This is a genomic window from Botrimarina hoheduenensis, assembly GCF_007859815.1.
GTDB lineage: Bacteria > Planctomycetota > Planctomycetia > Pirellulales > Lacipirellulaceae > Botrimarina > Botrimarina hoheduenensis.
Window position 1 is genome coordinate 343,878 of the sequence record NZ_SJPH01000003.1, and the last position, 230,686, is coordinate 574,563.

Genomic DNA, 230,686 nt, shown 5'->3' on the forward strand with positions numbered 1-230,686 from the left:
CCGAGCGGTTGGTCTTCACCCATCGCTGGGAGCGTGCGGACGGGCTTAGCCCCGAAACGATCGTCACGGTGACGCTCAGCGACGAATCGGAAGGCTGCACGCGACTTGTGCTAGAGCAGTGCGCGCTTCCCGACGAGCGCAATCGCAACGACCACCACAGCGGCTGGAGCGAAGCAATCGACAACCTTGCGGCGCATCTGGACACCGTGCAAAGCGATATCGTCCTGTGCCGGGTGTTCGACGCCCCCCGCGAACTCGTTTGGCAAGCGTGGACCGAGTCCGAGCACATCGCCGGCTGGTTCGGACCGGCTTGCTTTACAACACGTGTTGTCGAGAACGACTTTCGCCCGGGCGGCGCGTATCGCTACGTGATGATCGGCCCCGACGGCACCGAGTATCCGTTCGGTGGCTCGTTCTTGGAGATCCGGCCGCATGAGTGTGTTGTCGCGACCGATGAGTTCGATGAGGGATTCAGCCTTGACAACGTCGAGTTGCTCCCCCGCGGCATGGTGACGACCACATTGTTTGAGGATGTCGGCGGCCGTACGCGGGTAACGATCCGGATCGCTCATCCGACGATCGAAGACCGCGATCGACATGACGATATGGGCGTCATCGGCGGCTGGCGGAGCAGCTTCCATTGCCTCGATGAACTACTCAGTGAGGTCCAAGAACAGAATCGGTCGATCGAAGTCGAGCGCGTTATCGCCGCGCCGCGCGAACTGGCGTACGACGCGTTTCTCGACACCACGAACATCACGCACTGGTGGGGCCCCGAGGGGTTCACTACGACCACCCGGGCGGTGCAAACCCGCCCCGACGGTCGTTGGCGGTTCACCATGCACGGGCCCGATGGTCGCGACTATGAGAATCTGGTGATCTACCGCGAGTTGAGTCGCCCCGAGCGGCTCTGCTACGACCACCCGGGCGGGGAAGAGTTCGAGAACGTCTCGATGAACACAACCGTCACGTTCACGGAAGTGGAACCGGACAAAACTCGCGTCACGATGCAGATGACATTCGCCACCGCGGCCGAGCGCGATCGCGTGGAACAAGCGTACGGCGCGATCGAGGGCGCTCACCATACGTTGGCTCGGCTCGCCCAGCGGCTGGAAACTTCCCCTTCTCCCACGACCTGAGGAACGACGATGAAGAACGGCTCGAAGCTAACGGTGTGTACCCTTACGGTGTTGATGAGCAGCTCGCTCTTGGCGCAAATGCCCGAGTTCCCCGGCCCCGCGCCCGAGCACGCGATGCTCAAGCAGTTTGTTGGCGAGTGGGAGAGCAAGGGCGAGTGCTCCGGCGGACCGGACCAACCCCCGATGCCCAACAGCGGAAAAATCTCATCGCGCATGCTCGGCGACCGATGGGTGATTTCTAACCTAGAGATCAACGCCGGCGGACACGAAGTCACGGGTGTTCAATTGATTGGTTACGATCCCCAGAAGGGGAAGTACGTGGCGGTGTGGGCTGACACGATGATGAACCACCTGTGGCAGTATGAAGGGGAGTACGACCCCGCGGCGAACACGCTCCATCTGTACGCCGAGGGGCCCAACTTCATGACCGGCGAAGGGACAGCGGAGTTTCGCGACTCCTACGAGTTCCTGGACAGCGGCGAGATCGTCCTCACTTCGACCGTCAAAGACGACGCCGGGGCGTGGCAGGTCATCATGTCGGGCAAGTCGCAGCGTGTGGACCTTCGATAGATCACCGCAATAACGCTGGGCTACTCTTTCTTTATGTTTCGGCCGATCCACGGCGTGCCCGCTGCTAGCGGGCGCGCCGTGTCGGTTTTTCGGGACGGCTGCTGATTCTACCAGCAAGGCGTCACGCGACGCTCCGGCGGACGGGCTGTCTCCCGACGCTGCAAACCGGAACCAACAAGAGAGGAGTCTTCAATCATGCGCATCAGCAATTCTCAGCCCCGAAGCCTGAGAACCCCCCTGGCATTGATCGCGGTGGTCTGTGCCGTGGCCCCCGGCTGGGCCTTCAGCCTGATCGCCCCGGGCGGTCCTGCCGAACTCATCGGCCAGCCCGACAACTACTACTCGTACGACCCTGGCGTCATCACCTGGAAGATGACCAGTGACTTCAAGACCGAGTTCAACAACACGGTCCTGCAGAATCAGGTGCGGGCGGCGTTTGACGAATGGGAGTCTGCCTCGATCGATCCGACCCGCCGCACCGCTCACCGCTATCAGTGGACCCGCAACAACGGCTACCAGCCCGTCGTCGATCTGAAGAGCGTGCTAATCCACGAGATTGGCCATAGCATCGGCTTCCAGCACGCCGACGCGGCGTGGTTCAACGAGCAGGGAAACACGGGTTCGCCCTGGAACCGCAACTATCGCTACGTCGGCGGATCGCTCACGGCCGCAGCGCCGCTGGGGGGCGAGATCATGAACGAAGGAAACGCCCCCGGCTTCCTGCCGAGTCAGAAACCGCCCAAGGGCATCCCGGGCGGGGCCTACTGGCGGACCGTCAGCAAAGACGAGATCGCTGGCCTCGACTACATGTACGGTGCCCCGCTCAACTTTGTCGAAGTCGGTGCCAACGAAGAAGCGATGATCACGGTCAGCACCTTCGTTGGGTCGGGCGGATCCAACCTTGGTGTCGCGGGGCCGGATACCTCAACGGCCCGCTCGCCGGGCAACGCCGCTGCGGGACGGAGGATCCTCACCTCAACGGTCGGCATCAGCGACAACGCGAGCATCGAGGTGGGCGTGATGCCCCGGACCTCGAACTGGCACTTCACCAACAACTCGGGGGTCGCTCTGGAAGCACTCAGCGTGCGGGCCGAAGGCACAAGCCTTCGCACAGCGCTCTCGACCTTCAGCAACGGCTCGAATCGTTTCAACACGTATCAACCCTCTAACGCCTTCCAGCTGCACGGCTTCGAGACCCGCAGCCATCAGTTCTTTGATCCCTCAGGCGGATCGATCCCCTCCGGCCAGGGGACCAACTTCGGCTTCCAGCTCGACGTGTGGGATTGGACCGTCAGCGCCGTCACCGGCCGCTCGACGCAGGGCGACATCGTTCCTCTCTCGGTCGTCTCGCTGATGGGCTGGAACCACGGCGGCTTTGAGTCGCCCGATGCCCCCTCGGAAGGAATCGTGCTACCCGGCGACCTGGCGGGGCTCAGCGGAAGCACGCACGACCCTGCCGAGGACGGTTTCAGCACGACCCAAGGCGAGTGGCGTTCTCTGGCCGAGGGCTTTCGGATCGTCGCCAGCGACGCCCCGGGGACGCTGACCGAACTGGGCTTCGCATCGGTTGCGGGGCTCGGCCTGACGGGCGATGACCTGTCCCCCGCCACGCTCCGCCGCCTTGACGACGCGGGCGACTTGGTGCGGTTAGGAATCAACCCGATGCAGCTGGTCGGCGGCGAAGACCTAGTGGTCGTCACCGACGGGCTCGTGGACGATCTACCCCAGGACTTGATGCAATCGGGCGACTTCCTGCTGCTGCCAGATCGTCGCTTCGGCGCGGCGCTCGGCGCCGGCGAGGTGCTCGTCTACGCCCGGACAACCGGTGCCGCGGGCGAGGCCTGGTCGTTCAGCCTGCTGAACGAGGCACCGATCGTCGGTGGGCAGGTGCCCGAACCGAGTGCGCTGGGCCTTGTGGCACTCGCCCTTATGGCTGCTACACCGCGTCGGCGCTGCTCGTAAAAAGCACGAGAGACTGATGTCTTTGTTCTACGTAGCCGTTAGCCCACCCCCACAGGGGTAGGCTAACGGTCTTGGGTGCTGAGTTCTTTTACGCCTGGAAGCTGCCGGTGCGTAAGAACCGGTCGGTCAGGTCGGCTGTCTCGCGCGTCCACAACACGCCCGTGTGCCAACCGTGCACCGTATGGTGGTCGGCCTGCCCTTCGAGGTGTGTCTGCTCCGGATGGAGCACGTTGTCGTGGCTCGCGGCGAGCACGCCAATCTCTCGACCAACAGGAGCCGGTCCGAGCCGATTAACAAAGCTGTCGGGCGTGTCGCACAGCTCGACGAGCGTCGGCGAAAGCGTGCGGTGCGGTTTGACCACCAGATGGTTCCAGAACCGCGATTCCGAATCGCACGCGAGCCGGGTCGCCATGTGCGAGCCGCGATTGGGCGGGGCGATCATCACCACCCGGCCGAAGTTCTCCGGCAGTGATTCCTCCATCGCGCAGCGGGCGACGATACTGCCCATGCTGTGCACCACCAGATGAATCCGATCGTACTGCGGTGCTAAGCGGCGGACACGCTCGGCGAGCCGACGGCCGTGATCACGGTTGCTCCACCAGATCGACGGATAGCCGTACAAACGCGTCTTGAAGCCCCTCCGGCGGAGCCGTGCTGCCAGCGGTGCGAGCAGCCACCGCGTAGACGCGATGCCGTGCGTCATCAGCACGAGCTCGTTGCCGAAGGGCGCGCTGCTAGCGCAAGACGCATCGAGCGACGGGGCATCGAGTTCGGCGGCGCGAATCATAACAGCAAGCTTCGGAGAGCGGGGCATGTGGGCTAGTCTCTATACGCCCCCAGGGGGGTATTTGACCAACCGCTCCCTAAAAAGGGCCTTCAATCGCCCCTCGACGGCGGAAACTACAGCCGCGAACCCCATTTGCGGATGGCGTAGATGCACACCACCGCTCCGACCGTGGCGGTCAGCAGATCAGCGGGGAATCCCTTCACGCCGAAACCCACCATCCGAAAAAGGAAACCGCCGACAAACGATCCCAGCACGCCGACCACCAGCGTCGGCAACCAGCCGGGCCGCGGCGCGTTCATAAACCAGGCCGCGAGTGATCCGGCCCCCAGTCCAATCAACAGCATCCAGAGCAAGCTAAGCATGTTGGTGGTTCGCGGGGTGGAGACGAATCTTGGCGAGCCCGCCACACGAAGCGCGGGACCGACTGCTGAAGGAGACCATTACGGTGCCAGCAACAAACGGCCCGGTGCGGCGAGGAAGCTCTTGAGCTCGTTGACGAAGCGGGCCGCGTCGGCCCCATCGACCACGCGATGGTCATAGGTGAGCGACAACGGCATCACCAGCCGCGGCTCGATGCGCTGCTTGTCTCCCTTGCCGACGACCATCGGCAGCATGCGGCTGCGTCCGACCAGCAGGATTGCTACCTCGGGCGCGTTGATGATCGGCGTTGAGTAGGTTCCCCCCACCGCGCCCATGTTGCTGATCGTGAACGTGCCGCCGCGCATCTCGTCGATCGACAGCGAGCCGTCGCGGGCTTTATCGACAAGCCGATCGAGTTCGCGCGTGATCTGCGAGATGCTTAGCCGATCGGCATCGCGCACCACCGGCACGACTAGGCCGCGATCGGTGTCGACCGCCACACCGATGTTGACATACTCCTTGTAGATGACTTCGCCCGCTTCCATATCGACCGACGAGTTGACGATCGGGTGCCGCTTGAGCGCGCCGGCGATCGCCTTAATCAGAAACGGCATCTGGGTGAGCTTGAGGCCCTGAGCGGTGTAGTCGTCTTTGCTCGCCTGACGAATCTCTTCCAGCTCGGAGACATCGACATCATCGAAGTTGGTGAGCTGCGGAATGGTTGTGTAGCTGGCGACCATGTTGGCGGCGATGGTCTTCCGCATGCGACTCATCTTCTCAACGTGCGTCGCCCCCTGGGCGTCGCTGCTCGCCAGTCCTGGTGCGTTGGAGACGGGAGCCGCGGCGCGGGCCTGCTGCTGCGCGGCACGCACATGAGCCTGCACATCGTCCTCGGTCACACGCCCCCCCGAACCGCTGGGGCGCACTCGGCGCAGATCGACTCCAAGCTCACGGGCTAAGCGGCGGACCGACGGGCTTGCCGCGGCGGCGGCATGGCCATCGCCGGGCTCATCGCGCGGCGCTGCAGGAGCGGCTGCGACGGGAGCGGCGGCGGGAGCCGGCGGGGGGGTCGGTGCCGCTACGGGGGCCGGTGCCGGCGTGGCGGCAGGGGCGGCCGCGGCAGGGGCTTGAGGCGGCGCAGGAGCGGGCTCCGGTGCTGCTGCGGGCTCCGGCGCTGCAGGCGCTGCAGGCGCTGCCGGCGCGGGGGCCGCTGCGGCACTCGCTGCGGCTTCGATCTCAAAGATCGGGGAGCCCACCGTCACGGTATCCCCCTCGGCGACAAGCACCTTGACGATCTTGCCCGCCTGCGGGCTGGGAACCGGCATGGTTGCCTTGTCGGTCTCGATCTCGAGCAGGTCCTGGTCGGCGGTGACGGTGTCTCCCTCCGAAACGAGGATCGACAGAATGTCGCCCGACTCGATGTTCTCGCCGAGGCTGGGGAGGGTGATCTGCGGCATCTGGATTCTTGGAGCTGGCGACGGTTGGCGGAAGGCGACAGTCGGGTATCAGGGTGTGTCGATGGTGCTGCGGTCGCTTACGCGTACAGCGGGGACTTTTTCTCGCGATCGTAACCGAGGTCGGCGATCGCTTGATCCACCACCTTGGCGTCGAGCTTGCCATCTTGGCTGAGCTTATAGAGCGTGGCGATCACGACGCTGGCGGCATCGACCTCAAAGTGGCGGCGGAGGTTCTCGCGGCTCTCGCTGCGGCCCATGCCGTCGGTCCCCAGGCAGAACATGCCCGCGGGGGCCCACGGGGCAACCTGCTCGCTCAGGCACCGCAGGTAATCACTCGCGGCGATGATCGGGCCCTCTGAATCCTTGAGCTGCTGCTCAAAGTACGACTGCTTACGCGGTGCGGTAGGATTGAGCATGTTCCAACGCTCAACCTCTTGGGCCTCGCGGCGGAGCTCGTTGTAGCTGGTGACACTCCACACGTCGGACGAGATGGCGTACTTCTCGGCAAGGATCTGCTGCGCGTCGAGCACGCCGTGCAAGATCGATCCGCTGCCGAAGAGCTGCACCCGCTGCTGTGCGTCGTTGGCCTCAACGCTCTTGAGCCGGTACATTCCGCGGATGATGCCCTCGACCACCGCCTTGTCGGGCGCGCCATCGGGGCCAGCGGGGATCTCGGGCATCACAACGTTCTCGTTCTCGAGCATCAAGTAGTAGATGCACGTCTCGTTCTCGACGTACATCTTGTGAAGCCCGTGGAACATGATCACGGCGGTCTCGTAGCTGTACGCCGGGTCGTAGGCGCGCACGGTGGGGAACGCGATGGCGTTGACCAGCGAGTGGCCGTCCTGGTGCTGCAGGCCCTCGCCGTTGAGGGTCGTGCGGCCGGCGGTGCCGCCCAACAGGAAGCCTTTGGCCCGCATGTCTGCGGCCGCCCAGATGAGGTCGCCGATGCGCTGGAACCCGAACATCGAGTAGTAGATGAACATCGGGATCATCTGCACGCCGTGCGAGCTGTAGGCGGTGCCCGCGGCGTTGAAGCTGCTCATGCTGCCCGCCTCGGTGATGCCCTCTTCCAGCAGCTGACCGTCCTTGGCTTCCTTGTAGTAGGCGATCTGATCCGCATCGACCGGCTCATAGAGCTGACCCATATGGGCGTAGATGCCCACCTGACGGAACAGACCTTCCATGCCAAACGTGCGGGACTCGTCCGGCACGATCGGCACGATATGCTTGCCGATCTTCTTGTCCCGCAACAAGTCGGTCAGCAACCGGACAAAGCCCATGGTGGTGGACATCTCTTTGCCGGGGCCCTTGCTGACGAGCTTTTCGAGCGTCTTGCCGTACTCGGCGAGGGTGGGCACCTCGAGCGGTGCCACGTCCGCGTGGCGTGACGGCACCGGGCCGCCCAGCGCAGCACGGCGCTCGCGCAGGTACTTCATTTCCGGGCTGTCCTCCGGCGGGCGATAGAACGGTGCCTCGGCGACGCGCTCGTCAGAGATGGGGATGCCGAACCGGGTGCGGAACTCGTGCAGCTCCTTCTCGTTCAGCTCTTTGTTGTTGTGCGTGATGTTGCGGCCTTCGCCCGCTTCGCCCAGGCCGTAGCCCTTGATCGTCTTGGCGATCACGACGGTCGGCTTGCCGTTGCGCTCACACGCCTTGGCGTAGGCGGCGTAAACCTTCTCCGGGTCGTGCCCGCCGCGCTTCATCTTTTCGAGCTTCTTATCGGAGAGCTTCTTAGCGCGCTCGAGCAGCTCGGGGTACTTGCCGAAGAACTTCTCGCGGATGTACTGGCCGCCGGCGACCACATACTTTTGGTACTCGCCGTCGACAACTTCCATCATGCGCTGCGCGAGCAGGCCGTTGTGATCGGCCTCGACGAGCGGGTCCCAGTCGCCGCCCCAGACCACCTTGATGACGTTCCAGCCGGCACCGCGGAACGTGCCCTCGAGCTCTTGGATGATCTTGCCGTTGCCGCGCACCGGACCATCGAGCCGTTGCAGGTTGCAGTTGATGACAAACGTGAGGTTGTCCAGGCACTCGCGTGCGGCAAGGGTGATCGCGCCGAGGGTCTCGGGTTCGTCACACTCACCGTCGCCCAAGAAGGCCCAGACGCGTTTGTCTTTGCAGTCCTTGATGCCGCGATCGGTCAGGTACTCGTTGAAGCGGGCCTGGTAGATCGCCATGATCGGCGCAAGGCCCATCGACACCGTGGGGAACTCCCAGAAGCCGGGCATCAGCCAGGGGTGGGGGTAGCTCGAGAGCCCGCCCCCCTTGCCCATCTCACGCCGGAAGTTGACCAGATTCTGCTCGGTCAGGCGTCCTTCGAGGAACGCCCGGCTGTAGATGCCCGGGGCGGCGTGCCCCTGATAGTAGACCTGATCGCCCGAGAAGTTGTCTTCGCCGCGGCCGCGGATGAAATGGTTCAGCGCGACCTCGTACAGCGTCGCCGAGCTGGCGAACGTGCTGATGTGGCCGCCCGGCTTGGCTTTGTCGCGATTGGCGCGGGTGACCATCGCCATGGCGTTCCAGCGGACATAGCTCTTAATGCGGCGCTCGAGCTCGCGATCGCCCGGATAGGCCGGCTGATCGCTCCGCGGGATGGTGTTGATGTAAGGTGTTGTGGCGGTAAACGGCAGCTCAACGCCGTTGCGCACCGCCGCGGCTTCGAGCGCGGCCAGCAGTTCCTTGGCGCGCTCGGGCCCTTTGCTCTCCAGGACGTAGTCGAGCGATTCGAGCCATTCGTTGGTCTCGATCGGATCGACGTCGTTGGGGATCGGCGAGGAAGAATGCTTTACGTCGGCGCTGGCCATGGAAGGCTACCTAAATATGGCTGACAAGATCGCGGGGATCCTCGCGGGTTGGTGCCGGTCGCGGCACCAACGTGAGGGACCCTCACTCGGATCAATAGTTTAGCGTCGTTTTGGTTTGTAGATCTCGGTTGCGGTGCCCAGATGCACTTCGCCTGCAAAGGCGACGGTCTCGCTGAGCGTCGGGTGCGGGTGGATCGAGCCCGCGATGTCGTGCACGTTGCAGCCCATCTCGATGGCGAGCACCGCCTCGGCGATCAGCTCACCCGCTCCGGATCCCACGATTCCGCAGCCCAAGACGCGGTCGGTCTCGGGGTCGATGATCCACTTGGTCAGGCCGTCGGTACGACCGTTGGCCAGCGCCCGACCGGACGCCTGCCAGGGGTAGGTCGCGATCTCGACTTGGCGGCCCTGGGCCTTCGCCTCGTCGGCGGTCAAACCGGCCCAGGCAATCTCCGGATCCGTAAACACCACCGCGGGGATCGCTTGGGCGTCAAACGCCGCCGGTTTGCCGGCCAGCACCTCAGCGGCGATTCGCCCCTCGTAGGCTGCCTTGTGAGCAAGCATCGGATCGCCCGCAACGTCGCCAATGGCCAAGATGTGCGGATCGGCGGTCCGCTGCTGATCGTCGGTCTCGACAAAGCCGCGCTCGTTCACCACGACCTGCGTGTTCTCCAGCCCAAAGCCCTTCGAGACGGGCCACCGACCGATCGACACCAGCACACGGTCGAACTGCACCTTGCCGTTCAGCTCGGCACCCTCGATCGCGACTTCCACTTTGTCGCCCAGGTCTTTCACCCCGGCGACCTTGTGGTTGAGATAGATCGCCTCGAAGCGTTCTTTCACGCGCCGCGCTAAGGGTCGCACCAGATCGCGATCGGCCCCCGGTAGCAGCCCGTCTGACAGCTCGACCACGGTGACTTTCGAGCCGAGTTCGGCGTAGACGGTGCCCATCTCCAGGCCGATGTAGCCACCGCCCACAACGAGCAGCGACGCGGGGATATCGACCAAGTCGAGCGCACCGGTCGAGCTCACGACGCGTGGCGAGCCGATGTTCAAAAACTTGGGCATCGCCGGCACGCTGCCGGTAGCCAAGATGCAGTGGTCGAAGGTCAGGCGCTCGGTGCCGAGGATCGAGGAACCGTCTGACCCCGCCACGGGTTCGAGGTTCAGCGTGGTCGAATCAACGAACACACCGCGGGCATTGATCTTTCGCACCTTGCGGGCATCGGCGAGCTTGCTCAACCCCCCCGAGAGCGTTTCGATGATCTCGTTCTTGCGGGCCCGAACCTTTTCGATATCCACCGTTGGACGCGAGAAGCTGACCCCCCAATCGGCCATCTCCTCTGCCTCGGAGATGATCTTCGCCACGTGCAGCAGGGCCTTGCTGGGGATGCAGCCGCGCAGCAGACAGGTGCCTCCTAGCCGCGGGTCGGCCTCTACGAGGGTGACCTCCAAGCCGAGGTCGGCGGCGAGGAACGCAGCGGCGTAACCGCCCGGCCCGCCACCCAGAACAACGACCTGTGAGTGCATCGGTTAAGCGAATCCCGGAGAGGGTGGTGAAAATCGGCCAACGGCCAAAGCATCGTGATCTGAGGAGAACGCATTCCGACAGGGGCACCCCGCTGACTGGGGATAACCGTCGGCAAGCATCTCTACAGCAGCGATATCGGTGGAGTAACGGCAAGCAAGGCGGAGCAGCAGGCGGGGAGGGCCCAGCAAACGGAAGACCGTTGGCCGCAGCCGACAATCGGGCGACTTGCAGTTGGCTCCGCAGATCGACGCAAGGCCGCTCCCTAGCAGCCGTTACAGCCCCTAGAGTCTACGCATCCGCCGCTTTGGCACAATGGTGAGCAAACCGACCCGCCTTACCCCCCAAAGGACCCTAGATGCCTGCCTTAGCGTCGGCAACTTCCTGCCGGTAGAAGTTTGGGCCGCTAAAACAAGTCTATCGGCCCTTCCCCAGCACCTGATCCAGCGCGGACCCCAAGTCGGGCGTCTCAAAGCGGAAGCCCGCTTCCTCGAGACGGTGAGGAAGAACCCGGGAGCCATGGAGCAACAGGGGCTCGGCCATCTCGCCCATCGCCAGCTTCAGCGCGAACGCCGGGGCCGGGGCCCAGGTCGGCCGACCGAGCTTTGCTCCGAGTGTCTTCGTAAATTCCCGATTGCTGACCGGCTGGGGAGCGGTCGCATTGACCGCACCATGGACGGCGTCGTTGCCCGCCACAAAACGGATGGCTCTGACCAGATCGGGCAGCGCGATCCAGCTCATCACCTGATCGCCGCTGCCCAGCACTCCACCACCGCCCCAGCGGAACAACGGCAGCATCTTTTCTAACGCCCCGCCCTTGGGGCTCAGCACGATCCCAATACGCAGCTGAACAACCCGTACGCCCGCCTCCCAGGCAGGTTGGCAAGCGGCTTCCCACTGCTGACACGTCTCGGCCAAAAAGCCCTCTCCGGCTGGCGAAGTCTCATCCACCGGCTCGTCGCCCCGATTGCCGTAGTAGCCGGTTGCCGATGCACAGACAAAAACCCGCGGCTTGCGGTCCATGCTGGCGATCGTCTCCGCCAGCAGCCGCGTGCTGTTGACTCGACTATCGACGATCTGCTGCTTGACTTGCGGAGTCCAACGCTCGCCGGCAATGTGCTTGCCCGCCAGGTGAACGATAACCTCGACTCCCTCCAGGCGTGCGGCGTCGACTTTGCCGGCCTTCGGCTCCCAGAGAGCTTCGTTGGGGGCCGGGCTCCGCTCGCCACGAACGAGCCGCAGAGCGGGAATCTCATCGGCGGAGAGCGAATCGATCAGTGCCGACCCGACGAGTCCCGTCGAGCCAGAGATCGCGAACGGAGGAGGATCGTTCATAGGAGGCGGGAGCGCGCAAGCGGGGGCGCGCCATATAGGTTTTCGGAGGGACGAATCGCTGCTTCAGCGACCTGCTGCAACTGTCGCGTGGCCTGGGCCGTGGGTGCCCATGGTAGCACAGGATTCTAAAAACCGTGCCTACTCACGCCGTTCTTTAAAACGGCGGCTCGCCCGCGCGAGGATCCGCCGCTCGGCAGCCGTCAGACTGTCCTGGCCGGTCGCTTGGATCTTTCTGAGCACCGCATCCAGTTGCTCTTCGTCCGGATCCGCCTCGGTTTCCGCCTCGCGGTGCACGCGGAGCTTTGGACGCCGCTTGAGTGAAGGGAGCTTGAGGCCCCCTTCGGCCGCTTCAAACCAATCGCTCAGCCGCAGCCCGTAGCGGAAATACAGAAAGCCAAACAGCGCACCGCCGAGATGCGCTGTGTAAGCGATATTTCCCGAGCGCGTTACCGCGCCGAACATGTCTTGCCCCAAGAATACGACAGCCAGCAGCCAAGCCGGCATCGGCACCACACCAAACAACAGCACCTTCACGTGGGGGTACCACAACGCGAACAGAATCAGGATGGCAGAGATCCCACCCGAGGCCCCCACCAGTCCGGGGGCGACGCTGGCGACAACACCATCAGCCCCCACGAGCATCCCCTGGGGGCCGTTGTCGAACTGCTCCGCCACGCTCCACACCAAGCCCGCGAACGCCGCCGAAGCAAAGAAGAAGGCCAGGTACTCTCGCCCCCCCAGCCGCGGCTCGACCGCCCGGCCAAAGAAGAAGAGCGCCAATCCATTAAAGAACAGGTGCTGGATGCCGCGCGTGTCGTGCGCTAGCGCGTAGGTCACGAGCGTATAAATGCGCCAAGGACGCTGATACCAGTCGGCCGGCAGCTCGAGCAGGTTCGTGACGAGCGACTCGGGGGCCGCCATGCCGGCCCCTCGACTGAGCGTGAAGAGCTGCAAGAGATAGACCACCCCGAGCACGGCCAGCAGCTTGGCGTTGGCAGACCAATTCGCGAAGCCGCTCCCCCCGCCCCGACCGCCGCCATCGCGCCAGCCACTGCCCGTGTCGTAACTCCGCTCGTAGTCGCGGTCGTAGATGCCCATCCGTCGTCCCGGATCGATGTTGGCTGCCTGAGCGACGGACGGAGAGTCGAGCCGCTCGCAACGCTTTGCCAGTACTTATCGTAGGACGAATCCGACGCAAAGGGCATCGCCCCTGCGTGCAAGAAATCGACTGTCTCGGCCGGGGAGCCCCCCTCTCCGGCAGGAGTGAGTCGGCGATTGACCTTGTCAGGCCGGCCCCACGAAAAGTTCCGCCCTGTTAACGGTACCGGCTCAGAGGGCGTCCACATCGAGCGCGGGCGACACAACCGGGGTCATCGGCCCCCGTGCGCTGGCAATCTGCGCCGCGAGGGCGGCGTTCTCTTGCAAGGTGGTCTCGAGCAGGGTTTCAGCCTGTGCTAGCTGCTCGTTGAGTCGGTTCAGATGCGTCTCGATTGCATCGCGATCGCGTTCGACGGCGACCAGATCGCTACGGGTTGCCTCGATCTGCGCCTTGCGGAACTCACTGAGTTTTTCCGCTCCAGCGAGGGCCTCGCGGAGTCGCTCCACCTCAACTCGTGCGCTCGACTGCAGGGCCGTCAGCTCAGCGTAAAGCTGCTCCGAGTCTGCTAGCAAGAACGCGTAGTCACGCACCAACCGCCGGTAGCGGAAGCTCACGGGTTCGGTCTCGCTACCGGGCGGGATCGGCTGACCATCGGCGTCGAGCGGTTCGCGTCGTTCCGGATCATCGTCTGCCTCGGCCGGCGTGCCGTCGCGCAGGTACTCTTGGACTGTGGATTCGGGCAGCAGCTTGCGAAGTTGTTTCTCGCTGAGACCCGCAAACAGGTTGGGGCTATCGGCGGGCATCGACTCGTACACGATCCAGGGGCCCTGGCTGTTGATCAACCGATCGGCTGCGTAGTCGTCTTCGGCGAGCTGGCCAAGCGGTAACAGCAGAGCGGTGCGTCCCTCGTTGTCGACCTCCTTGACCACAAATTCACCCAGGTACTGCTGCTGATTGGCATTGCCCTGCTCGAAGAGGTACACGACCGACTCGGGTTCGAGGTCCAGGCGGGCCGTCGCCGCACTGGTATCTTCGGCGGCGGCCGGCTCGGCATCGGGGTCATCCGGATTGCTGGTCTTCGGAGCGCTAGCGGGAAAGCTCACGCGGACCTGCCCGGTTGCAAGATCGACCTCGCCGGCCGGTTCGGCGTTCCGCCACACGCGGCCCCGCGCTCGGCTCTTCAGCCGTAGCTCATGTGCCATGCGGCCAACGCTGGCGAGTTCGGTCGCGTCGTCCGCCACGTTGATCTGGCCCGCCAGCCGGCGCACGACGCTGGCAACGCGCGTGCCCGACTCAAGCGCATCGATTCCTTCCAGCTCGGCGTTGAGCCGCTTGTCAGTATCGACAACTTGCTTCTGTAATGAGTTGCGGGCGTTGAGCGTCTGCGCGGCGAGAATCAAGAACGCCACCGACGCAAAATAAAACGCCACGAGCGCGAGCACACTGCCCCAGTGCCAACGCTTGGACGCGAGGAACGCGGCGACAAGCACCACCAGCGACACAACACCGAGGAAGATGGCGATCAACAAAGGAAGGGCCTTCCAGCGGAAGTGGCAGACGTCGGGCGGGCGCGAACCCTGGCAGAACAAGCAGCCTGGGGAAACTTCGCGGGGTAAAGCTCGATAGTAGACACGGCTACCCAGCCGGTCAACGATTCGCTCATCAGAACGGATCGCTGTAACCCTAGACTACCGCTTGATTTGCACCCTTCGGCCCGCCGTACGGGTCGGCGGATCCTTGTGAACCTAGACCGATCGTGGCGATCGTGCCGAACGAAGCGCCGCCACCAGCCGATGAATCTCGTCGTTCGAGTGCCGGGCTGAAACGCTCAGCCGCAGCAGCGAGTGGCCGCTCGGCACCGAAGGGGGCCGAATCGCGGGGGCGTAGAACCCCGCCTCGGCCAATCGCCGCGACAGCGCCACCGCGGCTTCGGGGCCGCCCGCCCGGACCGGCACTATCTGGCTCGCGGCTGCGCCGGTGTCCCAGCCTTCCTCAGCCAGCGCCGCCCGCAGCTGCTGGGCAAGCGAACGAACGCGCTCCCGGCGGTGCGGCTCCGAGGTCACGATCCCCAGGGCGGCTGTTGCCGCCGCCGCCGCCGCTGGCGGGCAAGCGGTCGAGAAAACATAAGAGCGGGCTCGATTGTAGAGCCAGTCGATGAGCTGAGCGCTTCCCGCAACAAACCCGCCTGCCGAACCGAGTGCCTTGCTGAGTGTCCCCACTCGCACGGTTACTGCCGGCAGCAGATCGGGCCGATCCGCCAGCAGATGCTGCACGGCACCACGGCCTGTGCCACCCCACACGCCCGTCGCATGGGCCTCGTCCACCAGCAGCATGGCACCGTGATCAAGGGCGAGTTGGGCGATCTCGACGAGCGGGGCGAAGTCGCCCTCCATGCTGAACAGCGTGTCGGTCACGATCAACCGGCGCCGCCGGGGGGCGGTCTGACGCAGCAAACGCTCCACATCGTTCGCTTCAGCGTGCCGATAAACGTGCCGCTCGGCACGAGCCAGCCGGCACCCATCGATGATGCTCGCGTGGTTCCGTTCGTCGGTAAGAATCGCATCTTGCTCGTCCACCAAGGCGGGGATCACACCGGCGTTAGTGGCAAATCCGGAGGGAAAGACGAGGGCCGCTTCAGTCCCCTCGAACGCGGCAATCCGGTGTTCGAGTTCGGCGTGGGCCTCGGTCCGGCCCGAGACAACGGGACTCGCCCCGGCCCCCCAACCATAGCGGTCGGCGGCGGCGGCGGCGGCCGCGGCAAGGCGTGGATCCGACCGCAGGCCCAAATAGTCGTTGGCCCCGAAATCGACGAGCGGGGGTCCGTCTGCTCCGGAGGGCGTTGCACCCCGCTGCCGCAACAGACCCGCGAGCCGCAGCCGCTCGATCTCAGCGGGGGCCCACCCAAGGGGGTCGGGCCGATCGGCGGGAGCCGGGACACTCATGGAAAGTCGATCGATCCGGCGGGGCCCGACAAAGAACGTTACAACAGCTTGCCGTCGCGGCGGGGTGGGTCGCCCCCCCGGTAAGCCGCAAAGCGGCGTCGGCTGCGGGGCCCTATAAGCGTAAACTATTGCGAGCCGGCCGTTTATCGCTCGTGCCCGCCAGCTCTTCGGATTTTGCCGGGAACGCGCGGCCTGCTGGCGGCGTCTCCCATTACCGACAAGACATCGACCCACCTCCCTGCCGCTTGTCCCGCACCGATCCCCCTTCAGCCGCTCCGACCGCTAGCGACGACCGCGCGATCGACGACCGTTTAATCGACCGCACTTTGGCGGGCGACTCCGCGGCCTTCGGCGAACTGGTGCGGCGACACCAGGATCGGCTGCGGGGGGCCCTGTTGCGGGTGACCGGCTCGGCCGAAGAGGCCGAGGACGCTGCCCAGGAAGCCTTTATCCAAGCCTACTTGAAGCTGAGCACCTTCCAGCGATCGGCCAAGTTCTACACGTGGCTGTACCGCGTCGCCTTCAACCTGGCGATCAGCAAGAACCGTAAATGGCGGCCGCGCGTGTCGCTGACAACCGTCCAAGACGCCGGCGGCCCCGAACCGACGGCCACAACCGATTCGCCCGAGACCCCACTGCACGAGACCGAGCGCAGCGAGCAGCTGCATGCCGCGATTGCCGAACTGGCCGATGACCACCGCGAGGTGCTCGTGCTCCGCGAGTTTGAGGACATGGATTACCAGCAGATCGCCGAGGTGCTCGGCGTACCGGTCGGTACGGTACGTAGCCGTTTGTTCCGCGCCCGAGCCCAGTTGCGTGACCGCTTAGGTCCGCTGATCGACGACGACTCTACCGCTTCCGAATAACCCGCTCCGCGCTGCTTCCGAATAGCCCGCTCCGCGAACAGCCGCCCGACGCCCCTGCCCTGGCAGCCGCTCGTTAACGAATCATCGCTCATTAAGAAACCATCAAGTCGGTTGGCTCCGTCGTCGCCTCGCACCGTGCGCGGCGACGACGGAGCGATCACCCAGCCAAACGCCGCTATGAACGCCAGCGTCTCCCGATCGGATGCCCCCCTACCCGAGGAAGCGTGTGAGCGGATCAGCGCCTATCTTGACGGTGAGCTGAGTCCCGACGAGCAGGCTGAGATCGAGCGCCTGCTCGGGACGAACGCCGCTGCGCGCCGATTGGCCGACGACTTGCTAGCGCTTCGCAACCTTTGCCAAGAGCAGGCCGCCCCGACTTTTGACCGAGACCTGTCGCAGGGGGTGCTCGCCGAAGCCCTCCGACGCCAAGCCGCGGGATCGCTGGAGAGCCCGGCAGACAATGGTCCGCATGAACCCAAGGATCTGCGGGGCCTGGAACCCGACGGCGAGTTTGGCTTGCCATTCGGTCGATCGGCACGCGGCTGGGTTTGGGCCGGCGTGGCGGCAGCGGCGGCGCTGATGATTGGCTTCTATGGTCGCCCCGAACCACGCGGCGGCAGCGGGTCGTTTGATCAAAATATCGCCGCCATGCAGCGCGCCGTCCCCGGCTTGCAGGTGGTGGATGTCGAAACTACGCCCGAACGGTGGCAGCGGGTGCTCGGCGAACGCCTGGCCCCTTCGGCAGCGCCCGAGCTGCCGGTGACCCTCGCCGCGGCGAAGCGTTCGGGTCTGCAAGTCGAACCGGCAGCGCCGATGCGTGACGCCAAAGAACAGTTGCTGTATCTCGATGGCGGCCGCGAACAGGTCGAAGGGCTGCTCGCCGAGCTGCGTGGCGGACAAGGCTCGCTGCATCAAGTGGGCCCCGACCACAGCGCCGCATCGCCCGGCCCGCCTGCGTCCAATCCGGCGCTGCCGAATCTCGCCCCGCAAGCACCGGTCCGGGCGATCGGCACCCAAGCCGCAACGCCGCTCCGCGTGGTGCGGCTCAAAATACAACTCCGGCGAATCGATCCGTCGCAAGTTGCCCCGCCCACCCAGCCGGCAACAAGCGACGCCAGCGTTCATGTAGCGCCGACCCCCACCGCACCGGTCTCAGCGGCTCCCGGCACCAGCCCGCAACCTATTGTGCTCCGGATCCGTTTCCGCGAGACGCCCTAACTCGACCTTCCCCCTTCAAACGAGTCCAGGTTCTGATCGAAGGTCAGCCCTATCGCCAGCCTGGCCCAGACCTTCGGATCGGTGGCAAGCGCTTCGGTGGCGTTGAGATCACCCGTGAAGACCTCTTCAAAGAGGGGCGCAGTCCGGATCGTGCTGGCGATTGCTTTGTCGTGCGCTTGCCCGGCGGGCGACTGGGCGGGGGACGGCATGCCGGGCACAATAGGTGGCGTTAGTCGCCCCCACCCCTCGCTCTGGAGTCTGCCGAAAGATGTCGGATGTGAAGATAAACGTTCGTAAGAACGGCCCCTTGCTGATCGAAGGCAAGTTTACCCTGGTCGATGCCGAGGGAAACGCCTTCCCGCTGGATCCCGCCAAGCCCGCCTACGCCCTGTGCCGTTGCGGACAGTCGGGCAACAACCCGTTTTGCGATGGCACGCACAAGAGCTGCGGGTTCGAGTCGGAGGTGATCGCTCCCGCGGAGTGACCACCGGCTGCGGCGCTGCCGACAAGCTGTGAACGAGTTTTCCCCGAACTCGGCGACGAATCTGGCAACGACTTTTGTCGAGGCGATCGCCCGGCCGACCACCGCGTCAGCCGGGTTTTTTCGTGCGTAGCGGTGTCGTGGCGCGCGAACGCACCGGTTGTAGGACCGCCAAGCGGAGGTTTGCCGACCTCGTTGCGCGGATCGGTCGATCGCGCGGAGCGGCCGGCGCGATAAACTCGTCGCCCCCCGCCCAGAGATTGCGGCCCAGTCTGGCGCATCTCGACCGTTGGGGCCCCGCTGAACCCTTCTCCCCCCTCGCCCCCCCTACACCGCATGCCCCGCGAAGCAACCGCCGCCGACCATGCCCGCGCCCTGCCTCCAGAACTCGCGAGCGAAGGCACCGTCACCGGCACCACCGCTGGTGAGTCACTGCCCGACCTCTCGCCCGAGACGGTCCGCTCATCGACGCCTTTCGTTGGCCGTTGGAACGATCTGGTAAGCACCACCAACTGGGAAAAGGGCCGTATCATCGGTGACTGGCGCGCCGCGCTGGAAGCTACCACCGCCGCCGTCACCGAGTACTCCGACGAAGCGTGGGCGCGATTGGTCGGCGGGGTTACCAGCCAGCACGTCGGACGGCTCCGGCGCGTCCACGCCCGCTTTGGCGATGCGTGCGATCAGTATCCGGGCCTGTATTGGAGCCACTTCCAAGCCGCCCTCGACTGGTCCGACGCCGAGATGTGGCTGGAAGGCGCGATCACCAACGGCTGGAGCGTTTCGCAAATGCGTGGGGCCCGCTGGGAAGCGGTCGGTGCCCCGGATGGGGTCAAACCCACCGAAGACGAGATCTTCTCGGGCGAGATCGACGAAGACGCGGGCAGCGCCCTCGATAGCTCCCCTTCCGCAACCGCTTTTGAAGACGCCCCGTTCGATACCGACGACGATTCAACCGCGGTTGCCGAGCGCGACGCCGATTCTTCGGACGAGCGCAGCAGCACCTCGACCGGTGCGGCGTATGAAGAGGGCCCCGTCGCTGAGGCGACCCCGCGGGTGCGGCCGTTCGCCAATGTGGCCGAACTGCCAGATGATGTGGCAGACGCCTTTGAACAGTTCAAGCTCGCGATCCTGGCCCACAAGCTGACCGACTGGGAAGCGATTTCACGAGAAAGCCTGCTCGGTGCCCTCGACGCCCTGCGGACGCTGGCCTTGGCACCGTCGAACAACGACTGAGGTTACTGGCCGACCGATCCGTGCGAATCACGGTCCGGTCTGCTGATCGCTGCGCGTTCGGTGGTTATACTCACCCGCCGACCAACTCAAGTGCGATCCCGAGCGACCGGCGGCTCGCAAACGATTCGGCATCCGTTCGATTTGCCCCCGTTCATGCAGGAAGCCCTCATGGTGACCGTTGGAATGAACTACGTTGTCTTGCCTGGCAAGGCGACGCTGTTCGAGGAGAAGTTTGCGGCGGTGATCGGCGCGCTCAACGCCGCCGAGGGTCACACGGCGTCGCACCTGTGGCGCGACACGACCGATGAGAACTCGTATCTCATCACAAGCGAATGGAACGACGAGCAGGCGTTTCGTGATTTCATCACCAGCGACGCCTTCCGCGGCGTTACCAACTGGGGCAAAGAAGAAATCCTTGCCGGTCGGCCGCAGCATAAAGTCTACAAGCACTAATCCGCCTCTCCGCAGCGAGCGTGCCCTATGAACGTGGTGTCCTTGTGTTGGTCACTCGCCATTGCCGCGGCGTTGTTGACCGGTGGCTCCTCCAGTGCGCAGCCGCTCGACGTGTGGATCGGCGTTGAGCCCTCCCATGAGCCGCTCCGCAACCCGCCCAAAGGGATCTATCACGCCACGCTCGACCGCCAGACCGGCAAGCTGAGCCCCGCGGAGCTTGTCGGTACGATCGATGCGCCGGGCTTTTTGGCTCGGCACCCCCGCCTGCCGGTGCTGTACTCAACCGGCAATGAAGCGGGTGAGGCGGTTGTCGCTGCTTGGCAGATCGACCGCTCCACGGGCCGCGTGCTTCTGGAATCGCTCGGCGTGCAACCCACCGGCAGCGGCGAAGCGTGCCATGTCTCGGTCGATCAGTCGAGCAAGGTGCTGCTCTCTGCCCAGTATGGCGGAGGCTCGGTGGTGGCGTACCCGCTGGACGAAGCGGGCCGCATCGGCCCCTCGACGGGGATCGTCCAGCACCAAGGTGGCTCGGGCGTGGTGCCGGATCGGCAGGCTGACCCTCACCCGCACTGGATCGGCGTTTCGCCCGACAACCGTTACGCCTTGGTCCCCGATCTGGGGCAAGACCGGGTCCGCATCTATCAGCTGGACACGGCCAGCGCGCGTCTGACACCGTTCAGCGATGCTGGCACGGCGCGCGGGGGGGGGCCGCGTCACTTGGCGTGGCACCCAAACGGGCGTTTTGCCTACGTCGTCGAAGAACTCCTCTGCGGCGTCTCGACTTTCAGCTGGAACGCTGCCACGGGCACGCTAGGCTGGATCGATACCCAGCCGATGCTGACCGAGGCCGAGCGGGCGGCCGAGACGTTCACGAGCGGATCGGAAGTAGCGGTCCACCCTTCCGGCCGATTCCTCTACGCCGCGGTCCGTGGGCACGACACGATCAGTGTTTTTCAGATCAACCCGCAAACCGGCGTGCTCGATCCGGTTGAACGCGAACCGATCCGTGGAAGCTGGCCGCGTCATTTTGGGCTGAGCCCCGATGGGGCGTGGCTGATCGCCGCGGGGCGCGACTCGGACTCGCTCGCCGTGTTCGCGATCGATGCAAAGACGGGAGCGCTCCGATACACGCTCAACCGCACCGCCGCTCCACGGCCGATCTGCGTGATCGTTCGCTAGCGTTCACGGCTGGCGCGGTCACTCATCGCTAAAGACGCGGGTGCTCTCCTCGCGACGGATCGGTTGGGGCGTCTCGTCCGAGGCGACCGAAACGGTTACCCGATGGTCGCCCGGCGTTTCGCCGAGAACCGTCACCTGGAATCGCGCCTCAGCGCCAGGTGCCAACCGCTCCAAGGGGGCAAACTCAACGAGGTCATTCGCGACGCGTGCCGCGGTCTCGCCCCGCGCATCGGCGAAGCGCATCCCCCGCGGTGCCTCGATCGCAACACGAACCCCCGTCGCCGATTTGGTTCCTTCGTTGGTAACCCGGATGTCGTACTCGGCCTGACCGCCGACCTCGATCGGATCTTTTCTATCTCGCACATCAAAGGCCAAGGAGACAACGCCTTCAACCCGCACCCGGGTTTCTTCTTCAACACGCAGTCCGCCATTGGCTTCGCCTTCGACACGAAGGGTGTGATCGCCCGGGGCGATCGGCAGCGCAACGACTTCGACCTCGCCCCGCTGTCCCTCGGGCAACTCGGCAAGGCTCCAATAAACCGCGTGGGTCTGCTCGTCGTATTCGCCCAGATTGTTAGCGCTAACAAACTCCAGGCCGCGGGGCAGATGCGTTACGAGTCGCACGTCGTGGGCTTCGGCGGTGCCGGGATTGGCGACCGTCACCCGATAGCTGGCCGGCCGCTCCAGGAACCGTCGCCGTGGCCCTTCGACTTGGACCGCGAGGGCCGGCGCGACAATTTCAAACTCCGTAGCGCCTTGGGCACGCAGATCGCCATCGGCGATCGCGGTCACAGCGTTCACAACGCGCCCGGCTCGCTCGGCCATGAGAACCAGCTCCAGTCGCCGTGACTCGCCGGGAGCCAACGCGCCGACCTCAAACTCCAGTTGGGCACCGGCGGGGTGGCTCACCTCGGCGGGGATGTCTTCGCTGAGCATCACGCCGGTAGCGGCACCCGTGCCCGGATTGTGCAAGTCGATCACCACGCGTTGGGCTTCGCCTACGCGGACGCGAGGCTCAGAAGAAACGCGCAGCGTTAGCTGCGGACGGGTCGCACGCGTGGAGGCAGACGCCTGGGCAGCAAACGACACCGTTGCGACGCTCCCCAGCGGGCCTTCACGTTGCGGCATGAGCAGCATCTCGACCGTGGTCTCTTGACCGCCCGCGAGCGAACCCAGTTCCCACCGCAAACGCGAACCCTGCTGGTCCGCGGGGGGGGTGGAACGAACAAAGGTGGCCCCGATGGGGGTCTCGTCAGTGAGCGTTACGCCGGCTGCGGTCGTCGTGCCGGTGTTGCGAACCGTGACAACAAAGCGGCACATCTGACCAACGCGGACCTCTTCGGGGCCCCGCTTTTCAACGACGAGCGAAGCGCGTTGCTGCCCTTCCAGGGTCGCGGGTCCAGGCTGGCCTGTCCCCTCGACCATCGCTGCACGATCATCGCTCAGGGAATCGCGCGACCAAGCGGTCGATTGCAGTGGCTCGTCAGCTGCGTGCAGCTCTGCCGGCTGCAGCTCGGCCGCCTGCAACGAAGCCACGCGCTGCGGCTGGAGCGGTAGCGCCGAGGGCTCGGGGGCGGGCAACGTCGCCGGGGACGGAGGAGGCGTCGATGAGGGGGGCGTAACTTCCGCCGAAACAGCACGCTCTGCGGCAGGACTGGCGGGCGCGAAGCTTCTTAACGGATTACCAAACGCTTCTTGTGGTGCCGCATGATTCGCCTGGGGATCAACCGCTATACGGTGCGGCTCGCGGTCCTGTGGTGGCAGGGACGAGGGCGTGAAGGCTTCGCGCGCCGCGGCGGAGTCGATCCGGGCTGGAGGAGCCGCCACGCCACGCAGCGGATTCCCCCCCGACAGGTGGTTGGGAGCGGTTGGACGGGGAGTTTCAATCAACCTGGCCGTTGTCTCAGCAGCGGGAGCAGGGTTGAACCGAAATGGGTTGAGCGGTGCGGGGCTCGTCGGCGGAGGGGCTGCACCAAACGCGGCGGCCGCGGTGGCAGCCGCCTCTCCTTGGAGCGGAACCAAACGGTCACGCGCCCACGCATCGACCGCTGCATCGACCGAGGGCGAAGCGTAGCGCGGTGTCGAGGCGTAACGCGAAGAAGCGTTATCCGGGGCTTGGGCCGGCACCACCGAACCAAAGACGGCCCCCGACGCGATGGCGACAAGGCTTAGTGCGGTGCGCTTCCAAGCGAAGAGTCTGTTCTGCATAGCGGCGATCCGTGCCGAGGACATCACGCCCGAGGCCACAACGCCCACGCACCTGCGCGGACACTCCTCGAGCGCGGCGCGGTTCTTAGCAAATCGGCGTGATCGCAAAAAGGTCGAACGCTGCTCACACGGTCGCCGACGATGGCGTTGCTAGCATGACGGCCGGCAAGCGAGCGGGCTCAAAGTTCTCGCTAGCGTGAACGGCTCACTGACACTGGGCGAGCGCCAGCAACGCGTAAGCCGTCGAGAGATTGGGGTCCGCTTCGAGCCAGCGCTCGTTGGGGTTGATCCAGGATCCCGCGGGCGTCTGCAGTTCGGCCAGCTTGGCGATGAGCTCGGCCCGCCAACGGTGCTGGACTCCCTCGGCATCGGCGAAGGTTTCGTCCCCCACGGCGGCGAGCGCCTTGGCAAACGTGTGTAGATAGTAGTAGTAGCCGGCGGAACCCATCTGGGGATTTTCTTCGAGCGTGTAATGACGTGCGATCCAGGTTCGGGCCGCTTGCACACGCGGATCGTCGGGCCCCACGCCCGCATAGATCATGCTCTTGAGGCCCGCGTAGGTCATCGACCCGTAGCTGCGCAGTCCGCCCGTTTCGGTCTCGCCCGCTTGGCTCGATCCTCCTGCAGCGGGGGTGTAATAAAAACCGCCGTCGCCCACCTTGACCGAGAAAGGAGTGGTGTTGTGCTCCGACTCCAGATTCTGGGTACGGCTCACAAAGAGCAGCGCGCGCTGAATGGCCGGGTCTTCGGGCCCGCGGCCGAGGGCGTGCAACGCTTCGACCAGGAACGCGGTGTTCGAGAGATCGGGCCGACGATGCTTTCCGTAGCCCGCCCCGCCGTAGCTGGTGCTGGTGGGATCGTGTCCCTCGGCTTCATCCCACTGCAAGCCTTTCAGGAAGACCTCGGCCCCGGCGAGCGTGTCCGCGTAGTCACGCGGCGCGTTGGGTGACTTTGCAGCGCGGTCGAGGCACTGCACCGCCACGCAGGTCTCGTAGTTGCGATACATCGAGTCGGGACCGTACACGCCGCCGTCTTCTTGGACGAAGCCTTCCAAGTAAGTCAGCGTGCGGGCAACGGTCGGATCAACCGGCGTAAGCCCGTTGTCCATCAGGCCGGTCGCCACGAGCGCCGTGATCGCGGGCCCCGCGAAGCTGCTGTACGAGCCGTCTTCTGACTGCGCCGCGCGCAAGTAGGCAACCGCGCGAGCTACCGTTGCGTCGCGGCGGGCGGCCGGCTCTTCGGCCTGAACCGGCACGGGTAGCGCGGCTAGCATGGCCACGGCGATCAACCGACAAATCATGGTGGGCTCGAATCGAGAGGGGAAGAAGCCTCAGCAACAATACGAAGCGGCGAGCTGGTAGCAATCGCGAATTCAGCGGAGGGAGAGAGACATCGAAAGAGCTTGACCGGCCTAAGCACCGCGCAACGCGAGACACAGTAAAAACAGCAGCCACAGCGTGAACAGCACGGCCGGCGGAAGCACGCTCGCCAGACGGACCGCGGAGCGCGCCGGCGGTGGCGCAGGGTGATCGCTAGCGGGGCCGCTGATCACTCGTCGTCATCCTCTTCGAGTTCGTCTTCCCCCAGGGTGAAGACACATTGTTCGTTAAATGCCTCGACGAAGTCGAACACGTTGTCAAAATCCTCCCGGCGGTCTTCCTCGGTTTTTCGCATCTGACCGATATCGATCAGGTTGAAGACGATCTCGCCGAAGTCGCCCGTGTTTGTCACTCCCCAGTGCGCGAGGACGTTCTTGGCGAGCAGTCCGTACTGATTCAGGGCGTACTGACGGATCGCCCAGCAAAGCTCTTGGCCGGAAACATGACGCTCTGCCTCGTCGTCTGCCTCGCCGCTCTCGGCGTCGTCTTGGTCGTCGTCTTCTTCATAGTCCGCGGCGTTGGGCTGGCCGAGGCCCATCTGCTCTTGGCCGTAACGCAACGCGTCGAAAACGAACACGTACGCCTCGAACTCATAGCGGTTGTCGCGGCGGAGCAACTCAGCGAGCGGGTGCTTCGGGTCGAGCATAGCGGCCAAGGTGAACCTCGCGGGGGGGAAGCGTCGCGCGTCAGGGTGGTGGGACAAAACGAGAAAAACGCGACGGCTCTGAACGAGACCGAAGCCGCTTTCAGTTGTAGTGTAACAACGGGCGCGAGATTGCGGACCCGTGCGACACGGCGTAGCGGTGGGATTGTGTCTCGATACGAGCGTCGGGCAACACGCGGGGGGTTCGCCGCGGTCCGGTGGAAAGTCCTTCGGCCAATCTCGCCGACCCGCGGGACAGGCTAAACTTGGGTGCCCTTTGAGGGCGGACCGCTGGCAGAATCGCCCGGAGGGTGATCCGGCTGCTGTGGGTCCGGCTTCGCGGGATCCTGCCCACCCCTTGCCACGTCGCCCCCCCCTTTCGAGCGGCGGCCCCCCCGCCGTGAGCGTTTCGAAGGGTCAGCGGAGGCATCCGGCGGGGCTTCTCGATCTCGTTGGGAACGTTTGTCTCGCGATCGGGCAGGTGCGGCTGATTCGGGAGCGGTCTGTTTTTTAGAATCCTCGCCGCTAGCACTCTCCTCGCTCGCACGATCCGACTTGGCAAGCACGCTCAGCACGTCTGCCGCATTGATCACCACACGCCGCCCCTCGGCCGTCTCGACGAGCAGCTCACCGGTGAGGATCTCTTGCGAGAGGACTTTCGCTTGACCGTCGCGGGTGAGCACCTGACGGCCCACAGGGGGCAATTCGCGGCGGAGTTCTTGATAAGTGTCGTACTCGTAACGCAAGCAGCACTTAAGACGCCCGCACCGGCCAGAAATCTTGGTGGGGTCCAGCGTCGCTTTCTGGAGCTTCGCCATCTTCATCGAGACGGGCGGCATCTCCGACAAGTGCGTGTTGCAGCACACCGGCTTGCCACAATCACCGTAGTCGGCCAGCAGCTTGGCTTCGTCGCGAACGCCGATGTGGCGCATCTCGACACGCGTCTGCAGATCTTTGGCGAGGAACCTAACCAGCTCGCGAAAGTCGATCCGATCTTCCGCAAGATAGTAAACGACGACTCGTTCGCCACCGTAGAGCCGCTCGATATCGACAATCTTCATCCCGAGGCCTAGCTCGGCGATCCGCGCTTCTATGGCGGCGCGATCCCTGACGACCTGATCGGCCAAATGCCGCAGTTCGACTTCTTCCGCGTGCGACACGGGGCGAAGGATCTGGCCGGTGCGAGGGTCTTCGATCTGCGTGAGCACATGCTCGGTCGCTTCGCACAGAACGTCTCCGACTTCCTGCCCGCGCCCCGTGCGGGCGATCACGCGCCGGCCTCGGCTGAAGATTTCGCGTCCACGGCTTGAAAACACGCCAAGGTGGCGCATCACGCCATAGCGGACGACATACTTAGGCATCGGAGTCTTCGTGGCGAAGAAAAACAGCGGGCTCAACGATAACCGGGCGAGCGAGTTCCTCACCCCATCGAGCCGTCATTGGCTCGCCGCCAGTCTACCGCTGCGGGCAGCCCAGGCACAGGCGATCCTGCCGCGGAGGGTACTCACCGAGGATCGGTTTTCAGCGCGGACGGTTGTCGATCGGGCGCGATCGGCAACGATAGTAGTCGTTAATCAGAAGATTATTCGGTCCCGTCGAGCCCTTTGCCCCGTCCACTGGAACCCGCCCATGGCCCTTCCTGACCCCGACCAACTTGTCCAAAAAAAGTGCGTCCCTTGCGAGGGAGGCGTCGATCCGTGCCCGCTCGATCAAGCGCAGCACCTCTTGAAGCAGTTGCCAGGCTGGCGACTCACGCACGAAGGCCAACGGATCCGCAAGGATTGGGTCGTGAAGAACTTCATGTCGGGCATGGCGTTCTTCAACCGGTGCGCTGAGGTCGCCGAAGAAGACGGGCATCACCCCGACCTGCACCTTGAAGGATACCGTCATGTGGCGGTCGAACTCTGGACCCATGCCATCGGAGGGCTTTCAGAGAACGACTTTATTGTGGCGGCGAAGATCGATCAGCTGCCGATCGATCTCAAAACGCCAGCATAAGCTCAAAACACCGGCATAAGCCGAGTGTCTCCCCCATCTCGCGGGCCCGACAAAAACCTGGTGCCCTGCAGGGGCAAGGGCCGCTTATTCCGAGTCGCTGCTGACGCCGTAAGAGTTGACCACCACCAAGTGGTTGACGATTCGATTGACTCCCTCGACCGACTGCACCAACGATTGGGCCGTTTGCTTTAGAAAGTAGCTGGGCACCTTGCCTTCCAGCAGCAGCGTGTCGTTGTCCTGACGACAGCGAACGTGCCGTAGAAAGAGGTGCGAGCTCTCGGCAAGCCGACCCGTGGCGGTGTCCACAGGATTGTCAAACCGTTCTGCCTTAAAGGTTCTGACCAATTTGGTTGACATGATGTGCCTGTTCCAGGGCAAGAGACGCCGCGAGCGAGGGCGGCTAGAGGAGTCGCGAGAAGCAAGACCGCTCGCGAATATTTAATTTGGCGTATGGGGTCGATTCTGACAGCGCTAGTTTCCGCACAAACGCGAAGTAATTTGTCTGTGCATACGCTGTGCCGATCACCACACGCGATTCTGCTAGCAAGACGTTTCAAAGCGGCGGCGTGGGTTGCTATCCTGCGGGCAGGCAGCACATCGCTAGGTCGCCTTTGAACTTGATGCAAAAGGTGTGTGCCAAGCGCCTTAGCAGACCCTGCCCAAGAGGGGAGCTGCCAATCGCTAGCTTTTAGCAGTGCGGCAAGTGACCTTGATCGCGAACCAACCCTGCCTGTCCTGCGTTTTCCCCCCACCTTCACGCCGACAGTCGCCGATGTCTCCCGCCTTTCCCGCTTATGTCGTCGAGGGAACGCCGCACCAAGCCCAGGGCGGAGTGAGGCACCTCACGCTGGACCAGTTACCCGCCGGCGACGTGGTGATCGAAGTTGAGTGGTCAGGGGTCAACTACAAAGACGCACTGGCGGCAAGCGGACATCCGGGGGTTGCACCCCATCTGCCACACGTGCCAGGCATCGATTGCGCCGGGCGCGTCGTGCAGAGCCAGGTCGAGTCGTTACCGCTGGGCAAGGAAGTGCTGGTGACGGGCTATGACCAAGGAGCAACCCGTTGGGGCGGGTACTCCGCCATGGTGCGTACTCCGGCCGAATGGGTGGTTGAGCTGCCAGAGGGAATGACAACACGCCAAGCGATGATCTATGGCACGGCCGGGTTCACCGCCGCCCAGTGCGTCAAAGCGATCACAGACCGTGTCTCACCGGAAGCCGGCCCCGTGCTGGTGACCGGTGCTACCGGGGGGGTTGGTGTTTTCGCGGTGGGATTGCTCGCCAAGCTTGGCTATCGCGTAACCGCGGTGAGCGGCAAGCCCGAGGCCGCGACGCTGCTGGGTCAACTCGGCGTGGTCGAGGTGCTGCCGCGCGAAGCCCTGGCCGACAAGTCGGGCAATCCGCTGTTAGCGGCGCGCTGGGCGGCGGCTGTCGATACGGTCGGCGGAGCGCCACTGGCCTCGCTGCTGCGCTCGATCAAGCACCGTGGCGTGGTCGCCGCCTGCGGGCTCGTTGCCGGCGATCGCCTCGAGATCTCCCTGTATCCGTTTTTGCTGCGCGGCGTGACGCTGTGCGGCATCGACTCGGCGAAGTGTCCGCGCGCACCCCGGCTCGAGATCTGGGATCTTCTTGCTGAGGCCTGGCGGATCGACCTGCCAGAAGGGCTGGTCCACGAAACCGACTTCGACGGGCTGCCCGCCGCTCTCCAGCAGATTCTCGCCGGAAAGATGCGGGGCCGTACTCTTGTGCGTCCCACAACCCCGACAAAAGCGTAGCAACGCCGCCTTGGATCCGACCTGTGCGGGTAAGTGCGGTCAAGCCGGTTGGGTCCGCGCGGAGGGCAATCCAAGGCGGAATGAATGGTCAGCACCTGTGGTGGCGATCTATAATTGGCGGAGACACTGCTGCTGTCAGCCTGCGCCTCCGCCGACTTCTGGGAGACCGAAGCGATGAACACCCCTTCCCCCCGCAACCTGACGCGCCAGTGGGCCCTCGTGGTCTGCGTAGCGCCGTTGTCGCTGCTGGTGACGAAAGCCTCGGCTCAGCCACTCGGGCTGAATTCACCGGGCGTGGGCTCGCAGTACGCCAACAACTATCGCCGGGAAACGTCGGGCATCAACTACACGGTCGCCAATATCAACCAGAACGTGCTCAACCAGAGCACGGGCATTTTCAACGGCATTGGGGTCTCGAGCGGGCTCACGCGCGCGTCCCAGTATCGCGTCGACAGTTCACTTCGGCCCGCCGGACCCGCCGCGAAGCCGTTTTCGGGAATCACGCGCCGGCCCACGGTCAGCCCTTATTTGTCGTTATTCAACGAGTCGCTCGACGACAACTTTGAGACTTACACTACGCTCGTCCGGCCACAGCTCCAGCAGCAAAGGCTCAACGATCAGCTACAGCGACAAACCCAGCTGCTGAACCAGCGGTTCCAAGAGCTTTCAGCCCGACCCGCGTTCAATCCCCAGGGCTCTGAGCAAGCGCTCGCCACGGGCCATCCCACGTTCTTCAACAACACCTTCGGATTTTACCCCACAGCCGGAGGACCTCGGCGAAGGTAAGGCACACGACCGTCTCCGCCAAAAATTACCCGGTCAGCCGGGTGCCAAACCTATGCTTTTTGCTACGCATCGGCCGAGTTTGCGGCTAATCTGAGGGTCTACCCCCACGATTACCACAACCTCTGGAAATGCGACCGATGCACTTCTTTCGCGCCGCCCTTTCTTTGGCGGTCCTGCTATTTGTCGGCAACGGTTGGGCCAACGATGTCGATTTCCTGCCTCCGCCCAGCTACTACGCGGGGGCAACCGGGACCGGCGCGGCGCTGAAAAGCCAGCTCCAGTCGATCACCTCGACGGGGCACATCCAGCGCACCTACGGCGACTTCCGCAACTCGGCGATCATCCACGACGCCGACCCCAATAATCCGGGCAACATCCTGCTGACCTACAACCGGGCATCGGTATCGGGCACTTGGGATAGCGGCTCCACCTGGAACCGTGAGCACGTTTGGCCCCAGTCGCTGCAAACGGGCAGCGCTAACAACTCGAGCGTCGGCAACCTGGGCGATCCCCACTCTCTGCGACCGAGCAATCCTTCGATCAACACCAGCCGCGGCAACGATCCTTTCGGCTTGGTCAATACGACGGGCAGCTTCGGAGCGGTGGCGGGCGGTTACTATTACCCGGGCGACGCCGACGCGGGCGACTTGGCCCGCTCGCTCTTCTACTCGGCCACTCGCTATAGCGGTCTGACCCTGGTCAACGGCCAGCCCGGCTCGAACCAAATGGGCGATCTTGCTTCGCTCGTCCAATGGCACTATCGCGACGAGCCCGACACCTTTGAGCGCCGGCGCAATCAAGCGGTCTATAGTTCGGGCTTAAACCCTTCGTACTACACCAACAATCGCAACCCCTACGTTGATCACCCTGAATTCGTGTGGTCGGTCTTCGTCGACAATCAAAACGATAGTCAGGTGACACTCGCCGGGGGGTCTGCCTCGGCCGACGGTTCTTCGGTTCTGGCGCTCGATTTCGGCCGCGTTTATGTCGGGCAGCCGACGCCCACGCTGACGCAGAGCATCACGCTGGACAAAGGCGGGTCGGACGGAACCTATTTTCAGGTGACTACCGCGGGCGCGGCGACCAGCAGCCTGACGGGGCGACACAACGCGTTCCGCAACGGCGGCACCGATACGCGTACGTTTGATGTCGGTATTACCGCGAACACCGCGCTGCCGGGGATCGCCTCGGGCGTGGTGACGATCGACAACCTCGACATCACAACCGGGGCGGGCGTTGGCCGCGGCGCTCAGGATGGCAACGACCTGATCGCAATGAGTCTTGCGGTGCTCAGTCACCCGGTGGCATCGTTCTCGACCGCCATGGAAACCCGCGCCGCGACTATCGACTTTGGTCAAGTAGCGCTGGGAGACAGCGTGGCGGGGATCGAACTGGCGATCGCGAATCTCGGCGTTGGGTCCGGCGGGTCGCTGTTTGCGGCCGACCTCGACCTCGACACGATCCTCGGCCTAGGCGACACCGCGGCGTTCTCGCTGGGGCTCTCGGCTTTCTCTGGCCTGTCGCAAGGGGCCGCCAGCCTCGCCTCAGCGAGCCTGATGACCAGCATGGCAGGCGTCTTTGAAGCAACCTACACCCTCGCGCTTTCGGGCGAGGATCTCGCCGGCGAACAGATGCAAACGCTCGCGCTCACGCTGCGGGGCGAGGTGATCGATGCGGCCATCCAACCGGGCGACTTTACCGGCGACGGGGCCGTGGACAACTTCGACCTGAACCTGTTGCTGCTCAACTGGGGTGCTCCGACCTCGCCGCTGCCGCTGGGCTGGAACGGCGATCCGCCAATCGGCGGCAGTGTCGATAACGACGAGCTGAACGCGATGCTGCTCAACTGGGGTGCCGGCACATCAAGCGTCGCGGTTCCTGAGCCGACGGGCTTGGTGCTGGTTGCGCTGCTCGGCGGTCTGCTGAGCCCTTGCCGTCGCGTGCCGCGTAGCTAGGCCCCCGTCGCGTCACGGTTACTCTTTGCGGGCTGCCGCGCCGCGCAGCAGCACATAAAAGACCGGCGTCAGAAACAGCCCGAGCACGGTAACCCCCAGCATGCCGCTAAAGACGGCGGTGCCCAGTGCGCGTCGCATCTCCGAGCCGGCACCGGTGGCGATCAGCAGCGGGATCACGCCCAGGATAAACGAGAAGGCGGTCATCAAGATGGCCCGCAGCCGCAGCCGACAGGCCTCGACGGCCGCGTCGTAACGGCTCATCCCCTCGTCTTCGAGCGTTTTGGCGAACTCAACAATGAGGATCGCGTTCTTGCACGCCAGCGCGATCAACACCACAAAGCCGATCTGCGTGAGCACATTGTTGTCCATCCCGCGGAACCACACGCCGCCGATCGCGAATAGCAAGCACAGCGGCACGATAAGCACGACCGCCAATGGCAAGATCCAGCTTTCGTACTGCGCGGCGAGTGTTAAGAAGACGAACACCACGCACAGCGGGAAGATGTACAATGCCGTGTTGCCCGCAAGCTGCTCTTGATAGGCCAAGTCGGTCCACGCGTAGCTAAATCCCTGCGGCAAGGTCTGTTCGGCAAGCCGTTCCAGCGAGTCCATCGCCTGCCCGGAACTGGTCCCCGGCAACGAGACTCCGGTCACGTCGGCCGCGGGAAAAAGGTTGTAGCGCTCGACACGGTCAGGCCCCACCCGATCGCGCACCTCAACGAGCGTGCCGAGCGGCACGCTGGCACCGCTCGCGCTGCGGGTGCGGAGCCGATAGATGTCTTCGACATCGTCGCGGAACTCGGCTTCGGACTGCGCGGTAACTCGATAGGTGCGCCCCAGATCGTTGAAGTCGTTCACGTACAGCGAGCCAAGGTATACCTGTAGGGTTTCAAACACGTTGCCGAGAGGCACGTCGAGCTGCTGGGCTTTGGTGCGATCGATGTCGATGTACAGCTGGGGCGTATTGGCCCGATAAAACGAGTAGGCAAACGCCAATCCCGACTGCGGTCCGAGCTGACCAAAGGCAGCGCCAATCAGGCCCTCCGCGGCGGCACCGAGCGCCTGATAGCCGCGTCCGCCACGGTCCTGAACATAGAGCTTCACGCCGCCGGCCGACCCGATGCCGCGCACCGAGGGCGGCGCGATCACTTGCACGCTCGCCTCCTGAACCTCGGCGAAGCGCTGCTGCAAGTCGGTCTGCACAGCGTTTATCAACAGTCCCGACTTCGCGCGCTCGCGCGCATCGGAGAGCGTCACGAAGCACGTCCCCGTGTTCGGACTGTTGACGTTCGTCGCGCCGGAGAAGCCGGCGAAACCGACCGAGTGCGCAACGCCCGGCGTTTGCTCGGCGATCTCACTCACACGGCGCACAACCGCGTCCGTCCGCGCAAGCGACGCGCTGTCGGGAAGCTGTGCCGTGACGATCAGATAACCCTGATCCTGCTCGGGAATGAACCCGGTGGGGACCGCATCGAAAGCGAACTTCGTGCCGACGAGCAATCCGCCGTAGAGGATCAACACGAGCAAGCCGACCCGCACGGCGCTGCGTACCGTTCCCGCGTAGATCCCCGTCAGCCAGTCGAATACCGCGTTAAACGGGCGAAAAAACCAACCGAAGATCAGATCCATGGCGCGCGTCAGCAGGCCGGGCTTGGCATCGTGTGGCTGGAGCAGCAAGCCACACATCGCCGGCGTCAGCGTTAGCGAGACGAACGTGCTGAAAACGGTCGCGGCGGCGATCGTGATCGCGAACTGCTGATAGAACTGGCCGCTGATGCCTCCCATAAACGCGGTCGGCACGAATACCGCCACCAACACGAGCGACGTAGCAATGAGCGCGGATCCGACCTCGGTCATCGCCTCTTTGGTCGCTTGCTTGGGGGTCAGCCCTTTGGCGATCAGGCGTTCCACGTTCTCGACCACAACGATCGCGTCATCCACCACCACCCCGATCGCGAGCACCAGACCAAACAACGACAGATTGTTGAGGCTGAACCCGATCCCGTTCATCACGGCGAACGTCCCCACGAGCGAAATGGGGATCGCCACCACAGGAATCAGCGTCGCCTGCCAGCGCTGCAAGAAGATAAACACGGTCAGCACCACCAGCGCGCCGGCTTCGAGCAGCGTGCGGAAGACTTCGTTGATCGACTCTTCGACAAACTCGGTCGGGTTGTAAACAATTTCGTAGTCAAGCCCCGCGGGGAAGTCTTTGCGCAGCTCGTCCATGGTTGCGACGACCTCTTGTGCGGTCGCAACGCTGTTCGTGCCGGGCCTCTGGAAAACAATCAGCGCAATGGCGTTCTTGCCATCCAGATAGCTGTTGACCGAATAGTCCTGGGCCCCCAGTTCAACACGGGCAACGTCGCTCACGCGGGTGAGCCGCCCGTCTTCGCCCCGTTTGACGACGATATCGCCGAACTCTTCGGCGGTGCGTAACCTACCCTGGCTCGATATGAGCAGCTGAAAGCTGGTCGGGTCGTCCATCGGGGGCTGCCCCAGCTTGCCGGCAGCAACCTGCACGTTCTGCTCGCGCAAGGCACCGATCACATCGCCCGCTGTCAGGTCAAGCGAAGCCAGCCGGTCAACGTCCAGCCAGACGCGCATGCTGTACTCGGTCGCACCAAACACGGTCAGATCACCAACCCCGCCCAGGCGCGCCAGCGTGTCGCGGATCTGCAGGTAGGCATAGTTGGCGATATAGAGCTGATCGAGCGAGGCATCGGGCGAGATCAGGTGGACCACCATCAGCATCTCGGGCGAGGACTTCTTGGTGGTAACGCCCACCTGACGCACTTCTTCGGGCAGTCTCGGCAGAGCGACCGAAACCCGGTTCTGGACGAGCACCTGGGCCTGATCGACATCGGTCCCCAGCTTAAAGGTGATGGTCAGCTGCATCGCGCCGTCGGGGGTCGATTGCGACCGCAGGTAGAGCATCTCCTCAACACCGTTGATCTCTTGTTCGAGCGGTGTCGCGACGGTCTCGGCGATCGTCTGCGGCGTGGCACCCGGGTAACTCGCCGTGACCACCACCGTCGGCAGCGCGATCTCCGGGTACTGCGCAACCGGCAGAACGTAGTAGCTGATCGCGCCCACGATCATCACCACGATCGATAAGACCGTGGCGAAAATCGGGCGATCGACAAAGAAGTGCGCGAACTTCATTGGGGGGCCCCTTGCACGGCAGCCGCGTTAACCGGCTTTTGCAACCACTGCTCGGGCGGAACCGGCACATAAGAGTCTGGCAAGCCGTCATCGGGGCCCAGCGGGATCTCACCCGGAACGGACTCGACCGGCGCTCCCGGGCGGCAACGCTGCATGCCGTTGATCACCACGCGATCTTCGGGACGGAGCCCCTCCAGCACGGCGCGCAGACCGCGGATCATCCGTCCGGGTTTGATCGGCCGAACCTTCGCCAGGCCGTCGTCGCCAACCACAAACACAAATTTACTGGCTTGGTCGGTGGCGATCGCTTCGTCGGGGATCAGCACCGCGTTGTAGGGTGCCCCGCCGGGGACCTGAATGCGAACAAACAAACCCGGCGTGAGGATGTCGTCCGGATTGGGGAAGATCGCTCGGGCGCGGATCGTGCCGGTCGCGCGATCGACCCGGTTGTTCACGAAGTCGATGTACCCCTGATGAGGGTAGTCGTCTTCGTCCACGAGCGCCATGTAGACAGGGGTTTTGGCCTCACGTGAACTGGTGCGTTGCTCGGACCGATCCAAGCGGATGTACTTCATGAGCGCTTTCTCGTTGGCGTCCAGATCGGCGTGGATCGGGTCGATCGAGACAATCGTTGTGAGCGTCGCGGCCCCCAAACCGCCCGCGATCAGGTTCCCCTCCGTCACCTGCCGACGCCCGATACGTCCGCTGATGGGGGCCAGGATCTGGCAGTATTCCCGATCCAGCTGCGCGGCTCGCACCGCGGCTTCAGCTGTCGCAATCGCCGCCTCGGCGGCGGTTACGGCGGCTCGGGCTGACTCGATCTCGGCGTCAGCGGCGTACTGATCCGCTTGCGATTGACGGACCGCACTGACGAGAACGTCGTACTCGTCCTCGCTAATCGCTCCGCTGGGAACCAGCGGCCGGGCGCGCCGCGCCTGGGCTTCGGCTAGCTCGAGCTGTGCCAGCGACTGCTGCTTCTTGGCTTCGGCCTGACGCACCTGAGATTCGGCCTGGCTGCGCACCGCCGTTGCCTCGTCGGCAGTGGCAGTGGCCTGCGCGAGGGCCGCCTCGTAGGGCCGCGGATCGATCACAAACAGCAACTGTCCGCGCTCGACCAGCTGTCCTTCTTGGAAGTGGTGCGAGATCAGGTAGCCGCTCACGCGGGACTGAACGCTAACCTCTTCGATCGCCGCTAGTCGGCCGGTGTAGGAATCCCAGTCAAGCGCCTGCTTCACCAACGGGTTGGCGACCGTCACTTTGGGTGCCGGAGGTCCCCCGGTGTTACCTGGGCGGTCCGCTGTACCGCCGCATCCCCACAAGAAAAGCGGCAGCAAGATGCCACCGCGCCACAGGCCCTTCCCTGTCATCACCATCTCCCGCCTTATTGGCCGAATGACCGCGGAACCGTTCCTTGGCCTAGGACATTTTGAGGGTAGTTGCTGAGCGCGGCCTTCGCTACCGAAGCGGGGCGACGGCCCGCTCGCTAATCAACATGCTCCACCTTCTGCCACGAACCGCTCTCGGTTGAAGCAACGACCGCGTCGAGCACCGCCACACACTGGGCCCCATCCCTAAAGTCGGGCGTCACCTCGCCACCGCTGGCGATCGCTTGCAGCAAGTCGTAAACACCGTTCACGAATCCGTGCTCGTAGCCCAGAATGTGCCCCGGTGGCCACCACGCGCTAACGTACGGATGGACCGCTTCGGTGGCGAGAATCTGCCGGAATCCGCGGCGATCGGCCGGATCGTCTGCCGAGTAGTACTCAAGGACGTTCATGTCCTCAAAGTTCCAGGCGAGCGAACCGCGGCTGCCGCTGATCTCGAAGCGGTTGTAGTTTTTCCGACCGGTTGCCATGCGAGTCGCCTCGAAGGTGCCGATGGCACCCCCGGCGAAACGGGCCAGGAAGATCGCGGCGTCATCGACCGTGACCTCGCCCATTCCCTTCTTGCCGGTCTCGGCCGTGCTGGCACCAACGCCCGATCCGGATCCATCGGGCCAGGGGCGTTCTTTGACGAAGGTCTTCAGTTCGCCGACCACCTCGGTGATCTCGTCGCCGGTCAGGTAGCGAGCCAGATCGATCGCGTGGGCGTTCAAGTCGCCGTGGGCACCGGAGCCGGCCACTTTCTTCACCAGCCGCCAGCTCATCGGAGCGCAGGGGTCGGCAAGCCAATCTTGGAGATAGGTGGCCCGGTACTGGCGGACCTCGCCGATCGCGCCGTCGGCGATCATCTGCTTGGCAAGCGAAACCGCGGGAGCCCGCCGGTAGCAGAAGTTGACCATGTGCCGAACCTTCGCGGCGCGCGCCGCGGCGAGCATCTGCTTGGCGTCTTCCAGACTGTTCGCGAGCGGCTTCTCGCAGAAGACGTGTTTGCCCGCCTTGGCGGCGGCGATGGCGATCGGAGCGTGGGTGTCGCCGGGCGTGCAAACATCAACCAGGTCGATATCGTCTGCCGCAACGAGCTTCTCCCAGTCCACCTCGCCGCGTTCCCACCCGAAGCGCTTGGCGAAGGCATCGACCTCGTTCTGATCGAGCCCGCAAACCGCTTTCATCTCCGAAGGGAGGGACAAGTCAAAGAACTTGCCGACCTTCACGTAGGCGTTCGAGTGGGCTTTGCCCATGAATCGGTTGCCAATCAGCCCGACGCGGATCGAAGAAGCCATGAGAGAGTGAGAAAAAAGGACGGGAAATAGAGGGGCGAAACGCTGCAAGGTGCCCCATTACATTAATGGCAATCGTCCACAGCGGGCAGTCCCCGCCCGCTATGCTCCTCGGCACCCGCTCCCGTCCGCGGGCGTTCCGCGAAAAGGTCTCCTCCGTATGCCCCCCGACGCCGTCACCAAACCAGACCGCCTGCTCTCGTTGGACGTGATGCGGGGCCTGACGATCCTGGCCATGATCCTGGTGAACAACCCGGGCTCGTGGGGGGCCATGTACTGGCCGCTGGGCCACGCCGCCTGGCACGGCTGGACACCGACCGATCTGATCTTCCCCTTCTTCTTGTTCATGGTGGGCGTGGCGATGGCCTACAGCTTCGCCAAGTACACCACGGGCGAAGGGACTCCGACCGGTGCTGTGTGGTGGCGCATCGTGCGTCGCGTGCTGCTGCTGATCTTGCTGGGGCTGATGCTGGCGGGCTCGGGCCGGATCCTGCAGTTCTTTATGGGCACGCTCGAATCGTGGGACCTCGCGACGCTCCGCTGGCCGGGCGTGCTGCAGCGCATCGGGCTGGCTTACCTGGGAGCGTCGCTCGTCGTGCTGCTCTTGGGCAAACGGGGGCAGATGGTCGTCGCGCTCGGATTGCTGCTGGTTTACGCGGGGCTGCTGAGAAGCTTTCCGGCCGACGTGCCGCCGACCGAGCGGCTTGCAGCGGCTTCGAATGTTGTCCGCGCGGTCGATCGGGCTGTGATCGGCCCGCAGCACATGTGGACGCAAGCCACCACCAACCCGACCGACCCCGAAGGGCTGCTGAGCACCCTGCCGGCAATCGTCACCACGCTGCTGGGCTACGCTGTGGGGTGCGCCATCAAGGGCAAGCCCGCCAGCAGGACGATGGTTACGCAGCTGCTGCTGGCCGGCGTGGGGCTGGCGGCTCTCGGGCAGGCGTGGCACGCGGTTCCTAGCCCGTGGGGCATGCCCATCAACAAAGCGCTCTGGACACCAAGCTTCGTCCTGCTAAGCGGCGGCTTGGCGATCGTCACCCTCGCCCTGTGTTTGTTCACCTTTGACGTCGTCGGCAAAGGATCAAACCGCCTCGCCGCCGTCGCCACGGCGTTTCAAATGGTCGGTGTCAACGCGATCTTTGTCTTTGTCGCGTCGGGGTTCTTCGCCCGCCTGTTGACTCTCATGAAGTTCGGCGAAGTAACGCTCAAGGACGGGATCTACGCCCATCTCGTGACAGGCCCCCTGAACGCGATCGGCCTGGCCGACCCGAAGCTGGCCTCATTGGCTTACGCGCTGGGCTTTGTGGCGGTGTGGTGGCTGGTGCTGTGGGCCATGTGGCGGCGGGGCTGGTCGGTGCGCGTTTAGGCACGCCGCGGGCGCTCGAAGCCCCAAAGTTAACGCGGGGAATCACAAATCCCGATTTGCTCGGCGCGGCATAGCTGTTCCAATACGGCTTGCTATGGTCCCCTCACGCCGACTCGCTTCCTCACCATGCCACGCTTGGTCACCGTGCCGTTGGAGGTTCCGGAGACACCTCTCCCGCGTCGGGTGCGCGAACTGCTCGACGACGCCGATGAGCGGATCGAACGCTTCTATCAGGATCGGCGCAACAGCCCGCTCCCCGGCTTTGTGCCCTGTGACTTTGTCATGGCGCACCATGTGATCGGCTTGCTGGTCCAACAGAACCTCGCCACGGGGGGTCGATTCTGCGAGTGGGGAAGCGGAGCCGGCGTGGTCACCTGCCTCGCAAGCCTGCACGGGTTCGACGCCATCGGGATCGAGATCGAAGAAGACCTCGTCGAACTCGCCGAGGCCCTTGCCGAAGACCACGGCATCGAGGCCGAGTTCATCTTCGGCAGCTTTCTTCCCGAAGACGCTGACGACTGCCTGGACGAACACGCCGCCGAGCTCGACCGCGAGGTAACGTGGCTCCGCACCGATGGCACGAATGCCTACGAGCAGCTTGGCCTGGATCCCGACGATCTGGACGTGGTATTCGCTTATCCCTGGCCGGGCGAAGAAGGGGTGATCTTCGATCTGTTCGCCGAGTTCGCCGCGGTCGGAGCCCTGCTGCTGACGCACCACGGCGAGCAGGGGATGAAGCTGCAGCGGAAGCTGCGGTAACTTCGCCGCTGCCCCCCCGCTCCGCCACGCCGGGCGTGGGGGGGGGGCGATACGTTGTCCGGGCCGCTCGTTTTACGGTTCCCTGTGAAGCGGCCCGTTTTCTTACCGATTCTTGCATCCCGATTTGGCTTGATGGCTCCCCGCTCCCTTCGCGATAGCGTCAACGATTTAGAGCAGCACGGGCGGCTGCGGCGGATCGACGCGCCGATCGACGCCTATCTCGAAGCCGCCGCGATCCATCGGCGCGTCTTTCAGGCCGGCGGGCCGGCGCTGCTCTTTACCAGCGTCGTCGGCTGCCGCTTCCCGATGGTGAGCAACCTGTTCGGCACGCTCGACCGTTCCCGATTCATGTTCCGCCACACCTACGATGCGGTGCAGCGGCTGATCGAGCTGAAGATCGATCCGACGCGCGCGCTGCGCTCTCCGCTGCGCTACGCCACGGCTCCACTGGCAGCGCTGACGATGCTGCCCAAGTCGGTGCGTTCGGGCCCCGCGGTTCGGCAAGAAACCACGCTCAGCGCGCTGCCCCACCTGGTGAGCTGGCCGCGCGACGGCGGCCCCTTCGTCACGCTGCCGCAGGTGTATACGGAAGACCCCCACGCGCCGGGGCTCATGAAGAGCAACCTGGGCATGTACCGCATCCAGCTCGCTGGCAACGATTACAAGGCGGATCGCGAAGTGGGACTGCACTATCAGTTGCATCGCTCGATCGGTGTGCATCAGGCCGCAGCGATGCGGGCGGGCCAACCCTTTCGGGTGAACGTGTTCGTCGGTGGCTCGCCGGCGATGAACCTTGCGGCCGTCATGCCACTGCCGGAGGGGATGAGCGAGCTAACCTTTGCCGGAGCGCTCGCGGGGCGGCGGATCCGCATGATCCGTCGACCCGACAGTTTGCCCGTCTACGCCGAAGCGGACTTCACCCTGTGCGGCACGGTCGTGCCCGGCCCGGAGGGCGCACGCGGTCTGCCCGCCATGAAGCGCGAAGGACCGTTTGGCGATCACCTGGGCTACTACTCGTTGGAGCATCCGTTCCCCGTGCTGCGGATCGACCATGTCTACCATCGGCCCGATCCGATCTGGGCGTTCACCGTTGTGGGCCGGCCGCCGCAAGAGGACACCGCCTTCGGCGAGCTGATCCACGACCTCACGGGCCCGGTGATCCCCACAGTGCTGCCGGGCGTGGTGGGCGTGAACGCCGTCGATGCCGCCGGCGTGCATCCGCTGCTGCTGGCCCTGGGCAGCGAGCGCTACATGCCGTTCTACAAGACCGATCGCCCGGCGGAGATCCTCACCCAGGCGTGCGCGATTCTCGGCCAAGGACAACTGTCGCTCGCCAAGTTCCTGTTCATTGCCGACGCGGGCTGTTGGCCCGACAAGCCGTCCGCCGAGCACGACCTGCACGCCATCCGCCCCTTCTTTGCCGAGGTACTGCGGCGCGCCGACTGGACCCGTGACCTGCACTTTCACACACAAACCACGATCGACACGCTCGACTACTCGGGCGACACGATCAACGCGGGCTCGAAGGTGGTGATCGCCGCCGCCGGTCCGCCGCGGTTCGACCTGGCTACCGCACTTCCCGCGACGATGGCTCCTCTGCCCGAGGGCTTCGCCGCTGCGCGGGTCGTCATGCCGGGCGTGGTCGCGGTGCGCGGGCCGCGGCTGCCGAATCCCACGTTTAACTACGACGCCGCCCGCCGCGGCGACGCTGCGGGCGAAGCGATCGAAGCCGCGGGGCTCGCCGCCGCCCATTCACGCGCGCCGGCCGACATCGAACGGCTCTGCCGGGGGCTGTCGCTGGAGCACCCACTGTGCGCGTTTCGGATGATCGTGGTGGTGGACGATCCCGCTTTTGTCGCGACGCCACACGGCGCGGAATCAACCGGGCGGATCAACAACTGGCTATGGACCACCTTCACCAAGGCCAACCCCGCCGCCGACATCTGGGGCGTTAAGCCCTACACGCGCCGCAAGCACTGGGCATGCCAAGGCCCGCTGGTAATCGACGCGCGCACCAAACCGCACCACGCGCCGGTGATGGAAGAAGACCCGGCGGTGTCAGCAAAGATCGAAGCCATGGCCGCAAGCGGCGGCCCCCTGGCAGGGCTCTTTTGAATGCGGATGCGAAAGCCTGACGGGTGTGAAGCCTGACGGGGGCGATCCGCTTTTGCTCGGGGTCATTGAGTCGGGGGATACTCTCCGCCACCCTGAGCGGTCCGCCTATCGAGGCGCAAACCTGCACCGACTTTGATAACCCCCTTTCTTGCACGACTCCCCGCCGCTGATTTACTTCGCCGAGCCCGCCCCGTACGCTCCGAGGCATGGATAAGTGGTTTCTTCCCCTCTTTGACGGCGTCGAGCGGACGCCCTATCTGCTCGAAACAGGGCCCTGGTGGGCGATCGTGCTGTGGCTGGCGGCGGTGGGGGGGTGCTTTGGCAGCTTTCTGAATGTCGTCGCGCTGCGGCGGCCGCATGGCGAAGATATCGTCGTCCAGGGCTCAAGATGCCCGCTGTGCCGCCATCCGCTGGCGTGGTGGCAAAACCTGCCGCTGCTGGGCTGGCCGCTGCTCGGCGGGCGGTGCCACTACTGCCGAGGGCCGATCCCGATCCGCTACTGGCTGTGGGAAGTCGCCTTCGCCCTGCTGTTTGTCGCGGTCGGGATTGCTTCACCCTGGCTGTAGCGAGAGCGGCGACTAGGCTGGTTACCTTGGGCCTCTCGCGGTAGGGTGCGCCGCCCGGCAACTCCCTTGCTGCGGGCCTCTTTCGACCGCTTCCCTCTGACGCCCCTCTGGTATCGATGCACCTTTCGTTCCACGGCGCTGCCGGCACGGTCACCGGCAGCAAGTACCTCCTCGAAACGTCCGACGCGCGGGTGCTGGTCGATTGCGGCTTGTTCCAAGGCCTGAAGTCGCTCCGCGAGCTGAACTGGGCCGGCACGCCGTTCAAAGTCGGCAAGATCGACGCCGTGCTGCTCACGCACGCCCACCTGGATCACGTCGGCTACCTGCCGCGGATCGTGAAGGAAGGCTATCAGGGGCCCATCTACTGCACGCCGGCAACCGCCGAGCTGGCGCAGATCATTCTCCTCGACTCGGCCAAAATCCAAGAAGCCGACGCCGAGTACGCCAACAAGAAAGGCTTCAGCAAGCACAAGCCCGCGCTGCCGCTGTATCGGGGCCCCGACGTGCTGGAGACCCTCAAGCTGTTCAAGCCCATCTCGCGCGGCAAGTCGTACACGGTTGCGCCGGGCATCGAGGCCGAGTGGCAAGACGCCGGTCACCTGCTCGGTTCGACCGCGATCACGGTTACCGCTGAGGGCAAGCGGGTGCTCTTCTCGGGCGACCTGGGCCGCTACGACGGCCCGCTGTACCACGATCCGGCACCGCCTCCGCCGTGCGACTACCTGATCTGTGAGAGCACCTACGGCAACCGCGACCATCCCGACAAGGATCTGACCGAGGGTCTTGCGGAGGTGATCCAGCGGGGCATCGCGCGGGGCGGCGTGATGCTCATGGCCTCGTTCGCCGTGGGCCGGGCGCAGCAACTGATCTATCTGTTGCAAGTGCTCAAGTGCGCGGGCCGCATCCCCGACTTGCCGATCTACCTCGACAGCCCGATGAGCGTCGACGCGACGAAGATTTATCGACAGCACTGCGAAGAGCATGATCTGGTTGAGGCGGAACTGTGCGGCACGAGCGGTTGCGAGATCGGTGACCGCCCCGTGCTCGCCGGCCCAGCGGTGCACCTGTGCCGCAGCGCCGACGAGTCGAAGGCGCTCAACCATATCGAAGGACCCGCGATCATTCTGAGTTCGAGCGGCATGATGACCGCCGGCCGAATCGTGCACCACCTGAAGCGTCGCCTGCCCGACAAGCGAACGACCGTCATCCTGGGCGGCTACATGGCGGTCGGCACGCGCGGGCGCGACCTCAAGGAGGGTGCCAAGTCGATCCGTATGCACGGGCAAGAGATTGCCGTCAACGCCGCGATCGAGGAAGTACCCGGCTTGTCGGGCCACGCCGACCGCAGCGGCCTCTTGCGCTGGCTGGGGCACCTCAAGCAAGCGCCGAAACAAACGTTTCTCACCCACGGCGAGCCGGACAGCGCTGCCGCGCTAGCCGACACGCTGCGTAGCGAGCGCGGCTGGGACGTGACTGTGCCCGCGATGAACGATCGGGTCGAGCTTGCCTAAGGCGCTCTAGGCACCTTCGGAAGAATAGGCCAGACTCCCGCCCCCCCCAACACGCAACGTGCCTTGAATACGGCTTTCACTCCGATCACGTTGTGCGAGTCACAGCCGACTTCCCCTCCCGCTTCAGAGGGAGAGGGGGCCGGTTCCGGGTACCCATTTCACCTGCTCCCCTAGCCCCACCTCCTCAAGGAAGAGGGGAAAGGCAAGACTAGAAGCCGCGATTCTTCGGATCGGAATCCGTAACGCTCCGGCGCACCAATCGACAGGACCCTCTACTAGCCCCATGCGGAACAAACCTTCGAAGTTCATCGGTCCCGCCGCTCAGGTTCCTCCCGAGCCCATGGACGTCGCCCCCGACTTCTCGCTCGACGCGCGACGTCCTGAGCTGCCGCCCGAGGTCGAGGCCAATCGCCTCGCGATCATCAACTCGCCTACCTACACCCTGGCGGAGAAAGACACCGAGTGGCTCCGCGACTCGTCGATGCGGCCCGTGCGGATGCAGCTCGAACTGCAAAAGACCGAAGTGCTGCTCCGCCGCGCGGGGGTCGAGAGCACCGTGGTGGTCTTTGGCGGCACGCAGATCGTGCCGCGCGATGAGGCTGAGCAGAAGCTCGCCGAAGCGAACGCCGAACTGGCAGCCAATCCCGACGACTTCCGGGTCCAACGCAACGTCGTGCGTGCCAAGACTCGGCTGAAGAAGTCGCGCTTCTACAACGAGTGCCGAGAGTTCGCGAAGCTTGTCTCGGGCCGCTGCCAGATCGATGGCAAATGCGCTTTCGTGGTCACCACCGGAGGCGGGCCGGGTGTGATGGAGGCGGGCAACCGGGGCGCGTTTGAGATCGGTGCCAAGAGCATCGGCCTGAACATCGAGCTGCCGCACGAGCAGGAGCCCAACCCCTACATCACCCCCGAGCTGTGCTTCCAGTTCCACTACTTCGCGATGCGGAAGTTCCACTTCATCTTGCGCGCCGCGGCGCTGGTGGTCTTCCCTGGTGGATTCGGCACGCTCGACGAGCTCTTCAACTGCCTGTGCCTGCGGCAGACCGGCCGTATGCAGGCGATCCCGATCATCTTGTACGGCAAGGAGTATTGGGACTCGGTGATCAATTTCCAGGCGCTCGCGGACGAGGGCGTGATCGCCGACGATCACCTGGACCTGATCAGTTACGCCGAGACCCCCGCAGAAGCGTGGGACCTCATCGCGAAGTTCCACGGCGTGGAGTGAAGGCAAAACGTCGCCACCGACGGATCAGATCGAATTGCAGCCGACGCAGCCCCGGCACACAGGACGCCGCTGACGCAGCCGATCGGTTGCCCGCCCTAGGCACCCTGGAGTGCCCGCATTTGGCTGGTGCTGCCCGAAGAGTCGGCGGGCGGACCGATATCTGCTAATCGATTGCCGGTACGGGGCCGTCTCCGAGCGGCCCGGTAGACCCGCCTATCAAACGGTCGAGCGTGTGGACCGCTGCGCGTTAGCGCTAATAGCTCACGCCGCGGTGTGTTGGCGTGACGCCACCGGGGCGGCTACACTCGCTAGTCTTGCGGCTCATCTCTGTTGATTGCTTAACCCTCTTTTCCTTTCGCCAACCCAGCCCCGAACCGTTGCCGTACGGAGCAAGGGCGCGTAACGACGAACTATGGCCGACGCATCCAATCGCTCTGGTGCCATCGACACCGTCATGCACGAGGAGCGGCTTTTCCCGCCCCCGGCCGAGTTCGCCGCGCAGGCGCGGATCGCTTCGTTCGAAGCTTACGAAAAGCTCTGGAACGAGGTTGCCGCCGATCCCGAGGCGTACTGGGAACGCGTCGGCCGCGAAGAGCTGCACTGGTTCGAACCCTTCACCCAAACGCTGCGTTGGAACGAGCCGTACGCCGAGTGGTTTGTGGGGGGTAAGACCAACGCCTCGTACAACTGTCTCGACAAGCACCTCGACGAAGGCCACGGCGACCGCACGGCGATCCTGTGGGAGGGCGAACCGGGCGACACACGCAAGCTCAGCTATGCCGACCTGCACAAGCAGGTGTGCAAGTTTGCCAACGCTCTGAGATCGCTCGGCGTCGAGGCAGGCGACCGCGTCTCGATCTACATGCCGATGACCCCCGAGCTGGTTGTTGCGATGCTCGGCTGCGCGCGCATCGGAGCGGTCCACTCGGTGATCTTTGCGGGCTTCAGCGCCGAGGCGATCGCCGAACGCAATAACGACGCCCAGGCAGTCGCGATCATCACGGCCGACGCCGGTTGGCGCCGGGGCAAAGCGCTGCCGCTCAAGCAAACGGTCGATGAAGCACTCAAGAAGAGCAGCACCGTCAAACACTGCATCGTGCTCGATCGCGTGAACGAGGCCGTCCACTGGCAACCGGGCCGCGACCATTGGTGGCACGACCTGATGCGAGACGCTTCGGAAGAGTGCCCCGCCACGCCGCTCGACAGCGAAGCCCCGCTGTTCATCCTCTACACCAGCGGTTCGACCGGCAAGCCGAAAGGCATCTTGCACACCACCGCCGGCTACAACCTGTGGGCCAAGAAAACCTTTCAGTGGGTCTTCGATCACCGCGCGGACGATGTCTATTGGTGTACGGCCGACTGCGGCTGGATCACCGGCCACAGCTACATCACCTACGGCCCGCTCAGCGCGGGCGCAACGTGTGTCATGTACGAAGGCGCGCCCAACCACCCCGACGAAGCACGTTTCTGGGAGATCATCGAACGGTACAAAGTCACGCTGTTCTATACGGCTCCGACCGCCATCCGCGCTTTTATCAAGTGGGGTGATGAGCACGTTGAGAAGCACGACCTCAGCTCGCTACGGGTGCTGGGAACCGTCGGCGAGGGCATCAACCCGCAAGCGTGGATGTGGTACCACACCAAGATCGGTGGCGAACGCTGCCCGATCGTCGACACGTGGTGGCAGACCGAGACGGGCGGCGTGATGATGTCTCCGCTGCCGGGGGCGATCGCCACCAAGCCCGGTAGCTGCACCAAGCCTTTGCCAGGCGTGATCCCCAAGATCATCGCCGAAGACGGCACCGAGTGCGGTCCCGATCAGGGCGGCATGCTCACCATCGCTCACCCCTGGCCCGGCATGCTTCGGGGCATCTGGGGCGACAAAGAACGCTACCAAGAAGTCTATTGGTCGAAGGTGAAGGGCATGTACCTCGCCGGCGACAACGCCCGCTGCGATCGCGACGGTTACTACTGGATCATGGGCCGCATCGACGACGTGCTGAACGTCTCGGGCCATCGCCTGAGCACGATCGAAATCGAATCGGCCCTGGTGAGCCACCCGGCCGTGGCCGAAGCCGCAGCGGTTGGTCGGCCCCACGAGCTGAAGGGCGAAGCCGTGGCGGTGTTCGTGACCGTCAAGGGCTGCGAGCCGTCAGAGGAGCTGCGCAAAGAGCTCAAGCTGCACGTCCGCAAGGAGATTGGGGCCCTCGCGCAGCCGGACGACATCCGCTTCACCAACACCCTCCCCAAGACCCGCAGCGGTAAGATCATGCGGCGTCTGTTGCGCGATATCGCCGCCGGTCGCGAGGCCGTTGGCGATACCACCACGCTCGAGGACTACAGCGTGTTGGCGAGCCTGCGCCAAGACGAAGAGTGAACGCCCGGACCGGCAAACGTGGCCTGGGTCTCGCCGGCGAAAGTCCGCCGCTTTATCGCTTGCACAAAAACGGGCGGTCGGCACGCCTTACGGTGTGGTAACTCACCAACAGCGCGGCGGAGCGCGGTGGCAGTCGGTTATGCTGCTAAGCCCGATACTTGCTGACGTTCTGATCGGCTGCGCTGCGAAAGAAAAAGTACGCGGCAAGCAACCGCCTTCGCTCGCTTGCCGGACAAGACCGTCTTTGAACGTCAGCGGGATCGCCCCCGCCGCTTCCTGTGTTGGCGCTGGCTTTGAGTCAGCGTTGGCGTGGAATGGCGGGTAGAAAATTCGCCGGGCGTCGGCTCGTGAAGTCGATCGCCTAGTCTCCTCTCTTTCCTCCTTAGCGAGATTCCTTATGCCAACTGCCCTCTTTAACACCCCTCCTATGAAAGCGGTTGCACTCTTGCTGCCATTGGCCCTCCTCACCGCATTGGCGAGCCCCGCTCCGGCCCAGATGGAGGTCACCTTTGTCGGCAATAACGGCGTCATGCTCTCGGCCGGCGGAGACTCGGTGCTGATCGACTCGCTGTTCACCCACACCGACCCCTTCTGGACCCGGCTCCCCACGGCAGGGCGCACCGCGCTGCTCCGTGCCGAGTCGCCGTTTGACAACGTCCGCTGGTCGCTCACAACGCACAATCACCCGGACCACTTTAACGCCCAGGCGGTCCGGGTGTTTTCGGGCAACAGCCCCGAAACGCAGTTCATTCTTTCCCCGCAGGCGCGGGGCTCGGTCGCCGATGTGACGTCGGTGGTTACGATCGATGTCCCGTTTCAGAACGGATCGTCTACCGTGACATCGCCGGGGATCGAGATCGAAATCTTCCACATGGAGCACTTCGATCAGTTCGGCAACGACTTCTCGCGCGTACAGGATTACACGTACCTCGTCACGATGGGCGGGGTGAAGCTGCTTCATCTGGGCGACGTCGATTACATCCCCGAGAACTTTGCGGCATTCGACTTTCCCAGCAGAGGCATCGATGGCGTGGTGATTCCCACCTTTAACACCTTGCTCACCTCAGCCAACCGTCAGGTGATTCTCGACCAGGTGGCACCCCGACACATCTTTGCCACCCATCTCCGCGCCGGGCAGTTAGAGCAAGAGGCCGCGAACGTCCGTGCGCTCTACCCGGAAGCGACGATCTTCACCGAGTCGTTTCAATCGTTCACGATCCAGCCGGTGCCCGAGCCGAGCGGCTTGCTGTTGGTGGCGGGGGCCGCCGGCCTAGCGGCTTGCCGCCGTTTCAGCTGTTAGGAGTTCTCCGCGCATGCTTCGCAGGGGCCTGCCGAGCCGTAAAATCTGCTATCGCCAGCGGAACAAGACGCTAACATACGCAGGTCGATTCGCCTGGCGGCGATCTCGGTCCTCGTGGCCGAGCGGCTACGACTCTTCCCCCCAGCACCGAGAACAAATCCGATGACCGCTTTGCTTCCTCTTCTGATCCAGCTCATCAGTGGCGCTGCGGGCGGCAATGTCGTCGGTGCGCTGCTCAAGAATCTGCCCGTCGGGAAGATCCTGGCCACCGTGCTCGGTGCGGTGGGTGGTGCCGGTGGTGCTCAGCTGGCCCAGCTGATCCCGGCCTTGCAAGAGCTGCTCTCTGGCGCGAGCTACGGCGGCGACATCGGTGCCGGTGCCGGCGGCGGAGCGATCCTAACGCTGATCGTCGGCCTGATCAAAAAGGCGATGGCGGGCGGCGCTCAATCCTAGCGCTAAACTCAACGCAGGCCTTGGCCACCGCTCGTCGATGAGTCGGCCGCCGAGGCGTTGGCGGATTGAAGCGGCAGACCTGTCACCACGTCGTTCAACCGGCGCGGTGCCCATAGCTTTGCGCGCCCATCGATAAAACCGCCATCCGCCTCGCGTCGGTAAAACGGGGTAAGGTAAGCGGTGCTACCCATGCTCACGCTTCCGAGGGGGGACCGCTCCTGAGCCGACACATCGCCTGTCGGCTCAATCGTATACTCCGCCACACGGGTCTCCCCCGGCTCGATCAACAATGCCCGGTCCGGCAAGTAATCGAGAGATGAATCGATCACTCTCAGCTGCGGCCCCGCCCGCTCTGGCAAAAGTTCGGTGACCCTCGGCACGACGAGCAAAGCTGATGAGCGGCTGGTGTAAGCCACGGTCAGCTGAAGGCGTGGCGGCGTCTTGGTGGCGGGGATCGGTGTGGCCGAGAGTACGTCGATATCGAGTTCGCCAAACCACGCGCGTGCCTGACGAGCCTCGGCACGATCGGCCGCCGCGCGGAGATCAACGCTCTGCCCTAACAGCAAAAGCGTGAGCGTTGCGACCGGGACCATCCACACCAAGCCCGCAATCCAACCGAACATCTCTGCGGCAGCGGTCTGGGGGCGTATCTGCTGCGCGATTGCCGGAGCAAGGATCAACGCCCCCCACAGCAGCGCCACCGAAACGCCAACTATCAATGCCTGATTAAAAAGCCCGTTCGATTGACCGGTGGGTTCGTAGCCGGTGAGCTGGGCGACGATCGCGGCCGAGAACAGCACGGTCACTAAACCCGCTTGCCAACCGATGGCGTAGCAGGCAGCGCGGACGATTGGGTCATGATCGACCGGGACCTTTGAGCCCAGCACCCGACTCAGTAGCCACGCGGCACCGGCCGTCAGCAGCACGCACGGAGCGGTCAACATGGTCGCGTACATTAGCGAGACATTCGCCAATGCGTCGCGGAGATCGGCGTAGAGCGATGCCGCCTCGGAAAGCGGTGTCGCGTCGATGGCAAAGAACAGCCGCAGCGTGAGACCCGCGACAAACAGGGTTAGCACCAGCCAAGCGAACGGGGGCGGGAGCGCGTCGTCTGCCGTTACGGCCTGTCGGCCTAGCCGCTGGGGTAGCACGAGCCCGAGAGGCCACAGAGCGACGCTCTGAACGATGAATCGCACCCCTTGGGCAATCGGTCGATCAAGCATCGACTCCACCGCCGAAGGCTCGGCGGGCAGTTTTTCGGCGGGCTTGTGCGCGATCGGCAAAGCGGTTGGCGGGGGGCGTGGGGGAACCGCGGGCCCCCTTTATTGTGCCGGGAAGCCCGTGCGCGAACCGTAACGGGAATCCGATCTCTGCGCCGATAGCGCTGTTTAGCTGCGCCCTCGCGAACGCCTCATCGGGCCGCATCGATTAAGCTACAGGTGTCAGAAGCCGCCGTGTCATTCCCGCTGGCCCCTCACGCCTTCTACCCCCGCAAGAAGCACCGTGCGAAATTTCTCACTTTCCGCTGCTGCCCGCTGTCTCTTTTTCGGTGTGGTGGCACCGCTAGCAGCCTCGCTTGCCGGTGCCGCCGACTTCGAGTTTTACGGCCGGTCGGGAGACGCCATCGAGCTAAACTTCGGCGCGTTGCCGGGCACCCCCACGGGGGCAAGCTATTCGACACTCACGCTCGGCGGATCGTTTACCGGACACACGACTCTCACGAGCACCGACCTGCAGCAAGGCGCGTTCGCCTCGGACGGTCGGCTGTGGGTCTTCGCCGACCCCGCCCGCAACACCGCTCCGTTGGGCGACACCGATCCGGCATCGCGCGGCTTTCAGGGCCGGCTAGAGGGAAGCCTCAACGTCAACGGCGTGCCGATGACCTTTGCCGTCAACGTGGTTCCGGGCCACACCGGCGCGGGGACCGGCTCGGTGCAGCAAGCGGGCGAGTCCGACAGCTCGGCACCCAATCGGCTGAATGTCGCGCAGCAGCAGCATCGGCTTCGGTATCTGGGTTTTCGCCAAAACGCTTTTCAACTCTTGCCTACCGTTGACGGCCTCTTCGGGACCAACACCGATGCCGCGGTGAGGACCTTCCAGGCTGCGTTCATCAGCGGCACGAGCGTCAACGCGACGCAGAACAGCGTCGATGGCATCGTCGGACCGAACACCGCCGGCTGGCTGAACGCCGCCAACGCCCCCACCTGGGACGAGCTGGTTGATCCCGACCCGCAGAGCTATCCGCCCGCGTTCAGCGTGAGCAGCATGATCGGCGACTTCGACATCCTGCCAAGCTTCGATCCGGGCGGCGGCGGCCGCACGGGCCTCACGCCTCAGATTGAACGCTTCGGCACCAGTTGGTCGATCGAGTTGTTCACCCAAGGCTCTGCCCTGGCGAAGTCGCGCACCGGCATCACGCAGCTGATGAACGGCATGTCGACCCTCGACGGTTACGATTCCAGCGCGTTCCACAGCACCCACCGCGCCGGCATGGATATCGACATTCACGTCGATTATCCCTCGCAGGTGCTGGGCAACGGTGTTGTCAACGCGGCCGAACAAGGCGTGATCGACACCGCGGTTGCGTACCTCGACGCGGGCCTCGCAGGCGAGGCAGACACCGGCCGGGTCGCCCGCTTTATCACGTCCAACTCCGACATCCGTAACGGCATCCTCGCCGCCCGGCCGGGAACCTCCGTCTTTCTCGACACCAGCAACGGCCATCTCAACCACTTACATATCGACGCCGCCCCTCCCGCCCGTGTCACCGGGCTCGCCAACCTGGCGGGCGACTTCAACCTGGATGACCGCGTCGATCTGGCAGACTACACGGCCTGGCGTGACGGTCTGGACCGCGTCTACACCGCGTCGGACTACAGTTCTTGGGTCTTTAACTTTGGTACGACCCGTCTTGGCGCGGCGGTCGCTGTGCCTGAACCGTGTGCGGCCGCGTTGCTGCTGAGCGGTTTCATGCTACGGCGGAGATCGTCGTAGTTGTTCGAGCGGCTCAGAAGCCTTCAACTTGGCGGCTAGCACGATCCGATCGGCCCTTCGGTGGTCGAGTCCGCATCGAAGCCCAAGTCGGTCAGCACTTGATACTGAGCGTACTTGGCAACCGCCTCACCAGTTGTTTGCGAGCCGAGCTTTTCCACGACCCGGGCCCGGTCGCTCTCGACCGTGCGGACCGAGACTTCAAGCGACCCGGCGATCACCTTGTTGAGGTGACCCGCCGCGATCTGCTGGAGCACCTGATGCTCGCGGTCCGAAAGCTGGGAGACCTGGGCAAGCAGGCCGCGGTACCGTTCGCGCAGGGCGTGCCGGCGGCGGCAGTCGTCGATAGCCCGCGCGATCACCTGCGAAAGACTGTCGTTAGCAACCGGCTTCTCGAGAGCGGAGGTGGCCCCCGATTCCAACAATCGTAGGACTTCCGAGACACTCGACGGATTCACCAACGCGATCACGGGGATCGTCGCGTTGCGGGATTTGAACAGCTTCAAGTGCTGCGGTGCCTCAGCACTAGACTGAGAAGCATCGAAGACCAAGCAACCCAAGGAAGGCGTTAAACCAGCTGCAAAGTACTCGTCGAAGTTGGAGAAGGCGCGCGATTGATGCCCGAGTTGCGTCGCCAAGCCGACGATTCTATCGCGATCGGAAGGGTCGGCGTCAATGACGCAGACCGTTGCTGGCGTCGCCGGTGGCAATGTGTTGTTCAGGGGGGTTTCGCTGTACATGGAGGTACCCACTCTCTTTTTCCACCGAAAAGGGGGAACCGAAGCGTTCGCCATACGGCTACCCGCTACAATTCGGTTGCCCGCTATTATTTTCATAGTGAAAGCACGCGGAATGGGTATTGATTACGCCTACCCGAAATTTTTTTGTGGAGAATTCCGGGGCTCGATCGCCTTTCTGGGTCTTAATCGGATCGCCAGTGCCATCCGTTAGCGTGCACACCACCCGCCTTGGGTACCTTCCCAGAGGCTTGTTTCCGTTGAACGGCAAGACGCGACTCACCCTGCTCGACCGGATCCGTGACACGGAGAGCGGCGATTCTTGGCGTGAGTTTTTGCTGGTTTACGACGGACTGATCGAGGGCTGGCTCCGGCAACAAGGGGTCATCGACGCCGACGCCGAGGACATCCGCCAAGAGGTGCTGGAGACCGTCTTCCGCGAGATCGGCGGCTTTGACCACAACGGTCGGCCAGGAGCCTTCCGCAACTGGCTCCGCCAAGTGACCGCCAACCGCATGCGACGGCTGTGGCGCCGGCGGGCATCCCGCTCGGCTGACTATGCGGGCCCCAACGTTGAACTGCTGGCCGCCCAGCTCGAGGACGAGCGCACCCCGCTCGCCACGTCTTGGGAAGACGAGCACAATCGCCACGTGCTGCAGCGTCTGCTCGGCGTGCTCGAGGAGCGTTTTAGCGAGAAGAGCGTGACGGCTTTTCGGCGGATTGTGCTACAAGAGCAGCCCGCCGCGCAAGTTGCCGCCGAGTTGGGCATGACGCTCGGCGCGGCCCGAGTCGCTCAGCACCGCGTGCTGAAAGCGCTCAAAGATTTTGGCAAGTGCGTGGTGGATTGAAGCACATCGACTCTGGTCTGCTCTCTTGTTCATGTTTGACAACGAACACCCCAACGATGAGATCCTCGCTACGTGGGCCGCGGGCGGCCTCGACGAGGCGCTCGCGGGGCCGATCGAAGATCACCTCGAAAAGTGCGACCTCTGCGCCGCTCGAATCGAACGTTTCGCGCTGGCCGAAGACGCGTTCGTGAAAAAGCTCCAGCGCCTCACCCTTTCGGAACCGCTCGATCCCGAAGCCAACCGCGTCGCTGCTCACCAGGCACCCGGAGTGGGGTCGGACCTGAGCGCGAACGATCTGGCGGTCGGCGTGCTCGCGCTGCAGATGGGGCATATCACGCGCGATCAGTTTGTCGATGCGAGCGTGTTATGGAACGCCCGCAACGGCGTCAGTCTGGCAGAGGTGCTCGTCGCACAGGGTTGGCTCGACCAAGCGGCACGGGAGCAGGTTGAATCCGCGCTCGTTCGCCGCCGTGCGAAGCTGCTTCCGCACACGGGCACCGAGACCGTGGTCGGCGAGTCCTCTTCAACGACGCCGCAAACGTTGCTTCTTGGTCCGCTGTCCCGCGAACGACTAAAGCTGTTGCAAGTCCACTCCACGGGCGGCACAGGCCGCGTATGGCGGGCCTACGACATCGCACTGCAACGCGAGGTAGCGCTCAAAGAGCTGCTTCCTCAGTACGCCCGGTCTCCCATGCATCGCGAACGTTTCCATCGCGAGGCGTGTGTCGCGGCGCAACTGGCCCATCCGGGTACAGCACCGGTGCATGAGTATCGTGAGGAAGAGGGTCGCTGCTACTACACCATGAAATTCCTGGCCGGACGTACGCTGGCGGAAGTGATCCGACAGACGCACCGCGCGATCGAAAACGACTCCGCCGACCCGTTCGCCAGACATTTTGAGCTGCTCACCTATTTCGTATCGGTCTGTGATACGATCGCCTACGCTCATTCGCAGGGCGTGATCCACCGCGATCTCAAGGGGGACAACGTCTTGGTCGGAGAGTTTGGCGAAGTCACGGTTATTGACTGGGGTCTTGCCAAGCTGTTTAGCTCCACGAGCGAAGCCCCCTCCAAGGACCCCGCGCTGAGTGACTCGGCGACACTGCAAGGTGAGCGTCTCGGCACGCCGGCCTATATGGCCCCCGAACAGGCGCGGGGGGCGATCGATCAGATCGACACCCGGACCGACGTTTACGGCTTGGCCGCTCTGCTCTACGAGATACTGACGGGCAAGCCCCCCTTCACGGGCGATACCGTCAACCAGGTGATGCACAAGGTTGAGGCGGAGTCCCCCGTGCCTCCGCGTAAGCTGCAGCCGTTAACGCCTCGCTCTTTAGAAGCAATCTGCCTGAAGGGGTTGCGCAAGCGACGAGAAGACCGCCAGCAGTCGGCCACCGAATTGCGCGACGGCGTGCGCCATTGGATGACCCATCAAACCGATCGGCGCCGCGAGGCGGAGTCACGTGCGCTGTTCTTCTCGCTCTCGCAGGACTTGTTTGTCACGGTCGATAGCATCGGCCGGTTCACCCACACCAATCCGGCTTTCGAGAAGCTGCTGTGCTACGGACCCGGTGCGGTGTTGGGACGCCACTACGAGGAGCTGCTGCACCCGGATGACCTAACACGCTCGCGGCGTGTATTTCTAGCGGTTCTCGCCGGAGCCTCTGAACCGGACTTCGTGTCGCGCCTCCGTGGCGAGGACGGCGTCTATCGACCGATTAGCTGGACGATCAGCAAATCGCCGAGCGACGTGAGTGTTTACGCGGTCGGGCGCCCCCTGGACGCCAGCAGCGAACGACGTCGCGAGGCGCGGCAACGCGAGACCTTCTTCTCGCTCTCGCGTGACTTGTTCGTCTCGCTGGACGAGCGCGGCAACGTGACCCACACGAATGCCGCCTACAATACCTTCTTCGGATACGACCCTCGCAAATCGACGGGGCGATCGTATCAGACGAAGCTGCACGCCGACGACATCGCACTGGTTTCCAAGAAATTGGCCTCGGTGCAAGCGGGCGGAGCGGAAGAAGACTTTGTTGCGCGGGTGCAACGCAGCGATGGTGATTATTGTCCGATCAGCTGGACGCTAACCAAGATCCCCGGTGAAACCGCGACCTATGCCATCGGTCGCCCGCTCGACGCCAAGTCGCAACGGCGCCGCGCCGCCGAACTGCGTGCGCAGTTCTTTTCCCTCTCCCAAGACCTCTTTGTCATTTCTGACGAGCACGGCAAGGCGGCTCAGATCAATGAGGCCTGGCAACGTGTTTTGGGCTGGCTCCCGGAGGACGTGATCGGCAAACCCTACACGGATTTTGTCGTCGCCGAGGACGTCGCACCGGCCGCCAGAGCTGGCCGCAAGGCACTCGTGAAAGGATCAGTCGTTGATATCGAGACCGGCATGCGCTGCCGCGATGGCTCGGTTCGGCAGATCGTGTGGACGCTCTCCCGCGTTCCGACCGAAACCGTTGTGTACTGCGTTGGACGCGACGTCACGCAGCGGCGTCGCACCGAGCAGCGGATCGAGGCGCTGTTCCGCAAATCGCCCGAACCGCTCCTGGTGGTTGATACCCTCGGGCGGATTGAGCGTACGAATGAGCGCGTCGACGAGCTCTTCGGTTATGAGCCGGGTGAGCTCACTGGACAGCCGTTGGAGGTGCTGCTGCCGGAATGGTATCGGGCTGAGCACCACCGTTACTTCCAAGCCTACTTGGCCGAGCCGGTAGTGCGTTCGATGGGGCGTAACATCCCGTTGCCGTCTGTCACCAAGCAGGGTGTCGAGAAGCGTTTCTCGATAAGCCTGAGTCCGCTCCGCCTAGACGATGAGCTGCTGGTGATCGCTGCGCTGCTGCTGGAATAACGGCTCGCAGGGCTAGAGGGCTGGCTCTCGCCAGAGGATTTCTCCGCCAGGGATTCGCCACTGTTGGCTGTAGTAGCCCGCCGCGTGGACACGCTCAACCCCCCAGGCACCTTCGGCGGGGCTCGGTTTCTCGGACTCGCCAGGGACCCTCAGCGGAGAAAACACTAGCAGGTCGGGGTACTCAACTCCCGACCAGAAGTAGCGCAGCCGTGAAGCGCCGCGCAGGCCTTTCAGCCCCGTGCCGCCGACCATCGCCAAGAGCGCCTGCCGTTGGGCCGGCGCGCCGCCGAAGCGCTGCCCCAGATCGGGGCGGGGGGTGATGTGCAAGACGGTCAGGTCGTCACCCGACTCGGGTCTGGCGTCGCGCTTTTCACGGGTCGGCCACACCTCGACCAAGCCGCTCTGCACACGGGTCGGAGCGAGCTGCATCCAGAAGCGACTCGCCGAGTTGATGGACTCGTTGCCGTAGAAGACGAGATTCCGTCCGGGATCAGCGGTAAAGCTGAAATCGCGGTCGGCGATCACGTCGAGCCGCCCTGCGCCGCGGTACAAAAAGGTCTGGGCGTCGTAGCGTGCCTTGGCTTCGCACCAGGCGTTCTCCTCCTCCGTGCCACGGGTGCCGTAAACCAGCAGGGGGCGGTTCATAAACGCGCTGCGCAGCCCGCCGGGGCGCTGAGGGTTCTTGCCGACATTGTCCCACCGCGTTCGCGCGCGGCCCCAGCGGTCCTGTTTGTCGCGCTCCAGGCGGAGCGTCGGGCTGCGGGGCGTCGGCTTCCACTGGATCTCAGCGGACTGATCGAGCGTCACCACGACCGTGGACTCGCCGGCGAACTCCGCAAGCCGCAGCTCGATCTCACGGACGTTGTCGGTGGTTCCGCTGACCCGGTGGGTTGCCGGATCGCGCCGTAGTTTCACTTGGGAAAGCTGCGCCTCCTGCTGAGGTGCAACCAGGGTTACCCACGCAACGGACGACGACGCATCGCCGCCGGGGACCGAAAAATCGATCTCGTCGGGCTCATCTGCGGTGGCAGGCGGCAGCGACGCAAGGGTCTGCGTGAGCAGCTGATTCAGCCCCCCCTCGTCGGCCAGTCCCTCTCGATAAGAAAACAGGGGATGAAACGTCCCCAAGGCCCCGCGAAGCTGGCGGGCTTGCTCGATCGTGGCAGATCGCGCTGTCTGAGAGACACCAACACCCAACGCCATCGCACGGGTGTTGGAAAGTCGATTCAACGGGTTGCGCGCTTCCGTCGGTCGCGCGAGCAGCTGTTCGAGCGCCGACGCTTTATTGCGGACCACCGGCGTGCGACCCACCGAGGCATGGCTGAGCCAGCCCTCGTCGATAACCGCTGCCGCAAACCGATCGGGGTGAGCCACTGCGAGACTCAGAGCGCCGTGCCCCCCCATGCCACGTCCCGCTACCACTACCGTGCGATCCGCTGACGGCTTGCGTCGCGGATTGATCCTGAGCAAGCAATCGTCAAGCGCTTCGAGCGCATCGGCTTCGCTCCAGGCTTGCCAATCGAACCCGTAGGGACCACGGCCACTGGGGGCCACGATCGCCCACCCCGCGAGCGCGCCCAACTCAGCCACGGCTTCGGCCGGGCTCTGGCCAGCATCGTGCAACAGCAGCACGATCCCCGTTGTAGGGTCGGCCAGTGGCTTGTCACGCGGTGGGGCGATGACATACGGCTGGGGGGTCGCGTCCTGGCGGCTCACGAAGCTCGCGGTCTGGACCGCTCCCTGCTCGATGACTCGCCACGGTAAGGTCGTCTCGGCGAGGGATTCGCCCTCTCCATCGCTCAGCGTTACGCGCAGGCGGTGCTCGCCAGGAGCTAACTCGCCAAGTGACTTCCAAGCGAGCCCCACCGGATAAACCGCTAGGGGGCCGATCGAGGGGAGCGCTTCGACCTGCGGAGCGCTCGCGCTGCCTTCAATCGCCACGGCGATACTCAGCGAATCGAGCGGCTTGGCAAGCGGATTAACCAGCAGCAGGCTCCCCACGAGCGACCGTTCTTCGCCCGCCACACCGTCGGGCAGCATCGCGCTAGAAGCCCGCCAGAAGACGCTTGTGGGAGCCAGCTCAAACCGGACCCGCGCCCCGCCCTCGGCCAGATGCAGCAGCACCCGATTCTTGCCCGCCAGTAAGGGCACGGGCGGACGGAAGCGGTCGGTTCGGTAAGGGTCACCAACAACCCACTGGTCGTTGAGCAACACCGCCGCCACGCCGCGCGCGTCCAGCAGATAGATGCCCGGTGCGGCGCACTCGAATTCGGCGTAGGCATAGCCCCCGATTAGTTCGGTCGCCCCGGTATCGTCGGCCGTTGCGGCACGCCACTTCACCGCACGCCCGTCAGCCGACGGCAAGGTCGTTCCGGCGTGCGGCGGCCAATCCTCGCCCTTGATCCACGCTGACTCGACGGGGTCGGCGTGCAGCGGCTGACGGCGATAGTCACCCACACGCGGCAGGACGAGCCACTCGCTCGGCTCGAGAGGGGTCGCCGGGACTGCTGGCGGAAGGGCTTTCTCTGGCTCGGCGGTGGGAGTTGATTCTTCGTTGACGCCCCCTGTCGGACCCGCGGCTACTGGGGCTTCTTCAGCGGCTGGCCCGGGCTGGGTTTGCTCGGACTGGGTTTGCTCGGGCTGGGTTTGCTCGGACTGGGCGGCTTCCTCCGTCACGGGTGGCGTGGCGGAGGGTGTCTCACCGGAGGCACTATCTGCTGGAGCACTTTCGGCAAGAGCACTTTCGGCAAGAGCACTGGCTGCTGGAGCACTGGCTGCGGGGGGGCCCGCCACCGGGGTCGCCTCCGACGCGGACGGCACCGCGGGCGATGGGGGATCGGTCGCTCCCGCAGCAGCAACGGCCAGCGACGCCACCAAGGCGATCAGTAGTCGTCGGGATCGGGACATACCAAAGGGCAATCGATGTTGTCGGGGTTCGCAAACAACGTGAACAACGTGGTTGCGGGGAGGGCCTTTGTCTCGCGCGCGAGAGGTTCTTTAGGGTAGCTCGCGGGTGGGGCTGAGGCTCGGTTTGGCCCTGCGAAAGTCCTCCCATAGCGCATAAAAAAGCCGCAAGCGGGTGAGAAACCCGCCTGCGGCTTGGTTCGGTATGAGGGATCGCCTACCTGTCGATCGTCGGTCACCTAGATCGTCGATTCCTACGGCGCAAGCCGCCCGCAGGTGCTGGGCTGCAAACGACCCTTATTCGCGGGGACGCACGGCACCGGTCAGGCCCGTGTAATCGACACGGTCTTCTCCATGCCAAAGCGGATGTCCGCTGCGGACGCGCTCAGCGAGGATCTCGAGCTTCTCGGGCGATCCGGCGGGGGCGTTGGTCGGCTGAAACTCATCGTCCCGGTCACGCGGGACAAAATCCTCATCGTGACCGTACTTGAGAATCGCTTCGAAAACGTTGCGAAGGGTGGGATCGGGCATGGCTGGTTTACCTTATCGGCTGATTGAACTTGGACGAAATCACCGGTCCGGTAGCGTCAGCGTCGCCACGGGAGGGTGTGATGGGTTTTAAAAAGCGACGCCCACAAGGGGGGGTGTCGGGTGCGACGGAAGGTAGGTGAAAGCTAGGGTAGTTAAAAAACAAATGACATCCGTGAGGGCGGCGTAGTGGTCCGCTGAATTAGCGATTCAGTTGGGACGCACCCAAGCGACATTTGGTTCGGTAAGACGTTTTGTTTCGTCGAACTTGCTTCGTCGAACGCGCGATACGGCCAAGGCTCTGATCTCCGGCGGGAGAGCCCCCTCAGGGGAGCCCACCGCTGAGCTAATCTCCACCTGCCGTATCGGGTGATTCCGCTGCTTTTTGCCTTCAACCGGCGCTTTCGCCGGCTGCCTCCAACTGCCAGATGCTTAGTCTGTGACAGCTTTCTGTTCCATCGCTACCTCAGCTCGCTAACTAATACTTTGACGTCAGTTGGGCTCGTAGCGCGTTAGTAGGAACGCCGCATAAGCCTTAAAACGCCGCTTGAGCCTAAGCGCCACACCCTGATACGACCACTCAGCGTTTGCTAGGCGTGCCAGAGCTTATCCCGTTAGCCGCTTATTCTCGTTAGCAGAGCTTGTCCCGTTAGCCTCGTCACAAGTGCGGTGGAATCTCGCTCTTGCTTGTAAGCGTGCCGGGATGCGGGATTATTACTGGGGAGAGGATAGAGTCAAGTTTTTTCCGTAGGAGATCCGTAGGTCCTCCATTAATAAGCTGCCCCGCCTGTCAAGAGGTGCCGCCTGGGTCACTCTTCCGGGGGGGGCAGGTGTAACGCCGCGGTTTGTTCACTCCGTAGCCCTCCAGCCATTCAAGACCACGATGCCCTGGATCCAGCGCGATTTGACCCTTGCTCCGCACCGGCGGGGGTTTCACCTGATCACCGACCAAGTCGTCGGGGCCCTGCCCGAGCTGCGGGCGTGCTCGGTGGGAATCCTGCAGGTGTTTCTCCAGCACACCTCGGCCAGCCTGACCCTGAACGAGAACGCGGACCCCGATGTTCGCAACGACCTGGAGAGCAGCTTCTCGGCCCTGGTGCCCGAATCCTCTGCCTTTACGCACACCTGCGAAGGTCCGGACGACATGCCAGCGCACGTCAAGGCCTCGTTACTGGGGGCAAGCCTCTCGATCCCGGTGCGCGACGGCCGGCTGGCCCTGGGAGTCTGGCAAGGGATCACGCTGTGCGAGCACCGCGATCGGGCCGGCTCTCGGCGGCTGGTGCTGACCCTGCAGGCAGGCTGAAGTCACGGTATCCCGCCGCGGAAACGTGCAAAACAGGCTCCTGCGAAAGCATTATTTGCCAGCACAGCCGGCAAGATCTGATGTTTTTGATGAAGTTTTCGCCAAAAGGGCTTACACCGCTGCGGTGTCCGAATATCCTGCGGAGGTCAACCGGCGGGACCTTCCCCTCTCTGTTAACGGCACCTCTCGACAACCGCCCCGCCGGACCGACATAGCACTTCTTTGATTGGCACCATGACGCAAGGCCCCGAGCAGGGCCCCGCCTGCTCGGGGTTTTTGCTGCGCTGTCCCCAATTATGGCGCAGGCCCCAATTGCACAGGCCCAACTGCAACGGCAACCGTTTGGCGGTCGCCCGATAGCTTCCCTCTCTCTGAGCGAAGCGATTCCAGGCTGCCCCCGTCCTCTGGCCGATGCCCCTCTTCGTTTGTTTTCGATGCTTCTTGCAGTGGTATTGCTGCCCCCTGCCGCGGAGCGGGTCCGGTACCGGGCAGGATGAAACGCCGCTGAGAGCAAGAAAACCGTCCGGCGGAGCGGCGACGAGCGCCTCCCCACGGCATCCTTCAGTTGTCGTACACTTCTTGACGCGGCGCTGGAGCGGATCGTTCCCGCTATTTTTTAGGAGCACCCCCGGCCCCTCAGCTCCGCGACGCGAGAACCTTTTCGGCCGCGGCGAGCCCGCTCAGAAAGGCCCCCTCCACACGCGGACCGCCGCACCAATCGCCCGCCGCATAGAGCCCGCGCGGGGCATCGCTGGGGGCCCGCTCTGCGAGGGGCGTCTCGGGCAGGGCGTAACGCCAACGATGGCCCGCCCGATACGCGATTGGAACAGCCCGCAGCGAGGTCGCTTGCCAGAAGCCCTCCAGCAGCCGATCGACCGCATCGGCCGGGTCCAGTTCAAGGTTGGCTTGCGACCACTCAGAAGAACCGTGCAGAACCCAGCAGTCGCCGGTTTCTGCCGCCGCTGGCCGCCCCGGCTTTGAGCCGTTCCTCGCGACCCAAGAAAGCGGCGTGTGGTCGGCCGAACCCGCGATAAACGCGGCGTCGAACCCGGGATCCAGCGGTTCAGGAAAGGCAACCATCGCGGTCCAGCAACCGGTGGTAATGACCGACTTGGCGGCGTTCGCTAGCGCCGGCGACGCCACCAGCAACTCCGCTGCTTGCGGCGCGGGGGTCGTCACCACAACCCGCGAAAAATCGCCTAGCGGATCGCCCTGCTCGCCGGTTAAGCGCCAGCGTCCCGCGGTCGGCTTGGGGGGCGTCACGCGCACGCCGGTGACAATCGTGGCCCCGTGTTGCGTCGCTTCGTCGGCCAAGGCCTTGCCAAGCGCGTTCATGCCCGGCGTCCCCACGTAGCGGGTCCGCTCGGGGGGCGGGTTGCCGGCCCGAACGCCCGCCGCATCGCACACCAAAGACGACAAACGGGGCCGCCATTCGGCAACCACGCCGCTGGCTAACCACCCCTCGACCCGCGCAGCGAGTCGCTCGTCACGAACCGTAAAATACTGCGCACCATGGTCGAAACGGCGGTCACCGTCGGCCCAACGGGTGGAAGCACGTCCCGAAACGCCCCGCCCTTTATCAAAGACCGATACCGACACGCCTTGCCGCGCTAGCTCTTCCGCTGCGGCCAGGCCGGCAACACCAGCACCGACAACCGCGACGGAGTCGTCAGTGCGCGAATTGCCCGCAGAAGAGGTCTCGGTGGCTGAACCGGTCGCCATCGCGTTGAAGGGGGTGAAGCTCGGGGGGAAAGATTGTGCGGCGTACTCCTGCTGAACCAAGGGCCCGCTGCCTTCGGTGGGTAGCCGCGTCTAAAGTAGAGCCCCGACGGGCGGGGCTTCGGAAGCGCCCCCCTGCGTGAGGATGGTGCCATGATCTGCACTCCGTACGATCCCGCGCGCAGTTAACTCGCGACTCACCGCCTCACCTCGCACCGCAACCTCGCACCGCCTCGCCACGGCACCGTAATGTCGCAAGTCGATGCCACTGACGCTTATGACGCGATCATCATCGGTGCCGGCCTTGCCGGCCTGTGCTGCGCTAAGCGTCTGAGCGCCGAGGGCAAGCGGCCGCTCGTGCTCGAAGCGAGCGACGCGGTGGGGGGCCGCGTCCGCACAGATTCAGTTGAGGGATTCTTGCTGGACCGTGGCTTTCAGGTGCTGCTCACCAGTTACCCGGAAGCCCGCCAGCAGCTCGACTACCAGCGTCTCGATCTCCACGCATACGAGCCCGGCGCGCTGATCTGGTGCAACGGCCGAATGCACCGCATGAGCGATCCCTGGCGTCGCCCGCAGCACGCGCTCGCCACCTTACGATCGGGTGTGGGGACACTGAGAGATAAGTTGCGGATCGCCCAGCTGGCGTCGCGTTTGTCGAGCCATCGGGGGATCGATGTCGTCGCGAACGAAGAACTGATAACGGAACACGCCCTGCAACGCTGGGGCTTCTCTCCGCGGGTGATCGAGCGGTTTTTCCGGCCATTCTTGGGAGGCATCTTTCTCGAACGCCAGCTCGCCACCTCAAGTCGGCAGTTCGAGTTCGTGTTCCGACTGTTCGGCGAAGGCCAAGCAACCCTGCCCGCCGCGGGCATGCACGCGATCCCCACACAGCTCGCGGCAGCGCTCCCGCCAGGCACGCTCCGGCTCAACACGCCGGTCAACGCCATCACCGACGACGGCGGAGTTGGGGTCGGCGGAGTAGGGTTCGGTCAAGAACGCTTGCAAGCCAAGCTGATCGTGGTCGCCACGGACGGTCCCGCCGCTGATCGGCTGTTGGGGCACGAACCGGCAGCACCGGGGCGGAGCGTGGCTTGCGTGTACTTCGCCGCCGACGCGCCTCCGCTGAGGGAGCCGATCCTCGTGCTCAACGGAGAGGGACCAACCGCGGGGCCGATCAACAACCTGTCGGTTCCCAGCCAAGTGGCCGCGGGCTACGCGCCGGCCGGGCAGTCGCTCATCTCTGCAACCGTCCTCGCCGACCAAGCCGACACCCCGGACGACGCCCTCATCGAAGCCGTCCGTAAGCAGGCGGTTGATTGGTTCGGGTCACAAGCCCAGGCGTGGCGTCCGCTGCGTGTGGTCCGCATTCCCTACGCCCTGCCCGATCAGCAACCGCCCCACTACCAGCGAATCGAGAAGTCGGTCCGCGTCCGCGATCGCGTGCTGATCTGTGGCGATCGCTACGACACCGCCTCGATCAACGGGGCGATGCGCAGCGGGCGGCGAGCCGCCGAGGCCGCGCTCCGCGAACTCTCGGGGCAGCGCGCTCCGGCAACGCCCGAATGAGTCGACCCCGTCATGCTCACGAAGAATACTCCTGCTGACCGGATCGCGATCAATGCCGATTGGTTCGCGACCCTGCGCTGGGTGGCCGCGATCGGTCAGCTGATGACGATCGGCTTTGTGACCCTCGTGCTGGGCATGCCCGCCCCTAAGGCTGAGCTGCTGCTGCTGGTGGCTGTCACCGTTGTCAGCAACGCGGTGTTTGCGTGGTGGCGATCACGCCAGGACGACCTCATCACCTCCGAGCGCGTCTGGCACACGGCACTGGGCGGGCTGATGCTGCTCGACATCGTGGTGCTGACCGCGATGCTCGCGCTCACTGGCGGACCGACCAATCCGTTTGTGGTGTTCTACTTTGTGAACCTGGCGCTCTCGGCTATGGTGCTCCCACCGCGCGGAGCCTGGGCGCTCAATCTGCTGGCGATCGTCTCGTTCGGGTTGCTCATCTATCAGCACGCCCCCATCGAGCAGCTGCGCGACCCACGCCGCCTCGAGAGCCTTGTCGCGCTGCGAGCGATCGAGCCGTCGGCCTGGCCCCCGTGGGCCTCGATCGGTTCGTGGGTCGCCTTCGCGACGTGTTCGACCGTGATCCTGAGCTTTCTCACACGGCTCAACGCCGAGCTGCGGCTGAGCAACCGACTGCGTCGCCGCGCGGAGAGTGAGCGGGCCCGCGCCGAGAAGCTCGAAGCACTGGGCACGCTGGCCGCGGGGGCCGCCCACGAACTCGCGACCCCGCTCTCAACGATCGCCGTCGCGACGACCGAGGCCCAACGGCAGCTCGAACGGCAGGGCGGACCCGATACCGTGCTGGACGATCTTCGATTGGTGGGTCGCGAGCTGGCGCGCTGCCGTGCGATCCTCGACCGCATGGCGACCGACTCGGGGCAGCCAACCGCTAGTGCGCCTGAGCCCTTCACGGCCGACGCGCTCCTTCAGGAAGTGCTCCGCGAGCTAGCCGCCGCGGATCGGGTGCAGGTCGCGTGGCGCAAGGGTGCCGACTCGCTGCGGCTGTTGGCCCCGCGAACGGCACTCGCTCAAGCGATCCGCGCTGTGGTTCAGAACGCCGTCGATGCCACCGAGGGACACGCTCCCGGCGCGCCGGTCGTGATCCAGGGCGATCGGCTGGCGGAGACGCTCCGCCTTTCCATCCGCGATCAAGGACCGGGAATGACGCCTGAGGTGCTCTCGCGAGCCGGCGAGCCGTTCTACACGACCAAAGCGCCCGGGCACGGAATGGGCTTGGGATTGTTCCTGGCCCGAAGTGTCGTTGAAAAGCTGGGCGGTTCGCTGCGACTTGAGTCTCCCGGCGAAGGCGGAGCGAACGTCACGATCGTCTTGCCGCTCCTAGCAGGAACGCCCGACGCAGACATTTCCGCCCGTCGCTAGGTTCCGTCGCTGAGCCGGTTACCATGGAGGCGGCCGCAGGAGCCGCCCCGTTTTTAACTCGCCCGAACATAACGGCCCGATGCTCGATAACCCGCACAAGCCGCTCGAAGGCAAATCGCTGCTGCTTGTTGATGACGACGAGTTCCTGCGCGAACGGATGTCGCGGGCGATGGCCGATCGGGGGCTCCTTGTGCGCACCGCGGCGTCGGCGGCCGAAGCGCTAGCGATCGTCGGCGAGGGACCACCGGACCTGGCGGTCTTCGACCTGAAGATGCCGGGCATGAACGGACTGGAACTGCTCAGCGAGGTAAAGAAGCTCGCCCCTGCCACGCGGATCGTGATGCTCACCGGCTATGGCAGCATCGCCAGCGCGGTCGAAGCGATGCACGCCGGTGCCGAAAACTATGTGACCAAACCCGCCGATGCGGACCAGGTGCTGGAAGCCTTTCACCGCAGCGGTGTGCTCACCGACGGCGAGGCTCCCCCCGCCGATCAAACCGCGCTCCACACGCCCAGCCTCGCTGAGGCCGAGTGGAACCACATTCAGCAAGTGCTAGCCGACTGCGGCGGCAATATCACGCGATCAGCCGAACGGTTGGGGATCCCCCGCCGGACCCTGCAGCGGAAGCTGAAGAAGCTGGCACCCTAGAGCCAAAGCGCCCCCCTTGAGAGTGCCTGCATCGCCAAAACCTTACGTATTGCCGCTTCGGAGCAAGAAAGGCGGCCGGCCGACGAAAAAAGGTTGCCGTCGCGTTGCGGAAACGCTCAGAATAGGCTTGCGGTCATCCGCGAATCCCCCGCCGGGGAAGAAGGCAGAGCGGCAGTCCGTGCTTTGCTTGCTTCTCTCTCGGTTCCCCCCTCCCGGTTTAAGGAACAGACCGATGCCGTCGCCCCTCGGAAGCCGCTTGCCGCGAGGTTCTGTCTCAAGACTCGCAACGATTGTCGCTGCAGCGCTGCTCGCCGGTCAAACGCCACTCTTGGCGGCTGACGCGGTGGTTGCCACGAGCGGCGCGGTGATCGAATACAACGGTAAAGCGATTGTGGTGGTGGACGCCGAGGGGACGACACTCGTCGCTTCTGAAGAGACGCCCGCCGCTACCGAAGCGGACGAGACCACCAGCCCGGACACCCCCCCCAGCACCGAGGGAGCAACACAGAGCATCGCCGAGGAGTCTTCGGCCGCTGCTACCGAAGCGTCGCCCGCGTGCGATGCGGAGGCCTGTGAAGACGCCCCCTGTGATGAAGCGCCCTGCGAAAAAGACGCCGCCGCGGAAGCGGGTGAGCTCGACCACTCGGACGGAGTCTTCCGCGCCACCCACTCGCAGACAGAACTGCTCAAGGTGCACGTCGAGAGCCTGCCCAAGCGGATGCTCAAGACGTTCTGCCTCGCGCCCGATGGCCGGGTGATCGCCGCGTGTGGTGTCGGTGGCAAGCAGGGAGACGTGCGGATCTTTGACCCCCAGGGCGAGCTGCTCTCGTCGTGGGAGCTGTCGTTCGATCCCGAAGCGATCAACGTCGGCAGCGACGATCGGCTGTACGTCGCGGGCTCGGGCAAGCTCGCCCGATTCGAGCTAGACGGGACACTTGTCAACGAGACCGACGCACCGCACGCCGCCGCCCTGCGCGAGAATCGCGACGCGGTTCGCGAGGAGGTCATCGAAAGCCACAAGTCTCAGCTCGAGTGGATGACCGAGTACACGGAGGACCTCACCAGTCAGATCGAAGAGATCGACAAACGGATCGAAGCGGCCCAGCAGAAGGAAGAGGAGCAAGAATCGGCCGAAGAGCCGGCAGACGCTGAGGCCGACTCGCCCGCGGAACAAACTCCGACAGAGACCGGGGCGGAGAATCCGTTGAGCAAGCTCGCCGCTTGGCTATCCGGAAAAAACCGTGACACGACACCCAAGTCGCGTGACCAGATGCTCCGCGACTCGCTCGAGCAGCAGCTTGAAATGTACGAGCGGATGATCGAGCAGCAAGGCAAAGAAGAGCTAACCGAAAAGCAGATCGAGCAACGCGTCGATTCGTCGATCGCCTACAAGATGAAGGTCGCCTCGATCAGCGAGTCGGACGGCGAAGTGTTCTTCGCCACCGGTGCAAAGAAGGGGTATGGCTTTGCCGTCTGGCGTTGCACCCGCCACTTCGACCAAGCCGAGGAAATCATCACGGGGCTCTCCGGCTGCTGCGGACAAATGGACGTCCAAGCGTGCGATGCGGGACTGTTTGTGGCCGAGAACAGCCGCCATCGGGTCGCGTGCTTCGACCGCACCGGCAAAGAGCTGCGTGACTGGGGCAGCGGCGATCGCGAGAGCGTCGAAGGCTTCGCGAGCTGCTGCAATCCGATGAACGTCGCGTTCGGTGCCGATGGCGCGGTCTACACGGCTGAATCAAAAGTCGGCCGCGTCAAGAAGTACACCTCCGAAGGGGTGCTGGTCGACTTGGTCGGCAAAGTCGATCTGATCCCCGGTTGCGACAAGGTGACGATCGCCGTTGCGCCGCAGGGGGAGCGGGTCTACATGCTCGATATCACCCGCAATCACATCGTCGTGCTCCAGGCAGCCGGCGAACAGCAAGAAATCGCCTACACCGAGCAGCGTGCCGTTAAGCCCAAGCCTGAATCGATTGTGGATCGCCTGCTGAAATCCCTCGGCGACGGTGGCGGTGAGTGATCGCTTGGCAAACGTCGGGGCAGTCTTGCCTCCCGCCTCCTCTTCCCACGGTACCGCGATGATCCTCATGAGACTGATCCACACCGCAGTGGTGTGGGGTGTAGCAGCTTGTTCTTCAGCCCTGGCGGAAGCGCCGCTTGTGCTAGCGGTGATGGACCCGCTCGCGGCTCCTCTGTCTTGTCCGTGTGTCGAAGGATACGCTCAGCGCGACTACCAGGTGTTGGCCGATTCGCTTGCCCGCCGGCTGGGCCGACCGGTACGGATTGGCTTCGGTGAGACCCTGGATGACGCCCTCGAAGATATCGGTGCCGACGCCGCGGATCTTGTCATCGGCAAAGACTCGGTTGTGCGTGCCGACGCCACCCAACAGGGCTGCGGCGCAACGCCCATAGCGCAGCTGACCGGCAAGAAAGGACAGTCGCTACAGACCGGACTAATTGTCGTCGCCGCTTCCGACGCGGCGCACTCGGTGTCGGACCTGAGTGGCTATCGGTTCTACTTCGGACCGTCCGAGTGCCACGAGAAGCACAGCGCAGCGCTCGCCCTGCTGAAGTCCGTGGGGGTTACCCCCCAGGAGATCAAGATCTCTGCGGCGTGTAGCGATGGAGCGACCGAGTTGCTCGAGCGCGCCAAGCTACCCGACGCGACCCCCGCCGCCGCGGTCATCTCGAGCTACGCCGCTCCGCTGCTGGAAGGGTGCGGCACGATCGAGAAAGGGGATCTGCGTGTCGTCGGTGAAACCGAACCGGTGCTGTTCATCACGGCCTTTGTCACCGACCGAGTCGACGAGCCGCTGGCCCAGGCCCTGACCGAGGCGCTGCTCGACACGGTCGGCGAACTCGACACGCTCCGCGCGCTAGAAACACTGCGCGGATTCACACCGATCGATGCCGACTACCACACGCTTCAAAAGAAGTATGAAGCCCCCGCAGCGGCTGAGGACGCCCGCAGCGCACCGGCGATCGTGTCACCCGAGAACAAAGCGGCCTCGAAGCAAAGCGCTCCGCGCGCTTCGCCAGCCGACAATGCGTCCTGGCCCGGCTTCCGCGGCCCGACGCGCGACGGCGTGGTGAGTTGGCTTCCGGATCGATTGCCCGCCCAGCCCCGCTTTGTTTGGCGTCAGAAACTCAGCCGCAACGGGCTGGGAGGGATCGCGGTCGCCGAAGGCCGCGTGGTCCTCGGCGACCGCGATCCCTCCAACCAGCTCGACCTGTGGCGCTGCTACGACGCCCAAACGGGGCAAGAGTTATGGAAGTCTCGCTACCCGGCCATGGGCCGGCTCGATTACGACAACGCGCCGCGCGCGACACCGCTGATTCACGAGGGCAACGCCTATCTGCTGGGTGCCTTCGGCCATGCCTCATGCGTTCAACTGAAGGACGGCAAGCGGGTGTGGCGTAGGCCGCTGCGTCAGCAGCATGGCGACCGGGGCAAGCTCGTGTGGGGAGCCTGCTGCAGCCCGTTGCTGGTCGATGACACGCTGATCGTGTGCCCCGCTGCCGATCGCGCGCTGTGGCTCGGCCTCGACACCACCACGGGCCGCGAGCGCTGGCTTGCTGAAGGGGAAGGTCACGCCTTTGCTTCGCCCGTGGTGATGACGCTGGGAGGCGTCCGACAATTTGTTGGTTACGATCGGCGCTCGCTGGGGGGATGGTGTCCGGCAACGGGCGATCGGCTGTGGTCGCTCGCTCCGCCGGTCGCTGGCGATTTCAACGTGCCCACGCCGACCGCCGTGGCGGACCGGCTGCTCGTTGTCACCGAGAACAACGGGGCCCGGCTCTACGACGCCACGGCAGACGGCGTGCTGGTCACCGCGCCCCTAGCCACCGCTGAAGCGCTGCTCCCCGACACCAGCTCGCCCACCTTCTTCGGCGGACGGATCTTTTGCGTTTGGAATCAGCTCTATTGCCTGAACGCGAACGATCTGTCCGAAGTCTGGGTTGGAGAAGACGGTGCTCTGCCCGAGACCGGCGGGGTCATCGCCGGGCACACCACCGAAGGGGCGGGCCGATTGCTGATTATCGGTCGTGGCGGCGAGCTGCTGCTGGTTGATGCGGACGCCGACGAGTTCCGCATCGTCTCACGACTCCGCCTGTTTGGTGTCGATCCGGACGAAGGCGAGGATCTTCTCTGTGCGCCGGCGATCGTCGGCGGGCGGCTGTATCTGCGCAGCGATGATGAGATCGTCTGCGTCGATCTGATCTAAGTTGGTAGCGCGGCAAGACGAGCCTCCCGACTTGCTCGTGCGATAATTTCTCATGGGATCGGCTTGCTAGTTCGCATCCGACTTCTCAAGCGGGGCGAACCTGCGGGTATCGGCTTACAGCCCCCCGCACCACTTTTCCCTTGAGAAGACCATGCCAACCGCCTCCTCTGTGCTCCGCGAAGGCACGACCGATTCGTCTTCTGCGACGCGTGGTCCGCTGTCGCTCACGGGCGGTTGCGATCTACCGACCGCTGCCGAGATCGGTGCGCTGCTGTTGCGACTGTACTTTGGCTTTGTGATCTGCTGGGCGGCGGGGATCAGCAAGTTTCCGCTCGACGCTTGGTTCGCGGACCAAGTGCGCGACCTTGGCTTCCCCGCGCCGACGTTCTTCGCGTGGATGGCGGCCATGTCGGAGGTGGCGGGGGGCGTGCTGCTGTTGCTCGGCCTCGCGACACGGCCGGCAGCCCTGTTGCTCGCCATCACGCTCGGCGTGGCATCGTTTGGGCATCACAAGATCCCGCTGCTTTCGATCTACACGAGCCAGCACATCACGCTGCAGTACTTCTGGGTTTATCTGTTCTTCTTCTTCGCGGGTGCCGGTCGGCTCTCGCTTGATGGGTTCTTGCGACGCCGGCACGCAATCGCGGCCGGCCTGACGGTGGCCATCGTAGGGCTGCTCGCCCTGGCGTGCGGAGCGCGTGTCGGTGAACCTCAACAACAGGCGTCCACCATCGAGGAAGCCTCGACGATCGCTCTGGCCGGCTCGTTCAACGACTGGTCGCTCAGCGCAACACCGATGGATCGCGAGGGCGACACCTGGACCGCGACGATCGTGACGACCGAGCCGGGACCGATTGAGTTCAAGTTCGTTGCTGAGGAAAACTGGCAGCTGGCCGCCGGTGAGAATGACCAATCGGACGCGCGATTCCCGCTGACGGGGACCGCCGACCCCGGGGCCCAGGCGGCCAACGTCTCGGCTTATCTGCCTACGGCCGGCCCCTACCGGGTGACGCTCTCGACGCCCGACCTCAGCTATCGGCTTGAGCAAGTCAGCGAAACGCAGCCGCCAAACGATGGCACCGCCAGCGACCAAGAACCTGCCGTCTCCGTCGAAGAGTAATCCGTCGGATTGCTTGTAACTTCTTGTTCCATGGTTCGTCCTTGTTAACGCCATGGCAAGCTCGCAAGCGATTGACCGCCAGATCGACCAGCAGCGACACCGCGTCTTTACGCTGGCCTATTACACGCTGGGGTCGCATCAAGACGCGGAAGATGCCACGCAAGAAACGCTGCTGCGATACTGGCGGAACGCGAGCCGCGTTGCGCCGGACCGCGTCGAAGGCTGGCTTGTTCGGACCACGACCAATGTGTGCCTCGACCTGATCCGCAAGCGCAAGCGATCGCCCGAAACCTTCGGCAACGAAGCGTCGGAGGCGACCTTGCAAGCCGCGGCCTCGTCCTCGCCCGGCCCGAGCGATCGCGCCGTGTCGGCCGAGTCACGCCAGCAGTTGGAACGCAAACTGGCCGAGCTGAAAGAACCGTTCCGCAGCTTGCTGATCCTGCGCGAAGTGCAAGGGATGACCTACGACCAGATTGCGGATGCGCTCGAACTGCCGCTCACAAGCGTGCGCGTCTATCTGCACCGTGGAAGGCGTCTACTCGCCCAGCAGCTAGAAGCAAGCCCGCATTGCTCGCCGACCCCTGAACACCACACACCGAAGAAAATTTCTACCGGAGGCGTACGCCGATGACGCCACATGAAACATCCGTTGTCGATTGCGACGCGTACATGGACGCCATCGATCAGCTCATCGATGGCGAGCTCGCCGGCCCGGCGCTGGAAGCGCTGGAAAACCACCTCGCCAGTTGCCCGCTCTGCGTAGCGCTGGTGGATCGCCTGTTCGCGATCAGCAACGACCTGCACGCTCTGCCGCAACTTACCTGCCCCGACCGCGTGATAGAGGCCGTACGTACCCATCATCGGTCGGACCGCGCGCCGATCGCTGCACGCATGGGTTATGCGGCGATCTGCCTGGCGGCTGCCGCGGCGCTCGCACTGGTTCTCTTCCCTTGGCAGTTAACGGCTCCGAACCAGCCCGAGCCATCCTCCTCCGCACAGCTTGCCGAAGCGCGCCAGGCGATCGCCAAACTCAGCGCCACCTTGGCGCAGAGCGACACGGCGGTCGGCCAGGAAACCCTCCGGCGTGGTTTGGTGGAGCCTCTCGGGCGTGCGTTCTCCGTGGTCGGTAAGACCAAGCTCGGCAAATGGAGTGCCGCCATGGGGGTGTTGATCGACGCCTCATCGACTCCCGAGCAAAGCAAAGACTCTTAAGCGCTCATTCCCTCCTGCTTTCCCCCAGGTAGCTCCCATGTCTCCCCGTAAACGTTGCCTAGCTGCACTCTTCGCGGCTGTCACCCTCCCCGCCACGGTCGCGTTGGCCGAGGACGTCAATCATCCGGGCGTCGTCACCGCCGACTGGCTGAGCGAAGTGGCCCAGGCCGAACCCAAGGCGAAGGTCGAGCTGAGCGGCCCGGTGCTACGGTTGCTCACAGCGGCGACCGGCAAGGCTGCCAAGTTCGGAGCGCTGGTTGATCAGCTGAAGCTGGTCCGGGTGATGGTCTACGAGGGGCTCGACAAAAACCTGGCCACTTCCAGCCAAGCGATTGACCACGCGACACGACTCCAGTCAGCAGGTTGGCAGAGCATCGTCCGAGTGCGAGACGGCGATGATGAAAGCGTCGATGTCATGGTGCTGCCGCGGGGACAAGATGAAATCGCGGGCATCGTGGTCTTGGTCGCCGAGCCGGGCGAATTGGTGTTTGTGAATATCGCCGGCGATCTCAACGCGGAAGAGTTTGGCTCGCATTTCGGCAGGTTGCTCGGTCCCCTGGTCCAGGGTGATCTTGATATAGAGGACCTGCTCGAAGCCGCGGAAGAAGATCACCCGACCGACGGAGAAACCCTTCGAATCCCGTAGCTGCAGGGCGCGGTAGTCTCCCGCGTGATAGCGATTTGAAACGAGCTGGTTAGCTGGTCGCTGCCGCTCGACAGAATCCCCCAGAGAAGGCGTCGACTGTGTTCGACGCCTTTTTTGTTGGTCTCCCGAGCCAAGCTCGGCCGCGCTGCGAGGACCCCCCCATTTGGGTGTGACCGTATAGCCCGCTGGGAACTCCGGGCGGGCGCGGCTATCTTGCGGGCCTTGCGGAGACGGTGCGCTGGTGCCGTCGCTGATTTCGCCTCCAAGCGCGCAACGCTCGAACTCGCCGGACTTTACGACGTGGATCGATTCGTCTTTCCCCCCTGGGTCAACAAGTTCACCCTCATGGCCCTCGGTGGCCTGCTGGCCGGCGGTGCCTACGCCGGTGCGGTGCTGTTCTACGGAACCTTGCCCGAGGTGATGTACACCGGCTATCAGCCAACCCAGCCGGTTCCGTTCAGCCACAAGCTGCACGCGGGCGAGCTGAAGATGGACTGCCGGTACTGCCACAACACGGTGGACAAGGCGGCCCACGCTGCGGTGCCGGCGACCAACACGTGCGGCAACTGCCACAACGCCTCGATCAACCCCGACGGCACGCTCGCCAAGACCGTGGTTCACGCCACGAGCCTCAAGCTTGAGCCGGTTCGCGAGAGCCTTGCCAACGGGACGCCCATCAAGTGGGAGCGGATCCATGACTTGGCGGACTATGTCTACTTCAACCACTCGGTCCACGTGAACCGCGGTGTTGGGTGCGTGGAGTGCCACGGCCGGATCGACCGCATGGAAGTCGTCCATCAAGACAAGCCGCTCTCGATGAGCTGGTGTCTGGACTGTCACCGCAATCCGACAGCGCGGCTACGCCCGCTCGATGAGATCACGAACATGGCTTGGGATCCCGAGATCGACGAGCAAAGCAACGCTCAGGAGGTCGGGATGAAGGTGGCCGAGGAGCTCGGCGTTCACCCGAACACGAACTGCTCGACCTGCCACCGCTGATCGTCCACCGCTGATCGTCGCCCGTCACAACGCTACCTCGGGTTGCCTGCCGCATTACGGTTAGGCGAGCCGCACCACCCCCCACACGCCGCCGCGTCTTACCTCCAGTTCAGTCGCCGATGTCGCAAGCCACGCAAACGCCGGCCGGTACTTCTGTCAGTCCTTACTGGCGGAGCCTCGATCAGATCGAGAACACCGAGCAGTTCCAGGAGTTCCTTGCCCGGGAATTCCCCACCGCCGCCTCGGAGTTCCCGGAGGGGATCTCGCGCCGTCGGTGGATCCAGCTGATGAGTGCGTCGTTCGCGCTGGCGGGCGCGGCCGGTTGCCGCTGGGAAACCGAGCAATTCGCGCCGTTCGCCGAACGCCCTGAGGGGTATATCCCCGGCAAGCCGGACTACTACGCCACGAACATCTCGTGGGCGGGGGGTCCGAAGCACCTGCTGGTAACCAAGTACGACGGTCGGCCGATTAAGGTCGAGGGCAACCCCGAGCACCCCGCCTCGGGCGGAGCCTCCGATACGTTTACGTTGGCGGCAACGCTGGCACTGTACGATCCGGACCGTTCGGGCCGCATCACGCTGCGCGACGGCGGCAAGGAGTTCACGAAGGATTGGGCGGATTTCGAAAAGTCCGCCAACGAACGGCTCGCCACGCTGAGCACCGGCGCGGGACTCGCGCTGCTCATGCCTCCGCTTGATTCCTACGCGCTGTTCGATGCGGTAGATCGCCTGGTGGAGAAGTATCCCGAGGCAAAGTTCTACAGCTACACGCCGCTGTCGCGAGAGAATGAGCTGCGTGGTGCCGAGATCGCGTTTGGCAAGCCGCTGCGGACCCATTATCGGTTGGCCGACGCCAAGGTGATTGCCACGTTCGACGCGGACCTGCTCGGCGCGGGCCCCGAGACGATGCGCTCAGCGCGTGATTACGCGGCCGGCCGCGAGCCGGGTGAGGGCATGAGCCGTCTCTACGCCATCGAGAGCTGCTTCACCACCACCGGTGCCGCGGCGGATCACCGCCTGCCGGTCAAGTCCTCGGCCATCGGTGCCCTGCTGGGCCAGTTGCGGGACAAGGTAAAGGAGCTCGCCGCCAACGCCGACCACGCCCACTCAGACGAGAAGTACGGTGTCAGTTACACGCCGGATCAATTCATCGAGGTGCTTGCTGACGACCTGGTTCACAACCAGGGGGCAGCTCTGGTGGCCGTGGGGCCGGGTCAGCCGGCCGAAGTTCACGCGCTCGCGCACGAAATCAACAGCACCCTGGGTGCCCTCGGCAAGACCGTGCTGCTGACCGAAGAGCCGTCGCCGAAGACGCCGTTCGGAACGATCGCGGAGCTGACCGCGGCAGCGGCAACCGGCAAGATCGACACCCTGTTTGTGCTCGATGGCAACCCGGCTTACGACGCGCCGGCCCCGTTCGCCGAAGCGCTCAAAGAGATTCCGCACACGTTCCGGCTGGGAACTTACGACGACGAAACCGCGAAGCTCTGCCAGTGGAGCCTGCCCGAGACGCACCCCTTCGAGCAGTGGGGCGATGTGATCGGCTGGGACGGCACGGTTGGCGTTACGCAGCCGCTGATCGATCCGCTGCTGGGCGGTCGCTCAAAGCTTGAGCTGCTTGCACTGCTGGCCGGCGACGCCGAACCCAACCCGCGCCAGCTGGTGCTTGATGCCCTAACCCTACGGGCAGACAACCTCGACGAAGCCGGCTGGGAACGCTTGCTGCACGACGGTCTGCCGACCGGCAACGTGAACGCCTTCAGCCAATCCGGGCTCAAGCCCGCCGAGCCCACCCTCGTGGGTGCCGACTTCGCCGCGCCGGCCGCACCGGCCGAGGGGCTCGAGATTGTCTTCACGCCCAGCAGCTCGACTTACGACGGTCGGTTTGCCAACAGCGGCTGGCTGCAAGAGACGCCCGACTTCCTCACCAAGCTCACCTGGGACAACGCCGCTCTGGTGGCCCCCTCGACCGCCGATAAGCTGGGTCTCAAGCAAGGCGAGCTGGCTGAGCTCACCGCCGGCGAGGTGACCATCACGGCACCCGTGTACGTCATGCCCGGACAGGCACCTGACTCGATCGCCATCGCCCTGGGCTACGGCCGCACCGCAGCGGGCCGCGTGGGCGGACTGCTGATGGAAGACGGCGAGGCCGCCGCAGGCCTCTACGCAAACGATCTGGCGGCGCTGTGGATCCCGGCCCCGGCCGACCCGGTGGGAGTCGATGCGTACCCGCTACGAGCCACGGCAGCGACCGGCTTTGTCACCGCTGCCAAGATCAAGGGAACCGGCAAGGAGTACCTGCTAGCCACGACCCAGGATCACCACGCGATCGACCAGCTGGGTCTGGAAGCGATCGGGCGTCGGACCGGCGAGCTGATCCGCGAGCGTCAGCTGGTCAACTACGTTGGCCACGAAGACTTCGCCCAGCACATGAGCCACGACATTCAGGTACACGACAACTCGGCCGAGGGGGGGCACCGCCCGACCGAACCGTTGTGGCAGCTACGGAGCTACGACGGCGGCCACGCCTGGGGCATGTCGATCGACCTCAACAAGTGCATCGGCTGCAACGCGTGCATGGTCGCCTGCCAGGCCGAGAACAACGTGCCGGTTGTGGGTAAGGACCAAGTGTCCAAGGGCCGCGAGATGCACTGGATTCGCATCGATCGGTACTTCAAGGGAGTGGCTAATCCCGCCAGCGCCTCGGATCCTGTCAACTTCGACAACCCGCAGATCGCGCAGCAGCCGATTGCCTGCCAGCAGTGCGAAACCGCCCCTTGCGAGCAGGTTTGCCCCGTCGCCGCGACGGTGCACGACAACGAGGGTCTCAACAACATGGTTTACAACCGCTGCATCGGCACGCGGTACTGTGCGAACAACTGCCCCTACAAGGTGCGGCGTTTCAACTACTTCCGCTACACGAAGAAGCTGAACGATGCCAACAACCTGTTGCAGCATCTGGTGATCAATCCCGAAGTGACCGTCCGCAGCCGGGGCGTCATGGAGAAGTGCACCTTCTGCCAGCAGCGGATCTCGACCACGCGGATCACCGCCAAGAACGAAGGCCGCGCAATCCGCGACGGTGAAGTTCAAACGGCCTGCCAACAGGCGTGCCCCGCCAAGGCGATCGAGTTCGGCGATCTCATGGACCAGAGCAGCCGCGTCAGCAAGTCGCACGCCGACCCGCGGGCGTACGGCATCTTGACCGAGCTGATGACCAAGCCGCGCAACCTGTTCCTCGCGAAGATCCGCAATCCGCACGAGCGACTCGCGTGGGAAGAGACGATCACCGGCCACGGTCACGACCACGACGCACATGACGACCACGAAGGGGCCCACGATACTGCGGCCCACAGCGAAGCGTAATTCCTGACACCCACCGACCACGAGTCGCTCCGCAGCCGTTCGGCGGAGCGTGACCAAACCACGACGCTCTGCGCCCGTTCGCAGCAACTCGCAAGTTGAACTATGGCAACCGCTGATATCACCGCCGGCGTCTCAGGCAAGCTGGGGAGCGTCCCCGAGCCCTGGATCGATCCCCCGTGGGTCGAGGGGGACAACGACTACAAGTCGGTCACCGAAAAGGTCTGCCGAATCTCCGAGAACCCGCGCCCGCCGTTGGCGTGGTTCGTGAGCTTCGTGATCGCCGCGAGTGTCGCGGGAATGTTCGGCGCGATGATCGGCTACCTGATCATCACGGGCGTGGGTGTCTGGGGTAACCAGAACGCCGTCGCGTGGGGTTTCCCGATCGTGAACTTCGTGTTCTGGGTCGGTATCGGCCACGCGGGCACGCTGATCTCGGCGATTCTGTTCCTGTTCCGTCAGCACTGGCGAACCAGCATCAACCGCTTTGCCGAAGCGATGACGATCTTTGCGGTGGTGTGCGCGGGAACGTTCCCGGGGATCCACGTCGGTCGGGTGTGGTTTGCGTACTGGTTGTTCCCCTACCCCGACACGCGGCTGAACATGTGGAGCCAGTTCCGCAGCCCTCTGCTGTGGGACGTATTCGCGGTGAGCACCTACGCCACGGTGTCGGTGCTGTTCTGGTACATGGGGATGATCCCCGACCTGGCGACGCTGCGCGACCGCGCCGTGCATCCGATCCGGCGCTTTGCCTACGGCCTGCTGTCGCTCGGGTGGACCGGTTCTTCGTCGCAATGGTTGATTTATGAGAAGGCCTATACGCTGCTCGCCGCGCTGGCCACGCCGCTGGTGCTGTCGGTTCACACGATCGTGAGCTTCGACTTCGCGGTGAGCCAGTTGCCCGGCTGGCACACGACGATCTTCCCGCCGTACTTCGTCGCCGGAGCGATCTTCAGCGGTTTCGGCATGGTGCTCACGCTGATGGTGCCTGCCCGGCAGTGGTTCGGCCTGAAAGACATCGTCACGACACGCCACATCGAGCTGATGTGCAAGGTGATCACCGCCACGGGCACGATGGTCGGCTTCGCGTATCTGACCGAGTTCTTCATCGCCTGGTACGGCGGTAACCCCTACGAGCAATTCGCGTTCATGAACCGGGCGTTCGGCCCGCAGGCTTGGGCGTACTGGACGATGATCTCGTGCAACGTGATCTCGCCGCAGCTGTTCTGGTTCGGGGCGATCCGCCGTAACATGTTGCTGGTGTTCATCATCTCGATCTTTGTGAACATCGGCATGTGGTTCGAGCGGTTCGTGATCATCCTGTCGCTCGAACGAGCCTTCCTGCCGGGAAGCTGGCAGAGTTTTGTACCAACCTGGATTGACCTGGGCATGCTGGTGGGCAGCTTTGGGCTGTTCTTCACGCTGTTCTTGCTGTTCTGCCGCTTCTTGCCGATCGTCGCGATGAGCGAAGTGAAGCACGTGATGGCGTACGTCGACGGCAAGGCCAAGAAAGCCCACTGAGACGCGACAACCAATCAACCACGCTCTTAAAAACCACTATCCCCTCCCGTAGCTGACCGCTGAAACGCTGACAGCCGATCGCTATGTCAAAGACACATCCCTCCCACGACGCCCCGCAGGGCAAGCGACTCGGTCTGCTTGCGCAGTTCGCCGGGCCCGAGGAGCTCGTCGCGGCCGCTGAAAAAGCGACCGACGCCGGCTACCAACGGGTCGAGGCGTTCTCGCCGTTCCCCGTGCTCGGCATCGACGAGGCCCTGAAGAACCCCCGCACCATCCTGCCGTACGTGGTGCTGATGCTGGGGCTATCGGGCATGTGTATCGCGCTGCTGATGCAGTGCTACATGAACGGCATGGAGTTCCCTGGCGCGCCGTGGGGGCTGTCGGGCTACGACTTCTTGATCTCGGGCAAGCCGAGCTTCAGCATCCCGGCGTTCATCCCCGTGACCTTTGAGGTCATTATTCTGCTGAGCGCTTTTGGGGCATTCTTTGGGATGATCCTGCTGAACGGCTTGCCGAAACTGTCCAATCCGCTGTTCCGCAGCGAGCGTTTCGCGGCCGCGACGGACGATGGCTTCTTCCTGTTTGTCGAGGCGAGCGATCCCAAGTTCGCCGAGGCCGAGACCGAAGCCTTTTTGTCTTCGCTCGGCGGCTCGGGCATCGAGGGCATCGACGAGCCCGTGACCGGCCATGCCGTGCCGGGCTTCTTGTATCTGGTGGGTGCCGCGGTGGCGACGCTCGCTTTGCTGCCGCCGATGTACCTGTGGGCGACTTCGGGCACGACCAGCACCGTGCCGCGGATCTCGTTCTTCAAAGACATGGAAAACCAGCCCAAGGTCAAGCCGCAAACCACCTTTGCCCTGTTCAAAGACGGCCGCGGGATGCGCGTGGCGGTGCCGGGCACGGTCGCGCGGGGCGGATTGAAGGATGACGCCAAGCTGTACTTTGGCTACGAGCCAGAAGACGGCTTTGTGGGCGGTCCGCGCCGCATCGAAGCGATGCTCGCCAGCTATTCGGTGCAGCCCGTCGCCGACGGGCCTGACGCCGACGGGGCCGATTCGGCCACACCACCCGCTGCCGATCAACCGAAAGAAGAGAACTGGGTCACCGAGTTTCCGGTAAAAGTCACCAAAGAGCTGATGGAGCGCGGCCAGCAGCGGTTCAACATCCACTGCGCCGTGTGCCACGGGCTAGACGGCGGCGGCATGGGGCTGGTGACCAAGCGTGCGCTGGAACTCGAACAGGGCACCTGGACGCAGCCGACAAGCGTTCACGCCGAGTCGGTCGTTGAGCAGCCGGTGGGCAAGCTCTTCAACACGATCAGCAACGGTGTTCGCAAGATGCCGGGCTACAAAGAGCACATCGCGGTGGAAGACCGCTGGGCGATCGTGCTCTACCTACGAGCGATCCAACGCTCGCAATTGGCCACGGCCGATGATCTTCCGAAAGACAAGCTGATCGAGCTCAGCAACCTCAACTGAATCCTTTACCGACGATTATCTGATGGCGAGCCTCGTAAACGCAGACATCACCGAGATCCGTCAGGCCTCTGCAGGGCTGTCGGGCGCGGCGGTACCGTCGATGGCCGGCGGGTTGCTGCTGGTCGGCTTAGCGGCGGGAATTGGTTACGCCACAGGCGACCAAAGCCGCTTCTGGCATGCCTACCTGCTGGGCGTGATGTACATCACCACATTGGGCGTCGGAGGGCTGTTCTTTGTGATCGCCCACCACCTCACCGGCGGCCGGTGGGGCACCACCGTGCGACGCCTCGCGGAGATTACTGCCGGCACGCTCACGACTTCGGCCGTGCTGTTCCTGCCGATCTTAGCGCTGAACTTCTCGGGATCGGACGTGCTGTACCCGTGGATCGATCGTCCGATGGTCGAGGCCGACCCGATCCTGGCGAGCAAGCAATACTATTTGGAGCCCACGTGGTTCGCGATCCGCACGGTCGTGTACTTCGTCGCGTGGATCGGCATGGCGCGCATCCTGCTGAGCGCTTCAGTTAAGCAAGACGACCGCGAGCCGATGAAGCAGGCCCGTTGGATGCAGACGATCAGCGGACCGATGATGATTTTGCTGGCGCTGACGATGAATTTTGCGGCGTTCGACTGGATGATGTCGCTCGAGCCTCACTGGTTCAGCACGATGTTCGGCGTGTACTTCTTCGCCGGTTCGTTCTTGAGCTTTCTGGCGATGCTGATCCTGCTTGCCAACTACCTGCAGAGCAAAGGGGTGCTCAACCAGTCGATTACGACCGAGCACTTCCACGATCTGGCGAAGCTGATGTTCGCGTTCATCTTCTTCTGGGGCTACATCGCGTTCAGTCAGTACATGCTGATCTGGTACGCGGCGATCCCCGAAGAAACCCTCTGGTACGATGTGCGTCAGCAGGGCCCGTGGATCGCGTGGGGGCTGCTGCTGGTGTTCGGTCACCTGCTCGTGCCGTTCCTGGGGACGATGTCGCGGTGGGTGCGGCGCACCAAGCCGCTGATCGGCTTCTGGGCCGCGTGGATGATGGTCATGCACTGGGTCGATCTGGTCTACATCATCCAGCCGCAGGTTCGGGGAGCTTCGGCACTGCCCGTCCCCTGGCTGGAGGCGATCGCGACGGTCGGCATGCTGGGGATCTTCATCGGAGCCTGGATGCGTGGTGCCGCTGGCAAGTGGTTGTTGCCCGTGCAAGACCCGCGTCTGCCGATTGCCCTGAGTTATCACAACCACTGATTAAACAAAGAGTTGCGTCGCACGCGTTGGCGACCACGGTGACAAACGACACCGCGATTACGGTTCCTATTCAGAGCCCCAAGCAGCCCGCATCAAGATGAGCGAAACCCACGCCACCACCAACGCTCGCGTCGCTGAGCCCGGCATCGAAGCCGAAGGCCTCGACACCCCCGCGATTGTCATGTGGACCTTCGTTTCGGTTGTCGCGGTGGTGAGCGTCATGCTGGCAGCGGCGGCCCTGTTTTACCAAGTCGAACGTAAGTTCGAGGCGGAACGCCTGATTGCTCCCAAGTACACCGACTCGGAAGCGGTCGTGACCGAACAGCGTGGTTTGCTGGCTGGTTACGGTAAACCCGCCTCAGAAGGTAAGCCCTACCGTATCCCGATCGAAGAAGCCAAAAAACTGGTCCTGCGTGATCTGCGCGCTCAATAGTCGCGTCGCAACGTTTTACGCAGGAGCTGAAACACCTCACAGCCGCTCTGTTCCCCTCTGGCGGGGAAACCTCGGCTCCTGCTGCAACCCGTTTCATGTTGAGCTTTGTCCGATCCATCGTTGCACCAAGTCGGTCTGTGCCGAGCCGTGAGGGAGAGTGTCCTCACAGCAGCCGGAACAGGCGCGCGGCAGCTTTGCGGATCGCCGCTTTAGCCATTTTGCCGCTGCTGCTAGCAGGCCGTGGTGGCGTGGCGCAGGCGCAGCTGGTGACCGATCTGCCACCCGAGATGCAGGGCGTGGGCATCGACGACAAGTCGGGAGATAAAATCCCTCTCGACCTGCGCTTCCGCGATGAAAACGGTAAGGCGATCTCGCTGGCCGAGATCTTCGACGGCGAGCGGCCCGTGCTGCTCTCGCTCAACTACAGCGACTGCCCCATGCTGTGCGGCCTGCAGCTCAACGGCTTGGTGAGCGCTCTGGGGAAGCTGGAGTGGATCGCCGGCAAAGAGTTTGACGTGGTCAGCGTGAGCGTCGATCCGCTGGAGTCGCCGGTCCGCGCCAAGCTGACCCAACAAAAGTACCTCCGCGACTACAATCGCCCGGGCGCTTCCGCCGGCTTTCGGTTCCTGACAGGCCCGCAGAAGAGTATCACCGCTTTGGCCGACGCGATCGGCTTTCGCTACAAATACGTCCCCGCAACCGGCGAGTACTCGCACTCGGCGGCAACGATGGTCGTTACCCCCTCGGGAGTGCTATCTCGTTATCTGTACGGTGTGATGTACGATCCACAAACGATTCGGCTGAGTCTGGTCGAGGCGGGCGAAGGCAAGATTGGTTCGCCGCTGGATCAGATCATCCTATTCTGCTTTCACTACGACGAAACGAAAGGCCGCTACGGACCGGTTGCCAAGAAGATCATGAGCGCGGGTGCCGGGGTGACGATCTTTCTGATGGCGGCCGGGCTGCTGCCGTACTGGTTGACTCGCAACGCTAGCAACGGGGCTTCGACCCCGCCCGCTACGGAGACGTCGCCAGCAAGCTCAGCGCCCACGAACGCTCCCGTCTCCCCTGCGATTGCTCACAACGAGGCTCAGTACGACGCTCAGTACGACCAAGCCGAAGAAGATACCGAGATCGAAGAGCCGCTGACGATCAGCTGATCGCCCCGCGGCAACCAACCGACCTTACCGCACACCCATCCTCGTTACCCCCGCGCACCCGATGCACGGTTCGATGTTTGAAACGTCACCTCTGCTGCCCCTCGCGAGCCGGCTGTTCGAATTCAGTTGGTTCCGCGACTCGGGTGCCGATAAGCAAGCGGCCCAGGTGGACTGGCTGTTCTACGCGATCCTCTGGATCTGCGTGGCGTTCTTCGTGCTGATTATCGGCGCGATGGTGGCGTTTGTCGCGCGGTACTACGCTCGTCCGGGCCACAATGCCGAGCACACACCGCACCACAACAACACGCTCGAAGCGGCCTGGTCCATCTTCCCGGGCTTTATTGTCCTGTGGATCTTCGGTGCCGGGTTTATCGGCTATCTCGACCTGCGCAACCCGCCGGAGAACGCTTACGAGATTCAGGTGATCGCGAAGAAATGGAATTGGTCGTTCGTTTATCCCAACGGCCACATCGACGCGGACCTGCACGTGCCGATCGATACGCCGGTCAAGCTCGTGATGAGTTCGGACGATGTGCTGCACTCGCTCTACATCCCGGCGTTCCGCGTTAAGATGGATTGCGTGCCCGGTCGCTACAGCACGCTGTGGTTTGAGGCCTCAAAGCTCGCTCCCGAGGACGACGGGGACGATGTCAACTGGACCGACGAAGGGGGCTTCGACCTCTTCTGCACGGAGTACTGCGGCCAGGGCCACTCGTCGATGATGGCCAAGGTGATCGTCCACCCGTCGGGGACCTTCGGCCCGTGGCTGGAGAAAGCCATGGTGTGGCCCGAGGACGAATCTCCGGCCGCCCGCGGTGAGAGCCTCTACAAAAAGCGGGGCTGCTCGCAGTGTCACTCCGTGGATGGCACGAGCGGCACGGGCCCCTCGTTCAAGGGAACCTACGGCACGCAGCAGCTCACCTCAGCGGGTGAGATCAAGATCGACGAAAACTACTTGCGCGAATCGATCCTCAACCCGATGGCCAAGATTCGCGACGGCTACAAAGGTGTGATGCCCAGCTACCAGGGGCAACTCAAAGACAACGAGATCGCCGCTCTGATCTGGTTCCACAAGAGCCTCAATCCCGAGAACGCCGGGACCCTGCCCGCCACCTGGACCGAGGCAGGAGGCGTGCCGGGCCAAGAGACCCAAGGCGAAGCCACGAGCGACGCCTCGACCGCTCCGGTACCGGACCCCGCAGCGACCGACGCGCCGGCTGACACCGACCCCAAGGCGTAGAGCGGCGTCGCCGCCCGCGCTCAACTCGTACACGACCCCACCAAGAGTCACCCCCATCATTCGCCTGTAGCCTTTCCGCCTGCAGCCTCACGCCATGATCTCTCAATCACGCGAACACTCGCTTCTCGAAGCGATCGCCGCTGACCCCAGCCGCAAGGTGACCCCGCCCGTTGGGCCGAGCTACCTGACGAATCCGCCCGGCACGGGCTTCTGGCAGGGAGTGATGTCGTGGGTCTTTACGCTCGATCACAAGCGGATCGGTGTGATGTACTTGTGCGGCATCATGTTTGCCTTCCTGCTGGGAGGTCTGCAGGCCGGTCTCGTACGGTTCGAGCTGTGGGACGGCACGCCCAACCTGTTGGGACAGACGGAACAGCAGGCTCAGGACGCCTACAACCAGGCGTTCACGCTGCACGGGGCCATCATGACCTTCCTGTTCATCATCCCGAGCATCCCGGCGGCGCTAGGCAACATCTTCCTGCCGATGATGCTGGGGGCCAAAGACGTGGCGTTCCCGCGGATGAACCTGGCGAGCTTCCATCTGTGGTGCGGTGGTGCGATGTTCTTCGTTGCCACGCTGCTCACGACGGGGCTCGACACCGGCTGGACGTTCTACACGCCCTACAGCACGACCACTTCAACGAACGTCATCCTCGCCACAATGGGCGTGTTCATCCTGGGCTTCAGCTCGATCTTTACCGGGCTCAATTTCGTGGTGACCGTCAACACGATGCGTCCTAAGGGGATGACTTGGTTCAAGATGCCGCTGTTCCTGTGGGGCATCTACTCGACCGCGATCATCCAGGTGCTCGCGACCCCCGTGCTGGCCATCACGTTGGTGCTGCTGCTGTGCGAACGCACGATGGGCATCGGCATCTTTGATCCGGCTCGTGGCGGTGACCCGGTGCTGTACCAGCACTTCTTCTGGTTCTACTCGCACCCGGCGGTCTACATCATGATCCTGCCGGCCATGGCGATCATCTCTGAGGTGATCCCCGTGTTCTGCCGCAAGCATATCTTTGGGTACAGCTTTATCGCCTACAGCTCGGTGGCGATCGCGCTGCTGGGCTTCTTGGTGTGGGGCCACCACATGTTCACCAGCACCGAGAGCAAGCTCGCGGCGGTGATCTTCAGCGCGCTGACGTTCAGCGTCTCGATCCCGTCGGGCATCAAGGTCTTCAACTGGCTCACGACCATGTACAAGGGCTCGATCCGCCTCGCTACGCCCATGTGCTACGCGCTGTCGTTCCTGTTCCTGTTCACCATTGGCGGCCTGACGGGGCTGTTCTTGGGCGCGCTCGCGGTGGACGTTCACCTGCACGACACTTACTTCGTGGTTGCTCACTTCCACTATGTGATGATGGGCGGAACGCTGATCGCCTTCTTGGCGGGCGTTCACTACTGGTGGCCGAAGGCGTTCGGGGTCATGTACAACGAGCTGTGGGCTCGTGTGGCGTGCCTGCTGGTGTTTGTCGGGTTCAACCTGACGTTCTTCCCGCAGTTCATCCTGGGCACCCAGGGCATGCCCCGCCGCTACGCCGGCTACAAAGACGAGTTTCAGTTTTTCCACCAGCTCTCGACGAGCGGGTTTGTCGTGCTCGGCCTCGGCCTGTTTCTGGCGGCCGGCGTGCTGATCGCGTCGCTGTTCAACGGTCGCAAGGCTCCCGCCAATCCGTGGGGTGCCGCAACCCTCGAATGGAAGTGCTGCAGCCCGCCGACCCACCACAACTTCATCGAGCAGCCCTGGGTGGGCGAACCTTACGTCTACGATGATTTTGTGTTTGACCCGGACGAAGGGGGCTACGTCGAGGTGATCCCCGACTTGTCCCGCGGGGCCAAACCCGCCAAGCAGCCGGCCGAACCCACGACCGTCTAATAGGCCACCGCGCCGAAACAAAGACCCGGCACGCCGCTATCCACGTGGCGCTATACCCCCCGACCAAGTCGCTACCCCCGAAGCAAGATGGCCGACGCCGCGACACTAGAAGCTCCTGAAACTCAACCGCACCATGACGGCGGAGATCACGGGCACGATCACCACGAACATCACCCCTTCCATGCGCATCACTTCGACAGCATGGACCAGCAGTTCGAGGCCGGTAAGCTCGGCATCTGGCTGTTTCTGGCGCAGGAGGTGCTGTTCTTCTCGGGCCTGTTCGCCGCTTATACGGTCTACCGATACCACCATCCCGAGGTGTTCGTTAACGCGCACACGCACCTCAACGTGTGGTTGGGAACGCTCAACACGATCGTCCTGCTGGCGAGCAGCCTCGCGATTGCCTGGGGTGTCCGGGCAGCGATGCGTAATGATCGCCAAACGATCCTGTTCACCCACGTCTTCACGCTTGCCTGCGCTGCGCTCTTTATGGGCGTCAAAACGGTGGAGTACACGCACAAATGGGACGAAGGAATCAACGTCGCGGGCTTCTATACCTATGACGAGTCGGCTCACGGCCACGGGACGCCCGCCCACGGAGCTTGGCACGAACGGATGCCGGCGATCATCGCAACCACGCTCGGGGTTGGCTTGCTCGTTAGCCTGGTCGGGGTCTGGATGACTTCAGCCGACCGCGTGGTCTCGGGCTGGACCGTGGGGTCGATCGGGCTATCGATCCTGTTCATCGGCCTGGGAATCGTCGTTGCGAAGTGCGTCATGCCCGATGCTCGGCAGCTGGCCCTCATGGACGCGGCCCACGGCGGCGCTCACCATGCCGCGCACGACGACCACGGCACCGACCCCCATGCGGCCGAGAGCCATGCCGAGACTTCTGCCACGGAACCCGCCGCGGTAGAGTCTGCTGCCACTGAGCCTGCTGCAACCGACGCCGCCGCTGCTGAGCCCGCCGTTGCTACGCCGCCCGACCCCAACTTTGGTCCCGCCAACTTCTTCAGTATCTATTTCATCATGACCGGCGTGCACGCGGTGCACATTATCGCGGGCATGATCGCCATCACCTGGATCGTCGCGCGGACCGCCGCCAACCATTTCTCTTCCGACTATTACGGGCCGGTTGAGTACGTCGGGTTGTACTGGCACCTTGTTGACTTGGTGTGGATCTACCTGTTCCCGCTGATGTACCTGATCCACTAAGCCGGTGTCGTGGCTTGGTCAGAGTTGCCCAGCTCGTTCAAACTTTCTTCCTCGCTCAACCGTACGCTGCTATGTCCGCTCACGCCCACCACGAGCATCACGTCTCTAGCCCGCAGCTGCTGGTCACCACGTTCTTGGCGCTGGTGGCGTTGACGGTGTTGACCGTTGCGGTATCACAGTACGTTCATCTGAACGGCGTGCAGGTGCCGTTTGTCGATGCCCCACAGGACCTTCGCTGGCTCGACATCCCGATCACGCTCGTGATCGCGACCATCAAGGCACTGCTCGTGGCGGTCATCTTCATGCACCTCCAGCACGATAAGCTCTTCAACAGCGTGGTGCTCGCCGGCTCGGTGATCTTTCTCGTGCTGTTTGTCGGCATGGTGCTGCTGGACAGCAACGAGTACCAGCCAGATATAAAGAGCTATCTCGAGCAAAAAGCGGTCCTGGCTAACCCCTAGCCCCAAGCGAATGCTTGCGGGAGCGAATAACACCTCCACGGGCGACGCGCGGGGCTGCCTTGTGCGCCCCCCTCGGATGGGTGCCTTGTCGGGGGGGTCTCCGCAGCGACAGCGCTACAAGCGGTATTGTGATCCGGGTCACTCAGCGGCCATGGCGGCTTAGCCGATGTTCGTAGCTAGACGCCCCAGGCGTCGGTAGCCGCCCCATCGGTCCCCCGGAGTAACGCCATGTCTCTGCCCGTTCGCGCGCTGCTAGCGGTCGCCCTGCTGTGCGTTGCCCTCGGTGCCGAAGCCGCTTGGCCGTTTGGCTGGGGCGAGAAAGAGAAGCAAGCCGAGCCGATCGTTTGGCTCAACGACGTCCAACAAGCCCTGGATTCCGCCGCCGTAACGGGCAAGCCCCTGGTCGTCTACGTGACCTCCGAAGGCTGCCGCTACTGTCGCAAGATGGAGCACGATACCTGGGCCGACGCGGGAGTGGCGGGCCGTATCCGGGGAGGATTCACGCCGCTCCGGATCAACGCCTCGACAGACCCCGAGGCGGTAAAAACGCTACAGATACGCGCCTTCCCCACCACGGTGGTGCTCTCGCCTGCAGGCCGGGGTTTGGGTGCGGCTCAGGGCTATCTGCCGGCCGAGAAATTGACCGCCCTGCTGGACACGTTCGCGGAACCCAAAACCGCCGCCGCCCCCTCGCGGACCCGTTAGCGCCGCCTACCTGCCCGAGAGCCGGCCCACGCTCGACTGAAAATAGCGGCCGCGACGGGTTTCGGCCGCGGCTGGGCCATCGGCCGCGTTCTTCCCCTCGGTCTGGCTGTGCTTCTGTTGCAGGTCTTCAAGGTTGGCGAGGCACCAACGGCATTCAACCTGGTCGAGGTGAAACTTGACGTACCCCGCTAGCCCGCCGTCGGGTCCGTCTGGCAGCACACCCAACAGATGGCTGCCAAGTTGCTCGCGCGTGGGACACGTCAGCCGCTGATTTCGCCATATCTCTCCCAGCGAGTGCAAGCCCGCGTCGCGTCCTGAGACGATCTCAGCGAGGCGTTCGCGCAAGGCCGAGTCCTCGCGCAGCGCCACCTCGATCTCGCTCATCTGACCGGCGGGAGCGGCTTCGTCCAGATAAGCAATCAACTGGGCGGCGGAATAATCGAAGGGCATCTGAGGTGTCTCGCGGTGCGGGCTCAGTCAGTTTCTTGCAGCTCGGGAAAGACTTCTTCGTCCAGTCCCTGGGTGCGGACCCGTTTCTTGAGGTTCGCGAGAAAGTCGAACTTGAAGTTGGCCACTTGCTGCTCGGTCAGCCCCGTCGCGGCAGCGACTTGCTTGTTTCCCTCTCCGCGAACGAAGAGCAGCTCCATCGCCTTGATCTTCGGCCAATCCTCGCGGATGCGCCATGTGGTTAGGTGCTCGTCCAGAGCCGTGGCGAGAGCCTGCGCTTCAAGCCGCTTCCGCTCGCCGCTGCGGGCGATCGTGCTTGCGCGGCGATCCGAGCCGGGCATCTCCCAGCCCCCGCCGCCCCCCGCCGCAGAATCGCCGTCGGTGCTCGACAGCGTCACCGCGGGTCGGCGTCCTTCACGCCGCAGATAGTCCGTCAGCTTGTGGGAGGCGATCGAAAACAGCCATCCCTCAAGGGGCCGGCGTGTATCGTAGTTCGGCAGACTCGTTAGGAATCCGATGAACGTTTCCTGCACCACGTCTTCGGCCGCGGAACGGGCCGTGCCGATACGGCTACGAACAAAAGCCCGCAGACGGCCTTCGTACTCGTCGATGAGTCGACGCCACGCCTCGGGCTTGCCGCGCCGGATGTCGGCCACGAGCAACGCGTCGGGGTTATCTGCCGCGGCGTTGGTCATCAGCGCTAGCGTTGATCGTGGGGAGGGGAGCTTTGCGGTCGGATTCGTCGGGGAAATCGGGACCTGTGGGCTCCGAGGCCAAAAAGGAGTATCGCCCCGTTGTCGGCGCGCCGCAACCATAGTCACGTTTTCGACGAGCCTCCTGAAAGCACCAGGTAAAACATCGACAACACGGCCAACGCCGTCGCGCCCATGACGCCAAGACCCCGCACCGCGTTACGTCGTGTGCGAGATTCGGTGACTTTGGCGAGCCGTTCTCTTAAATCGTCTTGGGCGGCCGCATCAAGCTCGATGTTCCACGCGACAAGGGTCACTTCCCCGACCGAAGTGTCACGCTGCTCAATCTTTTCTTCGACACAGTGCTGGAGCGCTTCGCCCGTAAGCGCCACGTCGGCGACATGGGCGGCCGCGGCAAAGTCGTTGGTGAATTTCGATAACAGGTAGACAGTAAGCCAATCACGCGCTTTCGCGCGCACCGAGTCGCGTGCCTCTTCTTCGGTGGGAAAGGGATCCGATTCGAGAACGGCAGTTCGCGACCACATGTCGCTCGTAGCGGATACGACCGACTTCGGCGGAGCGGCGACTTCCACTACCTGCTCCGCTTTATAGTCGGTGATCTCGGCCTCCGGCTTCGCCGCGGTGCCGACTGGCTGCGTGGGACGGCTCGGTTCTTTCGTTACGGCATCGCTATCACTCGCGGCAAACTCAATCTGGGGTGGTGACGGTACGAGAGGAGGACTCAGCGGCAAGTGCGTCGCGACGTATTCATCGACGGAAGCGCTCTGCTGCTCGCTGGTGGGGACTGAGGATACAACCCACAGTGAGGCTCCGGCGATCAACAGAAAGCTGAGCGCGGCGAACGTCAGCGTCTTGCCGTTCACGTGCTTGATCAAGATGGCGAGCCCGGCAAGCAACCCGAAGAACATCATGGCCGCAACAAAAAGCCCGACCAGCAGCACACCAAAGCTCATCATAGATTCTCCTTCGCCAGACGGACGCGTTCTTCGTTGGAAAGCCAAGGACTAGCGATCTGCACCGCGAACGCGATGATCCCCGCCACGACCAACCCGATCGGTTGGGGGTACCAACAGAGGAACGACGCGGCCCAGGCACCGATGCCGGCCGAGGCAACGGCCCCGATACCAACCCGCTTACGGCGGAGGTAATCAGCGTTCTTGCCCAACTTCAGCAGAAAGAAGATCGCCCCGAAGTAGGCCATCGACGCCGTCAGCGGCACCGCGATCGAGTCGGGGGACCGCTCGACCGCTTTGTAGAGATCGATGTCAAATGCGTTCTCCAACACGCACGAATTGCGGGCGATCGAAGAATCGGGGTTGTAGGGCAACTCGATCTTGAGCAACTGAGCGGTTCCGAACGCCGTAGCGCCGACAAGTCCGCCCGCCAGCAATTGAATGTAGCGACGCGAGAAGCCATCGATGCGGGCCCGTTCCACAAGGGCGTTGACGATCAGCACACTCCAGGCCCCCACGACGCCGACCGTTGCAAACCAGGCCCCAACGGCCCAAGTGTCGGGTGATCCGCTCGTGACGAGCCACGGGGCGGCGACTGCTGCCGCAAGTCCGCTGACGAGGGTCGCCACGATCATCGAACCGACGAGCGTGCGTGCCTGCGTTCGTAGCGGTCGGTCGCGTCGCGCGGCGAGCGCCGCTTTGCGCCAGTCCACGAACCGCGCACGCTTAGCGTTCGGCTTCGCCCCTTCGGCGAAGGGTGTCGCTCCGGTAGCGGTGCCCGTGTCGAAGAACATCGCCCACACGAGGTAGTACAAAAAGTAGAACGGGAGAATCGCCATCGGGAGCATGAACGCCCCCGAAACAAAGAATCCCGAGACGCCGGCAAACAGCAGCAGGCCCTTCAACAGGGGAGGCGCGTCCCAAGCGTTCCAGCGTGTGCGGGCCGTATTGGTGAGTTCGACAAACCCCTGCCAGAGCGGCTCGCCAGCGGGTTTGGGGTGATGGGTGTGCGGCGGCCGCGAGACCGGTGACCAAACGGGCGGTGGCTCTGCTGGGGTCGCCCCGGGCAAGGCCGCGGCGACGGGTGCGACCGGTTGGCCGGAGTCGCCGGTCCCGGGCAGCATCGCGATCATCTGCTCGACACTGCTGACGCGCAGCTCAGGATCTTTCGTCAACGCACGCGCCACCACACTGCGGTATGGCTCGCCGAGGCGCGACAAATCGGGTTCGGCGGTTAAGTGCTTCATGAGCACTTCGCCAACGCTCTCCCCTTCAAACGGGGTACGGCCAGTAAGCATCTCGTAGAGGATTACACCCAGGGCGTATGTGTCGATCTCGCGACCGTAGCGCCCGCCCGCGATCTCCGGGGCCATGTAGTGAACCGTGCCGACCGATTCGGTTTGGCCGCTGCGACGGCTGGTCGAGATAAACTTCGACAAGCCATAGTCGCCGATCCGGACATCCTCGGCGCGCGGTGGTTCGCCCGCCGGACGTTCGAGGAACAGGTTGCCCGGCTTGAGATCGCGATGGACGATTCCGCAGCGGTGGAGGTGGCCAACGCCGGCGGCGACGCCCCGGAACCACGCGAGAGCCTCCTCGACCGGCATGCCGGTCGGATGGCGTTGGATCGCCTGTTCGAGCGATTCGCCCGGAACAAACTCCATGACGACCCACTCGTCGCCCGCGGCGTCGGTGCGGATATCGTAGAGCGAGATCAGGTTGGGGTGCTTCAGGTTAAGGCACTGCCGCACGCCGCGCAGCTCGATATCGAGGTTGCGGCGGATCAGCTTGAGGGCGACCTCTTTGCCGGCATCGCTCGTGGCAAAGTAGACCTCGCCAAAGCCGCCATGGCCCACGCCGCGCTTAATGGTGTATCCCTCGAGCGGGCGATCTCCGGTGCGGTAGAGGAAGCGGCCCCGCTCTCGGCGCGGCGAATCGGCGGCTTCTGCCGCGTCTTTCTCGCCACCGGGGGCGGCGGCCGCGTCGGCTTCGGGCGAGCGTTTCATCTCGTGGCGCTTTCGCGTTAGAGGAGGACAGAACATCGATTGTACCGAGCGGGCAGGGGTAAGGGCGGACGATCAGGCGCGTTCGATCGAGAAGCACAACGATTCCGCTTCAATGCGGGCTCCGGGGGGAATCGCAACCGGGCCCTCGGTCAGCACCGCCGGTCCGGGGCCCGAGACGCTCACGGGCCTGCTGGAGCGGCACAGGAGCCCGCCGGTTCCCTTGTAAAGCAACAGATCTTGGTGCCACTGCGGGCAGCGGACGTGGCTGTGAGGCTGAGGGCCAAGCACACAGCTCTCTGCCATTAGCAACACCCCATCCGCCGACGGAACGGTCCGATGGCCGCTGGCGACCGTCAGCCGTGCCGAGGCGCTCAGAGCGTGGGGACGCTCGAAGCGCAGCCGCACCGCATCGCCCAGGCCGATTTCGGCACCGTGATTCAAGACCGTGGCATCTTGCACCGGACGCCCATCGACCGTCGCGGCCCCGCGGGGGCTCAGCACGTACTGTCCTTCACGGCGGGTGAGGGTCGCGTGCCGACGCGACAGGTCCGCCTGCAAGCCCAGGTCGGGGCCGTCCGCATCCGCCAGGCTTCCGTTCGCTTGGCCGATAACAATCTCGTCCGCCAAGCACAGCAGGTATCCACCAACGCGATCGATCCATACGAGGTAACGCTCACCACGCGAATCGTACTGCAAGGGGATTGTCGCCACTCTGGGGGTCTCCAACGAGTTGTCCAGCAGAACCGTTTCTCGCAACCGTGACGACAGGCGGCCGACCTTTTCGGCTTGTTGACGGGGTGCCACGGCTAACGCGTGACGATCTGTCGGGCAGAACATCCTACCGCTCGCAACAAGGGAGGGAACAATCGTGTGGGAGACGATTCTCGGTCCGCATGCGCAGCAAACGCGAGACCAGCAGGTCGGCGGTAGCAGGCGGCGCGCTGCCCCCCGCCACCGCCGAGCGGCACCTAAAAACGACCGAGTCAGTCTTTCGAGACGCTTACCGCAACGGCTGTTGTGGAAGGGGCATCGGCCCGCTCCAGACCGAAGTACGCCGCCACCTGGTCGGTAATCTCAGCCGACTGTTGCGGATCGAGCTGGATCTCGCCCGGATAAGCGGCGTCGGCATGCGCCAGCTTGGCGGTCACGTCGAGCCGCGTGCGGATATCGGCGATCAACTCTTTCGCCCGGGCGAGTCGGCTGTCGTCGAGTGCTACGTCGGTGGCGGTCTGGGCGACAGCAACCAGGCTACGTTTGGCTTCGAGATTCACGAGGTCGGCTTCAAGCTGCTTCTGCGTCGAGATCATCGCCGTCAGCTTCAGCCGAGCGGCCTCGAGGTTGCCCTGCCGCGCATCACGCATGGTCTCCAGATGGGCGAGCGTTTCATCGGCCACTTTGTGCCGCGTAAAACGCCGCGAGAGATCTTCCGATACTTGTGAACGGGTGTAGGTCCGTCCGGCGTACTGGAAGACCCCCTTGCCGGAGGTGAGGTCGGACTGCAGCCGAACGATGGCGTCTTTGCCCTGAACGGCCTGCTCCGAGGCGGAGACAATCTGATCGTCGAGGCGCTCCAGGGCGATCTCTTCTTTAGCGATGACCCGCATCGCCTCGCGCACCTCGGGAGCAAGCTCGGCAACGAGCTGTCGGGCCCGATCGATCTGGAACTCGATCGGCACGGTGTCGGACACGCGGTCGGTCATCCGGTGGTAGGCCGTGGACAAATAGCTGCCCAGGTCAGAGCCAACCGTCAAGCCAGCCAGCAAGGTGAGAGCGAGAGCAGAAACGATGGTTTTCTTGATCATGGCGTAGTGCCTCAGGGATCGCGGCGTGTGGGAAGTCGCCGCCCCCTCAGGCGGCACACACTGAGCACTTCGCGGTCGTGGGGGGGATCTTGCCGAGGCAAGAAGAAAAAGCGGGCTTGCTGCTACCGCTTGGCTAGCCGGCGGGGCGTAGAGCGGGCGAACTCTCGCGGAGCAGATGCCGTAAGCCGTGTAGCTACCAAGGGTTGCTAGCGGTACGATGCTGCTCAGCAACCGCCTTGCAACCACCCCTTTCCTTTCCAGCCTTTCCAGCTCTGACATGAACGGACCGATGGATCCGATCCGCCCCGATGGCACCTGCACGGCGATTTTCACGAGCCCCCGACTCTTCGGATTGGGGGTCTTGCTGGTGATCGGCATGGCAGGCGGAATGGCGGGTTGCGCCGAAGGGCCCGTTAAGGCCGACCCGGCGGTTGCTGAGCAGCTGCGCGCCCTGCTTCAACTGTCGGAAGAGCCCGTGGGGGCCCAAACGCCGCTCGACTGGCGCGAATCGCTGGGTGAATTGGATCCCGCCGTTGAGAAAGACGCCCCTATCCTGCTGATGGGACGCGTGGGGGGCATGCCCAACCCCTGGCCCGAAACCGAAACCGACTTCCCCTGGCGCCGTGGGACGGCGACTTTCTTTTTGGTCGATCCGGCAACCGCCGACGAGTTCGCCGAGCACGCCGGTGAAGACGGTGCTGCCCACGCCGCCGACTGCCCCTTCTGCGCCCGCGAGGCCGCTAGCAAAGCCAACGCGGTGGCCGCCGTAACTTTTCTTGGAACCGACGGAAAAGCGGCCGGGATCGACGCCCGCGAGCTTTTCGGGCTTTCCGAGGGAGACACCGTAGTGGTCCGTGGAAAAGCAAAACTGCTCGGCGATGAGCTGTTGGTGGTCGAGGCGGACGGGCTGTTTCGCCGATAGGATCGGAGTAACCCGATCGTTATCCCGTACCGGCACACCGTCGGATCGCTTGCCAGGAACCGCGTAATCATGCCTCGCTCAGCCCCGCGCTTCTCGGCAATCGGCTTTCTCACGCTGCTTTTGTGCGGATACCTGGCCAGCGCCGAAGAGCCCCGTGTGCTCCCCACCGGCCGGATCGAGATCGCCATCGAGGACCTTCACTGCGGCACCTGCGCAAAACGGGTGGCTCGCAAGCTGTACGGTCTGAAAGGGGTGCAGAAAGTAAGCTGGGATCTCTCAGCCGACCTGGTGGTGGTCTATCAGCCGGCAAGTCAGCCCGTATCGGTGCTGCCCCTCTGGGCAGCCGTGACCGCCGGTGGCGTCAAACCGGCAGCGATCCGCTACGAGGCTATCCATCTGGACGCCGCCGCCATCGGTGCCCTGCAAGAGCAAGCCGCCGCCGATGCCGACGAGCGACGGTAGGCCCCAGCAGCGGGGCCCGAGCCAGCTCAGCCCCGGTTGCCCTGCCGCAGCATTTGTTGCGAAAAGACGACGCCCGCTGCGGTGGGTGCTTCGCCGCGGATTACCGCGGGCCGTTTTTTGGACATTTTGCAATCGGGGTCCGTAATCTTCGCGGGGCTCGCAGCGTCGGAATTGAGCGAGCAGCACACGGCCAGGCCGGCAATCAACGGCCACTTGAAGCCAACCACGGGGGTCGCAGCCGGCACAATCGGCAAAGTCGCGGCGTGCGCTGCGGCGGATCCGGCCAACTGGCCTGCGAGTTGCTACCTCGAGTGGGGCCGAGCCGCTCGGTTCGCGTCACTTGGTAATCGACGCGAGCATCCTCAAGCGGCATACTTGTGGTTAGCCACCGGCGAACCGCAAGATTTACTACGCAGCCCGACCTCTTGGCCCTGTTTGCCGTGCCTGTCTCCGAATATCGCCTAGCGACCTACACGATCGCCCTGCTTCTCGGGGCGCTCGTGTCGTATCTGCTAACGCCGATCGTCCGCGAGTTGGCGCGGCGGTTTGACTTCGTGGATCGGCCGGGTGGCCGCAAGACGCAGGCGACCGCGGTCGCCCTGGGAGGGGGCATCGCCGTTTTCGGTGCCACCCTGGCGGCGGTTGTCGGGGCTTACGTCTTCTCGGACTGGAGCGTTCCCCAGACGTTTGTGGGCAACGATGCCCCCCTGCTGGCGGGTTTAGCGGCGGCGGCGACCGCGACGCTCGCCTTGGGCCTCTACGACGACGCCGCCGACCTCCGCGGGCGCTACAAGCTCATCGGCCAATTGATCATCGTCAGCCTGCTGGTCTACCTGGGCCTGCAGATCGATCGTTTTTCGTTCTTTGGGCGTGAGATCTCGCTCGGATGGATGACCATCCCGTTCTCCATCTTCTGGCTCGTCGGAGCCACGAACGCGATCAATCTGCTCGACGGTATCGACGGGCTGGCATCGAGCATTGGCATGGTGCTATGCCTGACCTTCGCGGCGATCAATGGCATCTATGGCCACTTCCCCGAGGCGGTGGTGATGCTCGCTCTGGCGGGCGCTCTGTTTGGTTTTTTGCGGTACAACTTCGCCCCCGCTTCGATCTACCTGGGCGACGCGGGCAGCATGGTCATTGGACTGGTGATCGGTGCCATCGCGGTACAAACCCACACCAAGACGCCCGCCTTCATCGCGATGACCATCCCGCTGGCGGTGTGGGCGATTCCGATCCTGGACTCGGGTGCCGCGATCGTGCGGCGGCGGCTCACGGGGCGGAGCATCTTCGCCCCCGACCGCGGCCACCTGCACCACTCACTGCTGACACGGGGTTGGTCCGTACGTCAGGCCTCGACCTTTATCGCGCTTGTTTGTGCAACCACTTGCATCAGCGCGGTGCTCGGCGTGCTCTGGCACAACGAGTGGATTGTCGTGGGTACCGTCTTTCTGGTTGTCGCGTTTTTGATCTCGACGCGCACGTTCGGTCATATCGAGTTCGCGCTGCTTCGCGAGCGGATGCGATTGACCGGTCTGTCGCTACGCAAAGATGAATCGCACCACAACCTGCCGCGCCACGGCGCGGTCCGTCTGCAAGGCAACCACGAATGGGAGGTTGTTTGGGAAGCGCTCGTCGAAGCGGCCCCCGACTATCGGCTCACCAAGCTCCAGCTCACGATCCATATGCCTCGGCTGCACGAAGCGTTCTTCGGCAATTGGAAGGCCGATAAAACGACCCTCGCCGAAGCGAAATCCGAGGCCTCCTGGAAGGCAACCCTGCCGCTCATTGTCGATGGCGAGCCGGTAGGCAAACTCCAAATCGCGGGGATCGCTGATCCCGACGCCCGCTCGACGCCCGCACAGCTGGGTCAAGTGCTGGACTTTTTGGAGCCGCTCGAAGACGACATCCGGCAGGTCCGCGAGCAGGCGGCCGCCCGTCTCAAGAAGCCCTCCGGATCCGCCGAAGCCAAGCCGGCCCCCTCGCCCCCTCACGAAGCCCTGGTTGAAACCACATCCTCATAAGGCCCCCCGCCAGCCGAGCCCGATCGCCAGCCAACCGTTTGCACCGCACAGCGTTATTGGGCCATCCCCCTCTCAGCTGCTGAGGGAACCCCGCGACTCTTCTCTCAAATCACCATGACGAAAAACCTGCCTCGCACCGCCAGAATCTACGTCACGGGACACCGGGGCATGGTGGGATCGGCGCTCGTCCGTCGGTTGCTGCGGGCCGGATTCGAAGAGGTACTTGTCGCGAGTCGGCAAGAGGTTGATCTGCGCGACCAGACACAGGTCGATGCCTGGTTTGCCGAAAATCAGCCCGACTATGTGATTCACGCCGCGGGTACCGTGGGGGGGATCCATGCCAATCGAAGCCGGCCAGCCGACTTCATGTACGACAATCTGATGATCCACGCGACGGTGCTTCGGGCGGCGTGGCAACAGGGTGTCGAAAAGCTTCTGTACCTGGGGAGCAGCTGCATCTACCCCCGCGACTGCCCGCAACCGATCCGCGAAGAGTACCTGCTGACCGGTCCGCTCGAATCCACCAACGAGGCTTACGCCCTGGCGAAGATCGCGGGGCTCAAGTCGTGCGAGGCGTACCGCGCTCAGCACGGCTGCCGCTTCATCTCGGCGATGCCAACCAACCTGTACGGCCCGAACGACAACTTTGATCTGACCGGCTCGCACGTCTTGCCGGCCATGATCCGCAAGTTTCACGATTGCCGCGAGGCCGGTGGCGGGTCGGTCACGCTGTGGGGCAGCGGCAAGCCGTGCCGCGAGTTCCTTCACGTCGATGACTTGGCGGACGCGTGCCTGTACCTGCTCGAGAACTACGACGACGCGATGACGATCAACGTCGGGACGGGATCAGACCTGTCGATTGCCGAATTGGCCGAAACGGTTCGGAGTATCGTGTACCCCGACGCGAAGATCGTCTACGACGCCTCAATGCCGGACGGAACCCCCCGCAAGCTGCTGGACGTTTCGCGTTTGACGGCTTTAGGCTGGCGGGCGACCACGCCGCTTTCAGAGGGCATCGCCGCGACCTACACTTGGTTTTGCGAGCAGAACCAACAGAACACCGCGGTGCGGGGATTGGTCTCCAGCTAGTCTCCGCGCCCCGTTCGTACCTCCGCTACCGACCCCGGTGCGGAATGACGTTTCCGCTGCTTCCACCGCTTCCCCTTTCCGCTGAAACCAACGAGCCGATGGCCAACACCGACAACGACCGCAAGGTGGCCCTCATCACGGGCATCACAGGCCAGGATGGCTCTTATCTGGCTGAGCTGCTGCTCGCCAAGGGCTACGAGGTGTGGGGGATCATCCGCCGCAGCTCGTCTTTCAACACGGGCCGCATCGATCACCTGTATCAGGACCCGCACGAGCAAGACCGGCGGCTCAAGCTCAGCTACGGTGACCTGGCCGATAGCTCGTCGCTACAGCGGGTGCTGAGCCAGGCTCGCCCCGATGAGGTTTACAACCTCGCCGCCCAGTCGCACGTGCAGGTTTCGTTTGAGGTGCCCGAGTACACGGGCGACGTAACCGGTCTGGGTGCCGCCCGGCTGTTGGGTGCCCTCTACGAGTTGGGGCTGCACCAAACCCGCTTCTATCAGGCTTCGTCCTCGGAGCTGTACGGCAAGGTGGTCGAGACCCCCCAGTCGGAGACCACCCCCTTCTGGCCGCGCAGCCCCTACGCGGCCGCCAAGGCGTACGCCTTTTACATGACCCGCAACTACCGCGAGTCTTACGGACTATTTGCGGTGAACGGGATCCTGTTCAATCACGAGTCGCCCCGCCGCGGCGAGACCTTTGTCACCCGCAAGATCAGCCGCGCCGCGGCGAAGATCAAGCTGGGCATGCAAGACCGTCTGTACCTGGGCAACCTCGCCGCGAAGCGCGACTGGGGCTTTGCCGGGGACTACGTCGAGGGGATGTGGCGGATGCTGCAAGCCGAAGAGCCTGACGACTACGTCCTGGCGACCGGCGAGACGCACACGGTCCGCGAGTTCTGCGACGTCTGCTTCGGAGAGCTGGGGCTGCCGCTCAACTGGGAAGGCGAAGGCGAGGCCGAACGGGGAATCGACGCCGAAGGCCGCGTGCTCGTTGAGGTCGATCCGCGCTACTTCCGTCCGGCCGAGGTCGATCTGCTTTTGGGCGACCCTAGCAAAGCGAAGCGTGAGTTGGGCTGGGAGCCGAACGTCTCGTTCGAAGAACTGGCCAAGATGATGGTTCACGCCGATCACGACGAGCTCTCGAACAAGACCATCCACGCCACCGCGAGCGAGGCGTGGTAGACGCCGCCGCCGAGCGCGGCGGAGCGACCCCAGCGTCTGCTCGTAAACGATTGTTGGTGATCAGCCAGGTCTACCCGCCCGATCCCGCGGCGGTCGGCCAGTATCTGGCCGAAGCCTCGGCAGCGATCGCCAAGCGGGGCATGGAGGTCCGGGTGCTGACCTCGGCACGGGGCTTTGACGACCCCACGGCTAAGTACCCGCCGCGCGAGATGCTCGACGGCGTCGAGGTGATCCGCATGCCGCTCAGCTCGTTCGGCAAACGGAGCATCGCCCACCGCCTGGTCGGGATGCTCATGTTCCTTGTGCAGACCCTGGTACGCGGACTTTTCACGCCCCGTCTCGGGGCGATCCTGGTAAGCACCTCGCCTCCGCTCGCTTCGGCGGTGGCCGTATTTATCGGCTGGATTCGTCGAGCGCCGATCACCTACTGGGTGATGGATCTCAACCCCGATCAGATGATCGAGTTGGGCAAGATCAGTGAGCGGTCGCTGGCCGCGCGGGTATTTGATTTCTTCAACCGGCTGATTCTCCGTCGCGCGGCGGGGGTGGTGGCGCTCGACCGTTTTATGGGCGATCGGCTGTGCCGAAAGCACGATGTCCGCGACAAGCTGACCGTGATGCCCCCCTGGCCGCACGCCGAGCACGGGGGCGGAGTTCCTCACGAGGAGAACCCGTTCCGCAAAGAGCACGGCCTGGAAGGCAAGTTTGTGGTGATGTACAGCGGCAACCACGCTCTCACCAACCCGATCGAAACGATTCTCGAAGCGGCCCTGCGGATGCAAGACCGTACTGAGCTGATGTTTCTCTTCATCGGAGGGGGCGTCCGCAAGAAGTCGGTCGATGACGTCATCGCTCAGCAGCGTCCGACGAACCTCCTGAGCCTGCCCTATCAGCCGCTCGAGACGATCCGTTATTCGCTCTCCGCGGCGGATGTGCATCTGGTGACGCTCGGCGATCCGGCCGTCGGCTGTGTGCACCCTTGTAAGGTGTACGGAGCGCTCGCGCTGGGGCGGCCCATCCTGTATGTCGGCCCGCGGCCGAGCCATGTAACCGATCTGCTCGGCGAGGAGACGCCCAGCCAGCGGATCGGTTGGGCGCTCGCTCACGGGGACGTCGAGGCGGCGATCGCCGTGCTGGACGCTATCCGCCAGACTCCGCGCGGAGAGCTGGCTGCGATGGGTGCTCGCGCCGAAGCGCTGGTCCACGAGCGTTTCAACTCCGAGCAAATGATCGACGAGTTCTGCGAAGTCGTGCTCGCGCCGTTGCAGGCCTAGCTAGCGCTCAAGAATCCACCGCAGACGCCACCCCTCTTGAACGAGGTCACCCGTAGCGAGCACGCCGTCGTCGATCCGCTGGTCGAGCTTGCGCCATTGACCCGAGCCCGTCGCCGGATCACGGATGTCGATGCTGGCCGTTACGCTGTTAAAATTTTCGTTCCAATCGTAGAGGCCCCCCAAAGGGCAATTCACCGCAAAGAGATTGGGCCGCAAGTAGTCCTTAAAGTCGACGGGCATGACGCCGTGGGCATCGCCATCGGGCCAGCGGCCATGGTCGCTATAGTACATCTCCGCTGCCAAGGCGATGGTTTTCAGGTGTTGTCGGGTCGCCTCGATTGCCGCGTCCTTATTTCCCGAGAGAATCTTCGGCACCGCGACCCCCACGAGGATGCCGATCACGAGCATCACCGTCACGAGTTCGACGATCGTGAAAGCCGGGCGGATTGGTTTGAGGCAGGGTCGCATACGCCAAGCGTAGCTCGCCCCAACGCTCTTGCTGCGACGCGCCACGCCGTACAATCGCCCCCATGCAAACTATCGGCACTCACTGGCGGATCGGAGTCGACGAGGCGGGCTACGGACCGAACCTCGGACCGTTGGTGATCGCCGCTACGGCGTGGCGCGTCCCCAACGAGGGGCCTGCCGATCTGTACGACCGGCTCGCGACGGTTATCGCACGGGCACCCGCCCGGGACGATCGCCTCGTCATCGCGGACTCGAAGAGCGTGTACTCTTCTGGCAACCGTTTATCGGGGCCCGGTAGCGGCCTATCGGGTCTCGAAAGACCGGTTCTGGCATCGCTCCGTGAATCGCCGGCAAACCTTGCCGAACTGATCGAAAGCTTGGACGCGGACCCCGTCAACCAACGCATCACCCAGCCCTGGCGGGCAAGCCACAACCCTGCCCTGCCGACAAGCGCTGACCCGGCAGCAGTTGGCCACGCACGAGGGCGGATGAACACCGCTTGCGTCGCGGCCGGCATCAGTCCGCCCTGCCTCGCTGCACGCCTGGTTTATCCGGCGGAATTTAATGATCTGGTCGATCAACATGCGACCAAAGGCGCGGCGCTATCGCACACCACGCTAAGCCTTGTACGACATGTTCTCGAAGCATGCAGCGTGGATGTGGAACGGCCAACCGAACCGGTTTACATCACGCTCGACAAGCACGGCGGCCGCAACCGCTACGCGTCGCTGGTGCAACACTGGCTGCCCGAGGCACCGATCACCGTACTCGAAGAGTCGCGCCCGCAGAGTCGCTATCGGGTTGGCCAGCAAATCGAGCTGTGCTTTCGTAGCAAAGGCGAGGCGGAGCTACCGGTCGCGTTGGCGTCGATGACCGCTAAGCTGCTCCGCGAGTTAACGATGCTCGGCCTGAACACTTACTGGAAGGCGGAGGTTCCCGGCCTCAATCCAACGGCGGGCTACCCGCTGGATGCCAAACGTTTCAAAGCGCAGATCGCGGCACGCCAGGCACTGCTTGGTATTGCTGACCACGCTCTCTGGAGAAACCGATGAAAGTGTTTATCGCTCGCCACGCTTGGGCAGGAAACTACGGCGACTCGGCCTGGCCCGATGACTCGCAACGTCCGCTCACCGCTGAAGGGGTCGAGCGCTATCGCGCTGTGGTCGATACGCTTGCCGAGCGCGGGCTCATACCCGAGCGGATCGCCACAAGCCCCTACGTACGCTGCCGCCAGACGGCCGAGCTGATCGCTGCCGCGACGGGGGCACCGATTGACGATCTGCCCAGCTTAGCCCCGGGAGCTGATCTGGCGACGCTCATCGAGTGGACCGAATCGACCGGGACCGAGTCGGTGTGCTGGGTCGGCCACAATCCCGACGTCGAGATCCTAACCGCAGCGCTGATCGGTGATCGCAACGCCGGGGTGCGTTTCGCGAAGGGATCGATCGCCTGCGTGCGATTCGAAGAAGTAAATCTCGCCCCCGGCTCCGGTGTGTTGGAGTGGCACCTGACGGCCAAGACGCTAGGGTTGTGAAAGACGATGGCGATGCCGCTAGACATTCTGTGTCGGTTGCAACAGATCACGCTAACGTATTCACTGCGGCTCTACGACGATCATAATCTTGTTCCTATTTACCGCCTCAACTGTGCAGACTATTCCAGTCGTTTCTGGTGAAGCGTATTTCAGCGAAACGACTCGCATTTGTTTGGCGTGATCGGCGTGTTGCTCACCTAGGTTCTTAGTAAACTTTCTCGTCCCTGGAGGAAGCGTCTGAAAGAGAATGACGCGATAGTCACCTGCTGCTGCGCCATCTCGCGATTCGTAGGTCCCCAGCGTGAAGCGACCCTCTTCATCGATACGGCCACGAGGAGAGGGGCCTGATGTGACTGGTACGAACTCGATGGTCGCGTTACGCACCGGCGACCCCGACGCGAACTTGACAACGCCATCGACCTGGTAGAGGGCTGGGTGCCCTTTATTGCAACCGCCCGACGCAACTGCTGAGGCGATCGTAAACAGCGCAACGGAACCCCACCACCAATGCCTCAAGTCGACAATCGCGGATCGGCTTGGCATTTCTAGCCGGAGCAATCTAGTAGAAGGTGTAACTCGTATAATCCAACTGGAAGGAGTCGTTGCGGCGGCACAACGAGCCCAGCGTCTCGGTATCGATCTCAACCGAAACCAACCGCACCGCGCCGTCGGCCATGACAAACGGACATACACCCTCGTGCCAACTACCGAACCCAATGACGGGAACGCTGTCATCGTTGGGCCCGCGAGCGATCCCGATCCCGTAGCCACCGATTCGGGCAAAGGCTGGTAAGTCTCTGCCATTGTACATGGGGCCATTCTCAGGCGCTTCCGAGAGTCGGTCGTGGGGAACGTGCATCTCACCCACTAAGGCGGTTTTACTGACCCCGTCGGTCAAGTCCTTCATCTGCACCTTGTCGAGCCAACCAACGGGGCGCCCTTCGCGGCAAATAGGTCGGCTTGAAACGATGACCCCGGTGCCATTCCCCCCCCGCCAATAAGAGAACTCGTCGTCAAACGGGCTTCCTGTGTAGTCTCCATGATTGGCGGCGTAGTCCCCCACGGCACCGCCGACCAGTTGGACAATTTCGGTTCCACTGCAACCGCAGGGGAAGAAATAGGGCTGCTCGTATTCCCCTGACGGAACGATTGCTTCACTGGGACCCCGACGTGAGGGGCAGATGTACACCGCTGGAACGAACTCGCGATCCTGTTGATCGTGCGATTCATAGCCTGCGTAAAGATTCCACCGATCCGCCGCGTCCGCTTCTTCAAGGTAGGGCATGATGCGCACAAGCCACGAGGGCTGTGTCGTTTCGCAGGCATTCTCGTCGTAATCATTGCGGGCTCGCAGGCGTGCCGGTGGAAAAGCGGTGGACGCCTCGTGGAGCTGGAGCGTCGCCAGCCCCATGTTTCGCAGATGGCTCTTACACTGGCTGAGACGGGCTGACTCTCGGGCTTGCTGGACGGCGGGAAGCATCAACCCCACTAGCGAGGCGATGATCGCAATCACTACGAGCAGCTCTACCAGTGTGAACGCGGCCCGCACGGCGACCGGTCGATTGTGTTGCGTCATAGTCGTGCGTCGCGGGGCTTTGCAGAACGGTACCGCCGTGACCCTAGTTTAGCCTCATGAGCCAGATCAAGGCAAACTGTCACAAACCGCAGGCGTCAGCTGCTCTCTAGCAGGTACCAGCAGGCCATCCGCCGAAAGTAAATTAGGTTTTCACTCACCCACAGCTGACCACGCCCTATTAGCGGCTTCGAGCAACCAGTGACGCCCGTCCGGCATCCGATCCTGATGGATCGCCCAGAAAGAGAGCCCGCCGTACGCCTGCTCGCGGGCCCATTTCGCTTTAGCGTCAACCGAGTTGAGGTCGTCGTAACTGATCACCAGCGGCATCGAGTCAGGCTGATCTTCGCCCACCGGGGTTAAGGGGGATTGATCGGGGGTGCGTTCGGGGAGCGGCTTGGCCAACCAGGGAGCCCGCGCGGCGTTGTCCCAGGCTGCGGGCCAACCCTTGCCGGCAAGCTCGCTGACCTGGGCAAAGGAAGGGGCTCCGTGCTTGTCGGCCTGCGACTCGTCGAGCGGTGCATGGAGCGTCGCGGCGGGCATGGCTCTGCCAAACATCGGCACCCCCATGACGAGCTTCTGCTTCGGCACGCCCCGGGTCTCCCAGTAGCGCATCGCTGCGGAAGCGCTCCGCCAGGAGCGTTCTGGATCATCGGGTGAAGGAAAGAGCGGAGCGTGGTGGGCCGCCACCTGCGACCAAGGACCGCTCATGTCGTACGCCATCACCTGCAACCAATCGACGCTGCGGATGACGCTTTCGGTATTGATCCACTGGCCAAAGTCTTCCGCCGGTGCCACCGCAGCGGTGAGCAAATAGCGGTCCGCACGCTGCTCACGCTTGGCCGCGGCGTTGAGCTGCTCGCGCAGCGCGATCAGCAGCCGTGCGTGCGCGTTGCGTGTTTCTTTATTGCGGGGAAACTCCCAGTCGACATCCACGCCCGCGTACTTGCCGGTCAGCACAACCTCGACCACCTGCTCGGCAAGTTCCTCGAGGCCCTTCGGCTGGGCGGCCAGTTTCTCAAGGCCCCGCACCGTCTCGCCTCCGCCGAGTGTCAGCAGCACCGGCACGCCGGCCGCGCGGCCATCGGCCGTTAACGAAGCGTTTGGCACGGCATCGGTCGTGACGAGCTTGCCAGTGGCGTCCAGACGCAAGAAGGCGTGGCACAGATGGGTCAGTTGCTTCCAAGGGATTTCCTCAACGGGCAGCCCGCCAAACGTGGCGTAGTAGCCGACCATGACTCGCTCTGCCGACAAAGACGGCACGCCGATTAGCAGCGCTGTAAACAACAGCCCCCAGCGGGTTATCCGATTCACTCGTCGCATAAAGAATTCTTTGTTGTCGCGGTTAGCGGGCAGGTTCCGATTTTTGTCGGGCCGTGTGCTCCCAGGCGAAAGCCCAAACGTCGGCCGCTTCTTCAATCAGCTTGCTGGTTGGCTTGCCCGCACCGTGACCGGCCCGGGTCTCGATGCGGATCAGCAGCGGCTCGTCTCCGGCTGAGGAAGTCGTCTGCGCGTGCTGCAGCGCGGCCGCGAATTTAAAGCTGTGCATCGGCACCACACGGTCGTCCGTGTCGGCGGTCATCACCAGCGTTGCCGGATAAGTGACTCCGGAGCGCACGTTATGATAAGGCGAGTATCCGAGCAAAAAATCGACCATCGCCGGATCCGACGAAGAGCCGTACTCATCGCGCCAAAACTGGCCCGCGGTGAATTGATCGAACCGGAGCATGTCCATCACTCCCACGGCGGGGAGACACGCACCAAACAAATCGGGGCGTTGCGTCATCACGGCACCCACCAGGAGCCCGCCGTTGCTGCCCCCTTGGATCGCAATCTGTCGTGGCTGCGTGATCCGCTGCGCACAAAGCCATTCGGCGGCGGCGATGAAATCGTCAAAGACGGTTTGCTTGTTGCCCAGCTTGCCGGCCTCGTGCCATGGCTCGCCGTACTCGCCACCCCCTCGCAGGTTGGCAACGGCCAGCACGCCCCCCTTCTCAACCCAAGCCAATCGGCTGGGCGAGTAGCCGGGCGTCAGCGAGATGGTGAAGCCGCCGTAACCGTACAGCAGCGTGGGATTCTGTCCATCGAGGACCAGATCCTTCTTGTGCATCAAGAAGATCGGCACGCGCGTGCCATCTTTGCTCGTATAGAACTCACGGCGGACCGTGTAGCCGGACAAATCCACGCCCGTCTGGGGCGAGAACTGCAACGTTGACTCGCCCGTGGCAATCTCGTAGCGATAGATCGTGGGCGGAGCGTCGTAGCTCGTGTAGGTGTAGTAAGTCTCGGTCGAGTTCTGCCAGCCGCTAAAACCGCCTACCGAGCCGACGCCCGGCAAAGGGATTTCGCCCAGCGCCTCGCCGCCAACCGTGTGCAAACGCACCACGCCGGCGACATCTTCCAGATAACCCGCAAAGAGTCGGGCACCGACAAACGAAACCCATTCGAGCGGCGCGCTGCGTTGCGGAATCACTTCCATCAAGCGCTCGCGGAGCGGACCGCTGTGCGGCCCCTCCAGGTCGATCGTCACCAAGCGGCGGCGTGGTGCCTGATAGTCGGTGGAAAGATAAAGCCGATCTCCCAGGCACGTGATGGGGCTCCACTCGTTATCAAAATCGTCGGCCAAGCGCGTCCAGGCGTCGCGCGGATCGCCCTCGACCGCGAGCGGCTGATCAGCGCGGCGGACGTACAAGCGATTCTGGTTGTCCGTGCCGCGGCTGATGAGCAGCAGCAGCCAGCGACCGTTCTGCGATGCGACCAGATAGCTGCCCCAATCAGGATGATCGGGATCGTTGTACAGCAGTACGTCTTGCGACTGCGGTGTGCCCAGCTTGTGGAAGTAAACCGCCGGGTTGAGTGACGACGCCTGAAAGGCTTGGCCCTCGGCGGGCTCGGGATACCGCGTGTAGTAAAAGCCGCTTCCGTTGGCGGCCCACTGCACGCCGCCGTACTTTATCCAGCGGACCTCGTCAGAAAGTTCCTCGCCCGAGTCGATACGCATGACGCGGGCCGTTTTCCAATCGCTGCCGGCTTCGCTGCGCAGGTACACCAGCAGCTGACCATCGTGGCTGGCGGTGTAGCCGGCTAGCGCAACCGCGCCGTCGTCGCTCCAGGTGTTGGGGTCGATCAGCACCCGACCGTCTTGGCCCGGGTCGTCCGTCAAGAAAACGACCGACTGATTCTGTAGTCCGTCGTTGCGGCGGTAGGTGTAACGGCGCGGGCTTTCGTCCGGCTTGCCGACCCGTTCGGGCGGGGAACGCCGCTCGTAGTCCCACAGCGCGGTAAGCCGCTCGCGGAAGGCCGCTCGTTCGGGGAGTTTGGTGAGGTATGCCTCGGTAAAAGCCTGCTGGCGAGCGACCCAGCTGGCGACTCGATCCGACTCGCGAACATCCTCTTCCAGCCAGCGATACGGGTCAGCGACCTCGATCTTCCGTCCCTCAGGCCCCGCGTAAGTATCAACCGTCGCTTCTCGGTTGGTCTCGGGGTAGGCATGGGGAGCGGCATCGATCATCGGCACGATCAGTACAGACCAAGCAAACAGGAAACCAAGTTGACGGATCATCGGCAGGCCCGAATAGACGGAATCGGCGCGGCGACTGCTGCGAGCGGATTAATTGAACCACATCCTCGCTCGCAGGACGACGGGCCAGTCACAGGCCGATATGACCGAGCGGGGCGACTTGTCGTGGGTTCTGCCCCTTCTCGCCCCGCCTGCCCCCCGCGCCCGCTCCCCTTATGTCTCGCCCCGCTGACGGCTTCGACGCGATCGTCATCGGCGGCGGCCACAACGGATTGGTCTGCGCGTGCTATCTGGCCCGGGCGGGCAAGCGGGTCTGTGTGCTCGAGCGACGCCAGGTGCTCGGCGGTGCCGCCACAACCGAAGAGCTGTGGCCCGGCTACAAGGTTTCCACCGCGGCCTATGTGATCAGTCTCTTCTTGCCGCAGATTATCCGGGAGCTGAAGCTCAAAGAGCATGGCCTGGCGGTGCTGCCCCGGAATCCATCAAGCTTTACGCCGCTGCCGGACGGCAGCAGCCTGCTAATGGGCCCCGATAAGGCGCTCAACCATCGCGAGATCAGCCGCTTCAGCGCAGCTGACGCGCAGGCCTACCCGCAGTACGAAGCGCTGCTGGAACGTGTGGCGGCGGTGCTCGAACCCACGCTCAGCCAGTCGGCTCCCGACCCGCTCCCAATGCCCGCAAGCTGGCGCCGGATCGGTCTGGGAAAACGGCTCCGCGACGCACAGAAACTGTGGTCGATCCACCGGGCCCTCAAGCGGCTGGGTGCCGATCAGCCCGCGGCGATTGAGCTCTTAACCGGTGCCGCCCGACCGATCCTCGAGCGCTGGTTCGAGTCCGAAGCGTTGCGCGCCACGCTCGCCACGGATGCCATCATCGGGGCCTTCACGTCGATCAGTTCGCCCGGCAGCGCCTATGTGCTGCTGCATCACGTGATGGGCGAGGCTGGCGGTGCGCGGGGCGTATGGGGCTATGTGCGGGGCGGCATGGGGGGCGTTGCCACGGCGCTCGCCGCGGTCGGTGAACAATTGGGCGTAACCATTCGCCGCGAAGCGCCCGTGGCCGCCATCAACCAAGCAAACGGCCGCGTCACGGGCGTGACGCTCGAAGACGGCCAAACGCTGGACGCACCGATTGTCGCCTCGGGCGTCGATGCTCATCTGACGTTCGAGCGGATGCTTCCCGCCGAAGCCCTACCGAACGACTTCCGCCAGGCGATCGCCAAGATCGATTACGCCTCGGCCTCGATGAAGATCAACCTGGCCCTTGCCGAACCGCCGAACTTCAGCGCGCGGCCAACGACACCGGGAGAAGTCGCCCCGCACCATCGCGGCACGATGCACATCGGTCCCTCGATGGACTATCTGGATCGGGCGTACGACGACGCCAAGTACGGCAAGCCGGCGAACGAGCCGATCCTCGAGATGACCATGGCCACGAGCGTCGATGATTCGATCGCGCCGCCCGGCAAGCACCTGTTGTCGCTCTTCATCCAGTACGCGCCCTACAAGCTCCGTGATGCTCACTGGGATGATATCAAGGAAAGCTACGCCGACCGCTGCATCGCCAAGCTGGCCGAGTATGCTCCGAACGTTCCCGCTGCGATCGAGCATCGGCAGGTGCTCTCGCCGCTGGATATCGAACGAACCTATGGCCTGACCGGCGGCAACATCATGCAGGGGGCGATGAACGCCAACCAGCTGTTCTGCTTCCGCCCCGTCGCGGGCTGGGCCGATCATCGCACGCCGCTGCGCGGGCTGTACCTGTGCGGCGCGGCAAGCCACCCGGGAGGTGGCGTGATGGGCGCTTGCGGAAAGAACGCGGCGGCAGAGATCCTCCGTGATCGGCTCTAGCGTCGTCGCCCGATGGCGGCGAGCGGGGTCAGCAAAACAATCGCCAGGGTGGTGGGTTCGGGCACGGCGGCTGCCGGGGACGCAGCCGGAACCAGCGTGCCGTAGTTGTTGACCCACACGACGTAGCCGTCGAGGTCCGGCGGTGTTCCAGCGGTGTCACGCCAGACCGTGTAGTCGGCGACGTCGATAAAGCCGTCGTTGTTGAAGTCGCCGATGTCGGGACCGCCCACCGTCACGGTGCTGACGGTCAGCAGCAAGCCGCTGCCCGTGTAGAGCGGTACGAGATCAAACCCGGCAACGCTGGGCAGCGTGACGGTATCGAACGCCCCCGCCAGAGCGCCGGCCTCGATCACCTCGAACGTGCCTGCTTGCAATTCAAAGTCATCGCTAAAGGTAACGGTCAGATCACCCCCGACGATCATCCCGCCGGCGACTGACAACGCGGGGCCCGGCTCGGCGAGCGCCAGACTGACCGACGAGGCAGCGCTAAACGTGGCGTCGGCCAGGAAGAGAGCCGATCCCCCGGCTTGGATCTCAAGCGTTCCGCCGGTGTCCTGGAAGCTGTCGTAAAAGGTTGCCACCGCCTCAGGCGCTACGGCGATGGCACCCCCCGTGTTGTTCGTGATTGTGCCGTGGACGTCGCTCGCACCAGCGGCGAAGGCGATCACGCCGTTGTTGGTGAGGGATTCCGTCAACCGCAAGCGTCCCGCTTCAAGCGTGATGCGTCCCGGAGGTTGAGAGCTGCCGGGGGCGTTGTTGGTAAGCACGCTCAAGAGCTCCAGCTCGCCCCCCTCGATGCTGATCGAGCCTTGGTTGGAAACCGTATCATCGATCCGCAGCAGTTCGCCGGGACCGGCGTAGATTCGTCCGGTGGAATTCACCGTAACGGAACCGCTGCCCGGGCCGTCACCGTTAACGAAGCCCGAGCCCTCGAGCACACCGACGACGGTAACCGCGCCGGTCGTGATGACGCCGCCGTCGAGCGTCAGGCGCCCCTGGCCGCCGATGAGCAAACTCGGGTTTGCCCCCGTGTCCGCATCGACCAAGGCCCCGTTGCTCACGACTAAACGACCCGATCCGAGAACGCCCAGCTCGAGATCGTCGCCGACCACCAGTCGTGATCCGGCACCGGTGACGTACACTTCGCCCGCACCGCCCGCTTGGGCCCCGATGGTCACGTTCCGTCCCGAACGAGCGCTGGGGGTTCCCAATTGCACGATGGCCCCCGCTTCAATGTCCAATCGTCCCACGCCGGCGTTGCCGACGATGAGGTCATCACCAATGGTGACAAGCGTGAAATCGCCCGTTACGAGCGCGCGACCAATACCGGTGGCGTTATCTCCCACGACTAAATCGCCCGAGCTGTCGCTGAGCGTGAGTGTCGCACCGCCGCTGACTTGCAAGTAACCGTCGCCCGAACGTCCGATCTGCAGCGTCGGTTCGGTCGAGCTGCCGCTCTCATCAACCGTGAGCTTGGTCCCGTCCCCCAGGAGACTGCCGTCTCCCTGAATCAAGAGGCGTCCAAAAAAGTACTCATCCGAGCCGACAAAGGCGCGGTTGACCGTGAGCTGAGAACCGCCGTTGATGAGCACCGTCGCGCGGACATCGGGGTTCGAGCTGCTGTCGTCGCCGATCAACAGATCGATATTCTGATTGCCGGGCAACACCGTGGTCGGATTGACCGAACCCGCGGCCGTCACCGCCGCGCTCGCAAAGCCAGCGCAGGTCAGCACGCTGAAGGAGAGAAACACCACGCCGAGCTGGCGATAAGCGGACAATGAATCGCGGGTAATCATCGACTAACCTGTAACGACGATGCGGTAGGAAAGAGGCGAACGGCAGGCGACGTCTGCCGTGAGAAACAGCTGTATCCCGCTGGGGAAGATTTTGCGGACCTTCGCACGAGGGTCTCTATCCTAAGCACCCGCAGCAGGTAGCTGGCAAGGAAATCCTGCCGGAGATCAGGCCGCCGGGTAAGATTAGGCATTCCTTATCGGTGAGTCACCTTAGATCGGCACCCTGCCAACCCCTCAATACCGTCCCTCCTGGCGCAGACTTCCCCGTTGTTAAACGCCACTTGGGATGTCGTTGTGCTCGGAGCCGGAGCCGCGGGCATGATGTGTGCCGCGCAGGCGGCCCAGCGCGGCCGCCGCGTGCTGGTGCTCGAAAAGAGCACCAAGGCGGGCGTGAAGATCCTCATGTCGGGGGGCACACGATGCAACCTGACTCACAGCGCTTCGGCCAGCGAGATCGCCGACGCCTACGCCCGCCTGGTCGGCGGAGCCGCGGGCAAGGCGAAGGCCCGCTTCTTACGTCCCGCGCTGGCTCGGCTGACTCCCGACGCGGTGATCGCACTGTTTGAGGCCGAAGGGCTCCGCACCAAGATCGAGCCGACCGGCAAGGTCTTTCCCGCTAGCGATCGCGCGCTCGACGTGCAGCGCGCGCTGCTGCAGATGCTCGACAACGCGGGAGTCACGCTCGCACTAGGCGAGCCGGCCGTCGAGGTCCACCGGCAGGCAAATCGCTATCACGTAACAACCCCGCACCGGACGATCGCGGCGGAAAGCCTGGTGGTTGCCGTCGGGGGCCGATCGTATCCCGGATGCGGCACGGTGGGCGATGGCTACGCGTGGGCCAAAGCGCTTGGGCACCGGATAATCCCCCCTCGCCCCGCGCTGGTTCCGCTCACCTCGACAGCACGGTGGGCAAACGAACTGCAGGGAGTCACGCTCGGAGATGTTCGTTTGCGGATCGGTGCAACGCCACAACAGGTGGCGATCGATCGGCGCGGTTCGTTCTTGTTTACACACTTCGGGCTCTCGGGGCCGGCGGTGATGGACGCTAGCCGCGTTGTGACCGAGCGCCCCGACGCCGGCGACTGGCAGGCTTGGTGCGATTTCCTGCCGGGCATCGACGAGACGGTGCTTCTCGATCAGCTCAAGCAAGGCGGTTCGCGCACCGTCGCGACCCAGCTTGCCGAGTGGGCACCACGCCGCTTGGCTGAAGCGATCGCAGCCCTGGCCGAAACCCCCGGTGACCGGCGTCTGGCGGAGTTGTCGAAATCCGAACGCCGACGCCTCATCGAAGGGATCAAACGCACGCCGATCCCCCTGACCGGCTCGCTCGGCTTCAAGAAAGCGGAAGTAACCGCGGGCGGCGTCGATCTGCCGGAGATTGATCCCCGCACGATGCAAAGCCGCCTCGCGCCGGGTGCCTACTTCATCGGCGAGGTGCTGGACCTGGACGGCCCCATCGGCGGTTACAACTTTCAGGCGGCGTTCAGCACCGGAGCCCTTGCGGGCGATCACGTTTAGCCGCTCAGGTTGCGATCACGCGTCCGCTCAAGCCGCGACACGCCGATCGGTCGTGGTCAGATGATCGATCAGTTCAGCGTAACCGCGGATCATCCCCTCGACCGAGAACTGTTCGGCAGCGCGCTGGCTTCCTGCCGCTAAGCGTTCTCTCAACATCTCCGGGTCGCCGAGCTGTCGCTCAACGGCGGCCGCCAAACCGGTGGCGTCACCGGGCTCGAAGACGCTCGCGACGGGGGAAACGTCGGAACCGGTGGCACCGAGAACCTCACGACAACCGCCCACGAGAGTCGAGACGATTGGCGTGCCCGCTTGCATAGCTTCGATCAGCACCAGCGAGAGCCCCTCGCTATGTGAGGCGTTCACGAAAACGTCGGCCGAGCGCAGCAACGCGGCCGCATCCGCTCGAAATCCCAGCAGCTGCACTCTGTCGGCAATGCCTAGTTCCTGGGCCAACGCCTCCAGATGAGGCCGTTCGGGCCCCTCGCCAGCGATCGCGACGCGCCAGCAATCGCCCTGCCGATAGGCTTCGGCCGTTGCTCGTAGCAGGGTGTCGTACCCTTTGACCGCCTGCAGGTTACCGATGGCCAGAACTCGCTTCGCGCCGTCATCGGGCAGAAACGCTGACCGGGCGACCTCGACCGCACGGGGCGCAACGACCGCTGGTTTCACTCCGCTATAAAGCACCGAAAGCCGACGCTGATCGACTCCCGCGATAAGGCACTCTCTTTCTGCGGCGGCGGAGACACACACCACGTGGTCAACCAGACGGTTGTGCTTCCAAGCGCTGCGAACTGGGTAACAGGTGTGGCGGATGCCGAGGCGCGGCACGCTTAAGCCGGTCAGCGCCACGCCGCCATAGGTGATGGCATGGGGATCGTTGAGGATCACGGCCTGCAGACCCGCGGAGGCGAACCTTCGGCGAATTTGCAGGCAAGCGGCCAGCCCGCGGCCGCGGCCCGGCAGCAGCGCTGTGGGCACGTCTTGCTGCTGAGCCCAAGTGGCCAGCTCGCTGGCTGCTGGTACCGCTAGCAAGGGTTCGGCACCGACTTCGCAAAAACCTTCAATCAGCTGTGCTAGCAGGCGTTCACCCCCTCCCCAGCCAACGGCGGTACTCATGAAACCAAGCTTCATGGGGTCTCGCAGCCTATTTGAGGTAAGAGCAACCCGGATGAGTTGCCGACGCTTAGGGTTGGTGACCGATTGAGAGTGAGAGCGGTCATAGCGGCCTAGTCGGGGTCGGGTCAACGCGAACACAACTCGTCTGGCCCGCGGTCGAAGGTTTTGATACTTCAGACATGCCCGGAAAGGCCCGCGGTCGCCTCACGCCGCCATTCCAACATCCCTTCTCCCGCTAGCCACTGCCCTAGCGCCGCCGATGAGCCAAGACGTTTTCCAATCGCTGTGGATCGGCGACCGACTCGGGCCGATGGAGCAGCTATCGATCGAGTCGTTCCTACACTTTGGTTACGACTTTCGCCTGTTCGCTTATGGCAAGCCGGCCGGAGTGCCCGAGGGGGTCAGGCTGGTCGATGCGCGCGAGGTGCTGCCCGAGTCCGAGGTGTTCTTTGTGCGGAAAGGTTTCGGCAAAGGCAGCCCGGCCTACTTCGCTGACCGTTTTCGTTACACGATGCTGCACCAGCGGGGTGGTTGGTGGGTCGATACCGACATGATTTGCGTCGCGCCTTGGGAGTTTGACTCGGCGCACGTTGTCGGAGCCCAACGACAAAACGGCCCCGACGGGGTCAACAACGCCGTCATCCGCAGCCCGGCCGGCAGTGCGCTCATGGCCCGCTGTTTGGAACTGTTTGCCGAGGTCGATCTGAATCGCGCCCCGTGGGGCAGCACCGGCCCGCTGCTGCTTGAACGAGCGATCCGCGACACGGGGCTGCTCTCGTGCGTGCAGCCCGCCGATGTGTTCTACCCCGTCGATTACTGGGCCATCGAACAGCTTTTCGAGGATACCGACCTTCCCGAACCGTCGCGCGGAGTTCACTTGTGGAACGCCGTCTGGGCGCGACGGGGAATCGACTCGGGAGCACCGATGCCGCCCGAATGCCTGTACGAACAGATGCGACGTTGTTTCCTGCGTGGGTACGAGCCCCCCGAGCTGACCCCGGCCGAGATCGCGCGCTTGGTCGCCGATCTCGCGCTGGCGAACGCTCCGCCGCCGACAAGTCTGCTTGGCAAGATCCGCGATCGCCTGAAAAAATATACCCGTCACCTGCGCGTGGCCTGACCGGCCTCGCCATCTGGTGAGCGCCCTGCAAACACCCATTTTTCTCTCCCCTACGGATTCGATCGATGCGCACTTTCCCCCGTCGTGGACGCATGATCCGCGCTTTGCCGCACAACGCAGTCGTTGTCGAGATCGGTGTCAATCAGGGCGAATTCTCGCAAACGATCCTCTCTAAGACGTCGCCGCGCAAGCTGCACCTGATCGACTGCTGGGAAGAGCATCACGAGGGGCTCGACTACCCTCACGACGGCTTCTACGCGAAGCAAGCCGATCATCAATCGAACTTCGACCTCGTGCGTCAACGCTTTGCCGGACCGATTGCGACCGGCCAGGTCGCGGTGCATCGCGGGTACTCGGTGCCGATGCTCGAAACGCTCGCCGACGCCTCGATCGACTGGGTCTACGTCGATGCCAATCACAGCTACGAAGCGGTCGCGGCGGAGCTGGCGGTGCTCTTGCGCAAAGTGAAGCCCGGCGGTGTGATCGCCGGCCACGATTACATCAGCACCCCCTACTGGAAAGAACGCAACTACGGCGTCGTCGAGGCGGTTGATGAGTTCTGCTGGCGTCATGGCTGGGAGCTTATCGGCCGCACAACCGGGCCCGGCTGGGATATCGATCAGTCAGACAATCCGAGCTTCGCGATCCGCCAGAAGGGGCTTCCGCCGCTCTGGAGCTGGAGCCGCGAGTGGCTCCGCTTGCCGGCCCGCCGTGCGGCCTAGGCACAAGAACCTCGCCACGCGACGCGCTCGCCACGCCCCCCGCCCCCCGCCCCCCGAGTAACACAGCGCTTTGCCTTCGCCCGCAATCAGCTTCGTCATCCCGGTGCATAACGCCGGCGTGTACCTTCGTTCGGCACTGGCGAGCCTACGCTGGCAGTCCCACGAGGCGTGGGAAGCCGTTTGTGTCAACGACGGGTCAACCGACGAATCGCTGGCGGTTCTGCAGGATTTTGCCGCGGCAGACCCGAGGTTTCGCGTGGTTGATCAGCCCAACCGCGGGATCGTCGCCGCGTTGAACCGGGGCCTGACCGAGGCCCGCGGCGAGTGGATCGCGCGCATGGACGCCGACGACCTGGCGACCCCCGACCGTTTGGCGCGGCAATGGCAAGTCGTGCAGCGCAACCCTGAGCTGATCGCGGTCGGGTCGAACGTGCTGGTCGTCGATCCCGAGGGGGAACCAATCCGTACGACGCGCTATCCGACAGACCACGCCGCGATCGAGGCCGGCCTGCTCGCGGGGCGCGAGACCCTTGCGCACCCCACCCTGCTGTATCGCCGTCGGGCGGCGTTGAGCGTGGGGGCTTATCGGCCCGAGTTCGAGTGGGTGGAAGACACGGATCTCTGGCTGCGGATGATCGCCGTCGGGCGTTTCGCGAACGTTGCGGCTCCGCTGCTGCGTTACCGCTTGCACGAGAAGAGCGTTTGCTGGAACCGCCGCGCGACGCAGCGTGAACGTCTGGCGGCGCTGCTGCGCAGAGCGCATGCGGACCGGGGCCTCGAAGCCCCCGCTTCGCTGCGGGCCCCAAAACGGGGTACTCCCTCCCCCGCCGCGGGCAAGTGGGCCCGACAAGCGGCCCGTGCCGGCCATTACCCAACAGCACTCAAGCAATGGCGGCGTCTTGTCGGCGCGAATCCGCTCTCGCTGGTTACCGCCCGCGTGAGCGCGGAACTGGCCTATCGCGCAGCAACCTCGCTGCTATCGCAGCGCGAACCATCGCCGCCGACCCTGCCCGACTGGCACGAGTGGGATTGCCAGCTTGCAGGCCACCCGCGACGTGTCGCCGCCTGAAAGCGCAGCGCCCGCGTGCTGTTCAAAGAACGCGCTGAGGGTGCCAGATATCCTCAGCGGTCGTCATGGCCGACGCGGCTTGCTGCGCACGCCACCTGCTGTCGGTTGAGGCAACCGACGCGAGTTCTAACAAGCTAGCCTCCGCCTGCCGCGTCGCCACACTTGAAAAAAGGCGGCCGCGCCTTTCGCCTTGCGGTTACTCACCACGGCCGCCTCACGCGTTATTCGCCGGGCGGTGACGCTCCCGGGGGGGAACAGGCCGCCGCCCCGCAGGACTCCCGGGTAGTCCCTGAGCCGGGCGCTGCCGGCGTGGCTTTCGAGGTTTCACCACGCCGCGTTCGGGCCCGAGAGACTTGCCGCAAATGCGGCCCACGCTTTCAGGGGCTTGCCACGCGAAAACCGACGTTGTTGTTCTCGTTCGTGGGGTTGTTGTTGTTCCGGTTGTCGGCCCGCAGGTTGTTCGAGTTGTTGTTCCACGAACCACCCCGCAAGCCGCGGAAAGAAGAACTAACCCTCCCCCGGGCGCCCTTCGCCCGCGTCGCGCTCAAGAGAGCACCGCCCGCCGCAGGCCCACACTCTGCGCGTGGGCCGCGTGTGCGACCCACGCCTTCACGCTCTGCGTTAGCTCGGCCGTCTCGCGCCCGCGGTGACGCGTCTCCCAACGCATCCTTCGGTATCGGTCGCGGTAGCGCCGCACGGTCGAGTTCCGCAGCTTGATCCGCCCGTTGGCGAACACCACGAAGCCTGCGAAGTCGACTCCCAACTCCGTGGGGCACAAGCGGTGCTTGTCCGGATGGATCACCAACCGCAGCGACCGTAACCGCTCTTGCACCGCGCTGCTGTGACGTTTGAGTTCCGCCCGGTCGTCGCCAAACAGCAGGAAATCGTCGAGGTACCGAACGTACCCCTTCACCCGCAAGGCGTGCTTCACGAAGTGGTCGAGCGGGTTCAGGTAAACGTTCGCCAGGAACTGGCTGGTGAGATTGCCGATCGGCAGCCCCCGCTTGCGGAGCCGCACGTCGAACAGGTCGCCGCCGCGTGGCCACTCTTGATCGACCGCGTCGTGGTGCGAATCGACGATCGTCGCGATCAGCTCCAACAGCCGTCGGTCGCCGATCACCCGCTCCACCAGACCGAGCAGAAGCTGGTGGTCGATGCTGGGGAAGTACCGCCGCACATCGCACTTCAGCGCGTAGCGGAACCGCTGCGCGAAGCCAGACGCCCGCCGCATCGCCGCGTGCGTCCCCTTGCCCGGGCGGCTGGCGTACGAGTCCTCAATGAACCGACTCTCGAACAGCGGCTGGATGACCCGCACCACCGCATGATGCACCACCCGGTCGCGGAACGGCGCCGCGGCGATCAGCCGCTCTTTAGGCTCGTGGATCGTGAAGTAGTGGTACGGGCTGGGTCGGTACGCGCCGCTCGCCAGCTCGTCCCGCAGGGCGAACAGCTCCGTTTCGAGGTCGAGCAAGAACTCGGCCCCGGGCCGGCGGCTCCGCTTGCCGCGCAGCGCGTCACGGGCGGCGCCCAGCAGGTTGCCGGCCGAGACGACCCGGTCAAACAGGCGCTTGTGACGCTTCAAAGCGGCCTCCGTGCGATGCCGGCCCTTCCTTGCTCTGCGTTTGCTTGAGCCAGCCCCCCAGCATGCGGCCGCACTCGGTGAGTCCCTGACAACCGAAGAGGTACTGCCGTTCGGTGAGCACTTGGCGGTCCTTTGCGAGTCGCAAAAGCCAGCGGAGCGTTTCGACCTTGCGGTTGGCCTCGGCGAGGAGGGCCGCCTTCGTGCTGCTGTACGACGCCTCGACCAGCATTTCCAGCACGCCGATCGCGTGGTCGGCCAGCCGCGTGCCGAAGACGAACCGCTGGCTCTTGGGGAAGCTATCGACCTTCTCCCATTCACATTTGTGATGCTGATCCAGCGAGTCAGGTCGTACCCCCGAGTCAGCCCGATAGGGACGCGAAACAGAGACAGAGCACCAGCAGGACCGGGGGCTCACGCGCCGGTCCCTCCAGGTCCTTGCGTCTCATCGAGAGACTCCGTCCTCAAAAAAAATCGCCCGCCGCTGCGCGGCGAAGAGATAAAGGGCAAGAGGGTAAGAGCACCAAGGGTGATCCTAGGCTCTCTTCCGCACCAAGAACCCTCCTGCTGCCAGCACCACCATCAGCAACGAACTTGGCTCAGGGACGGTTGCCACGCGAAAACCTACGTCGTTGCCCTCGCCCGCGGGGCGGCCGCTGCTGGGCCGGAAGATGGTCCGCAACCTGCTCCAGCTGCGGCTGCTCCACGAACCACCCCGCAAGCCGCGGGAAGAAGAACTAATGACCGCCTCGTTCCACTCAAACACGTTGCCGTTCTGGTCGAACGTGCCGTAGGGGCTCGCGCTGGCGATGCCTGCCGAGCCGACCGTCGTCACGTTGCCGTCCTGGCCATTCCAGTAAGCGCCATCCTCGTAGTTCACCACGCCCACGCCAGGGTTGCTGATGTCGCCCACGCTGTTGGCCGTGGCGACGGTCGGTACGCTGTCGCTGCCGGTGGCGTAGTCGAAGTAGACGCCCGCCGTGCCGGCGGTGGCGTCGTGGTACGCCGCCTTGTACCACTCGTCTTCGCTGGGGATCCAGAACTTAGCGCTCGCCGAGCGGACTTCGTCCAGGCCGTTGCCGATCGTGTAGGCGCCGGTCTCCGTGTCACCCGCGCCTTGGCCGTTGTGCAGCCAGTTGGTGAACCGCATCGCGTCGAAGAACGAGACGTAGTTCACCGGCTTGTTGTCCATGTTCGGCTTCGTGGCGTAGCTGTAGCTGCCCGGCGCGCCGCTGCGGGTGATTCCGCCACGGGCGTCGCTGCCCATGAACGTGCTGTAGAGCGCGAAGCCATCGGCCGCGGCGACCGCGTTGAGGAACTCGACGTACTGGGCGTTGGTGACCTCGTGCTTGCTGATGCGATAGGCGTAACCAACAGCGCCAAATGTACCTTGTGGTTGCGGATCACCGGCGTTGCCGGCGTTATCAACCAAGGCCCAGTCGAACGAGACCGGGCCGGCCGCGGCCGGCAGGGCCGCCGCGGCGGCCAGCAGCAGGGAGGGGATCAAGGTGCGGATCATTTGGGCGATGCTCCTATTCGGGATGGTGGTTCAGGACGGAAGGCGAAGAGCGAGAGTATAACCAAGCGCCCCCCCCCCCCCCGGGGGTAGCGCCCGCGAGAAAAATGGCGTGAAAAATGCGTGAAGGNGCGGGGGGGGGTGGAAGTCCCCGAGGGTGGACCACCCTCAGCGGATTGCGATTAACNCCAACTTACCGAGGCGTGTCGCTGTCGAGGGCCCCGCCGGCCGCGGCACACCGCCCTCAGCGCGATGGCCCGTGCTGTTAGGCAGCCTGCGCATTCGCTGCTGGAACGGTTTGCCGGCGCGGTCGTTGTGACTTGAAGACTCGTACGGCCCGGATGGCGGCTAGCTGATCGACTCGGCCAGCTCGTGCGTCGGCTTGGTTGTGAGGATGGATCCGGCCACCATTCCCACTACCGCAGCGATCAGCCCGGCCAACTGCTGGGGGAACGCTTCTCCCAGCGGAGTCCAGCAGAACAGACTCCATACGCTGATCCCCAACACGATCGAGAGGATCGCGCCCGAATTGTTCGCCCGTGGCCAATAAAGGCCTGCCACCAGGGGCACGAACGCGCTCACCAGCGGCACCTGGTACGCGCTCGATACGAGGTCGTAGACCGATGCCCCTTCCATCACAAGCGAGTAGACCAGCACCAGCAGCGTGAACACCACCACCGTGATCCGCATGAGCAAGAGCTCCATCCGGTCGGACATGCTCGGCACGAAGTTGCGGAGCAGGTTCTGCACAAACACGGTTGAGGGGGCCAAAATGGTCGCTGAAGCGGTAGACATAATCGCCGCCAGCAGCGCGCCAAAGAACATGGCCTTCACGCCCGGGTGCATGTGCATGGTGATGAGCGTCGGCAACACCTTCTGGGCGTCGTCGGCAATCAGGGCTTCCATCTCGCTGGGCATCAGCAGGTAGCCCGTGGTTACAACGTACATCGGAATAAAGGCGAACAGCAGATACGCCGCGCCACCGATCATCGCTCCTTTCGCTGCGATATCGGCGCTCTTGGCAGACATCACACGCTGAAAAATATCTTGCTGCGGGATCGAACCGAGCATGAGCGTGATCGCCGAACCGATGTAGAACAGGATGCTCTTCGCATCGAGCGGCGGGAACAGATTGAGCATCTCACGCTGCTGAGCGACCTCCAGCACGCGCGCCGGCCCCCCGGCCATATTGCCGGCGATGATCGCGATCGCGGTCAAGCAGATCACGATCACAATCATCTGGATAAAGTCGGTGATCGCCACCGAAAACATGCCGCCGTACATGGTGTAAAAGAGCACAACCACCGTGGCGATATAGGTGCCAGTGAGCGGCGTGATCGAATCCTCAAGCAGATGCGAAAAGACGAGCCCCAACGCCGTGATCTGCGCGGCCACCCACCCCAGGTACGACAGGATGCTCGCCAGCGAACAAAACACCTCGACCGCCATGCCGTACCGCTGGCGGTAGTAGTCGTTGATTGTCAGCAGCGTCATCCCATACAGCTTCCGGGCGAAGAACATTCCGACCAAGATCAGGCACAGCGCGGCGCCCCAGGGGTCTTCGGCGGTGTCGCGCATGCCCCCCTCAATGAATTTGGCGGGGATGCCGATGACCGTCTCGGAACCGAACCACGTGGCGAACGTGGTGGCGATAATGATTGACAACGGCAGCGAGCGCCCCGCCACGGCGTAGTCCGAGGTGTTGCTGACGCCCCTCGCAAACCAGAGACCCAGCGCGATCGACGCCAACAGGTACACGACGACAAAAAAGATCAGCATCGCTTCGTGGAATCGGAGGGGGACGGGAGGGGAACGGCCGGCACCCTATGCCGACAGACGGCGATAGATTATCCGATCGACGTGCTGGCCGCGATCGCGCCTTGAGCAAGTAGGTTCACGCCCCCGCCAGGGCCTTCCCCCGGGCCGGCGGTAACGACCAGCGGGAGCTTCTCAAGCGTCAGATAGCGGTGGCTCTTTGCCAAGCGACTTGCACGCCTTCCGGATCGAGCACGAGCGCGACAATCGCGACCAGCAGCAGCACCCCACCAGCCGTCAGCAGCCAAACGGCGTGCGACCGTTTCGTGGTTTGCAAGGCGCGCGCCGCGCGTTCGGTCGCCTTGCCCAGACGCCGCCATCCGGCGAGGTCTTGCTGGCCGCCAGTAGCAATAAGCGACGTATTACGCATCCAGGCGTAGGTATCGACATGCAGTTGCACGCCTAATGTCGGCAGCCACAGGCTGTCCCCCGCCCAGCGGGCCGAGGGGTCGAGCTGCCGGGCCGCCTCAGAAAGCGCAGGACGGAGTTCGGCTCCGGTCGCGTTGTACACCACCAATCGCGGACGCCCCAACATGGTGAGCAGCGCGACCCCCAGCCAGTACAACATCAGCAGCACCAACCACACCGCAGCCCCCATCGCGACGGTTGCCGCCTCGGGCCGAAAGAGCGCGATCGGGCCGATTAGCGCAACGCCGCTGAGCGCGGCACCGACCGCCCCCGTGTCGGCCATGCCGGTCACCACCAACGGACGCTTGCGCAGATTGACGAGCCCCACGAACAACAGGTAAGCCGCGAGCGGCGTGGCGGCGAGAGCAAAGCTGAACGCATCCATAGATTGGTCATCGACGGATCGAAAAGGTAAGGCGGGGGTACCGGCATGTTGGCGGCATGGTTGGCGGCAGAGCGGGGGCGGCAGAGCGGGGGCAGCTACCGTTCGTTGGTCGGCTCTTGGCGACGGCGGGTTGCCACCGCTTCCGCCAGAGCAAGCCGTTCAGCTTCGTTCAGGCGTTTGCGTTCGGAGCGATAGTAGCGGCTGTTGGCGACGGCGTCCGCAACCCCCAAGAGAAAAAGGAGACCCGCCAGCACCGCGAGCAGTGCGGCATACGATGCCACCCACCAAGGTCGCTGCGGCAAGAGCGGCCACAGGCCGATCAGAACGCCCACCACGCCGATGGTTCCGCTCGCGGTCAAACGCCGACGCCGTCGTCGGCAGGCAAAACCCTGTGCCGCAACCACGCCCGGACCGGCAGGCCGCTCGGCGAGGTTGGCCAGCACGCCCCGGGCATCACGCAGGTGCGTGTCGATCAAGGCACCGGCCGCGCCGAGCAACGCCAGCGAGATCAACGCCGCTGTCATGGCGACCTCCTGTTTGGTTGGCTGGCCTCGCGTTGTTCGAGCAGCCATTCCCACACGACCCAGCCAACCTTCGCTAACGAATCCCCCGAACAGTTCATCGGCACATCGGCTTCGGTGTGCCAGGCCGGGTAATCGAAGTCGATCAGGTCGATCGCCGGGATCCCGCCGAACCGCTGCAGCGCCAGGTGATCGTCGCGCACTTCGTGCCGGACACGCGGGTAGAACTCCGCGACCCCCAGGCGTTGGGCCGTCGCCCACACCTGCATGACCAGCGGCCGCGTCGTCAAGTTACGGTAGCTGAAACGCTCCTGATAGATCTGTAGATCGGCATCGCCGACCATATCCAGCAGGATCCCCGCGCGGTAGCTCCACGCCCCGCTACCGCGTTGGGGCTTGCGCTTGGCGTAGTCTTGCGCGAAGTAGCGGCTTCCCAAGAAGTAAGGGTCGCGGTCGTCGACGTAGACCAACTCTTCGCCATCGAAGAGAACCACATCGACCCCGAGCGGCCCTTCGTACTCGGCGAGCTGATGCGCCAGCTCCATCAGCACCGCAACGCCGCTACCGCCGTCGTTGGCACCGATAAAACGGCCGTTCCGTCGAGCCATCGGGTTCGGATCGCGGTCAGGCAACGGGCGTGTGTCGTAGTGTGCGCAGAGCAACACGCGATCGGTCGCTTCGGGCCGCCAGCGCACGATGAGGTTAGCCATCTCGACTGCCGGCCCTCCCAACGGATTACGAACCTTAAATGTCTGGCGTTCGACCTGGTCCGCATGCGGCTCGAAGTGAGAAATCAGCAACTCCTGCTGGGCACGCATGCCGGGGCTGCCGCTCATCCGGTTCCCGAGCGCGCAAACCTCTTCGAGATAGCGCTTCGCCCGGGCAGGGTCGAGCGGATTGGTCGGCTCTGCGGATGGCATCGCAACCCGGGTGAGCGTTGGTGGCAACGCAGGGTCCCGCTTGGCCTGCGAAGGGGTGACTCCAGGCGGGGCAGCGGGCGTGGCCGCCGGTGGCTTATCAGTCGGCGGCTCGCGCGGCGGCGCGGTCGCGATATGAACCACGAGCGACAACACCAGCAGGATCACCAGCACGGTCGTGACACGGCGGGTTGTGTCGCCCGGCTGGGAGCCCGTGTCCGATGTTTCCGGACGATGCGATGAGCGATGGCGTGGCTTAGACATGCATCTATCCTATCACTTCAACCGCCCGCCGCCGTCCACCGCGAGCGTCTCACCCGTGATGAAGGGGTTCTCGAGCAGCATCGCGACCGCGTGCGCCACATGCTCGGCCAAGCCGCACCCCTCCGCCGTGCCCGTCTCAACCAGAGCCGCCCCGCGCACATGCCGCACTCGCTCTGAAGACTCCGCGGGTTCGCCCGGCACGGTTCCACACAGCACCGGCCCCGGCGCGACCGCATTGACACGGATCCGCGGATTCCGGTCAGCGAGCTCCACCGCCAGCGTCCTGACCGTCGCGGGCAAGGCGGCCTTGCTGAGATGATAGGCTGCGTGGTCGGCGTACGGACGCCCGTCGTAGCGTGTGGCGATGTCGGCGAGCAACAGGATTGCCCCGCCCTGCGCTTGGTCCGCCATTAAGAGCCCGGCCGCCCGCGAGAGCAGGAACGGCGCTAACGCATTCACGGTAAAGCACTGCTGGGCGTCGGCGGCGGTGGCCTCTTCCAGCGACTGGCGGGGCCAGATTGCTGCCGAATTCACTAACGCGTCGAGCCGGCCACACCACCCGGCGGCAGCGCGGATCAGTGGCTCGATGGCATCCGCCTCGGAGAGGTCGGCGGTCATGGCCACCGCTGCCCCCGGACCGTAAACGCCCGCCGAGATCGCGGCGGCAAACGCCTGAGCCTCGTCCGCCGAGCGATTCGCGTGAACCACCACCCGCCAGCCCCGCCGCACCAGCTCGATCGCGATTGCCTTCCCCACGCGCCGAGCCCCCCCCGTGACCAGAGCCACGGGGGGCTCTTCAGTAAGTCGGGAGGAGGGAGCGGGGGAAGTCGTCATCGGCGACGCCACGAGTATGGGGGGTCTATTACCATCCTATCTCGACGCTAACCGGCCAGCCCCGCTACGACCAGCCTGGGGCCAAAGCGATCCTCGCCCGAGTCCCGACCCCGCGGAGTGCCATGCCGCGCCCCTTCCCTAGCGAAGCCTCTCGCCTTAGAATTGTGGCTCGCTTGCGGGAAGCTCTTCGGGGCATCCCCAGCAACGCTCCCTTAGCTCAATCGGCAGAGCAACTGACTCTTAATCAGTGGGTTCTTGGTTCGAGTCCAAGAGGGAGCACTAAGCAGCCAAACGACTTACGTCGATTCTGGCTGAGGTTGCTCTCCGCGAAGGGTAACGTTGGGTCTCTTCGTCCCCAACCAAAGCTTGGCAGCTTTTCCCGCGATTTTGCTCGCCTAGTGCCGTAGACAGAATCTTGTTGTGGTCGAGCGGGGGCATTTTGCCCGGGGGCTAGTCCGATAGCGCAGCCAAATTGGTAGCCCGCTGAGGCAGCGAGGCCCGCCCCTCGATCGTGCCGCCACTGGCTGGCATAAGGGGTCCTGGCGAGTCGATGAACGACAAGCCAACTCCCGCCATGGGTTAGCCTGCTGCTCAGGAATCCGACACACGCCGCCACCCGAGAGTAGATTCGTGTTTTGCGCAAACTCGACCCGCCGGACATGCCGTGTGCTTAGGCTGACGGTAAGCTAACCCAGCAAAACGGCAGTATTGCTTGCGCGCGATGCTTGTTGTTGCTCGCACGCCTAGCTCCTCTTCACCCTTCTCTCGCGCCGTCTCATGGAATCTTGCGGCAACGCATCGCGTGTCGTAGGCGGGCTGTGCGCTCTAGCGACACTGCTGACGGCAGCTCGTATCGCCTCCGCCGATCCTTCGGTTGTCAGTTACAACCGCGACGTGCGGCCGATCCTGTCCGACAAGTGCTTCCACTGCCACGGTCCCGATGCGGCGTCACGCGCTGCCGACTTGCGACTGGACGTGCGTGACGAGGCCATCGCGTACGGCGCGATCGTGCCCGGCGATGTCGCGGAAAGCTTGCTTCTTGAGCGCATCAACGAGACCGACGCCGATCTCTTGATGCCGCCGCCGCGGTCTCACAAGACGCTGAGCGACGTAGAGAAGCAGACGCTTCTCCGCTGGATCGAGCAGGGGGCCGAATACCAAACGCACTGGGCTTATCAACCGATCCGTCGGGCACCGCTGCCCCCCGCGGTTTCAGCCGAGCCTTCCCCCCAAGCGCCAATCGATCGTTTCATCCAACAGCGGCTATCGCTTGAGGGGATCACCCCCTCGACAGAGGCGGATCGGGCAGCGCTGCTGCGGCGGCTAAACTTGGATCTCACCGGACTTCCGCCGACCGTAGAAGAAGTTGCAGCATTCGTTGCGGATCAGCGTCCTCACGCCTACGCCGAGGCGGTCGAGCGGCTGCTCGCGTCGCCCCACTACGGCGAACGGATGGCCCAGCCCTGGTTGGATGTGGTTCGTTACGCGGACACGGTCGGATTTCATGGCGATCAGAATCAAAACGCATGGCCGTACCGCGATTATGTGATCGCCTCGTTCAACAACAACAAGCCCTTTGACGAGTTCACTCGCGAGCAAATCGCCGGAGACCTGCTGCCAGCACCAACCGAATCGCAGCGGATCGCCACCTGCTTCAATCGCCTGAACATGATGACGCGTGAAGGGGGCGCACAGCCCAAAGAGTATCTGGCGATCTACAACGCCGATCGTGTGCGTACCGTGAGCATGGCGTGGCTAGGCAGCACGTTCGGTTGCGCCGAGTGCCACGACCATAAGTTTGACCCGATCACCCAAAAAGATTTTTATTCGCTGGCGGCATTTTTTGCCGACGTGAAGCAGTGGGGTGTTTACCACGACTATAAATTTAGCCCTAACCCCGACCTTGTCGGCTGGACGAACGATCATCCATTTCCGCCCGAGATTGAGGTGGAGAGCCCGACGCTACGCGAGCGCATCAAAAAATATCGGGCCGAAATCGCTGAGATTGAGACAAGCGATTCAGCCGACACCGCCCGCTTCGCCAAGTGGCGATGCCAGATAGGTAAGTTCCTGCGTGATGAACCCACCGGTTGGGCAACCCCACCCCCTCAGACAAAGGTTCCGGAAGACGAGTTCCTCCAGGCGACGATCACCGACGAGGGACAGATCGCTTTTGGGGCGGATGGCCCCCAACTGCTCGAGGTGACGCTTGACCCGGTCCACCGCGTTGTCGCCGCGTTCCGGATCACGCTGCCGGCCGATACCGATCTCAAAGCTCCCCTTGGCCGTTCGATTGGCGATTATGCTTCGATGCTGGACGTGCAAGCAAAATGGACCCTTGTTGAGGGCGAACAAGCGACCCCGCTCATGATTTCGCACGCAGCTGCGAACCGCTCGCTGCCGCTTTACGAATCGGGCGAGCAACTGATGGGCGTCGCGCAGGGGTGGAGTCTGGACGACACCCCGAGCGATGAGCCTCACACGGCGGTTTACTTCCTCGATCGGCCCCTCCGTCTGAGCGCTGGGCAATCGCTACGCGTTCACCTGACCCTGGGCCGTGTTGCGATCAATCGGCTGCGGATCGATATCACCCCACTGCGATCCTTAGAGGTCTCCGCTCAACCCTTGCCCGGCGACCCAGCCGAGCAGATAGCCGACGATCGGACAGCGCGCGCCTACTACCTACGCTCCGACCCAAACGGTTGGGACCCGCGTTTGGCGGACCTCGAACGAGAGATTCTCGCCGCGCGCGAAGGTAAATGGCCCGTGATGGTCACTGAGCATTTGTCGCAGCCGAAGACGATCCGCGTGCTGCCGCGTGGGGATTGGCAGGACGAGTCCGGGGAGATTTGCGTGCCGGCGCTGCCCAGCTTCCTCCCCCGCCCGAGGGAAACCGAAGACCACGTGCTGACCCGCACTGATCTGGCGGAGTGGCTCTGTTCGGAGGAGAACCCCCTCACGGCAAGGGTGTTCGTCAATCGGCTGTGGAAGCAGTTCTTTGGCACCGGTCTGAGCGCGCAAGCGGATGATTTCGGCGCGCAAGGAGAAGCCCCCAGCCATCCCGAGTTGCTCGACTGGCTCGCGAGTGAATTCCGCCGCAGCGGTTGGGATATCAAGCACCTGGTCCGACAGATCGTCATGAGCCATACCTATCGGCAATCCTCTGCGCTGCGAGCCGAGGTAATGGAGCGCGATCCCCACAATCGCCTGCTCGCTTCACAGAACCCGCGCCGACTTGAGGCCGAGATCGTGCGTGACAACGCTCTGGCGATCGCCGGGCTGATCAATTTAGAACGAGGCGGACCGCCCGCGAAACCTTATCAGCCGGCTGACTACTACGCGGGTCTGCAATTTCCCGATCGCCCCTACGTGGCGGAAACTGACGAGCGCCAGTATCGACGCGGCGTTTACATGCATTGGCAGCGGACCTTCCTGCATCCGATGCTCGCTAATTTCGACGCTCCCAGTCGCGAGGACTGTGTCGCAATACGTTCCGTGGCGAACAGCCCCCAGCAAGCGCTAACGCTCTTGAACGATCCAACCTTTGTTGAGGCGGCGCGTGGCTTGGCGGCCCGACTGATCGAAGAAGCCCCGCCCGAAGACGCTTCACGTGTTGCGTTGGGCTTTCGGCTGGCCGTAGCGCGCGAGCCCGAACCGGCCGAAACCGAGGGCCTTTTGCGGTTGCTCGACAGCGCCCGGATGCGCTACGCCAGCCATCCACAAGAAGCGCAGGCACTGCTCCAGATCGGCCTCGGTGCGCAACCGTCTGAAATCGCGCCCGCCGAGCTCGCCGCTTGGACCAATGTTGCGCGGGTGGTATTGAACCTGCACGAAACCATCACCCGCTACTGATTACGAAGTGTTCCGGTAATGGCTCCTGAATCGACTTACTCTCGCCGCAGCTTCTTGACACAGTCGGCCTATGGGCTGGGTGGCATTGCGCTGGCCGAGTTGCTGGGGACCCGTTTGTACGCAAACCCCAGCAGCCGCGCCGGTGCTACTGGTCTGCTTACGCCCCCCAGCAACGCCGCGTTATCGGCTTATCACCACCAACCTCGCGTCAAGCGTGTGATTCATTTGTGCATGGCGGGTGGGCCTTCGCACCTCGAAACCTACGACCCCAAGCCGCAGCTAAACGACCTCCATGGCAAACCGTTCCCCGAGTCGTTTACGAAGGGACAGCAGCTCGCGCAGCTACAGAACAGCAAGCTGATCGCCCGGGGCGCGTTCTGCGAGTTCGTGCGCAGCGGTGAATCGGGCCTGGCGGTGTCCAAATTGTTGCCGCACATCGGTTCGATCGCCGACGAGATCTGCGTAGTGCGTTCGATGGTCACAGACCAGATCAATCACGATCCCGCCCAAGGCTTTATGAACAGCGGCACGATCCTCAAGGGGCGTCCCAGCATGGGATCGTGGTTGATCTACGGACTGGGTGCCGAGACCGACAACCTGCCGGGCTTTGTGGTGCTGCTCTCAAAGACCAAGGGGGGCGGCGCGCAACCCATCTCGGCAAGGCAATGGTCGGCAGGCTTCTTGCCGAGCCGCTTTCAAGGAATCGAGCTCCAATCGCGCGGCGAGGCGGTTCACTATGTGGGCAATCCCGAGGGCGTCTGCCAGAGCCTGCAGCGGCAGGTCGTCGAGGAGGTCAATCGGCTGAATCGTTTGACAGCCGCTGAGCGCATCGATCCCGAGCTCGAGACCCGCATCCGCCAGTACGAGCTGGCCTTCCGCATGCAAACCAGCGTGCCGGAGCTGAGCGACTTCTCTCAAGAGTCACCCGAAACGCTGAAGCAGTACGGCGTGAAGGAGCCGGGCGATGGCTCTTTCGCTTCTAACTGCTTGCTAGCCCGTCGATTGGCCGAACGCGGCGTACGCTTTATCCAGCTCTACCATCGGGGCTGGGACCACCACGGCAAGATCGCAGAACTCATGCCAATCTCGGCCGAAGAAACCGACCGCGCCTCGGCCGCGCTTGTCAAAGACCTCAAGCAGCGCGGCATGCTGGACGACACACTCGTCATCTGGGGTGGAGAGTTCGGACGCACGCCGATGGGACAAGGCTCGGGCCGCGACCACCACATCAATGCCTTCAGCCTATGGCTCGCCGGCGGGGGCATCCGGGGCGGGATGACCTTTGGGGCTACCGACGAGTTGGGCTACGGAGTGGTAGAGGATCGTGTCACGTTCCACGACCTCCACGCGACGATGCTCCACCTATGCGGCATCGACCACGAACGGCTCACTGTTAAGTTTCAGGGGCTCGACGCCAAGCTGTCGGGGGTTGAACCGGCGCGCGTGGTGAAAGAGATCCTTGCGTAAGCATCGCCGAGTGTGCTCTTACTCTCACCTAAAGGGGCCGAGCCGGCGCAGGTTCTTCGCCCGGTGTCGCCACTCGCTACGAGTCGCTTGCCGACATTGCCCGGCCGTCGCGACGCTCCAATAGTTGAGCGGCGATGCTTACCGCAATCTCACCCGGATGATTCGTGCCGAGCGGCAAGCCGATCGGGCAATAAAATGAGATCCGCTCGGCAGGGATCCCGACGGCGGTCAGCTCTTTGCGCAGCACGGCCGCCTTAGCCTGGCTGCCAATGACTCCCAGATAGGGAAACGTACGGTCCTGCTCGAAGATACGCCGCAGCACGGGCAGATCGCTGCTGTGGCCGCGTGTCATGCACAACACAAAAGATTCGTCCGGCAACCGTTCAACCTCGGCCGGGGGATCGGCGGTTTCAATCGCCCGAACTCCAGGCGGCAGCTTCGTCAGCCACTCGCGTCGCGGATCGATGCATGTCACTTGACACGGCAACGCGACCAGCAAGCGGGTCAGCGCCTGCGTGACGTGCCCCGCACCAAAGATCACCACCGGCCAGGTGGTAACGCCCAGGGCTTCAAAGAAGAGCTTGACTCTGCCACCGCAGGTCATGCCCACGTCGGCCTTTAAGCTCCAGTCGGCAAGCTGCTGCGAAGTATTATCGCGCAACATGGCGAGCGCCGTCTCGATCGCCTTAGCCTCGACACGCCCCCCGCCGACGGTGCCCGCGTCGAGCCCTTCGGCGGTAACGAGCATCTTGGCACCGGCGTCCTGCGGCGTTGAGCCCGACGTCTCGATGAGCGTGACAATCACAAGCGGCGTTGCCCGATCAACAAGCTCAGCCGCGCGGCGCAATAGTTCAGCGGGGGTCATACCTTCTTACTGTAACTCGCGAGTGCCGGCGGTGCCGCTGTCTCGCCGACCCCGGCCTTCACCACCAACCGGCCTTCAGACACCGGCAAAAGCGCGCAGGTCTTGCTCCATGCCGTCCAGCCGTGCTTCGAGGTCGGCCTTGGCGTCTTCCATGTCGTGGAGCTGTTCGGCCGGCGTGAACGCGAAGAGATAGAACTTGATCTTCGGTTCGGTACCGCTGGGACGACAGGCCACGTAGTTGCCACACGGGGCTTCTTCCGACGACAGATCGAGGATCACCAGATCGCCGGTCGGTCCCTCCAGGGCAGAGGTCTCGCCATTGCGTGTGCGCTGGTTTGTCAGATAGTCGCGCACCTGGGCCACGGCGAGCCCGCCGACCGACACCGGCGGTTCGGCGCGAAACTTCGCCATCACCTCTTTCATGCGTGTCATGCCCTCGCTGCCCGGCATCTGCACGTTGAGGGTCCGCTCGACGTGGCAGCCGTGCTGCCAGTACAGGGCATCGAGCTTCTGGTGAAGCGTCATCCCCTCCGCCTTGAGCTTGGCGGCCAGCTCGCAGGCGAGCATCGCGGCGACCGCCCCGTCCTTATCGCGTACGTACGAGCCCGCCATGTAGCCGTGCGATTCTTCGGTGCCAAAGACAAATCGCTCGGGACCGTTATCGTCGATCGCCCCGGCGATCCACTTGAAGCCCACCAACAAGTCGGTGATGGTCCGGACGCCATACGCATCGCCAATGCGGCGCGTGAGCTGCGTGGTCACCAGGGTGATGAGGTTGAAGTGCTCGGGCGTGAGCTTGCCCCGACGCGTCTCCAGGACGTAGTCGGCCAGGAGCGCGCCGATCTGATTGCCGGTGATCGTCAACCACTGATCGGAGCCGGGCTCGAGCGGGGCCGCCAGCCCGATGCGGTCGCAGTCGGGATCCGTGGCCACGACCAGATCGGCCCCCGTTTGTTTGGCTCGCTCGATGATCGCGTCGAACACCACCGGCCGCTCGGGGTTGGAGACATGGCCCGGCACGTTGGGGAAGTCGCCGTCGGGCTCGGCGTGCGGGCCGAACACCTCAACCTCCGCAAAGCCATCGCGCTCCAGCACCGGAACCACCGCCGTCGCCCCCACGCCGTGCAGCGGTGAGTAGATCACCTTCAGGTCGCGCGGCCCGGGTGTGGCCTGCGTCAGCACGGCGTCGATGTAAGCGGCGTCTACCTCCGCTTCGCAGTAAACGATTTGCCCGGCCGCAACCGCGGCGTCGAAGTCGGCCCGCTCGATCTCTTGACAGTTCATCACCCGCTGGATGATCCCCTTATCGTGCGGCGGCAGGATCTGACCGCCGGTCGACCAGTAAACCTTCACCGCATTGTCGCTGGGCGGGTTGTGGCTGGCCGTCACCATGATGCCGCAGCTGGCCCGCTTATATCGCACCGCAAACGACAGCTCGGGCGTGCTGCGAAAGCCACGCAGAAAGTACACCTTGAACCCGGCGGCAACCATCACCTCCGCACAAAGCTTGGCAAACCGCTCGCCGTTGTGCCGCGTGTCGCGGCAGATGGCGCACGACAGCTCGGCACCGGTGCCGAGCGTCTCCTTCACATAAGTCGCCAACCCCTGGGCCGACTCGCCGATCGTACGGTCGTTGATCGCATTCGACCCAAAGGGGTGCATCCGCCCGCGTCGCCCCCCCGTGCCGAAGGGGATGATCGTCCAGAAGACGTCGTCCAGCGTCGCCCAATCGCCCGCCGCAAGGGCTTCTGCGATCGCGGGCACGTAGTCGGCGTAACGCTGCTCGGTGAGCCAAGCCCGCAGGTTCGCGGCGGCCGAAGCCGTCAGCTTGCCGGCGGCGGTCGCCTGTTCGACTTGCGAAACGAGTTCCTCGGTGGCGGCAGAGGGCATCGGTCTAAACGGTGGGGGTTAGCGGAAAGAAGGCGTGGGGCGCGATAGACTAGCACGATGCTCAACCCTTGGCGATTACGTCCCCCGCACGCCCCCACCAAGAAATCGGTCGGACGGTGTCCGTGCGCGTGGCTAACTACTGGGTTTTTCTTGTTGCTCGGTGGCTCGCTAGCCGCGGCCGAGCGCCCGCCTCGCGCCGAGCCGCCCCGCTTCTCCGATGCCGACCAGGCCCCTTTCTTCGCCGACGCTTTTGCCGAGCTGGTCGGGCCCCGCCCCGCCTATGGGCTCTCTGAAGCCACCGACACCACGACCTCCACGAACGTTTCTGCACCGCAAACGGTCTGGTCGCAGCGCATCGATGAGATAACGCTCGAGACCGAGATCAAACGCCTCGCGGCGCGCGTCGCCCAGGCAACCCGCTCGGGTGCCGCGTTCAAGGGGGGTGAGTCTCGCCAAGCCGCCGACGCACTGGCACAGGTGGCCCTCGCGATGGGCGTCATCGCTCGGCACGACGGTCGGCCGCGGTGGCGCGACGAGGCACCGCGGCTGGCACCGCACTTCGCCGCCAGCGCCCGACTGGCCGACGCTGCCACCGACGGAGGTTACCAGGCCGCTCAAGCCGCCGCCGAAGAGTTAGCAGCCCTGGTGCGGGGTGAACGGCCCGCCCTTGCCGCGGCGGACGAAACCGCAACCAACTGGGGCGCGCTGGCACCACGCTCCAGCCTGATGCGACGCATGAAGCGGGCCGACGAAGAGTTTCTTCCCACGGCGCTCGCCGACCGCCGCGCCTTTCGGCGGGGGGCCGAAGACGTGCGCCACGAGGCGCAGGTGCTAGCGATGCTCGCGACGGCCATCGTCGCCCCGGGGGCCGACGACGCCGACGACCCCGGCTACCAAGCCTACGCCCGCCAGATGGGCACGGCCGCCGAGCGGCTGGCCGACGCCGCCGAGCAAGAAGACCTGCCCGCCGCCACCCAAGCCGCCGCCGACCTCCGCCGGTCGTGTACCGACTGTCACGCCGACTACCGGGGCTGACGCTCCCCCGCCGCGTCCCCCCTTCCGCTCGCTTGGCCTGGCCGCTTGCAGCGCCCCGCCCGCCTGCAAGGCCCTGCCGCCTGCAAAAGCCTGCCGCTTGCAAATCCCTGCCGATTATTCGGAAAAAACTCTCCGCGGGGCGTGAACCTCGCCTCGGCGAGCCGGTCTTCTTGCTGTCCCGAGCGGGTTTTGCTTGACTCCCGCGTCGGGGCGTGAAAAGCTTATTGTAGTGGCCGGCGGGCCTGGTTTCGTTTGAAACCCGGTCCACCTGGCTGCCGAAGATGTTCTTGAGCGGTCCGCAACGAGCGGGCCGCCGTGTTTCCTCTCTCTAGCCGCGCCAGCGCGCAGCGGAGCCCGAGATGAAGACGACAATCATTACCGCTACGACCCTCGCCAACGCCATCAAGGCCTTTGGTATCGGTTTCGTTGCTACGGTGATTGCCGGCTCACAGTCGGGCTACGTATTGCGCTATGTAATGCGCGCGGTACGTGTAGGCCTTGGGCTACAGCCGCTACATCAAGCGGCGCTAGTCCCGGCGAGCCTGTCGCAACGATCGTGTTGCCGCAGCGCTCGCCCCGCGATGTCCGACCGTGGTTGGCGCCTTGATTGGCGCGCTGACAACCGCGGCTGATCGATCGGATCAGGCACCCCGGGCGGAACCCTCGCAAGTTTCGCTCGCCTAACCGATCGATCGCGTCGACGCGGAGCCCGGCGATCCGAGCGGGTCGCACCCTCCCCCACGGGGGCGTGCTGCTCACCTTGATCGTCGCTTGAGAACCGCCCGCGATGGGGCCGTTCTCAGCCTGCCCGAAGCGTTCCGCCCCTTGCGGGGACCGCTAACGGCCGCAGGGCTCCGCCGCTTATGCCTCACGCCCCCGCGGCGGGAGTCCACGCCCCCCACCCCCTTTCGCGGGTTGGTAAGCGTGCGGCGGCCTGCTGACCACCGTCCCTTGAGAGAGGACGACTCCGATGACCGCTTTCGCCCTCGCGCCACCGCGTCCCGCGACTTACTTCCCCTACGACCCCACGCCGCTCGGCGAGCAAGACACGGCCACGCTCGTGCGCGCCGCCCAAACGGGCGACCGTGACGCCTTCGGCGAGCTCGCCGTGCGGTTCGAGCCGATGGTGCGCGCCGTCGCCACGCGCCGGCTGGGCAACCCCTCTGAGGCCGCCGAGCTGACCCAAGAGGTCCTCCTGCGGGCGATGGATCGGCTGCATCAGCTCACCCAGCCGCAGGCGTTTGGCGGATGGCTCAAGTCGATCACGGTCCGCATGGCGATCAATCGGCAAACGCGCCGTCGCCGCGCGATCGACGCCGAGCCCCGGACGCTCGAAGAGACGTGCGTCGACAACGCCAGCCCGTTCGAGGCGGCGGTCGCCAACGAGCGCGCCGCGCAGGTGCGCGACGGACTCGATCGGCTGGGCGCGATGGATCGCGACACGCTCGTGGCGTTCTACGTGCGGGGCGAATCGCTCATCGAGATGAGCGACGCGTTCCGCGCGCCGGTCGGCACGATCAAGCGTCGCCTGCACGTGGCGCGCAAGCGCTTGGCCGCCGAACTGGGGGAGATGGTCTCGGTGTAACCCCCTGAATCCCCCTCCTCCTTCAGGAGGAGGGGCTCGGGGAGGTGGGGAATTGGGTAGCGCGGCCATCGACACCCAAAGGTAGAGGAGATGGCCGTCATGAGAGGCGACGGTTGCTCGGCAAGTTAATGCTTCGCTATGGCAACGATAGATAAAAACGAATGCCGGTTTATCGCTTCGGTTGAGCGCACGTTTTTTCCTCCCTACTGCTGTACTGCCTCCCTCCCCCGGCTGGGCTAGTTAAGCTGAGCAGACCGTCCCGGCAATGCTTGCCGCGTGTACCCGGTTTCTGCCACCTCCCCTGGCCCCTCCTCCCGTGGAGGAGGGGGAATTTTGGCGAGGGGCTCGGACAGACGCGGGAGCGGGTCGTCGTTGCGGCCTCCCGCCGCCGGCTCGCGAAAGCTGGTTCCCCGCCCGGCTGGGGTGGTTATCCTGAGCGGACCGTTTTGACGACGTCCCGCCGCTCCCGCCGCAGAGCCCCCGCATGATCGCTCGCCGTCGCTTGTTTACCGCCGTGCTGATTGCCGTCATGCTGCACGGCGTCGCCACGCCCCGCGCCCACGCCGCCTTCGGCGATCAGTTGTTGAAGCTCACCGCCAGCGACGCCGCGGCGGGGGACCGGTTCGGCAACTCCGTGGCGCTCGACGGGGGCGTCGCCCTCGTCGGCAGCTGGTGGGACGACGACGCGGGCAGCGAATCTGGCGCGGCGTATCTGTTCGACGTCGCCACCGGCGCGCAGCTCGCCAAGCTCACCGCCAGCGACGCCGCTGCGGAGGACATCTTCGGCGTCTCCGTGGCGATTAACGGCGGAGTCGCCATTGTCGGCAGCCCACGGGACGACGACGCGGGCAACGGCTCCGGGTCGGCGTATCTGTTCGACGTCGCCACCGGCGCGCAGCTCGCCAAGCTCACCGCCAGCGACGCCGCGGCGGGGGACCGGTTTGGCAACTCCGTGGCGCTCGACGGCGGCGTCGCCCTCGTCGGCAGCTACTTGGACGACGACGCGGGCAGGAGCTCCGGCGCGGCGTATCTGTTCGACGTCGCCACTGGCACGCAGCTCGCCAAGCTCACCGCCAGCGACGCCGCGGCGGGGGACCGGTTTGGCCAGTCCGTGGCGCTCGACAGTGGCGTCGCTCTCGTCGGCAGCCCGCTTGACGACGACGCGGGCACCGACTCCGGGTCGGCGTATCTGTTCGACGTCGCCACCGGCGCGCAGCTCGCCAAGCTCACCGCCAGCGACGCCGCGGAGTTCGACTACTTCGGCTACTCCGTGGCCCTCGATAACGGCGTCGCCCTCGTCGGTAGCTACCTAGATGACGACGCGGGCCGCGAATCTGGCTCGGCGTATCTGTTCGACGTCGCCACCGGCGCCCAGCTCGCCAAACTCACCGCCAGCGACGCCTCCTTTTTTGACCAGTTTGGCCAGTCCGTGGCGATTGATGGCGGCGTCGCCCTCGTCGGCAGCTTTGGGGACGACGACGCGGGCGGCGACTCCGGCGCGGCGTACCTGTTCGACGTCGCCACCGGCACGCAGCTCGCCAAGCTCACCGCCAGCGACGCCGCGGCGGATGACTTCTTCGGCCTCTCCGTGGCGCTCGACGGCGGGGTCGCCCTCGTCGGCAGCTACTTGGACGACGACGCGGGCAACGGCTCCGGGTCGGCGTATCTCTTCGACGCCGCGCTCAAGGGGGTGTTCGGCGACTTCAACGGTGACGGGACGGTCGACAACGACGATCTGAATCTGTTGCTCACCTACTGGGGCCAGCCCGCCTCGCCCACGCCGATCGGCTGGAACGGCCGGCCACCGCAGGGCACAACGATCGACAATAGCGAGCTGAACGAGCTGCTCGGCCTGTGGGGCGTGGGGATCTTCAACCCGCCCGCTGTAAGCGTGCCCGCAACGAGCACCGACGCCACCACCGTCCCCGAGCCGCACACGCTGCTGCTGGCGCTCGCGGCGTTTGGTGCCGGCCGGGCGCGGCGACCGCTCCGCCGCAGGTGCTAGCACCGCCGCGTTGGTCAGGCCCCCCCAACCGAGAAACCGGCGTTGCCCGTTTCCGCGGTTCTGGAGCATCATGGGCGGCAGCAAAACCTGAATTCCCTGCGCGCCGATCGCCGCCCCCCCGCACCGATCGGCGCTCTCCCCCATTGTGACCCGAGTGCAAAGGAAGGCGCCCGATGAAACGAGACCTGGACCTCGCCCGACAGCTGCTGGCCGACATCGAAGCCCAAGCCGCCGACTGCGCCGTTAACGCGCTGCGCCCCGGCCTGGCCGCCGAGGCGGACGAGCAGGTGCGCTACCACGTGCGGCTGCTGATCGACGCCGGGCTGCTGAAGGAAGTCGATCGCTCGGCGGGCGGCGTGCCGTGCGTGCGGCTGACCCACGCCGGCCATGAGTTCTTGGAACTCGCCGCCAGCGAGTCGCGTTGGCGCGAAGCGAAGTGGGTCGTCCGCGAGCGGACCGGCGGCATGTCGCTCACGGTGCTCAAGGCGGTGCTCACCAAGTGGGCCGCCGAGGTCGCCACGCGCGGCCCGCGCCTGGGGCGTCCCGCCTATCGTCCGTTCACCTACCGTGTCGAGCCCCGCTACGGCGATCGGCCGTACGCCTACGAGCCGCGGCGGGTCCGCGAGCGGGATTGGCTGAGTGCCGAAGAGGCACCGCGCAGCGTGCGTCCGCGGCCCGACTACCTGGAGCGCTTCGACTGGCGCGACGCCCTCGACGGGCGCCACACCGTGGACGCGCGCGAGGCCTACGACTGGCGTGACAGCCTCAACTGGCGCGAGAGCGCCGACCGCGAGCGCTTCGTCCGCGAAACCTATCCGCGCGAATCCTACCGCTACGACTGGGAAACCGACGAGTACGGCGTGTCGCTGCCGATTCAGGTGGTCTGATCGCCGCGGCCCGTAATGCGTAACACCACGCCCGGGGCGTCCGCAGCATGGCGGGTGCCCCGGGTTTTTTTACGCACTCGGGGCGGGCCGAAAGTGCGCATCGGGCTGCCTGAGGGGGGCGGCGATCGCCGACCGGCGGTAGGATGGGGCCGATGAACCTCGCGATTCTTCACCACCACCTGAATCGGGGTGGCGTCACCTCGGTCATCGCCAACCATCTTCGCGCCCTCGCGACGCTGCCCGCCGGTGCCCGCCCCCCGCGCGTTGTGATCCTCTGCGACGGGCAGCGCGACGGCTGGCCGACCGATCTGCCCAACGAACCGGCAGCCGAGCTGGTTGTCACGCCCCGCTTGGCTTACGACACCGCGGGCACCAAGGCCGACCCGCAGGCATTAGCGGCAGCGCTGAGCGCCACGCTGCGCGACGCCGGTCTCTCGGCCGCCGACACGCTGCTGCACGCGCACAACCATTCGCTCGGCAAGAACGCCGCGTTGCCCGGCGCGTTGCAACGGCTGGCCGACTCGGGCTGGCGGATGCTGCTGCAAGTGCACGACTTTGCCGAGGACAACCGCCCGGAGAACTATCGGCACCTGCGGCAGGCGCTCGACGAGGACGACGCCGCGCGGCTCGGCGCGCTCCTGTACCCGCAAGCGGCCGGTGTTCATTACGCAACCCTCACCGAGCGCGACGCCGACATCCTACGCAGCGCGGGCGTCGCGCCCGGCCGGCTGCACACGCTGCCGAACCCGGTGGCCGAGTTTGCGTCGTTCCCACCGCAAGACGAGGCGCGCGCGCGGGTGCTGCCGGCCCTGGGCCTGCCGGCGGAAGCGCGGCTGATTGTGTACCCGGTGCGGGGCATCCGGCGCAAGAACCTGGGCGAGATGCTGCTGCTCGCGGCGCTGGTGCCCGAGGGAACGTGCTTTGCCGTCACGCTGCGGCCGAAGAACCCGGCAGAGGCGGTGTCGTTCGATCGGTGGCGGCGGCTGGCAGAAGCGCTGCGGCTGCCCTGCCGATTCGACACGGGAGGGGCGTACGGCGTGGAATTTATCGACGCGCTCGCCGCGGCCGACGCGATCCTCACGACGAGCGTTGCCGAAGGGTTTGGCATGGTGTTCCTGGAGGCGTGGCTAGCGGGCAAGCCGCTCGTGGGCCGCGATCTGCCCGAGATCACGCGCGAGTTCAAGGCGGTCGGGATGGCGTTTAATTCGCTGTGGGAAGAGCTGCGCGCGGCGGAGCACCTGGAGCAAGACTTCGGCCGCCTGACGCCCGGCGCGCAGATGCGCGTGCTGTGCCAAACGCAGCGGCCGACGCTGCCCATCGAGCTGGGAATCGAACGCGCGCGGGCCGACATCGGTGCGAACGCCGCGATTGTTCGAGAACACTACTCCACGACGGCAATCGGCAAACGTTTGGCGGGCGTTTATCGCTCGATCTTGGCAGACGCGGGCGGCCCCGTTGCGGGCTTCGCGGGCGAACGGATTGTCGCGCACTTTGCCGATCCCGCGCGACAGCTACCGGTCCGGGTTGAAACGCCGGCCGAAGCGCACCGGGAAGAGCTCGTAGCGACGATCACGCGGCTCAGCGTGCCGCTCCCGCCGCAAGCCACCGGCGAGACGCCCGCGCTGCCACCTCTGAAAGGGATCCGCACGGTGGTGTTCGACGTGTACGGCACGCTGCTGGTGAGCGGGTCGGGCGATATCTCGCTGGCGAGCGAAGGCGCGCGCGGCGGCGCCGCGGTGGCGGCGCTGGCCGCCGTCTTGGACGACGCGCCGATCGAGGGCGAGGCGGTGGTGGCGGCGTTGCACGAAACGATCCGCGCCGCGCACGGGTCATCTCCTAGCGAGCACCCTGAAGTGGAGATCCGCGTGATCTGGCGGACGGTGCTCGAGCGCTTTGGCCAACAGGCAACCGACGAACAGATTGAACGCCTGGCCATCGAGTACGAATGCCGCGTGAATCCGGTCGGGTTGATGCCCGGCCTCGCCGAGACCTTGAGCGCGCTGCGCGAGGGGGGCTTTGAGCTGGGGATCGTCAGCAACGCCCAGTACTTCACCCCGCTGGCTTTCCCGGCGCTGCTCGAGGGCGCAACGCTCGGGACGCTCGGCTTTAGTGAGCCGCTGTGCGTGTGGTCGTACGAGCACCGGGAGGCCAAGCCGGGAACGTTCTTGTACGAACGGTGTGCGGAGCGGCTCGCGCGCGAGGGAGTGCAGCCCGAGGAAGCGCTCTTCGTGGGCAACGACCTGCGGAACGACGTGTGGCCGGCGCAGCGGGTCGGATTTAAAACGGCGCTCTTCGCCGGCGACGCCCGTTCGCTGCGCTGGCGCCGCGATGATCCACGGCTGGCCGAGATTCGTCCGGACGCCGTGGTGACCGACCTGCGGCAGATCCTCGGCCTGGTGGGCCTGGAAACCGACGGCGGCGAAGCGTCTTGACGGTTTTACGGCTTGTCCGAATCGAGCAAGGTTCGCATCTTGGGGGAGAGCTGCCTGCGACTGGAGCGGATGCCTTGCTCGCGTCGATGCCCGAATGCTAGCAAGCTCTGTCGTCTCACGCCCCGAGAGTCGGCAGACGAATCGCGCTGCTCCCGCATGCCCCGCCCTTAGCCAGCTCGCCTCTTGCTGGCGAGGCCCCCGATGCCCCTCCCGCCCATCAACACCGGCCACCGCATCGGCTTTGTCGGCACCCGGTTCGCGGGGACCGACGGCGTGTCGCTCGAGGCCGCCAAGTGGGCCAAGGTGCTGTGGCACAACCGCCACGTGAGCTACTGGTTTGCGGGCAAGCTCGACACCGATCCGGAGGTCAGCCACCTCGTTCCGCACGCCTACTTCGGGCATCCGGATATCCAATGGATCAACCATCGGGTGTTCGGCAAAACGACGCGCGACCCGGAAGTAACGCGGCGCATCTTTGCGCTGGCCGAGCACCTGAAGCGCTCGCTGTATGAGTTTGTGCGGAAGTTCGATATCGAGATCCTGTGCGTTCAGAACGCCAGCTGCATCCCGATGAATATCCCGCTGGGTGTGGCGATCGCGCTGTTCTGTGCGGAGACCAACTTTCCGACGATCGCCCACCACCACGATTTTTATTGGGAGCGTGATCGGTTTGCGGTCAACTCGGTGGGCGACCTGCTGCGGATGGCCTTCCCGTGCACCATGCCGTGCATTCAGCACGTGACGATCAACAGCGAGGGGCAGCGGGCGCTGTCGCATCGCCGCGGAGCGTCGAGCGTGCTGGTTCCCAACGTGCTGGACTTCGAGAGCCCCACGCCGGAGATTGACGACTACAACGCCGACTTCCGCCAAGCGATCGGCGTAGCGCCCGACGACATCCTTTTCTTGCAGCCGACGCGCGTGGTGCCGCGCAAGGGGATCGAGCACGCCATCTCCTTGCTCGCGGCACTCAAGAATCCGAAGTGCAAGCTCGTGGTCTCGCACGAGTCGGGGGACGAGGGCGACGAGTACCTGCACGCGCTGCGCGAGATGGCGGAAAGCCAAGGCGTTGATCTGCGCTATGTGCCCAACCGAATCGGCGAGGAGCGCGATACCAATGCCACCGGCGAGAAGGTATATCTGCTGGCGGACGCCTATCTGCACGCCGACTTCATCACCTACCCCAGCCTGTACGAGGGTTTCGGCAACGCGCTCATCGAAGCGTTCTATTATCGGCAGCCGGTGCTCGTGAATCGCTACTCGATTTTCGTTTCCGATATTGAGCCCAAGGGATTCGATGTAATCACCATGAACGGCTACCTAACGAAGAGTGTTGTCAATAAGGTACGGCGTGTGATCGAAGACCCCGAGCACCGCCGGGCGATGGTCGACCGCAACTTCGATCTCGGCAAGCGATTCTTCAGTTACGCGGTGCTACGTCGCAAGCTGCGCGCGCTGGTGACCAATGTCACGGGTATGGACGATCTGTGAGCGGCGTGTGAATCTCGCGGCGGTTTCTGATAAGCTCAGTTCCCCGCCTTTCTTTGTCGGCCCAGCCGATAGCCGCCTGCCCGAAGTCTCGGGCTCGCTCGAATCCGGAGCGTCTCGCTGTGTCGATCGCTGATCGTGTTGCCTCGTTACGCGAACGTCTCGCTCGGATCTACGGCCAGCGTGCTGAAGAAGCCCTCGCGGCGTTCGATGTCGAATTCGCTGACCTGATTGGCGCCGACACACTCGGCAACCACGATGGCGCCTCGGGCACCGGCCCCGCGTGGAGCGAGCGCGACGTGGTGCTCATCACCTACGCCGATCAGCTCCGCGAAGACCAGCAGTCGGTGTCACCGCTTGTCGCGTTGCGCGAGTGGCTGGTCGAGCATCGGCTCGAAAAGCTCCTGAGCACGGTTCACCTGCTGCCCTTCTGTCCCTTTTCGTCGGACGATGGCTTCAGCGTGATCGACTACTTGGCGGTTGATCCGGCATCGGGCACATGGGACGACATCGCCGCGCTGGGCGTACCGTTCGACCTAATGTTTGATCTGGTGCTCAACCATATCTCGCAACACAGCGAATGGTTCGCGGCGTACCGGCGCGGCGAGACGCCTTACGACCGGTTTTTTATCGAAGCGGACCCCACGCTCGACTACGCGCTCGTGACGCGCCCCCGAAGCCTGCCTTTGCTCACGCCCGTGGAGACCGTCGATGGCGAGCGGCACGTGTGGACGACATTCTCTGCCGATCAGATCGACCTCGACTACCGCGAACCGGTCGTGATGGCCCGGATGCTGCGGATTCTCGTCGAGTACGCGCGACGCGGGGCACGCATCGTGCGGCTCGACGCGGTTGCTTTCCTATGGAAGCGACTCGGCACAACCTGTATGCACCTGCCCGAGACTCACGAAGCGGTCAAGCTGATGCGCGACGTGACCGCCGCGTTCGCGCCACGCACGCTGATGCTGACCGAGACCAACGTGCCGCACGCCGAGAATGTCTCGTACTTCGGCGGCACCAGGCCGGGTGCCGCGGGCGATGAGGCGCACATGGTGTACCAGTTCAGCCTGCCACCACTGCTGCTCGAAGCGTTCCTCTCCGAAGACGCGACCGCGCTGCGCGACTGGTTGGCAAAGCTTGCCCCGCCGCCCGCAGGTTGCACGTTTTTCAATTTCACCGCTTCGCACGATGGCGTTGGCGTTCGCCCGCTTGAAGGGCTTGTCTCGCCGGAGCGGTTCGCCGCGCTGGTAGACGCCGTGCGCAAACGCGGTGCGATCGTCAACACACGCCGGCAGGCCGATGGCAGCGATACGCCTTACGAATTGTGCGTGGCGTACTTCAGCGCGCTCGCGCCCGAATCGCCGGACGAGGAGCTTCATGGGCGACGGTTCCTGGCGTCGCAAGCGGTGATGCTCGCGCTGCAGGGAATGCCGGCGGTTTACTTCCACAGCTTGGTCGGCACGCCAAACGACACGCCTGCTGCCCAGACCAGTGGCATCGCTCGGCGGATCAACCGGCGCAAGTACGAGCGCGCCGAACTTGCCGAGGCGTTAGAACCGGGCACGCTGCAGGGGCAGGTTTTCCGCGGGTATCAGGAACTGCTCGCCAAGCGGGTCGCCGAGCCGGCCTTTCACCCCGAGGCTGCGCAAACGGTTGTCGAGAGCGGCAGCGCGTTGTTAGCCTTTGATCGTGACCGACGCGATGGTTCGGGCCGTGTCCGCGTTGTCGTCAACGTCTCGTGCCAAGACCAAGAGATTGATCTGCCCCCCGCTTACGCCGCCGCCCACGACCTGATCACGGGCGCGGTGGTTCGAGTGGGTCGATTCCGTCTCGCCGCCGGCCAGTGCGTTTGGTTGTTCGCGGCAACACCTGTCTAACGCCGCCTCTGCCCTTGACCCCCCGTGTGCCTGTGCCTGACTTTGCCCAACGCGGACCGATCACCACGCTGCACGACCTGGGGACGGTCGGTTCGATCCGTCTCGAGTCGTTACTCCGCGAATCGGTCGATAAGTATCCCATCGGGATGGTGCTGCCGATCACCGCTGCGGACATGCGTGCCAAGGCGTTTGAGCGGATCGCGGGCGAGCTGAGCAAAGCGACTTATCTCAAGACCTCGGTGGTGGTGCTCAATCGGGCCGAGTCGGTGGAGGACTATCGCGAAGCGCTCCGCCGCGTGGCCCCCATGGGCCCGGCCACGCAGGTGCTGTGGACCGACGGACCGCGCGGCCAGCAAGCGCTGGCCGACCTGACCGACGCGGGCTTTGGGGTGTCGATCCCCGGCAAGGGGCGTGCCGTGTGGTTCGCGTTCGGCTTCTTGCTAGCCGACCCGACCTTGCGCGCCTTTGTGCTGCAGGACGGCGATATCGAAAACTACGACACCGACATGCTCGTGCGGCTGTGCTTGCCGATGGCGCACCCCGGCATGGACTTTGACTTCTGCAAAGCGTTTTACGCGCGCTGCACGACCAAGATGCACGGCCGCGTGGTGCGTTTGCTGGTGGTGCCGCTGGTGCGGGCGCTGATCTCGGTGATGGGCAACGATCCCTACCTGGTGTTTCTACGGAGCTTCCGCTACCCGCTCGCGGGGGAGTTTGCCATCACCAGCACGCTGGCCCGCTCGAACCGCATCCCGTGCGATTGGGGGCTGGAGGTCGGCACGCTGGCCGAGGTGTTCCGCAACACCTCGCCCAAGCGCGTCGCGCAGGTCGATATCGCCCGCCTGTACGATCACAAACACCAGCCGTTGAGCCTCGAAGACGCCGATCACGGCCTCATGAAGATGGCTGCCGACATTCTGGCCAACATCATCCGCACGCTCACCAGTCGCGGCATGGTCTTTAGCACGGGCACGTTCATCAGCTTGCGGTCGGCCTACCTAAGGCTGGCGCAAGACGCGGTCCGGCAGTACGACGCCGATAGCCTCATGAACGGCCTGACCTACGACCGTCACAGCGAAGAACAGGCGGTTGAGGGATTTGCCGAGCAGATCACGCAGACCGGTATCCGCGTGCAAGAGAACCCCTCCGACGGGCCCACGCTGCCTACGTGGACGCGCGTGGTGACGGTGTTGCCCGAGTTCCCGCAGCGGCTCCGGCAGATCGCGGCAGACGACCTTGCCGAATACGGGGAATGAGTCCCACACCGATCGGCCGCGCAATTTGCGGGAGCCTCGGCCGGCGTGGTAGCCTGCGGCACGGTTTGGTTACGGGGAATGTTGGCCGATAGGCTCCCCCGTCCTTGCCGATCGCTTCCTGCCCTTCTCCCTTCTGAGGCGCTCCCATGCGATCTTTCTCTGCGCTCGGACTTATTCTGCTTGTGCTCAGCGTTGCTGTGGGGGGTGTGGCAAGCCGACCCGCGTTCGCGATCGACGCCGAAAACGAAGGCCGGGCGGTTGTTGATGACTTGGTCGAGTTGCGGGAGCGCACGCTCGATCAGCAGTCGCCCCTGCGGGCTTCGCCCGATGAGTTTCGTGCGCAGATCCAAGCGGCACAGCGCCGCCACGCGGAAGGGCACGCTCAAGCCTTCGTGCCGGGTCGGCAAGAGGACGTTGCGAACGACGCTAATCCGTCGGACGCCTGGCATTCCCAGGGCGGGTACAACAAGCCGTCTGTAATGCCAGATGCCACGGCTCAAACTTACCAGCCTCCAACCCAAAGCCCGCAGTACCAAAGCCCGCAGTACTTCGCAGCACCGCCCAATCCGACTGCCTACGCGCACTACCCCTGGCACCCTTTCGGCCAAAACTTTGCCGGTTGGCCGCCACAAGGCCCGGGGCACGCCCCACAAGCGGCATCCATGACGGCGGACCGCCGGCTGATGGACACGGCGTTTGAGCTGGAGCGGATGGCCCATCAGCTTGAAGTGGGCGGCCTCGTCGAGGCGTCGGACCTGCTGCGGCGCACCGCGATGGAAGTCCGCCGGCGCTCACGTCTGCCGAATCCGGCGGGGCCTTCTGCTGGTCTTCAACCCGTTCGCCAGCAAGACGAGGATAGCCGGCGGCGGCCCGCGGGCCGCGGAGCCGCTGTCTACGGCGGCCCCACCGATCGCCAATCCATGCCGGCAACCCCACGAGAATCGCCGTCCCCGCGGGACTGAATCCGGCAACCGGCTCGCCGCGGGCCAGGATTGGCCCCTTTCCGCAGCAGCGGCCAGAAATCTGGCCCCGCTCGGCGGGAGCGTGTGGCGTGTCTTTTCCTGTGTATGATGAAAGGCTCGGCGATGGCCCCGCCGGGCAAGATTTTTCCTTCCTGATCGACCCCCTTCCGCATGTCCAAGCTCGGCAAGTTTCTCATCGACAACGGCGTCGTCGGCCCCGACCAATGGAAGGAGGCCGAGGCGATCTCCAAGAAGAAGGGGTCCAAGCCCGAGGATGCGCTGGTCGAGCTCGGCTACGCCTCGGCCGAGCAGGTCATGCAGGCGCGGGCCGACGTGTTCGGCTTTGACTTCATCAACCTGCAAGACGTGCCGATCCCGCCCGCGGTGGTCGAGCTCGTGCCCGAGTCGGTGGCGCGCGAAAACGCGGTCATCCCCATCGAGGGAGACGACTCGATCCTCAAGGTCTGCATCAGCGACCCCGATGACTTCGCAACGATCGAAAAGCTGCAATTCATTTTGAATCGCAAGATCGATATCGCCCTGGCGACCAAGGAGCACATCCTCGAAGCGATCAACCGTAACTACGGCCAGAATATGGACGAGTCGGCGGACTCGATGCTCCAGGAGTTCACCGATACGGCGATCGACTTCACCGAGACCGAGTCGGACGACGACGATACCGGCGATGAGGTGGACGAATCGTCGGCCCCGGTCGTGCGGCTCGTGCAGCTGATGATTGGCGAGGCCGTGCAGCTCCGTGCGAGCGACATCCACGTCGAACCGTTCGAGGATCGGATCCGGATCCGGTACCGGATCGACGGCGTGCTGGTGGAGCGCGACAGCCCGCCCCGCCGGTTGCTGGGGGCCCTGCTCTCGCGCATCAAGATCTTGGCGAAGATGGACATCGCCGAACGGCGCCGCTGCCAAGACGGCCGCATCAAGATCACAGCGGGCGGCAAGGAGCTGGACCTGCGCGTGAGCATGCTGCCCACCAACCACGGCCAGAGCTGCGTGATGCGGCTGCTGGACAAAGACAACATCAAGGTGGGCGTGCGGCAGCTTGGTTTGTCGGAACGCGACTTCCGCGTGTTCAACCAGCTCATCCGGCGGCCGAACGGCATCTTCCTGGTGACCGGCCCCACCGGCTCGGGCAAGACGACCACGCTGTACGCGGCGATGAACGAGCTGAACCGGCCCGACAAGAAGATCATCACCGCCGAAGACCCCGTCGAGTACTATCTGCCCGGCATCAACCAGGTGGAAGTGAAGCACTCGATCGGACTGGACTTCGCGCTGATCATTCGGGCGATGCTCCGTCAGGCACCCAACACGATTCTCGTGGGCGAGATGCGTGACTACGAGACCGCCTCGATGGGCATCCAGGCGTCGCTCACGGGCCACTTGGTCTTCAGCACGTTGCACACCAACGACGCCCCGGGTGCCGTCACCCGCATGACCGACATGGGCGTGCCGGCCTATCTGGTCGCGAGCAGCGTGATCGGCATTCTGGCTCAGCGGCTGGTGCGGGTCGTCTGCAAGAAGTGCAAAGCCCCCCACGAGCCGACCAAGTACGAGCTCGAAGCCGCGGGGATCACGCCCGAGCAAGCCGCCACGGCCAACTTCGTGAAGGGTCGGGGTTGCAACAATTGTGGCGGTGGCGGCTACCGGGGCCGACTGGGCATTTTTGAGCTCATGACGATGAACAGCCGGGTCCGCGAGCTCGCGTTCCAGGGAGCTTCGAGCCTCGAAATCGGCCGCGAGGCCCGCAAGCTGGGCATGACCACCCTCTACGAAGACGGCATCCAGAAGGTGCTCAACGGGATCACCACCCTGGACGAGGTGTTCCGCGTCTCCAAGAAAATGGAATAGCCGGGCCGCGTTAAGCCGTTGTCTGCCAAAGTGTTGCGTCCGCGGCACTGGCGGCGCATGATGAAACCACCACCCTGTCCGAAGTGCGGACGTCGGCTAACCGCTTCGCGACAGAGCCTCACAGGGGCGAGGCTCCGTCGCACCCAGCATGGGGCGCGTTGACGGGCGGGGCTCGATGGCGAGCGAGTAACTTGTCATCGGCCAGCACGAGAGGGCGTTAGGGGCAGTGCGGAATCGAGTTGGAACAGGCTTCTTAGGCACTTCTTCGGACGCCCTCTCCCCGAGCGGGTGGCACCGGCGGTCTGTCGAGGCGCTCCGACACCGAACAAGAGACCGCGTCGCGACTCGTTTGCCGCGCGGCGCGAGGCTGAAGCTGTTAGAATGAGCAACTTGTCCGACCGCGATATTTGGCGTCCGACAAACCGATCCACGAGCAAGATATCTCCCTCCCGGGCAAGATTTGTAAAAGCTCCTTCTGCGAGGAAAGCGGCGAGGCGATATGGGAACGATTCTGATCGACAAGCTGCTCTCGGCAGTGGTGAAGCAGGGCGCTAGCGACTTGCACATCACGGTCGGCCAGCCCCCCGTGTTGCGCCTCAGCGGCCGGATGCAGAAGCTCAAGACCAAAGTGCTGGAAGATGCCGACACGATGGGTCTGATGAAGAGCATCACGCCCGAACGCTGCCAGCAAGAGTTTCAGGAAACCGGCAGCACCGACTTCGGTTTCGCCTTTGGCGATCAGGCGCGGTTCCGCGTGTCGGTGTTTCGCCAGCGCGGCAAGGTGGCGATGGTCCTGCGGCAGATCCCGGTGGACCTCTACACCATGGACCAGCTCAAGCTGCCCGAGGTGTTCAAGAAGATCATCCAGCGGCCGCGCGGGTTGGTGCTGGTGACCGGTCCTACCGGTTCGGGCAAATCGACCTCGTTGGCGGCGATGATCGACTACCTGAACGAGAACGTCGATCACCACATCATCACGATCGAAGACCCGATCGAGTTCCAGCACAACCACAAGAAGTCGACGATCAACCAGCGCGAGGTCGGCACGGACGTGACGAGCTTCGCGGAGGCGATTCGCCGCGCGCTGCGACAAGACCCCGACGTGATCCTGGTCGGCGAGATGCGCGACCTCGAGACGATCGAAGCGGCGATCACCGCCGCCGAGACGGGCCACATCGTGTTCGGCACGCTGCACACCTCGAGCGCCGCGGGCACGATCAACCGCATCATCGACGTCTTCCCCACCAGTCAGCAGGACCAGATCCGCACGCAGCTGGCGACCGCCATCATCGGCATCCTCTCGCAGCAACTCTTGAAGAAGGTTGGCGGCGGGCGTGTGGCGGCGTTCGAGACGCTGATCGTGACGCCGGGCATCGCGAACCTGATCCGTGAGAACAAGGTGTTCCGGATCACCTCGGCGATTCAGACCGGTGCCAAGCAGGGCATGCAGCTGCTGGACGACCACATCTTTCACCACTACCGAGACGGGCTCATCACACGCGAAGACGCCCTTTCCAAGTGCAACTCGCCCGAAGACCTGGCGATCCGCATGGCGGCCGCTGACAAGGGGGTCTTCGATGACGAACCGAAAGAAGATCCCTAAGCCCCTGTCGCCGCCCGGCGACGCCCCGCTCGCAGAACCTCCGCTTCATCCCTTACGCGATTCGCTCCTCTCCTTCCCGTTCCTCACGTTCGCTTAGCTGCTATGGCCTCTCGTCGTCTTGGACAAGTGATGGTCGACATGGGCTTCATCGATGATGAGCAGCTCGACCTGCTTGTCGATGAACAGCGCCAGCATCCCGGGCAGCCGATCGGTCGCGTTGCGCGCGACATGGGCCTGATCGACGAAGAAAAGCTCACCCAGGCCTTGGCCGAGCAGTTCTTGCTGCCGACGGTCTCGGCACACGAGGTGAAGATCGCCAAAGAGTGCTTGCAGACCGTCACGGACACGATGGCGCAGATGTACCGCATCGTGCCCATTACGCTGGACGATGGCACGCTGACCGTCGCAACGTGCGACCCGCAGAACATCAGCACGCAAGACGAGCTGCGGACGTTCCTCGGGCTGAACATCAAGCTGATGGTCGCAAGCGAGTCCAGCATCAACGCCGGGCTGGAGCGCTACTACGGCGAGAACACCGAGAGTGTCGAGTCGATCGTCGAAGCGCTCGAAGAAGACGACGACCTGGCCGCCGCCGCCGCCGCGCTCGAACGAGACGGCCCGATCGACCTAACGAGTGTCGAGGCGATCGCCGACAGCGCGCCAGTGCGCAAGCTGCTAAACATGGTCTTGCTGATGGCCATCAAGGATCACGCCAGTGACTTGCACTTCGAGCCGTTCGAGGACGAGTTCCGCATCCGCATCAAAGCGGACGGCGTGCTGTATGAGATGGTCCCCCCGCCACGGCACTTGGCGTTTGCGATCACCACGCGGATCAAGGTGATGGCGAACCTGGACATCGCCGAGCGGCGCATGCCGCAAGACGGGCGAATCGAGCTGGCCGTTGGTGGTCACCAGGTGGACCTCCGCGTCAGCGTGCTTCCGACCATGTTCGGCGAGAGCGTGGTCATGCGGGTGCTCGACCGCTCGGTGGTGAACCTGAGTCTAGAAAACGTGGGCATGAAAGAGCACACGATGCTGGACTTCCGCCAAGCGATCAAGAAGCCCAACGGCATTGTGCTGGTGACCGGCCCCACCGGGTCGGGCAAGACGACGACGCTCTACTCGGCGCTGAGCGAGCTGAATACGATTGACGAGAAGATCATCACGACCGAGGACCCCGTCGAGTACGACATCGACGGGGTGATTCAGGTGCCGATCGATTCGTCGATCGGCAACACCTTCGCGGCATGCTTGCGGGCGATCCTACGGCAGGACCCCGATAAGGTGCTGGTGGGGGAGATCCGCGACCTGGAGACCGCCGAGATCGCGATCCAGGCGTCGCTCACAGGCCACCTGGTGTTCAGCACGCTGCACACGAACGACGCCCCCAGCACGATCACCCGGCTGAAGGACATGGGGGTGCCGACCTTCATGATCACGGCGACCGTCGAATCGATTCTCGCCCAGCGCCTCGTGCGGCGGATCTGCGCCAATTGCAAAGAACCCTACGAGCCTTCGGGCGAGCTGCTAGCAGACCTCGAGATGAAGCCCGAGGATATCAAGGGCAAACGCTTTTATCGGGGGGCGGGCTGCGAGATCTGCAACAACACCGGTTATAAAGGGCGGGTGGGCCTGTTTGAGCTAATGGTGATGACAAACAAGCTACGCGACCTGATCATGCAGAACTGTCGGACCGAAGAGCTGCGTGTCGCCGCTGAGGAAGAGGGCATGACCACCCTCCGCCTCGCGGGCCTGCAAGCGATGTACGACGGCGTCACCACCGCCGAAGAGGTCGTGCGCGAGACCGTGCTCGAAGCTTAACCCGTTAATACAAGATACATTGTGTGCTCCGCCGCCAGCGGTCAGCCGGCGGCCGACCGGCCAGACCATCCCCTCAAGTTGATCGCTGGAAGCTGACCGCTGACAGCCCGTTTCCGAAGGAAACGTTATGCCTACGTTTCAATTCGAAGCGATGGACGCCCAGGGCGCCGAGATCAAGGACGTGATCGATGCGCCCAGTGAGGAAGAAGCCCAGGCGACGATCCGCCAGATGGGCTACTTCGTCACCAAGATCAACGTCAAGAAGGCCCGCAAAAAGGCCGAAAGCGGTGGCGTCAAAAAGAAGAACCGCGGCTTCGTCTTCGGCGGCGTTAAGAGCAAAGACCTGACCGCGTTCACGCGTCAGCTCTCGATCTTGCAAGACGCGGGCCTACCGATTCTCCGCAGCCTGAAAATCCTGGCCGCCCAGGCCAAGCCCGGACGCCTGAAGTACTCGCTCGAGGACACGTGCGACGAGATCGAGGGCGGGGCCACCCTCTCCGAAGCCATGTCCAAGAGCCCCAAGGCGTTCGACCGCCTGTATGTGAACATGATCAAGGCCGGTGAGGCGGGCGGTGCGCTCGAGCTGATCCTCCAACGCCTAGCCGACTTCAAAGAACGGGCCGAGTCGCTCAAGCGCAAGGTTCAGAGCGCGATGATCTACCCGATCGTCGTGATCACGGTCGCGGTCGGCATCTTGACGGGCATCATGATCTACATCGTGCCCTCGTTCCGGACCATCTTCGAGGAGTTCGGCCTCGAGCTGCCGATCATGACCGAGCTGCTCGTCTCGGTCTCGAAGTGGGTGGGCGATTACTGGTACCTGATTCCCGGCATTCCGATCAGCATCTGGTTGTTCATCAAGCTGCTCCGCAAGTTCAAGCACGGGCGGATCGGCTGGGATCAGTTTGTGCTCAAGGCACCGATCGTCGGACAGCTCGTCGAAAAGAACATTCTCGCCCGCACCTCACGAACGCTCGGCACGCTCATTGCGTCTGGCGTGCCGATCCTGGAGGCGCTGCAGATCACACGCGACACCTCGGGCAACGCGATCTTCGAGCGCATGTACGCGAAGATCTCCGAAGCGATCCGCGAAGGTGAGGCGATCGCCAAACCGATGAAAGAAAATTCGCTGCCCGGGTTCCATCCGGTGGCGCTCTTCTTCTGGTTCTTCACGGTCCCGGTGATCGGCGCCCTGCTGTATCTGGTGAAGATGCGCCAACCGATCGTCGACGACATCGTGATCAACATGGTCGACGTCGGCGAAGAAACGGGCGAGCTGGACACGATGCTCTACAAGGTGGCCGACGTGTACGACGAGCAGGTGGCGGTCCTCACGGACGGCCTCACCAAACTTATCGAGCCGCTGCTGGTTATCTTCCTGGGCGGGGCGGTGGGTTTCATTGTGATCGCTTTGTTCATCCCGCTGGTGTCGCTGATCGAGAACCTCAGCTAGCCAGCCAGATAGCTGAAGCAGAATGCGGATTACTTCAGGTCAGGGGCAATGACCTAGCAAGAACGAGGAACTTCAAGATGCGGCCAACCAATGATCATGCCCTGTTTCAACGGAGCCCGCATGCGGCGTTCCCGCCACCGTCTTCCCGCGCGTTTACGCTGGTCGAGCTGCTGGTGGTGATCGCGATCATCGGCGCGCTGGTGGCGCTGCTGCTGCCGGCGGTCAACGCCGCCCGGGCCGCCGCTAAACGAGCCGCCATCAACGCTCAGATCAATCAGCTCGACGCCGCGATCGAAGACTACAAAAACAACCTGGGCAGCTATCCGCCCAACGCCCAGATCCTGGTGAATAGCACGCAGGGCGTCTCCGAGTTTCGGCCGCTAACGCCCCCGCAACTCGACGAGCAGAAGGTGCTCGACAACTTCCGCCGACACCTCAAGAAGGCGTTTCCGAAGCACCGCGAGCCGGCGGCGCTCATCAACGCGCTGTGCGGATTTCTTCCCAATGGGACCGCGGCCGATACCAGTTCCACCAACCCGGCGACACTGTACGGCGGCATGACGGCGGCCGAAGGGCTTGTCTTCTGGATGGGCGGCTTCAGCGAGGACCCCAAGTACCCGATCTCGGGTGCCAAGGGCCCCTCTTACTCGCTGCAGGGACTCTCGAATCCGCTGGTTGATCCGATCGAAGGCCGCAACTGGCGGCTGGACATCAACACCCAGCAGCTCGGCCCCCGCTACACCGACGGTGCCAATCAGGGATTCTTCTACGATCTAGACAATCGTTTTGTCGTCTACGACGACCCGCAGCAGCCGGGCAGCCAGCGACGGATCAACTTCTGGACGCTCAAAGCGAACAATACGCTCCAGCCGTTCATTTACTTCGACGCCTCGCGGGGCGACGCCACGTTTGCCAAGGACGCCCCCGCCGTGCCGCCGGAGGTGCTGGGCAGCCTGAACGCCGCCAACCCCGACCTGGAGACCCTCAAGCAACTGGCTGAGGTGTTCGCCATCAAGCAGCTCAAGCCGGTCGATACGGGGGCCACACCTGAGTTCTTCTTCGCCAACGACGGCAAGTTCCAGATCCTGCACGCGGGCATCGACGGTGCCTGGGGCGAATTCAGCCGCTTCGACAGCGGCAACAACGCTACGGACCTGGTGATCCCCGATCCGAATGGTGCCGTGCCGGTCTATCCGGCAGGCCCCTGGACGCTCGACACGGCCGACACGCTGACAAACTTCTCCGACACCACGCTGGGGGACGCCCAGCCATGACCCCCTCAGCCCCCCCCACCCCGCTGGCTCCCGCTGGCGTGCGCCGCGGGCTGACACTGGTTGAGCTGCTCGTGGCGATCGCCATCGTGGCAATTCTGGCGACGCTCCTGTTGGGCGTCGCCGCGCGCGCCGGCCGCACGGCCCGCGAAGCCCGCACCAAGCAGCTCATCGCCCGTTTGCACACGCTCGTCAGCGAGCGCTACGAGGAATACCGTGCGCAGCGTGTCGAACTGAACGAGCGCCTGCAAAATCCTGCGAATCCCGTCAGCGCCTCGAATCCCCCGTACTGGTTCACCTTCTTGCAGGCCGCGCGGGGGCCGAGCGTCAACACGCTCAACGAGGGTCAACAGCGCGCCTATGGTCGGCTGTTCGCCCTGCGCGAGCAGCAGCGGATCGAGATGCCCGACCGCTGGAGCGATATCGCGCTCACGCCGCTCGTGGGGACCGTTTCGGTGATCAACGCGACCGACCTGCCACCAAACGCGCCCCCGTCTGGCTACGACAAGCATCCGCGTTTCATCGCCCAGCGGACGCCGCTTAATCTGCAACATGTGCGGCGCTACAACGCGCTGTGGTCACGCACCAACACGCTCACCAAGCAGACGAACACGCTGGCTGATGTCTTGCGGAACGAGTCGGCGGAGTGCCTATACCTGACCGTCATGAACACCACCGGCGATGGCGAGGCGCGGGGCTTGTTCAAAGAGAGCGACATGGGCGATACCGACGGCGACGGCGCTCCCGAGTTTCTCGACGCCTGGGGCAACCCGATCGGGTGGCTCCGCTGGCCTGCTGGTTACGACTCGGACCTCCAGCTCAGTTACGATCGGTTAGCACGCCTCTTCAACGAGACGCCGCCGACGGGGCAAACCGCCGCCGAGACCATGCTCGCCGCACTGGATGACAACCACGACCCGCTCGACCTGTTCCGCATCGATCGCACGCCCCTCGATGCGACGGGGGCGCTGTCAGGTTTCGATGGCAACACCGGCGCGGGGGCACGGGGCTGGCGGCTGGTGCCGCTGATCTACTCGGCAGGCCCCGATCAAGATCTGGGGCTGTACACGGGCCTGGTCGAAACCTCGACCGATACGTTTCAGCAGTACTTCGCCGCGCTATCGGATCCCTACAACGCCGACCCGGGCTGGAGTTCGGTAAGCGACATTCCGCCGCCGCCGCTGGGGATCGCCCTGTCGGCGTCGCTCGACGCCGCTGAGGGCCGCGAGCAGGCGACCGACAACCTCACCAACCACCTCATTGAGGCCCGCTAAGCGGCGTCGCGTGTAGCGGTCCTAACGCCGGATTCTCATCCGTTTACCGAAGTGACACCGGGTGATTGGGGCGAGTTGGGCTGTGCCGGGCGCAGAAACCTCGACACCGGCGGCCTCCCGGTCCACAATGGGAGATTGCCAGGGCGTCCGCGGGCAACGGCCGTCCCAAACCGAGAGAAAACCCGAGATGAGGCGTCCGAACCGGATCAATCCCCCCCCCACCTCTGGCACGCAGACCGTCGCTCCGCGACCGTTATCTCCGCCGAGCGGCATGACGCTCGTCGAGCTGCTCGTGGTGATCGTGCTGGTCTCGACGCTCGTCACCACCGCCATCCCGCTGCTCTCGCCGGGGGGCGATGCCCGCAAGATCCGCGAGGCTTCGCGTTCGCTCAACGCGATGTTCGCGGGGGCCCAAGCCCGAGCGGTCGAAACGGGCCGTCCGTTCGGCATCGCGCTCAAGCGGCTGTCGGCTGACACCCGCGATCCGGACGACAACGGCGTGTGTGTCGAGGCCTATCAGGTTGAGACCCCGCCGGTTTACTCGGGCTTCGACACCACGTCGCGTGCGCGTCTGAGTCGCCGCCTGCGTCAGATCGCGCTCAACGGCACCCAGTACGACGACGCGAATGCCGCCGCCTACGCCACCAACGCGGGGGCGACGGAGTATCAGATTGAGTTCGTGCGCCGCACGAGCACCACCAACACCTCGTCGGGCCTGCCCCCCGGCTGGGCGATCGATCTGATCCCGCCGCGGTTCTTCCGGCCCGGCGACATCGTCGAGATCGACGGCTTGCGACTCGTGCTCATCAATCCTTCCGGCAACCGACCACCCAGCGGGGGCGACTACCTGCCGGGTGAACAGCGAGTCGGCAGCAACGGTTTCTTCGCCAGCCCCAACGCCGAGTACGCCCGTTTTGTCGCGCAGCCGCTAGAGGGGCTCGAAGCGACGCTTTCGGCATCTTACGACAACAACGGCAACCGGCTACCAACGCCCGAGGCCATTTCGCGAGCCGCCGCAAGCAACGCCACGACCGTGGCGAATCAGCTGCCGGGCCCCTACTGGACGGCACCGGCTACGTATCGCGTATTGCGTCAACCCGCGCCGGCACCGGGTGATCCGGTGCAGCTGCCCGCGGGTGCCGCGATCGATTTGCAAGCCAGCGGCTTTGCCGACGGCACGCCGCTCTACAAACCCACGGGCCACTGGGATACCGCGGTCAGCGGCCCGGGGCTGTTCACCGATCCGGTGATGGTGCTCTTCACGCCCAACGGAACGATCGGCCGGGCCTACCTCCCCGACTACGCAACGGGCACCGCGGTGCAGCGCGAGACGCTCGCCACCACCAGCCTGGCGATCCTCGTTGGCCGCCGCGAGCTGATCCCCGCGCAGCCGAAGGAAGAAGACAACGGCTATCGGGCAGCCGCCTACACGGACGTCCGCGCCAAGTTCGACGAGCCGCTGGCGCTCGACACGGCCAACAGCACGGTCGAAGACGAGGTCGCTGAGCGCTGGCGAAACGACTTCAACTGGCTGAGCCTCGCCAGCCGGTGGGTAGTGATCGGTGCCCAGAGTGGGTCGGTCTCGACGGTTCCGAACAGCTTTGTGAATTGGCGCGATCCCAACCAGCTCGACCGCAACAACGACCAGGCCATCACCCTGCAGGAGCAGATCTTCGCCGCCCGCGAGGCGGTGGGCACCCGCTCGTCGGACAGCGTCCGTTAGCCGCGGGCGCGACCACAGGGGCGATCACCGAGGCCCGCTGATCGTCGTCGCCCGTGGCCCATTGTTTCACTCACCCGGCTCGAGGAGCCCTTAGCTCGATGGTTTTCATCCCGGTTCACACCGCTGATCGCGGCGGGCTAACGCTCGCCGAGGTGCTCGTTTCCATGGGCATCTTGGCGGTGGGCCTGCTGGGCGTGGCGGCGCTCTTCCCGGTGGGCGGGCACTACATGCAGACGGGGGACGTGACCGACCACTCCGGCGCAGTGGCCCAGGCGGCGCTGAGCGACGCCATCATCCGCGGCGATCTGAATCCGAGTAACTGGGTAACGCACAACATCTCGCGCGCGAACAACCAGCATCGGTTCACCAACTTCGTGACGGGAACGATCCAAACAACCGGGGGGTCGGTATCGGCAGGCATCGGCGCACTCGAGGCGCTCAGCCGCACCCAGACCAGCCAGTATCAACTCTTCGGACAAACCGCCAATCGCCCCAGCGCGGCTTCCTATCGGGGGTCGCTACTCGGCGAAGCGTTTGTGATTGATCCCATCGGGCTTACCGGGGTGCTCGCCGACGAAACTTCTAACGCGAGCATTGTCCAGACGAGCCAATCATCGGCAGTCAATCGTTTCCCGGCTACGGCTTTGCAACTCGATTACCAAAGCCCCTACTGGATCCCCTGGAACCACAGCAATGTCACCTGGCCGATCCGGCGCGTGACCACGGTCAACAGCACTCTCGCTTTGGCGAGCCTCGCGTTCGCCTATCAGTTGCCGCTGGCCGAGGCTTACTTTAGCGCCGCCGACGACCCGGCCCAGCAGCTGCCCGAGGACCTCGACAAGCCGGCCGAAATGCGCTGGGATCGCCCCTCCGGAGCGACTCCCACCAGCGTCCCCTTGGGGCGACAAACACGCGGCGACTACTCGTGGCTGATCTCGGTTGTGCCCGGCTCGGGCGAAGCCCGCGACGCGTTGGCCACGCGCCCCGACGCCTACCAGTACGACGTGTCGGCAGTCGTGTTCCACAAGCGCGTCGCAGGGCTGGGGCTCAACGGCACGCTCGAAACCGAGCGTCTGGTGCGTGCAAAGGTGGTCTCGACCGGCACCGCGGGGGGTGAGCTGCTGCTCGAGAAACGTCCCGACAGCGTCGACCGCGATGCCGCCTCGCCCGCCGAGGTGCTCGACACGCCGTTCAAGGATCTCCGCAAAGGGCAATATGTGATGCTGGTCGGGCCGCACCCCAGCACAACCGTTGAGCGGCCGATGCTGTTCGCGCAGTGGTATCGGGTGCTAACGATCGACGCCAGCGGCACGCCCCAGCTACCCGGTGGCCAAACGCTTCCCCCCGCTCAGCGCAAGCTGGACGAAGACAACCGGGTGCTTGTGGGGTTGCGCGGTCCGGACTGGCCCTGGCAGCCCTCGGGCGATCTGTCCACCGCGAACGCCCTGCCCAACGACCTCCGCGTGGTGATCGTGCCGGGCATCGTGGCGGTGCACACCAAGACCATGCGGCTCGAAGCGGGCAGCGCCTGGGGCTTTAACTAAAGCCAGCGCGTCACCGCTGCGGTTCGCCCGCTCCCTTTTTCCCCCTTCCGACTCGTCTTTCCCGACGCCGTCCGTTGAATATGGCTCGCAAAGTTACTCGCCGCTCGGTTTCTTGGGGACCCGTCTCGAATGACGCTGCCCTGCGTCGGGCCGTCTCCCCTCGGCGGGCACCGCGCCCTGCCGATCGCCGCGGCGTGATCATGCTCGTGGTGCTCAGCATGCTCGTGCTGTTCATGCTCGTGGGGACCACGTTCCTCATTACATCGGGACAGTATCGAACCGCGTCGCGCGCGATCGAGAAGGCCAACCGTAGCACCCAGCAGCCCGCGGACCTGCTCGAGCGCGCCCTCATGCAGTTGTTGCGCGACACCAACAACCGCTACTCCACGGCACGCTACCACAGCCTGCTGCGCGACCTCTACGGCAGCGACGGCTTTGTGGGGCGCATTGCCTCGCCGTCGCAAAGCGATTTTTTGTTCGGCTCGATCAACACGAACCTCCGCCCCCGTTGCGCGGGGGTGAATCTCAACACGGTTAGCGCCGTCAATGCCACCGGCACCACGCAGGGACAGCTTGTTGATCTGTACGTGATCGACAACACCTTGGCGACCTCGCCGTTTGCCGACGACAACGTGGTCGGTCTTGAGATTGACGACGCCGGCATCCCCGCGGCTTACACCCTCTCGAAGACCGCTTCGTACTACAACGGCTGCCTGCTGACCCTGATCGAGGGCCCCTGTGCGGGGCAGTCGGTGCGGGTGGTGGACTACGATGCGTTAACCGCACCCGACGGAACCACCATCGTCGCGCGGCTCCGGGTGATGGCACCCAGCCGCAACGATGGACAATCGCTCGCCTTCGGCGGCCCCAAGGCGGGCGGTGGAGCGGGTATCGATTGGGTGCTTACGGACTTCCTGGAAAGCGCCACGCGCGGCTACGCGTTTATGGTCAACGGCCGGCCGCTCAACGGTGCGGGCGTGGGCTTCAACGCCCTGGCAGGACCGAGCCGACCGGTGCTAACCGCCCTGGAGATCGACACCGTCCCCAACGGGGATTCGGTTGGCGTCGAAACAGCCCTCGCTCCCAACTACACACAGTTCCGCGCCGATCGGGTCGGCCTACTCAACCCTGTGGCGGGAATCGATCCGTGGGCTGCTGGCCTTAGCACGGCCAACTTCTTGCCCCTCAACACCGGCACGGCCACGCCGCTCTACGGTGGGGCCATGGGCCCCGGCGACGCCGACGAGTCGTACGACGCCGCCGATTATCAGAACCTGTTCCTTGCGCTGCAGCCGCCGCAGCCGCGCCCCCGGGGCCGTGTGGTACGCGACTTTGGCACGGTGAACGCCCGCGGCGAGACCGATCCGGAAGAAGTTGAGGCCTACTATCAATCCGCCGGGGCGGCCGCGCCGCTGCGGATGGACCTGGACGATCTGCCGATCCCCTCGTTCCATCGACCAGCGCTCGTGAACTTTTGGTTTCATCGACTGATGAACTCGCCGTGGCTGGCGAATGAGATCGGCGACGTCAACGAGCGCGCCCGCGCGATCATGCGGCCCTACGAATCATCCGCGAATGCGAACACCGCCGCGGCAATCACCGCCATCAAGCGCAAGTTCATCCTGCGTCCGCTCCGCGAGGACCATCCGAGCTTCGACGGCAGCAACCCGCTCTCGCGTTACGCGCAAACGGCGCTCGCCGGGGCGATCAATGGCAATGTCGTTAACACCAGCATTGGTAATCAGATCACCTTCCCCTACTGGGAGGCGGCGGGGCCGTGGGATGTGGATAACGACGCCGACGGCGTGCCCGACAGCGTGTGGATCGACATGGGTTTGCCGGTCCAGAAGACGGAAGACGGCCGGTTCTATAAGCCGCTCGTGGCGCTGCTGGTCGAAGACCTCGACGGGCGGCTGAACCTCAACGCCCACGGCTCGATCGACCACTTCGTGCAGGACGACCTCGACCCGTCGTTCGGTGGTTTCGTCAACGCGAACCTCGCGCAGGATTACAACAACCAACGGCCTCTGCAGACCTCCAATCAGCTGCCCCCCGGCTCGGGTTGGGGTCCCGCCGACATCACGCTGCGGCCGGTCCTCTCGCCCGAGCTGCCGCTGGCCGACGCCTTAGGTGTGGCCAGCTACAACGCGGTGAACGCCCCGAACGGCCTCATCGGCAACCCCCAGTACGACGATTACGCCCGGCTGCTGATGGGTCGCCCCAACCCACGGGCCGCGAACCTGCCACGGGCGGTCGCCAGCAGCGTGGCAGGCGGAATGCCGTGGGGTCGCTACGGCGTGGCCGTAACCTCGGGTTCGGGACTCGAACTCGTGTGGCCGGGCATCTCGGCGAACCGCGATGTTTTCGGGGCTTCGGGGCTGAATAGCTCGACACTGGATCGGCTTGCGGCGTACGACTTCTACGGCTGGCCTCAGTTCGCGCCGCCGGTAGCGAGTGCCGTGCTGTCGGCCAGCAGCGCGCTCTCGCGAGTGAACCTGCTGCGGCTGGGCGTTGGTTTGCCGAGTGCTTTTGGCGAGCTGCCCGACTTGCGCGGCCGTTACGCAACGGGCCTTAGCGTCGCCAGCGGCCGAATCAGCGAACCGCTCCGCGACCTCTCGACAGAGTCGCTGCTGAGTAAGGACACGGCGACGCCGATCGGCATAATCGGTCCGCTGGCGACTGATTCTCCCTATGAGCTGAACCTGTCGGGAGACACACGCCGGCTGCCGCCGGAGAGCATCGCCCAGGTCAACACGAGCTACGCTACCGTCGCGCCCGTCAACGACGACGCGCCGTTCTCTCCGGCGGAGCTAGAGCGGCTGCTACGGGCTTACGACGCCGACGCCGCGGCGCTGCCCGATCGGCTGTGGAATGTGGTCGATGCCTTTGCGCCCGAGAAAGTCGTTGTGCAAACCGCGATCGCCACCGGCGATATCAACGCAGACAACTTCCCTGCCTTCTCTCCCGGAATTTTGCAACGGGTGGTCGCCGAGTCCCAAGCCGCGCTGAATCGTCGGCTGGTGACGACCGAAAGCTGGGACGTGCCCGCCCCCAACGAGAACTGGACGCAGCGCTGCCTGCTGGGTGCCGACGGCCTGCCGGGCCAGCCAAACTTTGACGACGACGGCGATGGCCTCCCTGACGAAGGCGACGAGCTGAACGTCACCGGGCGCACTTTCCCCGCGTGCGACGATTACGACGTGGTCATGGGTGCCCTGCCCCCGGCTAACGCCCGCATCACGGACTACCTGCGCTACCGCGTGGTGCTCGAACTGCGCCGTAAAGGGGTGATCCTGCCCGGAACGCAGCCTATCGAAGTCGATCGACTGGTGAACAACGTCATGTTCGGCCCCGGCGTCACGCCGGCCCCGAACGGGACGAACCTCGGCGCGTCCCCCTGGCGGACAATCACCGCGGGCGCGGGCGGCCCCGCGACCTTCGGCGGCATGCTTGCGCCCGAGGTGCTGGCCGGCAAGAAGATGGACCTGAACCGCCCCTTTGGCGACGGCCGCGATAACGGCGACGGCCTGGATACCGACACCAACGGAGCGGTTGATGACCTCCAAGAACTCGAAGCGGGCGTCGATCCGCTCATGAACGGCATCGTTGATGAACCGGGCGAGGCGGGTGAGCCCTATATCGTCGGCGGCGGCTTCCTCGATCTCAACGGCGACGGCTTCTTTAACGCCACCAGTGATCGCCTGTGGGAAGAAGATATCAACCTGGATGGCGACGTGCTCGATCCGGGTGAGTTCACCCAGTTCAACCACGTGGGCGGTGAAGACGTCAACGGCAGCGGTACTTATATCGGCACGGCCCGCATTGTGGACGACGCCCGCCTCGCCCGGCAGCTCTACGCCCGGCACCTTTACTGCCTGATGCTGCTCGTCTCGGACGAGAACTACCTGGCGCCGTACGACCCGAACGACCTGCAGGTGCAAAAGTATCTGGACCCCAATACGCCCGGCAGCGTGGCGAACCAGATTTTCGTCGCGCTCCGCGATAATCCGCCGGCTGGTTACTCTGGAACTCCCTTGCAGGACGCGCGGCGGATCGCGATGCGAAAGCTTACTTGTCGGCAGATTGCTCAGTGGGCGATCAACACGGTCGACATGCGCGACCCTGACGCCATCCAATCGGAATTCGAGTACGACGAGAACCCGTGGGACGGGTGGAACGTGACCGACACGCTGCACCAGCGTGTTTATCCGCTCGATGGCGACGCCGCGACCGACGAGAACTACACGCAGTTCCGCCCCGTCACCGCGGCGGGCTTTGGACCGGTACAGGCCGAGTTCACCGCAAACCGCGGCCGCACCAATCCCAACGGCACACCGATCACCAACGACCCCGCGTCGGCGTACGCCTACGAGCAAACGCGCGGCGTGGTGTGGGGCGCGGAGCGTCCCGAACTGCTGTTGACCGAAGGGCTGGCCTGGCACGATCGGCGGCTGCACGACGAAGACATCAACGACCCCGACTCGGGCGCGCCGACCTCGGAGGAAGAGAAGCGACAAGAAGGCACCGACGACCGCGGCAAGGTGAGCACGGTCGATCCCGATCCGGACGACGACCTGGACCAGATCCTCAAGCCGGTCGGGCCCACCTTTGTCGAGGTCTATAACCCGTGGGATGAGGGCTCGCAAAAACCGGCCGAGCTGTACCGCGACCCGCGTTACGTGCCGCGCCGCGATCGGGCAAGCAACATCGTCGAAGGCGTTCTGCTCGACCGGCTGAGCAACAGCGCGGGCTTGGCGTTAACGCCCGAGGGGAATCTGAACCCGTCCGGCACGCCACAGACCTCGCCCGTGTGGCGAATGATCTGCGTCGAGACGCATCCGCTGGTGCGCAACACGACCATCAGCAAACGGGATCTGACCAGCGTCTATCCGACGGGACCACGCGAGAAAGAGGTCGAACTAAGCGACGACCCCCCGCTCGACGCCGCGCGCAACAACGACCTGTACCTGGGCGTGACCATCGAGAACACGCCCTGGATCTACAGCACGGATAAGGTCGATCCGCGGGCACCGCAAACGCCGCTCATCTCGCCGTCTACGCTCTCGTTCTGGAATCAACGTCGTCGGGCCGTGACCGTTGCCCCTGACAGCGCGTTCCGCCAACGCGCTGGCGTGCTCGAGGCGGAGTACGTCAACCCGGATCCCGACTTCCCTTCGTTCTCACGCGAAGCGCAGCCCTACCGTCCGCGGCGGGATGCCGACTATCTGGCCGAGGTGCGGATCTCGAACCCCGGGCTAGGTCTTGGAGAATCGGGTTCCAGCGCTAGCGACGTCCGCATCGTCGAGCGTCGTCGGCTCATCAAGCCCGATGAATTCATCGAGAAGGCGTTCTATTTTGCCGGGGCCCCCGGTACGGAGTACGACAACAATTTGGGGGCCCTGCGCGATCTGGCCACCGATCCGGGAGTGAGGATCCCCCACCTGTTCTATGAGTTGGAATACCCCTCGGGGGTCGCAACGCGTGCTGTGGTGGACGAGCTGCTGCTCGATCAGGGAACGGCCGGGGCCCCCGATCGCAAGATCGATCTTGATGACATGGGCCTGCAAGCGATCGAGCCGACCAGCACGCCGTCGATCGACAAGCTGCGCGTTCACGCCAGCCGCTTCGTCGTGCTCGACGAGTTCGACGGCGACCTCGACGGCAACACGCAAGAAACCACGCCGCTCGCGCCGATTCTGCCGGGGCGCTACGGCGTGATCGGCCACCCGGGCGCAATCTACGCCAAGGACTCGTCTACGCCCGGAGTGAAACGCGATGTTACGCTCGAGAATCGCTACACCACGCTGCTCTCGCGTCCGAAAGACCTCTCGGACCAGATCGGCTTTGATGCGAACAATCTCGATCGTCCCGCGATGCGGCGGATCGAGCTGATCCCCAGCCCCGATCCGGCCGACCACCAGATTGTGGTCCGGCACAATGGCGGTGTGACCGACGAAACCAGCGCCGGTCGGCTCTACACAGGCGGCCGCGCCTACTCGCGCGAGACCGAGGTCATCAACCTCGACGCCCCGTACAGCCCCAGCCTCGGCACGGGCGACGTGGTCGCCAACGCCACCGCCCCCGCGCTCGCCACGGCAGGGCTCGGCACGCAAGTGATCCAGCCGGCGGTCGCGATCCCCGTGGAAGGATTCTCGATCTCGGAGCCGCTGGACGGCTACCTTGTTCGTCAGGCGGAACTCGATCCTGAGTTTGAACTCACCTTCGATCCCAACCCCAGCAGCCGACCAAGCTATCGCCCCAACAGCGATCGCCCGGCCGAGGGGAGCTATCGCCCGGGCGGGGTAACCGGCAGCAAGTCGCCGCCGTTCACGCCGGGCTACGACGAACCGTTCGACGTGCTCCCCGAGCTGATCGAAAACCAGACGACGCCCAACTATCGGGCGATGCACCTGCAGCGGCTGGCCAACCCGCTCTTGGCGTGGAACCCCCCGTCGCTGGGACCCGACGGCTTCCCCAGCAAGGGACACGACCCCACACGGCCGGTGAACCCCTATCTGACCACCGACACGATCTCGCTCGACCTGACCTCGTTCAACGGCGTGAGCGACGCCGAGACCCAAGACCTGGACGCCGAAGACCTGAACGTCACGCCCAACCCGGACGATGACGGAACCGTCTCCGGCACGCAGCGGAGCACGATTGCCGAAGGGCCTGAGGCGCGGCATCAGCTGAAGCGCGCTTTCCCGCCGGTGGGCGACGGTCGTAACGACACGCGCGTCACGCTCCAGTCGCAAGAGCGCGGCCTGCACCCCCTGGCCGCCGGCGATCGCAACACACCGCTCCCGGCACGCAACGTCTGGTCGCAAGATCGCCCAACCGGGGCCGCCGAGATCCTGCTCGATCGCGGCATGTCGCTCGAGCTGTTCCAGAACAAAGAAGGCGTTGGGCGGAACCTCAATAACTTCAAGTTCGGTGGTGACGAAGCGATCGGCCGTTACAAAGAACACGCGATGGACTACCCGATCCGGCACAGCCTAGGGTTTGGTAATCGTGGGTTTGGAAAGTTCTACAGCTACCGCAATACCATCGCTGGGGTGAACTCCGACACGATCGACATCGATGGCGACGCCGTTTCTGGTGATCTGGTGGGGGTCGATCAGATCGACACTTCCAACAACCGGGGCGAGGACGATGTCGCGCCGCCGGCGTTCCACTGGCCCAATCGGCCGTTCATCAGCGAGATGGAACTGCTGCAAGCGCCCGCGTGGAGCAGCTCACGGCTGCTGACCTACTACTCGGTCGCAACGCCCACGCTGCCGACGCAGCCCAACCCCTACGGCAACACGTTCAACGCCGCCAACAGCACCGCCGCCACCGAAGTCGAGGCGAACGCCGAACGCTGGGCGCGGCAGATGAATCCCTACGGTCATTTGCTCCCCTTCTTCCATACGGCGGCCGAACCGGCCCAAGCGGTGCAGAAAGCGGCGGTTGGCAGCACGGCTACCTTGCCCACGCCGCCACAGGTGGTGGCGTTTGGTGCGCCGCACTTCTATCGGCTGCTGGACTATGTGCACGTGCCCTCGCGCTTCGTGGGGACGGATAAGCTGCTCAACCCCGCGACGACAGCCTTTGGCGAAAGCTTCGTCAACACCGCCCTACCGACCACGCCCGGCGTTGAACCCGACGCGCGGTTGGGGCTGCTCGCACCGTTCAACCGGGTGGACAACTACCGCGAACCGGGCCGCGTGAACTTCAACACGATGGTCGGCCGCCGCGACGCGGGCGAGGCCAACACCACCACCCCGACCGGTGCCGCCAAGGCGTCGCTCCACCTGGAGGACCTCTGGTCGGAGGTTTACGACGGCGTGATGCATCGCCGCCGCGACGGCAGCTACCTCGCCGACGCCAACAACGATGGCGTGCCCGAAACGCTCGGGCAGTTGGGCCATCTGGGCCCGGCGTGGCGCGACCTGGTGCTCAGCCGCCGTGGCTATGTGCAATCGACCTACAGTGCGGAAGGGGGCCAGATCGCCGGGGCGAGACCCAGCTATGCTTCGCGGCTGCTGAATCCGCTTTACCCGACCTTCTTTGCCAATCCGCTCCGCGGGCCCGACAGCGGCAACCAGGTTCCCCTGGCGCAACTCCAGCAGTCGGGCGTCGATGCCTCATGGCTGCGAGCGCATCCGCTCAGCTCCGGAGCCGACAGCGCTTGGGGCGAACGCGGCCGCGACGACACCGTCAATGATAAGAGCGGACGCACAACCAATGCCTCGGATGGCATCGCGGACCTGGACGGCCAACTGGACGACGCCGGCGAGGCAGGCTCGGTCATGCTGCCCCTCGATAACACCACGCTGGGCGCTGTGCCGAACGCCGCATCGGGCGCACCCGGCAACCTGCCCGAGTTGCTCACCCAAGAGAACAGCTCACCCTTAGCGGCGGGCTTGTCTCGGCTTGGAGACGTTGTGCTTGCGCGGGCTGATACCGGTTTACCCGATTCGCTGCTATCTGCCCTTGCCACGGTTAGGAGTGAAAACAGCAATCGCGGCTGGTACGCTAAGCGCCTCTCGCCGGTGCCGTTGTTCTCGGGCGCTTCGCGCGAGCCGTCGCTCGACACCGAGCGTAACGCCTCGTTCCGCTACAGCCCGCTCACGCGGCTGGCAAACCTCGCCACAAGCCGCTCGGGAGTGTTTGCCGTGTGGATCACGGTTGGTTACTTCGAGGTGCAGCCGGCGTACGAAAACCCGACGCTCGCGGCGCGGTACGGCATCAGCGCGACCCAGGCCACGCCGCTCGATCCGGTGCTCCGCGACAGCTTCCTCCGGATCTACCAAGATGGTTACACTCTGGGGCAAGAACTCGACCTCGACACCGGACAAAACCGCCGCATGAAGGGCTTCTATCTGATCGATCGGACCCGACCGGTGGCGTTCAAGCCGGGCGACGACCTGAACGTGGAGAACGCTGTTCTCCTGCGGAGACGCGTGCAGTGAGCAGCGGCAACGGAGCGAAAAATCCGCGTAGCACCGCGAAAGAATCGGTGGTGGGGCCGCTGCTGATGATGGCCTTGCTGGTGGGTGGGGCCCTGATCGCGGAACGCTTTACCCGGCGCACCACGCCCGTGGTGGGGACCTCTTTGCCGCCGCTCAACCTGGTGGAAGGGTGGACCAACGGCTCGTCGGCCCAACCGATCGACCCGAGCACGCTGGTCGGCAGACCGATCGTGATCGACGCGTGGGCCACCTGGTGCGGGCCCTGTCGGGCGGCGATGCCCCGTTTGGCCGAGGCGCACAGCCGGTGGTCACCGCGCGGTGTGGCGTTTGTGGGACTGACCGACGAAGACAGCTCACGAAAGGCGCAGATCGAATATTTTGCCCGCAGCGTGCCGGGCTTCACCTGGCCGATCGGCTACGGTGCCGGAACCCTATTCCAAGCGCTCGGCGTGCGCCAGCTGCCGACCCTGCTGCTGTTCGACGCCCAGGGGCGCGGCGTGTGGCGCGGCCATAGCGTCGAAGAGTTGGAATCCCAGCTCGAACGGCTGTAAGGCGGATCGCCCCGCCTGAACCGATGCACCAAACCTGAACCGGTGCGCGCATCGGTCCTGGTACAGCGTGCAGCGCGAGGTTCCCCTCCTCCAAAGGGAGGCGAGGCACGGGGAGGTGGCAATAACCGGGGGGTACACGGCCGGCGACGCGCTACTCTTCCACGATCTCGCGGACGTACTTCACGCGCGGTTTGCCGCCGCCGGGCAAGGGGCGGCCGGTGAGATAGTCGCTCGCGTAACGCAGGCGTTCGCGCGGGCGTTCGGGCACGCGGAAACTGTCGCCGCGCTGGAGCACCGTTCGGGCGATCGGCATCCCGCCAAATGCCGGCGTGCCGGCGCTCTCGGCGGGAAACCATTCGCCGCCAAACTCGTCTCCGCCTGTGGCCCGCTCGAGCCAGAACTCGGGATAGCAGTGGTCGTGAACCCACACCAGTCGCGCAGGCACACCGATCGCGCGGCAAAGCCCCACAAACAACGCGCTGCGGCCGTGGCAGTCGGCGATGCCGTCGTCCAGTGTCGTTAGCGCGCTGGTGTCGGGGCCCTCGGCGTAATCGATCGTCGAGAGCACGTGCTCGTAGAGTGCTTCGACGCGGCCCCAGTCGTCTGGTTCTTTGCCGACAGACTCGGCATCGGCCAGCACGCTCTCGGCTAAGCGCCTCAGCCGAGAATTGCGCGCCTCGATCATCGGGCTGGGCCCGACAAAGCGTTTGAGCGCGGTCGGGGGACGGCGGGGGATGCTGAGCAAAGCCGCCGCCGCTTCTTCGGGCGGATTGACCAGGTGGATGGTGACCTCGCAGGTCACGAGCGCACGGGCTTCGACCCCGGCCGGCAGACGCGGGATCGAGACCATCATCTGTCGCACCCCACCGCCGGGCAGGTCACGATAGGCAACGTCGGCCACCTCGGGCGAGAAATCTTCGTTCACCACGCGCACGGACTGCCAAGGGCAGTCCAGCGGGAGCGTGACAATCGCCAGGATATCGGCACAGGGGCCCCGCGAGGCCGTGATCAGCGCCCCCACCCGATAGAGCTGCGTCTGCTGCTCGCCCAGGCGGACCGGATCGATCGCGACCGCCGGCTCGCCCGCGGAACGCTTGGCGGCAACGGGGGTGACCCCCCCCAGCGCGATGAGGCCCACCAAGAGCGGGGCGAGAACGAGTCGTTGGCTTTGCTGAAGAGACCGGGCAAACATACCTCCACTCTACGCTACCCAGGCCCCGTCCGGTCACGGAGGGGCCGTAAAAAAGCGAGCGACCTCGCCACCCCGCGGTCAGGACCGACGCGGAGCGGCGAGGCCGCCGGATTGGGAGGTTGTCGCGGTCGGCTCAGTTAGCCGGCCCCGGATCGATCATGCCGCCTGTGCTGGGCGAGCCCAGGTAGGCCCCGCCGTTGTCGTACGACGGCATGCTGTAGGAGCCGTCGACGCAACTCGGGCAGCCGCTGTCCATCATCGGAACGCTGCCATAACCGTAGGTCTGCACCATCGGGTCATAGCCGCAACCGGCGTCGTAAGCGACGGGCATCGGGTTGTAAGCGCAGCTCATGTCCGCCATGGGTGCCGGGGCGGCCATCGCCAGCGGGGCGGGGATCGCCGCGGCCGAACCACCGCCGCAGTAGGCACCACGGCACAGCGTGTCTCTTAGTCTCCGGCAGCAACCGCAGCCGGTGAGGCTGGTCGCGGTAACCGCGACAGCCAGCAGCATCAGGGCATTCTTCTTCATTGCACGGCTCCTCGGGCGGGAGCGGTGGCGGACTCTTCGCCCGGAGCGGGCGAAACGGCTCCGACACCGCGATGTCGCTTGTTTGTGTCGAGCCGTTTGCTTGGGAGGGCGACGGCTCGCGGGGCGACGGGGGGTGGTTGGCGCTCGCGCTGGCGATGCAGCCGCGAAACACTACCCCACTCCACGCGATGTGCAAATCAAACCGTTGTTTTTTTTCAACAAGGGTCCGGCACGACGGTGGTGGGCATGCTACGTTTTCGCGCCGGAGATCTACTCCCGACAGATACCCTCGTGCGCGGACCGCTGTGCGGACCGCCCGCCCCCCTCCCAACCCGCATCATCGGACCGATGCTACTAAGCCCGTCACACCGTCAGTTCGTTACGCACCTCGGTCTGTTTGCCGCGCTGCTCTATGCGCCGTTGGCCGCTGCGGAGGCGCTCCGCGCAGGCGATCGCGTGCTGTTGGTAAGCACCCGACCCGTCGGCTGCGCTACCGAAGCCGCGACGCTCGCCACCGGTGTCGAAGGGGCCGAGTACACCGGCTGCTGGAACGCGGTTGATGCCCCGGCAACGCTGGCAACGCTGGACCCCAGCACGCCGACCATTTTTTATGTGCACGGCAATCGGATCGAGCCGTCCGACGCCCGCGTCCGCGGGCTAGCGGTCTACCGCCGCCTCGTGGCGTGCGCCGCCGATGACCGGCCGATACAGTTTGTGATCTTTTCCTGGTGCTCGGAGAAAGAGCGGGGCCTGTTGCGTGATTATCGCGTCAAAGCAGCACGCACCCGACCGGTTGCCTGGCAACTCGCCTGGACGATCGATCGCCTTCCCGCTTCAACCCCGGTTGGGTTGCTCGGCTACAGCTACGGTGCCCGAGTTTGCAGCGGAACGGCGCACCTGATGGGCGGCGGCTCGCTCTCGGGACTCACCTACTCCCCCTCGACGGAGTGCGCAGGGTGTCGCCGTCCGCTGCGGGCCGTCTACCTGGCCGCGGCGATGGACGCCTGCTGGTTATCGCCCCGCAGCTACCATGGCCAAGCCCTCGAGCGGCTTGAATCGCTGCTGGTGACGCTCGATCCGCGTGATCCCGCGATGAAGTTTTATAAGTTCGTCCCGCGACTGGCCGATCCTCCGGCACTGGGCGACGTCGGTCCGCAGGGGCTCGACGCCGCTTACGCCGCGCGGGTCTGCACACTGAACGTTGCATCGGCAGTTGGACACAGCCACGATCTGTACCGCTACCTGGCGGCACCGGGCGTGATGCCGGCGGCCTGGCGTCGGTTAACCTTTGCGGATGCGGCCAGCTTGCCGACGCCGACGCTTGCCGCGGCTTCCAGCCACGCCGGTGACGGCGCATAGTGACGGGGCTAACACGACGGTGCACCCCCGCCCCGCCGCTCGCTCCGCTTGCCAATGCCCTGCCGTGTCTGATCGCCAAGCCTACCTCAACGGCACCTGGTCCCCCGACACCGGGCTGGCGATTCCGGTAAACGATCCGGGCTTCGCTCTGGGCGTAACCATCACCGAGCGGCTGCGGACCTTCAACGGCAAGGTCTGGCGACAAGCGGAGCATGTCCGCCGCTTACGCCGCTCGGCCGAGATCGTCGGGATCAACCCGACCGTGGCCGACGAGATCGACGCCGCGATCACCGAATACCAGCGCCGACACGAGCCGTTGCGAGCCGAAGGGGATGATTGGGCGATCGTCGCGTTCGCCACGCCCGGAGGTGACGAGCCCACACGCTGCGTTCACGGGTTCCCCCTCCCCTTTCGCGGATGGGCCGCGCAATTCACGGCGGGGGTGAGTGTCTGGCTGAGCGATCATCGGCAGACGCCCGAGAACTGCTGGCCTGCCGAACTGAAATGCCGCAGCCGCATGCATTACTATCTGGCCGATCAACAAGCGCAGCAGCACGAACCGGGTTCCCGCGCGCTGCTGCTAGATCAAGACGGTTTTGTGGGCGAGGCCTCGACCGCCAACGTGGTGATCTACAATGCCCGGGAGGGGATCGTCTCGCCACGAATGGAAAAGGTGCTCCCCGGCGTGAGCGTGGCGGCGCTGCGCGAGCTTGCCCTGCAACACGGCGTGCCGTTCAGCGAACGCGACCTAACGATCGATGAACTGCGGGCGGCGGAGGAAGTGTGGCTCGCTAGCACTTCGATCTGCCTGCTCCCGGTCGTGCGCTGCGATGGTCAGCCGATCGGTTCGGGCCGGCCGGGCCCCGGCTATGCGCAGCTGCTCGGTGCCTGGAACGAGGCGGTCGGGCTCGATGTCGCCGAGCAGGCGCGCCGCCGCGCCGGCTTGATCTGATTCCCTTTCTGCAACAGGCAGCCGTTGTGACGATCGCGATTCACTTTTTTGGGGCCGAAGCCGATCGGCGCTCGATCCCGCTGGCCGCGGCGCTGGGCGTCGGCCAACGCCCCGAGAGCTCGGGAGCCGATCGTCATCGCTACGATCGGCTCAACGCCGAAGCCCCCCTGCGGTGGCGTTCGGCCGACGAGGCCTCGGCGGACCTGTTCGTGTACCCCCACATCTACTCCGCCTCTGAAATCTGCTACGCGGGTGCCGAGCGCGCTCGACAGCTTGGCAAGCCGTGCGTGTTCTTCCGAGACAGCGACGACGCGAGTCCCTGCGCACCGCCTTATGGCGTGGTGTATCGCGAATCGATCCTCGCCACGCAGATGACGGCCGCCGAACGGGCGCTGCCGGCCTTCGCCGACGATCTGGCACGCGAAACGGGGGGCTTCCAACCGCGTGACAAGCAAGAGCTCCCTTCGGTCGGCTTCTGCGGCTATGTGGGCAGCACATGGCGTCGCTGGCTCTTCAAGCTCCAGGGGCGTTCGGCCAAGGTGCTCGGGCTGGAGCTGCGCAGCCGCTCGCTCGCGATTCTGGAGCGTGATGCGGGCGTCGCAACGCACTTCATCCGCCGCACGCAGTTCTGGGGCGGAGCGATCAGCCGCTTCCGCGGCCCCGATCCCGATGCCAAACGCCGCGTCCGCGAGGAGTATCTCGAGAACCTCGTCGGCAGCGATTACATCTTGTGCCTGCGCGGCGCGGGCAACTTTTCGTATCGCATGTACGAAACGCTGGCGATGGGCCGCATTCCGCTGTTTGTGAACACCGACTGCGCCCTCCCCTTCGACGACACGATCGACTGGCGACGGCATATGGTGTGGGTCGAGCAAGCCGACCTGCCCCGGCTTGGCGAGCGTCTGCGTGAGTTCCACGCGGCGCTTTCGCCTGCGGAGTTCGTCGAACGGCAGCGCGCGAACCGCCGATTGTGGGAAGAGTCGCTCCGCCCCACGGAGTGTTATCAGCGGATTATCGAGCGGGCCGTGGCGGGCTGAATTATCGCCAAGAGAGCCGATGCGCTCCCGACTAATTCCAAAGAAGGATCGGGAGACCAAGAATCTCTCTCCAACAACGAAGAGGGACCATGGATCAACCCCGCCAAAAGCCACGACTGGTGCCCTGGCTGCTGGGTGCGGTGGTGCTGGGGCTGACGCTCTTCGCGTGGCGGACGCTGACAGAGTTTGATCGGCGTGTCGCACAGCTCCGCAGCGCGGGGCAGATCGTCACGCTCGCGGAGCTGCGGCCGCAGTATCGCAGCAAAAAATACCTCGGTACGCGCTTGAACAGCGTCGCCGCGTCGCTCAAACAGTTCGATAGTGAAACGATCCCCGCCGGCGATGCGTATCGCGATCTGGACCGTATCCAAGAACAGCACCTTCCCGAAGCGGCCGCACATCTGGAACGCTATCGCGAAGCGCTGGCGGGCGTGCAGTCCGCTTTGCGAGAGCGTTCGGGAAGCAATGCCCCCATCGCAGATTACGACGCCTTTACCCAGCTGCTCTATCAACGCCTGGAACGGAACCGCTCCGCCTCACGGCTACTGATGCTCCAGCACGCGGTCCTTCTATGCTCCGGGAAGCGCGACGAAGCGGCTGGTGTAGCGATCGATTTACTGGAACTTGGCCGACAAGCAAGAGACGAACCCTTCATCGTTGGCGGACTTACGGCACTCGCAATGGAGCAGATCGGCTTCAAAGCGGCCATCGCCACCGCGCAGGCCTTTCCGGACGATAAGGTTGTGGCGCACCGGCTGGATGCGGCGCTCGCCGGGATGGCGGACCCGTCGCGCCTCGACCGCGTACTGCGTGAGGAACGCGTGCTGGTCATCGCTCAGATTCAGCGAGGCAACACCCTCGGCATGCGGCAAGCCGGGCCCGTCTTACTCGACCGTTTCGAGCAACTGCTGCGGCACGGCGGCGCATCCCGCTCTCCCGAAAAACTAAACTTGCGCGATCAATTCTTCAGCTGGCTGGCTGACCTGGTGACTCCCGCCATCGATTCAGTTCGCGCCGCCGACGATCGCGTGCTAACGCTGCTGCGCTGCGCACGGTTGCAAGTCGCTCTCGCCGCACAGCAGCCACCTCTCGACTCGACGCCCACGGCTGAGTCGCTCGGCCTGCGCGCCGCCGATATGCTCGATCCGATGACGGGCAAACCGCTCCGTATTGAGCACCGCGAAGTGGGTCCGCGGCAGGACGGCGTGCAGCACCAGGCGGGCTGGTGGGTGTGGGGAGTCGGTACGAATCTTATCGATGAGGGCGGAGAGCTCTACGATTACGAGGATTGGGGCTACGGGCCCCCGCTTGAGTACACGGACTCGGATCCCGACGCTTCGCCAGAAGATCAGTAATCGCTCGAACCATAAAACGGTGCCGCACGCAGCCCTGTGCGGCGGCGGACGCGCGCGACCATGGCGTCAACCTCCGCGTCAGTGAGCGGTGTGACGATTGACTCCGCCGGCTTGCGCGCCACCGTGTAGATCTGGATCAGCTTCAGCTTGCCCCCGGCGCGGGTGATCTCGTTGAGCCGATCGCAGTAGGCGTCTAGCTCTTCGTCGGGGGGGGCCTCCCCCGCCAGCCGCAGGAAGAGCGACTGGATGACAATCGGCCGGACCCGCGCGGCGTCGGCCAGATTCGCCAAGACCTGTTGAAACGGGATCTTCGTCCGCTCGATCGTGTGATAGTACGCCTCGGTGCCGGCGTCGAGCTTGGCCCAGATCTCCCCCTGGTTGGCGTCAAGCACCGCCAGCCCCGCCTGCACATGGGGCCGATGGAACATCGAGGCGTTGGTGATCAGCACCATCTTGACCGCGTGCTGCCCCTGTTCGGCTTTCACCCCGGCGGCGAGCGTCATCAGCTCATCAAAGTTCTTGAAAGTGGTCGGCTCACCGTCGCCGCTAAAGGCGATGTCGTTCAGCCGCCGCAGCGGAGCGGGCACGGCGGAGAATTTGGGCGTCTCGTAGAGCTCGCCCGAGGCAACGAGCGACAGCACGCCGCGCAGTTCCCTCAGCAGTTGCTCCATCTCAACAAAGCGGGTTTCGCTGCGGCTGGTGCGATCGACCTGACAGTAAACGCAGTCGAAGTTGCAGACCTTGTCAGGGTTAAGATTCACGCCGATCGAGATCCCCCCCGAGCGACGGCTCAGCACGGGATAGACAAATCGATTGTCCTCAAAGCGGCGCTCGTGCTGGCGATGCAGCGGCAGTGTGGTGGGCGGCGGTCCGGATGATTCGCTCATAGCGCGACATTCTACTCCGGCGGTGCAATACGGACCGCCCCCACGTACGAATCGAGGGGCAACGCTCCTCTCGCCGCGTCTCGTCTGCCGTTCTGCCTGGTGGCAGTCGAAGGCGCGTCTCGAAGAAACTGCCTCTCGACGTACGAAGGGATCCGCTATGTCCAGAAAATCGGCCCCCCCAGGGGGTTTCACACTGGTTGAGCTCTTGGTGGTGATCGCCATCATCGGGGTGCTGATCGCCATGCTGCTGCCAGCCGTCCAGCAGGCGCGCGAGGCGGCGCGCCGGTCTTCGTGCCTCAACAATCTGCGACAGATCGCGCTGGCGACCACCGAGTTTGAGGGACGCATGAACCGCCTTCCCGGCCTGTACGATCGGTATCCCGACCAGCGGCTGGACGACAGCCTCGGGGAGCTTGATCAAGAACCCTATGGAACGTGGGCCGTGTTGTTGCTCCCCGACCTGGAGCGTCATCAGATCTACGATCACTACGTCGAGGGGCGTCCGGCAAACGCCTTTATCGCCACCTATCTGTGTCCCAGCGACGATTTCAAGCCACGCACCGGGGCTTCGAATTCGTACGTCGCCAACGCGGGCCGCTCGGGCCCGGCTAGCCAGCAGCGGGTGGCGAACGGGCCATTTCTAAACCGCATCGCGAGCCCCCGCGCGGCGATGCTCGATGGCCACTGGCGCGACGGCCGCGAGTACACCCTGGTCTACAGCGAGAGCAACGAGGCACGCGACTACGACCAGATCGAGTGGACCGCCTTCACTTCCGATGGACTGGTCGATCAAGAGTTTCTTGACGATGCGCAGGATCTTGCGTGGAGTCCCGTCTTCTACTGGCGGTCGGGCCCCGAGGACGTGGACTACATCAACGGCCCACCGGCCCCGTGTACGGAGGATCTCAGCCGCTGCGTCGCCCCCGCCCTGGTCGGGAGTGAGGATCGGGCCCTGCGTCGCGCGGCGATGGAGGTCAATCCCTGGGTGACGATGATGAATCGCCGAGCCCGTCCTTCGGGCAATCATCCGGGCGGAGTCAACATGGCGTTCTGCAGCGGGCGTTCACTCTTTTTGCGCGAGAACATCGACTACAACGTCTTCCGCGCGCTGATGACGCCGAACGATCGGCAGAGCGACTCGCCCTACCCCGACATCATCGTCGAGGATCAGCCTTATCTCTGATTAGCGACGGGATTGCGGCCTACTAAGCCGACTCGCGCATCGGTTGGCAGCACAAGCGGCGGAACAGGTCGCACCGTTCGGCAAGCTCATCGGTCGTCCCCACGTCGATCAATCGGCCAGCGTCCATCACCGCGACCCGGTCCGCCAGCGTGAGCGTACTGGGGCGGTGCGTAATGAGCAGCGTGGTGCGTCCGCGTAAGAAGGTGGTGAGCGTTTGATGGATGAGCTGTTCGCTCTCGATATCGATTTGGCTGGTTGCCTCGTCGAGGATGAGCAACTCGGGATTGCGGAGAATCGCTCGCGCCAGAGCGATCCGTTGGCGTTGCCCGCCGGAGAGTCGGCAGCCGCCCGGACCGACGATCGTTTCGTAGCCGTCGGTAAGCCGCTCGTTGATGAACCGGTCGGCGTGGGCCTTTTTCGCCGCTGCGACGACTTCCTCAAACGAGGCACCCGGTCGCCCGCTGGCGATGTTCTCCGCGATCGAGAGATTCATCAGCTGAGCCTGCTGAGAGACCACTCCGATCCTCGACCGCAGATCGCGGAGCCGCAGGTCGCGCAGATCCACGCCGTCGATCGAGACGGTCCCCTCACACGGATCGTAGAAACGGATCGGCAGTGAAAGCAGGGTGCTCTTGCCACAGCCATTCGGTCCGACCAGTGCCAGCGTTTCGCCCGCACGGACTTCGAGCGAGACCTCTTCCAGAACCAAACGATCGGGCCCGTACTGGAACGATACATTATCAAAACGCAATGACTTCCAAGGCGTGGGCAACGCTTTGGGAGTCGACGGGTCTTGAATCTCCGGCTGACGATCGAGCACGGCATAAACCCGCTCGGCGGAGGCGGTCGCGGCGTGATAGGCTCCAAACACCCCCGACAGCCGGCGGGCCGGGTCGCCCATGCCAGCGAGCATGGCAAAGAACGCGGTCATCTGACCGTGCGTAAGCGGCGTGTCGGACAGCGCGATACCAAACAGATGGGTCTGCTGGTTGAGCACCAGATAGCCGCCCGCGAGCGCCGCCGTAACAACCATCGCCACTCCCAGATTTTCCGTCAGCGGGCTGGCAAGCGAGTCATAGAACGCGATCTTGAGCCGCCGCCAATAAAGCTGCTGCAGCGAGTGATTGAACCGAGCGCGCTCGGCCGACTCGCGGCCGAAAGCACGGATGATACGGATGCCGCCTAGCGTTTCGGTTAGCGACTCGTAGACGCCTGAGAGCTCTTCCATCGCGCGGCGATTCGCGCGCTTCAGCGATTTGCCGAGCCAACGGATACCAATCACCGCCAGCGGAGCGATCGTGATAGTCAGCGCAAGCAGTCGCCAGCTAAACCAAGCCGCCAGCACAAAGCAGGCGAGCATCTTGAGCGGCTCGCGGATCGCTTGGCCAAACAGGACCTGGACGCCGCTGCTGACGTGTGACATATCGGAGGTGCAGCGGGTCATCAGCTCGCCACGGCCGCGGTCCGAAAACTCCGCGAGATCCAAGCGGAGCACCTGCTTGAAGTACTGCTTGCGCAGCTCGAACGAGACCAACTCGCCCAGCCTCGCGACAAGCAACAGGTTGATGATCCGGAACAGATTTTTGGCCAACGTGCCAACCAACACAAAGACGCACACGTACAGAAGCGTCTCGAACGGGGTGTCGGGCAGCCAGCGCGTGGCATAGGGCTGCACCCAACGCACGCGATCGATCTTGGCCTGTGAGTTCTGCTGGCGATGCTCCAGATCAGCAATCGTGTAGGCCAAACTGCTAGCATCGTCGCCTTCGGCAGCGGCTTGCTCAGCCAGCAGTTTCTGCCGCTGAATCTCCAGCTCCGCGACAACCGTTTCCTCGTGCTCCACTTCCAGCGCGAGCCAGCTCGGAATCGATTCGCCGTGCATGACCGCATCGACTACCGGCCACACCGCGACGAGATTGGTCGCCCATAATACGGCCACGATTATCGAGGTCGCCCAGCAGGCGGCGACGGTCCCGGGGCGCCGGAACGCGAGGCGTAAGGCGCGGCGGAACTGGTTCATGGGTCGTCCGTGATTGCGATGCGGGCGGTCGGCCAGGTCGAAAGGACCGCTTCGCCAGCCCCGAGCGGTTCTTCCCGAACCGCTTCTGAGCATGGCTTTCTAACAAACCTCAGTGGTCGCTCGCTACGGCATCGGCAACAGAAGGGGTGCTAGCACGCACGTTGCGCGGATCGCTCGGGTCGCGCCGACGGCAGCGAAAGGTTGGATTGATCGGGTTGCGCCGCCGATATCTGTCCAACAGACGCCTTGCCGCCACGCGTCGGGCCGATCGTACGGCCCGGCGAGATGACTCAGCGTGGCGCGGGGAAATCCTGGGGGGGAAACCGAGATGAAGATCTATCAAGCCGCTATCGCGGCTGCGCTGATGGCGTCGGGCGTGGGATGCGCCACCATGAGCCCGTGCGGCTCGTCCATCGATCCGGGGTGCTGCGGCGTGCCGGGCCGGTGTGGAGCCCCGACACAGATTCTCGACGGCCGGTGCCAAACCGGCCCGGGAATCTTTGACCGACTTGGCTGGACACGCCGCGGAGTCGAGTGCGGTGAAATGATGTGCCTGGGCGATGGCGGCTGCGCCCAAGGGGCCTGCGGCTGTGGTCCTGGCCCGTGTGGCCCCGGTGGGGCGTGCGGCATGGGCGGTGCTTGCGGTAACGGCCAAAACTCCATGACGGGTTGCGTCAACAAGCTGCTGGACTGCAACGGCATGTGCGGCGGTGGTGACCGCAACTACAACTTCAATCCCGGTCCGCCAACCGGTCAGGTCGCTTACCCGTACTACACCACACGCGGGCCGCGTGACTTTCTGATGGCCAACCCGCCCTCGATTGGCCCGCGCTGATCGGAGCTTCTTGGCTCGATCAATCGTGTCATAGTCGGGAAAACCGTTTACCAGCCGCCGCGGCGCAGAAAACTGCGCTGTCGGCGGCTGGTTGCGTTTTTAGAGCCCCCGCAACCTCGCCGTGGCGTTATTTCACGGTGACGATCATGATTCTGAGCGCCGCTGACGCGAGACGTCCGTGCGAAACGCCCTCGGCGGGTCGGTCTCAGACCGCTCCAGCGATGAGCGTCACATTCTGGCCGCCAAAGCCGAAGCTGTTCGAGAGCACCGTCTTGCAGGCCTTGTCGCGCGGCGCGTTGGGGACGTAGTCCAGATCGCAATCGGGATCGGGGTTCTCGTAGTTGATCGTCGGCGGCAGCACCCCCTCGGCGAGCACTTTCAAGCAGATGATCAGCTCGGTCGCCCCAGCAGCGGCGATCAGGTGCCCCATCATGCTCTTGGTGCTCGAAACGGGCGTCTTGTAGGCGTGATCGCCCAGCGACTGCTTGAGCGCGAGCGATTCGACCCGGTCGTTGACGCTGGTACTCGTGCCGTGCGCGTTCACGTAATCGACTTCTTGCGGGTTCTTACCCGCGTCCGCCAAGGCGATGTTCAAGCAAGCCGTTGCGCCACGTCCCTCGGGGTGCGTGTCGGTAATGCGGAACGCATCGGCGGTCGCGCCGTAGCCGAGCAGTTCGCCATAGATATGGGCACCGCGGGCACGGGCGTGTTCGTACTCTTCAAGGATCACCATCGCGGCCCCCTCGCCGAGTACGAAGCCATCGCGGTCGCGGTCGAACGGCCGGCTAGCGCGGTGCGGCTCGTCGTTCCGCTCGCTGAGGGCCGTCAGCAGGTTGAACCCGGTAACGCCGAAGGGGTGAATCATGCTGTGACAACCCCCCGAGACCATTGCCACGGCGTCGCCGCGACGGATCATCTCGGTGGCTTCGCCAATCGCTTGGCTGCTAGCGGCGCAAGCCGTCAGGCAATTGCTGGTGGGGCCTTGCGCTCCGGCGAGCGCCGCGACATAGCCGGCCGGCATGTTGGGCTCTTGTTCGAGTTCCAGCCGCGGGTCGAGGCGGCTGAGCCCCTCGCTCACAAAGCGGGCGACATCGAGCTCGCCCCCTTCCAGGGCCGCGGTCATCATCGCTGCAAAGGCGTGGAAGTCTTGCTGTCCTTCGCCGGCCCCCAGATAGACGCCTAGCTTGGTCGGGTCGAGCGTGCCACCATGATCCGCGGTCGCTAGCCCCGAGTCCATCAACGCCTGCTTGGCCGCTCCGACCGCAAAGCGGGTGTGCCGACCGCGCCGCGCCCAGACGGCTTCGTCCTCGCCCACCGAGGCGATCGACCAATCACGCACCTCGGCCGAGATCTTGGTCGGAAACGCCGAGGCATCGAAGAGCGTGGTGCTCTTCACCGCGCTCTTGCACGCTAGCATGTTGGCCCACAACTGATCGACCGTATGGCCGAGCGGCGTAACACAGCCCATCCCGGTAACGACAACACGACGACGCATGGCAATCGAGGCTACAAGCCTAGGAGGCAGGAGGAATCGGAGCGGACACTCGGGCGTGGCCGCCTGGCACGGACGGGAGAAACCTTGTCGGACGGGGGAAATCGAGCCCGATGGCTCGCCTACTTACCCCGTTCGTACAGCCTAAGGGCCGAGTATTCTACCCGAAACCGCCGCAGCCGCGGCCTCGGGAAATAGACCCCCGAGAATCGCTTACACTTTGACTGGCAGGCCGTAATCCTGGGGCTTCATCCGCTCGCCGTCGGCTCGAACCCCCACGGTAAAGACCCCGGTCGTGTGCAGCCAGCGGACCAGCATGGCCGGATCGAAGAGCCGGGCGGGCTTCGTGCCAGCGATCGACTCGGGGGCGTCGGAACCAACCCGCGCGAAAAAGATCTCGGCCTCGGCCTGCGGCCGATCGGGCCTGCCGCCCGAGCCAAGCACCGTGCCGGTTACGGTGCACTGGGCTCCCGCATCAACGGTGCGTCCGATCCGCGCCTCGTAGCGCAGCGCATCGCCCGGGCGGGCCAATCCGCTGAAGGTCAACTTTGTGAACTTGGCAAGAACTACCAGCTCCTGAAATTGATACAGCTCGCTGACCAACAGCCCCGCGGTTTGTGCCATCCCTTCGGCGATGAGCGTGTTGGGCATCGTCGGATAGATGTCCCAGTGGTCGTGCACGAGCTCATCCGAGAGCGAGACGCCCTTCATACCTGTCGCGTGCGAACCCGCGACATACTCGGTGAAACGATCGACCCAGAACCAACGCATGCGAAAAGACTTATCCTTTAACTGCTCAAAAGCTGCGCCCGCTCATCTGCACAGCGCAGACCAGCGGGCAAAAACAAGGGCTTATAACGGCGAGCGGCACCTCGGTGAGAGGTGTCGTGCCGACTCAGCCCATCTTGTGCGCAACAAAGTTGCACATGTCTTCGACCGTTAGCTGCTTGCCGAGCTTCTGCACCTGCGGGTCTTTCTCGAAGGCTTCGAGGTTCGCAAAGGGCATCCGCTCGCGGAGCTTGGTCATGCCGACTTCGTTCAGCTTGCCGTCGGCAACGTAGTCTTTGTTGGTGAGGATATCTTCGGGGAACAGCTCACCACGCTCGATCTTGATGTCAAACGCCTTCTCCAGCCGGAAGACGATGTCCAGGAAGTCGATGCTCTCGGCGTCGAGGTCGCCCTGAAGGGTTGCCTCGGGGGTGACCTCATCGTCTTCGACGCCTAGCGCCTCGACAAGCGCTTCTTGGACCTTGGCGAAAATCTCTTCGTTATCCGGCATGCTGATCTCTTTACTACTCGCGGGGGAAAAGCCGACTCATCGGATCGGCGCTAGCCGGGTGATCCGGCTTGGTGGATGCGATCGGTAACCGTGATATCGGTTGGGCGAAACGCGGCGGGGGGGAATCGATCGGAAGGGGCGACGGTTGAGACAGGAAAGCGGCTCGGCTCAAACACCGGCCTGGGGGCAGATCACGGTCTGCACATTGGTTAGGTATCGCTTAACGTGGGCGTCCACCAACGCTTGCGAGGGATCGGAATCAGCCAAGTTATATCGCTCAACCACCAACCGGCCTGAGAGCGAAACCGAATCGCCCACTTTTCCGATCACCTTGAGCGTCGCGTCTCGCTCGTCCTTCTTTAGGAGCTCGACCTCGATATCCAGGCGCGAACCCGGCCGGACGAAGTCGGTGTATTTGATGTTCTTAGCCTCTTTCAGGGCGATCACGCTATGCTTCATGCCCTCGGTCAGCCTGAGCAACCAGGCCGAAGCCTGAGTAGCCGCCTCCAGCATAAAAACGCCAGGGAGCACGGGAAACTCGGGAAAATGATCCTGCAAGTACTCCTCGCTAAGACTCACCTGCTTCGAGGCGCGCAAACGCTCGCCGGGCACAAACGACTCAATGCGGTCGAGCAACCAAAACCGCATAGAGAGTTTCTCAGCCGCCGCACAAACCAGTAGGAACGTCGCCGCTCCGCCTGGCTGCCTTGGCGATATGGGGGATATGGGTAGTTAGACAGCGGATTATAATCCGTCTCGGGCAGCCCTTCAACGCTATCGGATCAATCGAATGCCCCCAGCGTGGACACTCAGGTGGGTGCCGTCCAGGGGGGGCAAACCATGGCTCTGCCAGTGGTTGCGCCGCAGGGGGCCTGAACTGCCGTGCCTCTCCCCGCCGACCGGCTCCTCATGCGTCAATACGACCCCGACGCCGGCGACCGGTGGGACGGAATCGTTCCCGCACCTCGCCCAGCGCGGCGATCAGCAGGTCGACCTCGGCCGGGGTGTTGTACAAGTAAAAACTCGCCCGGGTGCTGGCGGCGATGCCCATCCGGTCGTGCAGCGGCTGGGTGCAGTGGTGCCCGGCGCGAACCGCTATGCCGCGGCGGTCCAGCAGCTGAGCGATATCGTGGGCATGCGGGCGATCCAAGACAAAGCTCACCAGACCCGCTCGACATGGGTCGTCGCTGCCACCCGGTGCCGGGCCCAGCAGCCGGATGCCGGCGATCTGGCTCAGCCCCGACCATGCCCGCTCAACGAGCGTGTGCTCGTGTGCGGCGATTCGCTCCAGACCGATCGCCGTCAGATAATCGAGCGCGGCTCCCAGGCCGATCGCTCCGGCAATCGGCGGCGTGCCCGCCTCAAACTTCGCGGGGAGATCCGCCGGGGTAAACCGGTCGTCGTAGACGCGGTTGATCATGCTCCCCCCGCCTAAAAACGGAGGCATGGTTTCTAGCAGCGTTTCGCGTCCGTAGAGCACCCCGACACCCGACGGGCCGCACAGTTTGTGGCCGCTGAAGACCAAGAAGTCGCACCCCATCTGCTGCACGTTGGTGGTCAGGTGCGGGGCGCTCTGAGCCGCGTCGACCAGCGAAACGGCCCCCACCGCTCGCGCCCGGCGGCAGAGCGCCTCGACCGGGTTGATCGTCCCCAGCGTGTTGCTGACCGCGGTGAACGCCACCAGCTTAGTGCGCTCGGTCAGCACCTCGTCGAGACGATCGAGCTGGAGCACACCGTCGTCGCTCATCGGCATGTGGCGGATCACTGCCCCGGTGCGCTCGGCCAGCTGGAACCAAGGCACCAGATTCGAATGGTGCTCCATCGGCGTGAGCAGCAGTTCATCGCCTGCGTGGACGTTGGCGTCGCCCCAGCTGCGTGCAACGGTGTTGATGCCCGCCGTGGTGCCGGCGGTAAAGATCACCTCATGCGCGTGCTCGGCGGCAAGAAACGCTTGCGTCTTGCGCCGCGCCAACTCGTAGGCATCGGTCGAGCGTTCGCTGAGGACATGGATGCCACGATGAACGTTGGCGTAGTCGTGCTCGTAGCAGTGGACGATCGCGTCGATCACCTGCCGGGGCCGTTGGCTGCTGGCGGCGTTGTCCAGAAACACGAGTGGCTGCCCCGGGTGCACGTCTTGCGCAAGCAGGGGGAAGTCATCGCGGAGCGACGCATCGAGCAAGAAATCCGTCAACGGGACCACTACTTTCGCTTAGAGAACCTAACCTCGGCCGGGTGCTTGCCCGGTCAGACCGCGACGGGCCCGTACCAAGAGGTATCGAGTTTAGCACGACCAAGAAGGAGAACCGACGGGACGGCGGTCACAGGCCGCTTACGAACGGCCAAGGCACCGCATGGCTCTGTCCGATCACCGCTCCACCGGCGAGTACACTGCCTGCTGGATCACACGCCACGACAACAGACAGCATTTTTGGCGGTTGGGGGTAAGTCGCGGACCATAGAGCTTGAGCATGTCCTCGGCGGTGAAGGCTTTGACTTCATCGACGGTCTTGCCGCACAGCGCTTCGAGCAGCATCGAGGCCGAGGCTTGGCTGATGACGCAGCCGTCTCCCTCGAAGGCACAGTCCTCGATCTTGCCGGCGGGGTCGAGCTTGAGGGCGATGCGCACCACGTCTCCGCAGAGGGGGTTTTTGTCGTGATGGGCGTGCGTGGCATCCAGGAGCGGCCCGTTGTGGAACGGGTCCTCGTAGTGATCGAGGATATGCTCCTGATAGATCTCTTCTTCGCTGGGCATACGCGGGGCGGGACGACGTCTTGGTGTCGGGAAAGAGGATTGACTAACAAGACTCTAGGGGGATCATGCCGCCGGGGCAACTTGCCGTATTTATGCGATTTTCGCCGTCAGGCATCTAATTATCAAATTAAACTGCCAACCTGCCAAGACACTCGTCTCAAGGCATGTCACCGATCGCCCGATGTTCTCGCCTGAGCAACCGGTATGTTTTCTCGCCTCAAAGGGTTTTCTCGCCTCAACGGGATGGTTCTCGCCTCGGTTCTTTCCGGAGCAAGCATTCTATCTGGTCCTCTCGCAGTGGCTCAAAGCAGCCGCGAGGGACGCATTCAAGAGCACCTGCGCACTCTCGACTCGGGAATCGGCCACGAGCAAGAGGCGGCCGCCAACGCTCTGCTGCTGGTCGACCCCTCGAGCGTCGATCCCGAGCTACGCAAGAAAATCGCGCGCACCTTTCGCGATAAAGCTCTCAACTCGCACTCCCATGACAAAGGACCGCTCATTCACGGCTTGGTTCACTGGGGGGGGAAGTACAGCACCACGGTGCTGATCGAGATACTACGGTCCGAAAAACTGCGTGTCGACAAAGAGATCTTCGATGCGCTGGCTGAATCGGAATCCACCGAGGCAGCCGAAGCGGTAGCCGCGCTGCTGGGCAACTTTTTCAACAGCGATGCGGCGGCGCAATGCCTCGTCCAGATGGGCCCGATCGCCGAACCGGTCGTGATTCGTGCAGCAAAGACAGCGCCGGGCGATATGTCGATGGCGGCCGTTAACGTGCTTGGTGAAATCGGGGGCGAGGCCGGCCTTAAAGCGCTCCGACAGCTCTCGGGCCGCGGGCCCGTCGAGCAGCGTTCGGCCGCCAAACTTGCCGCCGCCCGAGTGCGCAGTCGCCTGCAAGCGGGCGACGAAGAGAAAGATCAGTACGCCGAAGAGGCCCCCCCCGCAATCGATCCGGACGACCCCTTCGCACCCCCTGCCAATGGCGGCAAGGGTCTCTCTGGTCACGATGAGGAAGGGGATTGGTCCCAAGTTGAGGCCCCTTTGGCAAATCGCCCTCGCCCCGGCAGCTTCCGCCCCGACCCCGCCCCCAAGACCGACGCTAAGCCGCCACGCTTTAAGTCAACGCGATTGAGCGACCTGCCGGGGCATGGCATCTCGCATCCGATCGCGGTCAGCATGACGCGCGCCGATCCAACTCGGCTAGCGGTGGTTATCAATGACGCCATGGCATCGAGATCCGCTTCCGTGCAACTGGTCGATGCAAGTGCCGGACGCGTGAAACGACTGCAACAGCTTCCGCCCGACATCAAGCACGCAGCCCTCTCGCCCCGAGGCCGCCGGCTGGCAACCATGGCCGAAGAAGGTAGACACCGCGAGCGCATGCGGATCGACATCTGGGAGTTGGCTCACAAAGAGCCAAAGCTCATCGAATCGTGGCGTCCCTACCACCAAGACCATCGCGAGATCTTAGCTACCGACCCTCGGTGGATCGCCTGGACGGATGAGGATCATCTCCTGACGCTAAATCGCGCGGGCGATCTGGTCCGCTGGAAAACAGCGGGCGCTGTCGCGCAAACCCGCTGGAAAATCGACGGCTGGTCGCTCCCCGTGATGAGCCCCGGCGGCCGACAGATTGCCGCCGTCGCTCCCGATGGCATCCTGGTCTTTGATGTCGAGTCGGGCGATACGCTCTTCTGGTTCGAGGAAAAGCTCGAACGGGATCGCGGACTCGGATTCGATCCCACCGGGACGAAGCTCGCCTGTGTCGAGGGAACTCGCATCCGCATCTGGGATCTGGCCACCGCCGAAACCCTTACGGACTTTCACGTCAAAGACATCGCTCGAATCGGAGATGACGCAACCAAGCCCCTTTCTTTCTTGGGTGACGAGCGGCTCGTTGTACGGGGTCGTCAGGCGGTTGATGTCGTCGATCTCGTGCAGCGCCGCGTACTGACACGCGGCGAGCACTCCGCCGACTACCTGGCTGGCTGCGAGGGAACAACCCTGTTGGCGTGCGTCTTCGGTCAAACCCCGGCCCTGTATGCGGAGAGGGCACCAGACGCCGAGGTTGCCCCCTCCCCGCGCGTGGATGATCCCGAGTCGCTGCTCGCCATCCGCCCCGGTTCGGCAATTGCGCTCGATGTGCGCGTTGGCTCGGGACTGGATCAAGAAGTGCGACAACTCCTGACCACTGCCATCACCCAAGCCGGGCATGTGCTCGATCCCAACGCCACCACCAAGCTGGTAGCGCGGCAAGAATCGAAGCAAGAGGTCATTACCTACAAGGGTTTCCACACCCCCTCGTGGGTCGATGACGGAAAGCAGGTCAGTGTCGAAGAAAAAATCTACACGGCAACCTTGTTCATTGAGGGGGAAGCGGCCTGGCGTTACATGGCCAAACAAGGCGCTCAGCACATGCTGCACACGCAGCAGGGCGAATCGTACCAAGAAGCGTCCGATCGCGCGATGCAAGCCAACGCCAACTACTTTCGCCGGGTATCGGTGCCCCGCTATCTGGTCGCCCCCCAGCACGCCGGACCGCTCCAGACCGTCAAGCTCCGCGGAAAGTAGGGGCGTTCGCCGCGCTTGCGGCATCGGCGTATGCGCAGCAGATCGCACCGCTTGCCGTCTATTCCGCCGCCACGCAACAACCGACCCCCTAACCCGGAGCGCTTGTGTGGCTAGCGCCCCTCGCCGCACTTGCTCAACGGCGGCGATGAGTGATCGCGCGGCGTGTTTTACGCCGCACCCCAGCGGTCGTCTTTTAATTGGCAGGCTTTGATCTGCCGCTCCCCGAGGCAAACGCCCTCAGGCCGATCGGCGAGCACAAACCGTTGAAACAGTGACCCTCGCGCATCTGGCGTATTGCCTCATGTACCGCAGTATCTACTGTTGTTCCAACTGCACGAGTTCGCTCTTGTTGATATCGAGCCACTCGTATCGCGTGTTCGCGTCGTACGTCAGCAACGCATCACCTGGAGAGAGCCAATCTCGCTCGATCAGCCGGCTTGCGAAACGCCCGCGGTGAGGATCGCCAACAGCCGGATCAGGCTTCACATGGAAGCGCTCATGGTTGGAGAGAACAACGCAAACAACGTATTAGGACCGCTCGATGTCCTGCCCTGTGCGCTGGCCAGATACCACGCCAATTTCAAAGCAGCCCCAGTCGCCACACAAGCACCGCCACGCCGAGCGGTACCAGGTACCACGCAAACACCGCCAGGCGGCCCCGTTTAACCCACCGGATCAGCAGCGCCAGCGCGCCCCATCCGACGACGAACGCCGCCGCGAAACCGAGCGCCAGATTCGGCAGCGACGTGCCGGTCGAACCGTCCTGGAAGATGTCGAGCCCCTCTAAGACCCCCGCGCCGAGAATGGCGGGGATCGCCAACAAAAACGCGAACGTGCTGGCCGCCTCGCGCGAGAGCCCCGCCGCTAGTCCCGCCGCAATCGTCGAGCCGCTCCGCGACACGCCCGGCAGGATCGCAAACGCCTGGGCGGTGCCGATCGCCAGCGCGCGGCGCCAGCCGAGCTGCTGATAGGCGATCCCCCCGCCGCGCGCCTCGTTGCGCGCCGATGAGCGCGCCCCGTACCACAAAATGGCAGCGGTCACAAAGAACATGCAGCCCGACAGGAGGACGTTCTCCAGCAGCGCATCGCCCGCTGCGTCGCTGAGGCCCTTCTTGATACCCACGCCGACAATCGCGGCAGGGATCGTGCCGACGACCAGCACCGGCAGCACACGGCGATCCGCGCCCATGAGCCGCGCGATCTCGCGGCGGTAATAAACCAGCACGCTGGCGAGCGTCCCTAGGTGCAGCGCGATACTGACTTCGACAAGGTCCTTGGTGGGGGGCCTGCCGAGCGATTCCAGCAGCGCGTTGGCGACCACCAGATGGCCCGACGAGCTGACCGGCAGAAACTCGGTAAGCCCTTGCACCACGGCGAGGATCAAAATTTCCAGAAGGCCCATGCGGCTTGCGGCGTGTAGTGAGAGAGAGATGCCAAGCGGAGCGGCTCGGCGGGCGGGGTCGAGGCGAGCGGGGTATTATGCTCTGGCGTCGCCGTTTCCGCAGTCCGCCCCCGCCCCGACTCCTCTCTTCCCCCCTTATTGCTGGTGTTTGCGTATCAGGAAGGACTGCTGCTAACCGGCCCGCGGATGTGGGTCGATTGTCGGCGTCGGCAGGGGCGGTCATTCGTGTCGCACGCGCACGCCGACCACATGGCCCGCCACGAGCTGGCGTGGTGCACCCCCGAGACCGGTGCGCTGTACCAGCATCGGCTGGGGCGTCGGCCGGTGCGTGAAATGCGGCTGGGCGAGGCGATCGCCTGCGGCGACCTGCGGCTAACCGCCCTGCCAGCGGGCCACTGCCTGGGATCGGCCATGCTGCTGGCGAACGATGGCGAACGATCGCTGCTGTACACGGGCGACTACAAGCTGGGACCGTCGCTCACGGCCGTGGAAGCCGAGGTGCGCCGGGCGGATTGGCTGGTGATGGAAACCACGTTCGGTCGGCCCGCGTATCGGCTCCCGCCCCGCAATGAGGTCATCGAGCGGTTTATCGAGCTGGTCCAAGCGGCGCTCGCCGCGGGACGCACGCCGGTGGTACACGCTTACGCGCTGGGCAAGAGCCAAGAAGCAACCAAGATCCTCACCACCCACGGCGTGCCCGTGCTGCAGCACCCAATGGTGTGGGGGGTGAGCCAGGTTTACGAAGCGTGCGGCATGCCACTCGCGACGGACGGGGCCGATGTGGCGCTGTACCGCGGCCGGCCGCTGGCGGGCCATGCCGTGGTGACGCTGCCGCGTTCGATGAAGCAGCACCGTTTGGCCGGGTTGGGGCCGACGACCTCGATCGCGCTGACCGGCTGGGCGGCGGCAGAGAACGCCCCCTATCGGCTCCAGGTCGACCACGCCCTGCCGCTTTCGGACCATGCCGACTACGACCAGCTGCTTGAGCTCGTTGAACGGGTCGAGCCGCGACGGGTGTTCTGCACGCACGGCCCGCGCGCGTTTGTCGAAGACCTGCGCGGACGGGGCTGGGACGCCGAGCCGTTGGACGCCGAGCCGCAGAGGCGGCTGTTTTAGGCAACCCTTTTTAGGCAATCACGCTAGCGGCGGCGGGCCGCAGCGACCCGCGCGGCAGCCGCGGCGGGCGCGCGACTGTACCGATTATGCGGCCGCTGGCGCCGTTGGTCCGCTGGCACCGGGCCGGTTTTGCTAGTTGTCCGCTTCGCAGGGCGACGAAGTTCCCTCTGACGGAGAGAGCGCCGGTATGGAGCCGCATGCGCACCGTTGTTGTTTGCCTTCGCCGAGCAGGGAAGCCGCCGCGGATGCCGATCTTTGAGCCCAACCCTTCGCCCCCCGCCCGCCAGCCGGCTCGCCGAGCCGCTCTGCGGCTTGCGGCCGTATCGGCCTGCTTGGCGGTGTTCGTGGCGTCGTTGGCCACGGCCATCACGCTCGTGATCGTGCGGCCCGGAGCGCCGACGACCCGCTCCGCTGAGGATCCGCTGCCGACCACCTTCTCCGTTGCGCCCACGTCGCCCCGCCTGGCGATGTACGGCCCGGCGCTCGGCTCGGCGGCACCGGATGATGATTACGCAATGATGGCGCGCGAGCGGGAGCTGCACGCCGCGATTCGGGCAACACGTCAAGCACAGGGTGCCCGCCCCGCCCCACCGCTGACGAGCGTCAACGAGTGGGTCGAGCCGCTGGTGATCGATAACCCGGCCGCCTTCGGTCCGCCCGCCGACGACTCGGTTCCCCTGCCACCGTCGGTTAAAAAACACCGCCCGGCACCGTACAACGTCGCTGCTGCGCAGCCCGCAAGCGATCCGTCCGAGAATCAATCCCTCGACGCGCGCTTGGCAAATCACGCCGGCCGAGGCCCCTCGATAGACCGCGCCAATGACGCGATCGAGCCTTCGTACGTTTACGAAGAGTCTGCCGACTCGCTTGATGACACGTCCTCGTTTGGTGAGTCAGCGTTTGGTGCCGAACCGGTGCTCTCCGCGGCGGATCGCGCGAGCTTTACCGACTCGGTCGCGGACCTCAGCCAGCGTCTGACACCGATGGTGCGAAGCGGGTTTGCCCTGGGCCGAGCCGGTGCGATGTACGCGGCTCGCAATCGCTTTATCGGCGTGCTCCGGCGGATCGCCAGCGCAAAGGATTCTCAACAGGGCTCGACCAATCACTCCGAAGCGCTCGCCGCGGGCTTGCGAGCTCTCGACGAAGCCGACGACTTCGCGCCGACCGGCGATGCGCTCGAGGCAGAACTGGACGTGCGTTCGATCGCCCTCTCGCACGGGACGGCGGTGGTGCGTGAAGCCGCCGGCGAAACGGCCGCTCACGAAGCCGTTGCGCTGTACTGCCGGGAGGCGGTCGATCGGCTCGCCGAAGCCGCCGCCGGCGAGCCCGCCGGCTCGATGGCGCTCTACGGTCTCGGGAAGACCTATGCCCGCATCGACGCGCAGTCAGACGATCCGCACGCGGCGCGGAAGTGCCTGGTGATGCACCAAGCAGCGATCGCCGCGCGGCCCGAGAACCATCTGGCGGCCAATGAGTTGGGCGTGCGTTTGGCGATGGCCGGTCGCTACGACCAGGCGAGTGTCGCGTTGCGTCGCGCAGCGGGTCAGCAGGGTGCCGCCGCAACGGTCTACGAAAATCTGGCGCAAGTCGAACGGCGATTGGGACGCACCGCCCAAGCCACTTCGATCGCCGCGGCCGGTCAGCGGATCGCTCAAACCGAGATCCGTCACGGTGCCGTCTCGCGGCGGCACGGTGTGGAATGGGTTCGGCCCGAGGCATTCAACAACGGTGCCGGGTCGGCTGGCGATACTCTGCCCGCAACCGCGTCGGCCCGCACCACCCCGTCCCCCGTCGCGCAGGCCCCCGTCGCGCAGGCCCCGGCGAAAGAGTCGCCTGGGGCGTGGCAACAGGCGGTCAACTTTGTGAAGACCAAGTCGGGGTGGTCACCCGCCCCCGCCGCTCCCGTCGCGGCCCCCGCGGCTCACCCTGTCGCCGCGCAATACACGCCGGTTCTCCGTTAACGCTGCGATCGATGATCCGACTTGTGAAATGCAACGCTGCTGTTGTCGGCCTGGCTTTGGCCGTGTGCTGGTGCGCCGTTTCCACGTCGCAGGCCGCTCCGCCACCGATGTTCGAGGGCCCCGCGGCGATGTCGTCCGGCAACGCCGGCTGTAGCAGTGTTTGCGCGACGGGCGGCTGTGCGACCACCACCTGCAACCCCGCGGCACCGCACCGCATCTGGGCCGTCGATAGCATGGCTTCGCCGTGCGATGGGTGTGGCAACATCCAAGGCGAGGTTGGCTGGGACGCCCGCGGCTACTTCGACTGGCAAAACTACGCGCAGGGTCAGTACGTCGGGCAAGCCCGCTCGGCCCATGTGCCCGAGTATCGGTTGCGGGTCGATGACTCGCTGGCGGTCTACTTCCTCCGCACGCGCGAGGTTCTGTCGCGGCCTTACGAGTTGCAGGTGGGCGATCGCATCCGGGTGGAGTCGCTGACCGCGGGCAGCACCGCCGGCCTGAGCACCAGCGGCGCGCAGTCCAGCAGCCGCGAAGACGACCTCAACCGCGAGGTCGTGGTGCAACCCGACGGCATGATCACGCTGCCGCTGGTGGGGCGAGTCCCGGCGGCACGGCAGCGCGTCGATGTGCTGCAAGCAAGTCTCGAAAAGCGCTACATGAAATTCTACAACGTGCCGGCGATCACGGTGACACCAATCGTTGTGAACACGCGGTTGGAAGACCTCTTAGAAACGGTCGATGCCCGCGGCGGACAGCTCGGCGGACGCCAGCTGCAAGTGGTGGTCACGCCCGCGGGCAAGCTCCAGCTGCCCGGCGTGGGAAGCGTCTACGTGCAGGGGCTTACGCTCGCCGAAGCCAAGCAAGAGATCGACGCGCGTTACGCCGCGTCCATTCCCGGTGTGAGCGTGACGGTCGACCTCGTGCAACGGGCACCGCGCTTCATCTACGTGCTGGGGCAAGTCGGCCAACCCGGACGCTTCCAGCTCGAAGGCCCCACCACCACCATGCAGGCGATCGCTCTGGCCGGTGGCTGGCAAGTAGGCGCTAACCTACGGCAGGTTGTTGTCTTTCGCCGGGGAGAAGACTGGCGCCTGATGGCAACCATGCTCGACCTGCGTGGTGCTCTCTATGGCCGACGCCCCGCGCCGGCCGACGAGATCTGGCTGGCCGATGCGGACATCGTGCTCGTGCCCAAGTCTCCCATCGAAGCGCTCGACGAGTTGATCGAACAGGTCTTTACGCGCGGTGTGTACGCCGCGGTGCCGATCGAGCTGATCTGGGGGCAAGGCTTCAACACGGTGAGTGCGATCACCAGCGGCTTCTAACCCCCCTGCCCCTAACGCAGCGGGCCGAGCCCGCGCGCCGCTCGGCCGGCATTGAGTTGGTTCAGAGCCGCGGGCTCACCGCTCAGCAGCCGCACGAGCTGCGTCCGCGATACCGCCAGTTGCTCGGCCGCGAGGGCCTCGTCTCCACCCGCGCGGGCGATGTGGTCGAGCGCCTCGGCTAACAAAGCCGGGTAGTCGTCGTGCTCGACGCTCACGCTCAGCTTGCGGCCCGCCGAACGTTGCCGCCACAGCGGCGTTGGTTCGTCCGCTGGTACTGCACGATGCTCGACCGCCAACCGCAGCCGCAACCGACGCACCGCCACCATGCGGTTCTGCTGCTGGCTGCGGCGTTCGTTCGCTTCGGCGCTCAAACCGGTCGGGCGATGCAGCAGCACCACCGCCGTTTCAACTTTGTTGCGGTGCTGTCCGCCCGGCCCCGAGCGGCGTAGTCGGCGCTCGTCGCAATCGGCCAGCAGCGTTGCCAACGGGAGCTGCGCGGGATGCACGAGCGAATAACCCAACGGTGGAGAGATAAGTAATTCGGCTAGCTTGCGTCGGCCGGCCGCCCCGGCTGTGGCAAAGGGGGCTCAAAGCGTAGGCTGAGGGGCATGGCGAGTTCCACCCCAACCCCGATCGCCGGCGTTCATCCGGCCGGCCTGCGCGAAGCAACGATCGCCACCGTGTGGCCCAGCATCGCCGCGGGCGGTTGGGGCCGTTGGCTGGGGCGGCTGTACGCACTCCGAGCGGGCGTCTCGCTCGGCGGCGTGCCGATCACCGTCGGCTGGCTGCTGGTCGTCGTGACCACGCCGCTCGCCGGCTTGCTCTACTTGGCTAAGAAGGTGCCCCGCAAACCTTTGGTGGTCTTCGGTGCCCGCAACCCCCACGCGGTTTGTTATCGGGTCACGAATCGACGGATTCTGATCCTCGCGCCGCTCGAGCGCGACACGGCCCCCGATGCCGCCCTTTCGCACGCCGATTACGACGAGATCGCGATCGAGGTTCTGCCGGGACAAGCCTGGTTCCACGCCGCGGATGTCGTTTTCCTCCACCACGGGACCGAGCGCTTACGGCTGGCGGGCGTGCCCCGTCCCGAACCGTTTCGCGAGCTGTGCCGCAAGACGCAGCGCGCCGCGGCGATTGTCCCGGCGGCGGTGCCGGTGCCGACCAAGCTCAACCCGCTGCGTCCGTCGTCCGGGGGCCCCACGCCCACCCTATCGACGAGTTAACGCCGCGTTCGCCCCCTCTTCTTTTCCCCTTGGGAACCTTGTGCCATGCGCTTCCTGACGGTTTGGCTCACGATCGGCGGAGCGATTGCCTTGCTCTTTGGCAGCGGCACGGCTTGGGGCGACACCCGTCCCGCGCGTCCCCATGTCCTGGTCATCGTGGCCGACGATCTCGGTTGGCGCGATCTGGGTGCGACCGGCAGTGATTTCTATCAAACGCCGCACATCGACAGCCTCTTCGACCGCGGCACCCGGTTCGAGCGGGCCTACGCCAGCTGCCAGGTCTGTAGCCCCTCGCGCGCCAGCCTGCTCACCGGCCAAGCACCGCCGCGGCACGGCATCACCGACTACCTGGGGGCCGACGGGCCACAAACCTGGCGACGCAACACCAAGCTGCTTCCGGCCCCCATGGCGTCGCACCTGCCGCACGCGCCGACGACCCTTGCCGAGTGCTTTTCTGCCGCGGGCTACGTGACGTTCTTCGCCGGTAAATGGCACCTGGGCGGCGCGGGATCGCTCCCCACCGATCACGGTTTCGACATCAACGTCGGCGGCTATCACGCCGGCCATCCGGCCAACGGCTTCTTCTCTCCCTACAAAAACTCTTCTCTGCCGGACGGCCCGCCGGGCGAGTCACTCCCCCTGCGGCTCGGTGTCGAGACCGCCCGCTTTATCGAAACCCACGCCGCCGCGTCGGCCGACGCGGCAACCGCCAAGCCGTTCTTTGCGCTGCTCTCGTTCTATTCGGTCCACTCCCCCATCCAGTGCACCCAAGCGCGGTGGGCCAAGTATCAGCGGCTGGCCACGGCATCGGCACCGGCCGGCCCGCTGTCGCGCTTCTTGATCGATCGCACGCTCCCGGTGCGCCAACGGCAAGACCACCCGGTTTACGCCGGCATGGTCGAGGCGATGGACGACGCCGTGGGGCTCGTGCTCGCTGCGCTCAGCGCGCAGGGGCTCAGCGAACAGACGATCGTCGTCTTCACTTCCGACAACGGCGGCGTGGCGTCGGGCGATGGCTACGCGACGGCCAACCTGCCGCTGCGGGGCGGCAAAGGCCGCCAGTGGGAGGGGGGGTTGCGCGTCCCCTTGGTGATCGCCCTGCCGGGCGTCGTGCCGGCGGCACAGCGCATCGCGACGCCGGCCCTCCATTCCGACCTGTACCGCACGCTGACCGACCTGGCGCAACTGCCCCCCAGCGCGGTGGCCAATCGGACCGATACCGACAGCGTCAGCCTGGTGCCGTCGATGCGCGGAGCCCCGGCGGCCCCGCGGCCGCTCTACTGGCACTATCCGCACTACGGCAATCAGGGGGGCGAGCCTTCGTCGATCGTGCAGCGTGGCACGTGGAAGCTGATCCGCTACCACGAAGACGGACGCGAAGAGCTGTACGATCTGTCGCAAGACAGGGGCGAGCAGCAGAACTTGGCCCTCGGCCAGCCGCAGCGTGTGGCCGAGCTGGGTGCGCTGCTCGACACGTGGCTCGCCGAGACCGGCGCACGCCAACCGACCGCCAACCCGCGCTACGACGCGGCATTGGCCGAGCGCGAGCGGCACAACATCAGGGTGCGGGAGCTGCCCCGGTTAGAAGAACAGGCCGAGCGCTTCCTGCAAGCCGACTACCAGCCCAACCCCACCTGGTGGGGTTCGCAGGCAGCAGCGGAGTGAAGCCCACCGGCAGCGACGCACGGCACTCCCCCAACCGCCAAGAAAAGACACCGTCAACGAACGCTAACCGGTACGCAAAGATGCGGGCAAGGCGTTACAAGCGGCGTGAGCACGCTGCGCGTGCCGGTTGGGAGTGATGAGCTTGAGGTTGACTTGCTGCGCAGGTTTGAGGCGGAGTCGAACCTACCGCGGTGGGAAAGACCTCGGCGGATTCATAGCCGGCCTTCGACGCCGAGGTTGAGGCAACCGCTGCGAGTTTGAGCGGTGCCGAAATGCGAGCGGTGTTCCTCCCCGACGCAGTTTTAACGCAATCAAAAACTGCCTTCCACAGGGGTGTTCGCGGCCAATCACGACGCGGGGGCCTCTGAGTCAGCGACCGTATCCCAGTCGCACAGCCGAGGGTGGCTTGCACTACTGGCATCGCGTCATTAGTATATGACACAATGTCAGAAACAAAGCTCAGTCAGATTCGTCGCCGCAACGACCCCACGAATCCTACGCCGCGGAAGTCCGAACGAACTCGGCAAGCGATTCTGGACGCTGCGTTGAAGTTCCTCTGGACGCAGCCCTTCCGCGACCTGACCGTCGGTAAGTTGATGTCGCTTGCCGGCACAAGCCGGTCGTCCTTTTACCAGTACTTCCAAGACTTGCACGACTTGATGGAGACGCTGCTCTGCGGCTTGGAAGAAGACATCTTCGGTGTCGCCGCGCCTTGGTTGCAGGGCGAAGGCGATCCCATCCCACTACTCGAAGAAACGATGGAGGGCCTGGTGCGCGTCTGCTATCAGCAGGGCCCGATTCTGCGGGCAGTTGCTGACGCCGCTCCCATGGATGAGCGGTTGGAAAAAGCGTGGGCGGATTTCCTGAAAGACTTCGACGACGCGGTCACGGATCGAATCGAACAACATCAGGCAGCGGGCTTGATCAAGCCGTTTGACGCTCGCCCAATAGCCATTTCCCTCAACCGCATGGACGCCTATCTGCTGATACATCACTTTGGCCGCCGTCCACGAGGAAACAGAGAATCGGTTCGCGAAGCGATCCTGCGAGTTTGGATCTTAACGCTCTACGGCGACAAGCCGTTGGCAGAATCTGTTCCCGGTAGTCGAGCGAAGCGACACGCGAAGCCGTCGAGATCAAAAAACAGTTAAGCACACTGAAAGGCCAGATTATGAAACTTATGACCACCATCGCATCAACACTTGGGTTATTGATCGGGTTAACTGCAACTGCTGTCTGTAACGCGCAGGTACCAAAGTTGAAGATGACTACGCCAATCCCTCCGGGCATCGCGACGCCGGATAAGTTGGAAACACGTTTGGGGGCGTTGCGTCTTGTGGACGGCGTACCCGACAAGGAGACCATACAGAAAGTCTATGACAATCTCGACTTCCAGCGCGGCGTGCAGGCCTACCTGAACAGCATTCAGATCGCTTCCATGTACGGAATGCGAAAGGGAATTCTCGAATTCGGCCCCGCCAACACAACCGCTCTGCTGTTCGAGAACCTGATGGACTCCAAGGCGTTATGGCTGACGCCCAACACCGTCAACATCTACATGACGACGTGGCTGGAGCTGAAAGACGAGCCGATGGTCATCGAGACGCCGCCCAACGTACTGGGCATCATCGACGATCACTGGTTTCACTACGTCACCGACTTTGGCAACGTAGGCCCGGACAAGGGCAAGGGCGGCAAGTTCCTGATCCTGCCGCCGGGTTACAAAGGCGACGTGCCCGATGGTTACTATGTGGCCCGCACCAATACCTATGGCAACTGGGTGATCTGGCGAGGCTTCCAGGTCGATGGCGATACCGCACCCGCTGTGAAAACGACAAAAGAGATTTTTAAGATTTATCCGCTATCCCAAAAAGACAACCCGCCCACGATGAAGTTCGTGAACATGTCGGGCAGGTTTAATAACACGATTCATCGCATGGACTTCGGGATCTACGAGGAGATCAATGAGGTAGTGCAGGCAGAGCCGAGCGAAGGACAGAGCCCTGAACTGCTGGGGATGCTGGCGTCGATCGGCATCAAAAAAGGGCAGCCGTTCCAGCCCAATGCGCGCATGAAGAAGATCCTGACCGAAGCTGCCGATGTCGCCGCTGCCACGGTGCGGGCAATCGCAGCAGCGCCGCGAGAGGAGCTGTTTTATTACTATCCCGGCGAAAGCTATTGGGTCAATGCATTCCCGGGTGGCAGCTACGAATTTGTCGAGGACGGTGCCGTGATGCTCGACGCCCGCGCGTTTTTTCACTTCTACGCCACCGGCATCACGCCAGCGATGACGCGTAAGATGGTCGGCAAGGGTTCGCAGTATGCCGTGAGCTACAAGGATGCTGAGGGCAATGCGCTTGATGGAAGCAAGACCTACAAAGTCCACCTGCCACCAAACGTACCGGCCAAGGATTTCTGGTCCTTCACACTGTACGACAACCAGACCCGAGCGATGCTGCAAACCGATCAGCGATTCCCCGGTGTCGCTAGCGTGGACAAAGGCGTGCAGCAAAACGCGGATGGTTCGTTCGACGTCTACTTCGGCCCCAAAGCACCGGTAGGTAAGGAAAACAACTGGATTCAAACCGTCCGCGGCAAAGGCTGGAACATGCTCTTTCGCCTTTACGGCCCACTCGATCCCTGGTTCGACAGGACCTGGCGGCCGGGTGACCCGGAGCGGGTCGAGTAAAGCGGCTGGCAAACGTCACCAAACCAGGAATGAAACAACGTTCCGTGGCAGGAGAGACAAATGAAAACGATCTATCGAATTGCACTCGCCGCCTTGTTGACGGCAGGACCGATGACACAGGCTTGGGCCCAACCGCCCAAAATGAAAATGACCACTCCCATCCCGGCGTCGATCACCGCCCCGGACAAGGTGGACTCGTCGATTGGTACGTTGCAGTTCTTCGACGGAGTGCCCACCGACGAAACAGTCGGAACGATATACGACTACCTCGACCGCTCGCGGGCGGTCAACGTGTTCATCAACTCGATCCCGATGCTGTCGATGTACACGCTTCGCGAAGGTCAAGCGAGTGTCGGTGCGGATACCTGCAACAAGATCTGCATCTGGGACAACCTAATGGACTCGAAGAGCCTGTTGCTCACCGGGAACACATCGACGATGTATGCGGTCGGTTTTCTGGATCTGCTGAAGGACGGTCCGACGGTGATCGATCTACCCCCGGGAATGCTAGGCATTCTGGATGATATGGCGTTTCGCTACATGACCGATCTCGGGGTGGCCGGCCCCGACAAGGGCAAGGGCGGCAAGTTTCTTGTACTCCCGCCCGACTACGACGGCAAGGTTCCGGATGGCTACTTCGTGGTGCCGTCGAAGACGAGCGGCGTGTGGGTGTTCATGCGCGGCTATCTCGACAAGAGCCTGCCGCTCGACAAGGCGATCCCGACCGCATCGGCCAACATCCGCAAAAACCTGAAGGTCTATCCGCTGTCGAAGAAGGACAGCCAGCCGAAGATGGAGTTCATCAACGTTTCCGGAAAGAAGATGAATACGATCCTGCCAAATGACTACACCTTCTTTGAAAAGCTGCACGACCTGATTCAGGGCGAGCCTGACGAATACCTCGGCCCGGAAGCCAAAGGGATGATGGCAGCCATCGGCATCGAAAAGGGCAAGCCGTTCAATCCCGATGCGCGAATGAAGAAGATTTTCACCGATGCCGCTGCCATCGGCAATGCCGCCGCCCGGGCCATCAGCTACTTCCCGCGCGAGCCGGGCAACTTCATCTATGGCAAGGACAGCGCCTGGGTGATGGCCTACGCCAACAAGGATACGGCCTTTGAAAAGGATGGTGCTTACAATCTCGATGCCCGCGCTTTGTTCCACTTCGGCTACATCTGCGTCTCTCCGGCAATGGCGGTGACGGTGGCCGGCAAGGGTTCGGACTATGGCCTGGCAATGCTCGATTCGAAGGGCCGGCCGCTGGACGGTTCGAAAACCTACCAGCTGCACTTGCCGCCCAACGTTCCGGTGAAAGACTTCTGGGCGGTGACGATGTACGACACCCAAACCCGTTCGCAACTGCAGACCAACCAGCAGTTCCCCACGCTGGGCAGCCAGACGAAGGGCATGAAACAGAATGCCGACGGGTCGTGGGACATCTACTTCGCCCCCAAACCACCCCAAGGGAAAGAAGGTAACTGGCTGCAGACCATACCGGGCAAGAGCTGGTGGATTGGCCTGCGGATGTACGGCCCCTTGCAGCCCTGGATCGACAAGACCTGGCGGCCGGACGAAATCGAGCTGGTCGAATAGTGGCTGGGTCTCCTGCCACATGGAAACACCGTGCGGCGGAAACAGAATTCGAAAAGAAAATAATGAACAAGCTTCAAATCAGAATAGCAATCGCTGTAATGACGATCGCCTGCCTTGCGGCACTGGCGCGGGCGCAGCAGTCTGCAGAAAAGAATATTTTCGAGTCCCCCGGCAAAAAGCAGACGGCTGCCGATTTCGAACCGGCGCCCGCGAAAATGGAAACCAACTTCGGCCCGCTCGAGTTCACCGGCGGAGCCTTTCCCACCAATGCTTCCGTGCAGAAGATCTACGATGAGTTGGATCAGCAGCGGGCGACCCAGGCCTACATGGATTTCTTTCCGGCGGCGTCGCTGTACGCCATCGTCAAGTCGCAGATTCGGGACTTCGGTTTCAAGTCCTCGTCGGAACTTGGCGTGACGGCCGATTTCATGACGCCGAGCGAAAACTATCTGACCGGCAACAACAGCACCATCTATGCTTTTGCGTCGATTGATTTGAAAGTTGACGGGCCCACGGTCGTCGAAATCCCACCTGGGATGTACGGCAACGCCAACGATGCTGCTTTCAAATACTTGACGGACTTCGGTCCAACCGGTCCGGATAAAGGCAATGGGGGCAAGTACCTCTTTCTGCCTCCCGGTGACAAGGGTGAAGTGCCCGACGGCTACTTTGTATTTCGCTCTCCCGGCTACCGGATTTGGGCCATGATGCGGGGCTTTGGTGAGGTCGGCACCGGTGATCAGGCCGTGAACTGGTTCAAGCAGCGTCTCCAGGTTTACCCGCTGGCAACCGGACCCAGAAAACAGACGGTCACCAACTGCTCCGGCAAGGGAGCCAATACACTGCCGCCGGAAGACGGTTCGTATTTTGCGATGCTCAACGATATCATCCAATACGAACCTTCGGAGCTATTCGACAGTGAGTTGCTGGGCCGCCTCGCAACGCTAGGAATCGAAAAAGGCAAGCCATTCAAGCCCGATGCGCGGATGAAGCGCATCTTTGACCAGGCTGCCAAACAGGCCGTCGCCATGTCCCGCGCGATCGTCTACGCCTCGCGCGATCCGGAAATTAATTACTGGAGCGACCGGCACTGGGAAAAGATGTTCATTCGCAACACGGAGTTCACAGAGCATGGTCACGCGGATATCGACGCGCGAACTCTCTGGCACTACCAAGCCATTTGCGTGTCCCCGAACCTGCTCTCCACCACTCCGGGCGTGGGAACTGCCTACTTGACGTGTTTCAGGGACGAGGAAGGGGCCTATTTGCTGGGAGACCGGAACTATCGGCTCCGCGTGTCGGCTAAACCGCCCGTGAAACGCTTTTGGGCCGTGACCGCGTACGACCCTATCAGTCGCAGCCTGCTCGATTCGGGAGGCAATATCACCGTCGGCAGCCTGGGAGATCCCGATGTGAACGCGGATGGCTCGGTGGATATTTATTTCGGGACTAAGGCCCCCAGGGGAAAAGAGAAGAACTGGATCAAGACCGATCCCGCTAAAGGGTTCTTTGTCGTCTTCCGCCTTTACGGTCCGCTCATGGGCTATATCGAGAAGAACTGGAAACTGAATGACTTTGAATTGCTGAAGTAGTATCGACCGATCCGCAGCCGAAGCGCCCACCCAAGTTCCTCCGTACTTGCTGTCGGTCACATCGCCCGCGAGCAATTTCGAGCAGCCGATGCTGAGCCAGCCTCTACTCAACTGAGGCAAGTTTGATGGCGCGCAATCACGTTTCACGTTCCTGGGCCAGGCAACTTCGTCGCCGCGAGAGCCGCTTCGGTCGATATGACCGCCCGCAATTTGCATGAACGCCAACTCGCTGAAGTTGGACCACCCTCGCTCAATTCGCGTCGGCCAGAACTGCCGGCGGTGATCCCGACCTCAGCGGATTCGAAGCCTATTGCCCAACGCTCCGCTACCGACCCCCCCGCCCGCTCACCCCGCTTGTAGCGCCCGTGCCGCCTCGAGCGCGAAGTACGTCAGCACGCCGTCGGCACCCGCTCGTTTGAACGCGATGAGGCTTTCCAGCATCGCCCCCTCGCGGTCCAGCCAGCCACGTTCAGCCGCCGCGGCAATTTGCGCGTACTCGCCCGACACCTGATAGGCAAACGTCGGCGCGCCGAACTCGCGCTTCACGCGCGAAACAATATCCAGGTACGGCTGGCCCGGCTTGACCATCACCATGTCGGCCCCCTCGGCCAGGTCGAGCGCCACCTCGCGCAGCGCCTCGTCGCCGTTGGCCGGGTCCATCTGGTAGGTCTTCTTGTCCGCCTTGCCCAGCGCGCCGGCCGAGCCGACCGCGTCGCGAAACGGGCCGTAGTAGGCCGAGGCGTACTTGGCGGCGTAAGCCATCAGGGCGACGCGCTCAAAGCCCGCCCCGTCGAGCGCAGCGCGCAGATGGCCGATGCGGCCGTCCATCATGTCGCTGGGAGCGATGATGTCGCACCCCGCCTCGGCCTGCACGAGCGCCTGCTGGGCGAGCGCGGCAAGCGTCTCGTCGTTGGCCACATAGCCGTCGATCACCAGCCCGTCTTGCCCGTGCGACGAGTAGGGATCGAGCGCCACGTCGGCCACCAGACCGATCGCCTCGCCATGGGCCTGCTTGACGGCGCGCAGCGCGCAGCACATGAGGTTCTCGGGGTTCCACGCCTCGCGGGCGTCGGGCGTTTTGCGCTCGGCGGGGGTCGCCGGAAAGAGCGCGATGGCCGGTATGCCCAGCTCGATGGCCTCGGCAACGGCGTGCGGCAAGCGATCGACGCTCTGCCGCTCGACGCCGGGCAGGGAGGCAATCGGCTCACTGCGGCCGGAGCCCTCGCACACAAAGACGGGCCAAATTAAATCGGCCGGGCTGAGGCGGGTTTCGGCCACCAGCGCCCGCGACCAGGCGTAGCGCCGCGAGCGACGGAGCCGTACGGCGGGGAAGCGGCCCAGGGGGTCGGGGGTCGGCATCGATGCGGGCAAACGGTTTATGCGTCGGGGGGGAGCGGCCAGGCCGCTGCAGGGGGCCGATCTCTAAGGTACTCCGCGTGCGGGCCGCGAGCGCTTAGAATCCACGCTCATGTCAGCCCCCCCTCCGCCGCCGGAGATGCGTGTCGGACCGTTTCGGTTCACGTCGGTCGGGGTGCGTATCGACGGTAAGCCGACGCTCGACGCGTGGAAAGGCCCGCTGCAATTCGCTCTCTGGTGCCAGAAGGCGGGCCCCTGGTGGATCGGCGATCTGCTCAACGCGGGCGAGGACGGCTTTGGCGAGGCGTTTTACGCCATGTGCGAGGGGGCGGTCTCGGGCGACCAGCTGAACCGCTACGCCTCGGTCTCGCGGCGTGTGCCGCTCGGTAGCCGGGTGGCGTCGCAGAGCTGGTCGGCCCACGCCGCGGTGGCGCGGCTGGCACCGGCGGAGCAGCGGCGCTGGCTCCTGCGTGCGGAAAAGGAAGGCTGGTCGAGCGAAGAGCTACGCCAACAGGTGCGCGGCGCGAAATAGGCGGGCGACACAAGTCGGCGGGGCGGATCGCTAATCGGCGGGCCGGGGTTACGGAAACCACCCCCGCGCTTCGTTTTCTCTTGCTTCTTGTGGAATGCTTCGGTTAACACCGAGCGGGTAAAGATAACGACTGCGTGTTGTTGAGGCGCAGCACGCGCGAACCGGTATGAGCGGTGTTTCCCCTTTTCTCGGAACAGAGAGGTGAACCATGAGGCGATTGTTGGTGTCGATCGGCGCGGCGTTAATCGGCAATTGCGGGGGGGCGTGGGGTTTTGACGATCTGACGGCGGCTTATCGATGGGACCCCCTGAAGATCGGCGGATCGGCGTGGGTCACCGGCATGGTGTCGCACCCGACGACACCCGACTTACGGATCGCCCGCACCGACACCGGGGGCTTTTATCGGTGGGAAGCCGATCAGGGCACCTGGCGACAACTGGCTACCGCCGATCGGTTTCCCGACGTGTCGGGGTGGGTCAGCGGGACGGGGGTTGAGTCGGTCGCCCTCGCGGCGTCGGCGCCCGACACCCTGTACGTCGCGATGCGCGACGCGATCTATCGATCTGACAATCGGGGCGACAGCTTCACCCGACTCAACGCCACGATACCGATGGAGCCTAACAGCCAGCTCATCCGCTCTGATGGCGAACGGCTGGCGGTCGATCCGCGGAACCCCGACATCGCTTTGTTCGGTTCCCGCGATCGGGGGCTTTGGCGTACCGAGAACGGGGCCGACTGGTCAGCGCTGAGCACAGCGGTCATTCCCTCCGGCGAGCCCGGAGCGGGCATTCCGGTCGTCAAGTTCGATCCGAACTCTCCGGCTCTCGGCGGCCGGACTTCGACGGCGTACGTCGCCGTGCGTGGCGGCGGTGTCTACGCCACCTACGACGCGATGGGCACCTGGAGCAAGCTCAGCGGAGTGCCCGGCGGGCCGCTCGACTCAGCAACACCGACCGATGCCGAAGTCCATCCTAACGGAGACCTGTACCTCACCTACAACAACTCCGGGATCAACGACGCTGGCGTGTGGCGCTATCGGCCCGGCGCGGGCTGGGGCGTTGCCGAATCCGACTGGCAGCAGCTCAACACCATCCCGTGGAAAAACCATAACGCGATCGCGATCGACCCGACCAACCCCAACCGTATGTTCACGGCGACAGACGGTCTGCAGGAGACCTTCTTCAGCGAGAACGGGGGCGCGTCGTGGCGTCAGCTCTCGTTCGAGCCAAGCTCGCCGACGATCCCCTGGGCGCAGCAAACGCTTATCGACTGGGTTAGTTCGGGTGAATACTACTTTGATCCCCACGTGCCCGGACGGCTTTGGATGGCGGAGGGGGTGGGCGTTTGGTACTCAGACCTCACGCCCGCTGAACTCGACGACGACCGCATGACCTTCAACTATCAGTCCGAGGGGATTGAGGAGATGGTGCCGCTAGATATCGTGGCACCGCCCGGCGGCGCGGTGATTAGCTTCGGGTGGGACCGCACCGGTTTCCGCCATGAGAACCCCGACACCTACACCGCAACGCAGGTTTTCCCCGACCGATTCAGCGCCGGATGGGACGGTGCCTATCGGCCCGGCACCCCCACCTACCTGGTGACGACTAGCGCCGACGACCTCCCCTTCAGCGGTTACCGCAACAACGCCGGCTACTCGACTGACGGCGGCGTCACTTGGCAGCCGTTCGCGTCGCTGGCGGCAGGCACCCATCCCGATGATCTAAAATTCGGGGCCATCGCCGCCGCCAAAGCGGACGCTGCGCACCCCAACAGTCTGGTGTGGCTCCCGGCGGACAGCACACGCCCCTACTTCTCTACCGATGGCGGCGCGACGTGGAGCCGCGCAGCCGGCTGGCCTGTCGAACCACCGGGGAGCGACAGCGCCGGACAACCGATCAGCTCGGGGCTGTGGTTCCGCTACTTCCGCTTTCAAGGCCTCGTCGCCGATCCCCACCAGGCAGGAGCTTATTGGCTGACCGTTAAGAACCGCGGCCTGTGGCGTTCGGAAGATGGTGGGGATTCGTGGCAGATCGTCTCCGACACACTCCCCAACTGGGGGCATCACGCAACGCTCCTTGCCGACCCCTCTTCCGCCGACAGACTCTGGTACGCCAACGGCGATCAAGAGTCGCCCTCTGACTACCACGGCTTGTTCGTCTCGAACGACAGCGGCCTAACCTTCACCGAGATCCCCGGCACCGAGCACGCCCTCGACGTGGCTCTCGGGGCCGCCGCGCCGGGGTCAGACTCGCTAACCGTTTACCTCTTGGGGATCGTCCAGGGGCAACAAGGGTTGTTCCGTTCGCTCGACGACGGAGCGAACTGGGACTTCCTTGTTCATTACCCAATGGGCATCTTCGACGCCCCGTTGCTCATCGAGGCCTCACCCGATCGATTCGGTGAAGTGTACGTCGGCTTCAGCGGAACGGGCTTCGCCATTGGTCGGCTTGCAACGACCGCCGGAGACTACAACCTCGACGGCACCGTAACTCAGACCGACTACCAAACCTGGCGGGAACAGTACGGCCAGCTCGGCACCCCCTCAGCCGATGGCAATCGCGATGGCCGTGTCGATGTCGCCGACTACACCGTGTGGCGTGACGCCTTCGGGGCACCGAGTGGGGCGAACGCGCCGGCGGTGCCCGAGCCGGCGAGCGCCTGGCTCGCGGCGATTGCCTGGCTCGCAGCCGCCCGCCGACCGCGGCGTAACCAGGCAGACGGCGGCGGGGTCTACGACAGCACCTGCGTGAACGTGAACCGATAGCCGTCGAACAGCCCGCGGTCGCTCAGCTTCAGCGCGGGGATCACCAGCAGTGCCATGAACGACAGCGTCATGTACGGCGCCCGCAGCGGCGAGCCCCACTGCTTGGCCAGCTTGTCGAGCGTCGCGTAAGCGTCGCCCACTTCCTGGCACGTGCCCGTGGCCATGAGCCCCGCCACCGGCAGCGGCAACGCCTCGGCCAGGCCCGACGAGTGGCTCGCTGCGCTCAGCCCCCCCTGGTTGTCCATCACCAGATTGATGGCGGTCGACAGGTCCACCTCGTCCACACCCACCGCGATCACGTTGTGCGAATCGTGCGCAACGCTCGACGCGATCGCCCCCTCGGTCAGACCAAATCCGCGGATGAACGCAATCGCCGGCGGTGCCTTGCTGTAGCGATTCACCACCACCAGCTTCAGGATGTCGCGCCCGGGGTCCGACGTCACAAAGCCGGCGTGCTCGCGCGGCTCAGTCGAGAACGACTCGGTGATCAGCTGTCCGTCGATCGCGCGGATCACTTGCAGGTTTTCGCCCCCCATGGCCGGCAGCAGCAGCTCCTCGGCCGCCACCTCACTCGCGACAAAGTGGTTGGCCACCTGCGGCTCGACGCGCGGCAGCAGCGTTCGCCCCCCCTCGGCCACCAGCTCGCCATCGATCCAGGTCCGCAGCGCGTTGAACTCCGTGAGCGAATCGAGCAGCACCATGTCGGCCGGATCGCCCACGCGCAACTGCCCCACCGGCAACCGATAGTGCTCCACCGGTGTCTGACACGCGGCCCGCAGGGCGGCGAACACATCCGTCCCCGCCGCCACGGCGCGGCGCACCAGCGAGTTGATGTGGCCCAGCGCCAGCTCGTCGGGGTGCTTGTCGTCGCTGCACAGCATCACCATGCCCGGGTGCGTGGCGATCAGCGGCTGCAGGGCGTCGAAGTTCCGCGCGGCGGAGCCCTCGCGAATGGCGATCTTGCAGCCGGCGGCCAGCTTGTCTTGGGCCTCCTCGATCGTGAAGCACTCGTGGTCGGTCGTCATGCCGGCGGCAATGTAGGCGGCCGCCTGTTCGCCCCGCAGTCCCGGCGCGTGGCCATCGACCGGCTTGCCGCGCTCTTGGGCGGCGCGGATCTTCGCCAGGCACTCGGGGTCGCCCCCCAGCACACCGGGGAAGTTCATCATCTCGCTCAGGTAGCCGATGCGCGGGTTGTCGAGCAACGCCTCGACATCGGCGACCGTGATCGTGGCGCCGGCCGTCTCGAACGTGGTGGCCGGCACGCACGAGGGGGCGCCAAAGCAGAACTTGAATGGCGTGTGGCTAGCGTTCTCCAGCATGTACTCGACCCCCGCCACGCCCAGAACGTTGCCGATCTCGTGCGGATCGCTGACCGACCCCACCGTGCCGTGCGTCACCGCCGCGCGGGCGAACTCGGTCGGCACGAGCATGGAGCTTTCAACGTGCACGTGGGCGTCGATGAAGCCGGGCGTGAGATACCCCTCGGCCGTTTCGCCCGCGGCGAGCGGCTCGATGGCGGCGATCTTCCCCTGGGCGACCCGCACCTCAGCCGCAAAGACGCGCCCCGCGGCCAGATCCACCACGTTGGACTTCAGCGAAAACTCGGCAGGCATGTTGCGGGGGGTGGGTTATCGGAGGCGGGACATTTGGGGGGACGTGCAGCAATCGCACGTCCGGTGGGCGGGTCGTCAACCAAGGCGACAAGTATAACGGCTCGGTTTGATATGGGGACGGATGGGCTTCGCCGTGAGACCAAGGCTGTGAGGAGAGTAGTTAAGCAGGTGGCCTGTACGTCCTGCGTAGCTTGGGACCGGCAGAAGCGTGCCAGCTAGGAACGCTCGGTCAGACGAAGCCAGAGGCCATCTTGAGGGGGTCGAATCGACTGCCCCGCCTCGGAGGTCTTCTCCACCGACCACAGTTTGGCGAGACGCCAAGTTGCCGAGGCTGGTCCATCCTCGGCGCCTTCGCTGCAGTCCAAGGTGAGCGAGGTGATGTCCACCGACCGCAGGTGCGAAACGGCCGGCTGGCCCCTCCTGCGTCTAGCGCAAGTGCAGGCGGTGTCCCTGCCGACCGAAGACCTCAGCGACTTAACGTCGCCACCGACGTGTCTGCGAGAGCGCGGCGCCAGCCAAGCCCAGCAGCACCAGCGACGTCGGCTCGGGGACATTCACTACCGGGATCGGGTCTGCCGACAAACCCGGGTACGGTGTGAGCGACTGGCCAATAATGCTCTCGAAATAGGCTTGCTGAATAGTCGAAGCGCTGGCGTAGCTGAGGGACTGCCCGTTGCCGACCACCTGCTGCGGGCCGACGCTGCCAGTCCCCCAATCGAGGATCAAGTCCGTCGCATTGTCGAACAGGCGAAGGCGCGTGAGTGCAAGGGCACTGGGCGTTGCCGTGGCGGATGTGGCATCGAACGAGGTCAAGGCGCCATAGCTCTCGCCGCCCGCATTAGACCACTGGGCGAAATCAGACTCGTCGCCGAAGAACGGCGTGAACGCGCTGGTCCCGGTCAATTGGTAGGTCTTCGCCACCGGGTCGATCGTGAGCACTAGCCCCGCCCGCGCATCGACCGCCGGTAGGGCAGACGCCAGCAGCATTGCGAGCATCGGCACAACACACTTCAAAATGCGTCTTGCGTTTTCCAACATCAACGGTCCTTCCTTCGCCGCAACAGCATCAACCCGCCGAGCGCGAGCAGCGCGAGCGACGAGGGCTCGGGCACGGGCTCGGGGACGACTTGCCACGTTCCCAGCAGGTCTCTGAAGCCGTTGATGTCTCCGGTTGCGCCGGGGCCCGGCAGCGGCAGGGCGCTGAGGTCCAGCGTGCCGGTGCCGTTGAAGGCGAGTTGGCCTGCGGTGAACTCGCCTAAGTTGAAGCCGGCGCCGGAGAACAGTTGCAGCGTCGTGCTCGTGTTGCGGTAAACGGTGAACAGTTCGCCGTTAGAGAACCGGCTTAGGTCGCCGCTCATCGTCGCCTCATTGAAGCCCGTGTCTGCGGTAAAGAAGTCGGCGAGGTCGACCGGCGAGCCGTTGCCGACGGTGTTCAGCACCAGGCCGTCGGTGGATTGAATCGTCACCGCGCTGGGGTCGGTGACATCGATCAGCAGCAGGACATCGGCACCCGCCGAATGGGCCACGCCCAAGCAGGCGAGCAGGCAACACGTTACTGCGTTTCTTAAGACGTTCATCGGGATTCCTGGTTGATTACAGTGGCCAAGGCGTTCGGTCATCAGCGCGGGCTCACAATGAGCGGAAGATATATAGAGACTGTCTTTGCCGTCGGCGGCGTCCGACCATCAAACCGCCCAGGCCTAATAGCGCCAGCGACGAAGGCTCGGGGACGACTTGGACGACTCGGAAATCGAAGGTGTCTGAACTCCCGATACCGAAACGAGCGGTGCCGCCGGTGATCGTCACGCCCGGGTCATTGGGCAGATCGAAGCTGAGTGTCCCCCCGGTGATCTGTAAGCCATCCATCGCGGCCGCAAAATACACGACACCGAATTGATCGTCGTTGAATACGAAACCCGGGCCCGTCTCTTCATCGAAAATAAGCGGGCCGGTGCCAGGGACAAAAAGAATCGACCCGAATGGGTTGCTCGGCAGGCTAGGGCTGCTCGTCACGTCGAATGTCACGCTGGCATTGACACCCGTTGTGCCTCCGCCTGTTCCGTCCCAGACAAGTTCAAGCGCCACGCCGGGGGGCAGCTGGATGTCCAGCGAGATGGACGAACCATCAAGTGCCTGGCCATTGAAGTCGGCCAGGGGGTTCTCGACTCTCTGGTCGTAAACGGTGCCGATCGGGCCGGGGTCGAAGTTGACCATGGACGCCGAGGCGTTCGAGGCGATGGCGGCGAGCAAGAGCACGCGGCGAGGCGGGAATAGTAGAACCTGCTTCCGCAATAGGGTGTCGTCTTCATTAGTCACTCTGGGTAGAACACTTGGTGCATAGCTGTAGCCGGGATTTCCCAAACGGCTCTGCCGGGAACCACTCGCAGCACGATGAGGCTACTACCATAGCCGCTACGCCCCTTTGGGATAGTGTTTTTTGACTTTTCTGCCGTCTTGGCAAGCGGGAGCCCGCACGAGGTTCGATTACCGGTTTCGAACCAGCGAGCGGCGCGCAACCATTACTGAAATATGGGGTTACGTCGATGGATGGGGTGAGCAATGCCACCGCGATGGCCCCCTCGGCCAATTGGGAGTCGGGCTCACCCCAAGAGATAACCCCGAGCAGTTGCCCACCTGTTTCGGTTTTTGGTCGCACTTGATCAGCGTCCTTGAAAGCGATTGGGGGACACTACAATCGGCTTCCGATGATCTTGAACCCTGCTCGTCCTACTGCGTTTACCGCGGCAGCGGCTGCCTCAACTTCGCAGACTTAGGCCTCGGGCAAACTCGCTGAGGTCGTGCGCCGCCGGGCAGACCTCGGTCGCTGCCAGCCGCTGTCGATCTGACGGCGCAAGCCGGCCGAGTACGGTCCAGGATCGACTTACTCCGTCGAACCGACACGCCTCAGCAAACCGTGTCCGACAAATTATTGGCATTCCACACCTCACTCCGCGCACTCCTCCGCCACCCATGCCGCGTACGCGGCGGACACTTCCGTGACCGGCGTGGCGATCAGTTCGGGGGTTTCATAGGGGTGCAGCTCGTGCAGCGCGGCGCTCAACGCCGCGAAGCACGCCGGCAGCGTTTTGGCCGTCACCTGCCACTCCTCGGCCGACTCGATCACACCCTGCCAGCGGTAGGTGCTGTGGAGCGGCCCCGCGACCTGCACGCACGCCGCCAGCCGCCGCTCGACGAGCACGCGGGCCAACCGGTCGGCGGTCGCCCGATCGGGGGCCGTGGTGGTTACGAGCAACAGGGCGGGGGTCGGCATGCTCTTATCTGTGCGGGGATGGGCGGGGAGGGATCGGGCTGGGGGGAGCGGGCCGGCGGAAAGCGGGCGGGGCCGGACCGCCGCGTAGGGGTCCCTCTCGGCGGTCCATCTTAGCGGATTGCCGTCGCCGGACCGGGGCTGCCTAATCTTTGGGCGATCAGGGGGGGTCAGTCGTTGACAATCGTGGCAGCCGCTTCGTAGGGTTAGGGATTGCTAGGCGGAGGGAAGTGTCGCGCAGATGGGCAATTTGCGTCGCCCACCGCGAGCGGTGTGTCTCAAGTCCTTCCGCTTCCCCCCCGCCCCGTCGGCCCTTCGGCCCCTCTCTGCCGTGACTCGCCCCGAGACCTCCGCTTCAGCGCCCAAAACGGGTCCGCCCAATAAGAAGGGTCTGACCAGCCCCGACCCGGCCGCCGCCAGCAAGCCGTGGGGCGGCGTGTTTCAGGAGGGGACCGACCAACGTGTCGAACGCTTCAGCGAAAGCGTCTCGTACGATCGCCGGTTGTACGCCCACGATATTCGCGGCTCGATCGCTCACGCCGAGATGCTCGCCGCGGTTGGCGTGCTGACCGACGATGAAATGAATCAAATTATCGCCGGCCTGACCGCGATCGGCTGGGAAATCCAGGCGGGCCGGTTCGAGTTCAGCCAAACGCTCGAAGACGTTCATATGAACATCGAGCGGGCGCTGACCGACCGCATTGGCGACGTGGGGCGCAAGCTGCACACCGGCCGCAGCCGCAACGACCAGGTCTCGACCGACTTCCGCCTGTGGGTCCGCGACGCGATCGACGAGCTGAGCGGGCTGCTGCGCGGGTTGCAGCGGGCGTTTGTCGGCCGCGCCGACGCGGACGCCGGCGTGATCCTGCCGGGTTACACCCACCTGCAGCGCGCCCAACCGGTGCTGGCAACACACTACTGGCTGGCGTACGCCGAGAAGCTCGAGCGCGATCGGCAGCGACTGGCCGACTGCCGGCGACGGGTCAACCTGTTGCCGCTGGGCACCGCGGCGCTGGCCGGCACGACGATTCCGATCGATCGCCAAATGGTCGCCGCGAAGCTGGGCTTCGACGGCCTGGTGGCCAACAGCCTCGACTCGTCGAGCGATCGGGACTTCGCCATCGAGTTCGTCAGCTGCCTGGCGCAGATCGCTGTGCACCTGAGCGGCTGGGCCGAGGAGTGGATCTTGTGGGCGACCACCGAATTCAACTTCATCAAGCTGCCCCAAGCCTTCTGCACGGGCAGCTCGATCATGCCGCAAAAGATCAATCCGGATGTGCTCGAGCTAACGCGCGGCAAGAGCGCCCGGGTGATCGGCGCGTTGCAAAGCCTGCTGGTGCTCACCAAGGGCCTGCCGTTGGCCTACAACCGCGACCTGCAAGAGGACAAAGAGCGGGTCTTCGACGCCACCGACACGGTGCGGGCATGCCTGGAGCTGGCAGCCCCGCTCGTGACAGGTGCCGAGCTGAAGCGCGACGCCATCGCCGCCCGGCTCGACCACGGCTACCTGGACGCGACAACGCTCATGGAGCACCTCATCCACCGGGGCGTGCCGCAGCGGACCGCCCACGGCCTGATCGGCCGGTTGGTGGGGGTGGCCATGGAACAGGGCGTGCGGCTTGCCGACCTGCCGGTCGAGGCGTTCCGCGACGCACACCCGGACTTGGACGAGAGCGTCTATCAAGTGCTCGGCGTCGAGAACGCGATCCGCGCCTTCCGCAGCGAGGGCTCAACCCACCCGGACCAGGTCGCCCAGCAGGTGGCGTTATGGCGCGCGCGGCTCTCCAACGACGAGGCAACCGGCGTATGAATCGGTTTACAAACTCAATGCCCCGCGTGCAGCGGTGCGGTGTGCTCGTGCTGATGTTGATGTTGGCACCCGGTACGATGGCCGGTGCGGCGTCGCCGGCGATCGAGGCCGCCCTGGCCATGCCGCGCACCAAGCCGGTGCACTATGTGGACGCCGCTCTCGCGCTGGTCGATCTGGGGGTTCCGGAAAAGGCTACGGCGATCGCCGACGAGCTGGTGGCGTTGAGCCCCAACGAAGACGCGCTCGCTCAGCTGGTCGAGTCGGCCGGGTCGGCGCGGCTGCTGCGTTTGGCACGTGAGTTCCCCACGACGGTTTCGCTCGTTGAGCGGGCGATGACGCTTGCCGCGGCGCGTTCCACCGCGCCCGAGCGGCTCCAGAAACTCGCCCAGCGACTTACCACCGGCGATCTGGCCGAGCAACAGGCAGCACTGGCCGATCTCCGGCAAACGGGTACCGCCGGCGTGCGGTTTGTGATCGCCGCGATCGCCGATGCCAACAACCGCGAGGCCGAGGCCCGGTTGCGCGAGGCGCTTGTGGCGCTCGAGCCCGAATCGCTGCCGGCCATCGTCGGCGCGACGGCCGACAAGAACGAAGCCGTCGCCACGCAATCGATCTACGCGCTGGGGCGTTTGGCTCAGCTGGGCCGCCTGCGATCAGGAACGTACGCGGCGTTGATCGCGGTGCCCGCGTTGTTAGATCCGGCCGGCCAGCCCGCGGGCGAGGCGGCCCGCTGGTCCTATCAGCAGATCGCAGGCGAACCCGCCGACCCGGCAACCGCCGTGCGGCTACTGGATAGCACAATCGCCGAACTGCTCGCCGGATCGGTCCCGTGGCGGCCCGACGCCGAGGATCGGGTCGCATGGCTCGACGAAGGGGAGATTCCCACGGATCGGGCGGCGGTGGCGCTCGCCGCCCGGCTGGCGGCCGATCGTGCGCGGCTCACGCCCGGCGAAACTGCGGCGCAGCGGCGCGCGCTGCGGCTGGCGGCCGAGGCGGGACCTCTGCTGATCGATACCCCGCTAGACGTTGAGCGGTTCACGACCAGCGAACTGCTCAGCACGCTGGACGAGGCGCTCGTCGCACGACAGATGGGGGCCGCGAAGCGATTGTGCGAAGCCCTGGGCCAGCGGGGCGACCGCACGGCTCTGGCAAGCGTTCAGGGACGACCCACCCCGCTGGCGGCGGCCCTGGCGGCACCCTCTCCGGCAGCCCGCTTTGCGGCACTCGAGGCCATCATGACCCTCGCCCCGGAGACACCCTTCGCGGGTTCAAGCGGTGTGGCCGAGACCCTGGCGTATTTCGCCGCGGCGAGCGGCAAACGCCGCGCTGTGGTTGCTACGCCAAACTTCGCGTACTCGGCCGAGATCGCCGGGCATCTGCTCGCGGCGGGCATTGCGGCAACGCCCACCAACCGCGGATCGGACCTGTTGGTGCCGCTCGAAAAGACACCCGATGTGGAGCTGGCGCTGGTGGATCTGGCGGTGCTGCGTCCCGGCGCGCGCGAGACCCTCTTTCGGCTGCGACGGCTCGCCGGTGGGGCCGCCCTGCCGGTGGCGGTGTTAGCGCCCGATGGCCGGCTCGCCGAGGCTCAGGCGCTGGCCGAGGAGCACGACCTGCGCGTCATTGCGGTCGCGCGTCCCTACGGGGCGGCGAGCGTCTCTGCGTTGGCTGAGCGGCTCACGGGGCTCCGATCGGCCGAAGCACCCACCGCCGACGAGCGGGCTCAGATGGCCACCAGGGCCCGCGGCTGGATCGCGCAGATTGCTGCTAACGGTCCTCGTTTCTACCAACTTCGGGATTCAATCCCCGAGATCACGGCGGCCCTCGCGGCCGGCGACGCGAAAACCCCCGTGGCGATTCTCGCCACGCTGGCCGATCCGGCCAGCCAGCGCCGACTCGCCGCCGCGGCGAGCAACGAGCTGCAGCCGCTCGCCGATCGCCAAGCTGCCGCCGAGGGCTTTGCCGAAAGTGTCAGTCGGTTCGGGCTGCTGCTGAGCGAAGCCGAGGTCTACGCCCAGTATCAGGCCTACAACCAAGCGGCCACGGCCGACGAGCCGATCCAACGGGTGCTCGGCTCGGTGCTGGATACGATCGAAACGCGTCGCTCCCCGCGCACGCCGACCGCCCCTTAAACCCCCTCGCGCATGGCGTACACCGCCGCTAACTCGTCGTCCGCCGACGCGCCGCTGCCTGGCATTATCGGTGCCAGCAGCGCGATGCGGGCGGTCTATGGCATCACACGCCAGGTCTCCACCAGCCGGGCCTCGGTCTTGCTGCTCGGCGAGACGGGGAGCGGTAAGGAGCTGATCGCCCGCGCCATCCACGAGCTCAGCGACCGCAAGCGGAGACCCTTTGTGCGGGTCAACTGCGGTGCCTTGAGCGAGAATCTGCTGGAGAGCGAGCTCTTTGGGCACGTGCGGGGCTCGTTTACCGGGGCGATCGACAACCGCACGGGCCGCTTCGAGGCGGCCCACACCGGCACGATTTTTCTCGACGAGATCAACAGCACCACACCGCTGCTCCAGGTGAAACTGCTCCGCGTTCTCCAAGAGCAAGAGTTCGAGCGGGTGGGCGACACGCAAACCGTTCGGGTGGATACGCGGGTTGTCGCTGCCAGCAACCGCGACCTGCAAGAAGAAGCCGCCGAGGGTCGGTTCCGCGAGGACCTCTATTATCGCCTGAACGTGGTGCCAATCTATCTGCCCCCGCTGCGCGAACGGCGTGAGGATATCCCGTCGCTCGTGACCCACTTCCTGAACGTCTACAACGAAGAGAACGATCGCTACGTGGTCCACATCGATCCGCGGGCGATGGAAGCGCTGCAGGAGTACCACTGGCCCGGCAACGTGCGCGAGCTGCAGAACTACGTGGAACGGGCCGTGGTCATGGCCACGGGTGACGAGCTGACGCACGAGCTGCTGCCTGCCGTTGTCCGGGGAGACAACGGCACGCCGACCCGTGCGTTTCGCAAGTACGACTTTGATTCGCTCGCGGTGCAATTGGTTCACGAGGGGCTCTCGACCGCCGACGACGAATCGACCGACCTCCACTCACGGGTTGTCGATCGGGTTGAAAAGGAAGTGATCGCCCAGGTGCTTTCTCAATGCGACGGCATTCAAATCAAGGCGGCGCAGCGGCTGGGCATCAACCGCAATACCCTCCACAAGAAGATCAAGGATTACGGCCTCGACAGCGGCGAGAACGGCGCTAGCGACAAGGCCGGGTAAGCCGAGGAAGAATCTTCGCCACGCCGGCCGCCGTTCCTCAACGATTCTCTCAGCAGCGGACCCCATGGACCTCACGCGCGTCACCGTCTTCTGCTTCAGTGCGAGCTACTTGGTGGCGCTCGCAGCGGAGTCGATCGGCCTGTTCGCCAGGCAGCGCGGCTGGGTGCTGGGAAGCCGGCGGGCGGTGGCCATCGGCTTTACTATGGCCGGTGCGATCGCCCATGCGGTTTACCTGTCGCTCCGCGCGCGCGGCCAAGCAACGCCGCTCTCCAGCCCCCAAGATTGGTACCTGTTGGCGGCGCTCGCCCTGGTGGCCGTGTATCTTGCCGCGTTGTTCAACGCCCGCCGGTGGACGCTTGGGCTGTTCCTGTTGCCGGCGGTGCTCGCGCTGATCGGCGTTTCGCGAACCGCCAGCGCCGAGCCGTTCACCGCCGAGCGGGCATCGTTCTTCTGGGGACAGGCCCACGGCTGGCTGCTGCTGACCGCCACCGTGGCGGTCACGCTCGGCTTCTTGTTCGGCGTGATGCAGCTGGTTCAGGACCGCCGGCTGAAGGCCAAACTGCCCCCGACCGCCGGCTTCGCCCTGCCGAGTCTCGAATGGCTTGAAGCGGCGGGCTCGCGGGCCGCGATCGTTTCGGCGTGGGCCGTGGGCGGCGGATTCGCTTCGGGGCTCGTCCTGACTACGCTGAAAGTATTGGCCCGACAACCGTCGGCCAACGCAGCCTACAGCGTCTGGACGGATCCGGTGGTATTAGCCTTGGGGATCCTGCTCGCGTGGCTCATCGCGGCGGTTGTGTGGCGGTCTCGGCAGGCCGCAGCCGGCCACGGAGCCAACTCGGCTTGGCTCGCGGTGGCGTCGTTCGTACTGATGGCGGTGACACTCTCGACGGTCACGCTGCTCGGTGCGGCCCACGGGCCCGCCGCGCGAGGCACCCCCTCAGGACCCCCACCGAGTGGTCTTAGCGTACCAGCGGTCGATGCCGGTCCCGTTGGCTAACGCTCGGCAGATGATCCCGATCGGTTTGCCGGCGCGCTCTACCGATTGACGACACTCACGTTGCGCCAAGCAGTCACTCCCCCCGTCTCACCGCCCCCCTCGCCACCTGATCACCCGATGAAACTCCGGATGGTAGGCTGCTCGCACCATCGCTCGGGGGCGGCGGTGCGCGAACAGCTCGCCTTTACCGCGGAGCAAGCCGAAGAGACCCTGGCGCGCTGGCGGCAGACTTTGCCTGAAGCTGAGGGTGTGCTCCTCTCGACGTGCAATCGGGTCGAGTTTTACGCGGCGACGGCGAGCGATCGCCTGCCCCCCTGCCCGGCACTCATCGCGCGGCATCTGGCCGAGGCCCACAATATCCCCGTGGACACCGTGCGGCCCCACCTGGTGACGCTGCGCGACGAGGAGGCGGTCGAGCATCTGTTTCGGGTCGCCGCGAGCCTCGACAGCATGGTGCTCGGCGAACCGCAGATCCTGGCCCAGGTGAAAGAGGCTTACGAACGCGCTCAGCGGGTCGATGCGGCCGGGCCGGTCACGCACGAGTGCTTCCAGCGCGCAATCCGCGTGGCCCGGCGTGTCGCAACTGAGACCGACCTGCACAAACATCGGGTCAGCATCCCGAGCATCGCAATCTCTGACTTTGCCGCACAGATCTTTGAACGCTTCGATGACAAGCAGGTAGTCGTGCTGGGCGCGGGCGAGATGGCCGACGAAACGCTCCGCTACTTAACGGATCGGGGCGTCCGGCGGCCGGTCATTGCCAACCGCAGCCCAAGCCGCGCCGAACAGCTGGCGGCACAATGGGGTGGGGTGGCCGCGTCGCTCGACGATCGGTACGAGCTGCTCGCTCAGGCGGATCTCGTGATCGGCGCTACGGCAGCGGGCGAAGCGATCGTGCGGCTCGAACCGTTCCGCAAACAGGTGTCGGAGATCCGCGGGCAGCGGCCCCTGTTTCTGCTCGACCTCTCGATGCCGCGCGACTTTGAAACGGCCATCGGCGAAGAGCCGGGCGTTTATCTGTACTCGATCGATGATCTGACCGCCGCTTGCGAGCAGAACCGGCACGCCCGCCGCAAAGAGCTTCCGCGCGCCGAGCGGATCATCGGCGAAGAGCGTGAGCGCTTCTTCATCGACGCACGCCATCGCGTGTCGGCACCCATTATCGCGCGGCTGCGAGAAGGGCTCGACGCTCCTAAACAAGATGAACTGGAACGCCTCTTCAACAAGTTGCCGAATCTGGACAGCCAAGCACGTCTTGAAATCGAGCGTTTTGCGGACCGATTGGTCAACAAGATGCTCCATCCGCCGATGGAATCGCTCCGCGACGAATCACGTACCGGATCTCCCCACAGCTTGCTGCAAGCGCTGAGTCGGCTGTTCCAGTTGAAGGACTAAGGCTCTCGCAGCCACTCTCACAAGACGTCCCGGACCGCGCAGTGGTGGGGCGTCTCGAAGACGTTCACTCGTCGTCTTCGTACTCCTCTTCGTCTTCATCTTCCTCTTCGTCGTCCTCGAATTCGTCTTCCTCTTCGTCTTCGTACTCGTACTCCTCGTCTTCATCCTCCTCTACTTCTTCGCCTACTTCATCTTCTTCCTCTTCGTCGTCGTCGACTTCCTCCCACTCATCTTCGTCGTCGTCTTCATATTCTTCATCGTCCTCTAGCTCGTCTTCATCTTCCTCGTCGTCCTCTAGTTCTTCTTCGTCGTCCTCCTCGTCATCGTCTTCGTACTCTTCGTCGTCCTCTAGCTCGTCCTCGTCCTCGTCCTCATCTTCCTCATCTTCGTCGTAGTACTCGTACTCGTCGTCGTCATCTTCGACGGGCGAGAACGCATAGGGGCTCAGTTGCTCCCGCAGCGAACCGTCGGCCGCTAGGGTCGAAGCTTCTTCTGCGCGGGTCGATAACAACGCAGCGGTGATGGGCGACGTCGTGGTCATGGCCTTCGGGTCTCTTCCGGTCGAGGGTGCTACAAGCTGACGGGAGCGTTTTGATTTGTCGGTTCTGAGGTTTCGGTGCTTTGCTTGGCGAGCGGCAACTCGGCAAGATTGCGCAGTCCAAAAACTCGCAGGAATCGATTGGTTGTACCGTACACGAGCGGTTTGCCCAGCTCTCCTGATCGGCCGACGATACGCAGTAAATCGGCCTCCAGCAACTGCCGCAAGAGTTCACCGCAGCCGACACCCCGAATCGCCTCTATTTCTGCCCGCACCACGGGCTGCGTTCCGGCCACCACGGAGAGTGTTTCCAGGGCTGCCGGCGTGATCGAAAGACCCGGGGCAAGGCTTGCTTCGCTCGCAATCCAGGGAGCGTATTGTGGCTGGGTCAGCAACTGGAAGCCCCCTGCCACGGCTGCAATTTCCAGGCCGCTTCCACGCCGACGATAGCGTTCGACAAGCGTTTCGATGGCTTCACGGGCTTCGGAAGGGCCGCTGAGAGCGGCGGCAAGCGCGAGCTGGCGATCGGTCAACGGTTCGCTGGCAAGCCACAGCAATGCCTCCACGCGTGCCACACGCGTCTCGACAACGGGGGCTTCTGCTACTGAGCCGGATTTTGTCCGGCGGACAAACCTGTGCGTGCTGGGGCTCCTACCCCGGTCCCAGGCCGCGGCGTACGCGCGCGGTGCCAAACGCTGAATCCCGGTGATGGGCCGCCGGTTCTGCACGCGATTAAGCCTCCGGAAAACCGTAAAGGGCCTGACGATCGGGAAACGGGCACCCGCTGTTACCGGAGCGACTGAGCTTGAGCCGTCAGATTGCTGATCGCCTCGTCACGAGTCGCCCCAATCGCGTCCAAATGCCGATTTCCGAGCGCGCTCGGTACCGTCATGCTGGCACGGTGCAGGCCTTCATTTCCCCACGGAGCGACCCGCATCTCAGGAAGCTCAGCAGAAGCGGGCGGTGCCGACGCCGTATCGAAACCAACGGTCTGGAGCTGATCGTCGTACAGGGGTGCTTCGCCCGCGTTCATGTTCGGTCCCGCGCTCGCGATCGGCAGAGCGTTGGCGGTGCTCGTTGACGACATCGGCGTTGGCGCTGAGGCCTCCCACCGCTGCTGAACCAAGGCCATCGCTTGATCGATGTGATCGGCAAGCTGATCGGCGGGGGGGCCATAGCGGTACGCGGCCAGCGATCCAACCGCCAACGTGCCCGCCATAATTGTCAGTCGATAAAAAGTTTGCAGCGAAGATTCTACTTTGGCCATCGTTATCGACGGGGGGGCTAGAGAAATGGGCTCTTGAGCGTGGTAAACCCCTGCGCCTGCGCACCTGGGGGCGAATCGCTGTGGGCGCTGCGGACGCTAGAAACCCGAGCAAAATGCTGCAAGACCGGCTCGCACCGAGGAATCGGCGGGCTAAGAGCGCACTGACCTCGCGGCGTCTATACTCAGCGGATGGCCCGCACGATTTACCTCGATCACAACTCCACAACGCCGCTGTTACCGGCTGTGGCGGTGCGGTTGGCCGAAGCCCAGGCAGAAAACTACGCCAACCCCGCCAGCCAGCACTCCGAGGGACGGCGGGCTCGGCGGGCCCTGGAAGCAGCCCGCGAACGAATCACCAACCTGCTGGGGGGAGACGCCAGTTGCTTCGCTGCGGATCGACTCATTTTCACCAGCGGGGCTACTGAGGCCAACACGCTAGCACTGCGGGGACTCGCCGGCCCGCCGGGGGGGGCGGTCTTGATCTCGGCGATCGAGCATCCGAGCGTCTCAGAAACGGCCGACCAGATGCTCCGCGAGGGCTACCGCATCGAGCGGATCGGCGTCAACGCTCACGGCGTAGTGCAGCTGGACGAACTCGATCGGTTGCTAGCGGAGGTTCCCAACGTGCGTTTGGTAAGCGTCATGCTTGCCAACAACGAGACCGGCGTGATTCAGCCGGTGGGAGAAGTCGTGGCGCGCTGCGCTGCGGCGGGCGTGCCGGTCCACACCGATGCGGTCCAGGTGGTGGGCAAACTGCCGGTGGGATTCCGCGCTCTGGGGGTCGCGGCGCTCAGCTTTACGGCCCACAAGTTCCACGGTCCGCGGGGAGTGGGCGGGCTCTTGGTGGGGGCCAGCCTATCGCTCACGCCCCTGCTCCACGGGGGGCCCCAACAGGCCGGGCTGCGTCCAGGCACCGAGGCGGTTGATCTGGCGATCGGCGCGCAAGCGGCCCTTGAGGCTTGGTATGACGAGGCGGCGGAGCGCGCCGCGCGGCTCGCAGGATTACAGCGCCGTTTTGAGACGGGTCTTAAAAATCGGGGGGTTCCTCTCCGCGTGTGGGGGTCCGAAACCGACCGGCTCCCGCACACCAGTTGCTTGTCGTTTGACGGGTTCGACCGACAAGCCTTGATGATGGCACTCGACCTTGCCGGGATAGCCTGTTCAACCGGATCGGCCTGCGCAAGCGGTTCAAGCGAGCCGTCGCCGACGCTGATTGCGATGGGTCTTTCGGCCGAGCAAATCAGGGGGGCTCTGCGGTTCAGTTGGGGGGCTCTGACCACGACGGCCCACATTGACCGGGCGGTGGATCGTATCTGTCAGACAATTAACGACTTACGACTTTCTTCTCAGCGGACTTAAGCGGATGGGCGAGACTCCCTTTCGGGGCGTTTTTCCGGTAGAATTCGGCTCGCCTCACAGGTGGCTCGAGCGTGCCCGCCAGCCCCCGCGATGCGTGTTCTCTCCTGTGCCGGATCGCTTGTGTCGCAAGTCAGTACCCTGCTGTTGCCCGCCGGGCCCGATCCGGTCGCTCTGAGCGGCTTGATGCCGCGATGGGGTCGCAACGGTAAGGAACTGCGGACGGCGAACGACGAGCCGCTGCCCAACCCGGCTGGATGGTGTCTCTTCGGGCCCGAAAACCGGCTCGTGGAAGGTGTCGCCAAGCAGCTCTTGGCAGCGGCGAACGATGCGCTCACACGCGCTGCGGTTCAACGCTGGAACCCGCTGCTGCTAGTCGGTCCGACCGGTTGTGGAAAATCGCTGCTGGCCGCGGCCGTGGCCAATGCCTGGTCCCAGCCCCCCGCAGATGGTGACCAAACTAAGCCAAGGCATGTGTTGCGGATGTCGTTGACCGATTTCCGCCGCTTGGCCGACTCCGCGATCCGCGAAGATCGGGTCCAAGCTTTCCGTCAGCGGATCAGGTCGGCCAACCTCTTGATCTTAGAGGATGTGCATCGGGCGGGCATGTCGCGGTGGTTGGCCGACGAGTTGGCAACCACGATCGATGCCCTTGTCGATGCACAGGCAATGGTGCTGATGACCTCGGCGGTTCCGGCGACTTCGGTCGTCGCGTTTGATCGTCGCATGGTTAGCCGCGCAGCGGGAGGTCTCTCGCTCGAGGTGGCGCTGCCTGAGGTGGGTACCCGCGGCGAGATACTCCGTCGATACGTGGAAGCCGCCGGCTATCGCATTGAAGACGACGCCCTCAGCCTGATCGCACGGCAACTTGGGGGCGACACGCGACAACTCGTCGCGACCGCCCGGCAGCTCTGCGAGCTTACCCCCTCGCGTCGGGCTGTCGGCGTGACGCACGTTGACGAGTGGCTAAACCGTCAGAGTGACACCGTTTCGCCCCCCGTGCGCGAGATCGCCAAGCTGGTGGCCCGGCGTCTGCGACAACCGCTCCGCGAACTGCGCAGCCCTTCACGCCGCAAACCGGTGGTGTTCGCCCGCGCTGTGGCGATCTACCTCGCGCGACAGCTAACCCCGCTAAGTTACGAAGAGATCGGTCGCTTTTTTGGCGGCCGCGACCACACCACCATTGCTCACAATCACACGGTCATCGAAAGCCGACTCGCAGGCGACCACGAACTTCGTCAAACCGTGGAAGAATTACGAAATCAGCTTAACCTAACCGCCGCCAAACGGTAACGAATTGCACCGCTAAGCGAGTGGGGAAAAGCTGTTCACGCGCCGACAAAACCACGTTGATTGTCTGTCGCTCAGCCCGGTTTACCTCAAAATATTCGACACATCCAATCAGCATCGCGACACCTAACAAACATCCGGTGAACGGGTTATCCCCGCTCTTGATAGGTCCGTAAGTCGAACGAGACGTTTGCTTTACTTCCGCCGCGAGTCACCAAATCAACCTTCTCACGCACGAAGTAATAACAACAGATTTAATTTAGATAACTTCTTTCCTTTTACGGGCTCCAACATCGCTCGCGAGCGATCCCCGGTCCGCGTACGTCCAGCATGAAGATTACTTGCAACCGAGAACTTCTCTTGCAGGCGTTTCAGACCGTCCAAGCGGTCGCGCCTTCGCGAAGTCCTAAGCCAATTTTGCAGAGTGTTAAGCTCGAAGTCGGCACCGGCCGGACGGGGGAAGACTCTCCAGGTGCCCCCGCCACGCTCATCGCGACAGACCTGGAGGTCGCCATCCGTCACGCGGTTGAGGGAGTCGATACCGAGACACCCGGCGCGGTCATGCTGCCGGTTTCGCGGTTTGGCTCGATGCTCCGCGAGAGTAGCGACCCAACGTTTCGGATCGAGACCGAAGGGCAAAAAACCGTCATCCGCGGTGAGCGGAGCACGTTTCATTTGACCTCGGAGAATGCGGCCGAATTTCCCCCCGTCGCCACGTTCGACGGAGAGGCCTGTTACAAGGCCCCTGCCCGTTTGCTCAAGGAGATGATCCGTCGCACGATTTTTGCGACCGACAACGAGAGCAGCCGCTACGCATTGGGGGGTGTGAAGTTTGAGGCCGACGACGCGGGCGGGCTGATCGCGGTGGGGACCGACGGGCGCCGGCTGGCACGGATGCAGGGACCGATCGAAGTCGTGGGCGAACCCTCGCCGTTGGGAGAATCAACCATCGTCCCCAGTCGTTCGCTCCAGCTGATCGATCGGGTCTTATCAGCCGACGACGAGATCGTTCGGCTGGCGATCCGCGCGAGTGAGCTACAGGTGACAAGTCGGCGGGCTACGGTATCCACGCGTCTGCTCGAAGGACGATTCCCGAAGTGGCGAGATGTGTTCCCGCAGCGGATCGAGTCGGTCAAGATCGAACTAACTGTGGGACCGTTCTTTTCGGCGGTGCGTCAGGCCGCGATTGTGACGAGCGACGAAAGCCGGGGCATCGATTTTACGTTTGGCGAGGGGTCTTTGGTGCTGGCCGGTTCGGCCGCTGAGGTCGGTGAGTCGCGTGTCGAACTGCCAATCGCTTACGACGGTGCGCCGATCGTCATCACGCTCGACCCGCGTTTTATGATCGACTTTTTGAAGACCCTCGACGCGGAGACCTCGTTCACGCTGGACCTGGTCGATAGCGACGCCGCGGCTGTAGCGACCGTTGCGGATGGCTACGGATACGTCGTCATGCCGTTAGCGCGGGATCGTAGTTGATGTCGCCAGATAGTTCCTCGATTGATAGCGATTCGCTAGCCAAGCTAAGCGATCACACGAAGCGGGCAGTCTTGCAGCGTAAGCGTTTTTACGCGCGCAAACCGAAATCGATTGCCGATGTGATGGCTCGGCTTCTCGCCAAGCGAGGCTACGCGGCGATACGTAGCGACGAGGTGATCGGGGCGGCATGGGCGGAAGCCGTGGGGACAGCCGTGGCCCGCCGTTCGCGTGTTTCGACCTTCAGCCGGGGCCAGCTCGAGGTGATCGTGAGCAGCAGCGCAATCGTACAAGAGTTGCAATTCGATCAGTCACGCCTCCTTGAGTCGCTCCGCCGAATCGTTCCCGATGCCAAGATCACGTCGCTCCGGCTGCGTGTAGGCCGACTCGAGTCGCCCCGTTAATTTTTCAACCGCGATCACCATCTCTAACTTTTCCGAAAACCGACGAACTCTGGTTCGTTGAAATTCGATCACCTTGAGCCGTTACGAAAGTATCGGCGAGCGAAGTAACGAGCACCATGGCACAAGCCAACAGCGAATACGGTCAAGAAGATCTCGAGCACCTCTCCGATCTGGAACACGTCCGTGAGCGGCCGAGTATGTACATCGGCGACACGACCGGGCGTGGTTTGCACCACTTGGTTTATGAAGTCGTCGATAACTCGATCGACGAAGCCATGGCGTCTTACGCCACTGAGGTGAAGGTCACGATCAATCCGGATGATTCGATCACGGTCGAAGACGACGGGCGCGGGATTCCGGTCGAGAAACACGAGCAGCTTTCCGAACAGATGGGCCGCGACGTCAGCACGCTTGAAGGCGTGATGACCGTGCTCAAGTTCGGCGGCAAGTTCAGCAAGGGGGCTTACCAAACCTCCGGCGGTCTGCACGGAGTCGGCGTGACGGTCGTGAACTTTCTTTCCGAGTTTGCCGAGGTTGAGGTCTGCCGAGAGGGTGCCGTCCATCACCAAGAGTACGAACGGGGTATTCCGAAAGGTCCCGTGCGGCGCGCGGGTTCCAGTGACAAGCGGGGAACCAAGACCACGTTCAAACCCGACCCGCAGATCTTTCAGACCACCAAGTACAGCTACTCGACGCTGCTCAAGCGGCTGCAGGAGTTGGCGTTTCTCAATCGCGGGGTGCGGATCACGATCGGCGACGCGCGCACCGGCGATAGCGAGACCTTCTGCTATGAAGACGGTATCCGCGAGTTTGTTAAGCATCTGAATCGTGCCAGTGAGACCGTCCACCCGGAGGTGATGTACGCCGCCGGTGAACAGGACGGTGTCGAGATCGAGGTGGCCATCCAGTACTCGGGCGAGTACACGGAGAACGTTCACACGTATGTGAACAATATCAACACCACCGAGGGCGGCACGCACCTTAGCGGCTTCCGTGCGGCGCTGACCCGAACGCTCAACAACTACGGCAAGAAAGAGAACATCTTTAAGGACCCGACCCCCACGGGCGAGGATTTTCGCGAAGGACTCACCGCAGTCATCTCTTGCCGCGTACCGCACCCACAGTTCGAGGGTCAAACCAAAACCAAGCTCGGTAACAGCGAGGTCGAGGGGATCGTCAACACGCTGGTAGGCGAATACCTGCAGAAGTACTTCGAGGAGAATCCCCGCACGGCCAAGGCGATCGCCAAGAAGGGACTTGTCGCAGCGGAAGCACGCGAGAGCGCTCGCAAGGCGCGCCAGCTCATCCGCGAGCGGAAAGGTGCGCTCGGCGGCGGGAGCCTGCCCGGCAAGCTGCGCGACTGCTCCAGCAAAGAGGTCGACAAGTGCGAGCTCTATCTCGTAGAGGGCGATTCGGCCGGCGGCCCCGCCGAGGGCGGACGACGCCGCGAGTTTCAGGCGATCCTGCCGCTGCGGGGCAAGATCATCAACGCCTACAAGAGCCGCGAAGACAAGGTGTTGGCCAACGAAGAGATCCGGAGCATGATCGCCGCTATCGGTGCCGGCATCGGTGCCGAGCAAGACGTCACGAAGCGCCGGTACGGTCGCGTCGTCATCATGACCGACGCCGATGTCGATGGATCGCACATCCGTACGCTGCTGCTGACGTTCTTCTATCGCCAGATGTACGACCTCGTGGCGAAGGGGCACGTCTACGTCGCGCAGCCGCCGCTGTTCCGCGTGCGGAAGGGCAAGCAGCCCGCCCGTTACGTGCAGACCGAAGAAGAGATGCGTGGCCAGCTTCTTGAACTGGGCCTCGGCGAGAGCCTGCTCGAATCGAGCGAAGGCATCTCGATCGAGGGCGAAGCCATGAGCAAGCTCGTCCGCACCCTGGCGGCGATGGAAGAAGCGCTCTTGCAGCTCGAGCGTCGCGGTGTGTCGCTCAAGATTCACGCCGAGCGACAAGACGCGGAGACCGGCAAACTGCCGGTGTTTCATGTGTTTCTCGGGACCGCCGAGCACTGGTTTACCAATCGTGCCGAGCTCGACGAGTTCATCGAGCAGCAAGAGAGTTCGGGCGGTGAGCTCATCATCGACATGGGTGGCCCCGTCATGCAGACCGAGGAGTTGGCCGGCGGCGATGCGGGCACCGACGGAGCCGCCACGGTCGAAAAGCGCCGTGTGCGAGTTGTCGAGCTGCACGAGGTGCGGACGATCAACACCCTGCTGGGTGATCTTTCGGCGATGGGATTCGAGGTAGACGCCCTCATCCCT

General features: G+C 64.3%; 177 protein-coding genes and 1 tRNA gene (2 of these 178 only partly in view). 111 read left to right on the forward strand and 67 right to left on the reverse strand.

The genetic code is table 11. The features are described 5' to 3' along the window. The 3 genes from Pla111_RS08760 to Pla111_RS08770 form a co-directional block, all read left to right on the forward strand. Positions 1-1,139, forward strand: partial view of an SRPBCC family protein gene (locus Pla111_RS08760; RefSeq protein ID WP_197524877.1) — the 3' portion only. The gene continues 262 nt to the left of window position 1, outside the view; only the last 1,139 of its 1,401 coding nucleotides appear in the window; its start codon lies beyond the left edge, outside the window; it ends in the stop codon at positions 1,137-1,139. Positions 1,140-1,148: 9 nt separating this feature from the next. Then, positions 1,149-1,709: a DUF1579 domain-containing protein gene (locus Pla111_RS08765; RefSeq protein ID WP_146573405.1), complete on the forward strand. Its 561-nt coding sequence runs from the start codon at positions 1,149-1,151 to the stop codon at positions 1,707-1,709. 195 nt (positions 1,710-1,904) lie between these two features. Next, the gene (locus Pla111_RS08770; protein WP_146573407.1) at positions 1,905-3,671 is read left to right on the forward strand and encodes a hypothetical protein; all 1,767 of its coding nucleotides are present in this window, start codon (positions 1,905-1,907) and stop codon (positions 3,669-3,671) included. Between the two features lie 88 nt (positions 3,672-3,759). Here Pla111_RS08770 and Pla111_RS08775 read toward each other — a convergent pair whose 3' ends face one another. The 9 genes from Pla111_RS08775 to Pla111_RS08815 all read right to left on the reverse strand — a co-directional run bounded on the left by Pla111_RS08775 (position 3,760) and on the right by Pla111_RS08815 (position 15,989). Further along, positions 3,760-4,458 carry an esterase/lipase family protein gene (locus Pla111_RS08775; protein ID WP_146573409.1) on the reverse strand — a complete coding sequence of 233 codons (699 nt, stop codon included), beginning with the start codon at positions 4,456-4,458 and terminating at the stop codon, positions 3,760-3,762. A gap of 113 nt (positions 4,459-4,571) precedes the next feature. After that, positions 4,572-4,820, reverse strand: coding sequence for a GlsB/YeaQ/YmgE family stress response membrane protein (locus tag Pla111_RS08780; protein WP_146573411.1), 249 nt, complete (start codon positions 4,818-4,820; stop codon positions 4,572-4,574). A gap of 78 nt (positions 4,821-4,898) precedes the next feature. Beyond that, positions 4,899-6,275 carry a 2-oxo acid dehydrogenase subunit E2 gene (locus tag Pla111_RS08785; RefSeq protein ID WP_146573412.1) on the reverse strand — a complete coding sequence of 459 codons (1,377 nt, stop codon included), beginning with the start codon at positions 6,273-6,275 and terminating at the stop codon, positions 4,899-4,901. A gap of 77 nt (positions 6,276-6,352) precedes the next feature. Continuing rightward, entirely contained in the window at positions 6,353-9,085 is a 2,733-nt protein-coding gene (aceE, locus tag Pla111_RS08790; RefSeq protein WP_146573414.1) for a pyruvate dehydrogenase (acetyl-transferring), homodimeric type, read from the reverse strand. A 99-nt stretch (positions 9,086-9,184) separates the two neighbouring features. Beyond that, a complete protein-coding gene (gene lpdA / locus Pla111_RS08795; protein ID WP_146573417.1) occupies positions 9,185-10,615 on the reverse strand; it encodes a dihydrolipoyl dehydrogenase in 1,431 nt (476 codons plus the stop codon). Positions 10,616-11,030: 415 nt separating this feature from the next. Further along, the gene (locus tag Pla111_RS08800) at positions 11,031-11,948 is read right to left on the reverse strand and encodes a TIGR01777 family oxidoreductase (protein WP_146573418.1); all 918 of its coding nucleotides are present in this window, start codon (positions 11,946-11,948) and stop codon (positions 11,031-11,033) included. A 138-nt stretch (positions 11,949-12,086) separates the two neighbouring features. Next, positions 12,087-13,046: a rhomboid family intramembrane serine protease gene (locus Pla111_RS08805; RefSeq protein ID WP_146573420.1), complete on the reverse strand. Its 960-nt coding sequence runs from the start codon at positions 13,044-13,046 to the stop codon at positions 12,087-12,089. A 231-nt stretch (positions 13,047-13,277) separates the two neighbouring features. Beyond that, positions 13,278-14,576 (reverse strand): hypothetical protein, encoded by a 1,299-nt coding sequence (locus Pla111_RS08810; RefSeq protein ID WP_146573422.1) that lies wholly within the window; start codon positions 14,574-14,576, stop codon positions 13,278-13,280. A gap of 216 nt (positions 14,577-14,792) precedes the next feature. Beyond that, positions 14,793-15,989, reverse strand: a complete 1,197-nt coding sequence (locus tag Pla111_RS08815) for an aminotransferase class I/II-fold pyridoxal phosphate-dependent enzyme (protein WP_146573424.1) — start codon at positions 15,987-15,989, stop codon at positions 14,793-14,795. 245 nt (positions 15,990-16,234) lie between these two features. On the opposite strand from Pla111_RS08815, the gene Pla111_RS08820 reads away from it, so the two are divergent. Together Pla111_RS08820 and Pla111_RS08825 are read left to right on the forward strand one after the other, a co-directional pair. Then, positions 16,235-16,855: a sigma-70 family RNA polymerase sigma factor gene (locus tag Pla111_RS08820; RefSeq protein WP_231930855.1), complete on the forward strand. Its 621-nt coding sequence runs from the start codon at positions 16,235-16,237 to the stop codon at positions 16,853-16,855. A gap of 111 nt (positions 16,856-16,966) precedes the next feature. Continuing rightward, complete coding sequence (locus tag Pla111_RS08825; protein ID WP_146573426.1) at positions 16,967-18,073, forward strand: zf-HC2 domain-containing protein; 1,107 nt, start codon at positions 16,967-16,969, stop codon at positions 18,071-18,073. Here the strand turns inward: Pla111_RS08825 and Pla111_RS08830 are convergent. After that, entirely contained in the window at positions 18,070-18,282 is a 213-nt protein-coding gene (locus tag Pla111_RS08830; RefSeq protein WP_146573428.1) for a hypothetical protein, read from the reverse strand. The genes Pla111_RS08825 and Pla111_RS08830 overlap by 4 nt on opposite strands. 59 nt (positions 18,283-18,341) lie before the next feature. Here Pla111_RS08830 and Pla111_RS08835 point away from each other — a divergent pair, with 59 nt between their 5' ends. From Pla111_RS08835 to Pla111_RS08850, 4 genes are all read left to right on the forward strand, one after another. Continuing rightward, on the forward strand, positions 18,342-18,557 hold the full coding sequence (locus Pla111_RS08835) for a CDGSH iron-sulfur domain-containing protein (protein ID WP_146573430.1): 216 nt from the start codon (positions 18,342-18,344) through the stop codon (positions 18,555-18,557). Positions 18,558-18,890: 333 nt separating this feature from the next. Continuing rightward, positions 18,891-19,787, forward strand: coding sequence for a hypothetical protein (locus tag Pla111_RS08840; protein ID WP_146573432.1), 897 nt, complete (start codon positions 18,891-18,893; stop codon positions 19,785-19,787). 153 nt (positions 19,788-19,940) lie between these two features. Further along, the gene (locus Pla111_RS08845; RefSeq protein WP_197524878.1) at positions 19,941-20,240 is read left to right on the forward strand and encodes an antibiotic biosynthesis monooxygenase family protein; all 300 of its coding nucleotides are present in this window, start codon (positions 19,941-19,943) and stop codon (positions 20,238-20,240) included. A gap of 27 nt (positions 20,241-20,267) precedes the next feature. Continuing rightward, positions 20,268-21,419, forward strand: coding sequence for a lactonase family protein (locus tag Pla111_RS08850; protein ID WP_146573434.1), 1,152 nt, complete (start codon positions 20,268-20,270; stop codon positions 21,417-21,419). An 18-nt stretch (positions 21,420-21,437) separates the two neighbouring features. Here Pla111_RS08850 and Pla111_RS08855 read toward each other — a convergent pair whose 3' ends face one another. The 4 genes from Pla111_RS08855 to Pla111_RS08870 form a co-directional block, all read right to left on the reverse strand. Beyond that, a complete protein-coding gene (locus Pla111_RS08855; protein WP_146573436.1) occupies positions 21,438-23,627 on the reverse strand; it encodes a DUF11 domain-containing protein in 2,190 nt (729 codons plus the stop codon). A 205-nt stretch (positions 23,628-23,832) separates the two neighbouring features. Continuing rightward, positions 23,833-24,927, reverse strand: coding sequence for a prenyltransferase/squalene oxidase repeat-containing protein (locus tag Pla111_RS08860; RefSeq protein WP_146573438.1), 1,095 nt, complete (start codon positions 24,925-24,927; stop codon positions 23,833-23,835). Between the two features lie 248 nt (positions 24,928-25,175). Then, positions 25,176-25,652 carry a Minf_1886 family protein gene (locus Pla111_RS08865; protein ID WP_146573440.1) on the reverse strand — a complete coding sequence of 159 codons (477 nt, stop codon included), beginning with the start codon at positions 25,650-25,652 and terminating at the stop codon, positions 25,176-25,178. Positions 25,653-25,909: 257 nt separating this feature from the next. After that, positions 25,910-27,010, reverse strand: a complete 1,101-nt coding sequence (locus Pla111_RS08870) for a PSP1 domain-containing protein (protein WP_231930857.1) — start codon at positions 27,008-27,010, stop codon at positions 25,910-25,912. 268 nt (positions 27,011-27,278) lie between these two features. Between Pla111_RS08870 and Pla111_RS08875 the strand changes: the two genes are divergently transcribed. After that, positions 27,279-27,647 (forward strand): 4a-hydroxytetrahydrobiopterin dehydratase, encoded by a 369-nt coding sequence (locus Pla111_RS08875; RefSeq protein ID WP_146573442.1) that lies wholly within the window; start codon positions 27,279-27,281, stop codon positions 27,645-27,647. 84 nt (positions 27,648-27,731) lie between these two features. Here the strand turns inward: Pla111_RS08875 and Pla111_RS08880 are convergent, their stop codons facing one another. Next, positions 27,732-28,004: a BON domain-containing protein gene (locus Pla111_RS08880; protein ID WP_146573443.1), complete on the reverse strand. Its 273-nt coding sequence runs from the start codon at positions 28,002-28,004 to the stop codon at positions 27,732-27,734. A gap of 415 nt (positions 28,005-28,419) precedes the next feature. Between Pla111_RS08880 and Pla111_RS08885 the strand changes: the two genes are divergently transcribed. The 3 genes from Pla111_RS08885 to Pla111_RS08895 all read left to right on the forward strand — a co-directional run bounded on the left by Pla111_RS08885 (position 28,420) and on the right by Pla111_RS08895 (position 32,165). Then, entirely contained in the window at positions 28,420-29,424 is a 1,005-nt protein-coding gene (locus tag Pla111_RS08885) for a YhdH/YhfP family quinone oxidoreductase (protein WP_146573445.1), read from the forward strand. 174 nt (positions 29,425-29,598) lie between these two features. After that, entirely contained in the window at positions 29,599-30,210 is a 612-nt protein-coding gene (locus Pla111_RS08890) for a SlyX family protein (RefSeq protein WP_146573447.1), read from the forward strand. Between the two features lie 137 nt (positions 30,211-30,347). Beyond that, positions 30,348-32,165: an endonuclease I family protein gene (locus Pla111_RS08895; RefSeq protein WP_197524879.1), complete on the forward strand. Its 1,818-nt coding sequence runs from the start codon at positions 30,348-30,350 to the stop codon at positions 32,163-32,165. Between the two features lie 18 nt (positions 32,166-32,183). Here Pla111_RS08895 and Pla111_RS08900 read toward each other — a convergent pair whose 3' ends face one another. The 3 genes from Pla111_RS08900 to Pla111_RS08910 form a co-directional block, all read right to left on the reverse strand. Beyond that, entirely contained in the window at positions 32,184-35,330 is a 3,147-nt protein-coding gene (locus Pla111_RS08900) for an efflux RND transporter permease subunit (RefSeq protein ID WP_146573451.1), read from the reverse strand. Then, positions 35,327-36,697 (reverse strand): efflux RND transporter periplasmic adaptor subunit, encoded by a 1,371-nt coding sequence (locus tag Pla111_RS08905; RefSeq protein WP_197524880.1) that lies wholly within the window; start codon positions 36,695-36,697, stop codon positions 35,327-35,329. The genes Pla111_RS08900 and Pla111_RS08905 overlap by 4 nt, the downstream gene beginning before the upstream one ends. Positions 36,698-36,813: 116 nt before the next feature. Then, a complete protein-coding gene (locus Pla111_RS08910; protein ID WP_146573455.1) occupies positions 36,814-37,992 on the reverse strand; it encodes a Gfo/Idh/MocA family protein in 1,179 nt (392 codons plus the stop codon). A 157-nt stretch (positions 37,993-38,149) separates the two neighbouring features. Between Pla111_RS08910 and Pla111_RS08915 the strand changes: the two genes are divergently transcribed. From Pla111_RS08915 to Pla111_RS08955, 9 genes are all read left to right on the forward strand, one after another. Continuing rightward, positions 38,150-39,358 carry an acyltransferase family protein gene (locus tag Pla111_RS08915; RefSeq protein WP_146573457.1) on the forward strand — a complete coding sequence of 403 codons (1,209 nt, stop codon included), beginning with the start codon at positions 38,150-38,152 and terminating at the stop codon, positions 39,356-39,358. Positions 39,359-39,484: 126 nt separating this feature from the next. Continuing rightward, on the forward strand, positions 39,485-40,117 hold the full coding sequence (locus tag Pla111_RS17200) for a hypothetical protein (protein ID WP_197524881.1): 633 nt from the start codon (positions 39,485-39,487) through the stop codon (positions 40,115-40,117). Between the two features lie 132 nt (positions 40,118-40,249). Further along, positions 40,250-42,232, forward strand: coding sequence for a UbiD family decarboxylase (locus Pla111_RS08925; RefSeq protein WP_146573461.1), 1,983 nt, complete (start codon positions 40,250-40,252; stop codon positions 42,230-42,232). Positions 42,233-42,438: 206 nt separating this feature from the next. Beyond that, complete coding sequence (locus Pla111_RS08930; protein ID WP_146573463.1) at positions 42,439-42,798, forward strand: prepilin peptidase; 360 nt, start codon at positions 42,439-42,441, stop codon at positions 42,796-42,798. 116 nt (positions 42,799-42,914) lie between these two features. After that, a complete protein-coding gene (locus Pla111_RS08935) occupies positions 42,915-44,309 on the forward strand; it encodes an MBL fold metallo-hydrolase RNA specificity domain-containing protein (protein ID WP_146573465.1) in 1,395 nt (464 codons plus the stop codon). 283 nt (positions 44,310-44,592) lie between these two features. Further along, on the forward strand, positions 44,593-45,534 hold the full coding sequence (locus tag Pla111_RS08940; protein WP_231930866.1) for an LOG family protein: 942 nt from the start codon (positions 44,593-44,595) through the stop codon (positions 45,532-45,534). Positions 45,535-45,946: 412 nt separating this feature from the next. Further along, complete coding sequence (gene acs, locus Pla111_RS08945; RefSeq protein WP_146573467.1) at positions 45,947-47,911, forward strand: acetate--CoA ligase; 1,965 nt, start codon at positions 45,947-45,949, stop codon at positions 47,909-47,911. A gap of 427 nt (positions 47,912-48,338) precedes the next feature. Continuing rightward, positions 48,339-49,211 (forward strand): MBL fold metallo-hydrolase, encoded by an 873-nt coding sequence (locus Pla111_RS08950; protein ID WP_197524882.1) that lies wholly within the window; start codon positions 48,339-48,341, stop codon positions 49,209-49,211. 162 nt (positions 49,212-49,373) lie between these two features. Beyond that, complete coding sequence (locus tag Pla111_RS08955) at positions 49,374-49,664, forward strand: hypothetical protein (protein ID WP_146573471.1); 291 nt, start codon at positions 49,374-49,376, stop codon at positions 49,662-49,664. A gap of 8 nt (positions 49,665-49,672) precedes the next feature. Here Pla111_RS08955 and Pla111_RS08960 read toward each other — a convergent pair whose 3' ends face one another. Beyond that, on the reverse strand, positions 49,673-50,947 hold the full coding sequence (locus tag Pla111_RS08960; RefSeq protein WP_146573472.1) for a hypothetical protein: 1,275 nt from the start codon (positions 50,945-50,947) through the stop codon (positions 49,673-49,675). A 220-nt stretch (positions 50,948-51,167) separates the two neighbouring features. Here Pla111_RS08960 and Pla111_RS08965 point away from each other — a divergent pair, with 220 nt between their 5' ends. Continuing rightward, positions 51,168-52,658, forward strand: coding sequence for a peptidoglycan-binding domain-containing protein (locus Pla111_RS08965; protein WP_146573474.1), 1,491 nt, complete (start codon positions 51,168-51,170; stop codon positions 52,656-52,658). A gap of 35 nt (positions 52,659-52,693) precedes the next feature. On the opposite strand, the gene Pla111_RS08970 is transcribed toward Pla111_RS08965, so the two are convergent. Then, entirely contained in the window at positions 52,694-53,395 is a 702-nt protein-coding gene (locus Pla111_RS08970; RefSeq protein WP_197524883.1) for a response regulator transcription factor, read from the reverse strand. Between the two features lie 257 nt (positions 53,396-53,652). Here Pla111_RS08970 and Pla111_RS08975 point away from each other — a divergent pair, with 257 nt between their 5' ends. Both Pla111_RS08975 and Pla111_RS08980 read left to right on the forward strand, forming a co-directional pair. Then, positions 53,653-54,240 carry an RNA polymerase sigma factor gene (locus Pla111_RS08975; protein ID WP_197524884.1) on the forward strand — a complete coding sequence of 196 codons (588 nt, stop codon included), beginning with the start codon at positions 53,653-53,655 and terminating at the stop codon, positions 54,238-54,240. A gap of 31 nt (positions 54,241-54,271) precedes the next feature. Further along, positions 54,272-57,094: a PAS domain S-box protein gene (locus Pla111_RS08980; protein ID WP_146573479.1), complete on the forward strand. Its 2,823-nt coding sequence runs from the start codon at positions 54,272-54,274 to the stop codon at positions 57,092-57,094. 12 nt (positions 57,095-57,106) lie between these two features. Here the strand turns inward: Pla111_RS08980 and Pla111_RS08985 are convergent, their stop codons facing one another. Both Pla111_RS08985 and Pla111_RS08990 read right to left on the reverse strand, forming a co-directional pair. Next, the gene (locus Pla111_RS08985) at positions 57,107-59,770 is read right to left on the reverse strand and encodes an alpha/beta hydrolase-fold protein (protein WP_197524885.1); all 2,664 of its coding nucleotides are present in this window, start codon (positions 59,768-59,770) and stop codon (positions 57,107-57,109) included. Between the two features lie 525 nt (positions 59,771-60,295). Then, positions 60,296-60,529: a hypothetical protein gene (locus Pla111_RS08990; RefSeq protein WP_146573483.1), complete on the reverse strand. Its 234-nt coding sequence runs from the start codon at positions 60,527-60,529 to the stop codon at positions 60,296-60,298. Between the two features lie 880 nt (positions 60,530-61,409). Between Pla111_RS08990 and Pla111_RS08995 the strand changes: the two genes are divergently transcribed. Further along, positions 61,410-61,829 carry a secondary thiamine-phosphate synthase enzyme YjbQ gene (locus tag Pla111_RS08995; protein ID WP_146573485.1) on the forward strand — a complete coding sequence of 140 codons (420 nt, stop codon included), beginning with the start codon at positions 61,410-61,412 and terminating at the stop codon, positions 61,827-61,829. 636 nt (positions 61,830-62,465) lie between these two features. Here Pla111_RS08995 and Pla111_RS09000 read toward each other — a convergent pair. Further along, complete coding sequence (locus tag Pla111_RS09000; RefSeq protein ID WP_146573487.1) at positions 62,466-63,551, reverse strand: NAD(P)/FAD-dependent oxidoreductase; 1,086 nt, start codon at positions 63,549-63,551, stop codon at positions 62,466-62,468. Positions 63,552-63,797: 246 nt separating this feature from the next. On the opposite strand from Pla111_RS09000, the gene Pla111_RS09005 reads away from it, so the two are divergent. From Pla111_RS09005 to Pla111_RS09105, 21 genes are all read left to right on the forward strand, one after another. Beyond that, a complete protein-coding gene (locus Pla111_RS09005) occupies positions 63,798-65,114 on the forward strand; it encodes a protoporphyrinogen/coproporphyrinogen oxidase (protein WP_146573489.1) in 1,317 nt (438 codons plus the stop codon). 12 nt (positions 65,115-65,126) lie between these two features. Continuing rightward, positions 65,127-66,497 carry an ATP-binding protein gene (locus Pla111_RS09010; protein ID WP_146573491.1) on the forward strand — a complete coding sequence of 457 codons (1,371 nt, stop codon included), beginning with the start codon at positions 65,127-65,129 and terminating at the stop codon, positions 66,495-66,497. Positions 66,498-66,576: 79 nt separating this feature from the next. After that, a complete protein-coding gene (locus Pla111_RS09015; RefSeq protein ID WP_146573493.1) occupies positions 66,577-67,146 on the forward strand; it encodes a response regulator transcription factor in 570 nt (189 codons plus the stop codon). A 232-nt stretch (positions 67,147-67,378) separates the two neighbouring features. After that, complete coding sequence (locus Pla111_RS09020) at positions 67,379-69,166, forward strand: hypothetical protein (RefSeq protein WP_146573495.1); 1,788 nt, start codon at positions 67,379-67,381, stop codon at positions 69,164-69,166. Positions 69,167-69,224: 58 nt separating this feature from the next. After that, positions 69,225-71,372 (forward strand): outer membrane protein assembly factor BamB family protein, encoded by a 2,148-nt coding sequence (locus Pla111_RS09025; protein ID WP_146573497.1) that lies wholly within the window; start codon positions 69,225-69,227, stop codon positions 71,370-71,372. A gap of 151 nt (positions 71,373-71,523) precedes the next feature. Further along, entirely contained in the window at positions 71,524-72,492 is a 969-nt protein-coding gene (locus Pla111_RS09030; protein WP_146573499.1) for a DoxX family membrane protein, read from the forward strand. Between the two features lie 52 nt (positions 72,493-72,544). Beyond that, positions 72,545-73,123 carry an RNA polymerase sigma factor gene (locus Pla111_RS09035; protein ID WP_146573501.1) on the forward strand — a complete coding sequence of 193 codons (579 nt, stop codon included), beginning with the start codon at positions 72,545-72,547 and terminating at the stop codon, positions 73,121-73,123. Further along, entirely contained in the window at positions 73,120-73,704 is a 585-nt protein-coding gene (locus Pla111_RS09040) for an anti-sigma factor family protein (RefSeq protein WP_146573502.1), read from the forward strand. Before Pla111_RS09035 ends, Pla111_RS09040 begins: the two co-directional genes overlap by 4 nt. A gap of 37 nt (positions 73,705-73,741) precedes the next feature. Continuing rightward, positions 73,742-74,350, forward strand: coding sequence for a DUF4252 domain-containing protein (locus Pla111_RS09045; protein WP_146573504.1), 609 nt, complete (start codon positions 73,742-73,744; stop codon positions 74,348-74,350). A 222-nt stretch (positions 74,351-74,572) separates the two neighbouring features. Further along, positions 74,573-75,349: a cytochrome c3 family protein gene (locus Pla111_RS09050; RefSeq protein WP_231930873.1), complete on the forward strand. Its 777-nt coding sequence runs from the start codon at positions 74,573-74,575 to the stop codon at positions 75,347-75,349. Between the two features lie 119 nt (positions 75,350-75,468). Beyond that, positions 75,469-78,714, forward strand: a complete 3,246-nt coding sequence (locus tag Pla111_RS09055) for a TAT-variant-translocated molybdopterin oxidoreductase (RefSeq protein ID WP_146573506.1) — start codon at positions 75,469-75,471, stop codon at positions 78,712-78,714. A 102-nt stretch (positions 78,715-78,816) separates the two neighbouring features. Further along, on the forward strand, positions 78,817-80,232 hold the full coding sequence (nrfD, locus tag Pla111_RS09060) for an NrfD/PsrC family molybdoenzyme membrane anchor subunit (RefSeq protein WP_146573508.1): 1,416 nt from the start codon (positions 78,817-78,819) through the stop codon (positions 80,230-80,232). Positions 80,233-80,315: 83 nt separating this feature from the next. Then, positions 80,316-81,710: a quinol:electron acceptor oxidoreductase subunit ActD gene (locus Pla111_RS09065; protein ID WP_146573510.1), complete on the forward strand. Its 1,395-nt coding sequence runs from the start codon at positions 80,316-80,318 to the stop codon at positions 81,708-81,710. A 22-nt stretch (positions 81,711-81,732) separates the two neighbouring features. After that, positions 81,733-82,956, forward strand: a complete 1,224-nt coding sequence (locus tag Pla111_RS09070) for a quinol:cytochrome C oxidoreductase (protein WP_146573512.1) — start codon at positions 81,733-81,735, stop codon at positions 82,954-82,956. Between the two features lie 97 nt (positions 82,957-83,053). Beyond that, positions 83,054-83,389, forward strand: coding sequence for a hypothetical protein (locus Pla111_RS09075; RefSeq protein ID WP_146573514.1), 336 nt, complete (start codon positions 83,054-83,056; stop codon positions 83,387-83,389). Positions 83,390-83,583: 194 nt separating this feature from the next. After that, positions 83,584-84,549: an SCO family protein gene (locus tag Pla111_RS09080; RefSeq protein ID WP_146573515.1), complete on the forward strand. Its 966-nt coding sequence runs from the start codon at positions 83,584-83,586 to the stop codon at positions 84,547-84,549. 61 nt (positions 84,550-84,610) lie between these two features. Beyond that, on the forward strand, positions 84,611-85,789 hold the full coding sequence (locus tag Pla111_RS09085) for a cytochrome c oxidase subunit II (RefSeq protein WP_197524886.1): 1,179 nt from the start codon (positions 84,611-84,613) through the stop codon (positions 85,787-85,789). A gap of 94 nt (positions 85,790-85,883) precedes the next feature. After that, complete coding sequence (locus tag Pla111_RS09090; RefSeq protein WP_146573517.1) at positions 85,884-87,665, forward strand: cytochrome c oxidase subunit I; 1,782 nt, start codon at positions 85,884-85,886, stop codon at positions 87,663-87,665. A gap of 87 nt (positions 87,666-87,752) precedes the next feature. After that, entirely contained in the window at positions 87,753-88,880 is a 1,128-nt protein-coding gene (locus Pla111_RS09095) for a cytochrome c oxidase subunit 3 (RefSeq protein ID WP_146573519.1), read from the forward strand. Between the two features lie 71 nt (positions 88,881-88,951). Beyond that, complete coding sequence (locus tag Pla111_RS09100; protein WP_146573521.1) at positions 88,952-89,341, forward strand: cytochrome C oxidase subunit IV family protein; 390 nt, start codon at positions 88,952-88,954, stop codon at positions 89,339-89,341. A 228-nt stretch (positions 89,342-89,569) separates the two neighbouring features. Next, the gene (locus Pla111_RS09105; RefSeq protein ID WP_146573523.1) at positions 89,570-90,046 is read left to right on the forward strand and encodes a thioredoxin family protein; all 477 of its coding nucleotides are present in this window, start codon (positions 89,570-89,572) and stop codon (positions 90,044-90,046) included. Between the two features lie 6 nt (positions 90,047-90,052). On the opposite strand, the gene Pla111_RS09110 is transcribed toward Pla111_RS09105, so the two are convergent. The 6 genes from Pla111_RS09110 to Pla111_RS09135 form a co-directional block, all read right to left on the reverse strand. Next, on the reverse strand, positions 90,053-90,496 hold the full coding sequence (locus tag Pla111_RS09110) for a hypothetical protein (protein WP_146573524.1): 444 nt from the start codon (positions 90,494-90,496) through the stop codon (positions 90,053-90,055). A gap of 23 nt (positions 90,497-90,519) precedes the next feature. Beyond that, a complete protein-coding gene (locus Pla111_RS09115) occupies positions 90,520-91,188 on the reverse strand; it encodes an RNA polymerase sigma factor (RefSeq protein ID WP_146573526.1) in 669 nt (222 codons plus the stop codon). Between the two features lie 122 nt (positions 91,189-91,310). After that, positions 91,311-92,162 (reverse strand): hypothetical protein, encoded by an 852-nt coding sequence (locus tag Pla111_RS09120; RefSeq protein ID WP_146573528.1) that lies wholly within the window; start codon positions 92,160-92,162, stop codon positions 91,311-91,313. Further along, positions 92,159-94,165 (reverse strand): serine/threonine-protein kinase, encoded by a 2,007-nt coding sequence (locus Pla111_RS09125; protein ID WP_197524887.1) that lies wholly within the window; start codon positions 94,163-94,165, stop codon positions 92,159-92,161. The genes Pla111_RS09120 and Pla111_RS09125 overlap by 4 nt, the downstream gene beginning before the upstream one ends. A 72-nt stretch (positions 94,166-94,237) precedes the next feature. Next, positions 94,238-95,002, reverse strand: coding sequence for an FHA domain-containing protein (locus Pla111_RS09130; protein WP_146573532.1), 765 nt, complete (start codon positions 95,000-95,002; stop codon positions 94,238-94,240). 146 nt (positions 95,003-95,148) lie between these two features. Continuing rightward, complete coding sequence (locus tag Pla111_RS09135) at positions 95,149-95,967, reverse strand: hypothetical protein (RefSeq protein ID WP_146573534.1); 819 nt, start codon at positions 95,965-95,967, stop codon at positions 95,149-95,151. A gap of 289 nt (positions 95,968-96,256) precedes the next feature. On the opposite strand from Pla111_RS09135, the gene Pla111_RS09140 reads away from it, so the two are divergent. The 6 genes from Pla111_RS09140 (at position 96,257) to Pla111_RS09165 (ending at position 102,922) form a co-directional block, all read left to right on the forward strand. Further along, entirely contained in the window at positions 96,257-96,889 is a 633-nt protein-coding gene (locus Pla111_RS09140) for a hypothetical protein (protein ID WP_146573536.1), read from the forward strand. A gap of 69 nt (positions 96,890-96,958) precedes the next feature. After that, positions 96,959-97,351, forward strand: a complete 393-nt coding sequence (locus Pla111_RS09145) for a heavy-metal-associated domain-containing protein (RefSeq protein WP_146573538.1) — start codon at positions 96,959-96,961, stop codon at positions 97,349-97,351. Between the two features lie 440 nt (positions 97,352-97,791). Next, positions 97,792-99,375, forward strand: a complete 1,584-nt coding sequence (locus Pla111_RS09150) for a glycosyltransferase family 4 protein (protein ID WP_197524888.1) — start codon at positions 97,792-97,794, stop codon at positions 99,373-99,375. Between the two features lie 114 nt (positions 99,376-99,489). Beyond that, positions 99,490-100,464, forward strand: a complete 975-nt coding sequence (locus tag Pla111_RS09155; protein WP_146573542.1) for a GDP-L-fucose synthase family protein — start codon at positions 99,490-99,492, stop codon at positions 100,462-100,464. Between the two features lie 98 nt (positions 100,465-100,562). Further along, entirely contained in the window at positions 100,563-101,648 is a 1,086-nt protein-coding gene (gene gmd / locus Pla111_RS09160; RefSeq protein ID WP_146573911.1) for a GDP-mannose 4,6-dehydratase, read from the forward strand. Then, entirely contained in the window at positions 101,642-102,922 is a 1,281-nt protein-coding gene (locus Pla111_RS09165; protein ID WP_197524889.1) for a glycosyltransferase family 4 protein, read from the forward strand. The genes gmd and Pla111_RS09165 overlap by 7 nt, the downstream gene beginning before the upstream one ends. Here the strand turns inward: Pla111_RS09165 and Pla111_RS09170 are convergent, their stop codons facing one another. Then, complete coding sequence (locus Pla111_RS09170) at positions 102,923-103,390, reverse strand: type II secretion system protein (protein WP_146573546.1); 468 nt, start codon at positions 103,388-103,390, stop codon at positions 102,923-102,925. A gap of 62 nt (positions 103,391-103,452) precedes the next feature. Here Pla111_RS09170 and Pla111_RS09175 point away from each other — a divergent pair, with 62 nt between their 5' ends. Both Pla111_RS09175 and Pla111_RS09180 read left to right on the forward strand, forming a co-directional pair. Further along, positions 103,453-104,442: a hypothetical protein gene (locus Pla111_RS09175; RefSeq protein WP_146573548.1), complete on the forward strand. Its 990-nt coding sequence runs from the start codon at positions 103,453-103,455 to the stop codon at positions 104,440-104,442. Further along, positions 104,439-104,924, forward strand: a complete 486-nt coding sequence (locus tag Pla111_RS09180; protein WP_146573550.1) for a SixA phosphatase family protein — start codon at positions 104,439-104,441, stop codon at positions 104,922-104,924. Before Pla111_RS09175 ends, Pla111_RS09180 begins: the two co-directional genes overlap by 4 nt. A gap of 559 nt (positions 104,925-105,483) precedes the next feature. On the opposite strand, the gene Pla111_RS09185 is transcribed toward Pla111_RS09180, so the two are convergent. From Pla111_RS09185 to Pla111_RS09195, 3 genes are all read right to left on the reverse strand, one after another. Beyond that, a complete protein-coding gene (locus Pla111_RS09185; RefSeq protein ID WP_146573552.1) occupies positions 105,484-106,500 on the reverse strand; it encodes a DUF1559 family PulG-like putative transporter in 1,017 nt (338 codons plus the stop codon). Positions 106,501-106,650: 150 nt separating this feature from the next. Next, positions 106,651-107,820, reverse strand: coding sequence for a glycoside hydrolase family 18 protein (locus Pla111_RS09190; protein ID WP_146573554.1), 1,170 nt, complete (start codon positions 107,818-107,820; stop codon positions 106,651-106,653). 22 nt (positions 107,821-107,842) lie between these two features. After that, positions 107,843-110,059 (reverse strand): prolyl oligopeptidase family serine peptidase, encoded by a 2,217-nt coding sequence (locus tag Pla111_RS09195; RefSeq protein ID WP_146573556.1) that lies wholly within the window; start codon positions 110,057-110,059, stop codon positions 107,843-107,845. 173 nt (positions 110,060-110,232) lie between these two features. On the opposite strand from Pla111_RS09195, the gene Pla111_RS09200 reads away from it, so the two are divergent. Continuing rightward, on the forward strand, positions 110,233-111,867 hold the full coding sequence (locus Pla111_RS09200; RefSeq protein ID WP_146573558.1) for a phytoene desaturase family protein: 1,635 nt from the start codon (positions 110,233-110,235) through the stop codon (positions 111,865-111,867). On the opposite strand, the gene Pla111_RS09205 is transcribed toward Pla111_RS09200, so the two are convergent. Then, positions 111,864-113,663, reverse strand: a complete 1,800-nt coding sequence (locus tag Pla111_RS09205) for a hypothetical protein (RefSeq protein WP_146573560.1) — start codon at positions 113,661-113,663, stop codon at positions 111,864-111,866. The genes Pla111_RS09200 and Pla111_RS09205 overlap by 4 nt on opposite strands. A gap of 267 nt (positions 113,664-113,930) precedes the next feature. Here Pla111_RS09205 and Pla111_RS09210 point away from each other — a divergent pair, with 267 nt between their 5' ends. Further along, positions 113,931-115,181: a BaiN/RdsA family NAD(P)/FAD-dependent oxidoreductase gene (locus tag Pla111_RS09210; RefSeq protein WP_231930874.1), complete on the forward strand. Its 1,251-nt coding sequence runs from the start codon at positions 113,931-113,933 to the stop codon at positions 115,179-115,181. Between the two features lie 27 nt (positions 115,182-115,208). On the opposite strand, the gene Pla111_RS09215 is transcribed toward Pla111_RS09210, so the two are convergent. After that, positions 115,209-116,297 (reverse strand): glycosyltransferase, encoded by a 1,089-nt coding sequence (locus Pla111_RS09215; RefSeq protein WP_197524890.1) that lies wholly within the window; start codon positions 116,295-116,297, stop codon positions 115,209-115,211. A 259-nt stretch (positions 116,298-116,556) separates the two neighbouring features. Between Pla111_RS09215 and Pla111_RS09220 the strand changes: the two genes are divergently transcribed. The 3 genes from Pla111_RS09220 (at position 116,557) to Pla111_RS09230 (ending at position 119,208) form a co-directional block, all read left to right on the forward strand. Next, positions 116,557-117,417 carry a glycosyltransferase gene (locus Pla111_RS09220; protein ID WP_146573564.1) on the forward strand — a complete coding sequence of 287 codons (861 nt, stop codon included), beginning with the start codon at positions 116,557-116,559 and terminating at the stop codon, positions 117,415-117,417. Positions 117,418-117,482: 65 nt separating this feature from the next. After that, positions 117,483-118,139 (forward strand): class I SAM-dependent methyltransferase, encoded by a 657-nt coding sequence (locus Pla111_RS09225; protein ID WP_146573566.1) that lies wholly within the window; start codon positions 117,483-117,485, stop codon positions 118,137-118,139. 70 nt (positions 118,140-118,209) lie between these two features. Then, positions 118,210-119,208, forward strand: coding sequence for a glycosyltransferase (locus Pla111_RS09230; protein WP_146573568.1), 999 nt, complete (start codon positions 118,210-118,212; stop codon positions 119,206-119,208). Positions 119,209-119,752: 544 nt separating this feature from the next. Here the strand turns inward: Pla111_RS09230 and Pla111_RS09235 are convergent. From Pla111_RS09235 to Pla111_RS09270, 8 genes are all read right to left on the reverse strand, one after another. Next, on the reverse strand, positions 119,753-120,790 hold the full coding sequence (locus Pla111_RS09235; RefSeq protein ID WP_146573570.1) for a reverse transcriptase/maturase family protein: 1,038 nt from the start codon (positions 120,788-120,790) through the stop codon (positions 119,753-119,755). Then, the gene (gene avd, locus Pla111_RS09240; protein WP_146573572.1) at positions 120,765-121,205 is read right to left on the reverse strand and encodes a diversity-generating retroelement protein Avd; all 441 of its coding nucleotides are present in this window, start codon (positions 121,203-121,205) and stop codon (positions 120,765-120,767) included. The genes Pla111_RS09235 and avd overlap by 26 nt, the downstream gene beginning before the upstream one ends. Before the next feature lie 117 nt (positions 121,206-121,322). Further along, the gene (locus tag Pla111_RS09245) at positions 121,323-122,306 is read right to left on the reverse strand and encodes an SUMF1/EgtB/PvdO family nonheme iron enzyme (RefSeq protein WP_146573915.1); all 984 of its coding nucleotides are present in this window, start codon (positions 122,304-122,306) and stop codon (positions 121,323-121,325) included. A 345-nt stretch (positions 122,307-122,651) separates the two neighbouring features. Next, complete coding sequence (locus Pla111_RS09250; RefSeq protein ID WP_146573574.1) at positions 122,652-124,082, reverse strand: sodium:solute symporter family protein; 1,431 nt, start codon at positions 124,080-124,082, stop codon at positions 122,652-122,654. 178 nt (positions 124,083-124,260) lie between these two features. After that, the gene (locus Pla111_RS09255; RefSeq protein WP_146573576.1) at positions 124,261-124,911 is read right to left on the reverse strand and encodes a hypothetical protein; all 651 of its coding nucleotides are present in this window, start codon (positions 124,909-124,911) and stop codon (positions 124,261-124,263) included. 95 nt (positions 124,912-125,006) lie between these two features. Then, positions 125,007-125,435, reverse strand: coding sequence for a hypothetical protein (locus tag Pla111_RS09260; protein WP_146573578.1), 429 nt, complete (start codon positions 125,433-125,435; stop codon positions 125,007-125,009). After that, positions 125,432-126,613 (reverse strand): M28 family peptidase, encoded by a 1,182-nt coding sequence (locus tag Pla111_RS09265; protein WP_146573580.1) that lies wholly within the window; start codon positions 126,611-126,613, stop codon positions 125,432-125,434. The genes Pla111_RS09260 and Pla111_RS09265 overlap by 4 nt, the downstream gene beginning before the upstream one ends. 12 nt (positions 126,614-126,625) lie before the next feature. Beyond that, positions 126,626-127,447, reverse strand: a complete 822-nt coding sequence (locus tag Pla111_RS09270; RefSeq protein WP_146573582.1) for an SDR family oxidoreductase — start codon at positions 127,445-127,447, stop codon at positions 126,626-126,628. 206 nt (positions 127,448-127,653) lie between these two features. Between Pla111_RS09270 and Pla111_RS09275 the strand changes: the two genes are divergently transcribed. The 3 genes from Pla111_RS09275 (at position 127,654) to Pla111_RS09285 (ending at position 132,766) form a co-directional block, all read left to right on the forward strand. Beyond that, positions 127,654-127,726 (forward strand) — tRNA-Lys (locus Pla111_RS09275). Positions 127,727-128,224: 498 nt separating this feature from the next. Further along, entirely contained in the window at positions 128,225-131,299 is a 3,075-nt protein-coding gene (locus tag Pla111_RS09280; RefSeq protein ID WP_146573584.1) for a PSD1 and planctomycete cytochrome C domain-containing protein, read from the forward strand. An 18-nt stretch (positions 131,300-131,317) separates the two neighbouring features. Then, positions 131,318-132,766 (forward strand): DUF1501 domain-containing protein, encoded by a 1,449-nt coding sequence (locus Pla111_RS09285; RefSeq protein WP_146573586.1) that lies wholly within the window; start codon positions 131,318-131,320, stop codon positions 132,764-132,766. A 76-nt stretch (positions 132,767-132,842) separates the two neighbouring features. Here the strand turns inward: Pla111_RS09285 and xdhC are convergent, their stop codons facing one another. Together xdhC and Pla111_RS09295 are read right to left on the reverse strand one after the other, a co-directional pair. After that, positions 132,843-133,631: a xanthine dehydrogenase accessory protein XdhC gene (xdhC, locus tag Pla111_RS09290; RefSeq protein ID WP_146573589.1), complete on the reverse strand. Its 789-nt coding sequence runs from the start codon at positions 133,629-133,631 to the stop codon at positions 132,843-132,845. Positions 133,632-133,706: 75 nt separating this feature from the next. Beyond that, positions 133,707-135,521 carry a phospho-sugar mutase gene (locus tag Pla111_RS09295; RefSeq protein WP_146573591.1) on the reverse strand — a complete coding sequence of 605 codons (1,815 nt, stop codon included), beginning with the start codon at positions 135,519-135,521 and terminating at the stop codon, positions 133,707-133,709. Between the two features lie 57 nt (positions 135,522-135,578). Here Pla111_RS09295 and Pla111_RS09300 point away from each other — a divergent pair, with 57 nt between their 5' ends. The 20 genes from Pla111_RS09300 (at position 135,579) to Pla111_RS09395 (ending at position 171,108) form a co-directional block, all read left to right on the forward strand. Then, entirely contained in the window at positions 135,579-136,556 is a 978-nt protein-coding gene (locus Pla111_RS09300) for a cytochrome c (protein WP_146573593.1), read from the forward strand. Between the two features lie 359 nt (positions 136,557-136,915). Beyond that, complete coding sequence (locus Pla111_RS09305; RefSeq protein WP_146573594.1) at positions 136,916-137,188, forward strand: hypothetical protein; 273 nt, start codon at positions 136,916-136,918, stop codon at positions 137,186-137,188. A 338-nt stretch (positions 137,189-137,526) separates the two neighbouring features. Beyond that, positions 137,527-138,141, forward strand: coding sequence for an RNA polymerase sigma factor (locus tag Pla111_RS09310; RefSeq protein WP_146573596.1), 615 nt, complete (start codon positions 137,527-137,529; stop codon positions 138,139-138,141). A gap of 484 nt (positions 138,142-138,625) precedes the next feature. After that, positions 138,626-140,146 (forward strand): FG-GAP repeat protein, encoded by a 1,521-nt coding sequence (locus tag Pla111_RS09315; RefSeq protein WP_146573598.1) that lies wholly within the window; start codon positions 138,626-138,628, stop codon positions 140,144-140,146. Positions 140,147-140,319: 173 nt separating this feature from the next. After that, positions 140,320-141,033, forward strand: a complete 714-nt coding sequence (locus tag Pla111_RS09320; protein ID WP_146573600.1) for a DUF2513 domain-containing protein — start codon at positions 140,320-140,322, stop codon at positions 141,031-141,033. Between the two features lie 152 nt (positions 141,034-141,185). Then, positions 141,186-143,465, forward strand: coding sequence for an HAD family hydrolase (locus tag Pla111_RS09325; RefSeq protein WP_146573602.1), 2,280 nt, complete (start codon positions 141,186-141,188; stop codon positions 143,463-143,465). A 201-nt stretch (positions 143,466-143,666) separates the two neighbouring features. Next, positions 143,667-144,953 (forward strand): glycosyltransferase family 4 protein, encoded by a 1,287-nt coding sequence (locus Pla111_RS09330; protein ID WP_146573604.1) that lies wholly within the window; start codon positions 143,667-143,669, stop codon positions 144,951-144,953. 119 nt (positions 144,954-145,072) lie between these two features. Continuing rightward, positions 145,073-146,827 carry a sugar phosphorylase gene (locus Pla111_RS09335; protein WP_231930876.1) on the forward strand — a complete coding sequence of 585 codons (1,755 nt, stop codon included), beginning with the start codon at positions 145,073-145,075 and terminating at the stop codon, positions 146,825-146,827. Positions 146,828-146,859: 32 nt separating this feature from the next. Continuing rightward, a complete protein-coding gene (locus Pla111_RS09340; protein ID WP_197524891.1) occupies positions 146,860-148,083 on the forward strand; it encodes a glycosyl transferase in 1,224 nt (407 codons plus the stop codon). 146 nt (positions 148,084-148,229) lie between these two features. Next, on the forward strand, positions 148,230-149,045 hold the full coding sequence (locus tag Pla111_RS09345) for a hypothetical protein (protein WP_146573608.1): 816 nt from the start codon (positions 148,230-148,232) through the stop codon (positions 149,043-149,045). A 171-nt stretch (positions 149,046-149,216) separates the two neighbouring features. Further along, entirely contained in the window at positions 149,217-150,914 is a 1,698-nt protein-coding gene (locus Pla111_RS09350; RefSeq protein WP_146573610.1) for a GspE/PulE family protein, read from the forward strand. A gap of 499 nt (positions 150,915-151,413) precedes the next feature. Then, the gene (locus tag Pla111_RS09355) at positions 151,414-152,517 is read left to right on the forward strand and encodes a type IV pilus twitching motility protein PilT (RefSeq protein ID WP_146573612.1); all 1,104 of its coding nucleotides are present in this window, start codon (positions 151,414-151,416) and stop codon (positions 152,515-152,517) included. A 102-nt stretch (positions 152,518-152,619) separates the two neighbouring features. Beyond that, entirely contained in the window at positions 152,620-154,338 is a 1,719-nt protein-coding gene (locus Pla111_RS09360; RefSeq protein ID WP_146573614.1) for a GspE/PulE family protein, read from the forward strand. 127 nt (positions 154,339-154,465) lie between these two features. Then, complete coding sequence (locus Pla111_RS09365; protein WP_146573616.1) at positions 154,466-155,791, forward strand: type II secretion system F family protein; 1,326 nt, start codon at positions 154,466-154,468, stop codon at positions 155,789-155,791. A gap of 77 nt (positions 155,792-155,868) precedes the next feature. Further along, on the forward strand, positions 155,869-157,065 hold the full coding sequence (locus tag Pla111_RS17455) for a type II secretion system protein (RefSeq protein WP_231930878.1): 1,197 nt from the start codon (positions 155,869-155,871) through the stop codon (positions 157,063-157,065). After that, positions 157,062-158,336, forward strand: a complete 1,275-nt coding sequence (locus tag Pla111_RS09375; protein WP_146573618.1) for a type II secretion system protein — start codon at positions 157,062-157,064, stop codon at positions 158,334-158,336. The genes Pla111_RS17455 and Pla111_RS09375 overlap by 4 nt, the downstream gene beginning before the upstream one ends. 187 nt (positions 158,337-158,523) lie before the next feature. Next, positions 158,524-160,059: a prepilin-type N-terminal cleavage/methylation domain-containing protein gene (locus Pla111_RS09380; RefSeq protein ID WP_197524892.1), complete on the forward strand. Its 1,536-nt coding sequence runs from the start codon at positions 158,524-158,526 to the stop codon at positions 160,057-160,059. A gap of 98 nt (positions 160,060-160,157) precedes the next feature. Beyond that, positions 160,158-161,603 carry a type IV pilus modification PilV family protein gene (locus Pla111_RS09385; protein ID WP_146573622.1) on the forward strand — a complete coding sequence of 482 codons (1,446 nt, stop codon included), beginning with the start codon at positions 160,158-160,160 and terminating at the stop codon, positions 161,601-161,603. Between the two features lie 80 nt (positions 161,604-161,683). Further along, positions 161,684-170,557 carry a hypothetical protein gene (locus tag Pla111_RS09390; protein ID WP_146573624.1) on the forward strand — a complete coding sequence of 2,958 codons (8,874 nt, stop codon included), beginning with the start codon at positions 161,684-161,686 and terminating at the stop codon, positions 170,555-170,557. Further along, positions 170,554-171,108: a TlpA family protein disulfide reductase gene (locus Pla111_RS09395; protein ID WP_146573626.1), complete on the forward strand. Its 555-nt coding sequence runs from the start codon at positions 170,554-170,556 to the stop codon at positions 171,106-171,108. Before Pla111_RS09390 ends, Pla111_RS09395 begins: the two co-directional genes overlap by 4 nt. Positions 171,109-171,259: 151 nt before the next feature. On the opposite strand, the gene Pla111_RS09400 is transcribed toward Pla111_RS09395, so the two are convergent. Continuing rightward, positions 171,260-172,300, reverse strand: a complete 1,041-nt coding sequence (locus Pla111_RS09400) for a transglutaminase-like domain-containing protein (protein ID WP_146573627.1) — start codon at positions 172,298-172,300, stop codon at positions 171,260-171,262. Between the two features lie 133 nt (positions 172,301-172,433). Continuing rightward, positions 172,434-172,829 (reverse strand): hypothetical protein, encoded by a 396-nt coding sequence (locus tag Pla111_RS09405; protein ID WP_146573629.1) that lies wholly within the window; start codon positions 172,827-172,829, stop codon positions 172,434-172,436. Positions 172,830-173,075: 246 nt separating this feature from the next. Between Pla111_RS09405 and Pla111_RS09410 the strand changes: the two genes are divergently transcribed. The 4 genes from Pla111_RS09410 to Pla111_RS09425 all read left to right on the forward strand — a co-directional run bounded on the left by Pla111_RS09410 (position 173,076) and on the right by Pla111_RS09425 (position 177,532). Continuing rightward, positions 173,076-174,188, forward strand: a complete 1,113-nt coding sequence (locus Pla111_RS09410) for a hypothetical protein (RefSeq protein WP_197524893.1) — start codon at positions 173,076-173,078, stop codon at positions 174,186-174,188. Between the two features lie 64 nt (positions 174,189-174,252). Next, entirely contained in the window at positions 174,253-175,140 is an 888-nt protein-coding gene (locus tag Pla111_RS09415) for an aminotransferase class IV (RefSeq protein WP_197524894.1), read from the forward strand. Positions 175,141-175,166: 26 nt separating this feature from the next. Further along, positions 175,167-176,177, forward strand: a complete 1,011-nt coding sequence (locus Pla111_RS09420; protein ID WP_146573635.1) for an exostosin domain-containing protein — start codon at positions 175,167-175,169, stop codon at positions 176,175-176,177. An 89-nt stretch (positions 176,178-176,266) separates the two neighbouring features. Continuing rightward, entirely contained in the window at positions 176,267-177,532 is a 1,266-nt protein-coding gene (locus tag Pla111_RS09425) for a hypothetical protein (RefSeq protein WP_146573637.1), read from the forward strand. Here the strand turns inward: Pla111_RS09425 and Pla111_RS09430 are convergent. Next, positions 177,526-178,419 carry a radical SAM protein gene (locus Pla111_RS09430; RefSeq protein ID WP_146573639.1) on the reverse strand — a complete coding sequence of 298 codons (894 nt, stop codon included), beginning with the start codon at positions 178,417-178,419 and terminating at the stop codon, positions 177,526-177,528. The two genes, Pla111_RS09425 and Pla111_RS09430, sit on opposite strands and share 7 nt — an antisense overlap. 157 nt (positions 178,420-178,576) lie before the next feature. Between Pla111_RS09430 and Pla111_RS09435 the strand changes: the two genes are divergently transcribed. Further along, a complete protein-coding gene (locus Pla111_RS09435) occupies positions 178,577-179,602 on the forward strand; it encodes a DUF1559 family PulG-like putative transporter (RefSeq protein WP_146573641.1) in 1,026 nt (341 codons plus the stop codon). Positions 179,603-179,624: 22 nt separating this feature from the next. Here the strand turns inward: Pla111_RS09435 and Pla111_RS09440 are convergent, their stop codons facing one another. After that, the gene (locus tag Pla111_RS09440; protein WP_197524895.1) at positions 179,625-181,622 is read right to left on the reverse strand and encodes an ABC transporter ATP-binding protein; all 1,998 of its coding nucleotides are present in this window, start codon (positions 181,620-181,622) and stop codon (positions 179,625-179,627) included. A 328-nt stretch (positions 181,623-181,950) separates the two neighbouring features. On the opposite strand from Pla111_RS09440, the gene Pla111_RS09445 reads away from it, so the two are divergent. After that, entirely contained in the window at positions 181,951-182,457 is a 507-nt protein-coding gene (locus Pla111_RS09445) for a hypothetical protein (protein ID WP_146573645.1), read from the forward strand. Between the two features lie 205 nt (positions 182,458-182,662). On the opposite strand, the gene Pla111_RS09450 is transcribed toward Pla111_RS09445, so the two are convergent. From Pla111_RS09450 to Pla111_RS09475, 6 genes are all read right to left on the reverse strand, one after another. Continuing rightward, entirely contained in the window at positions 182,663-183,952 is a 1,290-nt protein-coding gene (locus Pla111_RS09450) for a beta-ketoacyl-[acyl-carrier-protein] synthase family protein (protein WP_449240190.1), read from the reverse strand. A gap of 210 nt (positions 183,953-184,162) precedes the next feature. Next, positions 184,163-184,720 carry a beta-hydroxyacyl-ACP dehydratase gene (locus Pla111_RS09455; RefSeq protein ID WP_146573649.1) on the reverse strand — a complete coding sequence of 186 codons (558 nt, stop codon included), beginning with the start codon at positions 184,718-184,720 and terminating at the stop codon, positions 184,163-184,165. Positions 184,721-184,844: 124 nt separating this feature from the next. Next, on the reverse strand, positions 184,845-185,228 hold the full coding sequence (locus Pla111_RS09460; RefSeq protein WP_146573651.1) for an acyl carrier protein: 384 nt from the start codon (positions 185,226-185,228) through the stop codon (positions 184,845-184,847). A gap of 168 nt (positions 185,229-185,396) precedes the next feature. After that, positions 185,397-185,876 (reverse strand): 3-hydroxyacyl-ACP dehydratase FabZ family protein, encoded by a 480-nt coding sequence (locus Pla111_RS09465; protein ID WP_146573653.1) that lies wholly within the window; start codon positions 185,874-185,876, stop codon positions 185,397-185,399. A gap of 259 nt (positions 185,877-186,135) precedes the next feature. Next, positions 186,136-187,428 (reverse strand): aminotransferase class V-fold PLP-dependent enzyme, encoded by a 1,293-nt coding sequence (locus Pla111_RS09470; protein WP_146573655.1) that lies wholly within the window; start codon positions 187,426-187,428, stop codon positions 186,136-186,138. A 165-nt stretch (positions 187,429-187,593) separates the two neighbouring features. After that, complete coding sequence (locus Pla111_RS09475) at positions 187,594-187,980, reverse strand: iron-sulfur cluster assembly scaffold protein (RefSeq protein ID WP_146573657.1); 387 nt, start codon at positions 187,978-187,980, stop codon at positions 187,594-187,596. Between the two features lie 297 nt (positions 187,981-188,277). Here Pla111_RS09475 and Pla111_RS09480 point away from each other — a divergent pair, with 297 nt between their 5' ends. Further along, complete coding sequence (locus Pla111_RS09480; protein ID WP_146573659.1) at positions 188,278-190,551, forward strand: WD40 repeat domain-containing protein; 2,274 nt, start codon at positions 188,278-188,280, stop codon at positions 190,549-190,551. A 315-nt stretch (positions 190,552-190,866) separates the two neighbouring features. Here Pla111_RS09480 and Pla111_RS17205 read toward each other — a convergent pair whose 3' ends face one another. Both Pla111_RS17205 and Pla111_RS09485 read right to left on the reverse strand, forming a co-directional pair. Continuing rightward, the gene (locus Pla111_RS17205; RefSeq protein ID WP_197524896.1) at positions 190,867-191,037 is read right to left on the reverse strand and encodes a hypothetical protein; all 171 of its coding nucleotides are present in this window, start codon (positions 191,035-191,037) and stop codon (positions 190,867-190,869) included. 94 nt (positions 191,038-191,131) lie between these two features. After that, entirely contained in the window at positions 191,132-191,953 is an 822-nt protein-coding gene (locus Pla111_RS09485; RefSeq protein ID WP_146573661.1) for an undecaprenyl-diphosphate phosphatase, read from the reverse strand. Positions 191,954-192,097: 144 nt separating this feature from the next. Between Pla111_RS09485 and Pla111_RS09490 the strand changes: the two genes are divergently transcribed. The 3 genes from Pla111_RS09490 (at position 192,098) to Pla111_RS09495 (ending at position 196,355) form a co-directional block, all read left to right on the forward strand. Further along, positions 192,098-193,069 (forward strand): MBL fold metallo-hydrolase, encoded by a 972-nt coding sequence (locus tag Pla111_RS09490; RefSeq protein ID WP_146573663.1) that lies wholly within the window; start codon positions 192,098-192,100, stop codon positions 193,067-193,069. Between the two features lie 245 nt (positions 193,070-193,314). Continuing rightward, positions 193,315-195,030: a hypothetical protein gene (locus tag Pla111_RS17210; RefSeq protein WP_197524897.1), complete on the forward strand. Its 1,716-nt coding sequence runs from the start codon at positions 193,315-193,317 to the stop codon at positions 195,028-195,030. 11 nt (positions 195,031-195,041) lie between these two features. Beyond that, positions 195,042-196,355: a polysaccharide biosynthesis/export family protein gene (locus Pla111_RS09495; protein WP_197524898.1), complete on the forward strand. Its 1,314-nt coding sequence runs from the start codon at positions 195,042-195,044 to the stop codon at positions 196,353-196,355. A gap of 11 nt (positions 196,356-196,366) precedes the next feature. On the opposite strand, the gene Pla111_RS09500 is transcribed toward Pla111_RS09495, so the two are convergent. Beyond that, positions 196,367-196,876, reverse strand: coding sequence for a peptide chain release factor-like protein (locus tag Pla111_RS09500; RefSeq protein ID WP_146573667.1), 510 nt, complete (start codon positions 196,874-196,876; stop codon positions 196,367-196,369). 87 nt (positions 196,877-196,963) lie between these two features. Here Pla111_RS09500 and Pla111_RS09505 point away from each other — a divergent pair, with 87 nt between their 5' ends. The 6 genes from Pla111_RS09505 to Pla111_RS09530 all read left to right on the forward strand — a co-directional run bounded on the left by Pla111_RS09505 (position 196,964) and on the right by Pla111_RS09530 (position 205,120). Then, positions 196,964-197,581, forward strand: a complete 618-nt coding sequence (locus Pla111_RS09505; protein ID WP_146573669.1) for a hypothetical protein — start codon at positions 196,964-196,966, stop codon at positions 197,579-197,581. A gap of 45 nt (positions 197,582-197,626) precedes the next feature. Further along, on the forward strand, positions 197,627-199,246 hold the full coding sequence (locus Pla111_RS09510; RefSeq protein WP_146573671.1) for a sulfatase: 1,620 nt from the start codon (positions 197,627-197,629) through the stop codon (positions 199,244-199,246). 443 nt (positions 199,247-199,689) lie between these two features. Beyond that, positions 199,690-200,397, forward strand: coding sequence for a TetR/AcrR family transcriptional regulator (locus tag Pla111_RS09515; RefSeq protein WP_146573673.1), 708 nt, complete (start codon positions 199,690-199,692; stop codon positions 200,395-200,397). 29 nt (positions 200,398-200,426) lie between these two features. Next, on the forward strand, positions 200,427-201,935 hold the full coding sequence (locus Pla111_RS09520; protein ID WP_231930880.1) for a DUF1254 domain-containing protein: 1,509 nt from the start codon (positions 200,427-200,429) through the stop codon (positions 201,933-201,935). Positions 201,936-201,995: 60 nt separating this feature from the next. After that, complete coding sequence (locus tag Pla111_RS09525; RefSeq protein ID WP_146573677.1) at positions 201,996-203,528, forward strand: DUF1254 domain-containing protein; 1,533 nt, start codon at positions 201,996-201,998, stop codon at positions 203,526-203,528. Positions 203,529-203,590: 62 nt separating this feature from the next. Then, on the forward strand, positions 203,591-205,120 hold the full coding sequence (locus Pla111_RS09530) for a DUF1254 domain-containing protein (protein ID WP_146573679.1): 1,530 nt from the start codon (positions 203,591-203,593) through the stop codon (positions 205,118-205,120). 345 nt (positions 205,121-205,465) lie between these two features. Here the strand turns inward: Pla111_RS09530 and hemB are convergent, their stop codons facing one another. Continuing rightward, positions 205,466-206,479 carry a porphobilinogen synthase gene (hemB, locus tag Pla111_RS09535; protein ID WP_146573681.1) on the reverse strand — a complete coding sequence of 338 codons (1,014 nt, stop codon included), beginning with the start codon at positions 206,477-206,479 and terminating at the stop codon, positions 205,466-205,468. Between the two features lie 109 nt (positions 206,480-206,588). Between hemB and Pla111_RS09540 the strand changes: the two genes are divergently transcribed. Next, positions 206,589-207,008, forward strand: a complete 420-nt coding sequence (locus tag Pla111_RS09540) for a hypothetical protein (protein ID WP_146573684.1) — start codon at positions 206,589-206,591, stop codon at positions 207,006-207,008. A 208-nt stretch (positions 207,009-207,216) separates the two neighbouring features. Further along, positions 207,217-209,772, forward strand: a complete 2,556-nt coding sequence (locus Pla111_RS09545; protein ID WP_146573686.1) for a hypothetical protein — start codon at positions 207,217-207,219, stop codon at positions 209,770-209,772. Here Pla111_RS09545 and ade read toward each other — a convergent pair. The 5 genes from ade to cutA all read right to left on the reverse strand — a co-directional run bounded on the left by ade (position 209,739) and on the right by cutA (position 214,656). Continuing rightward, the gene (ade, locus tag Pla111_RS09550; protein WP_146573688.1) at positions 209,739-211,385 is read right to left on the reverse strand and encodes an adenine deaminase; all 1,647 of its coding nucleotides are present in this window, start codon (positions 211,383-211,385) and stop codon (positions 209,739-209,741) included. The two genes, Pla111_RS09545 and ade, sit on opposite strands and share 34 nt — an antisense overlap. Positions 211,386-211,859: 474 nt before the next feature. After that, positions 211,860-212,423 (reverse strand): PEP-CTERM sorting domain-containing protein, encoded by a 564-nt coding sequence (locus Pla111_RS09555; RefSeq protein WP_146446861.1) that lies wholly within the window; start codon positions 212,421-212,423, stop codon positions 211,860-211,862. Continuing rightward, positions 212,423-212,962 carry a PEP-CTERM sorting domain-containing protein gene (locus Pla111_RS09560; RefSeq protein WP_197524900.1) on the reverse strand — a complete coding sequence of 180 codons (540 nt, stop codon included), beginning with the start codon at positions 212,960-212,962 and terminating at the stop codon, positions 212,423-212,425. Before Pla111_RS09560 ends, Pla111_RS09555 begins: the two co-directional genes overlap by 1 nt. A 52-nt stretch (positions 212,963-213,014) precedes the next feature. After that, complete coding sequence (locus tag Pla111_RS09565) at positions 213,015-213,641, reverse strand: PEP-CTERM sorting domain-containing protein (RefSeq protein ID WP_146573692.1); 627 nt, start codon at positions 213,639-213,641, stop codon at positions 213,015-213,017. Positions 213,642-214,329: 688 nt separating this feature from the next. After that, positions 214,330-214,656 carry a divalent-cation tolerance protein CutA gene (gene cutA / locus Pla111_RS09570; protein ID WP_146573694.1) on the reverse strand — a complete coding sequence of 109 codons (327 nt, stop codon included), beginning with the start codon at positions 214,654-214,656 and terminating at the stop codon, positions 214,330-214,332. 388 nt (positions 214,657-215,044) lie between these two features. On the opposite strand from cutA, the gene argH reads away from it, so the two are divergent. The 5 genes from argH to hemA all read left to right on the forward strand — a co-directional run bounded on the left by argH (position 215,045) and on the right by hemA (position 222,082). Beyond that, positions 215,045-216,463 carry an argininosuccinate lyase gene (argH, locus tag Pla111_RS09575; RefSeq protein ID WP_315851485.1) on the forward strand — a complete coding sequence of 473 codons (1,419 nt, stop codon included), beginning with the start codon at positions 215,045-215,047 and terminating at the stop codon, positions 216,461-216,463. Beyond that, on the forward strand, positions 216,460-218,595 hold the full coding sequence (locus Pla111_RS09580; RefSeq protein WP_146573698.1) for a hypothetical protein: 2,136 nt from the start codon (positions 216,460-216,462) through the stop codon (positions 218,593-218,595). The genes argH and Pla111_RS09580 overlap by 4 nt, the downstream gene beginning before the upstream one ends. A gap of 84 nt (positions 218,596-218,679) precedes the next feature. Then, positions 218,680-219,690, forward strand: coding sequence for a sigma-54 interaction domain-containing protein (locus Pla111_RS09585; RefSeq protein WP_231930929.1), 1,011 nt, complete (start codon positions 218,680-218,682; stop codon positions 219,688-219,690). Positions 219,691-219,754: 64 nt separating this feature from the next. Next, positions 219,755-220,687, forward strand: coding sequence for a hypothetical protein (locus Pla111_RS09590; protein ID WP_146573702.1), 933 nt, complete (start codon positions 219,755-219,757; stop codon positions 220,685-220,687). Between the two features lie 117 nt (positions 220,688-220,804). Further along, positions 220,805-222,082 (forward strand): glutamyl-tRNA reductase, encoded by a 1,278-nt coding sequence (gene hemA, locus Pla111_RS09595; RefSeq protein WP_146573704.1) that lies wholly within the window; start codon positions 220,805-220,807, stop codon positions 222,080-222,082. A 64-nt stretch (positions 222,083-222,146) separates the two neighbouring features. Here hemA and Pla111_RS17215 read toward each other — a convergent pair whose 3' ends face one another. The 3 genes from Pla111_RS17215 to Pla111_RS09610 are packed head-to-tail and all read right to left on the reverse strand — an operon-like array spanning position 222,147 to position 223,887. Next, positions 222,147-222,623, reverse strand: coding sequence for a hypothetical protein (locus Pla111_RS17215; RefSeq protein ID WP_197524902.1), 477 nt, complete (start codon positions 222,621-222,623; stop codon positions 222,147-222,149). Positions 222,624-222,652: 29 nt separating this feature from the next. Next, positions 222,653-223,348: an SMC-Scp complex subunit ScpB gene (gene scpB / locus Pla111_RS09605; protein ID WP_197524903.1), complete on the reverse strand. Its 696-nt coding sequence runs from the start codon at positions 223,346-223,348 to the stop codon at positions 222,653-222,655. 59 nt (positions 223,349-223,407) lie between these two features. Next, positions 223,408-223,887 carry a hypothetical protein gene (locus tag Pla111_RS09610; RefSeq protein ID WP_146573708.1) on the reverse strand — a complete coding sequence of 160 codons (480 nt, stop codon included), beginning with the start codon at positions 223,885-223,887 and terminating at the stop codon, positions 223,408-223,410. Between the two features lie 189 nt (positions 223,888-224,076). On the opposite strand from Pla111_RS09610, the gene Pla111_RS09615 reads away from it, so the two are divergent. The 5 genes from Pla111_RS09615 to Pla111_RS09635 all read left to right on the forward strand — a co-directional run. Next, positions 224,077-225,246 (forward strand): cysteine desulfurase family protein, encoded by a 1,170-nt coding sequence (locus Pla111_RS09615; protein WP_146573710.1) that lies wholly within the window; start codon positions 224,077-224,079, stop codon positions 225,244-225,246. Between the two features lie 90 nt (positions 225,247-225,336). Further along, positions 225,337-226,536 (forward strand): helix-turn-helix domain-containing protein, encoded by a 1,200-nt coding sequence (locus Pla111_RS09620; protein ID WP_146573712.1) that lies wholly within the window; start codon positions 225,337-225,339, stop codon positions 226,534-226,536. A 327-nt stretch (positions 226,537-226,863) separates the two neighbouring features. Next, positions 226,864-228,012 (forward strand): DNA polymerase III subunit beta, encoded by a 1,149-nt coding sequence (dnaN, locus tag Pla111_RS09625; protein ID WP_146573714.1) that lies wholly within the window; start codon positions 226,864-226,866, stop codon positions 228,010-228,012. After that, positions 228,012-228,413, forward strand: coding sequence for a DciA family protein (locus tag Pla111_RS09630; protein ID WP_146573716.1), 402 nt, complete (start codon positions 228,012-228,014; stop codon positions 228,411-228,413). The genes dnaN and Pla111_RS09630 overlap by 1 nt, the downstream gene beginning before the upstream one ends. A gap of 116 nt (positions 228,414-228,529) precedes the next feature. After that, positions 228,530-230,686, forward strand: the 5' portion of a protein-coding gene (locus Pla111_RS09635) for a DNA gyrase subunit B (RefSeq protein WP_146573718.1). The gene runs 333 nt beyond the window's last position; the window shows 2,157 of its 2,490 coding nt (coding positions 1-2,157); the start codon lies at positions 228,530-228,532; its stop codon lies beyond the right edge, outside the window.

Coding starts and splice junctions, on each gene's coding strand:
- Pla111_RS08765 (WP_146573405.1), top strand. CDS start 1,149: ATGAAGAACGGCTCGAAGCTAACGGTGTGTACCCTTACGGTGTTGATG.
- Pla111_RS08770 (WP_146573407.1), top strand. CDS start 1,905: ATGCGCATCAGCAATTCTCAGCCCCGAAGCCTGAGAACCCCCCTGGCA.
- Pla111_RS08775 (WP_146573409.1), bottom strand. CDS start 4,458: ATGATTCGCGCCGCCGAACTCGATGCCCCGTCGCTCGATGCGTCTTGC.
- Pla111_RS08780 (WP_146573411.1), bottom strand. CDS start 4,820: ATGCTTAGCTTGCTCTGGATGCTGTTGATTGGACTGGGGGCCGGATCA.
- Pla111_RS08785 (WP_146573412.1), bottom strand. CDS start 6,275: ATGCCGCAGATCACCCTCCCCAGCCTCGGCGAGAACATCGAGTCGGGC.
- aceE (WP_146573414.1), bottom strand. CDS start 9,085: ATGGCCAGCGCCGACGTAAAGCATTCTTCCTCGCCGATCCCCAACGAC.
- lpdA (WP_146573417.1), bottom strand. CDS start 10,615: ATGCACTCACAGGTCGTTGTTCTGGGTGGCGGGCCGGGCGGTTACGCC.
- Pla111_RS08800 (WP_146573418.1), bottom strand. CDS start 11,948: ATGAACGATCCTCCTCCGTTCGCGATCTCTGGCTCGACGGGACTCGTC.
- Pla111_RS08805 (WP_146573420.1), bottom strand. CDS start 13,046: ATGGGCATCTACGACCGCGACTACGAGCGGAGTTACGACACGGGCAGT.
- Pla111_RS08815 (WP_146573424.1), bottom strand. CDS start 15,989: ATGAGTGTCCCGGCTCCCGCCGATCGGCCCGACCCCCTTGGGTGGGCC.
- Pla111_RS08830 (WP_146573428.1), bottom strand. CDS start 18,282: ATGCCGTCCCCCGCCCAGTCGCCCGCCGGGCAAGCGCACGACAAAGCA.
- Pla111_RS08835 (WP_146573430.1), top strand. CDS start 18,342: ATGTCGGATGTGAAGATAAACGTTCGTAAGAACGGCCCCTTGCTGATC.
- Pla111_RS08840 (WP_146573432.1), top strand. CDS start 18,891: ATGCCCCGCGAAGCAACCGCCGCCGACCATGCCCGCGCCCTGCCTCCA.
- Pla111_RS08845 (WP_197524878.1), top strand. CDS start 19,941: ATGCAGGAAGCCCTCATGGTGACCGTTGGAATGAACTACGTTGTCTTG.
- Pla111_RS08850 (WP_146573434.1), top strand. CDS start 20,268: ATGAACGTGGTGTCCTTGTGTTGGTCACTCGCCATTGCCGCGGCGTTG.
- Pla111_RS08855 (WP_146573436.1), bottom strand. CDS start 23,627: ATGCAGAACAGACTCTTCGCTTGGAAGCGCACCGCACTAAGCCTTGTC.
- Pla111_RS08860 (WP_146573438.1), bottom strand. CDS start 24,927: ATGATTTGTCGGTTGATCGCCGTGGCCATGCTAGCCGCGCTACCCGTG.
- Pla111_RS08865 (WP_146573440.1), bottom strand. CDS start 25,652: ATGCTCGACCCGAAGCACCCGCTCGCTGAGTTGCTCCGCCGCGACAAC.
- Pla111_RS08870 (WP_231930857.1), bottom strand. CDS start 27,010: ATGCCTAAGTATGTCGTCCGCTATGGCGTGATGCGCCACCTTGGCGTG.
- Pla111_RS08875 (WP_146573442.1), top strand. CDS start 27,279: ATGGCCCTTCCTGACCCCGACCAACTTGTCCAAAAAAAGTGCGTCCCT.
- Pla111_RS08880 (WP_146573443.1), bottom strand. CDS start 28,004: ATGTCAACCAAATTGGTCAGAACCTTTAAGGCAGAACGGTTTGACAAT.
- Pla111_RS08885 (WP_146573445.1), top strand. CDS start 28,420: ATGTCTCCCGCCTTTCCCGCTTATGTCGTCGAGGGAACGCCGCACCAA.
- Pla111_RS08890 (WP_146573447.1), top strand. CDS start 29,599: ATGAACACCCCTTCCCCCCGCAACCTGACGCGCCAGTGGGCCCTCGTG.
- Pla111_RS08895 (WP_197524879.1), top strand. CDS start 30,348: ATGCACTTCTTTCGCGCCGCCCTTTCTTTGGCGGTCCTGCTATTTGTC.
- Pla111_RS08900 (WP_146573451.1), bottom strand. CDS start 35,330: ATGAAGTTCGCGCACTTCTTTGTCGATCGCCCGATTTTCGCCACGGTC.
- Pla111_RS08905 (WP_197524880.1), bottom strand. CDS start 36,697: ATGACAGGGAAGGGCCTGTGGCGCGGTGGCATCTTGCTGCCGCTTTTC.
- Pla111_RS08910 (WP_146573455.1), bottom strand. CDS start 37,992: ATGGCTTCTTCGATCCGCGTCGGGCTGATTGGCAACCGATTCATGGGC.
- Pla111_RS08915 (WP_146573457.1), top strand. CDS start 38,150: ATGCCCCCCGACGCCGTCACCAAACCAGACCGCCTGCTCTCGTTGGAC.
- Pla111_RS17200 (WP_197524881.1), top strand. CDS start 39,485: ATGCCACGCTTGGTCACCGTGCCGTTGGAGGTTCCGGAGACACCTCTC.
- Pla111_RS08925 (WP_146573461.1), top strand. CDS start 40,250: ATGGCTCCCCGCTCCCTTCGCGATAGCGTCAACGATTTAGAGCAGCAC.
- Pla111_RS08930 (WP_146573463.1), top strand. CDS start 42,439: ATGGATAAGTGGTTTCTTCCCCTCTTTGACGGCGTCGAGCGGACGCCC.
- Pla111_RS08935 (WP_146573465.1), top strand. CDS start 42,915: ATGCACCTTTCGTTCCACGGCGCTGCCGGCACGGTCACCGGCAGCAAG.
- Pla111_RS08940 (WP_231930866.1), top strand. CDS start 44,593: ATGCGGAACAAACCTTCGAAGTTCATCGGTCCCGCCGCTCAGGTTCCT.
- acs (WP_146573467.1), top strand. CDS start 45,947: ATGGCCGACGCATCCAATCGCTCTGGTGCCATCGACACCGTCATGCAC.
- Pla111_RS08950 (WP_197524882.1), top strand. CDS start 48,339: ATGAAAGCGGTTGCACTCTTGCTGCCATTGGCCCTCCTCACCGCATTG.
- Pla111_RS08955 (WP_146573471.1), top strand. CDS start 49,374: ATGACCGCTTTGCTTCCTCTTCTGATCCAGCTCATCAGTGGCGCTGCG.
- Pla111_RS08970 (WP_197524883.1), bottom strand. CDS start 53,395: ATGTACAGCGAAACCCCCCTGAACAACACATTGCCACCGGCGACGCCA.
- Pla111_RS08980 (WP_146573479.1), top strand. CDS start 54,272: ATGTTTGACAACGAACACCCCAACGATGAGATCCTCGCTACGTGGGCC.
- Pla111_RS08990 (WP_146573483.1), bottom strand. CDS start 60,529: ATGCCCGATCCCACCCTTCGCAACGTTTTCGAAGCGATTCTCAAGTAC.
- Pla111_RS08995 (WP_146573485.1), top strand. CDS start 61,410: ATGCCCTGGATCCAGCGCGATTTGACCCTTGCTCCGCACCGGCGGGGG.
- Pla111_RS09000 (WP_146573487.1), bottom strand. CDS start 63,551: ATGGCGACCGGTTCAGCCACCGAGACCTCTTCTGCGGGCAATTCGCGC.
- Pla111_RS09005 (WP_146573489.1), top strand. CDS start 63,798: ATGTCGCAAGTCGATGCCACTGACGCTTATGACGCGATCATCATCGGT.
- Pla111_RS09010 (WP_146573491.1), top strand. CDS start 65,127: ATGCTCACGAAGAATACTCCTGCTGACCGGATCGCGATCAATGCCGAT.
- Pla111_RS09015 (WP_146573493.1), top strand. CDS start 66,577: ATGCTCGATAACCCGCACAAGCCGCTCGAAGGCAAATCGCTGCTGCTT.
- Pla111_RS09020 (WP_146573495.1), top strand. CDS start 67,379: ATGCCGTCGCCCCTCGGAAGCCGCTTGCCGCGAGGTTCTGTCTCAAGA.
- Pla111_RS09025 (WP_146573497.1), top strand. CDS start 69,225: ATGATCCTCATGAGACTGATCCACACCGCAGTGGTGTGGGGTGTAGCA.
- Pla111_RS09030 (WP_146573499.1), top strand. CDS start 71,524: ATGCCAACCGCCTCCTCTGTGCTCCGCGAAGGCACGACCGATTCGTCT.
- Pla111_RS09035 (WP_146573501.1), top strand. CDS start 72,545: ATGGCAAGCTCGCAAGCGATTGACCGCCAGATCGACCAGCAGCGACAC.
- Pla111_RS09040 (WP_146573502.1), top strand. CDS start 73,120: ATGACGCCACATGAAACATCCGTTGTCGATTGCGACGCGTACATGGAC.
- Pla111_RS09045 (WP_146573504.1), top strand. CDS start 73,742: ATGTCTCCCCGTAAACGTTGCCTAGCTGCACTCTTCGCGGCTGTCACC.
- Pla111_RS09055 (WP_146573506.1), top strand. CDS start 75,469: ATGTCGCAAGCCACGCAAACGCCGGCCGGTACTTCTGTCAGTCCTTAC.
- nrfD (WP_146573508.1), top strand. CDS start 78,817: ATGGCAACCGCTGATATCACCGCCGGCGTCTCAGGCAAGCTGGGGAGC.
- Pla111_RS09065 (WP_146573510.1), top strand. CDS start 80,316: ATGTCAAAGACACATCCCTCCCACGACGCCCCGCAGGGCAAGCGACTC.
- Pla111_RS09070 (WP_146573512.1), top strand. CDS start 81,733: ATGGCGAGCCTCGTAAACGCAGACATCACCGAGATCCGTCAGGCCTCT.
- Pla111_RS09075 (WP_146573514.1), top strand. CDS start 83,054: ATGAGCGAAACCCACGCCACCACCAACGCTCGCGTCGCTGAGCCCGGC.
- Pla111_RS09085 (WP_197524886.1), top strand. CDS start 84,611: ATGCACGGTTCGATGTTTGAAACGTCACCTCTGCTGCCCCTCGCGAGC.
- Pla111_RS09090 (WP_146573517.1), top strand. CDS start 85,884: ATGATCTCTCAATCACGCGAACACTCGCTTCTCGAAGCGATCGCCGCT.
- Pla111_RS09095 (WP_146573519.1), top strand. CDS start 87,753: ATGGCCGACGCCGCGACACTAGAAGCTCCTGAAACTCAACCGCACCAT.
- Pla111_RS09100 (WP_146573521.1), top strand. CDS start 88,952: ATGTCCGCTCACGCCCACCACGAGCATCACGTCTCTAGCCCGCAGCTG.
- Pla111_RS09105 (WP_146573523.1), top strand. CDS start 89,570: ATGTCTCTGCCCGTTCGCGCGCTGCTAGCGGTCGCCCTGCTGTGCGTT.
- Pla111_RS09110 (WP_146573524.1), bottom strand. CDS start 90,496: ATGCCCTTCGATTATTCCGCCGCCCAGTTGATTGCTTATCTGGACGAA.
- Pla111_RS09115 (WP_146573526.1), bottom strand. CDS start 91,188: ATGACCAACGCCGCGGCAGATAACCCCGACGCGTTGCTCGTGGCCGAC.
- Pla111_RS09120 (WP_146573528.1), bottom strand. CDS start 92,162: ATGATGAGCTTTGGTGTGCTGCTGGTCGGGCTTTTTGTTGCGGCCATG.
- Pla111_RS09125 (WP_197524887.1), bottom strand. CDS start 94,165: ATGAAACGCTCGCCCGAAGCCGACGCGGCCGCCGCCCCCGGTGGCGAG.
- Pla111_RS09130 (WP_146573532.1), bottom strand. CDS start 95,002: ATGTTCTGCCCGACAGATCGTCACGCGTTAGCCGTGGCACCCCGTCAA.
- Pla111_RS09135 (WP_146573534.1), bottom strand. CDS start 95,967: ATGATCAAGAAAACCATCGTTTCTGCTCTCGCTCTCACCTTGCTGGCT.
- Pla111_RS09140 (WP_146573536.1), top strand. CDS start 96,257: ATGGATCCGATCCGCCCCGATGGCACCTGCACGGCGATTTTCACGAGC.
- Pla111_RS09145 (WP_146573538.1), top strand. CDS start 96,959: ATGCCTCGCTCAGCCCCGCGCTTCTCGGCAATCGGCTTTCTCACGCTG.
- Pla111_RS09155 (WP_146573542.1), top strand. CDS start 99,490: ATGACGAAAAACCTGCCTCGCACCGCCAGAATCTACGTCACGGGACAC.
- gmd (WP_146573911.1), top strand. CDS start 100,563: ATGGCCAACACCGACAACGACCGCAAGGTGGCCCTCATCACGGGCATC.
- Pla111_RS09170 (WP_146573546.1), bottom strand. CDS start 103,390: ATGCGACCCTGCCTCAAACCAATCCGCCCGGCTTTCACGATCGTCGAA.
- Pla111_RS09175 (WP_146573548.1), top strand. CDS start 103,453: ATGCAAACTATCGGCACTCACTGGCGGATCGGAGTCGACGAGGCGGGC.
- Pla111_RS09180 (WP_146573550.1), top strand. CDS start 104,439: ATGAAAGTGTTTATCGCTCGCCACGCTTGGGCAGGAAACTACGGCGAC.
- Pla111_RS09185 (WP_146573552.1), bottom strand. CDS start 106,500: ATGACGCAACACAATCGACCGGTCGCCGTGCGGGCCGCGTTCACACTG.
- Pla111_RS09190 (WP_146573554.1), bottom strand. CDS start 107,820: ATGCGACGAGTGAATCGGATAACCCGCTGGGGGCTGTTGTTTACAGCG.
- Pla111_RS09195 (WP_146573556.1), bottom strand. CDS start 110,059: ATGATCCGTCAACTTGGTTTCCTGTTTGCTTGGTCTGTACTGATCGTG.
- Pla111_RS09200 (WP_146573558.1), top strand. CDS start 110,233: ATGTCTCGCCCCGCTGACGGCTTCGACGCGATCGTCATCGGCGGCGGC.
- Pla111_RS09205 (WP_146573560.1), bottom strand. CDS start 113,663: ATGATTACCCGCGATTCATTGTCCGCTTATCGCCAGCTCGGCGTGGTG.
- Pla111_RS09215 (WP_197524890.1), bottom strand. CDS start 116,297: ATGAGTACCGCCGTTGGCTGGGGAGGGGGTGAACGCCTGCTAGCACAG.
- Pla111_RS09220 (WP_146573564.1), top strand. CDS start 116,557: ATGAGCCAAGACGTTTTCCAATCGCTGTGGATCGGCGACCGACTCGGG.
- Pla111_RS09225 (WP_146573566.1), top strand. CDS start 117,483: ATGCGCACTTTCCCCCGTCGTGGACGCATGATCCGCGCTTTGCCGCAC.
- Pla111_RS09245 (WP_146573915.1), bottom strand. CDS start 122,306: ATGATCCGCACCTTGATCCCCTCCCTGCTGCTGGCCGCCGCGGCGGCC.
- Pla111_RS09250 (WP_146573574.1), bottom strand. CDS start 124,082: ATGCTGATCTTTTTTGTCGTCGTGTACCTGTTGGCGTCGATCGCGCTG.
- Pla111_RS09255 (WP_146573576.1), bottom strand. CDS start 124,911: ATGGATGCGTTCAGCTTTGCTCTCGCCGCCACGCCGCTCGCGGCTTAC.
- Pla111_RS09260 (WP_146573578.1), bottom strand. CDS start 125,435: ATGACAGCGGCGTTGATCTCGCTGGCGTTGCTCGGCGCGGCCGGTGCC.
- Pla111_RS09265 (WP_146573580.1), bottom strand. CDS start 126,613: ATGTCTAAGCCACGCCATCGCTCATCGCATCGTCCGGAAACATCGGAC.
- Pla111_RS09270 (WP_146573582.1), bottom strand. CDS start 127,447: ATGACGACTTCCCCCGCTCCCTCCTCCCGACTTACTGAAGAGCCCCCC.
- Pla111_RS09280 (WP_146573584.1), top strand. CDS start 128,225: ATGGAATCTTGCGGCAACGCATCGCGTGTCGTAGGCGGGCTGTGCGCT.
- Pla111_RS09285 (WP_146573586.1), top strand. CDS start 131,318: ATGGCTCCTGAATCGACTTACTCTCGCCGCAGCTTCTTGACACAGTCG.
- xdhC (WP_146573589.1), bottom strand. CDS start 133,631: ATGACCCCCGCTGAACTATTGCGCCGCGCGGCTGAGCTTGTTGATCGG.
- Pla111_RS09295 (WP_146573591.1), bottom strand. CDS start 135,521: ATGCCCTCTGCCGCCACCGAGGAACTCGTTTCGCAAGTCGAACAGGCG.
- Pla111_RS09300 (WP_146573593.1), top strand. CDS start 135,579: ATGCTCAACCCTTGGCGATTACGTCCCCCGCACGCCCCCACCAAGAAA.
- Pla111_RS09305 (WP_146573594.1), top strand. CDS start 136,916: ATGAAGACGACAATCATTACCGCTACGACCCTCGCCAACGCCATCAAG.
- Pla111_RS09310 (WP_146573596.1), top strand. CDS start 137,527: ATGACCGCTTTCGCCCTCGCGCCACCGCGTCCCGCGACTTACTTCCCC.
- Pla111_RS09315 (WP_146573598.1), top strand. CDS start 138,626: ATGATCGCTCGCCGTCGCTTGTTTACCGCCGTGCTGATTGCCGTCATG.
- Pla111_RS09320 (WP_146573600.1), top strand. CDS start 140,320: ATGAAACGAGACCTGGACCTCGCCCGACAGCTGCTGGCCGACATCGAA.
- Pla111_RS09325 (WP_146573602.1), top strand. CDS start 141,186: ATGAACCTCGCGATTCTTCACCACCACCTGAATCGGGGTGGCGTCACC.
- Pla111_RS09330 (WP_146573604.1), top strand. CDS start 143,667: ATGCCCCTCCCGCCCATCAACACCGGCCACCGCATCGGCTTTGTCGGC.
- Pla111_RS09345 (WP_146573608.1), top strand. CDS start 148,230: ATGCGATCTTTCTCTGCGCTCGGACTTATTCTGCTTGTGCTCAGCGTT.
- Pla111_RS09350 (WP_146573610.1), top strand. CDS start 149,217: ATGTCCAAGCTCGGCAAGTTTCTCATCGACAACGGCGTCGTCGGCCCC.
- Pla111_RS09355 (WP_146573612.1), top strand. CDS start 151,414: ATGGGAACGATTCTGATCGACAAGCTGCTCTCGGCAGTGGTGAAGCAG.
- Pla111_RS09360 (WP_146573614.1), top strand. CDS start 152,620: ATGGCCTCTCGTCGTCTTGGACAAGTGATGGTCGACATGGGCTTCATC.
- Pla111_RS09365 (WP_146573616.1), top strand. CDS start 154,466: ATGCCTACGTTTCAATTCGAAGCGATGGACGCCCAGGGCGCCGAGATC.
- Pla111_RS17455 (WP_231930878.1), top strand. CDS start 155,869: ATGCGGCCAACCAATGATCATGCCCTGTTTCAACGGAGCCCGCATGCG.
- Pla111_RS09375 (WP_146573618.1), top strand. CDS start 157,062: ATGACCCCCTCAGCCCCCCCCACCCCGCTGGCTCCCGCTGGCGTGCGC.
- Pla111_RS09380 (WP_197524892.1), top strand. CDS start 158,524: ATGAGGCGTCCGAACCGGATCAATCCCCCCCCCACCTCTGGCACGCAG.
- Pla111_RS09385 (WP_146573622.1), top strand. CDS start 160,158: ATGGTTTTCATCCCGGTTCACACCGCTGATCGCGGCGGGCTAACGCTC.
- Pla111_RS09390 (WP_146573624.1), top strand. CDS start 161,684: ATGGCTCGCAAAGTTACTCGCCGCTCGGTTTCTTGGGGACCCGTCTCG.
- Pla111_RS09400 (WP_146573627.1), bottom strand. CDS start 172,300: ATGTTTGCCCGGTCTCTTCAGCAAAGCCAACGACTCGTTCTCGCCCCG.
- Pla111_RS09405 (WP_146573629.1), bottom strand. CDS start 172,829: ATGAAGAAGAATGCCCTGATGCTGCTGGCTGTCGCGGTTACCGCGACC.
- Pla111_RS09410 (WP_197524893.1), top strand. CDS start 173,076: ATGCTACGTTTTCGCGCCGGAGATCTACTCCCGACAGATACCCTCGTG.
- Pla111_RS09425 (WP_146573637.1), top strand. CDS start 176,267: ATGGATCAACCCCGCCAAAAGCCACGACTGGTGCCCTGGCTGCTGGGT.
- Pla111_RS09430 (WP_146573639.1), bottom strand. CDS start 178,419: ATGAGCGAATCATCCGGACCGCCGCCCACCACACTGCCGCTGCATCGC.
- Pla111_RS09435 (WP_146573641.1), top strand. CDS start 178,577: ATGTCCAGAAAATCGGCCCCCCCAGGGGGTTTCACACTGGTTGAGCTC.
- Pla111_RS09440 (WP_197524895.1), bottom strand. CDS start 181,622: ATGAACCAGTTCCGCCGCGCCTTACGCCTCGCGTTCCGGCGCCCCGGG.
- Pla111_RS09445 (WP_146573645.1), top strand. CDS start 181,951: ATGAAGATCTATCAAGCCGCTATCGCGGCTGCGCTGATGGCGTCGGGC.
- Pla111_RS09450 (WP_449240190.1), bottom strand. CDS start 183,952: ATGCGTCGTCGTGTTGTCGTTACCGGGATGGGCTGTGTTACGCCGCTC.
- Pla111_RS09455 (WP_146573649.1), bottom strand. CDS start 184,720: ATGCGTTGGTTCTGGGTCGATCGTTTCACCGAGTATGTCGCGGGTTCG.
- Pla111_RS09460 (WP_146573651.1), bottom strand. CDS start 185,228: ATGCCGGATAACGAAGAGATTTTCGCCAAGGTCCAAGAAGCGCTTGTC.
- Pla111_RS09465 (WP_146573653.1), bottom strand. CDS start 185,876: ATGCGGTTTTGGTTGCTCGACCGCATTGAGTCGTTTGTGCCCGGCGAG.
- Pla111_RS09475 (WP_146573657.1), bottom strand. CDS start 187,980: ATGCCCAGCGAAGAAGAGATCTATCAGGAGCATATCCTCGATCACTAC.
- Pla111_RS09485 (WP_146573661.1), bottom strand. CDS start 191,953: ATGGGCCTTCTGGAAATTTTGATCCTCGCCGTGGTGCAAGGGCTTACC.
- Pla111_RS17210 (WP_197524897.1), top strand. CDS start 193,315: ATGCCGATCTTTGAGCCCAACCCTTCGCCCCCCGCCCGCCAGCCGGCT.
- Pla111_RS09495 (WP_197524898.1), top strand. CDS start 195,042: ATGATCCGACTTGTGAAATGCAACGCTGCTGTTGTCGGCCTGGCTTTG.
- Pla111_RS09505 (WP_146573669.1), top strand. CDS start 196,964: ATGGCGAGTTCCACCCCAACCCCGATCGCCGGCGTTCATCCGGCCGGC.
- Pla111_RS09510 (WP_146573671.1), top strand. CDS start 197,627: ATGCGCTTCCTGACGGTTTGGCTCACGATCGGCGGAGCGATTGCCTTG.
- Pla111_RS09515 (WP_146573673.1), top strand. CDS start 199,690: ATGTCAGAAACAAAGCTCAGTCAGATTCGTCGCCGCAACGACCCCACG.
- Pla111_RS09520 (WP_231930880.1), top strand. CDS start 200,427: ATGACCACCATCGCATCAACACTTGGGTTATTGATCGGGTTAACTGCA.
- Pla111_RS09525 (WP_146573677.1), top strand. CDS start 201,996: ATGAAAACGATCTATCGAATTGCACTCGCCGCCTTGTTGACGGCAGGA.
- Pla111_RS09530 (WP_146573679.1), top strand. CDS start 203,591: ATGAACAAGCTTCAAATCAGAATAGCAATCGCTGTAATGACGATCGCC.
- hemB (WP_146573681.1), bottom strand. CDS start 206,479: ATGCCGACCCCCGACCCCCTGGGCCGCTTCCCCGCCGTACGGCTCCGT.
- Pla111_RS09540 (WP_146573684.1), top strand. CDS start 206,589: ATGTCAGCCCCCCCTCCGCCGCCGGAGATGCGTGTCGGACCGTTTCGG.
- Pla111_RS09545 (WP_146573686.1), top strand. CDS start 207,217: ATGAGGCGATTGTTGGTGTCGATCGGCGCGGCGTTAATCGGCAATTGC.
- ade (WP_146573688.1), bottom strand. CDS start 211,385: ATGCCTGCCGAGTTTTCGCTGAAGTCCAACGTGGTGGATCTGGCCGCG.
- Pla111_RS09555 (WP_146446861.1), bottom strand. CDS start 212,423: ATGTTGGAAAACGCAAGACGCATTTTGAAGTGTGTTGTGCCGATGCTC.
- Pla111_RS09560 (WP_197524900.1), bottom strand. CDS start 212,962: ATGAACGTCTTAAGAAACGCAGTAACGTGTTGCCTGCTCGCCTGCTTG.
- cutA (WP_146573694.1), bottom strand. CDS start 214,656: ATGCCGACCCCCGCCCTGTTGCTCGTAACCACCACGGCCCCCGATCGG.
- Pla111_RS09580 (WP_146573698.1), top strand. CDS start 216,460: ATGAATCGGTTTACAAACTCAATGCCCCGCGTGCAGCGGTGCGGTGTG.
- Pla111_RS09585 (WP_231930929.1), top strand. CDS start 218,680: ATGCGGGCGGTCTATGGCATCACACGCCAGGTCTCCACCAGCCGGGCC.
- Pla111_RS09590 (WP_146573702.1), top strand. CDS start 219,755: ATGGACCTCACGCGCGTCACCGTCTTCTGCTTCAGTGCGAGCTACTTG.
- hemA (WP_146573704.1), top strand. CDS start 220,805: ATGAAACTCCGGATGGTAGGCTGCTCGCACCATCGCTCGGGGGCGGCG.
- Pla111_RS17215 (WP_197524902.1), bottom strand. CDS start 222,623: ATGACCACGACGTCGCCCATCACCGCTGCGTTGTTATCGACCCGCGCA.
- Pla111_RS09610 (WP_146573708.1), bottom strand. CDS start 223,887: ATGGCCAAAGTAGAATCTTCGCTGCAAACTTTTTATCGACTGACAATT.
- Pla111_RS09615 (WP_146573710.1), top strand. CDS start 224,077: ATGGCCCGCACGATTTACCTCGATCACAACTCCACAACGCCGCTGTTA.
- Pla111_RS09620 (WP_146573712.1), top strand. CDS start 225,337: ATGCGTGTTCTCTCCTGTGCCGGATCGCTTGTGTCGCAAGTCAGTACC.
- dnaN (WP_146573714.1), top strand. CDS start 226,864: ATGAAGATTACTTGCAACCGAGAACTTCTCTTGCAGGCGTTTCAGACC.
- Pla111_RS09630 (WP_146573716.1), top strand. CDS start 228,012: ATGTCGCCAGATAGTTCCTCGATTGATAGCGATTCGCTAGCCAAGCTA.